This window comes from Petropleomorpha daqingensis (genome assembly GCF_013408985.1).
In the GTDB taxonomy this organism is placed as follows: Bacteria; Actinomycetota; Actinomycetes; order Mycobacteriales; family Geodermatophilaceae; genus Petropleomorpha; species Petropleomorpha daqingensis.
This window is the reverse complement of record NZ_JACBZT010000001.1, coordinates 3150063-3376418: the sequence shown is the minus strand read 5'-3', so window position 1 is coordinate 3376418 and position 226356 is coordinate 3150063. Positions and strand designations below refer to the sequence as shown.

Here is a 226356-nt window from a genome sequence, read left to right as displayed (position 1 = left end):
TCGGCGCTGACCGTCGCGTGCTGGGCGTTCGCGGCGCTGTTCGCGGTGAACACGCTCGGGAACCTCGCGGGCCGGCACCCGCTCGAGCGCTGGGGCATGGGCGCGCTGACCGCGTGCCTCACCGTGCTGTGCGTCCTGCTCGCCCTCGGCTGACGCACGCCGAACGCACCGCCGTCCGGACAGGACGACGGTGCGTTCCTCCAGCCGACCGGGAGCGGGTCAACCGACCGGCTGGGCAGTGCGTGCGACCTCGAGGATCGCGTCGGCCGCCCGGGTCGCTCCGGGGTAGCCGGCGTAGGCCTGCTGGAGCTCGCGAGCCTTCGCTCGGTAGGAGGGCTGCGAGAGCACCGCGGATACGCTCGTCCGCACCTGCTCCGCCGACGGGGTGTCGGTGCGCAGCGCGATCCCGACACCGGCCCAGGTCACGCGGGCCGAGACCTCCATCTTGTCCTCGGTCGTCCCCGCCACGACCAGCGGGACGCCGTTGGCCAGGGCCAGCTGCACGCCGCCGTAGCCGCCGTTGGTGACGAGGACGTCGACCATGGGCAGCAGCTCGCCGAACGGGATGAAGGGCGCCATCCGCACGTTGTCGGGCCGCTGGTCGGGCGGCAGGACGACGTCCGGGTCGTAGCCGACGGTGGTGACGACGACGAGCGGCTCCTCGCCGCCCAGGCCCGAGATCGACGGCAGGATCAGGTTCGCCGGGTCGGTGGCGATCGTGCCCTGCGTGACCAGGACGATCGGCCGGCCGGTGGCGTGCGCCTGCAGGACGTCGTCCCACCACTCGGGCGGCGTCCAGCTCGCGGCCGGGCCGGGCAGGAACGCACCGACGAACTCCACGGTCCCGGGCAGGTCCGACCGCGGGTACTCGAACTGCGGGACGCTCGGGACCAGGTACTTCGCGGCGATCTCCGAGCCCCAGTCCATGAAGTACGACGTCCGCCGGGGCAGGCCCAGCCGCTCGAGCACCTGCTCGGCGGCCCGCTGCGGCGCGGCGAACACGACGTTGCGCAGCGCCCAGTTCAGCGTGCGGTTGCGCAACCGCGAGCCGGGCTGCAGGCCGGTGCCGAACGGCGGGGCGTCGACGCTGGAGATGCCCAGCGGCGAGACGGAGAAGACGACGCTCGGGATGCCGCGGCGGTACCCGGCGACCGGGCCGGCCATGAACCCCTGCTCGGCGACGACGACGTCGGGCCGGAAGTCGTCGAGGACCCGGTCGATCTCCTCGACCCACGCGGGGATCGGGTTGACGAAGACCTCCATGATCGCCCACTTGAGGGTGGCCAGCCCGGGCTTGCGGCCGGCCTTGTTCGCGCGGTCGTCGATCTTCGTGTCGTCGAAGTCGAGCGCCGGGTCCATCCGGTAGATCCGCGCCCCCGTGCGGGCGATCTCGGCCTCGTAGTTGGCGCCGCTGTACCAGGCGACCTCGTGCCCCTCGGCGATCAGCTGCTTGGCGAGCGGCAGCCCCGGACGCAGGTGGCCGGCCATCGGCATGGTGGTGAACAGGATGCGGGACATGTCGTGCTCCTCGGGTCGGTGCGGTTCGGTTGCCGAGGACCGTGTCGGGACTCCCTTGACGGGCGCTCGACGCGCCGCGACCCTGACTCGATCCCCGCTGAACGCGCAGGTCAGGAGGCGCTGGTGCTCTTCGGCGTGCTCGGTGTGGTCGAGGCGCGCCCGTTCCCGTCCAGCCCGCCGATCGACCTGGGCAGCCCGTTGCAGCGGGTGCTGCTCGGGCTGCTGCTCACCGAGGCCGACCGCTCGGTGTCCTTCGACCGGATCGTCGAGGAGCTCTGGGGCGACGCGCCCCCGGCCGATCCGGAGGCGTCGCTGCACACCTACGTCTCCCGGCTGCGCCGCGCGCTCGAGCCCTCGCGCGCGGCCGGGGAGGCGCCGCGCTTGCTGCTGCGCACGCCGGCCGGCTACCGGCTGGCCGTCTCCCCCGCCGAGACCGACGCCGGCCGGTTCGCAGAAGTCGCGACTTCTGCCCGGGACGCCCTGGCCGCCGGCGACCCCGCGGCCGCACTGGCCGCCGCGGACGCGGCACTCGCGCTGTGGCGGGGCACCGTGCTGGAGGACGCCGGCGACCGGGAGTTCGCCGTCCGCGCGCGGGACCGGCTGGAGGAGCAGCGGCTGGCCTGCCGCGAGGACCGGCTGGCCGCGCTGACCGTCCTGGGCCGGCCCGCGGAGGCGGTCGCCGACGCCGAGGCGCTGGTTGCCGAGCACCCGCTGCGCGAGCGACCGTGGGTGCTGCTCATCGACGCGCTGGTCGCCGCCGGGCGGACCGCCGACGCGCTGGCCCGCTACACCGACGTCCACCGGCTGCTCGACGACGAACTCGGAGTCACGCCGGGGCCGGCGCTGCGGGCGGCGCAGGCCCGGGCGCTGGGCGCCGGGGACGTGCCGGCGCCCGTGACGCCCGCTCCCCCGTCCTTGATCGGGCGCGAGCGCGAGTTCGGACAGCTCCGGGCCTTGGTGGCGGGGCTCGGGCGGTCCGGCCCGCGGTTCGTGCTGATCGACGGCGAGGCGGGCATCGGCAAGAGCCGGCTCGCGGCCGAGCTCACGTCGGCGGCTGCGGACGACGGCGCGCGCGTGGCGTGGGGCCGCTGCCACGAGGACGACGACTCCCCCGCGTTGTGGCCGTGGCAGCAGATCGTCTCCGCGCTCGGCGCCCAGCTCCCCCCGGCCGCGCCGGATGAGGGAGCGTTCGCGGCGTTCGAGCGGGTGCTGACCGCGCTGGTCAGCGCGTCGGCGGACGTCCCGGTGGTCGTCGTCCTGGACGACCTGCACTGGGCCGACCCGGCATCGCTGCGGCTGCTCGCCTTCCTCGCCGTCGAGCTGCAGCACGGGCCGATCGCCGTGCTGTGCACCTGCCGCACCGGCGTCCGCGACGCCGGGCTGGCGCAGGTGCGGGCGACGCTGGCCCGCACGGCCGGCTTCGTGTCGCTGCCGCTCGGGCCGCTGGCGGCAGAAGACACCGCACGGCTGGTGCGCCGGGTGGCCGACGGCCTCGACGAGCGCGCTGCGGCGGATCTGCACGAGCGCTCGGGCGGCAACCCGTTCTTCGCCACGGAGCTGGCGCGGGTGGCCGGGGACGCCGTCCCGCCGGGGGTGCGCGACGTCGTCGACCGGCGGCTGGCCCGGCTGCCGGACGACGCCCGGTCGGTGCTGCGGCTGGCCGCGGCGGCCGGGGAGCGCTTCGACGTCGGCCTGCTGCAGCGGGCCTCCGGGACGGACGACGATGCCCTGCTCGACGCGCTGGACGCCGCGACCGAGGCCGACCTCGTGCGCGCGGCCGGACCGGGCCGGCTGGCCTTCGCGCACGCGCTGGTGCGCGACTCGCTGCTGGCCGAGGTGCCAGAGCTGCGCCGGGCGCGGCTGCACGCCCGGCTGGCCGACGCCCTACCGGACTCCGCCGACCCGTTCGAGCGGGCGCACCACCTGGTCGCCGGGCGGCCGTTCACCTCCGCGGAGCAGACGGTGGCCGCGTGCGCCGCGGCGGCGACGCGGGCCGCGCTGGACCACGCGCACGAGACGGCCGCGCGCTGGTGGTCGCGGGCGCTGGACACCGACCCCTCGCCGGAGCTGCGGCAGGACCTGCTGCTGCGCGCCGGGACGTCGATGGCCCGGGCGGGCTCGTGGGCGGCGGCGCAGCGGCTGCTCAGCGACGCGATCGACTCGGCCCTGACCCGCGGGGACACCACGTCGGCCGGTATCGCCGCCGACCAGCTGTCGACCATCGGCGGCGTCTGGTTCCCGGTGGAGTACGAGACGTACCCGGAGCGGCTGGTCGAGCGGCTGGAGGCGGTCGCCGCCTCGGACGACGACACCGCGCGGGTGCAGGCGCTGGCCGCGCTGGCGATGTACTGCCACTACGGGCCGGACCGGCACCGCGGTCTGCGCGAGGCGGCGCGGGGGCTGGCCGTCGCGCGGCGCACGGGCCGGACCGACCTGCTGGTCACCGCGCTGCTCGGGCAGCTGGCCGCCGCCTGGCTGCCGGGTCACGAGCAGGAGCTGATCGACGCCGCGACCGAGCTGCTGGAGCTGATCGACGAGCGCGAGCGGCCGGAGATGGTGGCGGTCGCGCTGGCCCGGCGCGGCGTCACCAAGCTGGCGCTCGGGGACGTCGACGGGAACGACGCCGACCTCGCCCGGGCCTGGGAGGTCACCGAGCAGCACGCCCTGCCGCTGGTGTCCTCGCAGCTGATCAGCCTGCAGGCCGCGCGGGCGATGCTCGACGGCTCCTACGAGGTGGCGATGGAGCTCATCGACCGGGCGTGGGCGGTCACCCAGCGGACGCAGCTCTACACGCAGGCCCGGACCGACCTGGTCATGCGCGCCTTCGTGTGGATCGACCAGGGCTGCCTGCCGGAGAGGCTGGCCGAGCTGGCCACCGACGCGATGACGACCGAGGCGACCAGCGGCACGCTGCTGATCACCGCGCTGGCGCTGCTGCAGGCGGGCCAGCCGGCGGCGGCCGCGGCGGCGGTCGCCGCGGAGGACGGCCTCGAGCCGTACCCGCTGCAGTGGGACTCGCTGTCGATCACCTGCTGGCAGGCGCTGATCGCCGCCGAGCTGAACGCCGAGCAAACGGTGTGCGCGGCGATCGCGGAGCGGCTGCTGCCGTTCGCCGACCAGATCGCCATCCACGGCGGGATCGGCGCCCTCGGGCCGGTCGGCGTCTTCCTGGGGATGGTCGAGGCGGGGGCCGGGCAGCTCGACCCGGCGGAGCGGCACCTGAGGCAGGCGATCGACACCACCGAGCGGCTGGGCCTGCGGCCGGCGCTGGTGCGGGGGCGGCTGGCGCTGGCCGGCGTCCTGGCCGCCCGGGGCGAACGGTCGGCCGCTGCCGGGGAGGCGGCCGCCGCACGGGAGGTCGCCGAGGAGATCGGCATGCGGCTGCTCGCCCGCCGGGCCGCCCGCCTCGCCCACGAGTAGCCGTCGTGCGTGGTTTCGCGCGCTTAACCGCGCGCGGTTAAGCGCGCGAAACCGTGTCCGGGGGGCTCAGCGGAAGGCGGTCACGCCCTGCGTCGTCGCTACGAGCAGCAGGCCGGCGCCGAAGCTCGGGGAGACGAAGACCGGCAGGTCGGTGCCGACGTCGACGCTCTCGATGCGTTTTCCTGTCGCGGCGTCGAACGCGTTCAGCGTGTTCTCCTCGACGTCCACCGCCCAGACGGTGCCGCCGACGACCACCGGCGCGCTGTCCGCCCCGTCCAGCCGCGGGCCGAGCGAGGGACCGTCGAGCTCGACCACCTGCAGCCCGCCGCCGCGGCAGGGCACGAAGACGCGGTTGCTCGCGCGGTCGTAGGCCGGGCCGCCGTCCGGATCGCTGTCGCAGACCCCGGGCACGTCGGCCACCCGGTGCAGGTCGCCGCCGTCCAGGAGGAACGCGGTGTTCGTCTTGCCCACCGCGAACACCCGGCCGCCGGGCAGCAGCACCGGGTTGCCGGTGGAGAGGTCCTCGTCCCCGCCGGCCTCGGGGTCCTTGTAGTCGGCCAGCGGCTGCAGGTCGGGGCCGAGCTTGACGACGCTCTCGGCGTACCGCAGCGGATCCGGCTCCTCCGAGGGGAACGGGTTGGCGTTGCCGGTGGAGACGAAGACGTTCCCCGCGTCGTCGAGCGCAGGCGCCCCGCCGGACTGCCAGATCGCCCCGCCCTCGCCGTCCGGCGCCACCTGGAAGGAGACCTGCTGCGTCGGGTCGCCGGTGTCCGCGCCGACCACCCAGCCGTGGTAGTGCCCGCAGTCGCCGAGATGCCCGCCATAGGGGACGTAGACCCGCCCGTTGCCGAGCGCCAGCGACGCCCGCTGCAGCAGGTGCAGCGGCGTCTGGCCCGGCGGCAGCGGCGGGTCGACGTCCGCCGACACCCGGATGCTGCCGGTGCCCAGGTCCAGGCCGAACAGCCGGTGGTGCACGGCGTCGCCCTCGCTGACCTCGCCCACGACCCAGAGCGTGTTGGAGGCGGTGTCGATCACGCCGGTGCTGGTGACGCCGAGCGGGTCGATGTTGCCGCAGCCCACCGTGTCGGTGACGTCGGTCAGCGGGGTGCCGAGGGACGTCGACCAGACGACGTGCCCGTCGGCGGGGTCGAGCGCCACGACCCGGTCGGTCTCGGTGGCGGCGAAGATCGTGCCGCCGGCGACGAGCGGCTGGCCCCGGACGGCGCCGCCCAGGTCGGCGGCCCACGCGACCTGCACCCCGGTCGGGGACGGTCCGGCGACTGCCCCGGTCCGGGCCGGGTCGGCGTGGTAGCCCAGCCAGTCCCCGGCGCCGGCCGCGGGGGCCGGGGAGGTGACGGACGAGGACAAGGCCGGCGACGGGTCAGCGGCGGGCGGCCCCGACGTGCACGCGGCGAGCACGAGCACGAGCGCGAGCACTGCACCACCGGCCGCACACCCGGACCTCACGCCGACACCCTGCACCCCGGGGGTCCTGCGTGGTTTCGCGCGCTTAACCGCGCGCGGTTAAGCGCGCGAAACCACGCAGGACCGGCGCGCGATCAGGAGAGGACTCCGGCGCTGAGCGCGACCGCCAGCAGTGCGGCGGCGACGACGTCGACGGCCGCGCAGAACGGCGGCCACCACCGGGTCCCGGTGACGAAGCCGGTGCGGTGCTGGACGGCGTCCTTGACGCCGTGCCCCGCCAGCCCGGCCACGATCAGCCACGGCGAGACGGGAATCGCGACCGCGGCCACCACGACGAAGCCCGCCGCGACCGCCGTCTCCACGACCAGCACATGCGGGCGCCCGTCGGCCACGGCGAACCCGATGTAGACCGCCGCGATCAGGACCAGCCCGAGCGCGTAGACGGTCGTGGCGCCCAGCCAGGGGAAGGCCAGCGGGGAGAACGCCTGGACGACGCCGACGCCGGCGCCCCAGAGCAGAGCCGTGCGCATGGCTACGCCACCGTCGCGGGGCGCCGGGTCAGCGCCAGGGACACCGCCAGCACGGTCGTCATCGGCGCCCAGAGGACCAGCCCGTCGGCGGTCAGCTCGCCGAGCGCGGCCAGCGGGGCCAGGACGGCGACCGGCGCGGCCCAGGTCACCAGGTGCACCGGCGCCGGGGACCACCCGCGCATCCGCAGCCAGGTCGCGCTGAGCACGCCCGCGGCGGCGACCGCGGCGATCGCGACCGGCCAGCCGGCGGCGCCGCTGAGCGTCCACCCGACCGGCAGCGCGACCAGCGCGATCACCGGCACGAGCAGGGCGCGTACCCAGCCGGTCAGGACGGCGGTCACCGGAGCGCTCCGACCGGCATCTGCGCCGCGTCGGCGGCCAGGCGGCGGTCGAGGGTCTCGGCGTCCCGGCCGACGAAGCCGAGCAGCGCCGAGCCCCGGCTGGTCTGCCAGGGCAGGCCGAGGAAGTACAGCCCGGGAACGTCGGTGACACCGGCCTGGTGGCGGACGGCGCCGTCCTCGATCACGCCAGGGATGTGCAGCCACGAGTAGTCGCTGCGGTAGCCGGTCGCCCACACGACGGCGTCCACCTCGGTGGACGCGCCGTCGGCGAACCGTGCCGTCCGGCCGGTGAAGCCGGTCAGCCGCGGACGGAAGCCGATGCCGCGGCGGCGCAGCCGGCTGCTGCGGGTGCCGATGACCAGGTCACCGCGCTCGCGCAGCCGGCGGGCGATCCGGCTGTCGGCGCTCACGGTGAAGAACCCGGAGCGGGTCAGCCAGAAGAACAGGTCGCGGCCGAGGACCCGCTGCGGCAGCTCCTTCGGCCGGGAGCCGACGGCCACGGTCACCGTGCACCGGGCGGCCAGCTCGTCGGCGATCTGCAGACCGGAGTTGGCCGCGCCGACGACGAGCACGTGCGAACCGGCGGGGAGCTGGTCCGGGTTGAGGTACTTCGCGCTGTGCAGCTGCGGCACGTCCGGGTCCAATTGTCCGCAGATGGCGGGGATGGACGGCGTCTGGAACGGCCCGGTGGCGACGACGACCTGCCGTGCCCGCAGCAGCTCACCAGGCGTGGTGACGGCGAACGTGCCGTCGTCCTCGCGGTGCACCCGCGTCGCCGGCGAGTCCAGCCGGACCGGCAGCGCGAAGTGCCGGGCGTAGGCGACGAGGTAATCGGCGACGTCGTCCTTGGTGGGGTGGCTGTCCGCGGGCGCCGGGAAGGGCAGGCCGGGCAGCGAGTCGTACTGCGCGGGGCTGAACAGGCGCAGCGAGTCCCAGCGGTTGCGCCAGGCCGAGCCGATCTCGGAGCCGGCGTCGAGGATCACGAAGTCCGCGCCGCGGGCGGCGAGCTGCGCGCCGAGGGCGAGGCCGGCCTGGCCGGCGCCGATCACGATCACGTCGAAGGTCATGCCGGAGACGCTAGGAATCCGGCGCCGGCGTCACGCCGGGAAAACCGCCAGGTTCTTACAGCTCCAGCGACAGCGCGATCAGCTCGGCGCGGGAGGTCACGCCGAGCTTGTTGAACACGTTGCGCAGGTGGAAGTCGACGGTGCGCGGGCTGACGAACAGCTGCGCGGCGGCGTCCCGGTTGGACAGCCCCTGGCGCACGAGCCCGGCGACCTGGCGCTCCTGCGCGGTCAGGTCGGTGGCGGTCGAGACGTCGCGGCGGCGCGCGGTCTCGCCGGAGGCGCGCAGCTCCTGGGCCGCGCGCTCGGCCCACGGGGTGGCGCCGAGCTCCTCGAACAGGGTGAGCGCCGTCCGCAGGTGCTCGCGGGCGTCGACCCGGCGGCGGTTGCGGCGCAGGTGCTCGCCGAACGCCAGCTCGGTGCGGGCCCGGTCCGGCAACCGCGGCGAGCCGGCGTGCGCCTCGAGCGACTGCCGGAAGTGCTTCTCGGCCTCGTCGCCGTCGGCCAGCAAGGCGCGGCCGTGCTCGACGACGGCGACCGCGCTCGGCGTGCCGGTGCCGTCGGCGAAGGCGGCGACCCCGTCGAGCCACGTGCCCAGGACGTCGAGGCGACCGGCCCTCAGGGCGGCGTCGGCCAGGTCCAGAACAGCCATGCGCCGCATCATCGGCATCTGGATCTGCTCGAGGTGGTGCAGCGCCGTCGCCGGCTGGGCGGCGGCCCGCAGCCCGCGCCCCCAGTGGAGCAGGTCGACCACCTGCCCGTCCGTCAGCCCGACCGGGTGGGCGTCGCGGAGTGCCGTCGCCTCGGCCAGCAGCCGATCGGCGGCGTCCTCCCCGCGCAGCGCGCTGACCAGGGCGATCTGCGCGGCCGGCAGCGCCATCAGCACGGTCTGGCCCGCGCCGGCCATGAGCGACAGCGCCTCCGCCGCGGCCGCGGTCGCCGTCGTCCACGAGCCGGTGACCAGCTGCGAGAAGAAGCCGCGGGTCAGCGCGTGCTCGACCATCGTGAGGGCGCCGGCCCGGCGCGCGGCGACCAGCTGGTCGTCGTGCAGCCGCAGACTGCGCTCGTCGTCGTCCACGACCCACGCGGCGATGGCCAGGTTCGGCTGCAGCACGTGGTCGCCCTCGAGCGGATCGGCGTCGGTGAGCGCGAAGGCGCCGCGGAACTCCCGCGCGGCGGCGGCGTAGTCCGGGCGGGCGAGCGCGTGGAACCCGTGCATGAGGTGGAAGGCCACCTGCATCCCGGCCGGCGCGTCCGCCGGGGGCGGCGGCACAAGCGGCACCGGATCGAAGGTCCGCGGCGACCGGCCCCCGAACGCGGACAGCGACGCCGTGAGCATGGCCATCTGCCGCCCCATCCCCTCGTCCGCGCCGAGCGCGGCCTCGGCGCCCTGCACGACGAGGTCGAAGCCGTCGTTCAGCGAGCGGGTGTTCCACGCGACCGTCCCTTGCAGCAGGAGCAGCCGCGCCCGCAAAGACGGGTCGGTCACCAGGGCAGCCGCCGCGTCGGCCAGCGCCGTCGCCCGCGAGGGGTGCGCGCCGAGCCATGCGGACGACGCGGCGAGGTACAGCCGCCGTCCGCGGTCCTCCCCGCTCGTGGTCAGCTCGGCGGCGCGCGCCCAGGCGGCCGACGCCGCCTCGTGACCGCCCCGGCCGGCGGCGCGCTCGGCGACGCCGTCCAGGGCTGCCACGACGGTCTCGTCCGGGCGGTCGGCGGCCGCGGCCAGGTGCCACGCGCGGCGGTCGGCGTCGGCATCGAGGACGTCGGCGAGCGCCCGGTGCGCGGCCCGCCGCTGAGTGCTGGTCGCCGCGCGGTAGACCGCGGAGCGCACCAGCGGGTGGTACATCGACAGCGCGTCGCCGTCGACCTGGAGCAGCCCGGCCCGCTCCACCGCGTCGAGGGCGTCGTCGCCGGCGTCGAGCGCCTCGGCGGCATCGCGGACGACGGTCAGCCGGCCGGTGTCGTCGGCGGCGGCGACCAGCAGGAACCGCTGCGCCGGCTCCGGCAGCCGCCGGCAGCGGTCGAGGAACCCGCGCTCCACTCCCCCGGTCAGCGGCAGCGCCGCGGGCAGCGGTACCTGGCCGGCCAGCTGCTCGGCGCTGAGCGCCGCGGCCAGCTCGACCAGCGCCAGCGGGTTGCCCCCGGTGCTCGCGACCAGCTCGTCGCGGACCGCCGGGTCGACCGGACCTCTCGTGGAGAGCAGCGCGTCGGCGTCCGGGCCGGTCACCCCACCCAGGACGACGGTCGGCAGGTCGTCGGCCTCGAACCGGCGGACGTCGCCGTCCCGGGCGGCGAACAGGAGGGCGACCCGCTCGGCCTGCAGCCGGCGGGCGACGAACAGCAGCGCGGCGGCGGATGCGTCGTCCAGCCAGTGCGCGTCGTCGACGACCGCCACCACCGGGCGCTCGTCGGCGGCGTCGGCGAGCAGGCTCAGCGTGCCGAGGAAGGCGAGGAACCGGTCGCCGTCCCCCTCGGCCTCACCGAGCGCGGCGCGCAGCGCCGCCTGCTGCGGAGCGGGCAGGCCGCCGATCCGGCCGCGCAGCGGCCACAGCAGCCGCTGCAGGGCGGCGAAGGCCAGCGGCGACTCGGACTCCACGCCGGAGGTCCGCAGCACGGTCATGTCGGTGGGCAGGGCGTCGGCCAGCAGCGTGGACTTCCCGGACCCGGCGATCCCGCGGACGACGAGCGCCCCACCGCTGCCTTGCCGGGCGGCGTCGAGGAGGGCGGCGATCGCCGCGCGTTCCGAGTCCCGTCCGGCCAGCACGAGCCGAACCGTACCGAGGAGGAGGAACGAAACCTGGCGATTTCCCCGGCGTGAGCGAACTCCTCGGCCGCGAGCGTGGCAGCCGACCAACCACCCCGTTCTCGAGGAGGAACGATGTCGGCCCACTCCGCCGTCTCCCCGGCGCACCCCGCGCACCCCGACGAGCCACGCAGGCCGTGGACCGTCTTCGTCCTGATGATCGCCGCCCAGGTGATGGTGATCCTCGACGTCTCCGTCGTGAACGTCGCGCTGCCGTCGATCGCCCGCGGCCTGCAGCTGTCGGCCGCGGACTACCAGTGGACGATCAGCGCCTACGTGCTGCTCTCCGGCGGGTTGCTGCTGCTCGGCGGCCGGATCGCCGACCTGCTCGACCGGCGGCGCGCCTTCCTTGCCGGGGTCGGGCTGTTCACTGCCGCGTCGCTGGCCAGCGCGCTCGCCCAGGCCCCGTGGATGCTGATCGCCTCGCGGGCCGCCCAGGGCGCCGGTGCCGCGCTGCTCACCCCGGCGGCGCTGTCGATCATCATGACCGCCTACGCGGGCAAGCAGCGGCAGACCGCGCTGGCCGTGTGGGGCACCGTCGGCAGCCTCGGCATCGCCGCCGGAGTGCTGTTCGGCGGGGCGCTGACCAGTGCTTTCGATTGGCGCGCGGTGTTCTTCATCAACGTGCCGATCGGCATCGCGGTCGTCGTCGGCACGCTGCGCGCGGTCACCCCTGGCGCCTCGCGGACCGGTGCGCTGCGCCGCCTCGACGTCCCGGGGGCGTTGACGCTGGTCAGCGGTCTACTGGCGCTCGTGTTCGGCATCGAGGCCACCCGGTCGGCCGGCTGGACGGCGCCGCGCACCTGGCTCGCCCTGGCCGGGGCCGCGGTGCTGCTGACCGCCTTCGCCCGGCTGGAGCGGCGCACCGCCGACCCGCTGGTGCCGCCGGCGACCTGGCGGATCCGCTCGCTGGTCTCCGCCTCCGCGGTCATGGCCGGGGTAACCGGCGTCGTGGTCGGCGCGATCTTCCTGTCGTCGCTGTACCTGCAGGCGGTCATCGGGTCGTCGGCACTGTTCGCGGGCCTGGAGTTCCTGCCGCTGGCCGGGGCGATCACGCTGTCGGCCGCCGCGGCGTCGCACGGCATCGGCCACGTGGGTGCCAAGCCGCTGATCCTCGGCGGGCTGGTCGTCATGGCCGGTGGCGTCTTGCTGTTGGCGCTCAACGCCGGCGGCACTTCCTACGCCGCCGACGTGCTGCCCGGGTTCCTGCTGGTCGGCGCGGGCGTCGGCCCGATGTTCGTGGCGATCGCGGTCGCCGCGATGGGCGACGTGCCGGCCGAGAGCTCGGGCGTCGCGAGCGGGCTGATGATGACCGGCCACGAGATCGGCGCGGCGCTCGGCGTCGCCGGACTCACCGCGATCGCCGGGAACCTGGCCACCCGGGCCGGCCTCGTGGACGGCTACGGCCGCGCGTTCACCGCCACCGCCGTCGTCCTGGCCGGGCTGTTCCTGCTCACGCTGCTCGCCGTCCCCGGTGGCAAGCCGGCTGTCGGCGCCGTCGCTCACGGCCACGGCCACTGAACCTGTCGATTTCGCACCGACACCACGTCGTCTTCCCGATCAAGGAGTTCCGATGCTGTCCAGCACGCCCCGCACGTTCGTCGGCACGACCACGTTCACCGTCAACGGCATGACCTGCGACCACTGCCGGCGCGCGGTCACCGAGGAGATCTCCGCTGTCGCGGGGGTCGAGTCGGTGACCGTCGACCTGGCCACCGGCCTGGTCACCGTCGCCGCCACCTCGCCTGTCGACCGCGCGGACATCGCCGCCGCCGTCGACGAGGCCGGTTACGCCCTCGTCCCCTGAACCCCCTCTTGACCCCGGAAGGACCCTCGCCATGACCACCATCGACCAGTACCTCGTCCGCAACCACCAGACCGACCTGCTCCGCGCCGCCTGCGCTCGTCGGCCGCATCGGTGCCGTACGCACCTGCGCCGGCCGCGTCGTACCGCCTGAAAGGAACCGCCATGCCCGTTACCGCCCGCCCCGACGTCCTCGAGTTCTTCGACCGCTACCGCCACGGAGCCGACACGTCCGACCCCGAGGTGACCCGTGACTGCTTCGCCGAGACGTTCCTCAGCCTCGACCCTCGCAGTGCGACGCCGGTCCCCCGCGAGGCGCTCATCAAGGCCCTGTCCGGCCGGGCTCAGCTGTTCGGCAGCATCGGCGTCGAGGGGCTCAAGCTCACCGAGCTGAGCGAGACACCCCTCGACGACCTGCACACGCCGGTCGCCACCACGTGGACAGCCCGCTTCTCCCACGACACGCAGGACGCCGAGCCGCTGGTGCTGCCCTCGCAGTTCCTGCTGCGCCGGTCCGCCGACTCGTGGCAGATCGTCGTCTACCTCAACTCGACCGACCTGGCCGCCGTCTTCGCGGAGCGTCGTCGATGACCGTTGCGATTCGGGCGGCCGAGTCCTCCGACGCCCCCGTGGTGGCGGCGATGGTCCGCGAGATCGCCGAGCACGAGGACCAGTCCGCGCACGTGCACGTCGACGAGGGGCTGTGGCGCTCGCTGCTGGGCCGCCCTGACGTCACCGTGCTGCTCGCCGAGCGCGACGGGACGGCGGTCGGCTACGTCTCCGCCGTTCGCCGTCTGCACCTGTGGACCGGCGGCGACGTCCTCGCGCTGGACGACCTGTTCGTCCGGCCCGGCAGCCGTTCCGACGGCGTCGGGCGGCAATTGATGAAGGCGCTGACCGAGGTCGCCGCACCCGACCGGCTGGTCATCACCTGGGGCGTCGAGCCCGACAACGTCGACGCCCAGCGCTTCTACCGCCGGCTCGGCGCGCGGCTCCGCGACAAGGTGCTCGCCTCCTGGTCGCCCGACGCCTACGCCGAGCTCACTGCCCTCCCGTTCGAGCTCTGAGGGGAGCCCGGCGACACCGCGGAAGGGGCAATCCGGCGGCGCGGGACGTTCACGTGTCGGCCAGTTGCTCGCGGAGCCACGCGAGCATGACGTCGTTGATGCGCAAGCCGAGGCGAGCCGTGGCACGGAAGGGGTGATCGTCGCCCGCGCCGCCGTCCCCGACCGCAGATGCCTGCAGAAAGGCGGTCGAGTCCTCGATGTCGGCGATCTCCCGCTCGAGTGCGGTGCGGCGCTGGTCGGCCGGGAGGAGCGGGAGAAGGAACCAGCGCAGCGCGGTCTCGTTGCGCTGACTCCGATTGGGCTGCACCTCGGTCAGCCAGCGGTCCAGCTCGGCCCGCCCCTGCTCGGTGATCGCCCAGGTGCGGCTCCCCCGTGCCCCGCGGCCGGCCTCCTCGACCAGGCCGCGACCCTGCAGCCGGGCCAACTCCGGGTAGATCTGACTGTGGCTGGCATGCCAGGCATGGCTCAGCGACGCCTCGAACCGACGGGTCAGGTCATAGCCCGTTCCCGGCGCCACCGCGAGCAGGCCGAGCACGGCGTGGGGTAGCGACATGGCCGCCAGTCTACATGCTTGATGTGTAAGAAATGACATGTAAGTGTCGTCATGTGGATGTTTTCGTGCGCCGCCCACGGCTGCTGCTTGCCGCGGTCGTCTGTGGCCTGTTGCTGGCGATGCTCGACCAGACCATCGTCGGGACGGCGTTGCCGGCGATCGTGCGCGACCTGGACGGCGCTTCGCTCTACCTGTGGGCGGTGACCGCGTACCTGGTCCCGGCCACGGTCTCGTTGCCCGTGTACGCCCGGCTCTCCGACCGGTACGGACGCCGCGCGATGCTGCTGTTCGGCTTGGGGCTCTTCCTCGTCGGCTCGGCGCTGGCCGCGTCGGCGCAGGGCATGGGCCAGTTCATCGCGGAGCGGGCCGTGCAGGGGCTGGGCGCCGGCGCACTCGAGGGTCTGCCGTTCATCCTGGTCGCCGATCTGTACGCCGGACGCCGCAGCGCCTCCCTGCAGGCGGCACTTGCCGGTCTGATGGGTCTCGCCTTCATCCTCGGGCCGCTTCTCGGCGGGGTCATCACGGACGGGCCGGGCTGGCGCTGGGCGTTCCTGGTCAACGTGCCACTCGGTCTGGCCGCCCTGGTCGTCGTCGCGCGGTTTCTTCCCCGGTCGCTCGGCCGGTTCGAGGGGCGCGAGGTGCCCATCGACGTCGCCGGGATGGCCCTGCTGGGCATCGGCGTAGGGCTCGTCCTCGTCGGGCTCGACCAGCGCGCCGTTGCTCCGATGGTCGCCGGCGCCGCCGTCCTCGCGGCGTTCGTGGCCGTGGAGCGGCGCTCCGCCGCGCCGGTCGTTCCGTTGCGGCTGCTCGCCGACCGCGCGGTCGCCGCGATGCTCGTCGCCGGCGCCACGGCCACCTCGGGGCTGTACGCCGGCGTGCTCCTGCTGCCCCGCTACCTCGAAAGCGCCCGCCACGTGAGCGCCACGCGCTCCGGACTGCTGATCTACCCGCTCCTGCTGGGCCTCGTGCTGGCCACCACCCTCGCCGCGAGCACCATCAACCGCTGGCAGCAGTGGCGGTGGCCGGTGCTCATCGGCACAGGACTCGCCGCGCTCGGGGCGCTCGGGTTCGGGGACGTTCGACGCCGGCACGCCGGTCTGGCAGGGCCTGGTGTTCATGGCGCTGATCGGGTTCGGAGTGGGACCGGCGCTGTCCGGGCTCCAGATCGCGCTGCAGCGCTCCGTGGTCCCGACGGCGGTCGCCGGTGCACTCTCCACCCTCATCCTGGTGCGGCAGGTCGGTGGCGCCCTTGCGCTGGCCGCCGCCGACACCGTGTACACGACCAGCACGGGAGCAGGCAGTTCGGCCGCCACCGCCACCGGCACCGGCGTGCTGGTGGTGACGCTGACCGGAGCCGTGCTGGCAGCCGGTGCGCTGGGACTGCTACGCCGCGGCTCCGGCCGGCTGCCCAGCCCAAGCCCGGCCACGCCGCCGTCTGCGGCCAACGCCGGACAGCCCCGCCGCTGAGCCGCGGCCCACCAACCCTCGAGAGGCCAGGACGATGTCCCCGCGCACCCTTCGCAATCCGCCGCGCCGCGCCGCGAGCGTCCGAGCCGGTTCCCTTCCTGACCGCGAAGGAGCCCTCATGAACACCGCCGCGGCGGCCGTGGGCACCTCCCGCCAGGGCACCCGCCGCGGCCGGACCCGGCTGATCGTCGCCGGGTCGCTGCTCACCGGCGCGATGCTCGCCGTCGTCCTCCCCCTGCTCGTGTTCCTCGGCACGACCGAATCCGCGGTCACCGGGTCGGCGCTGCTCGGGTTCGCGATCGGCTGGGCGATGCTGGCACTGCTTTCGACGCGGCTGACCGACCATCCACAGCGGTGGGCCTGGATTCCGGCCGCCGCACTGGGGGCGACCGGGCTGGGTCTGGTGCTCGCCGCGCCGGACGACCCGGGGCTGACTGCGGCCGGCTGGGTCTGGCCTCCGCTGTTGCTGGCGCTGGCGGTGTGGATCGGGATGCGGGTGCGCCGCTCGATGAGCGCCGGTCGCTGGCTGCTGTTCCCCGTGGTCGTCGTCATGACCGTCGCGGCCATCGGCGGTGCTGCCGAAACCTTCGGGCTGGCTGCCGACCAGCACACCTACGCGATGCCCGGCCGGCTCTACGACGTCGGCGGTCATCGGCTGCACCTGGACTGCACCGGCTCCGGCGGCCCCACCGTGGTGTTGATGAGCGGGCTGGGTGGATCCTCAGCGAGCTGGGCCCGGATCGCGCCCACCGTCGCCGACACCACCCGTGTGCGCGTACGACCGCGCCGGGCAGGGCTGGAGCGACGCCGCCGAACCGCAGGACGGGGTTGCGGCCGCCGCCGATCTGCACACGCTCCTCGCCCGCGCCGGCGAACACGGCCCGTACGTCCTGGTCGGGCACTCCATCGGCGGCGACTACGCGATGACCTACGCCGACCGCTACCCCGAGCAGGTCGCCGGGATGGTCCTCCTCGACACCACGAACCCCTATCGGACCGCCGCCGGCACGATGCAGGCCGGTTCGCCCGGTCCGCTCGCCTTGCTGCCGAGCGTCGCCCGCCTCGGTGTCGGCCGACTCTTCCCGACGTCCACCTGGTCCGCGTTCCCCGATCCCGAGGCGAGCCGGTTCGCGGCATTCGTCACGAGTCCCCGCGGCTTGCAGAACACCCTGGACGAGATCGGCACCATGCCCGCCCTGATGGACGACGCCCGGCGGCTGTCCAGCCTCGGCAGCACGCCCATGGTGGTGCTCACGGCCGAAGGACATGCGTCGGACGCTGTCTGGAACGCTGCACAGGACCGGATGGCCGCGTTGTCGACGAACAGCAGCCACCGCACCGCCGACGCCGGCCACGGCGGCCTCCTCGACGAGGGATTGGGCGCGCAGCAGTCGACCTCCGCCATCGACGACGTCGTCCGGGCCGTCCGCGGCGGCATGACGCTCGCGCCGCGCTGACCGAGCACGGGCGTGCGGGCCCTGCTGGTCGACCTGGTCACCCGCACTGTGCGGATCACCGGTTCACAGCCACCGCTGGCATCACGGCCACCGAGCCACAACCGGCGATTTCCCCGGTGAGAGCACCCCAGCTCCGCACCGACTCTTCATCCCGGCACCGCACCAGCCACTACCCGCACCAGCCACTACAGAGGAGCACCCCGATGCTGTCCGACACCGCCCCCGACTTCACCGCCTCGACCACCTTCACGGTCACCGGCATGTCCTGCGCCCACTGCCAGGTCGCGGTCACCGAGGAGATCTCCGCCATCGAGGGCGTCGAGTCCGTCGACGTCGACCTCGCCACCGGCACGGTCACTGTCACCGCCGACCGGCCGATCGACCGCGCCGACATCGCCGCCGCCGTCGACGAGGCCGGCTACGTCCTCGTTCCCTGAACCACGCTCGACACCCCGGAAGGAACCACGGCCATGAAGCACCTCGACCCCTACTTCGGTCAGGCCCCCCGGCAGGACCCGCTCGCCGCCGCCCACCACCGCCGCCTCGTACGAGCCGGCTTCCACCCTGCGCCGCCGTTCGCGCCGGTGCACCGACTCCTGCCCGAGCGCGCCGGCGGGTGCAGCTCGTGACCACGCACCCGGCGACCACGGTGCCCTTGCTGCGAACGCCGGTCGCGTGGGGCGCCGCCCTCGGCGCCGTGCAGGCCGCCTCCCCGCTGGTCTTCCCCTGGCTGACCGCCACGACCGTCTACGCGCTCGAGCTCACCGCGATCGCCGCCATCTACGTCGGCTTCGCCGTCGCCGACGGACGACGGCGCGTGATCGTCGTCGAGGTGACGGTCGCGCTCCTGTTCGTGGTCGTCGCCGCCGTCGCCGTCCCGGCATCGCTGTGGCTCGTCGTAGCCGGGCTTGTCGGCCACGGGCTCAAGGACCTGTGGCAGCACCGCACGGGCTTTGTCGCCGGCACCCGGTGGTGGCCACCGTTCTGCGCCGCCGTCGACTTCGTCTCCGCCGGCTTCGTCGCCCTCGCCCTCGTCGCCGGGATCGCCGCCTGAACCTGGCGAAATCGCCGGTCCGACCCCGTGATCCCCACGCAACCCTCGCCCGTAGCTGCACCACCGTCCTTCAGGAGTTTCGATGACCACCACGGCGCCACCCCTGGCCACCGCGTCGATCGCCAGCTGCACCCTCGACATCGGCGGCATGACCTGCGCCTCCTGCGTCGGGCGGGTGGAGAAGGCACTCAACCGAGTGGGTGGCGTGGCCGGCGCCGAGGTCAACCTGGCCACCGAGGTCGCCACCGTCCGCTTCGACCCGGCGACCGTCGGCCTCAAGGAGCTGTCGGCGGCCGTCGCCCGCGCCGGGTACACCGCGACCCCGCGGCGCGAGGCGGCACAGGCCGCCCCGGAGCCTCCGCAGGCCACGGACGACGACCCCCACCTCACCGCTCTCAAGCGGAAGTGGCAGATCACGCTCGGCGTCGGCCTCGGGCTGATGGTGCTCATGTACGTGCCGCTCTACCTGGACACGATGGACTGGCTGATGCCGGCGATCCTCGTGGTCGCGACCGTCGTGCAGTTCTGGGCCGGGCGGGACGTCTACCGCGCCGCCTGGACCGCCGCGAAGCACCGCTCGACCAACATGAACACGCTGGTCGCGCTGGGGACGGTCGTCGCCTACGGCTACAGCGCGTTCGTCACGCTCTGGCCGGCCGCCGCCGAGCGGTGGGGGCTGCCGCTGCACGTGTACTTCGAGACGTCGTTGGTGATCCTGGCGCTCGTCTTGGCCGGCCGGTGGATGGAAGGCAAGGCCAAGAAGAGGACGGCGGCTGCGATCACCGCGCTGGTGGGCCTCGCGCCGAAGACCGCGCGGGTGCTGCGGGACGGCGCGGAGGTCGACGTCCCGGTGGAGCAGGTCGCCGTCGGCGATTTGGTGCGGGTGCGGCCCGGCGAGAAGGTACCGGTGGACGGCGTCGTCACCGACGGCGCGACGGCGATCGACGAGAGCATGCTGACCGGCGAGAGCCTGCCGGTCGACAAGTCGATCGGCGACACGGTGATCGGCGCGACGCTGAACCGCACCGGCAGCGTGGTGCTGCGGGCGACCGCGGTCGGCGCCGACACGGCGCTGGCGCAGATCGTCCGGCTGGTGGAAGACGCGCAGGGCGCGAAGGTGCCGCTGCAGCGCCTCGCCGACCGGGTCTCGGCCTGGTTCGTCCCAATCGTCCTGGGCCTGGCCGCGCTGACGTTCGTCGGCTGGGCGCTGTTCGGCCCGATGACAATGGCCGTCTCCACGACGATCGCCGTGCTGATCATCGCCTGCCCGTGCGCGCTCGGGCTGGCGACGCCGGCCGCCGTGATGGTCGGCACCGGCCGCGCCGCGGAGCTGGGCATCCTCATCGGCAACGGCGACGCACTGGAGACCGCGCGTCGGGTCACCGCCGTCGTCCTGGACAAGACCGGCACCATCACCCGGGGCAAGCCGGCTCTGGTGTCGGTCACCCTGGCCCCCGGCTGGGACGAGGACGACGTCCTGGCGCTGGTCGCGGCCGCGGAGACCGGCAGCGAGCACCCGGTGGGCGAGGCGCTGGTTCTCGCCGCGACCGAGCGGCTCCTGGACCTGCCTGCTCTGCGCTCGTTCGACGCGGTGCCGGGGCACGGGATCGACGCCGTCGTCGGCTCGCGGCACGTGCTGGTGGGCAACGCCGCGCTGATGGTTGCTCGTGGGGTGGACGTCGCTGCTCTGACCTCTGCTGCCGCCGCTGAGGCCGCCGCCGGCCGGACGCCGATGTTCGTGGCGGTGGACGGCGTCCTGGCCGCCGTGCTGGCCGTGGCCGACACCGTGAAGCCGGAGTCGGCCGAGGCGGTCGCGCAGCTGCAGGCGCTGGCCGTGCAGGTGTGGATGCTGACCGGCGACAACCGGGCGACTGCTCGTGCGATCGCTGCGCAGATCGGCATCGAGCACGTGCTGGCCGAGGTGCTGCCGGCCGACAAGGCGGCGAAGGTGCGCGAGCTGCAGGCCGACGGGCACGTGGTGGCGATGGCCGGGGACGGCATCAACGACGCCGCCGCTCTGTCGGCCGCGGACGTGGGCATCGCGGTCGGCACGGGTGCGGACGTCGCGATCGCGGCGTCGGACATCACGCTGGTCGGTGGTGACCTGCGGGGCATCGTCTCGGCGATCGCGCTGTCCCGGCGGACGGTGACGACGATGAAGCAGGGCCTGGGCTGGGCGTTCGGCTACAACCTGCTGCTCATCCCGGTCGCGGCCGGCGCGCTGTACTGGTGGGACGGCCTGCTGCTCGACCCAGTGCTGGCGTCGGCCGCGATGGCGATGAGCTCGGTGAGCGTGCTGACGAACGCGCTTCGGCTGCGCCGGTTCCGCCGTCCGGCTTCCGTCGCGGAGGTCCTGCGGCCGCCGCTGCGCACCCGGATCGGCCAGTACGCGTACCTGACCGGCGTGGCCGTGGTCGCGCTGGCGCTGGGGGCGGGACTGACGGCGGTGTCGCGGATGGACTTCGCGTCGCGCGGGATGAACGGTCAGCTGGCGTGGGTCGAGGGCACCGGCATGCCGATGCGGCCGGAGATGAGCGTGATGATGACCGCCGAGGTGCCGCCGGTCGACGCCGCTGACGCTTCGGTCGACGTGGAATTGTCTCTGCCTGCCGACGTGCGGCCCGGGCAGCCGACGCGGCTGGTGGTCACGCTCCGGGACGCCGCGACCGGCCAGCCGATCGAGGACATCACCCGTTCGCACGAGGCGTGGATGCACCTGATCGCCACGCGGGAGGACCTGGGCACGTTCGCGCATGTCCACCCGGAGCCGACCGGACGGCCCGGTGAGCTGGCGGTTTCGCTGACCTTCCCGACAGCGGGGCGGTACATCGTGAACACGGAGTTCCGCCGGCAGGGCGAGATGGCCGACGTCCACTCGCGACAGGTCCTGACCGTGGCAGGGCCGGCTCCTTCCCCGGTCATGCTGACGGCGGGACCGCGGACGGTCGAGGTGGACGGCGTCCGGGTCTCGCTGGACGGGACTGCCGAGGTCGGTGGCTCGAGCGACCTGCACTTCACGCTCACCGACGCCGCTACCGGCCGGCCGATCGACGACCTGCAGCCGTACCTGGCGGCGGCCGGCCACATCGTGGTCATGCGGGCGGACGGGCAAACCTTCGCTCACGAGCACGCCGAGGTGACCGACGCCTCCGGTCGCCCCGTGTTCGCCCTGCCCGGGACGACGTTCGGCCCGGAGCTCGAGGTGCACGCCTCGTTCCCGACGGCGGGGATCTACCAGCTGTGGGCCCAGTTCCGGCTGGCGGACGGCGACGTCATCACCGTGCCGTTCACCGTGCAGGCCGGATGATCCGTGGACCGCGAGGGCGCCGGGCAGCGGCCTGGCGCCCTCGCGGCTGTCACGCGTCGGCCCGGTACGCTTGGCCGGCACCTCCGCGGGTGTAGCTCAATGGCAGAGCCCCAGCCTTCCAAGCTGGCCATGCCGGTTCGATCCCGGTCACCCGCTCCACGCATCACCGCAGGTCAACCCGACCTGTTAGACCCTCTGGAGAAGCTCTGCAGGAGCCTCTGGAAGGCCCGTTTGAACCCTTTCATGACCCCTGTTTTCCGCTCGGTTGGTCATGAATTGGTCACGCCGGGCGGCTCGATCCGGCCAGCTGGAGGCCAGATGTTCCGCCCTGCCTGTGACCACAACTGGTCACGCGGTTGGGCTCGAGGCCGTGCCGAGCGACGACCCTCCGAACGATCCCCTCTATGGCACCTCAAGCCGCTCGACCGACGATGACAACGGCGCAGACGCTCGCGTAGGTGCGATGACGGATCAGACCTCCGACGGCAGATCGGTCCAGTTCTCCTGCTGGCGCACGCCGATCTCGTCGAGGTGGCCGAGCAGATCGGCGGGGTCGGCGTAGACCCGGTAGGCACCGGCCCGCTCGAGTTCGTCACTGCCGTATCCGCCGGAGAGCAGCCCAACCCCGAGCGCGCCGGCCCGTCGGGCGGCCAGCAGGTCCCAGATGCTGTCACCGACGACAACGGCATCACTGACGGCCACGCCGACCCGTGCCGCGGCGGCGAGGAACAGGTCTGGATCGGGCTTGGCGTGCCGTACCTGGTCTCGGGTCACGAGCGGGGTGTCGGCGGGGAGGCCGAGCAGGTCCAGGGCCGGCCGAGCCGCGACCGCGAGTCCACTCGTCGCGATGGCCCAGGTGACGTCCTGGCGAGTCAGGGCGGCGAGCAGCTCGCGGGCCCCCGGCAGCGGGCGGACGCTGTCCCGGCGGCGCCCGTAGGCCTCGGCGTGGGCGAGGTTGAGCTCCCGAATTTGCCCGGTCGACAGCGATCCGCCGGTCTCGCGCAACAGGGCGGCGACGAACAGCCCGCCGCTCATCCCGATCCGGCGATGGATCTTCCACACCGACAACTCGATTCCGAATCGCGTGAGCGCCTCCTGCCAGGCCAGCACGTGCTGGTAGACGCTGTCGATCAGGGTTCCGTCGAGATCGAACAGCAGCGCGGGTGGCTCCGAGGACAGCACGGTGCGCTCGGTCATGACGAGCACCCTGCTCCCCGGCGCGCGACGCCGACAAGAACACCCGCCGGCGAGCTCGCACCGGAACGACCCCAGCTAGCCCCTCCGAGCGCCCGCGACCGGACGAGTCCGGCAGCCATGCGGGCCGCCCCTGTCTCCAGGGGCGACATCTGACCGGTTGGGCGCCGGTGAGTCAGAGCCCTGACCCCACACTGCCAGGCCGTCATCATCGCGTTCGTGGCGGTTCATCGCCGTTCCGTATGCCGTTTGACGTGCCCGTCCGTACGACGACGGACGGGGGCGCACCGACGCGAACGCGCCCAACTGCAACCAGAACTGCAACCAGGCGCGACTCCTCAGCTTGGCTACGAGCGCTACGGGTGTCCCTGAAGGCGGCCTAAGGGACACCCGACGTGCAAGGGAGGCACGCGGTTATAGGACAACAGCAGGATCCGTGGTTCTCCCAGCCCGCGGGCAACGGGGCCCTGACCGACGACCAACCGCGAACCTTGACGGTCCTATGTCGACCGCTCACGAACACGGGGCGGCTCCACCGACACGGTCACGCCGCGCTCGTCCTGCAACGCGCGAAGCTCCGACGGCTCTCGTGAGACTGTCGGAGGTGCCGCAACGCTCCGGAGATGACCGGCACCTTCATCATCGCTCTGCTCGCTCTCGTGATCTCCACCGCTTCGCTGACCTGGCAAGTTGTTCAGTTCATACTGGGCGCCAGCCGGCCTCGGGTGGGACTCATGATCGGTGGGATGAACGCCAACGGCGCTGTGACGGCGCCCGTCAAGGGTTTTCGCCTGGAGCAGCTCGTTCGTCAGGGCTGTTCGACTCCGATCCTGGCCGTGCAAGTGCAGAACCGTGGCCGCCTGGCTGTGTCGGTCACCAACTGGTCTATCTCCTTCGACAACAAGGCCTCGTACACCCTGCCGAGCTGGCAACCGAACGATCGCGTGTCGCTGCCCTGCCGGTTGGAGCCAGGCGCCGAAGTGACCTTCCTCTGTCCCTTGGACGAGGTCGATGCCGCGTCCCGTCTCCTACAGGCCAGCAGCAAGCCGCCGAAGTGGTGTCAGGCTTCGGCCAGCTTCGGTTCAGGCAAGACGGTGCGCAGCAGAACCCACCTGCCAATTCCCATACGAACGAGCGGGTAACGAAGCGCTCGTCGGTAGAACGGACGCCCGGTGGATCGGTCGAGCGTCCTGCTACGTGTGCGTGCGTATCCCTAAGTGGGCCGCTCACGGACGCCCGCGCCCGGGTCGGCCAAAACGGCGGCCTACGGGACACCCACCAAGCTCACTACCAGTCACACGTCCCGCCGGAGCCAACGCTGAGCGAGGAGACAGCAGACACCGTTGGGGAACTCCTCGTTCTAGGGGCTGGCCCGAAGACGTCGTGCAGAGGTCGCTGACATACTTCTTACGATGCCCGTCCCGTCGTCAAGCTCAGATCGCCACACCGCAACTTGGGTCGCGTCGCATCGTGAGTTGGCAACCCTAGCGATTCAGAACTTCCTCGAGACGGGCAGTTGGCCCGGCTTTGATCAGCTACAACGGAACCTTGACCGAGAAGACATCGTTGAAGATGTTGAAACTGCGGCGCGCTCCTTGCCGACCCTTTACCCATGGACGGCCCACGACCGCATCTTCCGGGTGCCGCTGCATGTAGCCCGTCATGTCGCCGACGCGGAGCCGGTAGTCGCAGCTTGCTTGCATATAATTCTGCGCGTTTCAGAGTTGTATCTGTCGGACGACCGAGAGCCTGAGCTTCGTCGATCCGATCCCGGACTCACTCGGTTCGTCGATGAGGAACTCCTCCTTGACCGGGCGCTTAGCCTGCTGTGGGACTCGCCGCCGCAACCCTTGAGTTCTCGGGCATCAGGCGGCGACGCGGGCTGGCATTGCGCGATCAATCCAGGGGTGGCGAGAAGACTGCGCGGGATTCATGACATAGGCGACTACGTGAAGCTGCAGCGGCGGATTGTCGAGGAAGCCGGCGGCCAGCCAGCAGCAGATGCCGACGCCGCTCCTTTGCCACGAAACTTCAGCCCCGCTTTAGATGGAGACGACGTGCCAAGAGGTCAGATCTTCGTAAGCCATGCCAGCGCGGACAAGGAGCTGGCCGACAAGGTTCGCGACATGCTTGTACTCGCGGGCGTTCCGCAGGAACGCTTCTTCTATTCGTCGGACAGGGCGACGGGAATCCCATCCGGCCAAGATGTCGGAACGTACTTGCGGGAGACATTGCGAGAAGCGTCACTGGTCATCGAGCTTGTCTCGCCAACCTTTTTGAAACGCCCCATGTGTCTAATGGAACTCGGAGGGGCTTGGGTAATGGGGCTGTCAACGTATCCCATCGTTATTCCGCCGCTCAGCCGAGCCGAAGCCGTCAAAGCCATCGGCAATGTCCAGATGGGGATCATGGGTACGGCGCGGGAGATGGAGGACGTGTTCGACGAGTTGCACGATCGGCTCGAACAGGATGCCGGCCTAAACTTCCGATTGCCCCAGTGGAAACGGGCCATCGATTCCCATAAAGCCCAGATTCAAGCACTCATAAGCGCAGCATTGTTGCCAGGAGACCAAGCCGCTGAGGTGGACGGGTCGTGGACGAGACCCTCCACCCCCACGCTTGGAGGTGCCTCCCCGATCGGCTTCAGCAATGAGTCCATAACCAATGGTCGAAGAGGACGCGAACTCCACGTCGAGGTGACGAACAACGATGGCGTCGTGCACTCGGGGATACTGGCGGCAACGTTCTACGACGCCGTTGGCGCCATCCTTGGAACCGAGAAGGTGCCTCTGAACCAACTAGGGCCGGGCGAGACCAAGACCGTGAGCTTCCGGAATGTGCCCGACCACACGCGACGCAAGTTGCAAAGCGACACCTTGTTCTAGTTAGGAGCGGTCTCGGCCTCAGAGCTTGCTTAGGCCAACGCCCCGGTCTGGAGGCAATGCGGCGCCGTAGACTCTCGAAGGGTCTACCTGCGCTCCCGAAACCGGCGCACGTTCACGGATGAGTGACCCGCGCAGACGACAGGACACTGCTGAGCAGGCCAAAGTCGTATGAATGCACGCAGTAGAACGCTCAGCTACCTAGAAGACGGTGTGCCACTTCCGCGACTGGGCCGTCGATGCCAGCAGCTCTCTCGACCAACGCCCGAGCGTCGTCCCCAGCGTCGTCCAGACGCTGGCGCCAGATTGGCTCGCATTCGCTCGCGTCCAGTACCGAGAGCATGCGATTGAAATGCTCCTCATTAACCCTGTCGGCGATAGCGATGGCCCTCGCCAGGCCCCGCATGTCGTGTGGCTGCGGCGCCTGCAGGGCCGCGAGCAGGTTCGCCTCAGATTGGGCGAGGACTCGATCCGCCGCTTGGGAGTCGACTCGCCGGAGCACGTGAAGAGCGCGCGCATTCGACTCCCAGCCACCGCCGCGCGGGCTGTCCAGTCGCACGGATCCACCCGCCCGGACGACCGCGACGGCTACGTCGGGAAACTCGTCTATCAGCACGAATGGGAAACTCTTGAGCGTGGCGAGGCGATCGCTCAGGTAGATCCGTGCGCGCTCCTGACCGCGACGCCCTTGCGCCATCGCCGCCAAGATGCCGCTTATTGGGTCGACGGTTGTGACGGGAAATGTGTCAAAGGCGTCAGCTGGCGATGGTGCGCCGTCTTCCGTCGAGTCGTCCGAGGATTCCCAGACCAGCTGGTCGAGCCAGTCGAACGCGATGGCTTCCGCGATTATGTCGATGAAGTCAGACGATAACCATGCGAGCCAGGCCAGGAACAGATCGAGGGATTCAAGCTCATGTCGGGCCCGTCCGTTCAGGGACGTGCCCGCAGCGGTCCAATCGATCCTCCGCATAACCTCCAGCGTTACCGCCGCTAAATCGGTGAATTCTTGTGGCGGCTCCCAGCGGCCCCCGTGCTCGTTCTTGAGTGGGTCTTCCTCGGACAAGTCGTCGTCGAACTGCGCGTCTACGACATCATCGAACTCAACCTCGTGGAGCTGGGACCGCTCGCGACGCAATGTCAGCCGGCCAGCGGCAGGGGCTAGGTGGGCGACGAGGCCCATGCTGCCGAATGCCCAATGGCCTAACCCGCGCGACGCATCTGCCAGGTTGGACTCGATCGAGCTGGTCAGATGCGGACTACAGGCGAGGAGCGCTTGCGACGCAACCGCTGGAGCAAGATTTGCGAGGGTGTCGATGAGATCCGCGATCTCATCGTTATGAGACTCGGAACTGGTACGAGCCAGCCAGCCCTGCATGGCGCCGACGTCGATATTTTCCGCGAACGCCTCGCCCCACGCGGGGCGCTCGTCCGCGTCATGGTCGGGTGCTAACTCTCGGAGTAGGTCGGCCCAACCGGGCCCACTCGGCCGCGATCCCCGCGTGCTGAACAACGCCGCCAGGTCCCCCGGAGCCAGGGACTTCCGGACCGAGCCATAGAGGTCGCGGTGAGCACCGCGCAGGTGACTTATGAGACGTCGGATGCCGAAGACCTCGGCAGCGTCTACGTCTGGCAGCCAAACGACTAGGCGCGCCACGATGGCTTCCCACCGCTGGCGGTCCAGCACCCCTGCAAAGGCGAGCTCGGACAATAACTGCGCCGCCACGGACCGGTCCGCGCCGGTGCCGACGGCCAGACACTGTGCGACAAGGGCGTCGACGGTGGCGTCCTCAAGCCACTCGGCTCGCCACCGGTAGCGAAGCGAGTCGCTCCGTGTGAACGAGTCCAGCACCCAGTACTTACCTCGAACCGGAAGATCCGAGTTCAAGAGGTGCGATTGAACGATCGCGCGCACGCCGACCCCGACAACGTTGTCACGACGCGCGAGGTCCATCAGCGCGCGATCCGCGACTCTAATATGAGGGGTGCGCAGTTGTCCGCTGTTCTCCCGGATTAACCGCTCGGATTGGAGGATGTCGACGGTCGAGTTGAAACGCTCCGCATCCAGAATGCCGTCGGCGGCGCCAAAGGCGTCCGCCGTCACGCGCGCCACATCAAGCGCCGCCTGCTCGCGCGTCACGCCCGCGTCTAGCGAGGTCATCTGACCTACCGCGACAGCACCAAGAAGCAAAGCGGCCGCGGGAGTCTCGGCGATTCGATCCAAGATGCCGGCGATCCGCTGCTCGCCGCCAGACGCGACGAACATGAATGACCAGGGGTCACGCGCGCTCGCGTTCGCGACCTGGAGTCGATGGCGCGCCGACTCGCGAAACATGCCCGGCCCGACCCGATCATCGAGCGACGCGAGCAGGGGCTCAACCTCGTCTAGATGATCAATGCAGTGCTCGTAGATGAGACCCTTGGCGCGTACCTCCGACACTGTTTCGTCGTTGTGGCCCTCGCGTCGTTCAGTCGAGACGAGCAGAACCGCATGGCGGTCATCAACAACAGCCTGAAGATCGGCGACCACGTCAGGGTCCAGTGCCTGCGCGTCGTCAACGACAGCCAGCACTGGCCCTGGCATTGCAGCGAAAGCCTGTACCTCCTGCGCCCCAGCTACTCCCGCCCGCGTCAGCTCGACGACGGCCCATCCCACATGGTTCAGCCGTCGCGCGGCGTGGAACGCAGTTACGGACTTCCCAGTCCCAGACCCGCCCGACAGGGTTGCGAACCGCGACGCAGCGAGACGCTGGGCGAGTGTCTGCGCGTACGGCAACTCCGGGCAGGCGTCCACGTCCACCGGCCGGAGACGCTCGCCCCGCAGCGCCGCCTCGAAGCCACGCGACCGGCCGAAGACCACGAAGCGCCACCCCGGGCTTCGGGCCGGAACAAGAAGCCGATGAGCGACCTCGGCCAACGCGTAGTCCGCGGTAGTAGGTACTCCATCGGCGCCCGACGCTGACGGCCCGATCTTGTAGACCGGCCATTTGTTCTGCAACGGACGCAGCAAGGTCTCGACCACGAAGGGGTCGGAACCGCTGTACCCGAGTACCAGGAGAGTCCGCGGTCGATCGTCGAACTGGATCAGCCGGTCGAGGACCGCCTGGGGTACCAACCCGTCCTCATCGGGGAGAGTCCATGGCTGGTCCGGTACGAGGACGTCCCCATGCGGCTTGATGAGGAGGCCCTTCGGCAGCGGAATGCCGTAGATGTCTTGGTAGGCACGTTCGAGACACGAGTCCCAGTTGTAGGAGATGACGAACTGGACCTTCCCCTCGTGGATGAGGCGAGCGAGTTCGCGATGTGCCGGCGAGGGGTCTCGTCCGGCGTCGAGATTCGCGAACGCCCGCTGGAAGGCCAGCCGTACGGCAGGGATGTCGCGGGCGAGCTGCCAGCCCAACGCGACGGCCTCTGGGTCAGTCCCGAGGATCTCCTTTGGCGTCCCTGATCTTCCAGCTCGTCTTTCTAGCTCCTGTGCGGCACCTTCCACCTCACCGATCGCCTGCCAGAGCAGAGCGGGGAGTTGCATCGTCATCGGGTAGGCGAAGGCAGACATGCCAGCGCCCACAACAGCGACGCTGTCGAACGATCGCATGTCGGCCGTCATGGCCGACAGGCGCTCGTCGCGGCCAGTTCTCCCCCAGGTCACAGTCGATATCTAGCACGTCCTTCCGCGAACGACCGCCGACGATCGACTTGTCCTGGCTCGGAGAGGTAGGCGGGCACCCACGACCACCGCCCGAAGCGACTGATACGTCGGCTTCACCCCGAACGCTTTGCCCCAGGCCGCTCTGCCTCCCGGGCAGTCCTCGGAGGACAACAAACCCGACCGACTTCACATCGCTGATGGGCGACCTGCAGGACTGGACCTTCGGCCGGCTGGACGAGGACACCTGGTTCTACCCCGGCCACGGGAAGGACAGCACCCTCGGAGCGCGTTGCGGGGGACTGCGTGTCCCATAGCGGGCCCATTTAGAGCCACTCACCCCAGATCCAGCATCGCCGACGGGGTGGCACTTCCGGCTAGGTGGTCGGCGTGAGGCCGGGCAATCCGGCCCGTGCGTCAGCCAAGAACGGCAGGCGGCCCAATGAATGCGGTGAAAACTGCGGTGAAGACCGGCGCCATTCCGCTCAGCGCTTCAGCGCTCCCAGTCTTGTTGATCGAGTAGGCGGTCACACCGAGCAGGCTCATGACGCACAGCCCGCCGACGGCCAGCTTCGCGAGGGGTACGACGTTCTGGCTGGTGATCACGGGCTCGGGCATGACCGCAGGGGAAACAAACTGCATGGCAAACTCCACAAGGGTGTGGCCGCGCCCCGGATCGCAGCACCTCATGGACAGCAAGCGTCTGCTTGGCTGAACAACCCCTTGGACTGACTCATATGCAGTCCGTGAGACCCCAATAATGCCTATCGGTCCGTACGTCCGGGGACGCACTCCCGACTCGGCGTGGGGTTGTTCGGTTTGGGACAGTAATGGCGGACTCACCGTCTCCGCAAGCGACGTGTGCTATTTGTTACTCGACGACGCCCGGACCAGTCCGGTCCCGCTCGATTACCGAAGCCCGTCTCAGGGACCTCGCCGCGCTCGATGCGATCGCGTCGGACGACCGAAGGAGTTGCTGGTGCGCTGGATCGAGAGGCTCCGTCGCAACGGCGCTCAACGGAGGACCGGGGCCGGCTCCGCAACCCCGACGGCCGGACAGACGTGGCTTTGGGTCACCGGACCTGAGTTCTACCTGGACGACGGCGGCCGGGATCGAGCCGACCTGGACCCAGCGTCGTTCGACGGGCCCAGAGGCTGGTGGACGTGCCATTCCGACACGCGGTTCGGCGACGTGGCGCTCCTGTACCGGGCACGACAGCGCAAGGACATCGCATACCTCGTCAGAGCGGAGTCGGACGCGTACCCGCTCTCGGCGGGCGACGGGCTCCCGGGAAGGAACACCCACGGGTGCGACTACACCGTCGTCAAGAAGTTCAGCCGTCCGCTGTCGATCGAGGCCATGAGGGCGGACCCGTCCCTGGCGGAGTGGGCCGCACTAAAGATCAACTTCAATGGGTCCGTCCACCGGGTGCCCCCTGCGATATGGAAGCGACTCCTCGACCGGTTAACGAACCGGCGGCCGGAGGAGGTCCGGTCCGCGATCGAGCACAGGGCCCGCGAGTTGGAGGACGAGCTTGCGCTCGAGCAGTACCTCGTCAACAACGGCGACATCTGGCGAAAGCTGGGCTACTCTCTCGAGCTGCGCGACCAGCAGCGCCGTTGGGCCGACCGAACCCGGGCCGACCTCGTCTACTGGGACAAGGCCGGCGGGCAGTACGTGGTCGTCGAACTCAAAGCGCGCACCGTGAATGGAGACACCGTCGGTCAGGTGCTGAGGTACATGGCCAACGCTCGCGACGAGCTCGCCGGCGGGCGACCGACGAAGGGGATCGTCGTCGGAGCGGACCTAGGCAAGTGGGGCAAGTCCCTTCTCGAGGAACACCCGGAAGTCGCGTTCGTGAGTCACGACGACCTCGGGGCGTCGGTCGTGCGGCGTAGAACCAAACGGACGAGGCTCCCGAACGTCAGCTGAACGGCTACGCCGACCAGCCCTCCATCGCAGCCCCATACCCACAGGTGTCCCATAAGCCGCCCTCCGGGCTACCCGGCCGACTGTCTCTGAGCGGCCCACTTAGGGACACCTGTCGAAGCGACTACTTGGTGAAGATCTGTACGACGACCACGATGACGGCCAAGCCGCCGATGATCCCGATGAGCCAGCCTCGCGACACAGGCTTGGCCTGAAGGTTGTGAAGTGGGCGGACGGCTTGGAGAAGGATGAGGACCGCCGCGAGCCCGATGATGACAAGGGTGCCGCCTGTCCTCACCGCGCCTCCCGCCTTCCTCATGACCACTCGCGTCGGACCGTACGGCTCGAAGACCTATCCGGCCCTGGCTCAGGAGGAATGTCCTTCCACCGTGTGAGGCCGTCGCCCTAGGCGGCCCATGTAGGGCGAGTGTCGACAGCTCACGTCCCGTGCCTGGCAACATCCTGGCGGTGACGGACGAACCTTCCTCCGGCTGGTACGCAGTTCGATGCGTCTTCGCGATGGAAGGGGTCTCGGAAGACGCCGAGAGAACCTTCGAAGAGCGCGTCACGCTGTGGCGGGCAGAGAGCCACGACGAAGCGATCGACCGAGCAGAGACCGAGGCGCGTGACTACGCGACTGCCCTCGCTCTGGCGGAGTACGTGGGGCTCGCTCAGTCGTATCAACTGCCCGATGCACCGGACGACGGCGTCGAAGTGTTCTCACTGCTGCGGGACAGCGATCTGGCTCCTTCCGACTACCTCGACGCGTTCTTCGACACCGGCACCAAGCGGCAGCAAAAGTCGCCCTGAACGGCCCATTTAGGGACACGCGGTCAGGCCAAGTACGCGAAGGAGTCCTCTCCCCCGCGCCAGACGCTCATCTCACCGGTCTCCAGGAAGTAGAGCTGGAGAATCTCCGGGCCCGCGACCTCGTCCTCGGTCGGCCGGACGATCAGATCGCAGCCATCGACCTTGATGGTGATGCCGTCATCCGGCGTCTCGTCGACTGACGTGACCCGGCTACCGATCGTCTCAACTAGCCGATCCCGGTATCCCGCCTGGCCGACTGACCAGGTGCCCTCAGGAGCGGACAGTCTCGGCCAGGCCAGACAAGTGAGGCGGGGAGTCGCCGGAAGGTTGTCCCCGTCAAAGGTGATCTCCAGGAAGTCGGCGATGAACGTCACCGCCGCGAGGTCGGTCCCGACGAGGCGCTGCAGGTCCGATCGCCGCCCGACGACGGCTTGCGGCCCGTCGGGAATCGACGGGCGTCGCTCATCTCGGCGTCCCAACACGCATGAAGTATCGGCCCACTCCAATGCGCCCCAAAGCCGTCCGTGGGGCGACACGCGGGACTCGCCCTGAGCGGCCCACTTAGGGACACCCAAGACCTGCGAGGTGGGAGCATCGACATCCGCGATCACGGGCTGTTCCGGCGTGCCGGGAGGGCCGCGGACGGGTCTTGGCCGAGCTGGGACACCGGAGAAATGTGTCGGCCGTCCCAGAAGCGCGGACCGTTCCCGGTGGCGCTGACCACGGGGCTCCTGCGGCACCGACCGGTCCCGGACTTCCCCGTCCCAAGATCGAGAGGCAGCCCCATGACCACCGTCGTGCAGGAGACCGGCAGCGCCATCCGCCCCTTCCAGGTGGAGATTCCGGACGAAGCGCTTGCCGACATGCGCCGACGCGTCGCCGCGACCGTCTGGCCCGACCAGGAAACCGATCCGTCGCAGGGCGTGCCGCTGGCGACGATGCAGGAACTGGCCCGCTACTGGGCGGCCGACTATGACTGGCGCCGATGCGAGGCGAGACTGAACGCGCTGCCGCAGTTCGTCACCGAGATCGACGGGTTGGACATCCATTTCATCCACGTCCGGTCCCGGCACGAGGAGGCCCTGCCGCTGCTCGTCAACCACGGCTGGCCGGGCTCGATCATCGAGCAGCTCAAGATCATCGACCCGCTCGTCGATCCGACGGCGCACGGTGGCACCGCGGCGGACGCCTTCCACGTGGTGATCCCGTCGATGCCGGGATACGGGTTCTCGGGCAAGCCGACCAGCCCCGGCTGGGGTCCTGAACGCATGGCCCGGGCGTGGGCAGAGTTGATGCCCCGCCTCGGCTATCCCCGATACGTCGCCCAGGGCGGCGACTGGGGTGCGTTCGTCGTCGACTTCATGGGGGTGCAGCAACCGCCGGGCCTGCTCGCCATCCACACCAACTACGCCGGCAGTGTTCCGCCCGACGTCTACCGATCCCTGCTGGCCGGCGAACCGCCGCAGCCCGGCTTCTCCGCGGAGGAACGACGGGCCTACGAGCAGCTGGCCACCACCCTCAAGCGAGTCGCCTACGCCCAGTACATGGCTTCGCGGCCGCAGACCCTGTACGGCATCGCGGACTCACCCGTCGGCCTGGCCGCCTGGCTGCTCGACCACGACGACGCCGGCGGCCAGCCCGCCGCGGCGGTAGCCGCGGCCCTGAACCGGCCCACGAGCGACACCGGCGAGCTGACCCGGGACGAAGTCCTCGACAACATCACCCTGTACTGGCTGACGCACACCGGCGTCTCCGCGTCACGCCTGTACTGGGAGTACAAGGGCGGTTTCTGGGACGCCAAGGGCGTCACCATCCCGGTGGCCGTCAGCGTCTTTCCCCACGAGGCCTACCAGGCTCCGAGGAGTTGGGCCGAGCGGGCATACCCCCGGCTCATCCACTACAACCAGCTCGACCGAGGCGGTCACTTCGCGGCCTGGGAACAGCCGCAGCTGTTCGCCGAAGAGCTTCGCGCCGGCTTCCGCACGCTCCGTGCACCCCAGGTCCCCGCGCCCCGGTAGTTGATGAGGGCCCTGCGGCCCCAGCGACGCTGAGGCATCTGTCTCTGAGGCCGCCTTCAGAGACACCAGGGGCCGGCCTGGATCGGCCGCTACCGACGGGCGCCGACTGCGCGTGCCCGACAACCTGAAGACCTCAAGATCATCGACCGTCACACCTCTTGCACCGTCGGGTTCCGGAATTCGTTGTCACAGGTTTTCTGAAGGCCCATCCGCATCGTCGGAGCGATGGCAAGCAAGGCGAACGCCGGCGATCGAAGTCGACGGCTCCAGCGAGAGAGGCAGCGCCGTGGGGCCGGGGCAGGCCGGCCAAGCGGCACTGCAGCCAAGCCCCGATCGGAAGCCGACGGCTCTGTACGGCGTTCCGCCGCCACGACGTGCGGCTGGTGCGGTGGTCCGATCACTCCGGGCACTCGCGGGCCGATCCCGAAGTGGTGTTCGGCCACTTGTCGTCACCGTGCGTGGGAGCAGAAGCGGGCTGCGGCCTCCGGGCGCGCAGCCGTCCAAGTCGTCGAGCGACGGGTGAAGGCTCTGACACCGATCACACCTACCCGGCGGGACTGGCCCCGGTTGCTCGACGAACTCGTCCGTCAACTGAACGACGGGCGGGTGTATGACCGCGATCTGGCGCAGATCCAGGCCGCCTTGATCCAGCTCGTCGAAGCCCACCGTCGACGCACCGGCCCTGCAGTGCGGGATCGCAACTTTCCCTGGACCTGACCGGAGAAGTCCAGGAAGACGGACAACGAGGCTCGGCTTCATGACGTCCCGATCGGCGCAGCTGTCAGACCTCGACGCCACGGCCCGGGGTCCGTTGATGACGGTCGAGCAGGCCGGCGAGTACCTCGGTACGGGGACCCGCTTCGTCCGCCGGCTGATCACCGAGCGTCGGATCAGTTTCGTGAAAATCGGCAAGTATGTGCGCCTCGAGCGGTCGGCGCTAGACGCGCTTGTGGACGCCGGCCGCGTCCACAGCCAGCGGTGATCTCGCCACACGAGCTATGACGCAGCCGTCAAGGTCGCGGCGTGGCCAAGCGGACGTTCGGCTCGGTAGACCGACTCCCCAGCGGCCGTTACCGGGCGCGGTATCTGGGGCCGGACGGCAGGCGCCACACCAAGATCTTCGTCGCCAAGGCTGACGCATGGGCCTGGCTGGCGAGCGAGCAGACCGACCTTCTCCGCAAAAGCTGGCGCGCGCCGAACGCCAAGGGACGGACCGTCGGCGAGTACGCCGAGGACTACCTCGCTCGCAACGACCTCAGGGAGGGAACGCGCGTTCTCTACAAGGGCCTGTGGCGACACCATCTCGCCGAACCATGGGCGGCCGTACCCGTCGACGAGGTCACTCCAGCTTCCGTCCGCTCATGGCATGCCCAGGCCGGCCGGACAACAGGCCCTACCGCGCTGGCGCAGTCCTATCGGCTTCTCCGCGCCATCCTCAACGTCGCCGTGGCCGACGAGGCCATCGCGTCCAACCCGTGCCGGCTCCGGGGTGGCGGCACGCCGAGGGCGTCCCGCCCTTCTCGAGCCCTCACGGCTGTAGAGGCACTGCAGCTGGCTGAGCAACTGGGGCGGGACAGGAGAACCGAGCGCTACCGCGCCCTCGTGCTCGTCCTCGCCTTCGGCGGTCTCCGGTTCGGTGAGGCCACGGCCCTGCGCCGGTCGGACGTTCTCCCCGGCGGCCGAGTGCGGGTCGAGCGCTCAGTTCGGCGCGTCGGGGGCCAGTGGGTGAGCGGTGAGCCCAAGACAGACGCGGGGCACCGGACCGTGACACTGCCCGCGGGCGTGGCGGCAGCACTGGAGGACCACCTGGAGAAGCACGTCCGTCCTTCTCCGGACGCCCTCCTGTTCTCCACCAGCTCGGGCGGCTACCTCGCGCGCAGCAACTGGAACTCGACCTTCCGGCGCGCCGCCGACGCGATCGGGCTGCCGGCGGTCCGGCCCCACGAACTGCGGCACACGGGTGCCACGCTGGCCGCGGCTACCGGTGCGACCACCAAGGAACTCATGCGCCGGCTCGGCCACTCCTCCCCCGCAGCCGCGCTGCTCTACCAGCACGCCGCCGACGACCGCGACGCCGACATCGCTCGCGCCCTCGACGCCATGCTGGCCGCGCTCACCGAGACGCCCGACGACATCGATCGACCGGAGTAGCCGCGCGTCGATTGGTCATGTTGTGGTCACGTCGAGCCTCTTCGAGGCTCCGACGACCCGCTGAACAGCGCATATGCCACCACGTGGCCCGCCTTCCAAGCTGGCCATGCGGGTTCGATTCCCGTCACCCGCTCCACGCCACCCATGGCATTACCTTGCAGACGGGCCGCCAAACCGGTCACGAAAAGCTCAAGGGAGCCGTGCAGTTTCCAGACCCATTGATGAAAATGTAGTAGCTCCCCGACAGTGTTATGGCGAAAGCCTCACCGGGGGTCAGCGCTACGTGTGCGTTTGTGACTTGATCAACCGGCAGGTGCAGGGTCAATGACGCCTCAGCCTGAGTGGAGATCTTCATGATGTCGCTTAGATTTGTTCGGTCAACGCCGATCGGCTGGTCGGTCGAGACGCCAATCTGCAAATCTAGCGACTGACACGTAGAACTAGCCACCTGCCAGAGCACGTTGTCCTCGTCATCATTCACATACTCGTAGCTGTCGAGGTTGGGCTCGATCACGTACGTGAACGGAGCCGAGCCAATAACCTTGACGCGCGGCTGACTCAAAACCCGGCTCTCTCGAAAGACGTCCGCCAGCGGCATGGTGGAGAACGATGGAGCCGGTGGGTTGAAGGTCGACACAGGCGAGGCCGGCGTCGGCTCATCTGAGGACGACGTCGTCACTGGCGAGGTTGGGCCTGATGTATTACTGGTGGTTGCGGGGGCGGACGACGTGACCACTGGTTGAGAACTCGTTGCCGTGCTCTCCGACGAGGTCTCATTAGAAGCAAAGAATTTGAACCACCAAGGCGGCCCGGTGGCGAAGACTATTGCGAGGATGACCGCAGCTACAAGGCCGACCTTCGCTTCCCCCGAGAGCCGCATGACGACAGTGTGCCGCTAGCGACCGCGAGTCGGGTGCGACAGCGACGCCCTCTCCCGCTCTGCCCCGAGGCTGATGCAGATGGGAGCCCTCCCGCTGAAGGTGGGCTGGGAGACTCGAGGCAGTTGGGAACTACCCGCCGCTATCCATCGGCTGTGCGCAGAATCGGCTGATCAGGGGCCTGCGTAGCGCCAGGCTGGTACCGGACGGGCCGGCAGTCGTAGAGCGAACCCTCATCCCACGCTTACGCGCGGTGCGGCCGAGAGGCGCACCGCCCGAGCCGGGAACCGGACCGTGATCCGGAGCCCGCCGTTCGGACGGGCCTCCGCAAGCACCGTGGCGTCGTGGGCGGCCGCGATCGAGCGCACGATCGTCAGGCCCAATCCGACCCCGCCGCTGTGCACCAGTCGCTCGCCGGACAGCCGCCGGAACGGCTCGAACAGTCCATTCACCAGCTCAGCTGGCACCACGGAGCCGGTGTTCTCAACGGTCAGCGCGCCGTCGTCGTCCACCCGGACCCAGACGGAACCACCGGGCTCGTTGTACTTCACCGCGTTGGTGACCAGGTTCGCGACGAGCCGCTCGACCAGCGGCCGCTCCCCCATCACCGTCACCGGCGCGGCCTCCACCGACAGCGTCACGTCGGCGGCGACAGCCGCCGCGCGGAACTGCTCGGCCGCCGCCGGCACGACCTCGTCGAGCGGCACCGGCGCCGTCGTCACCAGCCCGCGGTCGGTCTCAGCCAGGGTGAGCAGGCCGTCGATGAGCTGCTCGTTGCGCTCGTTCGTCGCCAGCAACTGGCGCGACAGCAGCTCGAGCTGCTCAGGCGTCAGCGAACCCGCCAGCGAGACCTCGATCAGCGCCCGCTGCGTCGCCAGCGGGGTCCGCAGCTCGTGCGACGCGGTCGCTGCGAAACGCCGCTGCGCCTCGTAGCCCTCCGCCAACCGGTCCAGCACCGCGTTCAGCGAGGCACCCAGCCGGCCGGTCTCATCAGAAGGACCGCCGTCCACCGGCATCCGCAGCGCCAGGCTGGCCGGACCGAACCGGCCCAGGGTCTCCCCCAGCGCCCGCACGGGCTGCATCACCCACCGCGCCAACAGCACCGCCACGGCCAGCGCCAGACCCACAGCCACCAGCAGCTCGACCACCGCCAGCCCCGGGCTGTACGAGGAGCAGCTGTTGGTGACGCTGACCCAGCCGGCACCGCCGGCGCAGTACGGCCAGGGCGGGGTGTCGCGCAGGTAGTAGACGAGCCCCTTGACGGTGGTCAGGAAGAAGTCGACCCAGAAGTACGCCAGCGGCCAGGTCACCAGGACGGCGATCGCAGCGCGCCGGCGCGGGGTCAGCACCACGCTCACCGACGGTACCGGCGCGAACGCGGAGATCCGACGCATGCTTATCTCGTCCTTATCCGACGTCCAGGAGTCTGATCGACCGTGCGCGTCCTGCTCGCCGACGACGAGGTGCTGCTCGCCGACACCGTGGCCGAGGGGCTGCGCAAGCTCGCGATGGCCGTCGACGTCTGCTACGACGGCGCGGGGGCGATAGAGCGGCTCGGCGTCAACCGCTACGACGTCGCCGTCCTCGACCGGGACATGCCCGGCGCCACCGGCGACGCCGTCTGCCGCTGGGCGATCGACGCCAAGGTCGGCACCCGAATCCTGCTGCTCACCGCCGCGAGCGGGATCCGCGACCGCGTCGACGGGCTGTCCCTCGGTGCCGACGACTACCTGACCAAGCCGTTCGCCTTCGCCGAACTCGCGGCAAGGGTCCAGGCCCTCGCCAGACGGCCCCCCGTCGGCACTCCCCCGGTGCTCGAGAGCGCCGGCGTCGTCCTCGACGAGCCGAAGTTCCGGGCCTTCCGCGATGGTCGGCTGCTCGACCTCACGCCCAAGGAGTTCGCCGTCCTCCGCGTGCTTCTGCAGGCCGACGGCGCGGTGGTCAGCGCCGAGGAGCTGCTGGAGAAGGCCTGGGACGAGCACGCCGACCCCTTCACCAACGCGGTGCGGGTCGCCGTCATGACCCTGCGGCGCAAGCTCGGCGACCCGCCGGTGATCGCCACCGTCCCTCGCGTCGGCTACCGCTTCGGGGAGATAAGCGAGGCATAAGCCCGCGCGTTACCGGGGCGCGACGACGTCCGGCGCAAGGTCCAGAGCATGAAGCGACCAACGAGCCGCAGCCGCTGGGCGGTGGGCACCGCCACGGTCGCCCTTCTGCTCGCCCCGGCGCTGGCGGCGCTCATCGCCTTCCGGATCGTCGTAGCGCTCCTTCCCGATGACGTGCCGCCGCCGGCGCACTGGACCACGGCCGGTTCGCCATGACCCCGCCGACCGGGCCGATCCCGAGCGGCGGCGTCGACTACCTGGCGATGTTCGAGCGGGCGCCCTCCGTGCCGACGACGATCGCCGCCGGCCTCCTGCTCGCCGTCCTCGTCGCCGCGCTCGTCCGCCGGCACCGCGTGCTGACCTTCCTGACCGGCGCCGCGCTGGCCGTCGTCCTCGGGGTGACCGTCGTGCCCTCCGGCGGGTGGTCCGCGCTGCACCTGGTGGACGACGTGCCGGCGAGCATCCTGGCCAACGTCCGGCCTCAGGCCAGCGACTTCACCGCGTGGACGCAGACCGCCGACGGCCCGCTCAACGTCGTGCTGTTCGTGCCGCTCGGCCTCTTCCTCGCGCTGCTGCTGCGCCGACCGATCAGAGCGGTGCTGCTCTGCGTGGCGCTCTCGATGGCCATCGAGTGCTACCAGGCGGCGCTGACCACCCGGGTGGCGACGTTCGCCGACGTCGTCGCGAACGGGGTCGGCGCCGGCATCGGGGCGCTGGCCGCCGTCGTCATCCTCCTGCTCGCCCGCCCGGCGCCCCCGGCGCAGGTGCGCCTGTCGCGATGACCCGGCCCGCGCGCACGACCAGCGCGCGGGGCGGGAGGTCGACGAGCACCTGGGGCACGCACTCGCCGTCGACGAGCAGGAAGTCGGCCGGCGACCCGGGCGTGAAGTCGGCGCGGGGCAGGCCGAGCACGTCGGCACCGCCGTGGGCGGCGGCCACGAGGCAGGCGGTGAGGTCCTCGTCGACCCGGGCGCGGGTGATCAGCCCGAGCAGATGGGCCCGGTGCAGCATGTCGGCGTTGCCGAAGGGGCTCCACGCGTCGCGGACGCCGTCGGAGCCGAGACCCACCCGGACGCCGTGCCGCTGCAGCCGGGCGACGGGCAGCACCCGCACCACGTCGGGGACCACGGTGGTCAGGCTGATCCCGGCCTCGGCGAGCTCGTCGGCGAGCCGGTCGACGTCGTCCGCGGCCGGGACGCAGAACGCGTGGCTCACCGTTACCTGGCCCTGAAGCCCGAGCGCGCGGGTGCGGTCGATGATGCCGCGCAGCGGGAGGAGCCCGGCCTCGCCGGTGTCGTGCAGGTGGATGTCCACCCCCAGCCCGTGGCGGTCGGCCAGGCCGAAGACCAGGTCGAGCTGGGCGTCGGACGCCTCGTCGAAACCCAGCGGGTCGATGCCGCCCACCAGGTCGATAAGACCCTCCCGGGCGGCCTCCTCCAGCAGCTCCGCGGTGCCGGGCGCCCGGTACACCCCCTGCTGCGGGAAGCCCACGATCTGCACGGTCAGCGCGTGCGCCAGCTCGTCCCGCGCGGCGGCGACGCCACGCACCCCGTCCAGCCCGAAAGGCGGGGCGACGTCGACGTGGGCGCGCATCGCCCGCGTGCCCCGGGCGACCGCGTGCGCCATCAGCCGGCCGGCCCGGACGGCGACCGGCGTATCCATTCCCCGGGAGAGCTCGACGTCCTGCTCCGCGTACCCGGCGATCCCGGTGGTCACCGGCCGGCGGGAGAACCACCGCTCTCCCCACGACGTCTTGTCCGGGTGGATGTGCGCATCGACCAGCGAGGGCAGCGCCAGCAACCCGCGGCAGTCCACGACGTCCGCCCCGTCCGCCGCCGGACCGGCGGCGACGACCCCGTCGCGGACGACGAGGTCGACCGCGGGGCCGCCCATCGGGCGCAGATCGCGGAACACCGTGACGGCCGTGCTCATCTGCGACATGCTCCTCCAGGTCCGCGTATCGCGTTGACCTGCGTGATCAGCTGGTCAGCGATGAGAGCGATCGGCGCCGTCCTGACCCTGCTGCTCGGACTGGGCGCGTGCGCCGCACCCTCGGACCCGGCGAAGCCGATCGACCAGATCTTCCCCGACCCCGCACTGGCGGCGTGCGTGGCGATGGCGGCTGGGGCGCCCGTCACGCACACCGCCGACCTCGGCGAGCTCACGCAACTGCACTGCGACGGCCTCGACGCGGCAGACCACATCCACTCCCTCGACGGCGTCGAGCAGCTGACCGCCCTCAACGTCCTCGACGCGCCCCGCAACGAGATCAGCGACCTCACGCCCCTGCACGGGCTGTCGCACCTGAACACGCTGACCCTCACCGACAACCAGGTCACCGACCTGGCGCCCCTCGAGGGCCTGCAGCTGTTCGACCTCGGCCTCTCGAACAACCCCATCAGCGACCTCTCGCCGCTCGAGCACACGAACACGCTGAACGCGCTCGGCGTGGCCGCGGCCCGGGTCACCGACATCGCCCCTCTGGCCGATCACGACGGGCTCCGGACGCTCGACCTCTCGAGCAACGCGATCACCGACGTCTCGCCGCTGGCCGGGTTGCCCGCCTTGGACACGCTGCGGCTCTCGCGGAACCAGATCACCGACCCCGCGCCGCTCGGCACCATCCCGACGCTGCTGATCCTCGACGTCTGGGGCAACCAGATCTCCGACGTCCACGGGCTGGCCCAGGCGCAACTGCTCCAGGAGCTCCAGCTCGGCGCCAACCCGCTCACCGACCTGACGCCGCTGCTGCAGGTGCACACGCTGGTCAACCTCGGCCTGGACGACACCGACACGACGCACGTCACCGGCATCGAGGAGCTGCGGGCCGCCGGCGTGAGCGTCAACGGTCTGGCCTGACCGGCGCGTGCGAGAGTGAGACCCACCCGGTGCCGGACCGGCGGTATGCCGTGCTCGCGCGCGAGAAGGAGACCGAGTGCAGAAGGGGCTGGCCCGGCAGGTGCTGGTGGCCAGCGTGGTCGTCGTGGCGCTGACAGCGGGGGCGGCGACCGCGGTCGCCGTCACGGCGAACCAGCTCAGCGACAGCCAGGCCCGGCTCGACGACCTCGCGGCCGCCGGGCGGGTGGAGTCGCAGCTGCTCACGGGGTACGTCGACGAGGAAACCGGGCTGCGGGGCTACCTGCTGACGGGAGGCACGACCTTCCTCGACCCGTACCAGCAGGCCGAGGCCGCGAGCCCGGCCCTGACGGCCACGCTGCGCTCCCGCTGGGCCGCCGTGGACGGCCCGCCCGACGCGATCACCGCGCTCGAGACCGCGCACCAGAACTGGATCGACTACGCGCAGGGCCAGATCGCGCTGGTCCAGAGCGGGCACGTCGACGAGGCACGCACGGTGGCCGCCACGAGCGAGGGCAAGGAGCTCTTCGACTCCATCCGCCAGCGTGAGCAGACCCTCGACTCCTGGCTGAGCAGCGCCACCTCGCGCGTCGCCGACCGCGTCGGTTCGCTCCAGCAGCGCCTCACCGTGCTGCTGACCGCGACACTGGCCGCGCTGCTGGTGCTCACGGTCGCCGGGTGCGTCGTGCTGTGGCGGTCCGTGGCGCGCCCGCTCGTGCGGCTCGCGGAAGCCACGCGCGCCGTCGCCGGGGGGAACCTCAGCGCCGAGCTGCCCGTCACCGGCGCGCCCGAGATGCGCAGCCTGGCCGGCGACGTGACCGCCATGCGCGACCGGCTGACCGCCGATCTGCACACCACCCGCCGCAGCCTCGAAGCCCTGGAGCAGACCGGCCCCGCGGTGTCGGCTCTGCGCACCGCGCTGCAGCCCGCCGGAGAACACATCGCCGGCGTGCGCATCGCCGGCCGGCTGGACCCGGCCGAGGGCGTGCTCGCCGGTGACTGGTACGACACCGTGGCCCTCTCCCCCACCCGCCTCGGCCTCGTGCTCGGCGACGTCGCCGGGCACGGACCGAGCAGCGCGGTCTTCGCCCTGCGGCTCAAGCACTCCCTGATCACCGCCTTGCGCGCCGGACTCGAGCCCGGGCAGGCGCTCACCGGTGTCTGCGCCGAGCTGGTCGGCGTCCCCCCTGGGCAGTTCGCCACCGCGTTCGTCGCCGTCCTCGACACCGAGCGCGGGACGGTGTCCTACGCCAACGCCGGGCACCCGGCCGGGCTGCTGCTGGGCCCCCTCGCCGAGAGCGTCCAGCGACCGTCACCCGCCGTCCCGATCGTGGCCCCGCACGGGCCGCGGTCATGGCTGGAGCTGCCGACCACCGGACCGCTGCTCTCCTCGATCGTGCTCGGCTGGGCGTGGAACACGGCCACCGCGCCGTTCCGGCCCGGCGACCTGCTCCTCGCCTACACCGACGGGGTCACCGAGACGCGGGACGGGCACGGGACCGAGTTCGGCATCCGCGGCATCCTCGACACCGTCACCGCCGTGGGCGCGGAGGACGGGCCCCGGCTGGTGGAGGCGATCGCCGCGGCCAGCATGCGCTTCGGCGGCAACACCGCCCGGCGGGACGACCACACCGTCGTCTGCCTCCAGCGCACCCGTTCCCGCCCGGCCGTCCCCGTCCTCGCCGGGTGAGCGCCGACTAGGCAGCCCAGCGCCGGGTAGGTCAGGCAGCGCACGGGGGTGCCGGTGGTTCAGGCCGCCGCGGCATGTGCCGATGGTGCAGGTGCAGCCCCGACGCCGAGGAGAGGCAGCTCATGGACCAGCCGCAGTGGCAGCAGTGCCCCCCTCGACAGGGAGCTGGGCAGGTGCTGCTGTGGGACGGCGAGCCGCCGTCGCTGTCCGCGTTGAGCCGGATGCGGTCGGAGCTGCGCCGCGCCACCGAGGCGGACCGACCGGCCGGGCTCGACGACGACGCGATCGAGGACGGCCTCGAACGACTCCTGCTGGTGTTCGAGGAGCTGGTGTCCAACGGGCTCCGACACGGCCGGGCACCGATCCGCGTCGCGGTGCACGCCACCGGGTGCGGCTGGCTGCTCACCGTGGCCGACGGCGCCGGTGACCGCGCCCCCGTCCCGGCGGTCGGACGGGACGCCGCCACCGGGGGGCACGGCCTGTACATGGCGGCACGACTCGCGTCGGCGCACGGCTGGACCCGCGACGGCCGGGGCAAGACGGTGTGGGCGCTGATCGAAACGACCCCGGCCTGCGATCCCGTTCCCTGCCTACCGGGCGGCCGGTACTGAGGTCAGCGCTTCGTCCCCGCGACGACCCTGGCGACACCGCCGAACCAGTCGTGGTCGATGGTCCGGACGTCGTCGGCCTGCTCGGCCAGCGGCTCCCACACGCGACGGCGTGAATCGGCCTGCGCGAGCAGGCGGTAGTAGGTGTTCGCGACGCCGCTCGTCCGCTTGCCGTCGAGGTAGAGGTCCATGACGGCGATGCGCCCACCGGGTCGCACCAGGTCGAACACGCGCTGGAACACCTCGCGCCAGTCGGGCACCACGGTGAGCCCGAGCATGCAGATCGCGGCGTCCACCTGGTCGACGCCGACGAGGTCGCGGGAGAGCGTGCGGGCGTCGGCCTCGACGAGGTCGACGTTGTCCCACCCCGCCTTCGCGACCTTCGACCGCGCCCGGGCGAGCATGCCCGGCGAGTAGTCGACCGCAACGACCCGTCCGGTCGCGCCGACGGCCGAGCGGAGCAGCGGGATGCCGGCGCCGGTGCCGGTCGGCACGTCGAGCACGGTCGCGCCCGGCTTCAGGTCGAGGAGGTCGATCGCCTCCCGCCGGTGCCGGCCGTGGAGCTTCTCGGTGCCCCACTCGTAGAACCACGCGAAGACGTCGTAGTGCTGCATCGGCTGCAGACGATATCCGCTGGTGCGGGGCCGGGCGCCGTTCCAGGATCACGGTCCGTGCCGTTCACCTTCATGCCGTTCGACCCGACCGACAGCTTCGGCCCGGAAGTCGCCGCCACCTACGACGACCAGCCGCGCGGCGACGAGGAGGCCGCGGTCGCCCGCCTGGCCGGACTCGCCGGCGACGGTCCGGTGCTCGAGCTCGCGATCGGCACCGGCCGGCTCGCCCTGCCCCTGGCCGCGACAGGCTTGCGCGTCGACGGGATCGAGCTCTCCGCGGCGATGATCGAGCGGCTGCGCGCCAAGCCCGGAGGCGCCGGGCTGACCGTCGTGCAGGGCGACATGGCGACCGTCGAGCTGCCCGACCGTTACCGGCTGGTCTTCGTCGCCTTCAACTCGCTGATGAACCTGATCACCCAGGACGAGCAGGTGCAGTGCGTGGCCAACGCCGCCCGGCACCTCACCGGCGACGGCGTCCTCGTCGTCGAGAACGTCGTCCCCGACCCGATGTACGGACTGCGGCAGGACCGCGACGGCGTCGACCAGTACGTCGACGCCTCCGGGATCGGCCCGGACGGCGTCCGGCTCGAGGTCGGGCGCTTCGACCGGGCCACCCAGCGCGTGGACAAGGCCCATCTCCGCATCGGCGCCGACGGGATCTCGATGGGACCGCTCGCGCTGCGCTACGTCTGGCCGAGCGAGCTCGACCTCATGGCCCGCCTCGCCGGGCTCCGGCTGAGGGAACGTCACGGCGGCTGGGCGGGCGAGCCGTTCGACGGGCGCAGCCTGCGCCACGTCTCGGTCTACGCGCGCGCCTGAATCAGGGCGCCGGAGTGCGCCGTTCGGCCAGGACGTCGAGACGGCGCCGGTACTCGTCCTCGTCGATCTCCCCGCGGGCGAACCGCTCGCCGAGCAGCTGCTCCGGTGCGCGTCGCTCGGCCGGGCGGTCGACCGGCCGCGACCCGAGCCGCACGAGGAGCAGCAGGATCGTCCCCAGCAGGGCCAGAAGCAGCACGCTGCTGATGGTCATGGCCGCCCAGCCCCAGCCGGTCATGTGGGCGCCGTTGCCGTAGAACCAGCCCATCACGGTTTCGACTGTTCGCCCGGCTTCCGGGGTCGGGCAGCCATCGAAGGTCCCGAGCACCCGGGACGTCGGTCAGAGCCGGCCGCGGCGCTGCAGCCCGATCATCGCGAGGTAGCCGAGCGGCGCGGGCAGCCAGAAGGTCGCCGTCCGGAAGGCCAGGACGGCGGGCAGCGCCGCGGCGACCGGCACGCCGACGGCGGTCAGGCCACCGACCAGCGCCGCCTCCACGGCCCCGAGCCCGCCCGGCGTCGGCGCGGCCGACCCGAGCACCGAGGCGGCGAGGTAGACGACCACGAGCGTCGGCAGGTCGAGGGAGGCGCCGAACGCCCGCAGCGACGCGTCGAACGCCAGCACGTAGCCGGCGTTGAGCACCAGCACGCCGGTGATCGCCAGCACCAGCCGGCGCGGATCGCTGGCCGCCGCGATCAGCTGCGGGAGCGTCTGGCGCAGCAACGGCTGCAGCCGGCGCAGCAGCAGCCGACGGGTTACCGGCACGACGACCAGCACCGCCAGCGCGGCGGCGACCACGCCCAGCACGAACAGCACGTCCCCGCTCGGCAGCAGGGTCAGCCGGGACGCCGACACCCCGCTCAGCCAGCCGCAGAGCAGGAGCAGCGGCACCGTCACGAGCACCGTGACGAACTCCTTGACCGCCACGACCGCCGCCGCGGTGGCCACCGGCACCGAGGCCCGCTGCAGGTAGCGCAGGTTCAGCCCGACCTGCCCGACCGCCGGCGGGGTCACCAGCGTGAGGAAGGACGACGCCAGCTGCACCAGCGCCGTCGTCCCCAGTGGCAGGGAGACGGGCACGAACGCCTGCAGCGCCAGCGCCGACCCGACGTAGGTGATCGCCGAGCCCAGCAGCGCCAGCGCCAGCCACCCCGGCTGCGCCTTCTGCAGCGCGCCCAGCAGGTCGATCTGCCCGAGCTGGCCGATCAGCAGGTACGCCGCCAGCGTGCCCGCCGCGATGCTCACCACCGTGCGGGTCGACAGCCGCTCCAGCCGCGGCGCCGGGCCGCCGGCGGACTCCCCCAGGGTCAGCGCGGTCCGCAGCTCCGGCAGCAGGTGCCGGCGACGGGGCGGCCGGTCCTTGCGCGGGAGCGCGAGCGGCTGCAGCAGCGCCGCCAGCCGGGTCTCCGCCACCGGTTCGGTCCGGTAGCCGGCGCGCAGTGCGGCGACCGCGTCGTCCGGACCGACCGACGTGGCCACGACGACGAGCATCGCCACGACGTCCAGCTCGCGCTGCAGGTCGGTGGCCGCGGGCTGCGCGGCGCCGAGGTGCGCGAACCCGGCCCGGCCGTCGGGCAGCACGAGCACCGACTCCGCGGTGATCGCGCCGTGCGCGAGACCGGCCTCGTGCAGCCGCCGCAGCTCGCGCATCGCAGCGGTCGCGCAGGGCAGGTCGATCTCGGTGGCCGACAGCGGCCGGCCGGCGAGCGGCTCCTCCACCAGCAGCAGTGCGCGCCCGGCCGCGAGCAGCGCCAGCGCCTTGGGCGCCGCGACGTCGGCAGCCGCCGCGAGGGCCGCGCACAGCGCCTGCTGCTCGAGCAGTCCGCGCAGCGACAGCGCCGGGCGGCCGACCGCGGCGGTCCGCAGGCGCAGCAGCCGCCACGCGCGCCGGCCGAACGTCACCCCCCGCCGGTCGGGGTCGACCACGGTCACCCGCACCGGCTGCCCGTCGGCCCGCTCCCCGGCGTACCGGACCCGCCCGGCCGCCTCCTGGATCGGCTCGAGCGCGGTCAGCTGCCAGCCGGCGCCGGCCAGCACCGAGCGGACGACGTCCTCCGGCGGCCGCGCCGGCAGCACACCGAGGGCCACCCGCACGCCGAGGCCGGCCGCCGTCCCGACCAGGACGGCGTACGCCGCGCTGACCAGCGTCAGGCTGCCCAGGCCCATCGCGCAACCGATCCCGATCACGAGCGCGATCCGCGATCGCGCCCACCACGGCCGGCCGTGCAGATCGGCGCCGACGAGCAGCGCGGTCACCGCCGTCACCGGCAGGCCGGCCGACTGGTGCGGCTCACCGAGCAGGAGCGTGTGCGCCGCGGACGACGCCAGGTGCGCAAGCAGCGCCACCCCCACCGCGAGCGGCACGGCGACCACGCACGCCAGCACCGCCGAGGTCAGGGCGAACCGGCGGAACCGGATCGCGTCGACGACCACCACGATCAGCGCGATCAGGACGGTGAGCGAGGCGAACACGTTGACGATCGACAGCAGCGCCCGCGTCAGGTCGGTGTGCGCGACCGGGATCAGCTCGGCCAGCGTCCGGGCCGCGTCCGGCGCGAAGGCGGCCAGCGCCGCAAGCGCCAGGGCCGCCAGGGAGGAGGCGATCAGCCGCGGGACGTCGACCGGCCGGCGGATGCGGCCCGGCGGCCAGAACGAGGCGCCCCGATGACGCACTGCGCGCCGCACACCTCCCCCAGGAGGCCGCACCTCGGACGTCGCCACGAGCGACAGTCTGCGGCTCACCGCCTGGCAGACCGGCTCACGGGTGCACCCGACCCGCCGGTGAGCGGCGACAGATCACCCGAAAGCGTCACTGGGAGTAGTTGGTCAATCCGTATATCGTAGTTGGAGTCAGTCCAACGATTGCGCGCAGTGCACGGGGATCCCACACCTAGACCCGGTGTCCCATGGAGCCGACCGTGACCTCACTGGCAGACCTCCCGGGGATCGGATCCGTGCTGGATCTGGTCCCGAGCTCGCGCAGCGGGACGTTCATGAGCTGGATGGACGATCTCGCCGACGGCGATCTCATCGTGTCCACGCCGTGCGACCAGGCCCGGCGGCCCATCTCGCTGCCGGTGGGCGAGCGCCTGGAGGTGGTCTGGGCCGACGCGGGCGGCTTGCACGCGGTGCCGGCCGAGCTCGCCGGGACCCTGATCGGCGAGATGCCGCGCTGGCGGTTGCGGGTCGTGGGGGTCGCGAAGCGCGGTCAGCGCCGGGACGCGGTGCGGGCACCGTTGATCGTGCCCGTCGAGCTGGGGCTCGCGATCCACCCGGTGCTCGGGAGGACCATCGACCTCAGCGAAGGCGGTCTGCGCTGCGTCCTGGACCGGACCGCGCACTTCGGGCTGCAGCTGCCTGCTGTAGGGGACGTCGTCCGGGTGGTCGTCGACCTGCCCGAGCTGCCCCTGCGGTGCCGGTCGGAGATCACCCGGCTGCACCCCCGGTCGGACGCCCGGGTGGAGTTGTCGCTGCGCTTCATCGGCCTGACGGAGCAGGACCAGGACGACGTCCGACGGCAGGTCTTCGCCCGGCTCCGTGAGCTGCGTCAGCGCGGCTTGCTCTGACCTCCCCGGGGCGACTGCCCGGCCCAGGTGACGACGGCGTCCACCGCGCGCCGCCAGCCCGACGGGCGCCGTTCGAGGGCGACCAGCCGCTGCTCCAGCTCGCGGAACCGCGCGGCGTCGGCGGCCGGGTCGCCGGGCGGCGCGGCGACCGCCAGGTCGGCCAGCCCCTCGCTCAGCCCGTTGATCAGCGTGGCGGCGTCCTCGGGGGCCAGTCGCACGGTGCCGACGCAGACGTCGTCCCGCCAGATGCTCAGGTTGAGCAGCCCGAGCGCCGGGTGCGTGGACACGCGGACCGCGCGTCCGTCGCCTCGGGCGTCCCACGCCCAGCGGCCGTGGGTGGGCAGCGCGATCACCGTCATGCACAGAGGTTTCCGCTCGCGGCGCCGCAGGTCAACACGATGCGGAACCGTGTCGGCCTGGTCAGCCCTCCTGCAGCACCGAGAAGACGTTGCCGGCCGGGTCGGTGAACCAGGCGATCAGCGGCCCGCCCGCGCGCATGATGCCGCGCTCGTCGGTCGGCGGGTGCTCGTAGTGCTGGAACTCGACGCCGCGCGCGGTCAGCTCGTCGACCGCCTGCTCGATGTCGGGCACCGGGAAGTTGAGCACCGTGAACGTGGCCGGCGTGTGGCCGGGCTTCGGGTAGACCAGCACGTTCGTGCCGCCGCCGAGGTGCAGCGTGAGCATGCCGTTCGCCGTCTCGACCTCCAGGCCGAGGACGTCGGTGTAGAAGGCGCGCGCGGCGTCGACGTCGTCGACCGCGAAGCCGCTGAACGCGGCACTGCTACCGAGCACTAGACCCACGCCTCCCCCGGCGCCAGCCGCGCCGGCAGCCCGAGCCGCTCGAAGAGCCCGTTGCCCTCGTCGAGAAAGCTCGTGATGCCGGCGACCTTGCCGTCGACGACGTCGAGCACGTGCACCGCCCACGGCACGTGCCCGCCCTCGTTGACCGGCCGGTACTGCACGACGGCGGGCTGCCCGTTGGCCTCGATCGGGAACACCCGCGAGTTCCGGCAGCCGGCCCCCGGGCCGAGCATCCACGTGGCGATGTCGGCCGAGCCGCGCATCCACATCTCGTACGGCGGCATGTGCTGCGTGGCGTCGTCGTGCAGCAGCTGCACGAACGCGTCGATGTCGTAGCGCTCGAACGCGTCGACGTAGCGCTCGAGCAGCTCGCGGGCGTCGGGGTCGAGCGGTCGCTCCTCCTTGCCGTCGAGCTCGGCCATCGTGGCCCGCGCCCGCTGCAGCGCGCTGTTCACCGAGGCCACGGTCGTGTCGAGCAGCTGCGCGACCTCCTCGGCCTTCCACCGCAGCACCTCGCGCAGCAGCAGGACGGCGCGCTGCCGGGGCGGCAGGTGCTGCAGCGCCGCGACGAAGGCCAGCCGGATCGACTCGCGCTCCACGGCGCGCTCGGCCGGGTCGGCGTCGTCGGCGATCACCTGCCGGTCGAGCACCGGCTCGACCCACGCCGTGCCGGGACGGCGGGCGGCCAGCGACGACTCGACCGGCTGCCACGGATCGCCGGAGAGGTCCATCGGCAGGGCGCGGCGCTGCCGGCCGGAGAGCTGGTCGAGGCAGACGTTGGTGGCGATCCGGTACAGCCACGAGCGCAGCGCCGAGCGGCCCTCGAAGTCGCCCAGCCCCCGCCAGGCGCGGACCATCGTCTCCTGCACCGCGTCCTCGGCGTCGAACGACGACCCGAGCATGCGGTAGCAGTAGCCGGTCAGCTCCCTCCGGTGCTCCAGCAGCCTGGGGTCGAGCTGGTCGACGGGTCCGATCGCCACGCTGGTCACTGCTGACCACTCCTCTCGGGGACGAAGGCGCTCAGCAGATCACAGCGCACCGACAATTCGCAGACCCCCGGACTACTGATAGGTGACGAGATCGGGATCCGGGTCCACCTGGTCGATCGTCTGCTGGGGGCTGAGCATCGGGTGGTCCTCGTCGTAGAAGTTCTTCCAGCCCCAGTGCAGCGGCCCGGGCGGCAGGTTCTCGTGCACCCGCTGCCAGGTGGCCTGCTTGTCCCCCGGCGCCCCCTGGCCGTCGGCGTGGATCGTCACCGCGAGCTCGGGGCGCGAGGTGTCCAGCCGCTCGCGGCCGTCGATCATCCCGGTGCGGAACTGGTGCACGACGAACAGCTTCTGCGGCAGCCGGTGCTCGCGGGTCAGGTCGGCCAGCCAGGTGCTCACGGCGTTGACCTCGTCGACGCCGACCGACCCGATCTCCTGTAGCGGCAGCTGCGAGGGCCCCAGCCGCCACTCGGGGTCCAGCGCCAGGCCGACGTTCGGCTCCTCCAGCAGCGACTCGTAGCGCTGCGCCTGGGTGAGGAAGTCGGCCCGGCCCGGCTGCAGGTCGAGGACGACGTAGATCCCGGCGTCCCGCGCCTTCTCCACCCACGGCCGCAGCGCCTCGGGGTCGCTCTCGGCCGAGTAGTTGCCGTCGTCGCCCGGGTGCCCGGTGGCGATGGTCGCGATGATCTCGAAGGCCGGGACGACGGGGCGGTCGACCAGGTCGTCGTAGGCGGCGGCCGTCGTCCGGGCCCGCTGGATGCCGGCGTCGAGGTCCTGCTCCCCCAGCACCCCGAGGGCCGCGCTGCCCGGGGTGCCGTAGAGCGCGACCAGCATGCGGCCCGGGAAGAGCGTCTGGCCGCCGCCGGGCAGCTGCGTGCCGGTGCGGGCGGTGTCGACCTCCCAGCCCAGGTCCGGTGCGCCGGCGAAGTCCGCCCCCAGCGCCACGACCGATCGCGCGCTGCCCAGGGCCTGCACGGCGTCGGCCGAGGCCCGCGGATCGGTCCCGCCGGTCACCACCACCCGCGCGCCGGCCGCCCGGGCGGTGGCCACCCCGGCCAGCGATTCCGGGCTGCCGCTGGCCAGGACGACGACGTCGTCCAAGGGCTGAGGCCGGTGCACGGGGACCAGCCGCTCGTGGGGTGCCGCCGTCGACGCAGGGGGGATGTGGACCGGGCGCAGTGCCGCGGGCTTCTGCGGGTCCAGCGCGGCGACCGCCCGCACCGCGGCGTCGTCCTCGACCGGATCGGCGTCGGCGAACCGGAGGCCGGTGACCGAGGCGACCGCCTGCGGGACGGCCGGCACGGTCAGGCTGCTGATGCGGAGATGGGTCTTCTTCCCCACGGTGAGCACCCGGCGCACGCCCAGCCGATCGGCCTCCTGGGCCACCGCCGAGTCGTCGCCGACCAGCAGCGGCACCCCGAGCCCGACCGCGGCCGCCGCGCCGAGCAGCGTCGCTGCACGGTCGTCGTCCCGGGCGACGACGGCGACGTCGGACCCGGCGAACAGCGCGCGGCTCACGCCGATCGCTGCGGCTGAGGGACCGGCGTCGGCGACGACGGTGAGCTGGGCGCCGGGACGGTGCGTGCGGACGGACTGCTCGCGCGCCCCCGCGACGAACGAACTGCACCCGGCCACGAGCACCAGCGCGGCGAGGACGGCGGCCCGGGCGAACCGGGCGGACCGCCCCACGGCTGGGCGGTGCGGCACGATTCCGACACTAACGGGGACACGAGCTGCCGGTCACTGGACACCGGCGAGTCGCCGCGGGGAGCATCGACGCCCGACATGACCAGCGCAGCGCAGTCGGGCCAGCCCGACCCCGGTTCGGCCAGGCAGCGGGCTGGGACGACGTCCCCGTCCGCCCGAAGGTTGGTGCCATGACCACCGACACCGCCGTGCTCCCGACTACTCCTTCGACCAAGCCGTCCGGCTTCCGTCAACGAGGGCGACTCGCACAGCTCGGCGCGGACTCCGCCTACAACCTGCTGCGCTTCCCGATCGCCATCGCCGCGTTCGTCGCGGTCGTGACCGGGCTGTCCGTCGGCGCCGGGCTGCTGGTGATCTGGGTCGGCGTCGCCGTCCTGTCCGTCGCGCTCCTCGTCATGCGCGGCTTCGCGATGCTCGAACGGGCGATGATCCCGGCCGTCCTCGGCTACGACGTGCCGCAGGCGGTCTACCGGCAGCCCGAGGGCAGCCGCCTGCGCCGGATGCTCACGCCGCTGCGCGATCCGCAGACCTGGCTGGACTCGCTGCACGGGTTCGTCGCCTTCCCGTTCGCCATCCTGGGCTTCGTCGTCACCGTCACCTGGTGGTCGGTGACGATCGGCGGCCTGACCTACGGCGCCTACGACTGGGCGCTGCCGGACCCGGGCACCGACCCGGACAACACCGACCTGTTCGAGCTGCTCGGTTTCCAGAGCACGCCCACCCTGCGGATCACCGCGTACGCGCTGGTCGGCCTGCTGTTCGCGATCACGCTGCCGTTCGTGGTGCGGGGCACGGCGCTGCTGCAGGCGCAGATCGCCCGCGGGCTGCTGACCTCGCGGGCCACCGCGCAGGCCGAGATCGGCCGGCTGGCCGGCAGCCGCGACGCCGCCGTCGCCGCGGAGGCCGAGCAGCTGCGCCGGCTGGAGCGCGACATCCACGACGGCCCGCAGCAGCGGCTGGTCCGGCTGCAGATGGACCTCGCCCGGGCGCAGCGCCAGATGGAGCGCGACCCGGAGGCCGCCCGCACCACGCTCGGCGACGCCGCCGGCCTGGCCCGCGAGACGCTCGAGGAGCTGCGGGCGCTCTCCCGCGGCATCGCCCCGCCGGTGCTGGCCGACCGCGGCCTGGCCGCCGCGCTGGCCGCGATCTCGGCCCGCTCCCCCGTGCCGGTCGAGCTGGACGTCGAGGGCCTGCCCACCGAGCGGCTGGCACCGGTCACGGAGAACACCGCGTACTTCGTGGTCAGCGAGGCGCTGGCGAACGCCGCCAAGCACAGCGACGCGACCACGGTGCGGGTGTCGGTGGCCCGGTACGGCGGCCTGCTGCGGGTCGAGGTCGAGGACGACGGCAGCGGCGGCGCGGTGCTCGCCCCCGGGCACGGCCTGGCCGGGCTGTCCGACCGGCTGCGCGCGGTCGACGGCGCCCTCACCGTGGACAGCCCGCGCGGCGGCCCGACCCGGCTGATCGCGGAGGTCCCGTGCGCGTAGTTCTCGCCGAGGACTCGGTGCTCCTCCGCGAAGGCCTCGTGCGGTTGCTCGCCGAGGCCTCCGCGGAGGTCGTCGCCGCGGTGGCCGACGGCCCCTCGCTGGTGAAGGCGGTGGTGGAGCACCGGCCCGACGTCGCGGTGGTCGACGTCCGGATGCCGCCGACGCACACCGACGAGGGGCTGCGGGCGGCGGTCGAGGCGCGGCAGACCGTGCCGGGGACCGCCGTCCTCGTGCTGTCCCAGTACGTCGAGGTGGCCTACGCCGACGAGCTGCTCGCCGACGGCGCCGGCAGGGTCGGCTACCTGCTCAAGGACCGGGTCGCCGACGTCGACACGTTCCTCTCCGCGCTCGAGGACGTCGTCGGCGGCGGGACCGTGCTCGACCCGCAGGTGGTCGCGCAGCTGTTCGCCCGGCGGCGGGCCGACGACCCGGTGCGCCGGCTGACCCCGCGCGAGCGGGAGGTGCTGGGGCTGATCGCCGAGGGGCACTCCAACACCGCGATCGCCCGGCTGCTCGTGGTGACGCCGGGCGCGGTGGAGAAGCACACCCAGCACATCTTCGCCAAGCTCGACCTCTCCCCCGACGAGGACCAGCACCGCCGCGTGATGGCCACGCTCGCGTACCTGCGCAGCTGAACACGCCGCGCCGGTCGTTGCGCGCGGCAACCGCAAGGACGAACGTGCAGGTCATGCGCTTCGCCCGCGTCGCCGTCAGTCTGCTCGCTCCCCTGGTCGTGGCCGGGTGCGCGTCGTCGGGCGGCTCGTCGGGGGCGTCGGGGACCTCGTCGTCGTCCGCACCGTCGTCGGTGTCCTCGGCCTCGTCGTCCGCCCCGTCGTCGTCCGCCCCGGCGGGCGGGTGCACCGCGAAGGGCGCGACCAAGCCGGCGGGCGCCGTGACCAAGCCGACCCTGGACGTCGACGGCGACGGCAAGCCGGACACCCTCTGGATCGCCAAGCAGCCGGAGGCCGACGGCGGCGTGCCGTTCGGGATCACCACCGCGGCCGGCGGCACGTTCGGGACGACGATCCGCTCGGCGAGCCCGGTCGCGCGGTCGGTGATGGTCGCCGACGTGACCGGGAAGGGCGAGCTGATCGCGCTGGCGTCGGACAACCGGCAGGTGCTGCTGTACGGGATCAGCTCGTGCTCGTTCGTGCCGGAGCTCAACGCCGGGGGCCAGCAGTACGCCTTCGACCTGGGCTTCACCGGCTACGGCACCGGCGTCGGCTGCGTGGACGCGAACGGCGACGGCACGACCGACCTGGTCGGGCTGAAGTACCAGCCGGAGAGCAACGGCGCCGGGACGATCTCGCGCACGATCATCACGCTGGACGGTCCGCAGGCCCGCAACGGGGCGACCGACACGGTGACCGTGACCCGGGCCAGCGAGGCCGACGAGGCGCAGTCGGTCGGCTGCGGTGACGTGACCCTGGCCGAGGACGGCGTCACCACCGGCCCGTGAGGTCTGGCCGAGCGGTGATCAGGTGACCTGATCGAAAGCTGTCCTCCCGCAGCAACGTTGGTGCAGGAGGACAGCCGTTGATCAGGTCACCTGATCAACGCTGCCCCAGAACTCGTTGGCGTCGCGTCGGTGGCGCGCTGTAGACAGACTCCGTGCCCGAGTACGACAGCCAGCTGCGCCCCGCGACCCGCGAGACCTACCCGGCCTTCATCCGTGCCCTGTACGACGTGTTCGGCGACGACCCGAGCGGCCCGTGGCTCGAGGAGCCCGCTCCCACCATGGAGCTGGACCGCTCGCTCGGGCTCTGGGACGGCGACCGGGTGGCCGCCACCTCCGGCATCTACTCGCTGGAGATGACCGTGCCCGGCGCGACCGTGCCGTGCGCCGGCGTCACCTGGATCACCGTCTCGCCCACCCACCGCCGGCAGGGCGTGCTGACCTCGATCATGCGGCGCCAGCTCACCGAGCTGCACGAGCAGCAGCGCGAGCCGGTCGCCGGGCTCTGGGCGGCCGAGTACCCGATCTACGGCCACTTCGGCTACGCGCCGGCCACCTGGCGCGGCGGTCTGACCGGGCTCACCGAGCGGCTGTCGCTGCGACGCGACCTCGACCTCGGCAAGGGCCGGGTCACCAGCGTGCCGGAGTCCGACTACCGCGCCGCCGCCGTCGGCCTCTTCGACGAGATCCGCCGCGAGGTGCCCGGCAGCATGGCCCGCGACGAGCGCTGGTGGGACCGCGCGCTGCGCGACGAGAAGGACGACCGGCACGGCTACACCGCCCGGCGCTACCTCCTGCACACCGAGCCCGGCGGCGAGGTCACCGGGTACGCGGCCTACCGCGTGAAGGCCTCCTGGAGCGACGACAGCGAGCCCGACAGCACGCTGTCGATCGAGGACGTCCGCGCGGTGACGACGCCGGCGTACGCGTCGCTCTGGCAGTTCCTGCTCTCGATCGACCTGGTCCGGCACGTGCGCTACCCGATGGCCGCGGACGACGACCCGATCCGGCACCTGCTCGCCAACGCCCGCTCGCTGCACAGCTCGCCGGTCGACGCGCTGTGGCTGCGGCTGGTGGACGTCGACCGCGCGCTGGAGGCCCGTCGCTACCCCGCGCCGATCGACCTGGTGCTCGAGGTCCGCGACCGGTTCTGCCCGTGGAACGCCGGGCGCTGGCACCTGCGCGGCCACCCGTCCGGCGCGCGCTGCGTGCGCACCGACCGCGACGCCGACCTGGTGGTCGACGTCGAGGCGCTCGCCGCCGCCTACCTCGGCGGGGTCTCGCTGGCCACGCTGACCGCGGCCGGGCAGGTCGAGGAGATCAGCCCCGGCGCGGTCACCCTGGCGGCGACCGCCTTCGGCTGGCCCGTCTCCCCCTGGTGCGCCGAAGAGTTCTAGTGCCGCGTCAGGCAACCTTCGCCCGCTTGATGGTCGAGGCTCGCTTGATCACCTTGCGCAGCCGGGGGTCGGTGGCGTGTTGGTTTCGCCAGGCGATGTAGCGACGGATCATCCGGCCCTGCTCGGCGTGGGTCTGGTGGTCGGTGCCATCGAGGGTGAAGTAGCGCAGCGCGGTGAACTGCGGCTCGATCCGGTTGAGCCAGGAGCAGTAGAAGGGCACGTAGGCGAACTCGACGTTGTTCTCGAGTGCCCAGCGGCCCACCCGGTCGTCTTTGCGGGTGGACAGGTGCGGGCTGTAGTTGTCCAGCACGATGCCCAGCCGCACCTCGGGCGGATAGAGGGCCCGTAGATACCGGCAGAAGGCCAGGAACTGGGTGCGGCCCTTCCGGGTTTTGACGTGGCCGTAGAGCCGGTCGCGGTGCAGATCCAGGGCTGCGAGCAGGTGCCGCACGCCTTGGGTGCGGAAGTAGACCGCCCGCCGGCGGCGACGCCGCGGCGCCGCCGGATCGCCCCGGCCGGCGGCGATCGGTGCCCAGTCCGGATCGGTGCTGCTCTTCCAGGTCTTCACGGCTTGAAAGCTGACGTCCGCGTCGCGGAGCACGGCGCGCAGGCCCTCGTGCGAGATGTCGTCGACCACCCCCTCGGCCACCAGGAAGTCCGCCAGCTTGGCCAGGCTCCAGGTGGAAAACGGCAGCTCGTGATCGGCCGGGCGGGACAGCGCGATCTTCTTGATCTCATTGCGCTGCTTGAGGTCGAACCGGGGTGGCCGCCCGCCGGCATAGCGGGGATACAGCGAGTCGAAGCCGTCGGTGTTGAAGTTGTGCAGCACGTCGCGGACCCGGTCCGGGCTGGTGAAGGTGACCGCGGCGATCTTGGCCACCGGCATCCGCTGGGCCGACAGCAGCACCATCTGCGCCCGGCGCCAGGTCACCACCGACCCGGTGCCACGGCGCACGATGCGCAGCAGTCGGTTGCCCTCGTCGGTGCTGATCGGCCGAACCTGCACCTGCTGGGTCATCTCGCCTCTCCTGCGGGGAAGTCAGGATCAGACGAGACGACCGTTCCAGCGTTCAAGATCGACCGGCACCCCACCCAGCGCCGCTACCGGGCAAAGGTAGGCAGCCGCGGCACTAGAAGGACCCCGCTGCCCCCCCACGCTTCGCAGGCTCAGCGCGGGCCCCTGCAGCGGGGCCGCTTTCCACGAGTTTCAGGTGTTGCGCTTGACGAAGTCGAGCGCGGTCTGGGCGACCTCGCGCCAGCCGTGGTCGATCGTCAGCGAGTGGCCCCGGTTCGACATCCGCACGATCTCCGTCACGCCGGGGTTGCGCCGCTGCCGGTTGTAGGCGGCGTGCGCGATCGCCCACGGCACCGTGTGGTCCTTCTCGCCGTCGATGATCAGCAGCGGACCACGGGCGGGGTTGGTCGTGTCGACCTTCGCCTCGGTCCCGGGGTTGATGTTCGCGTTGCCCATCTGCACGAGCGCCTGCCCGGAGCCGGCCACGTGGTACTTCTCGTACAGCTCCTTGGCCTCGGCCTCGTCCAGCGCGTTCGCCCAGCCGTACTTGAACTGGTCGAAGGTGAGGGTGAGCGCCTTGCCGCGCGTGCGCGGGTCCAGCAAGAACGGGCCCACGCCCTTGAGGACCGAGAACGGCAGCGGCAGCACGCCGCGGAAGACGCCGGGGTCGATCGCCACCGTCGCCGCCGCCAACCCGCGACCGGCGAGCATCTGCGCCACCAGGCCACCCGTCGAGTGCCCCATCACCACGGGCTTCGTGTTCAGGGCGGCGATGACCTCGGCCGTGTGGTCGGCGACCTGCTTGAGGCTCTTCTTGCCGAGCACCTCCGGCTCCGCCCGGGCCTGCTCGACCGTCACCGGGTCGTCCGGCCAGTCCGGCGTCAGCGGCGCGTACCCGGCCTCCCGGAAGAAGTCCGCCCAGTCGGCCCAGCTGCTCGGCAGCAGCCAGAGCCCGTGGATGAACACCACCGGGGTCTTCCCGGACGCGTTCGCCGCCTCGATCTCCTGGTTCTCCCGCTCGGAGATGGCCATGACGAACTCCCCTGCTGCTCGGGGTGGAAGTGGTCGCGACCGTAGCGAAGGTCCGGGTCGGTCGGGAAGCCCGTCAGCTCGGGACGGCGCCGTCCCACTCCTCGAGCGGGGCGCAGTGCCAGCGCCAGGTGCTCACCGGCTCGCGACCGGGCAGCGTGGTCCGGCCGGTGGCCCAGCGCAGCGCCGCCGCCGGGTCGCCGTCGGCCGGCACCCACGGGAACAGCCGAGCCAGGACGGCGTCGGCCAGCTCGGCGGGCGGTGTCCACGGCAGCTCGAGCGCCACGGCGACGTCACCGGCGTGCACGAGCAGCTCGGCGCAGCCCATGCCGGCGAAGCCCGAGGCGTCGGCGATCCCCCAGTCGTGCCAGCCGCGCTCGTCCGGGCCGGCGCCGTCCACGGTGCGGGCGAGCACGGTGGCCGCGGCGTCGAGCTGGCGCAGCAGCACCGGCAGGCCGGCGTCCGGGAGAGCCCTGACCTCGATCGCCCCGGTCTCCTCGGGACCGGCCGCGAGGTCCTGCGCGTACCAGACGAGCACCGTGACCAGGTGCCCGGCGACCCGCGCGACGTCCGAGCCCATGATCGGCACCGGGGCCGCCGGGTCGGCCCCGGCGAAGACCTCGCGGGCGGCGACCGCCGCCCGGCGCAGGTGCTCGCCGGTCACGCCTCGGTGTGCGTCGGGAGACCGCCGGCCGGGCGGTGCCGGTCACGCTCGTAGTCGCTGACCAGCCCGATCCGGCGCACGTGCCGCGGGTCGCCGCTGAACGGCGTCTCGAGGAACCACAGCACCAGCTGCGCCGCCTCGTCGAGCGAGTGCTGGCGGGCGCCGATCGCGACGACGTTGGCGTCGTTGTGCTGCCGGGCCAGCGTCGCGGTGTCGCGGTTCCAGGCCAGCGCGGCGCGGATGCCGGGCACCTTGTTGGCCGCGATCTGCTCGCCGTTGCCCGATCCCCCGAGGACGACGCCGAGCGAGCCCGGCTCGGCCACCACCCGCTCGCCGACGTCGAAGCAGAACGGCGGGTAGTCGTCCTCGGCGTCGTAGACGTGGGCGCCGCAGTCGATCGCCTCGTGACCGGCCTCGCCGACCACCTTGACCAGGTGCTCCTTGAGCTCGAACGCCGCGTGGTCGCTGCCGAGGAAAACGCGCATGACGGGCAGTCTGTCAGGCTCCGGGCGTGGTGGTGCTGGGAGTCGACGGCTGGCGCGGGCAATGGGTCGGCGCGCGGCTCGAGGGACGGTCCGTGACGCTCACCGTGCTGCCCGACGCCGCCGCCGTCCTGGCCGAGCCCGGCGTCGACGTGGTCGCCGTCGACATGCCGATCGGGCTCTCGGACGACGGCGCGCGCGCCTGCGACGTGGCCGCGCGCAAGCTGATGGGCCGCGCCGGCAGCTCGGTCTTCCCCGCGCCGCTGCGCCCGGTGCTGGCCTGCGCCACCTACGAGGAGGCGTGCGCGGTGTCCCGGGCGGCGTCGGGCAAGGCGCTGTCGGTGCAGGCCTGGAACCTGGTGCCGGCGATCCGCTCTCTGGACCTGGCGCTCGGCGACCCGCCCGACCCGCGCGTGCACGAGGCCTTCCCGGAACTGGCGTTTCGCACCCTCGACCCGCGGATCGCCTCCCCCAAGGCCACCGCGCGGGGGCTGGCCGAGCGGATCCGGGCGCTCGAGCCGGTGATGGACGTGCTCGACGCGCTGGCGGAGGCCCCGCCGCGGGTGCCGGCGGTGGACTGCCTCGACGCCTGCGCCGTCGCGTGGTCGGCCCGCCGGATCGCCGAGGGCGGCGCGTCGTCCGTCGGCGGCGAGGAGCGCGACGCCCGCGGCCGCCCGATGCGGATCGAGTGGTGAGATTTCGCGCGCTTAACCGCGCGCGGTTAAGCGCGCGAAACCACCTCAGGCCCCCGTGACGCGGCGGACGGCGGACAGCGGGAGCACGCGCAGCAGCGCGGAGATCGGGCGCCACGGCCACTGCGGCACGTAGGCCTTCGCCGGCTCGCGCTCGATGGCGGCCAGCAGCGCGTCGACGCCGGGGTCCAGGTCGACGGTGAACGGGCCGCGGCGGCCGGTGTTGATGTCGGTGGCGATGAAGCCCGGCAGGATCGTCGTCACCACGATCCGGCTGCCCAGGACGTCGGAGCGGATCCCCTCGGCCAGCGCGTTGAGCGCCGCCTTGCTCGCCCCGTACGCGTTGCGCGAACCCTTCATGCCGCGGATCGAGGCGACCGAGGAGATGACGACGAGGTGGCCGGCGTCCTGCGCGCGGAACAGCTCCATCGCCGCCTCGCAGGTGGCGTGCGTGCCGAGCACGTTGGTGGCGAGCACGTGCCGGTTCACCGCCGCCATGCCCGCGCCGACCGAGGCGCCCTTGCCGATGCCGGCGTTGGCGATGATCCGGTCGAAGCCACCCATCCGGTCGGCCAGCTCCGGGATCACGGTGGCGACGGCGTCGGGGTCGTCGACGTCCATCGGCGCGACCTCGACGCGGCGGCCGGGGTGCGCGTCGAGCAGCTCCTTGCGCAGCGCCTCCAGCCGGTCGGTGCGGCGGGCGACGAGCGCGAGGTCGCGGCCCATCGCGGCGTACCGGCGGGCCAGGCCCTCGCCGAGGCCGGAGCTGGCGCCGGTGATCAGGATGCGCTGACGGAGGGGGTGCGGCACCGGGTCAGCATGCCGCAGGCGCTCAGAGGTCCTCGAGCCCGATGTCCAGCGTCACCAGGAGCCGGCACGCCGGGCACCGCTGGGCGGCCGGCACGTCGGACCAGAGCACGTCGTCGAGCGGGATCATCTGCGTCGCCCCGACGACCTCGCAGAACGAGGAGTCGTCGCCGTCGATCGCGTGGACGCCGTCCCGGTCCGGCGGCGTCCCCCACGCGGTGCCCGCGCGGATCGGGATGGTGCCGACGGGCGTCCGCGCCGGGTCCGGCAGCCGGCCGGCGCGCAGCCGCACGGCGAACCCGGCGTCGTCCGTGGTCAGGGCGAGCTCGACGCCGGCGCGCTGGTGGGACAGCCACAGCCCGAGGCCCGCACCGGACGTGCCGTCGGGGGCGGGCACCAGGCCGGTCAGGGGTCCGGCCGGCCCGGGACCGATGTCGTGGACCCGCGTCACCACCCGGTCCGACGCCGTCCAGACCTGCACGCTCACCGGCGGCCGGCCGTGCAGCTGGGCGTTGATGACCGCCTCGGACAGGGCGAACAGCAGGTCGTCGGACGCGCCGGCGTCGATCCGCCCGCGGGCGGCGGCCGCCACCCGGCGCCGGGTGTTCTTCAGCGATGCGTCGACCAGCGACACCGCCGGCGCGGTCGCCTCCAGCGGGTCGACCGGGGGCGGGAGCGCGCGGAAGTCCGGGACCTCCTGGTAGCGGGGGCTGGCCGCGGCGGAGCCGTCGGGGGCCACGAGGTTCCGGTGGGTGCGTTCCACCACGTCGCGGACGTCGTCGGAGACGGTCGTGGAGTCGTAGAGGCACCGGCTCCAGACCGGGTAGTCCTCCCAGACGGCGTTGACCGCGGACTCGTAGCGGTCCCAGCCGGCGAACCGTCCCCCGTTGCCCTCGTGCGGGACGTCGCCGGCGATCCGGATCTGCTCGGCGCCGGCCGCCACGTGCTGCTCGAACTGCCGGCGGTAGGCCTCGATCGCGCCGGCCGGCGTGGCGTACAGGCTCGCGTCGCCGAGGAAGGCGGCCGGGTCCAGCCGCGGCAGCGCGGCCCGCAGCAGATCGGACTTGCGGGCGTCGTACCCGAGGACCACCGGCTCGCCGGCAGCTGCCGCGTCCGCCACGAAGGGCACGATCAGCGACAGGAATTCGGCGTCCGAGCCGTAGAACCCGGCCTCGTGGACGTTGCCGGTGCGACCGCGTGCGGGACCGGTCCTCATGGCTGCGCTCCTCCGGGCCGCGAACGGCCGAAGCGGTGTCACTACCCGCGTGGGGACCCGGCAACCCGAGCGGAGGCCCAGGACCGAGAAAACCTCGCTCCTGGGCCTCCGAGAGGGGTCAGCGCTGGGTGATCTCGAGGACGTCGGCCGGGACCGAGGTCATGTCGGGGCCCTCGGTGCGGGTGCGCTTGAGCTCCCAGAACGAGGGCAGGTTGGCCAGCAGGACGGCGCCGTCGAACGCCTTGCCGGCGTCCTCACCGGTCGGCACCTTGCTGATCACCGGACCGAAGAAGGCGACCCCGTCGATGTGCATGACCGGCGTGCCGACGTCCTCGCCGACCGGGTCCATGCCCTCGTGGTGGCTCTTCTCCAGGGCCTCGTCGTAGTCGGTGGAGGTGGCCGCGTCGGCCAGCTCGGCCGGCAGGCCGACCTTCTCCAGCGCCGGGACGACGATCTCGTCGAGCTCCAGCTGCTCGTGGTGGCGCAGCGTGCCCATCGCGGTGTAGAGGTCGCCGAGCACCTCGTCGCCGAACTTCTGCTGCGCGGCGATGAGCACGCGCACCGGGCCGATCGCCTTCTCCATCATCGCCTGGTACTCCTCGGGCAGGTCGCGGCCGCGGTTGAGCACCGACAGCGACATGACGTGCCAGTGGATGTCCAGGTCGCGCACCTTGGCCGCCTCCAGCACCCAGCGGCTGGTCAGCCAGGCCCACGGGCACAGCGGGTCGAACCAGAAGTCCACGCGGGCGGTGGTGGGTGCGCTGTGCACTGCCTCGGTCATCGGTGGTGCTCCTCGAAGTCGGGGGGGCGGCCCGGGCCGCCGGTGGTCCATCCCGGGAAAGTCTCGTCGGCCAACTGTTGTTCCCTCAACGATCGATCGGGGGAAGCACTCACAGGATCGCCGTCCGCCCGTGGGAAGCTGGCACGTGTGGCCGTACCCAACCTGACCCGCGACGACGCCGCCGCCCGCGCAGAGCTGCTGGCCGTGCACTCCTACGACCTGTCCCTCGACGTGACCGACGGCGCCGGGCACCCCGGCGACAAGACGTTCCGGTCGACCACGACGGTCGAGTTCACCTGCCGCCGGCCGGGCGCCGACTCCTTCATCGACCTCATCGCCGAGCAGGTGCGCTCGGCGACGCTCAACGGCGTCGAGCTCGACGTGTCGACCTACACCGAGGAGCACGGCCTGCCGCTCCCCGGCCTGGCCGAGCAGAACACGCTCACGATCGACGCCGACTGCCGCTACTCCAACAGCGGCGAGGGGCTGCACCGCTTCGAGGACCCCGAGGACGGGCAGGTCTACCTCTACAGCCACTTCGAGCCGGCCGAGGCCAAGCGGATGTTCGCCTGCTTCGACCAGCCCGACCTCAAGGGCCCCTACACCGTGCACGTGACCGCGCCGTTCGACTGGCAGGTGGTCTCCAACACCGGCGGGCGGACGATCGAGGCCGGCCCCGGCGGGTCGCAGCTGGTGCACTTCGCGCCGACCAAGCGCATCTCCACCTACCTGGTCGCGCTCATCGCCGGGCCCTACGCCCGGGTCACCGACGAGCACGACGGCATCGCCCTGGGCCTGTACTGCCGCGCCTCGCTGGCCAAGTTCCTCGACCCCGAGGAGCTGTTCCGGGTGACCAAGCAGGGCTTCGACTTCTACCACCGGGTGTTCGACTACCCGTACCCGTTCGACAAGTACGACCAGCTGTTCGTGCCCGAGTTCAACGCCGGCGCCATGGAGAACGCCGGCGCGGTGACCTTCCTCGAGGACTACGTGTTCCGGTCGAAGGTCAGCCGGGCGCGCTACGAGCGGCGGGCCGAGACCGTGCTGCACGAGCTGGCGCACATGTGGTTCGGCGACCTCGTGACCATGCGCTGGTGGGACGACCTGTGGCTCAACGAGTCCTTCGCCACCTACATCAGCACGCTGTGCCAGTCCGAGGCCACCGAGTACGAGACCGCCTGGACGACGTTCGCCAACACCGAGAAGGCCTGGGCGTACGCGCAGGACCAGCTGCCCTCGACCCACCCGATCGCCGCCGACATGGTCGACGTGGCCGCGGTCGAGGTGAACTTCGACGGCATCACCTACGCCAAGGGCGCCTCGGTGCTCAAGCAGTTCGTCGCCTACGTCGGCCGCGAGGAGTTCCTGTCCGGCATCCGGCGGTACTTCCGCACGCACGAGTACGGCAACACGACGCTGGCCGACCTGCTCGGGCCGCTGTCGGAGGCCACCGGCCGCGACCTGTCGGAGTGGGCCGACCAGTGGCTGCGCACCAGCCAGGTCAACACCCTGCGGCCGGTGTTCGAGCTCTCGGACGACGGCCGCTACAAGAGCTTCGCGATCGAGCAGACCGCCGTCCCGGACCACCCGGTGCTGCGCAACCACCGGCTGGCCGTCGGGCTCTACGACTCCGGCCCGCAGGGGCTGACCCGCACCACGCGGGTGGAGCTGGACGTCACCGGCGCGCGCACCGAGGTGCCCGAGCTGGTCGGCACGCCGTCGTCGGACCTGGTCCTGGTCAACGACGACGACCTGACCTACGCCAAGCTGCGGCTGGACGAGCGGTCGCTGCGCACGCTGCGCGAGAAGCTCGGCACCATGCCCGACTCGCTGGCCCGGGCGCTGTGCTGGTCGGCGGCGTGGGACATGACCCGCGACGCCGAGCTGCCCGCCCGCGAGTGGGTCGAGCTCGTGCTCAACGGGGTCGACGCCGAGACCGAGAGCAGCGTCGTCCAGGCGCTGCTGGCCCGGGTGCAGTCCTCGCTGTCGTCCTACGCGGACCCGGCCTGGGCGCCCACCGGGTGGACGGCGCTGGCCGACAAGGCGCTGCGCGCGCTCAAGTCCGCGGCGCCGGGCAGCGACCAGCAGCTGCTGTGGTCGCGGACGTTCGCCTCCGCCGCCCGCACCGAGGAGCACGCCGCCGTCCTGCGCGGGCTGCTGGACGGTTCGGTGGCCTTCGAGGGGCTGGCGGTCGACACCGACGCCCGCTGGGCGTTCCTGCACGGCCTGGTCGCGATCGGCGCCGCCGGTCCGGCCGAGATCGACGCCGAGGCCGAGCGCGACGCCACGGCCACCGGCATCCGGCGCGCCGCCACCGCGCGGGCGCTGCTGCCGACGGCGGAGGCCAAGGAGCGGGCCTGGCAGCGGGCCTTCCACGACGACGAGGTCCCCAACGCCGTCCACGAGGCCCTGCTGCTCGGCTTCTGGCACCCGGCGCAGCGCGAGCTGACCGCCGGCTACGTCGAGCGGTACTTCGCCGAGATCCGGCCGCTGTGGGACCGCCGGCCCGGCGAGATCGCGAAGAACGCCGTCCAGTACCTGTTCCCGCCGGTGGTGGAGCAGCGGACGGTCGACGCCGCCGACGCGTGGCTGTCCGCGCCCGACCAGCCGAGCTCGCTGCGGCGGCTGGTCTCCGAGGGCCGCGACGGCATCGCCCGCGCGCTGCGGGCCCGCGAGCGGGACGCTCGGTGATCTGTCGGCCTACCGGCCGACGACCGCGGCCAGGTGCCGTGCCCGACCTGCGCTGAGCACTACCCGCTCCTCCTCGCGGAGGCCTCCGGCCCCCACTCGGTCGGAGCGCCTCGCGGGGTGGCTCCTGTCAGTGGGTCCGGAGCCGGCCGGCCTGGTCGGACATCTGCCGCAGGCCGTTGACGATCCCGCCGACGAGGTCGCCGCCGGCGAAGGACGTCGTCATCGACAGAACGGCGAGCGCGCAGGCCCGGTCGGGCAGCCGGCGGGCCGCCGCGGACCCGGTGACGACCTCGATCACCCGCTGGCCGGGCGAGAGCGCCAGCAGCACCGCGTGCGTGGGGTCGGCCGCGCTGGCGGCGTGCAGCTCCTCGGCGCGCACCCGGGTGCGCTTGCCCAGGTCACCGATGTAGAGCGTGAACCGCAGACCGGTCTCCCGGGAGGACATCGTCAGCGCCTCGTCGAGGCGGGCGAGCTCCTGCCAGGAGAAGATCGCGTCGAGCTTCTCCTCGGTGATCGGCTCACGGGTGTCGTGCATGCCGTCGACGTAGGAGTCCGCCTCGTAGTGACCGGGTCCCACCCGGGTCTCGATGTCGGTGCCGGGAGTGCTCATCTGGCTCACCACGTCCCTCGTGCGCCGCCGCGCGGGCCGGCCGCGGGCGCGGATCCTGCCGGCAGCGCCCGGTGGGCGTCGCCGTGGCCACCGGTGGCCTCGGGGTGCGGCTCGTACCAGATGGGCTCGTGGTCCCAGGCCTGGCCCGGCTTGTAGCGGGGCCGCGAGTGCCGGCCCGGCACCAGCGTCAGCAGCGCCAGCACCGCGATCACGGCCAGCGGTGCGACGACGTAGACGAGGATGGTCTCGACGACGGTCACGGGGCACAACTTACCGGGGCACCTGCCGGTTCACCGCAGCAGCCACCGCCGCGCGCCACGACCGCGTCATGGCATAGACATCCCCCATGGAGACCAGCCGAGCCGCCGCCGAGGCGCGCGACGCCGCGGACCCGCTCGCCGGGTTCCGGGCCCGCTTCGCCGGCACCGACGACAGCGCTGCCGACGGGGCCCCGAACCGGCTGCTCTACCTCGACGGCAACTCGCTCGGCCGCATGCCGCGCGAGACGCCCGCGGCCCTCACCCGCGTCGTGGAGCAGGAGTGGGCGGGCGGGCTGGTCGGCTCGTGGTCGGCGTGGATCGGGCACGCCACCCGGCTCGGCGACGCGCTGGCTTCGGGCGTGCTCGGCGCCCGCTCCGGCGAGGTGCTGGTCGCGGACTCCACCTCGGTGAACCTCTACAAGCTCCTGGTCGCCGCCGCCGACGCGCGCCCCGGCCGCGACGTGATCGTGGCCTGCGCCGACGACTTCCCCACCGACCGGTACATCGTCGCCGGGGTCGCGGCGGCCCGTGGGATGACGGTGCGTGAGCTGCCCGCCGACCTCGACGAGGGGCTCGACCCCGCCGTCCTGGCCGCGGCGCTGGACGAGCGGGTCGCCGTCGTCGTCCTGTCGTCGGTCGCCTACCGGTCCGGAGCGCTGCACGACGTCGCCGCCGTCACCCGCCTGGTCCACGACGCCGGCGCGCTGGTGCTGTGGGACCTCTCGCACGCGGCCGGCGCGGTCGAGATCGACCTGGCCGGCGCGGAGGCCGACCTCGCCGTCGGCTGCACGTACAAGTACCTCAACGGCGGGCCGGGCGCCCCGGCGTTCCTCTACGTCCGCCGCGACCTGCAGGACCAGCTGCGGCAGCCGATCTGGGGGTGGTTCGGCCAGCGCGACCAGTTCGAGATGGGGCCGGCCTACGACCCGGTGCCGGGGATCGAGCGGTTCGCCGTCGGGACGCCGCCGGTCCTCGCGATGGCGGCCGTCGAAGTGGGCATCGGGCTGATCGCCGAGGCCGGCATGGGCGCGCTGGCCGCCAAGGGGCGGGCGCTGGGCGAGCTGATCGTGGCGCTGGCCGACGAGTGGCTGGCCCCGCACGGGGTGGCGCTCGCCTCGCCCCGCGACGCCGGACGGCGCGGCGCGCACGTCACCGTCGCGCACCCGGCCGCGTGGCAGCTGACCCAGGCGCTGATCGACCGCGGCGTGGTGCCCGACTTCCGCACCCCCGACCGGGTGCGGCTCGGCCCGGCGCCGCTGTACACCCGGTTCGTCGACGTCTGGGACGCGATGGACCGCTTCCGCGGGGTCCTGGAGAGCGGCGAGTTCGCGAACTACCCCGCCGAGCACGCGCGGGTGACCTGATCGGACAGGATCGACGGCCATGGACGACCACCGGTACCCGCCGATCGAGCCGTACGAGTTCGGCATGCTGGACGTGGGCGACCGCCACTCCCTCTACTGGGAGGTCTGCGGCAACCCGGACGGCAAGCCCGCGCTCGTCCTCCACGGCGGCCCGGGGTCCGGGTGCTCGGAGGGCATGCGCCGGCTGTTCGACCCGGCGCGCTACCGGATCGTGCTGCTCGACCAGCGCAACGCCGGGCGGAGCACGCCGTCCGCGGCCGAGCCGGTCGTCGACCTGTCGACCAACACCACGGCGCACCTGATCGACGACATCGAGCGGCTGCGGACGCACCTCGGCGTCGAGCGCTGGCTCGTGTGGGGCGGGTCGTGGGGTGTCACGCTCGCCCTGGCCTACGCCCAGGCGCACCCGCGGCGGGTGAGCGAGCTCGTGCTCGCCGCCGTCACGAGCGGCGACCGGCGCGAGACCGACTGGATCACCCGCGACATGGGCCGGGTGTTCCCGCGCGAGTGGGAACGGTTCCGCGGCGGGGTGCCGGCCGACGAGCGGGACGGCGACCTGTCGGCCGCCTACAGCCGGCTGCTGCACGACCCGGATCCCGCCGTGCGCGCGCAGGCCGCCCAGGACTGGTGCGACTGGGAGGACACCCACGTCTCCCTCGCCCCCGACGCCGAGCCGTACCTCTCGGTCGCCGATCCCGCGTTCCAGCTCGCCTTCGCCCGGGTCGTCACGCACTACTGGTCGAACGGCTGCTTCCTGGCCGACGGGCAGCTGCTGCGCGACGCCGGGGCGCTGGCCGGCATCCCCGGGGTGCTCGTGCACGGCCGGTACGACGTCAGCGGACCGCTGGACACCGCCTGGGCGCTGCACAAGGCGTGGCCGGGCAGCGACCTGGTCGTCATCGGGGACGCCGGCCACGGCGGCACGGGGATGACCCAGGCCGTCGTGGCCGCGACCGACCGGTTCGCCGACGAGGTTTCGCGCGCTTAACCGCGGGCGGTTAAGCGCGCGAAACCACCGTCAGTCGGGGTCGGGGACGCCGATCGGGTTGCCGGGCTTCCAGGCGTCGGCGGCGAGGACGGCGCGGCGGATCGGTGCGAGCAGTTCGGCCAGCCGGTCGCAGCGGGCGTCGCCCAGCTCCTGCCACGGCGCGAGCGCCAGCCGGTCGGTGTCGGCCTCGATCGCCGCGACGGTCGCCGTCCCCTCGGCGGTGAGCTCCTCGTCGGCCAGCCAGCCGCGCTCGGTGAGCCGGGCGACCCCGCCGGCCCACGCGTCGTCGTCCCAGCCGCGGGCCTTGATCAGCCAGCCGCGGTCGGACCGCCCGGCCGCGGCCGCGAGCACGTGCGCGCCGATGCCGTCGATCCCGCGCGCCAGCAGCGCCGCGTTGTGCCCGTCGCCGCGGTGCTCCCGCAGCGTGGTGAGGTCCTGCCACAACTGCAGGTGCGGCGGGTCGAGCTCGGGCAGGCCGGCGTTCGCGGCGGCGAGCGGCCGGCCGACGACGTCGGCCGCCTCGGCGGCGATCCGGACCAGCTCCGCGGTCTCCGCGGCCTCGGCCGACGCCGGCCACTCCTCGCCGAACACTCGGCGCACCGCGGCGTCGACCCCCGCCAGCCGGGCCGCCAGCGCCTGCGCCGGGGTCACCGTCTCCCACACCCCGGGCACCCGGCGCCGCACGAACGCGGGCGCGAAGTTGTAGAAGGTCGCCGTCACCACCGGCGCGCCGACGACGCCGAGCGGCGCGGCGCGGAACGCGAAGTAGCCGTTCCAGAATCCGGTCAGGCCGACGTCCTCGCCTGCCCGAACGCACTCGTCGGTGAAGTAGAGCAGGGCGTGGAAGGGCTCGCCCAGCGCCCACAGGCGCCGAGCCGTGGCAGGAGACGTCACGCGGAGACGCTCTCAGGAACGCCGAGCCACTCCCGCCAGCGCGGGTCGACGGTGCGCGCGCCGAGCAGCCGCCACGCGGCGCCGGACGGCGTGCGCGGCGGGTGCGGCAGCACCCAGCCGAGCTCGGCCAGCGACCGGTCGGCCTTGGTGTGGTTGCAGCGCCGGCAGGCGGCGACGACGTTGTCCCAGGTGTGCGTGCCGCCGCGGCTGCGGGGGACGACGTGGTCGATGCTGGTCGCCGAGCTGCCGCAGTACACGCAGGTCTGCCCGTCGCGGGTGAACACGGCGCGGCGCGAGAGCGGCACCTGCGCCGGGTAGGGCACCCGCACGTAGCGGGTCAGCCGGACGACGACCGGCACCGGCAGCACGATCGTCTCCGAGTGCACGAGCTCGACGGCGGTGTCGACCGGCTCGGCCTTCTCGGCGAGGACGAGCACGATCGCGCGCCGGCTGGAGACGACGCACAACGGCTCGTAGGTGGCGTTGAGCAACAGCGTCGCCGCTGTCGTGACCCGCGCCGGGGCAGGCGTCAGTGGTCGAGGAGAGGGGTCGCGGCGAGAACCTGGATGGCTCTCCGTCGACGACCGGGACGCGACACGCGGCACGGGGCACCTCCGACGCCCCGGACCACCGGTGGCTCCGACACCCGGGGGCGGCTCCATTCTGACCTGCGACGGCGGCATTCCGCTCCTGGTATCGCGTGGACCGTCCGATACGGTGCCTGCGATGCGCTATCCCGAGGCTGACCGGCTCGACCTGGTCGAGGACCTGCACGGACACCGGGTCGCCGACCCCTACCGCTGGCTCGAGGACGACGACGACCCCCGCAGCGCGGCGTGGACCGCCGCGCAGGACGCGCTCGCTGCCGAGCACCTGGCCGCGCTGCCGCTGCGCGCGCGGTTCGCCGACCGGCTCGAGGAGCTCGTGCACGCCGGCGCGGTCGGCGTCCCCGCCTGGCGCGGCGAGCGGGCGTTCTCCACCCGCCGCGACCCCGGCCAGGAGCACGCGGTGCTGCGCGTCCGTGAGGCCGACGGGACCGTGCGCGTGCTGGTCGACCCCATGGCGCTCGACCCCGAGGGCACCACCACGCTCGACGCGTGGGCGCCGTCCTGGGAGGGCGACCGGCTGGCCTACCAGGTCTCGGTCGGCGGGGACGAGGAGTCGCTGCTCTACGTCCTCGACGTCGCGACCGGCGAGATCCTCGACGGCCCGGTCGACCGCTGCCGCTACTCCCCCGTCGCCTGGCTGCCCGGCGGCGAGGAGCTCTACTACGTCCGCCGGCTCGCCCCCGACCAGGTGCCCGCCGGCGAGGAGCAGTTCCACCGCCGCGTCTGGCGGCACCGCGTGGGGGGCGACCCGGCCGACGACGTCCTCGTGCACGGCGAGGGCAGCGACCCGTCCACCTACTTCGGGGTGCGGACCAGCCGCGACGGCCGCTGGCTGGTCGTCTCCGCCTCGATCGGCACCGCGCCCCGGGACGACGTCTGGCTGGCCGACCTCGCCGGCGACGGAACCCTCCGCGACCTGCAGGTCGGCGTCGACGCGCAGACCACCGCCTGGGTGGCCCGCGACGGCCGGCTGTGGCTGATGACCGACCGCGACGCCCCCCGCTGGCGGCTCGCCGTCACCGACCCGACCGATCCCGCGGACTGGCGCGACGTGATCCCGCAGGCCGACGACGCCGTCCTGTCCGACATCGCGCTCCTCGACGGCCCGGACGGCGACCTGCAGGTGCTCGCCGTCCACTCGGTCGACGCCACCGACCGGCTGTCGCTGTGGGCCGCGGACGGCTCGGGCCGGCTGACCGACCTGGCCGCCCCCGGGGTCGGCAGCATCGCCGGCGTCGTCGCGCGGCCCGAGGGCGGCACCGAGGCCTGGGTGGGCTACACCGACTACGCCACGCCGCCGTCGGTCTTCCACTGGGACGGCGACACCCTCGCCGAGGAGGAGCGGGCGCCGGTGGCGGGCGACGTGCCGCCGCTGACCGTCGTCGAGACGCACGCGACGTCGAAGGACGGGACGCCGGTCCACCTGTTCGTGCTCTCGCCCACGGGTCGGGCGGACCAGCCGCGCCCGACCGTCCTCTACGGCTACGGCGGCTTCAACGTCGCGCTCACCCCGGCCTACTCGGCGCAGGCGCTGGCCTGGGTCGCGGCCGGCGGCGTCTGGGCGGTGGCCAACCTGCGCGGCGGCTCGGAGCACGGCGAGGAGTGGCACCGCGCCGGCATGCGCGAGCACAAGCAGAACGTGTTCGACGACTTCGCCGCCGCCGGCGAGCACCTGGTCGCCGAGGGCTGGACGACGCACGGGCAGCTGGCCGTGATGGGCGGCTCCAACGGCGGCCTGCTGGTGGGGGCCACGCTCACCCAGCGGCCCGACCTCGCCGCCGCGGTGGTCTGCAGCGCGCCGCTGCTGGACATGGTCCGCTACGAGCGCTTCGGCCTGGGCCGCACCTGGAACGACGAGTACGGCACCGCCGAGGACCCCACCGAGCTCGGCTGGCTGCTCGGCTACTCGCCGTACCACGCCGTGCGGGAGGGCACGGCCTACCCGGCGGTGCTGTTCACGACGTTCGAGTCCGACACGCGGGTGCACCCGCTGCACGCCCGCAAGCTGGCCGCGGCGCTGCAGCAGGCGACCACCGGCGAGGCGCCGATCGTGCTGCGCCGGGAGACCTCGGTCGGGCACGGTGCCCGGGCGGTCAGCCGCACGGTCGGCCTGGCCGCCGACCAGCTGGCGTTCCTGGCCGCCGCGACCGGCCTGGCGTGACCCCGACGACACGGGACTGAAGTCCCGCTGACATTCGGCCGCGCGCCTGGGAGTATCTACGGTGATGAGCGCCTCACTGTCCGTGTTCACTGCCGCCGCCGACGACCTCACGTCCGCGGCGGCAGGCCTGTTCACGCAGGAGTGGTGGCAGGACAACGCCGAGACCCTCATCGCCAAGCCGCTGCGGATCGCGCTGATCGTCGTCCTGGCCGTGGTGCTGCGGGTGGTCGTCAACCGCGGCATCCGCCGGCTCACCGACCGCACCGCCACCGGCGCGGTGCCGAGCGTGCTGCGTCCCTGGCGCCGGCGCGGCCGGCGGGCCGACGACGTCGGTGCCGAGACGATCGCCGCCCGGCGGTCGCAGCGGGCCGCGGCGATCGGCTCCGTGCTGCGCAGCTTCTCCTCGTTCGTGATCCTCGGCGTCGCCGTCGTGCTGATCCTCGGCGAGCTGGGCGTCAACCTGGCCCCGATCCTGGCCAGCGCCGGCGTCATCGGGGTCGCGCTGGCCTTCGGCGCGCAGAACCTGGTCAAGGACTTCATCGCCGGGATCGGGATCATCCTCGAGGACCAGTACGGCGTCGGGGACGTCGTCGACCTCGGTGAGGCCACCGGCACGGTGGAGGCCGTGGGCCTGCGGATCACGCGGCTGCGCGACTCGCACGGCGTGGTCTGGTACGTGCGCAACGGCGAGGTCCTGCGGGTCGGCAACAAGAGCCAGGGCTTCGCCCAGGTGGTCATCGACATGCCGGTGGCCCACGACACCGATCTCGAGCGCTGCCGCTCGGTGATGCAGGAGGTCGCCGACGCCATGTACGCCGAGCAGGAGTGGTCCGACGTGCTGCTCGCCGAGCCCGAATCGCTCGGCGTCGAGTCGATCACCACCGCCGGGGTGACCCTCCGGCTGACGGTGCGCACCACCAACGCCGACCAGTGGCGGGTGGGCCGCGAGCTGCGCCAGCGGCTCAACGAGCGGTTCGTCGCCGAGGGCTTCAAGGCCCCGGCCCCGGTGCTGGCCGGCGCGTCCCCGGCAGGCACCCCCTGAGCGCGCCCGCGCCGGAGGAGGAGCCGGCGTCCTCCGGCGACCGGCAGGCCACCTTCCGGGAGGTGCTCGCCGTCCGGGAGTTCCGGCCGCTGCTGGGCAACTTCCTGCTCTCGACCATCGGCGACGAGCTCGCCCGCGTCGCGCTGACCGTCCTGGTCTACCAGCGGACGTCGTCGGCGCTGCTCTCGGCGATCACCTTCGCCATCAGCTACCTGCCGTGGCTGATCGGCGGGCCGGTGCTCTCGGCGCTGGCCGACCGGCTGCCGCGGCAGCGGGTGATGGTCGCGACCGACGCCGGGCGGGCGGTGCTGGTCGCCCTGATGGCGGTGCCGGGCATGCCGCTGCCCGCCTTGCTCGCGCTCATGTTCGTGCTGGCGATGTGCTCCCCGCCGTTCGAGTCGGCCCGCTCGGCCCTGGTCGCCGACGTCCTCGAGGGCGACCGGTACGCGGTGGCCAACTCGATGACCAACGTGGGCCTGCAGGTGGCGCAGGTGGTCGGCTTCGTCGCGGCCGGTGCGCTGGTGACCGTGCTCGACCCCGCCGGCGCGCTGCTCATCGACGCGGCGACGTTCGTCGTCTCGGCGATCTGGCTGGCGTTCGGGTTGCAGCGGCGGCCGGCGCCGACCAGCGACGCGGAGCGGCAGTCGCTGCTGCGCGACGCCCTGGAGGGCTTCCGGTTCATCCAGCGCTCGCCGCGGCTGCTCGCGATCATCGCCGTCCTCTGGCTGGGGACGGCGTTCATCTACGCGCCGGAGGGCATCGCCGCCCCGCTGGTCGCCGAGCTCGGCCTGGGCGCGACCGGGGTCGGCATCCTGCTGGCCGCCAACCCGCTCGGGGTGACGGTCGGGGGCCTGGCCGTGGCCCGGCTGGTCGCTCCTCGTCGTCGCGAGCAGCTCATCCCCGGGCTCGTCGTCCTCTCCCTCGTGCCGATGGTGCTGGCCGGGCTGACCGCCGGCCTCGCCGAGCCGGGGGTGCTGACGTTCGGTGTGGTCGTCGCGCTGCTGTTCGTCTCCGGCCTCGGCTCGGCCTGGATGATCCCGCTCAACGCCGCGTTCGTGCAGGCCGTGCCGGCGTCGCACCGGGGGCGGGCGTTCGGCGTGGCGGTCAGCGGCCTCTACGGCATGCAGGGGCTGGGTGCGCTCGCCGCCGGTGCGGCCGCCGAGGTGCTCGCGCCCAGCGGTGTCGTGGTCGTGTGCGGTGCGCTGGGGCTGGCCGCCGTCGTCCTGCCGCTGCTCGCGTTCGTGCGTACGCAGGGTCACGTGGCAGCCGAGCGGGCTGCCGCGGGACGATCGGTGTCATGAGCGAGTCGAGCCGCACCCTGCCCTCGGCCCGGACCTTCTTCGACGAGGTCGGCGGGCACCCGACCTTCGTCGCGCTCGTGCACCGCTTCTACGAGGGCGTCCGCCAGGACCCCGTGCTCGCGCCGCTGTACCCGCAGGACGACTGGGACGGCGCCGAGACCCGGCTGCGGATGTTCCTCGAGCAGTACTGGGGCGGGCCGACCACCTACTCGCAGGAGCGCGGGCACCCGCGGCTGCGGATGCGGCACGCGCCGTTCGCGATCGGCCCGGCCGAGCGCGACGCGTGGCTGTCGCACATGCGCGACGCCGTGGACTCCCTCGGGCTGACCGACGAGCAGGACGCCACGCTGTGGGGCTATCTGGAGATGGCGGCCTTCAGCATGCAGAACCGCCACTGACGAGGCGGCTTTCCGGTGTGACGACGGCCGTTTCCCGGGACTCCGGTATTTTCCGGCCGTGAAGACCCGCGATCTGGCCTACATCGCGCTGTTCGCCGCGCTGACCGCGGTGCTCGGCCTGCTGCCGGCGATCCCCGTGCCGGCGGTGCCGGTGCCGATCACCGCGCAGACGCTCGGCGTGATGCTGGCCGGGGCGGTCCTGGGTGCCCGCCGCGGCTTCCTCGCTCTGCTGCTGTTCCTGGTGGTCGTGGCGATCGGCCTGCCGGTCCTGTCCGGCGGCCGGGGCGGCCTGTCGGTGTTCGTGTCCCCGAGCGCCGGCTTCCTCTACTCGTGGCCCGTCGCGGCGCTGGTCACCGGCCTGCTGACCGAGGCGTTCTGGCGGCGGTTCAACCTGGCGTGGGCGATGGTGGCCACCCTGGTCGGCGGGATCGTGGTCGTCTACGCGATCGGCATCCCGTTCATCAGCGTCTACTCCGACGTCCCGCTGTCGGCGGCATTCACCGGCTCGCTGGTGTTCGTGCCGGGCGACGTCGTCAAGGCGGTCGTCGCCGCGCTGGTGGCCGTGGCCGTGCGGCGCGCCTACCCGGTGATCGAGCGGCCGCGGCGGGCGCCGGCCGCCCCGTGAGGCGCCGCTCGGCCGGCCCGCAGGCCGTGGCCGACCCATCGCGGGGCATCGAGCTCGTCGGCGTCGCGCACGCCTACGGCGAGCGGACGGTGCTCGACGGGATCGACCTGCGGCTGACCGAGCGCCGGATCGGGATCATCGGCGCCAACGGCGGCGGCAAGAGCACCCTCGCCCGGCTGCTCAACGGGCTCGTGCTGCCCTCCGCCGGCCGGGTGCTGGTCGACGGCCTGGACACCCGCTCGGCACTGCGCGAGGTGCGGCGCCGGGTCGGGTTCGTGTTCCAGGACCCCGACGCGCAGATCGTGCACCCGACCGTCGCCGAGGACGCCGGGTACGGGCTGGAGAACCAGGGTGTGCCGACGGCCGAGCGGGCCGCGCGCGTGGCCGAGGTGCTCGAGCGGTACGGGCTGGCCGGTCACGCCGACCACCCCGCGCACCTGCTCTCCGGCGGGCAGAAGCAGTTGCTGGCCATCGCCGGGGTGCTGGTCATGCGTCCGGCGCGGATCGTGTTCGACGAGCCGACGACGCTGCTCGACCTGGTCAACGCCCGCCGGGTGGCCCGCGTGATCGAGGAGCTGCCCCAGGCGGTGGTCGTGGTGACCCACGATCTCGACCTGCTCGACGGCTTCGACCGGGTGCTCGTCGTCGATGCCGGCCGCATCGTGGAGGACGGGCCCGCCGAGCAGTCGGTGCGCGCCTACCGGAAGCTGATGGCCGACCGGTGACCCTCTGATGACCCTCGCCCTCTATGTTCCGCGGACCAGTCCCGTGCACCGGGCGCCGGCCGGGCTCAAGCTGCTCGTACTGGTCGCGCTGGGCGTGCTGCTCTTCGCCTTCCCCTCGCTGCCGGTGGCGGCCGGGGCCCTGGCCGCGGTGCTGCTGGTGGCCCTGGCAGGAGCCCGGCTGCCGGTCGGGCTGCTGGCCCGCCAGGCGCGCGCGGTGGCGGTCTGGGTCGCCGCGATCGTCGTCCTCCAGGTCGCGGTCGGCGACCTGCCGACGGCGGTGGCGACCGGCCTGCGGTTGCTGGCCCTCGTGCTCGCCGCGGCCGTGGTGACCGCGACGACGCGGGTGACCGCGATGGTCGCCGTCGTCGAGCGGCTGTGCGCGCCGTTGCGGCTCGTCGGGGTGCGTCCGTCCCGGGTGGGGCTGGCGCTGGCGATGACCCTGCGCTTCATCCCGCTGGTCGCCGAGCGCGCCGACCGGATCCGCGAGGCGCAGGCGGCCCGCGGCGGCTCGACACGGGGGCCGCGGGCCCTGCTGCGCCTCGTCGTCCCGCTGCTGGTCTCGGTGCTGCAGCTCGCGCACACGGTCAGCGAGGCGCTCGACGCGCGCGGCGCCGACGGGGCGCTGTCGTGAGCGGCGTGCTGCGCGAGATCTGGCGGACGGCGTCGGCGGCCGCGCCGATGCAGCGGCTGCCCGCCGCGACCCTGCTGGCCGGCGTCGGGCTGGACGGCGACCGGTACGCGCTCGGCGGCGGGACGTGGGCGCAGTACCCCCAGCTGGAGAAGCAGCTGACGCTGATCGACGCCGACGAGGTCGCCGCGGTCGCGGACGAGACCGGCTCTGCCCTGCTGCCCGGGGACACCCGCCGGAACCTGGTGACGACGGGCATCGAGCTCCCGGCGCTGGTCGGCGGCTGGTTCGCCGTCGGCGAGACGCTGCTGTTCGGGGCGAAACGGTGCCCGCCGTGCACGCACCTGGAGCGGCTGACCGGGATCCGGCTGGTCAAGGCGATGGTGCACCGCGGCGGGATCAACGCGGCGGTCTTCGTCGGAGGGCCGATCCGGGAGGGCGACGTCGTCCGGGCCGTGGCGGAGGACGAGGCGGGGGCGCGCGGGGCGCCGACGGGCGAGGGGCGGCCCGTGCCCCGCATCGTCTAGGTCAGCGCCTCGACGACGACCGCGACGCCCTGCCCGCCACCAGCGGCGATGGCGGCCAGCCCGTAGCGGCCGGCCCGCTGCCGGACCAGCTGGGTGAACAGCCGGACGACGAGGACCGCCCCCGAGGCGCCCCACGGGTGGCCGAGGGCCAGCGCGCCGCCCTGCGGGCAGACCCGCTCGGGGTCGAGGCCGAGTTCCCGGCAGCAGGCCAGGATCTGCCCGGCGAAGGCCTCGTTGAGCTCGATCACGTCGACGTCGTCCCACGTCAGCCCGGCGGAGTCGAGAGCGCGCCGGGCGGCGGGGACGAGGGACAGCCCCGGGAGGAGGGGGTCTGCTCCGGCGGTCGCCGTCGCGAGCACCCGCAGCCCGGGCAGGCCGAGGCGACGGTGGGTGGCCGCGTCGGCGATCGCCACCACCGCCGCGCCGTCGTTGATCCCGCACGAGTTGCCGGCCGTATGGGTGCCGTCCTGGCCGAAGGCGGGTCGCAGGCGGGCGAGCCGGTCGACCGTGAGCCCGGCGCGGGGGCGGTCGTCCCGGTCGACGCCCGCGACCGGCGTGATCTCGGCGGCGAACCCACCGGCCCGCTGCGTGGCAGCGGCGCGGGCGTGCGAGCGGGCGGCGTAGGCGTCCTGTTCCGCTCGCGAGATCCCGCTCGCCCGGGCGAGCGCGTCGGCCGCCGGGCCCATGTCCGGATCTCCGATCGCCTCCGGGGCGAACGGGGCCCGCTCGTAGCGCACCGGCTCGGCGTGCGGCGTCGGTGGCCAGAACCGCCAGGGCGCGGTCGAGGCCGACTCGACACCGCCGGCCAGGACCACTCCGGGCTCGGCCGCCACGAGATGCGTGCCGAGAGCGACGGCGGCCAGCCCGCTGGCGCACTGCCGGTCGACGGTCAGGGCCGGAACGGAGGCCGGGAGGCCCGCTGCCAGCGCCGCCACCCGGGCGACGTCGCCACCGGGGCCGGTGCAGTTGCCGAGCACGACCTCGCGCGGACGGGGCAGGCCGTCGGCGACCGCGGCCAGCACGGGGGCGGCGAGCTCGGCCGCCGGGACGGCGCCGAGCGAGCGCCCCGCCGTCCCGATGGGGCTGCGCAGCGCGGCGACGACGACAGCGCCGCTCACGCGACCACGGGGACGGGGTCGAGCCGGCCGGCGGCGGCGAGCTCGGCGACCGCGGCCCGGTCGACCTTGCCTGCCTCGGTCACCGGCCAGCGGGGCAGGCAGAACCAGCGCCGGGGTCGTTGCGGCGGCGGCAGCTCTCCCGCCGCCGCCCGCGCGGCGGGCACCGCCGTCCGGTCGGTCAGTACGGCGGCGACCAACTGCCCGAAGCGCGCGTGCGGGAGCCCGACGACCACGACCTCGGTGCCGGTGGCCCGGCGCAGGGCTTGCTCCACGTCGTCGACCAGGACCGTGACGCCGCCGGTCAGCACGGCGTCGGTCCCCCGCCCGAGCACGGTGAGCACGCCGTCGTCGAGGCGGCCGCGGTCGCCGACCGTGGCGAACCCGTCCTCGGCGACCCGCAGCGGCCCGCCGTCCTCGAGGTACCCGAGGGCGAGGTAGGGCGACCGCGCCCAGACGACGCCGTCGCGGATGTCCACCTCGACGCCCGGGAAGGGGCGCAGGTCGTCCTCGTCGCTGCCCCAGGCCACGAACGACAGCTCGGCCGCGCCGTAGTAGTGACTCGTCCGCGCTCCCGCGGCGGCGGCCCGGCCGCTCCGGTCGCGGCCGAGCCGGTCACCGGCGACGACGACGTGCACGCCGGCCAGGTCGACGCCGTCCTCGAGCGCACCGGCGAGCGCCGTCGGTGTCAGGCAGGCGTGCGTCGCCCGGTCCGGGGTCGGGCCGACCTCGGCGCCGGTGAACCGGGCGTGGACCGCGGCGAACAGGTTCATCGAGGCGCTCAGCGGGCCGGGCAGCCAGACCCGCGAGCCAGGGCCGATGCCGGTCAGCTCGGACACCGCGGGAAAGGAGTCCACCCAGGACGCCGTGCTGCGGACCACCCGGCGGGGTCGCGCGCTCGTGCCCGAGGTGCGCACCGCGATCGGCCGTCGGCCGGCGTGCGCCGACAGCACGGCCGCCACAGGATCGGCGGCGCTCAGCACGTCGACCGGCTCCGGTGACACGGGGCGATGGTGCCATCCCGCTGCGGACAGGCTCCGCCAGGCGAGCGCACCACGGACCGAAGCCCTCTGTCGTCACCTGGCGGAGCGAGGTCAGTGTGGCAGACCAGGGCCGTTCGGCCAGTCGACCTTTCGAATGACGATCGATCAGAGGACGCCGTGGGCCTCCGCCGTCCGGACGGCGTCGACCCTGCTGACCACCTCGAGCTTCGCCGTGACGCGGTGGATGCGCGTGCGGACCGTGTTGCCGGAGATCTCCATCGCCGCCGCGATCTGGGAGGTGGACCTCCCGGCGGCCAGGTGGCGGAGGAGTTCGACATCGCGGTCGCTGAGGTGTGGCGCACCGTTGGCTGAGTGCATGGCCCCTCCCCCACTGTGGCTAAACCAGTAGGTTCCGTATTTGGTCGCGTGTCAAGAGACGTTAGGGAGTACTGGCCGGAGTCGCTTTACGGATGGGGTCGCTCCCCTTACCTTTTCGCGCACGGGGGGAGAGGACGGTCCCCGATGCGCCAGTTCGCCCGCACCGCCTCGCTCACCGGGTACGCCGAGCTGTGCCGGTCCTTGGGGCTGGACCCGGCGCAGCTGATGGCGAGCGTCGGCCTCGACGTCGCCGACCTCGACGTCCCCGACCGGTGGGTGCCGGCCGGCCCGATGGCGCGGCTGCTGGAGCTCTCCGCCCGGAAGTCGGGCTGCGACGACTTCGCTCTCCGGCTGTCCGAGCGGCGCGGGCTGGGCAGCCTGGGCCCGCTCAGCGTCGTCCTGCGTGAGGAACCCGACCTGCGCGGGGTGCTGGACCTGCTCAGCCGGTACGCGCACGCCTACACCGGGGTGCTGCACCTGCGGGTCACCGAGGAGGACCGCTGGGCCACGGTGGACATCCGGCTCGAGTTCGGTGAGGCGGTGCCGACCCGTCAGGTGCAGGACCTGGTCATCGGCAACCTGGTCGGCATCATCCGCATCCTGATCCGCCCCACCTGGGTGCCGACGACCGCGCACTTCGCGCACGAGGCACCGGCCCAGCCGGGCACCTTCCGCCGGCTCCTCGGCGCGAACGTGCACTTCGGCGCCGAGTTCACCGGATTCATCCTGGATTCGGTCGACCTCGACGCGCTGGTCGTGACCGCCGACGCCTCCGTCCGTCCGTACACCCGCCAGCTGCTGCTGTCGCTCGTCCTGCCCCCGGAGCAGGCCACGCAGTCGGCCGGGGCGAGCCGCGTCGTGGAGCTGCTGCTACCCCTCGGACGGTGCTCGCTGGAGGAGGTGGCCAGGCACCTGGGCATGCGTCCGCGCATGCTCCAGCAGCAGCTCGCCGCCGAGGGGCAGAACTTCTCGAGCGTCGTGCACGGCACGCGCGGCCGGCTGGCGGAGCACTACCTGTCGATCGACCGGTTCTCGCTGACCGAGATCTCGCTCCTGCTGGGGTTCGCCGCACCGAGCGCGTTCTCGCGCTGGTTCCGTCAGCAGTTCGACCTCAGCCCGACCGCCTGGCGCGATGCGACGCGGTCGTCGCCGCGGGCCGACGTCGCGGTCGGGCCGATCAGGATCCCGCAGGCTCGTCGGTCCAGCGGAGGAGGAATTCCTTCTCGTCGGGGGTCAGCCGCCGCGGACGATTGATCGAGAAGTCGAACGGGACCAGCTTGGTGCTGCCCGTGACGGCCAGCCGCTGGTGGTCGTACACCTCGTAGTGGCAGGTGAACACGGCCGCGCGCAGTTCGGACACCCAGATCTGCACGTCCAGCGGCCGCGGCGAGTAGACGACGGGCAGCTTGTACTGGATGTCGTGGGCGGCGACCACCGTGCCGCGGCGCAGGCCGGTGCGCTCCTCGAGCGAGGCGCGCTCGAAGAAGAGATCGACGCGCGCCATCTCGAAGTACTGCAGGTAGACCACGTTGTTCACGTGGCCGTACGCGTCCATGTCCGACCACCGCATCGGGACCTGCACCGTGTGCCGCACGCGCCCACCTTGCCGCACGGGCCCGGAGGCCCGGCCGTGGGATCCCTCACTCCTCCTCGACGAGCGCCCGTGCGTAGTTCGCGGTGGAGCGCTGGTAGCGGGGCAGGTGCGGGGCGAGGGCGATCAGCGCGTGGGACACCGCCTCGCGCTCGCGGCCGCTGTCGACCAGCGCGAGGGCGAGGAAGGCGCGGACGGCGTCGTCCAGCCCGTCGGAGGTGCGGGCCAGCTCGCCCTCGAGGAGTTCGACGCTGGTGGCCACGTCGCCGGTGTTGCGCAGCGAACTGGCCAGCTGGATCACCGCGCGCCGCCGGCGCTCGCCGGTCAGTCCCCGCTCGAGCGCTTGCCGGTAGAGCGGGACGGCGAGGTCGGAGTGCCCGGTGGAGTCGCGGGCGGCCGCGCGCTCGAAGGCTCCGGCGGCGTCGTCGTCCGGGAGCTCGGCGGTCAGCTCGTCGACGGCGGCGACGAACTCCTCCTCGGGACGATCGTCCAGCGTCGTCCAGAGCGCGGTCAGCCGCTGCTCCCACTGCTGCTCGGGCACCCGATGAGCCTGCCATCCGGCCCCGGAGACGCCGACGGCCGGCCGGAGCGCATGCTCCGGCCGGCCGTCGTGCGCGGGGGTCAGCCGATCAGTCGCGGGTCAGCTTGCGGTAGGTGGCGCGGTGCGGGCGGGCCGCCTCGACGCCGAGCCGCTCGACCTTGTTCTTCTCGTAGTCGGCGAAGTTGCCCTCGAACCAGAACCACTTCGAGTCACCCTCGTAGGCGAGGATGTGCGTCGCCACGCGGTCGAGGAACCACCGGTCGTGGCTGACGACCACGGCGCAGCCGGGGAACTCCTCGAGCGCGGCCTCCAGGCTGGAGAGCGTCTCGACGTCGAGGTCGTTGGTCGGCTCGTCGAGCAGCAGCAGGTTGCCGCCCTGCTTGAGGGTCAGCGCGAGGTTGAGCCGGTTGCGCTCACCGCCGGACAGCACACCCGCCGGCTTCTGCTGGTCCGGGCCCTTGAAGCCGAAGGCGGCGACGTACGCGCGCGAGGGCATCTCCACGTTGCCGACCTTGATGTGGTCCAGCCCGTCGGAGACGACCTCCCACAGCGTCTTCTTGGGGTCGATGCCGCTGCGGTTCTGCTCGACGTAGGAGATCTTGACCGTCTCGCCGACCTTGATCTCGCCGTCGTCGGGCTTCTCCTGGTCGACCAGCATCTTGAACAGCGTGGTCTTGCCGGCGCCGTTCGGGCCGACGACGCCGACGATCCCGTTGCGCGGGAGCGTGAACGACAGGTCGTCGATCAGCAGGCGGTCGCCGAAGCCCTTGGTGAGGTCGTGGCTCTCGATGACCACGTTGCCCAGGCGCGGACCCGGCGGGATCTGGATCTCCTCGAAGTCCAGCTTGCGGTACTTGTCCGCCTCCGCGGCCATCTCCTCGTAGCGGGCCAGCCGGGCCTTGCTCTTGGCCTGGCGCGCCTTGGCGCCGGAGCGGACCCACTCCAGCTCCTCCTTGAGGCGCTTCTGCCGCTTGGCGTCCTTGGCGCCCTCGACCTTCAGCCGCGCGGCCTTGGTCTTGAGGTAGGTGGAGTAGTTGCCCTCGTACGGGTAGGCGCGACCGCGGTCGAGCTCGAGGATCCACTGGGCGACGTTGTCGAGGAAGTACCGGTCGTGGGTGACCGCGACGACGGTGCCGGCGTACTTCTCCAGGTGCTGCTCGAGCCACGCCACGCTCTCGGCGTCGAGGTGGTTGGTGGGCTCGTCGAGCAGCAGGAGGTCGGGCGCCTCGAGCAGCAGCTTGCACAGCGCGACGCGGCGGCGCTCACCACCGGAGAGCACCTTCACGTCGGCGTCGCCCGGCGGGCAGCGCAGCGCGTCCATCGCCTGCTCGATGCGGGCGTCGAGCTCCCAGCCGTCGTGGTTCTCGATGAGCTCCATGAGCTCGCCCTGCTCGCCGAGCAGCGCGTCGAAGTCGGCGTCGGGCTCCCCCATCGCCGCGCTGACCTCCTCGAAGCGGGTCAGCGCGTCGCGGAGCGGCTTGACCGCCTCCTCGACGTTGCCGCGCACGTCGAGGTCCTCGTTCAGCGGCGGCTCCTGCTGGAGCATGCCGACCGAGGCCCCCGGTGCCAGGACCGTCTCGCCGTTCGACGCGTTCTCCAGTCCCGCCATGATCCGCAGGACCGTCGACTTGCCGGCGCCGTTGGGGCCGACCACGCCGATCTTGGCGCCGGGCAGGAACGCCAGGGTGACGTCGTCGAGGATCACCTTGTCGCCGTGCGCCTTGCGCGCACGCACCATCGAGTAGATGTACTGAGCCACTGGGCTTCGTAGGCCTTCCGTTGTCTCGCGAACGGGAGCGGGCCGGACGTTTCCCGGCCCGCCTCCCTGCGGTGTCGCCTCCGATCCTCCCAGTTCCCGCGGCCTCAGTGCAGGGCCGGTTCGGGGACGGTGGCGGAGTCCACCTCGTACAACGCCGACAACCCCGCCGGATAGTCCTCGTCGGCGGGCACGTCTTCGCCCAACTCGCCCGGGTCGGTGACCTCGGGCTGGGCCGGGGCGCCGCTGCGCGCCGTCCGGCGGAACTCGGCGGTGCCCCAGGTGAGGTCGGGTGCGACGGACGCCGCCCTGATCACCGTCTTGCTGCGCCGGCCCTGGTCGGTCTCCCACTCGTCGGTGAACAGCTCGCCGTGGACGACGACCGGGTCCCCCTTGGTGACGGTGTGCGAGACGTTGCCGGCCAGCTCCCCCCAGCACTCGACATCGAGGAACAGCGGCTTCTTGTCGACCCAGCGCTGCGACTCCTTGTCGAAGCGCTGCGCGGTCGACGCCACGCGGAACTTGGTGACGCTGCCGCTGGCCGTCCGGTTCTTCTGCGGCGGCTTGACGACGTTGCCGACGACGGTGATCAGGGTTTCCTTCGCCATGGTGGGTCCTCGTTCGTTCGGCGCCGGAGCGCGGCCGGCGCGGTGCCGGCTAGCGAGAACCCTGCGGAGCCGACAGCCGGTCCGGACAGACCTCGCGAGGATCTGTGGACGAGGCCCTCGCCTGTGGACGACGAGCCGCGCCACCGCGGCGCGGTCGGGTCAACTCGCGGCGTGCGACGACCAGCGACCGCGGACCGCCCAGGCCCGCGCGGTGAGGTGGATCGAGCCGTCGGGCTCGACGGGCAACCGGCTGCGCAGGTGCTCCCGGAGGGCCACGCGGTCCGCCTCCGGCAGGTGCGCCGCGTACGCCGGCGCCGGCCCGGTGCCGCCGAGGAACGGCGTCCAGTAGTCGTCGAAGTCCGCGAACACCGTGGGGACGACGATCTCCTCGACCTCGACGTCCGCGAGGCCGGCGCCGGCGAACAGCTCGCGCAGCGGTTCCGGGCGGCAGAGCGGGAACCGCAGGCCCTCGTCCAGGCCGCGCACGGCGGGGTCGAGGTCGGCCGCGGCGTCCCAGAAGTGCCGCATGAGCTGCATGCCCTCGGCGTAGTCCCAGACGTAGCCGGCGACGACGCCCTCCGGGCGGGCGACCCTGCGCATCTCGGCGAGCGCAGCGACCGGGTCGGGGACGAAGTTGAGCACCAGGCCGGAGACCACCGCGCCGAAGGCGGCGTCGTCCACCGGGAGGGCTTGGGCGCTGCCCTCGCGGAACGAGGCGCGGGGATCGGTCACGTGCGCGGCGGCGTGCGCGACGAAGTCCGGCGAGGGATCGACGCCCAGCACGGCCGACGGCTCGGCCGCCGCCAGGACGGTCGCGCTGAGGGCCCCGGTGCCGCACCCGACGTCCAGCCACCGGGCGCCCGCCGGCACGGCGAGCCAGGCGACGAACCGGCGGGCCACCGGGCGGCTCCACCGGCCGACGTAGGCCTCGTACCGGTCGCCACCGGCCCAGGAGCCCGGCGGGGAGAACGCCTGCGCCACGGCCCACCTCCGACGCTCGCTCGTCGTGCGGGGCATCGTCGCGGCCTTCCCCGACCGGGTCAAGGTCAGGTCACAACCGGGTTCCGAGTGGCTCCGGAGAAGGCCGGGCGTCGGCGGCTGGATGCGATGATCGGGCTTCCAGCGCCCGTAGCTCAGTGGATAGAGCAGGAGCCTTCTAAGCTCTTGGCCGCAGGTTCGAATCCTGCCGGGCGCGCCCCCACCAGCGCGAACACCGCTCCGAGCTGCGTTGCAAGTGCACCACCAGCGCGTATCAAGTGCGCCGAAAGCGCCCTCCTCCACGGTGATGCCACACACCTTGGAGGAGGACCCCATGACCCAGTCGACCTTTCCCCCGCCCCCGCCCGGCGTCCAGCAGCCCTACGGGCAGCAGCCGTACGGGCAGCAGCCCGGCTACGGCCAGCCCGGCTTCGGCGGACCCGGCGCCCCCTACGGCCAGCAGGGCTTCGGTTACCAGCAGCCGCAAAAGAAGAAGACCGGCCTGATCGTCGGCTCGCTCATCGCGGCGGTGATCGTGATCGGCGGCCTCGTGGTCGGCGCGATCTTCCTGTTCGGCAGCAAGACCATCGTCCAGGCCGACGCCCAGCGCGCGGTGGCCGACAGCGGCGAGCAGCTGCTCGGCGTCACACCCGAGGACGTCAGCTGCCCGGCCGACGTCGAGGCGAAGAACGGCGGCACGTTCACCTGCACCGGCACGGTCGACGGCCAGGACGTGAAGTTCACCGTCACGCAGACCGACGACAACGGCAACATCCAGGTCACCACCGACAACAAGGTCGTGAAGGTGTCCGACGTCGAGGAGAACATCAGCCAGCAGGTCGAGGCCGCGGCCTCCGACGAGATGGTCAACGCCGACACCGCCTGCGACGCCGGCGGCCGCACCGTCCTGGTCGACCCGAACGGCGAGACGCTCACCTGCACGGTCAGCAACGCCGACGACCCGTCGCAGAGCATCGGCGTCACGGCCAGCGTGGACAAGGACGGCACCGTCACGATCGAGTCGGTCGACGAGGGCTGATCCCTCCCGCACCGACGCGAGGGCGGTGGCACCGGGCGACCCGGTGCCACCGCCCTCGCACGTGCAGGGCACGCCTGGCCCACCGCCCGTGCGCCCTGCCAGACTCCGCGCCATGCGCCCGACGCTCTTCGAGTACGCCGGTGGCGAGCAGGCGTTCCTCCGGCTGGCCGAGGCGCACCACGCCCGCTGCCTCGCCGACCCGGAGCTGAACCACCCCTTCTCGCACGACTACCTGAACCCCGAGCACGCGAGCCGCCTCGCCGCCTACTGGGCCGAGGTCATGGGTGGCCCGCCGCGCTTCACCGAGGAGTGCTCCGACCAGAGCTCGCTGCTGCGCATGCACGCCGGCAACGGCGACATCAGCGACCTCGGGCGCCGGTTCGTCGAGTGCTTCGCCGCCGCCGCCGATGACGCCGGACTTCCCGCCGACCCGGAGTTCCGTGGCACGCTGCGGGCGTACATGGAGTGGGCGGTCGCCGACGTGCTCGCCTACGGCTCTCGGGACGCCGTCGTCCCGGCCGATCTGCCGATCCCCCGCTGGTCGTGGGACGGGCTGCAGCCGCCGCCCGCCTGACCGCCGGGAACAGGGCCGGGAACAGAGCCGGTGTGGCAGATACTTGCCAACCATCGCCGGTATCGACGAGGGGGACGTTCGTGAGCAGTGAGCAGACGCTGGCACCGGTCCGTCCGGGACCCGCGCTGCGGATCAGCGTCCCGATGCCGTACCGCTCGGCCAGCCTCGGCCGGTTCCTCGCCAACGAGGCGGTCAGCGCGGGCCTGCTGCTGGTGGCCGCGATCACGGCGCTGGTCTGGGCGAACCTGGGCGATGGGTACGAGGCGTTCTGGACCACCGAGGTCGCCCTGCACGTCGGCGACTGGTCGATGTCGCTGGACCTGCGGCACGTCGTCAACGACGCCGCGATGGCGATCTTCTTCCTGGTCGTCGGCCTGGAGATCAGCCGCGAGGTCACCGTCGGCGAGCTGCGCAACCGGCGCACGGTCATCGTGCCGGCGCTCGGCGCGATCGGCGGGCTGCTGCTGCCCGCGCTGATCTACGTCGCCTTCGTGCACGAAGGCCCCGCCGCCGCCGGCTGGGGCATCCCGATGTCCACCGACACCGCGTTCCTCATCGGGATCCTGGCGCTGTTCGGCCCGCGCTGCCCCGATCAGCTGCGGCTGTTCCTGCTGACCCTGGCGATCGTCGACGACATCGGCGCGATCACGGTGATGGCGATCTTCTACACGCCGTCGGTGTCGGTCCCGGCGCTGGTCGTCACCGGCCTCCTGGTCGTCGTGCTGCTGGCGATGCGGTGGTTGGGCGTCTGGCGGCTGGCCCCGTACCTGCTGGTCGGGCTGCTCCTGTGGGGCGCCGTCTTCGCCTCCGGCGTGCACCCGACGCTGGCCGGTGTGCTGCTCGGGCTGCTGGTCCCGGCCGCGCCGGTCGAGGACGCGCAGGCCGAGCGGTTGCGCTACTACGGCCGCGCCCTCATCGACCGGGCCGACCCGGCCCGCGCCCGGTTGGCGACGGCGGCGGCCAGGGCCACGGTGCCGGCCAACGACCGGCTGCAGAACGAGCTGCACCCGGTCAGCGCGTTCGTCGTCGTCCCCCTGTTCGGGCTGGCCAACGCCGGGGTCGTGCTCGACGGGGGCGCCCTGAATGCGGCCCTGCACTCGAACGTCGCCATCGGCATCGTCGTCGCGCTGCTGGTCGGCAACGCCGTGGGCATCTCGGTGGCCGCGGGCATCGCTCTGCGCTCGGGCTGGGGCGCCCTGCCCGGCCGGGTCCGCTACGGGCACCTCATCGGCGGCGCGGTGCTGGCCGGCATCGGGTTCACCATCTCGCTGTTCATCACCGACCTGGCGTTCACCGACGAGCTGCTGCGCCGCGACGCCAAGATCGGCGTCCTCGCCGGGTCGCTGCTGGCCGCCGTCCTCGGCTCGCTGCTGCTGCGCTACCTCGGCGAGCGGCTGCCGCTGTGCACGATCGACGACGACGAGGAGCTGCCCGAGCTGCCCGAGGGTCCGTGGGAGGACCCGTCGCTGGCCTGATCAGCGCAGGCCGAGCGCCAGCCGGAGCTCCCCCAGCTTGACCTTGCCGGTGTAGCGGTCGCCGTTGATGAACAGGGTCGGCGTGCCGCGGACGCCGAGCGCGACGCCGGACTTGTAGTCGGCCTTCACGGCCTCGCGGAAGGACTGCGCCGTCGGCCCGCAGACGGGGCCGGCGCCGATCCGCTCGGCGTAGGCGGACAGGTCGGCGTCGGTGAGCCGGTCCTGGTTGGCGAACAGCTCGTCATGCATCTGCCAGAACAGCGGCCCGGCCGCCTCCGCCGCCAGCGCCGCGGTGAGCGCGAACGGGTGCACGGTGAACAGCGGGAAGTGCCGCCACACGAGGGCCACGACGCCGGCGGAGCTGTCGACCAGCTCCTTGAGCACCGGTGCGGCCGCCCGGCAGTAGGGGCACTCGAAGTCGCCGTACTCGACGATGCGGATCGGCGCCTCGACGGAGCCGTACACGTGCCGGTCGAGGTCGACGGCGGTCTGCGTCACCGCTGCAGTGTCTCGCGCCGGCCGGCTCACGGCGACCACCTCAGCCGCGCTCGTCGGGGTGCACCCAGCCGATCGCCGGGGCGACGTGCTTCGTGATCGTCTCGAGCAGGTGGACGTTGTAGTCGACGCCCAGCATGTTCGGCACGGTCAGCAGCAAGGTGTCGGCATCCCGGACGGCGGCGTCCTTCGCCAGCTCCTCGGCCAGCTCGTCCGGCTCGCCCACGTAGCTCTTGCCGAACCGCGCCCGCACGCCCTCGAGCACCCCCACCTGGTCCTCGTTGCCCGAGCGGTCGCCGAAGTACATCCGGTCGGTGTCGGTGACCAGCGGCATCACGCTGCGGCTCACCGAGACCCGGGGCTCGCGCTCCCAGCCGGCGTCCTTCCAGGCCGCGCGGAACAGCGCGATCTGCTCGGCCTGCAGCTCGTCGAACGGCACCCCGGTGTCCTCGCTGAGCAGGGTCGAGCTCATCAGGTTCATGCCCTGCTCGGCGGTCCAGACGGCGGTGGCGCGGGTGCCCGAGCCCCACCAGATGCGGTCGGCCAGGCCCTCCGAGCGCGGCTGCACGGCCAGCCGGCCGCTCGCGCCGCCGGTCATCCGCGGGTCGGCGTCCACCACCGTGGCACCGGCGATCGCTGCGCGGAACAGCGCCGTCTTCTCCCGGGCCAGCTCGCCGTCGTCGGCCCCGGGCGGCGGGACGTAGCCGAACGCCTCCGAGCCGCGCAGCGCGGTCTCGGGTGATCCCCGGCTGACGCCGAGCTGCAGCCGGCCGCTGCTGAGCAGGTCGGCGGCCGCCGCCTCCTCGGCCATGTACAGCGGGTTCTCGTAGCGCATGTCGATGACGCCGGTGCCGATCTCGATCCGCGAGGTCCGCACGCCGATCGCGGTCAGCAGCGGGAACGGCGAGGCCAGCTGCCGGGCGAAGTGGTGCACCCGGACGAACGCGCCGTCCACGCCGAGCTCCTCGGCGGCGACCGCGAGCTCCACGCTCTGCACCAGCGCGTCGCGCGCGGTGCGCACCTGCGAGCCGGGGATGGGCTGCCAGTGCCCGAACGACAGGAACCCGATCTTCTTGTCCACGTTCCCCAGAGCGTCGACGGGCCGTCGTCGATTCCCGGCGGGAACCGCACCGACCTTTGGTGAGGTGTGCCATGCCGACGGTGGTGCACCGAGGAATCACTACGTTGAGTAGCGACGCGACCACGACTCTCCGTCGGCAGGTTCCGCCACTTCCGGCCGTCGATGGCCGACTCTGTTCAGGTGAACTCACCCGCACCCGGCACGCCCCGGCCCTCGGCCGGTGCCCCGCATCGGCTGCGGGCCATCGACACCCTGCTCGCCGACCGCGGCCAGCTGTTCCAGGCCCTGTTCCTCGGCGCCCCGATCGCCAAGGCCCTCGTCGACCTCGAGGGTCACATCCTGGTGCCCAACCCGGTGATGTGCGGGCTGACCGGCCGCACCGCCGAGGACCTGACCGGCCGGCACGTCGACCTGCTCGCCCACCCCGACGACCCGCCGGTCACCGAGCTCAACGTGCTGCCCGGCCCCGGCGAGGAGGGTCTCGACCCGAACCTCCTGCTCGACGGCGAGCGGCGGATGCGCCGCTCCGACGGCACCGAGCTGTGGGTGGTCCAGGCGCACGACGTCGTCCGGCACACCGGCGGCGAGCCGCAGTTCGTCGTCCTCTCCCTGGTCGACGTGACCGACCGCCGCCGGGCCGAGGAGGACCTCGTCCGCCGCGCGTTCACCGACCCGCTGACCGGCCTGCCCAACCGCCGGGCGCTGACCGACCGGCTGCGGCACGCGGTCGCGCTCTCCCGTCGCCGGGGGCTGCAGGTCGGCCTGGTGCACATCAACATCGACCGGTTCAAAGCGATCAACGAGGCGCTCGGCCACGAGGCCGGTGACGCGCTGCTGTCCCAGGTCGCCGACCGGCTGCGCTGGAGCACCCGCGTCGAGGACACCGCCGTCCGGCTCGGCGCCGACGAGTTCCTCGTGGTGGCCGAGGACGTCGAGGACCTCGACGGGCTGCGTGCCCTGGCCGACCGGCTGCTGTCGGTGCTCGACGAGCCGTTCGTCGTCCTCGACCGCGAGATCACGCTGTCGGCGAGCGTCGGGCTGACCCTCGGATCGGACTCGACCCCCGACGACCTGCTGCGCCAGGCCCAGAGCGCGCTGACCCGGGCCAAGGCCGACGGCAGCGGGCGGATCGAGGTGCACGAGGGCGCGCTGTCCAGCAGCGAGATCGACCAGCTGCAGCTGGAGACCGACCTGCGCCACGCCATCGACAACGGCGAGCTGCGGCTGTTCTACCAGCCGATCGTCCACCTGGCCGACGAGACGCTGCTCGGCTACGAGGCGCTGATCCGCTGGCAGCACCCGACCCGCGGCCTGCTCCCGCCCGGCGTCTTCCTGCCCGCCGCCGAGAACAACCGGCTGACCTCCAAGCTCGGCGCGTGGGTGCTGCGGCAGGCCTGCAACGACGCCGCCACGTGGCCGTCGGACCTGCGCGTGCACGTCAACATCTCCGCCCGGCACCTCGCCGAGGAGGGCTTCAGCGAACTCGTCACCGCGGCGCTGGAGGAGTCCGGCCTGCCGCCCGAGCGGCTGGAGCTGGAGATCACCGAGTCGACGGCGCTGTTCGCCGCGGAGGCGACGCTGCACGCGGTCGCCGTCGTCACCGAGCGGGGCGTCACGCTCGCGCTCGACGACTTCGGCACCGGGTACTCGGCGATCACCGCGCTGCACCGGCTGCCGATCCACACGGTCAAGATCGACCGCTCGTTCGTGGCCGACGTCGTCACCGAGCCCTCGACCGCCGCGCTGGTGCACGGGCTGCTGCAGCTCGGCCGCGGCATGGGCCTGCAGGTGATCGCCGAGGGCATCGAGGACCTCGACCAGGCCGACTGGCTGCTGCGGCACGGCTGCGCGATGGCCCAGGGCTTCGCGTTCGGTCGCCCCGCGCCGCTGCCCACCCCGGCCGAGGTGCTCATCGACGAGGTGACCGACGCCCCGGCCGCGGAGACCGTCGAGGACACCCCGGAGGAGCTCACCGGCGAGTACCCGGAGCTGCGCCCGGCGCCGCCGGCCCGGCACGAGACCGACGACCTCTCCGCTCTGCTCCCCTACGACGAGCACGAGGACGACGAGCCGTACCCGGCGCCGCGGCGGACCGAGCAGCCGGCCGAGGACCTGGTCGAGGAGTCCCCGGAGGACTGACCCAGGTGGTTTCGCGCGCTTAACCGCGCGCGGTTAAGCGCGCGAAACCGCACGGGGGCGGCGGACGAGCTCGCCGGAGCAGTTCGGGCAGACCCCGGACATCGCCTCGGTGCACGCCGGGCAGAACGTGCACTCGTAGACGCAGGTCATCGCCTCCCCGTCGGCCGGTAGATCGGTTCCGCACCGCTCGCAGCTCCCGCGCATCTCCAGCACGCGCCCAGCGTGGCGGGTCGGTCCGGCGGGCACGAGGGGCCGGGACGACGACCACCGCAGCGTTCCTGCCAGGCTGTCGGCCGTGCGCTTCGACCCGGTCGCCGACTCCCGGCCCGACGACGTCCCGTGGCCCGCGATGAGCTGGCCGCCGGCTCCCGACACCGAGCTGCGCGGCGACACCGTCGTCCTGACCCCGGTCGTGCCGCACCGGGACGCCGCCGAACTGCACGAGGCGCTGGACCACGACGCGGTGTGGCGGCACGTCGCCGGCCGGCCGGCCGACGCCGCGGCCATGGCCGCCGTGCTCGACAGGGCGCTGGCCGCCGGCCGCTTCCCGTGGCTGGTCCGGCTGGTCGGCGGCGCCGTCGTCGGCATGTCCTCCTACCTCGAGGTGTCCGCACCCGACGCCCGCCTGGAGATCGGCTTCACCACCTACACGCCGGCGGTGTGGGCGAGCGCGGTCAACCCCGAGACGAAGCTGCTGCTCCTGACGCACGCCTTCGAGGCGCTCGGCGCGGGCCGGGTGCAGCTGAAGACCGACGTCCGCAACGTCCGCTCGCAGCAGGCGATCGCCCGGCTCGGCGCGCGCTACGAGGGCACGCTGCGCCGCTACCAGCGCCGGGACGACGGCACCGTCCGCGACACGGTGCTGTTCGCCATCACCGCCGAGGAGTGGCCGGCGGTCCGGGACGGGCTACGCGATCGGCTGGCGGGGCAGCGCTAGGGGCACCGGCCGCTTGGCCGCCCGCCCGTCGCCGGACGACGTGCCGCGCAGCCGGCGGCCGACCCACGGCGCGACGAATCCGCGGACCCAGGCGGCCTCCTCGCTCACCGCGGTCCGCAGCGGTCGCGGCGGCAGCGGGGGCAGCGGTGTCGACCAGTCGCCGGCGTCGTGCACCGGCACGCCGAGGACGGCGGCCGCGGCCAGACCCATCCGGCGGTGCCCCTCGGCGGTGAGGTGGATGCGGTCGCTGTCCCACATCCGCCAGTCCTGCAGCCAGGTCGCGCCCCACTGGTCGAGCACGAAGGCGTCGTGCCGGGCGGCGATCGAGAAGAGGTTCGCGTTGAAGATCGCGACCCGGCCGCGGATCCGGCGCAGCAGCGGCGTCAGCCGGGTGTCGGTGCCGGTGGCGATGAGCACGTCGGCGCCGGTCGCGCGGAGCTTCGCCACCGCGTCCTCGATCAGAGCCGCGAGCGCGTCGGGGTCGCCGCCGGGGCGCAGCAGGTCGTTGCCGCCGCCGACCAGGCTGACCAGGTCGGGCCGCGCCTCGAGCGCCACCGGCAGCTGCTCGTCGAGGATCTGGCGCACCAGCCGGCCCCGGATGGCCAGGTTGGCGTACTCGACGTCGGACTCCGGCGTCGCGGCCGCGAGGTGCTCGGCGAGCCGGTCGGCCCAGCCGCGGTACTCGCCCGGACGGGCCGGATCGGGGTCGTTCAGGCCCTCGGTGAAGGAGTCGCCGAGCGCCACGTAGCGCCGCCAGGAAACGTTTCGCACGGCAACCACTTCACCACGGTGACCGAGCACACAGGGCGCACGGGCCGACGGGCGGACACCATGCCCGCATGCGCATCGACGTCGCCGCCACGCTCACGGTCGACTCCCCCGGCCCGGCGACGGCACTGCTCCAGGTGGCCGTCGCCGCGCCGACCACCGAGACGCTCACGGTGCTGACCGACGGCCACCCGGTCGGGGCCGAGGAGTTTCCCGTCGACGGTGCCCGGGTGCACCGGCTGCGGCTGCCGGCCGGGCGCACGACCGTCACGTACACCGCCTCGGCCGAAGACGGCGGCCGGCCGCGCGCGGTGACCCCCGCCGACTGGGCGACGGCGCTGCGACCCAGCCGCTACTGCCCCTCCGACCAGCTCGAGGGCTTCGCGGCGACCGAGTTCGACACGGGCCTGCCGCGGGCGGAGCTGGTCCGCGCCGTCGCCGACTGGGTGCACGGCCGGCTGGTCTACACCTCGGGCGCCAGCCGGCCGGTGGACACCGCCGTCGACACCCTGCTGGCCGGGCGGGGCGTCTGCCGCGACTACGCGCACCTGACGATCACCCTGCTGCGCGCGCTGGAGGTACCGGCCCGGTTGGTCGCCGTCTACGCCCCGGGCCTGGACCCCATGGACTTCCACGCCGTCGTCGAGGCCGATGTCGACGGCACCTGGTGCGTCGTGGACGCCACCCGGCTGGCGCCGACGTCGTCGCTGGTGCGCATCTGCGCCGGCCGCGACGCGGCCGACACCGCGTTCCTCACCCTCTTCGGCGACGCGGCGACGCTCGGCGAGCTCACCGTCACGGCCACCGCCGACGGCGACCTCCCGGCTCCGGACGACGCCCCGTTCCCGCTGCCCTGAGACGTCCCGGCACAGTGGTGGCCGTGCCGGTGCTGACGTGGGCGGGAACCGACGAGTGGCGGGCCGAGACGGCCGACGTCGGGCTGGACGAGGACCGGTTGTCCGCCACGGGCGTCCAGCTCGGGCTCACCCCGGAGCCCTACCGCCTGGACTACGTCCTCGAGACCACCGCGAACTGGATCACCCGGGCGCTGCACGTCACCGCCGCCGGCGACGGCTGGCGGCGGACGCTCCACCTGGAGCGGACCCCGGACGGCCGGTGGAGCAGCGACCTCGCGGGGTTGACCGGAGCCGAGGACTGCGACCTCGGGCTCTCGCCGCTGACCAACACGATGCCGATCCGGCGGTACCGGCTGCACCAGGAGCCCGGCGCGGTCGAGCTCACGATGGCCTGGGTGTCGGTGCCCGACCTCCGGGTGCACGTGTCGGTGCAGCGCTACGAGCACCTGCGGACGACGCCGACCGGCGCACTGGTCCGCTTCGCCAGCGGGGACTTCACCGCCGACCTCGTCGTCGACTCCGCCGGCTTCGTGCTCGACTACCCGGACCTCGCCCGGCGCGTGACGAGCCCCTAGCCCTCGTGCCAGGCTGCTCGCGGCGCAGTGCGAGACGAGCGAGGCGGCGAGCCATGACCGACATCCCCCCGCAGCAGGCCTCCCTGCGAGCATCGGACGCCGACCGGCAGGCCGCCGTCGACCGCCTGGAGCAGGCTCTGGCCGACGGCCGGATCACCGCCGAGGAGTTCCAGGAGCGGGCCGCGATCGCCCAGTCCGCGGTGACCACGACCGAGCTGCGGCCGCTGCTCGCCGACCTGCCGCCGCAGCAGGTCGAGGTCGTCGGGCAGCGGCACCCGGAGAGCTTGGTCAACGTCCTCGGCGACGTGCGGCTGGCCGGCGGCGCCGAGCTGCCGCGCAGGGTCGGCACCGTGCTCGGCGACGTCCGGATCGACCTGCGCGGCCTGCGCACCGACGCCGAGCGGATCGAGTTCGACCTCTGGACCGGGCTCGGCGACGTCGACGTGATCCTCGACGAGGGCGTGGACGGCGAGCTCGACGGCTTCGCGGTGCTCGGCAACCGCCGGATCGAGCTGGCGCCGGTACCGCGGACGCCCGGCACCCCACGGGTCGTCGTCCGGGCGCACGCGGTCATCGGCGATCTCCGGCTGCGCAGCCTCGCGCCCGGCGAGCCGGTCAGCCGGTGGCGCCGCCGTCGGCTCTGACAGGGTGGGGGACGTGCGGACGACGGGCAGCCGGGAGGTCTACCGCAACCCGTGGATCCGCGTGCGGGAGGACGCCGTCGAGCACGCCGACGGCTCGCCGGGCGTCTACGGCGTGGTCGAGAAGGAGCACTTCGCGCTCGTGCTGCCCTTCGAGCGGGGCGGCTTCTGGGTGGTCGAGGAGTACCGCCTGCCGGTCGAGCGCCGGGTGCCCGGCTTCCCGCAGGGCACGTGGACCCACGGCGCGACCGGCACCCCCGAGGAGCTGGCCCGCGCCGAGCTCGCCGAGGAGACCGGGTTCCGGGCCGGCAGCCTGCGCCACCTGGGCCACCTCGACCTCGCCCCCGGGCTCACCACCCAGGAGTTCGACGTGTGGCTGGCCACCGACCTCACCCCCGGCGAGACCGCCCGCGAGGCCACCGAGGCCGACATGACGTGCACGTTCGTCCCCGAGGACGAACTCCGGGCGCGGATCCGCGACGGCCGCTTCCCCGACGGCCCGTCGGTCGCCGGCTACGGCCTACTGCTGCTCGGTCGGTAGCGGCGCGGCCCCGTCCGGGGCGGCCATCCGCTCGCGCATCGCCGGTGGCAGCAGCTCGACCAGCTCCTGCGGGAGCACCGGCAGGTCCAGCAAAGACAGCTTGACCCGGCTGCGGGCCGCCGCCTGCGAGCCCTCGATGCGCACCAGCCGCCCGGCGTCGGGGCGCAGCGACACCTCCACCACGGCCCCCGGCTCCAGCCGTCCGGACAGCACGCCGTCCAGCTCCACCGCGGGCGAGCCGGCGGTGAGCTCCAGCGTCAGCCACTCCGACGGCCCGAGCAGGAGGCTGCGGGCGATCCCGTTCAGCGGCGCGGACGGCGTCACCAGCACCCCGGCCGCGCCGGGGCTGACCACCGGACCGCCGGCCGCGTAGTTGTAGGCGGTCGATCCCATCGGCGTGGCCAGGATCAGCGCGTCGCACTTGTAGTGCCCGTAGGGCTGCCCGGCCACCGACATGGTCGCCTCGACCAGCCCGGCCCCCGGCACGCGGGCCAGGACGGCGTCGTTGAACGCCAGGTGCTCGGCGTCGTCGTGCCGCACGACCAGGCAGGCGCGCGTCTCGGTGGTCGCCCGCCCCTCGGCGACCGCCTCCAGCGCCGAGTCCAGGTCGCGGCCCTCCACCTCGGCGAGGAACCCCAGCCGCCCGAGGTTGACGCCGAGCACCGGCACCGGGCCCGACCGGTCGGCGACCAGCCGCATCGCGCCGAGCAGGGTGCCGTCGCCGCCGAGCGCGATCAGCGCGTCGGAGGCCGCGGCCAGCTCGTCCCGGCTCACCGACGTCACCCCGCGCAGGCCCAGCCGCGCGACGTCGTCCTCGGCCGCCAGCAGCGTCACCCCGTGGGTGGCCGTCCACGACGCCACCTGCCCGACCGCGCCGGAGCAGTCGCGGCGCGGGTGCAGGACCAGCCCCATCCGGGGCGCGAGCACCACCACGCGGTCAGCCGCGGTAGGTCTCGAGCAGGCGCAGCCAGATCTCGCTCATCGTCGGGAACGACGGCACGGCGTGCCACAGCCGGGACAGCGGCACCTCGCCGACGATCGCGACGGTCGCGGTGTGGATCATCTCGCCGACCGCCGGGCCGATGAGCGTCACGCCGAGCAGGACCTCGCGGTCGGGATCGACGACGGCGATCGCCGTCCCCTGGTAGCCGTCGGCGAACAGCGATGCCCCGGCGGTCCAGCCGATCTCGTACTCCACGACCCGGTGGCCCAGCCCGGCCTTCTCCGCCTCGGCCGCGGTGCGGCCGACGGTGGCCACCTGCGGATCGGTGAAGACGACGGACGGCGTCGCCACGTGGTCGGCGGTGGCCACGAACGGCGACCAGTCGGCGAGGGAGACCTCCTCGCCGCGGGCGCGGGCGACGATCGCCGCGCCGGCCTGCCGGGCCTGGTACTTGCCCATGTGGGTGAGCAGCTTGCGGCCGTTGACGTCGCCCACCGCGTACATCCACGGCACGCCCTTCACCTGCAGCGACTCGTCGACCTCCAGGTACCGGCCGGGCTCCAGCCCGAACGCCTCGACGCCGATCTCGGTGGTGCGCGCCCGGCGGCCGACCGCGACCAGCACCTCGTCGCCGCGCACCTCGCCGCTGTCGGTGGTGATCACGACCTCGCCGTCCTCGCGCCGGGCGGCGGTGACCGCGACCCCGGTGCGGACGTCGACGCCCTTGTCCTTCAGCGAGGCGGCCACCGCCTCGCCGGCCTTCGGCTCGAACGGCGGCAGCAGCCGGTCGGCCATCTCGATCACGGTGACCGTCGAGCCCAGCGCGGCGTACGCGGTGGCCATCTCGCACCCGACGACGCCGCCGCCCACGATGACCAGCCGGCCGGGGACCTCCTTGACGCTGGTCGCCTCGCGCGGGGTCCACGGCGAGATCTCGCGCAGCCCGTCGATCGGGGGGATCGCCGCCGAGGAGCCGGTGCACACCGCCACCGCGTGCCGGGCGGTCAGCCGCGTCTCGGTGCCGTCGGTCCCGGTCACCACGACGGTCTTCTCGCCGTCGAACCGGCCGGTGCCGCGGACCAGCGCGATGCCGGCGCCCTCGACCCACTTGACCTGGCCGGCGTCGTCGCCGTCCCCGGTGAACCAGCTGCGGCGGGCGAGGGTCTCCTGCACGTCGAGCTGCCCGGTCACGGCCTCCTTGGCGCCGCGGACCGCGCGTGCCTCACCGAGCACCTCCGGTCCGCGCAGCAGGGCCTTGCTCGGGATGCACGCCCAGTACGAACAGTCGCCGCCGACCAGTTCGGCTTCCACGATCACGGCGGAGAGCCCGCCTTTGACGACGATGTCCGCCACGTTCTCCCCGGTGGACCCGCCGCCGAGCACGATGACGTCGTAGGTGTTCTCTCCTGCGCTGCTCACCCGGCCCATCCTGCTGGTGTGGTCGACTGACCGCCATGGCTTCGCCCGTCGACCCCGAGGAGTTCACCGCCGCACTGCGGCAGTACCCGGCCGGGGTCTGCCTGCTCACGGTGCAGGACGACATCGACGACGTCGGGACGACGGTCAGCGCGGTGATGAGCGTCTCGGCGGTGCCGCCGCTCGTCGCGGTCGGGCTCGCGGCCGACGGCTACCCGGCAGAGGTGCTCGGCGCGGTCGGCCGCTGCGCGCTCACCGTGCTCGCCGCCGAGCACGCGATCGTGGCCAGCCGGTTCTCCTCCGCCGGCCGGCCCAGCGCCCGGCACCTGCTCGAGTCGGTGCCGTGGACCCGGGCCGAGCACAGCGGCGCGATCGTGCTCAGTGGCGGGCTGGCCGCGCTCGACTGCCGGCTGGAGCGGCTGGTCGAGGCCGGCGACCACGTGCTCGCGCTGCTCGAGGTGGTCGGCGTCCCGGTGCTCGCCGACGCCGCACGGCCGCCGCTGCTGCGGCTGCGCGGCCGCTACGTCGACGAGTCAGGAGGCCTCGCCGGCCGCGCTTGACGGGCCGCAGCAGTGATCAGGTGACCTGATCAACGGCTGTCCTCCCGCACCAGCGTTGCTGCAGTCGGCCAGCGTTTGATCAGGTCACCTGATCAACGCTGCTGCCCCTCCGCCGGGCGGGGTGTCACATTTCGCCGCCGGGCGGTGCTATGCAGGTGTGGACGTAGTCGGGCACGGTCGGGTCGCCGCGGTCACCGCGGTGCGCACCCCCGCACGGAGGGACGCACGCGTGGTCGACGCCGTCCGGGCCGATCTGGAAGTCGTCTTCCGCCGTGACTACCCGCAGGTGGTCGCCGTCGCGGCCCGGGTGCTCGGCTCCCGGGACGAGGCCGAGGACGTCGCCCAGGAGGTCTTCCTCTCCTTCGGCCGTTCCCGCGTGCCGGCCGACGAGGCGCCGCGCTGGCTGTCGGTGGCCGCCGCGCACACCGCCCTGAACCACCTCCGCTCGGGCCGCCGCCGCGCGGCCCGCGAGGAGGCCGCCCCGACCGACCACGTCGCCCCCGACATCGCCGACGACGTCGTCACCCGCGAGGAGCGCCGCCGCGTGCGCGCGGCGCTCGCCAAGCTGCCCCGACGGCAGGCCGTCGCCCTCGTGCTCCGGCACAGCGGGCTCAGCTACGCCGACGTCGCGGCCGCCCTCGATCTCTCCCCCGGCAGCGTCGGCACCACCGTGCGCCGCGCCGAATCCGCCCTGCGCGAGGAGCTGAGCACCCATGCGTTCGCTGACTGACCGACACCCGGCCGACGGCACGCTGCGCCGTCTGGTCGACGAGCCGGCGGGCGTGTCCGACGCCGACCGCGCGCACGTCGCCGGCTGCGCCGCCTGCCTGGCCGGCCTGGCCGCCGCCCAGCGGGACGCCGCGGCCGTCGCCTCGGCGCTGCGCACCGACGCCGCCCCGGACGTCGACGCCGCCTGGCGCCGGTTCTCCGCCGCGAGCGCGCCGGTGCGCTCCGCGGTCCCGGCCGCCCCGCGGCGCCGCCGGGTCGCGCTGCGCAGCCCGGTCGTCGCCGCGCTCGGCGTCGTCCTGATCCTGGGCGGCGCGGGTGCTGCCGCGGCCGCCGACTGGCTGCAGATCTTCCGCACCGAGCAGGTGGCGGCGGTGCCGGTGACCGAGGCCGAGCTCGTCGCGCTGCCGGACCTCTCCGCCTACGGCGACCTGAAGGTCATCGCCCAGCCGGACGTGCACGACGTCGACGGCCTGGCCGCCGCCCGCGAGGCGACCGGCCTCGACGTGCCCCTCGTCGAGCAGCTGCCGGCCGGCGTGACCGGGAACCCGTCGTTCACGGTGGGCGGCCAGCTCGTCGCCGAGTTCACCTTCTCCGCCGCGAAGGCGGCGCAGGCGGCCGGCAACGCCCCGCCGCCCCCCGCCGGCCTCGACGGCGCCACGTTCCGCCTGCAGGCCGGTCCCGGGATCGCCGAGACCTGGTCGGAGGGCCACGGCGTCCCGGCGCTGGTCGTCGCCCGGGTGGTCGCGCCGACGGCGTACTCCACCGGTGTCCCGTTCGCGACCGCCCGCGACTACCTGCTCTCGCTGCCCGGCCTGCCCGACTCCCTCGCCGACCAGCTGCGCACCTTCACCGCCGACGGCTCGACGCTGCCGCTGCCGGTGCCCGCGCAGCTGGTGACCAGCTCGACCGCCGACGTGAACGGCACGACCGCGACGGTGCTGGCCTCCCGCGACGGCGCGTTCACCGGCGTGGTCTGGGTCGAGGACGGCGTGGTCACCGGCGTGGCCGGGTCGCTCTCCGAGGACGAGGTCCTCGCCGTGGCGCGGGGACTGCGCTGACCGTGGAGGACACCGCGCTGCAGGCCGCCGAGCAGCTGCTCGGCGGCCTGCCGCCGTCCCCGGCGGTGTGGTGCTCCGGGCTGCGCAAGCGGTACGGACGACGGACCGCGGTCGACGGGGTCTCGTTCACCGTCGGCCGCGGCGAGGTCGTCGGTCTGCTCGGCCCCAACGGCGCGGGCAAGACGAGCGTGATCAAGATGCTGCTCGGGCTGGTGCGCCCCGACGCCGGCGAGGTCCTGCTGCTCGGCCGCCCGGGGCGCGATCCGGCGTCCCGGGAGCGGGTGGGCTACCTGCCCGAGCTCTTCCGGTACCAGCCGTGGCTGTCGGCCGCCGAGGTGCTCGCCGTGCACGTCCGGCTGGCCCGCGCGTCGGTCCCGGCCGAGGAGCAGCGGCAGGCGCTCGCACTGGTCGGCCTCGCCGACCGGGCCGGAGACCGCGTGAACGGTTTCTCCAAGGGCATGCAGCAGCGGCTCGGCCTCGCCGTCGCCCTGGTCGCCCGCCCGGAGCTCGTCGTCCTCGACGAGCCGACCAGCGCGCTGGACCCGCTCGGGCGGGCCGACGTCCGCGACCTCGTGCTCTCGCTCAAGGCGCGCGGGGTCGCGGTGCTGCTCAACTCGCACCTCATCGGCGAGGTCGAGCGGGTCTGCGACCGCGTGGTGATCCTCGACAAGGGCCGGGTCGCCGCCTCCGGCTCGCTGGCCGAGCTGCTCGGCCAGCGCGAGCTGCGGCTGCGCCTCGGCGCGGTGAACGCCGCGGCCGAGGCCCGGCTGGCCGCCACCGGGTCGCTGCACCGCAGCGGGGACGAGTTCACCGTCGTCCTCCCGGCCGAGGACGACGGCTCGACGGTGCCGGGCCTGATCACCGACCTGGTGGGCCTCGGCGTCCAGGTGCACGCGGTCGAGCCGGGCCGGATCAGCCTGGAGGAGCGCCTGCTCGGGATCCTGCGGCACGAGGAGGAGCAGCGATGAGCACCGTGCTGACCGTGGCCGGGCTGACGCTGCGCGAGGCCTCCCGCCGCAAGGTGCTGCGCGCGCTCGCCCTGCTCACCCTCGCGCTGCTGGGCCTGTCGGCGTGGGGCTTCTCCCGCTTGAACGACGAGCTCGGCGGCCTGACCAGCGGGGAGTCCAAACTGGTCGCCGCGCAGGTGCTCAACCTGGTCATGTTCGGGCTCAGCCTCATCGCGGCCCTGGGCACGGCGTTCCTGGCCGGGCCGACGCTGTCCGGCGAGGTGGAGTCGGGCCAGGCGCTGGCGGTGCTCGCCCGGCCGGTGCGGCGCTCCGCCGTCCTGGCCGGCAAGTGGCTCGGGCTGCTGGTGTTCGGCAGCGTGTTCGTCGCCGTGGCGGGCCTGGCCGAGTTCGTCGTCGTGCAGGTGACGATCGGCTACTGGCCGCCGGACCCGGTGATCGGGCTGCTGCTGCTCGCCGCTCAGACGGGGGTGCTGCTCACCCTCACCATCCTGCTGGCCACGGTCATCTCGCCGATGGCGTCGGGGATCGTCGCGGTCGGGCTGTTCGGCGCGACGTGGATCGCCGGCGTCGTGGGCAGCGTCGGCGACATCCTCGGCAACGAGGGCGTCGCGCGGGTCGGCACGATCTCCCGGATGCTGCTGCCCACCGACGGTCTCTGGCACGGCGCGATGTACGCCTTCCAGGACTCCTCGCTGCTGCGGCAGGTCACGCCGGGCAACGCCTCGCCGTTCTTCGGCACCGCCCCGCTCAGCGGCGTCTACCTGGTCTGGGTCGTCGTGTGGGTGCTGCTGATCGGCGGCCTCGCCGCGCTCGCCTTCCAGCGCCGGGACGTGTAGTCAGCGGCGAGGACTAGCGTTCGTCCTGATGGACGCGCCGCTGATTCCCACCGAGTCCGCCCTGCGCCGTGCGCTGACCCGCGCCGAGCGCGGTGTGCGGCTGGACGCCACCGAGGCCGAGACGCTGCTGCACGCCCGCGGGCTGGGCGAGGGCGAGCCGCTGGACCGGCTGCTGACCGCCGCCTCGCGGGTGCGCGACGCCGGGCTGGCCTCGGCCGGGCGGCCGGGGATCGTCAGCTACAGCCGCAAGGTGTTCATCCCGCTGACCCACCTGTGCCGCGACCGCTGCCACTACTGCACGTTCGTCACCACGCCCGGGCAGCTGCGCGCGTCGGGCAAGGCGCCCTACCTCTCCCCCGACGAGGTGCTGGAGATCGCCCGCCAGGGCGCGGCGCTGGGCTGCAAGGAGGCGCTGTTCACCCTCGGCGACCGGCCCGAGGAGCGCTGGCCGGTCGCCGCCGAGTGGCTGCACGCGCACGGCTTCGACTCCACGCTGGGCTACCTGCGGGCGATGGCGATCCGGGTGCTGGAGGAGACCGGCCTGCTCCCCCACCTCAACCCGGGCGTGCTGAGCTGGGAGGAGATCCAGCGGCTCAAGCCGGTCGCGGCGTCGATGGGCATGATGCTGGAGACGACGGCGACCCGGCTGTGGTCGCAGCCCGGCGGCCCGCACTTCGGCTCGCCGGACAAGGAACCCGCCGTGCGGTTGCGGGTGCTGGAGGACGCCGGGCGCTCCGCCGTCCCGTTCACCACCGGCGTGCTGCTCGGCATCGGCGAGAACTACGCCGAACGCGTCGAGGCGATCGGCGCGATCCGCGCGGCCCACCAGCGGCACGGGCACGTGCAGGAGGTCATCGTCCAGAACTTCCGGGCCAAGCCCCGGACGGCGATGGCCGCGCACGACGACCTGGAGCTGCAGGAGTACGTGGCGGCCGTCGCGGTGTCCCGGCTGCTGCTCGGGCCGAAGGCGCGGGTGCAGGCGCCGCCGAACCTGAGCGACTCCACCGAGCTCGGCCTGCTGATCCGCGCCGGGGTCGACGACTGGGGCGGGGTCTCGCCGCTCACGCCGGACCACGTCAACCCCGAGCGGCCGTGGCCGAACATCGACAAGCTCGCCGCGCTGACCGCCGAGGCCGGCTACACGCTGCGCGAGCGGCTGGCCGCCCAGCCGCCGTACGTCCTGTCCCCCGAGCCGTGGCTGGACCCGCGGGTGCGACCGCACGTCGCGGCGCTCGCCGGTCCGGACGGGCTGGCGGTCGAGGGCCGGATCCCGGCCGGCCTGCCGTGGCAGGAGCCGGACGAGTCGTGGGCCACCGCCGGAACGGGCCGGGTGGACCTGCACGTGGAGGTCGACACCGTGGGCCGGACCGGCGACCGGCGGTCGGACTTCGACGCCGTCTACGGCGACTGGCAGGACCTCCGCGACCGGACGACGGCCGCCCGTGACGGGCACTCCACCGCGCTGGCCGTCGGCGACCCGGAGGTGCGGGCCGCGCTGCGGCACGCCGAGGCCGACCCCGCGGGGCTGTCCGACGCGGAGTACCTGGCGCTGCTCGGCGCCGACGGTGCCGACCTGGACGCGCTGGCCGCGGTGGCCGACGCGGTCCGGGCTCAGGTCAACGGCGACGACGTCACCTACGTCGTGAACCGGAACATCAACTTCACCAACGTCTGCTACACCGGCTGCCGGTTCTGCGCCTTCGCCCAGCGGCGCACCGACGCCGACGCCTACACGCTGTCGATGCAGCAGGTCGGCGACCGGGTCGACGAGGCGTGGGCGGCCGGGGCGACCGAGATCTGCATGCAGGGCGGCATCCACCCCGACCTGCCCGGCACCGCCTACTTCGACCTGGCCCGCGAGGTGAAGCAGCGCCGGCCCGACATCCACCTGCACGCCTTCTCCCCGATGGAGATCGTCAACGGCGCGGCCCGCACCGGGCTCTCCTTCACCGACTTCCTCACCGGGCTCAAGGAGGCCGGCCTCGACTCGATCCCGGGGACGGCGGCGGAGATCCTCGACGACGACGTCCGCTGGGTGCTGACCAAGGGCAAGCTGCCGACGGCGACCTGGCTGGAGATCATCGGCACCGCGCACCGGATCGGCATCCCGACGACCTCGACGATGATGTACGGCCACGTCGACACCCCGGAGCACTGGGTCGCCCACCTGCGCACCCTGGCCCGGCAGCAGGACGAGACCGGCGGCTTCACCGAGTTCGTGCTGCTGCCCTTCGTGCACCACAACGCCCCGATCTACCTCGCCGGCGTCGCCCGGCCCGGCCCGACGGTGCGGGAGAACCGGGCGCTGCACGCCGTCGCCCGGCTGCTGCTGCACGGCCGGATCCCCAACATCCAGACCAGCTGGGTGAAGCTCGCCGAGGCCGGGACCAAGGCCGTGCTGACCGGCGGCGCGAACGACCTGGGCGGCACGCTGATGGAGGAGACGATCAGCCGGATGGCCGGCAGCGAGAACGGCTCGCTGAAGACCATCGCCGAGCTCGAGGCGATCGCGGCGGCCATCGGCCGCCCGGCCCGGCAGCGCACCACCGAGTACGGCACCCCGTCCGAGGAGCGGTTGCGCACCGCTCGCTCCGACGAGGGCCGCCGCCGGCTCACCCTCTCCATCACGCCCGCCTGAGACCGCCGCCGTCGCCCGAGGCCCGCTACCGTGCCGGGCATGGCGCAGGAGCACCGCCCCCTCCGGCACGTCCGGGCCGCAGAGCTGTCGAGCGACACCGCCCAGACCGGCGCGATGACCCGCCGGGAAGCCGTGGCGGGCAAGACCGTCGGCTCCGAGGCGTTGTGGATGGGCCAGGCGCACCTGCACCCCGGCGCGGACTCCGGCAACCACCACCACGGCGACACCGAGTCGGCGATCTACATCGTCTCCGGGCACCCGGTGTTCGTCTTCGCCCAGGACGGCGAGGAGGTCCGGCTGACGCCCGAGCCCGGCGACTACGTCTTCGTGCCGCCGTGGACCCCGCACCGGGAGGAGAACCCCGGCGACGAGGAGGCGGTCGTCGTCCTGGCCCGGAGCAGCCAGGAGGCCGTCGTCGTCGCCCTGCCGCCGGGTTCCCTCGCCTAGGTCTCAGACCTGCTTGGGCATGTGCCCGACGCCGAGGAAGTGCATGATCTTGTGCCCGGTGTCGGCAGTCGGCCCGACCATGCACGGGCACCCGCCGTCGATCACCGTGACGCCGTGCTCGCGGCCGTAGCGCGTCGCCTCGGCGGAGACGCTGCCCGCGCCCGGCCCGCGGTGCATCCAGACCCGGTCGATGCCGAGGTCCACGCACTCGCGCATCGTCTCCTCGGCGTGGGCGGGGCTGGTCGCGATCACGACGCCGTCGACGCCGTCGGGCACCGACTTGAGGTCGTGGAAGGCGCGATCGCCCTCGACCTCGTCGGCGTTCGGGTTGATCGGGAACACCTCGTAGCCGCGCTCCCTCAGCCGCTTGTAGACGACGTTCGCGCCGTGGTCCTTCGGGGCCCGGGACACCCCGGTCACGGCGATCCGGTGCTGGGCGAGGAAGTCCGCGGTGGCCTGCTTGACGGGGATCATGCGTCCACGCTCGCCGCCCGCGGGCCGGCGCGGCAGTCGGCATTGGTCCTGTGATCGAGGTCCGATCGTCCCCGCGCGGAGAAGGGGTGTGCCGGGGCTGACGGCCCCTTACCTTTCCGCCCCATGTCCTTCCTCCGCACTGCGCTGGTCAGCGCCGGGTTGCTCCTCCTCGGCGGTTGCTCGTCCTTCGTGACCGGGATGGGCGAGTCGGCGAACGCGGCGCTCGAGGAGGCACTGCAGGTCGGCGTCGACGGCTTCGAGAGCGCCGACGTCCCCGCGCCGCCGAGCCGGATCTGCGGGTCGTCGTCCGACCGCGGACCGGAGGTCGATGCGACGCTGCGGCAGCCGGCGTCGGCCGGCTACACCGACGGCGACGCCGAGCTGCACGTCTGGGCGTGGCGGTCGGACTCCGCCCAGGAGGTCGTCGACCGCGCCGTCGACGGCTCGGACGCGTGCGAGCAGGAGATCTACGCCGACTACGACACCGACGGCGACGGGCAGCTCGACGCGGGCAGCCACACGGTCACCACCGCCGGGCGCTACGACCGCAACGGCTGGACCGGGGTGGCCGTCGGGACCGAGGAGGACGGCGACCCGACGGTGGTCACCCGCTACGTGCGCATGGGCGACGTCGTCGTCCTCGTGACCCTCACCGGCGGCGGGGACGACGCGAACGCGACCGTCGACGACTACCTCGAGGCGGTCGGGGCCGCCCTCTGACGGGTCACCCCGCCGGGACGAGGCCGGGGCGGGCCCGGGTGCCCGACGCTGAGCGGGACCGGTCGAAGGGGTGCGCCATGTCGGAGAGCAGGCAGCAGAGCCGGACCACGAGCGGTCCGCGAGAGCCGGACGTGCCGGAGGTCGTGCCGCCGGAACCGCCGCACTCGGCCTGGGGCGGCTGGGTCACCTTCGCCGGCATCATGATCGCCCTGGTCGGCGTGTTCCACGTGCTGGAGGGGGTCATCGCGCTCGCCGAGCCCGACCACTACGCGGTCAGCTCCCGCGGCCTGGTCCTGCACTGGAGCTACACGACCTGGGGCTGGATCCACCTGATCGGCGGCCTCGTCCTGATCGCCGCCGGGGTCGGGGTGCTCAACCGCAACAAGCTCTCCCGCATCATCGGTGTGGTGGCAGCGGGGCTCAGCGCGCTGGTGAACCTGACGTTCATCTCGGCCGCGCCGGTGTACGCCCTCATCGTGATCGCGATCGACGTCGTCTTCATCTACGCGATCTGCGTGCACGGCGGCGAGGTGCCGGTGAACAAGGGCAACGAGCGGACCACCGGGTTCACCGGGCCGGGAGCGACCGACCACAGCCCGTTCGCCGGCGCCTGACCCGGACGGCAGGTCACCCGGCGCGCAGCAGCGCCGCCAGCGCGCCGACGTCGGGCAGGTCGAGGTGCGGCCGCAGGTGCTCGGGCAGGTGCGCGAAGGACTCCGCGTGCCCGATGCCGGTGTGCACGGCGACGGCGAACGCGCCGCCCTTGTGCGCCATCGGCACCTCGAGCTCGGGGTCGTCGCCGACCACGGCCAGCTCCGGCACCGGCACGCCCAGGTGCCGGCTCGCCGTCCGCAGGGCCTGCACCGAGGGCTTGCCGACGACGGTGACCCGGGTGCGCGTCACGTCGCGGACGACGGCGCTGATCGCCCGCGACGAGCCGAGCGTGCGCCCCTCCGAGGTGGCGAAGTAGGGCGACTGCGACGCGCTGTAGTACGCCGCCCCCGCCGAGACCGCCTCGATCGCCGCCTCCAGCGCCTCGATGGTCAGCTCCTGCCGGTACCAGCCGGCGAACACCGCGTCGCACGTCGTCCCGCGCAGCGGCGGCAGCGCCTCGATGCCGGCCTGCTCGAGCACCTCGGTGATCCCCTTGACGCCGAGCACCATCACCCGCCGGTGCCCGCGCCGGCGGAACACCTCGACCGCGGACGACGCCGGGGTCAGCACGCCGTCGGACGGCACCGGTAGGCCGGCCTGCCGCAGCGCGTCGGCGCACTGCGCCGGTGTCTTCACCGTGCCGTTGGTGAACACGCAGAACGGCAGGTTCAGCTCGCGCAGCGTCGTCAGGAACTCGAGGGCGCCCGGCAGAAGGGCCAGGCCCTTGTTGTTGCGGTCGCCCAGCACCAGCGTGCCGTCCATGTCGAGGACGAACCCGCGCACCCCCCGCAGCTCAGGCACGGCGCACCGCCAGCGAGAACCCGGGCTTGGTCACCGCGAGGTCGTGCACCGACGGCCGTGACCCGAGCTCGCCCAGCAGCGACAGCACCGGCGCCAGCGACGGGTTGTAGTGGTCGGGCGCGGGCCCGGCGGCGACCATCGCGTCGACCTGCTCGGCCGGCATGTGCGCGCGCAGCAGCAGCTCCTCGTCGGAGACGCCGGGGAACCGCCTGCGCAGCTCCTCCGGCGACGGCGGGGGCGGCTCGGCGGCGAGCTCGCGGGCCCGCGGCCGGTCGAGGATCCGGTCGAGGACGTCGGGCTGGATCGGCGCGGTCGGCCGGCCGAAGGTGCCCTGCGCGTAGCGGATCACCTGGTCGGGCACGTTCGCGTAGCGCTCCCCCATCACGTTGAACAGCGCCTGCGAGACCACCATCTGCGGGAACGGCGTCACCATGATCGGGTGGCCGAGCTCGGCGCGGACCCGGCCGACCTCCTCGATGAGCGACTCGAACCGGTCCTCCATGCCGATCTCGCGCAGCTGCCGCCGGGTCGTGGTGAGCACGCCGCCGGCGATCTGGTGGTGCAGGAACGCCGCGTCGAAGTCCTGCGGCCGCCCGACCGGCAGCTCCTCGGCCGCGGCGTGCCGGTCGAAGAACCGGCAGGCCAGGTCCAGCGCCCGGTCGTCGATGTCGACGGTGTGCCCCATCTCGCGCAGGTTGGCCACCGTGCGCTGCGCCTCCGGCAGCGATGAGCCGTTGCCCAGCGCGCCGCAGCCGACCTGCACCACCTCCACGCCCAGCGAGGGCGCGATCGCGTAGGTCTGCATCGACAGCCCGATGGTGGCGTGCGAGTGCAGCTCCAGCGGGGTGTCGCCGAGCTGCGCCTTGATCGCGGGGAAGAGGGTGCGCGCACGGTCCGCCGACAGGATCCCGGCCGGGTCCTTGACGTAGACGCGGTCGATGTCGGGGCACTCGCGCATCTGCCGGGCGAGGTCGGCGTAGAACGCGTCGTCGTGCACCGCGCTGATCGTGAACGTCAGCGCGCCGACGACCTCCTCGATGCCTGCCTTCTTCAGCCGGCGGGCGGTCTCCCGGGCGGCGTCCATGTCGTGCATCGGGTCGAGGACGACGACCCGGTCGATGCCGTTGACCGCCAGCCGGTCGTACACCAGCTGCATCGTCTCCGGGTGCGAGTTCTCCCAGGAGATGAACCGGAACCCGGTGCCGATCAGCTGCAGCTTCGTCGTCGGCATGAGCGCGCGGGTGCGCCGGATCCGCTCCCACGGGTCCTCGCGGTGGTTGCGGACGGCGACGCCCATCGCCGTGCTGGAGGTGTAGTCCAGCGCCCGGAAGCCGACCCGCTCGAGGACCGGCGCGACCTGCAGGATGTGCGCCGTCCGGAGCCCGGTCGCCCCCCACAGGCTCTGGTTCCCGTCGCGGATCGAGACGTCGACGAGCCCCACGTTCACGAGGCCACCGCCAGGTCGCGGGAGAGGAACCGCTCGAAGAAGGCGGTGTCCACGCCGCCGGCGGCGAACTCGGCGTCGGCCAGCAGCGCCTGGTGCACCGGCACCGTCGTCGTCACCCCGTCGATGCGCAGCAGGTCCAGCGCCGCCCGCGCGCGGGCGAGCGCGTCGGCGCGGTCGGTGCCGTGCACGATCAGCTTCGCCAGCAGGGAGTCGTAGAACGGCGGGACGACGGAGCCGCCCTGCACGTGGGTGTCGACCCGGATGCCGTCGCCGACCGGCAGCACCACGCGCTCGATCTGCCCGGGCGACGGGCGGAAGTCGTGCGCCGCGTCCTCGGCGTTGATCCGGCACTCCACGGCGTGCCCGGTGAGGACGACGTCCTCCTGGCGCAGCCGCAGCGGCAGACCCTCCGCGACGGCGAGCTGCTCGGCGACCAGGTCGAGGCCGGTGACCGCCTCGGTGACGGGGTGCTCGACCTGGATGCGGGCGTTCATCTCCAGGAAGTAGAAGCTCTCCCGCTGCCGGTCGTAGAGCAGCTCGACGGTGCCCAGCCCCCGGTAGCCGAGGTGCACCGCGAGGGCGAGAGCGGCCGACGCCATGTCGGCACGCACCCGGTCGGGGATCAGCGGGGCCGGCGCCTCCTCGAACAGTTTCTGGTAGCGCCGCTGCACCGAGCAGTCGCGGTCGCCCAGCGCCACCGCCGACGAGCCGTCGCCGAGCACCTGCACCTCGACGTGCCGGCCGGACTCGACGTAGCGCTCCAGGTAGACCCGTGGATCGCCGAACGCCGCGGCGGCCTCGCTGCTGGCCAGGTCGAGGGTGTGCGCCAGCTCGCCGGCCGACCGCACCCGCTTCATCCCGCGGCCGCCCCCGCCGCCGACCGCCTTGACCAGCAGCGGGTAGCCGACCTCGGCCGCCACCGCCTGGGCCGCGGCCAGGTCGGCCGCCTCGCCGCCCGGCACGACCGGCAGCCCGGCGGCCAGCGCGTGCCTTCGGGCGGTGAGCTTGTCGCCCACCGCGTGCAGCGACTCGACCGACGGGCCCACGAAGACCAGCCCGGCCTCCGCGCAGCCCTGCGCCAGCGCCGGGTTCTCGCTGAGGAACCCGTAGCCGGGGTGCACGGCGTCGGCACCGACCGCCAGCGCCGCACGCACCACCGCCGCCGGGTCGAGGTAGGACTGCGCGGCCGGGGCCGGCCCGAGCCGCACGACGCGGTCGGCCAGCCGGGCCGGCAGCGCGTCGAGGTCGGCGTCGGAGGCGGCCAGCACCGATTCGATGCCCAGCCGGGCACAGGTGCGGATCACCCGCGCCGCGATCTCCCCGCGGTTGGCGATCAGCAGCCGGTGGATCCGGTGGCTCATGCCGGCTCCACGACGCAGAGGACGGCGTCCTTCTCGGCGAACTCGCCGTTGCCGGTGCGGAACTCCACCACCGTGCCGCGGACCCCGGCGTGCACCGGCGTCATCATCTTCATGGTCTCGACGATGCCGACGACGGTGTCGTCCTCGACCGGGTCGCCGACGTCGACGAACGGCGGCGCGCCGGGCTGCGGCGCCCGGTAGAACGTGCCGAGCAGCGGCGGCCGGACGGCGACCAGCCCCTCGCCCACCTCTGCCTGCACCGGCGCCGGCTCGTCCTCCTCGCCGACTGCGGACAATTGGCTCTCCACCACCGGGGTGCGCAGGACCTGCTGCTCGGCGGTCCAGCCGGCCGCCGCGCCCTCGCGGCGCAGGGTGAGCGTCAGCTCCGCCGTCTCCAGGTGCAGCTCGGCCAGGCCGCTGGAGTCGAGCACGCGCAGCACGTCACGGACGTCGTCCGGGCTCAGCTGCACCTCAGGCCCCCTGCTTCTTGCCACCGAGGACGTTGAGCACGTGGTCGAACGGGCGCGCGGCCGGCGTCGCCACGGGTGCGGCCGCGGCGTCCTTCTCCGCCCACACCGTCTCCGGGCGGCTCTGCAGGAGGAACAGCTCGCCGGAGTCGTCGATCGCCCACTCGATGTCCTGCGGGCTGCCGTAGTGCGCCTCGACGGCGCGGGCGGTCGCCACCAGCGCGGCCAGCTCCTCGGCCGAGATCGACGGGATGTCCTGCAGCTCGCCGGGCACGTCGCGGTCGATCACCCCCGATCCGCGCGGGTCCGGGCGGTGCCAGGTGCACTTGGTCGCGATGAACCGCTTGGCCACCTCGCCGGTCACCTTGCTGACGACGAACGAGTCCGGCGTGACCTCGCCGCTGACCACCGCCGACCCCAGTCCCCAGCTGGCGTCGACGCAGACCACCGACCGGTCGCCGTTGAGCGGGCTGCGGGTGAACATCACGCCCGAGCTGCGGGAGTCGACCATGCGCTGGACGACGACGGCCATCGCCAGGTCGTCCTCGGCGAGCGCGCGGCGCAGCCGGTAGCTCACCGACTCGACGCTGTAGAGGCTGGCCCAGCAGCGCCGCACCGCCTCGAGGACGGCGTCGGCGCCGCGCACCCACAGGTAGGTGTCCTGCAGGCCGGCGAAGCTCGCCTCCGCCGAGTCCTCGCTGGTCGCCGAGGAGCGCACCGCCACCGGCAGGTCGGGCTCCCCGAGCGCCTCGTACGCGGCGGTGATCGCGGCGGCGACGTCGTCCGGCAGGGGCGCGGTCTCGACGACCGCCCGCAGCTCGGCGCACGGGCCGGCCAGGTCGCCGTCAGGGTCGAGCGCGGACACCCGCTCGGCGAGACCGAGCCCGCCCACCGCCGTCCGGAAGGCCGTCGTCGTCACCACGAAGCCGTCGGGGACCCGGATGCCGGCGCGCAGCAGCTCCCCCAGCGACGCGCCCTTGCCGCCGGCGGCCGGGACGTCGTCCCGGCCGAGCTCGGCGAAGGGCAGGACGGTCATCGCAGCACCGTCACGATGCCGCGGTCACCGTCGACCCGGACCCGGTCGCCGGTCTGGATCTTCGCCGTCGCCTGCCCGGTGCCGACGACGGCGGGCATGCCGTACTCGCGGGCGACGATCGCGGCGTGCGACATCGTGCCGCCGATGTCGGAGACCGCGGCGGCGATCTTGCCGAACACGGGGCCCCAGCTCGGCGCGGTCACCGGGCAGACCAGGATCTCGCCCTCGCGGATCGAGCCGATGTCGTTGACGTTCATCAGCACCCGGGCGACGCCCTCGACCACGCCCGGCGAGGCGGCGTAGCCGCGGACGGTGTTCTCGTCGAGCGACTCGTCGCCGAGCCAGGTCTGCACGGTGTCGTCGGTGATCCCCCACAGCATCTTCACCGCGGGGTCGTTGAGCGCCGGCGGCACCGGGCCGAGCGCCGGCGGCGGCGACCACTGGGCCAGCGCCTCGAGGATCTCCTTGCGGCGGGCCACGATCGGCTGCCAGTGCCGGGCACCGAGCTCGGTGCCACCGCCGGCCCAGGCCAGCATGACGTCGACCAGAGCGTCCTCGACCTCGACCGAGCGCAGGTGGAACACGTCGTCGGCCTCGCGCAGCACGCCGCGGGAGGCGAGCAGCTGGCCGAAGGCGCGGATCTTCTGGAAGAACCGCGTGGTGAACCAGTGCTCGCAGTAGAACTTGTGCGACTCGATGTAGGGGAACACCTGCCGGCACAGACCGAGCATCTGGTCGAAGGCGGCCTTCTCCTCCTCCGAGCCGAGCAGCGCGCGGTGCTCGTCGGCGATGCGGTCGCGCTCCTCGGCCAGCCGCTCGGTGGGCCGGGTGAGGTCCTCACCGGCGCGGATCTGCTCGACGTAGCGGGGCAGCGCGGCGAACGGGACCGTCAGGTCGTCGGCCCAGGACAGGTGGTGGTGGTAGAAGCCGTCGCCGACCGAGACGTGGAACCAGGGGTCCTTGGCCTCCTCGAACGCGGCCAGCCACCGCTGCCCGTTGCCGCCGCGCTCGCCCAGCGAGGAGAGCACCTTGGCCGGGTCCGCGCCCTCGACGAACAGGTCGGCCACGTCGAGCTCGACGGCCAGCGCGGCGAGCTTCTTCAGCTCGTCGTCCGGGCGGTACATGGTGACGTCCATGCCGGCGACCATCCGGGCCACCATCTGGTCGCCCATCTCCGGGAACGCCTGCTTGCAGAACTCGAAGAAGACGACGTAGGCGCCGTAGCCGAGCTGCAGCATCTCGGTGTGGTAGTGCCACATCTTCGAGTACAGGTCGATGCAGCGGTGGAAGTTCTCGCGGAGCAGGTGGTTGGTCGCGTAGCCGCGGCCGCTGGTGACCACGGAGATGTCGTCGAGGTCGCCCAGCACCGGGACCTCGACCGCCTCGATCTCGGCGATCAGCGCGTCCATCCGCTGCTGCCACTCGCCGTAGAGCCGGTCCCAGTTCGCGTAGTAGTAGCCGGCCCGCTCCTGGAAGTGCGGCAGCCGCCGCTCGATCTCCTCGGGGTCCAGCACCGGGTTCGCGGTGATGTACACGCGGCCGTTGACGATGCGGTACTCGATGCCCAGCGTCGTCGGGAAGGAGAACAGGCGGGCCAGGTTCGCCCCGATCGCGGTGTAGGGGATCTCCGAGGTGACGCCGTCGAAGGCCGGGATGACCTCGGGGAAGTGCATCGAGTTGTAGAACCAGAACCGCTGGTCGTCCTCGGGCTGGAAGCGGGTGAAGTACGGGTACATCTGCTCCCACCCCTCCGCGCCGGGCACGTCGGCGATCTGGGAGGGCAGCGGGAACGAGCGAGTAGTCAAGCGAGCCTCCTCGGCCAATGGGTTCAGTAGTCGCGCTGGGTGCGGGCGTACTCGACGTAGTCGGCCAGGGCGTCGGGATCGGCCATGGCGTGCGGATCGGCGACCGACGACGGGTCGGCGCCCAGGAGGATCCGGCGGACCGGGATCTCCATCTTCTTGCCGCTGCGGGTCAGCGGGACGGCGCGCACCGCGACGATCCGGTCGGGGACGTGCCGCGGGCTGTACTCCTGGCGCAGCGAGCGCCGCAGCCGCGCGTCCAGCTCGTCGGTGAGCTCCTGCCCCGGCCGCAGGACGACGAACAGCGGCATGAAGAAGCCGCCGCCGGGCAGGTCGAGGTTGACCACGAGCGAGGTGAGGACGGCGGGGTCGTCCTCGACGACGCGGTAGATCTCCGCGGTGCCGATCCGCACGCCCTGCCGGTTGAGCACGGCGTCGGAGCGGCCGCGGACGAAGCAGCCGCCGCGCTCGTTGACCTCGAAGAAGTCGCCGTGCCGCCACACGCCGGGAAAGGTCTCGAAGTAGCTGGCCCGGTAGCGCTCGCCGTCCTCGTCGCCCCAGAAGAACAGCGGCATCGAGGGCATGGGCTGGGTGATCACCAGCTCGCCGACGCGGCCGACGACCGGCCGGCCCTCGTCGTCCCAGGCCTCGGCGGCCACCCCGAGCGAACGCGCCTGGATCTCGCCGGCGCGCACCGGCAGGGTCGGCACCCCGCCGACGAACCCGCAGCAGCAGTCGGTGCCGCCGCTGCCGGTGGCGATCCAGAGGTCGTCCTTGACGTTCTCGTAGAACCACGCGGTGATCGCCGGGGAGACCGGTGAGCCCGCGGGCATGATCGTCTCCAGCGCGGAGAGGTCGAAGCGCTCCTTGGGGACGACGCCGGCCTTCTGCATGAGCTCGACGAAGCTGGGGCTGGCGCCGAACAGCCGGGCGCGGCTGTCCTGCGCGGTCCGCCAGAGCACGTCGACGTCGGGGTGGGCGGGGTTGCCGTCGTAGAGCACCGGGACGGCGCCGACCAGCATCATGCCGATCAGCGAGTTCCACATCATCCAGCCGGTCGTGGTGAAGAAGAACGTCCGGTCACCGGGCCGCAGGTCCATGTGGAAGCTGGTCAGCATCAGGTGCTCGACGAGGATGCCGCCGTGCCCGTGCACGATCGCCTTGGGCAGGCCGGTGGTGCCGGAGGAGAACAGCACCCAGAGCGGGTGGTCGAACGGGACCTGCTCGAACTCGAGCTCGTCGGGCTCGGGTCCGGTGACGATCTCCGCCCACGAGGTGCCGGTCGACTCCAGCCCGAGCACCGGGACGGTCACGACCTCCCGCAGCGTCGGCAGCCCGGCGACGATCTCGGCCACCTCGGCGCGGCGGTCGAAGTCCCGGCCGCCGTACCGGTAGCCGTCGGCGGCGATCAGCACGGTGGGCTCGAGCTGGCCGAGCCGGTCGAGGACGCCCCGGGAGCCGAAGTCGGGTGAGCAGGTGGCCCACACCGCGCCGACGGCGGCCGTGGCCAGCATCGCCACGACCGCCTCGGGGACGTTGGGCAGGTAGGCCACGACGCGGTCGCCGGGTCGCACGCCGCGCTCGCGCAGGTGGGTGGCGACCACCCGCACCGAGCGGGCGAACTCGGCCCACCCGACCTCGCGCACCGGTTCGGTCTCGCTGACCGTCAGCAGCGCCGGCTCGTCGGGCCGCTCGTTGCGCAGCACGTGCTCGGCGAAGTTCAGCCGCGCGCCGGGGAACCAGCGAGCCCCGGGCATGGTCCGCTCGGCGAGGACGGCGGTCGGCGGGACCGAGGCGCGGACGTCGAAGAAGTCCCAGATCGCTCCCCAGAACTCCTCGACCTCGGTGGTCGACCAGCGCCACAGCGCCTCGTAGTCGGGGAACTCGCGGCCGGTGCGCTGCGCGGCGAACCGGGTGAACGCGGTGAGCCGGGTGCGCTCGGCCTGCTCGGGCGTCGGCGTCCAGAGCAGGTCGCCCTCGCGCACCGCGAGCCCGGTCCCGTGCGGCGCCGTCGTCCCCATGCGTCGAACACTGGTCGGCGGGCGGTGTGACGGGCAACACTGTTCTGCCGACTTTTCACACCGCGAAAACCAGGAGGCCCTGCCGGTGCGCGACTACCGGGTCAAGCCCATCGACTCGCTCTCGCGCGGGCTGGAGGTGCTGCAGGTCCTGCAGGAGTCGCGGGCGGCCAGCCTGCACGACCTGCACCTGGCGACCGGCATCCCGAAGCCGACGCTGACCCGGATCCTCAAGACCGCGCACCTGCACGGGCTGGTATGGCAGCGCATGGTCGACGGCGCCTTCCTGCCCAGCCACACGCTGCAGCGGCGGGTGGAGAGCGACGACGACGCGTGGCTGGTGGAGATCGGCTCACCGGTGCTCGAGGAGCTCTCGCGGCGGGTGCGCTGGCCCTCCGTGCTGTCGGTGCCGCGGCTGGACCACATGGAGACGCTGGAGACCAACAGCTCGCGCACCTACTTCGACGGGCTGCCGCCCCGCCCGCACGGCTTCCGGGTGAACATGCTCGGCTCGGCCTCCGGCCGCGCCTACCTGTCCTGGTGCCCGGAGCCGGAGTTCGAGGCGGTGCTGGCCCGGCTGCGCAACAAGGAGGGCCGGGCGTACGCGCTCGCCCGGGACGACGCCGCGGTGCGCAAGCTCGTCGCGACCACGCGGCGGCGCGGCTACGCCGTCCGGGCGCCCGACTTCGGCGGCGACCACGACCGGCCCCGCTCGGAGGCCGACGACGGTCGTGAGTCGATCGCAATGCCGATCCGGCTGGACGACCGGGTCGTGGGCTGCATCAACCTCACGTGGTGGCGTCGGGTCGTGTCGCTCACGGGCAGCGTGCAGCTGCACCTCGAGGACCTGCGCACCGCCGTCCGCACCGTCGAGGAGCGCGCCCGCGCCGCCGGGCTCGGGGTGTGATCCGGCGTCCGGCCGGTCATGACACCGCTGTGCGCGGGGGTGTCGTCGTCTTCGACCTGGACAAGGTGCTGCTCGGCGGGGACGCCACGACGCTGTTCCTGCACGGGCGGCTGCGCCGGTCGCCGGCCCGGCTGGTGCCGCTGCTGCTGGCCGCCCCGCTGCTGGTGCCGGGGTCCGCCGTTCCGCAGCTGCGCCCGCTGGCCGCGCGGGCGATGACCCGGCTGGCGGTCGGCCGGGACGACGACGACGTCGCGGCGGTCGCCGAGGCCTACGAGGAGGCGCTCACCCGCAAACCCGAGGCGGCGGTCGGCGACGCGATCGCGTGCGTCCAGGAGCACCGGGCGGCCGGCGACGTCGTCGTCGTGGCCACCGGCTGCGAGGAGGTGCTGGCCCGCGGCTACCTGCGGGCGATCGGGCTGGGCGACCTCGACGTCGTCGGCTCGAACGGGTCGCTCCCGCCGCGGCGGGCGATCGGCGGCGCCAAGGTCGAGATGCTGACCGAGCGCGGCTACCCGCCGCCGTGGCGGGCGGTCTACAGCGACAGCGTCTCGGACCTGCCGCTGTTCGCCGGTACGCCGCGACCGGTGCTCGTCAACGCCGGCGAGGACGACGCCCGGAGGGTCGGGCGGGTCCTCGGCCGGCGTCCCGAGGTGGTCACCTGGCGCTAGAGGGTGGCGAGGACCTCGTCGAGCTTCTCGTAGCCCTCGATCGCGCCGGTCTCCATGCCGCTGACGACGAAGGCGTCCCGGTCGGCGAACGAGTCGACCAGCGAGGTGCCCGTCAGGCGGGTGCGGCCGTCGCCGAGGTCCTCGAAGACCAGCTTCTCGAGGGCGACGCCGTCCGGCATGCCCTCGAAGGTGAAGGTCTGCACGATGAGCTCGTTCGGCCGCACCTCGTGGAAGGTGCCGCGGAAGCCGAACTCGTCGTCGCCGCGGGTCTGCACGAACCGGTACGAGCCCCCGGTGCGGCAGTCCCACCCGTCGATGCGGGTCGACAGGCTGCGCGGCCCGGCCCAGCGGGCGAACAGGTCGGGGTCGACGTGCGCCCGGAACACCTTCTCGGGCGGGGCGTCGAACTCGCGGGTCATCCGGACCAGCGGGACCTCCTGGTCGACCTCGATCTGCGTCTCCCGGGTGCGGGCGGTGGTCATTGCTGTTCCCCTTCCTCGTCGGGCATCGATGACAGGACGTCGTCGAGACGGCGGTAGCGCTCCTCGGCCTCGCGGCGGTAGCGCTCGATCCACGTGGTCATCAGGTCGAACACCTCCGCCTCGAGGTGCACCGGTCGGCGCTGGGCCTCCCGGCTGCGGCTGACCAGGCCGGCCTCCTCGAGCACCTTGAGGTGCTTGGAGACCGCCTGGACGGTGACCTCGTACGGCCGGGCGAGCTCGAGGACCGTGGCATCGCCGCTCGCCAGCCGGGCCACCATGTCGCGGCGCAGCGGATCGGACAGCGCCGCGAACACCCGGGACAGCGGATCGGCCGCCATGCCCCCTCCTCGTGCTCAACCGTTCGGTTGAAGAAGACGCTAGCCCTCGTCGCCGTCGTCGTCAACCATCTGGTTGAGCACAGCGGTTCCTGTGAGCCGTCCGTTAGCGTGCCTGGCGTGAGCTCGCCCGACGTCCGTCCGCCGTCCCCCCTCGACTCCCTGGCCGACCGGTTCGTCGACGAGTACGCCGCGGCCGATCCCGTCGTGGCCACGTACCTCGGCGTGCCCGGGCACGACGACGAGTGGTTCGACCTGACCCTCGAGGGGCACGCGCGTCTCGCCGACCTGGTGCGCCGCACGCGTGCGGAGGCGGCCGCGCTGACGCCGGTCGACCGCCGCGACGAGGTGGCCCGTGCGGCCATGCTCGAGCGGCTCGGCGCCGAGCTGGACCGGCACGAGGCCGGGCTGGCGCAGTCGGACCTGAACACCTCGGCCAGCCCGCTGCAGATGTTCCGGATGATCTTCGACCTCATGCCGACCGAGACCGAGGAGAACTGGGCGACCATCGGCCGCCGGCTGACCGCGATGCCCGCGGCGCTCGACGGGTATGCGGACGGGCTGGTGGCCGCGGCGGAGGGCGGCCACGTCTCGGCCGCGCGACAGGTCCGGCTGGCCGCCGGCCTGGCACGGCAGTGGGCCGGCACGCCGGCACAGCCCGGCGCGTTCCAGGAGCTGGCAGGCAACGCTCCCCAGGACGGCGCGGTCGACCGCGACGTGGAGCGCGGGGCCCGCGAGGCGTCGGCCGCCCTGCACTCCTTCGCCGACCGGCTGGAGCGCGAGCTGCTGCCGAAGGCGCCCGAGCGCGACGCCGCGGGCCGCGACCGGTACACCGTCGAGTCGCGGTTCTTCACCGGCGTCGAGCTCGACCTGGAGGAGACCTACGCCTGGGGTTGGGAGGAGCTGGCCCGCATCGTCGCCGCCAAGCAGGCGGTGGCCGAGCAGATCGCTCCCGGCGAGGGCGTGGCCGGTGCGATGGCGGCACTGGACGCCGACCCGGCGCGGCTGGTCCGCGGCCGGCCCGCGCTGCAGGACTGGCTGCAGGAGAGCGCCGACCGGGCGATCGCCGCCCTCGACGGCGTCCACTTCGACATCCCCGACCCGGTGCGCACCCTGGAGGGCCGGGTCATCGGCATCTCCGGTCTCGGCGTCTACTACAGCGGCCCGTCGGAGGACTTCAGCCGGCCGGGGCGGATGTGGTGGTCGCTGCCCGACGGCGTCGACGAGATGACCACCTGGCGGGAGACGACGACGGTCTTCCACGAGGGCGCACCCGGGCACCACCTGCAGATCGGGCAGACCGTCTACAACGCCAAGCTGCTCAACCGCTGGCAGCGGCTGCTGCTCGACTGCGCCGCGCATGCCGAGGGCTGGGCGCTCTACGCCGAGCGGCTGATGGAGGAGCTCGGCTTCCTCGAGGACCCGGGCGACCGGCTGGGCATGCTCGACGCGCAGGAGCTGCGGGCCGCGCGCGTCGTCCTCGACATCGGCGTGCACCTCGACCTGCCGATGCCCGCCGCCGAGGAACTGGGCACCCGCTGGACCTACGACTCGACCGCGGAGTTCCTCCGCCGGCACGTGTCGATGGAGGACCAGATGCGCACCGACGAGCTGCACCGCTACCTCGGCTGGCCGGGGCAGGCACCGGTCTACAAGGTGGGCGAGCGGGTCTTCCTCACCGGCCGCGACGAGGCCAAGGCACGGCACGGCGCCGACTTCGACCTCAAGGCCTGGCACCGGTCGGTGCTCGACCTCGGCCCGCTCGGGCTCGGCCCGCTCACCGCCGAGCTCGCCCGCCTGTAGGCCGTTGTGCCCTCGGTGAACGGCCCTGTTCGTCGGCCGTCCGCCGGTGCCAGCGTGGCGGGATGAGCGGGTACGACCCGTTCGCGCCCGGACCGTTCGAGGTCGCTGCGACCACGGTGGAGCTCCCCGACCGAGCCCGGGGCCGGACGTTGCGCTGCGAGCTGTGGGAACCGGCCGGGCCGGCGGGACCGCTCGTCGTCTACTCGCACCACGCCGGGGGCACCGGGCGGGTGGCCTGCTTCCTGACCCGGCACCTCGCCTCGCACGGCTACCGCGTCGCCGCGGTCGACCACAGCGAGACCTCCGTCCCGGAGCTGCAGCCCCGGGCCGGCGAGACCCCGACCGAGCGGGCCGCCCGGGTCGAGGCGATCGTCGGCAGCCGGGTCCCCGACGTCCGGCTGGTCCTCGACCGTCTCGCGTCCGACGCCGCCGGCCTGGTCGGGCACAGCCTCGGCGGCTGGACCGTGCTGGCGGCGCCGGACGACGACCCGCGGGTGGGCGCCGTGGTCGCGCACGCTCCGGGCGGCAGCCGGCACCCGGTCCCGGGGGTGGTGGCGGCGCCGCTGCGGTTCACCCGCGCGGTGCCGACCCTGGTGCTCGCCGCCGAGGACGACGAGCCGGTGCCGCTGGACGACGTCCTGGACGTGTTCGGCCGCATCCCCGGACCGCGCCGGCTCGCCGTGCTCGAGGCGGCCGGCCACCAGCACTTCGCCGACGAGATCGAGCCCGGTACCGCGACGCCGGAGGAGCCGCAGGCCTTCGTCCGCGGCCTCACGCTCGCGCATCTGGACGCGTACCTGCGCGGCATCGCCGCCGCTCACGCAGTGCTCGAGCGGAGTGCTACGGCGCGGTTTCCGCGTCCCTCGCACTCCGCTCGGCAGGAGACCGGCGGCGGTTGCGCACCAGGCCGACTGCCGTGACCAGGACGCCGAGACCGCACAGCACCCATCCGACGACCCACGCCGCCGCACAGCAGCAGCAGCGCCAGACCGACGGAGACGACCGCGGCCCCGCCGCCGAGCACTGTGCGGGGACCGTCCGGGCGCTGGGTCAGCAGCATGGCCACGGTGACGACCAGCACCGCGAGCACGAGGGTCGTCACGAGGGCAGCTTCCCAGCCGGAGTAGGAAAGGTCGTGTGCGAGCGATCTCCTACACCAAGTCCGGCGGCCCCGACGTCCTCGAGCTGACCGACCGGCCCGTTCCCGAGCCCGGTCCGGGCGAGGTGCGGGTCAAGGTCGCCTTCTCCGGGGTCAACCCGACCGACTGGAAGTCCCGTGCCGGCACCGATCCGGCCTTCCCGGACGGGCAGATCCCCAACCAGGACGGCTCGGGCACCGTCGAGGCGGTCGGCGAGGGCGTCGACCCCGTGCTGGTCGGCGAGCGGGTGTGGATCTGGGAGGCGGCCTACCAGCGGCCGTGGGGCACCGCCGCCGAGCACACCGTCGTCCCCGCCCGGCAGGTGGTGCTGCTCGGGCCGGACCCGTCGTTCGAGCTGGGCGCGGCCCTGGGCATCCCGTTCCTCACCGCGCACCGCTGCCTGACCGTCGCCGAGTCGCTGCCCGACCGCATCGGCCCCGGCTCGCTGACCGGGCACGCGGTGCTCGTGCAGGGCGGCGCGGGCGCGGTCGGCAACGCCGCGATCCAGCTCGCCCGCTGGGCCGACGCCACCGTGATCGCGACGGTGAGCAGCCCGCAGAAGGCGCAGCTCGCCGCGGCCGCCGGCGCCACGCACGTGATCGACTACAAGCAGCAGGACGTCGTGGCGGAGGTCCGCAAGATCGTCCCGCACGGCGTGGACGCGATCGTCGAGGTGGCCGCGGCCCAGAACGCCGCCGTGGACGCTCAGGTGATCGGCCTGCACGGCGCGGTGGCGATCTACGCCGCGACCGGCGACCAGGGCATCACCATCCCGATCCGCTCGCAGATGGCGCCCAACGCCCGCTGGCAGTTCGTGCTGGTCTACGCCGAGCCGGAGCGGGCCAAGGCGATCGGGGTGGAGGACGTGAACGCCGCCGTCCTGGACGGCGCGGTGCGCGTGGGCGGCGAGGCCGGGCTGCCGCTGCACGTCTACCCCCTCGCCGAGACCGCCGTGGCGCACCAGGCCGTCGAGGAAGGCGCCGTCGGCAAGGTCCTCATCGACGTCACCGCCTGATCCGGAGTGGAGCTGTGCGCGTCACGTGCACAGCTCCACTCCGTACCTCAGGCGGCTCCGTCCATCGGCGGCTGCCGGTGGGTGCGCGGCGCCAGTCGCCACGCGGCGTAGGCCGGCAACCCCTCGCGGAAGCGCTCGCCGAGGTCGGTCCGGCGGCCGTCCGCGGTGAGGTCCGGTAGCCCGCGAGCCCGCTGGAGGGCGAAGGCGGCGTGCCCGAGCTTCGCCGCGATGCCGAGCCGGCGGTGCTCGGGAGCGACGTAGATCTGGTTGATCAGCCCACGCCGCGGCCACCAGCGCAGCGCGGCGACCTGGTGCTCGCCGACCACGCCGAGGGCGCGCGCAGCGGCGTCGTCCAGCAGGGTCCCGTCGGCGTGCCGCGCGTCGGAGAACGCGACCAGCGTGGTGGCGGCCGGATCGGCGTGCGGTTCGGGCACCTCGACGTACCAGAGCAGCGGCGCGGCAGGCAGCCGGACGTCGAGCGTCAGCACCCGCCCGGTCCGGCCGTCGGAACGGACGGCGACCAGCCAGTCGGACGGCCGGCGTGCACCGGGCAGGTCGACCACGGCCCGGGGCGGGAACTCACCGGACAGCACCCCGACGAGGGTGCGCACCTCCGGCTGCCCCGGCTCCTCGGGATCGAGGAGCCGGGCCCACCAGGCGTCAGGCCCGCCCACGTGCCCTCCGGCGCAGCACGTTCACCGCGACGACGATCGCGACGACGAGCAGGAGCCCGAAGCCGATCAGCCCGACCTCCGGGATGCTGCTGCTCTCGGTCTGCAGAGCCGGGGTGTCGGCGGCCGGCGGTGCCGCCAGCGCCTCGGCGGCCGGCGACGGGGTCGAGGCGCCGGCGGACGACGGCGCGGCGGGCGGGGCGGCCGGCGCCGGGTCGTCGGTGGGCGCGCTCGCCGTGCCCTGGTCGGCGGCGGCGACCCGGCCGCCCGGTGCGCCACCCGGTGCCACCGATGCGCTGCCCGACGTGCCGGTCGTGCCCGTCGGGCCGGTCGTGCCGTTGGTGTTCCCCGTCGTGCCGGTCGGGTCGCTGGTGGGTGGGGTGTCGGTGGACCCGGTGTCGCCGGGAGTCGTGGTCCCGTCGCCGTCCGCCGGCGGGGTGGTGCCGTCGTCGCCCGCCGGAGGGGTCGTGGTCTCACCCGGGACGACGGCCGCGTGCAGCAACCGCTGGACGGTGACCGGCCCGCCGTCGTCCTGGGCCCCCGGCGGGGTCACCTCGACGGTGAACTCCTCGTCCGCGTCGTATCCGTCGGGGGTGGTCCCCGGCGTCAGGGTCCAGGTGCCGGGGAGGAAGAAGCCGGCGAAGGAGACCAGGCCGTCGTCCCCGCTGGTCTCGACGGCATCGGCCGCCGCGACCGGCTGCCCGTCCGGCCCGGGCAGGTGCGGGTAGTCCTGACCGGTCAGCTGGTACTCCGCGCCCGGGACCGGCTGACCGCTGTCCGCGTCGAGGATCTCCGCGACGACCGCGGTGCGGAACTGCGCGGCGTTCTGCACCGTGACGCCCCCCGGGCAGCCGCCGAGGAACGCCTGCAGGAACGTGCAGACGTCCAGCGTCGCGTCGGCCTCCGCCGGTGCGAGCCCGGCGACCGCCGTGGTCTGGTGCACCGTGTAGCTGCCACCCGGCAGGTAGAGCTGCCCCGCGACCGGGTCCTGGCCGACGGAGGCGTGCACGGTGCACCGCCCCGACTCGTCGGTGACGCACGTCTCCGACACCGTCGGGTCGTCGGTGCTGGTCAGGGTGAACTGGGCACCGGACAGGTCCAGGTCGCCGGGGACGTCGCCGGTCGGCTCGACCGCGATGTCGTTGGTCGGGTCCATGTCCTTCGGGAACGGACCGAACACCGGGCCGATCGGCGGCGGGTCGACCACCGGAGGCGGGGTTCCCCCGTCCGGCGGGGTGGAGGTCGCGTTCCCGTTGCCGCTGCCCACGCCGTTGCCGTTGCCGACCCCGTTGCCCGTGCCGTCCCCGACGCCGGTGCCGTTGGTGGCTCCCTGCCCGGTCCCGTTGGCGCCGCCGGTCCCGTTGCCGACGCCGTTGCCGTTCCCGGCGCCGGGCGGGGTGTTCACCGGGCCCGAGCTGGTCGGCCCGTTCGCGTTCTGGTTGCCGTTGGCGTTGCCGTTCGCGTTGCCGGGTGCCGCGGAGGCTGCGGGAGCCGTGGCGGTGGTCGCCAGCAGGAGGCCCAGACCGAGGACCGACCCCTGGGCGACCCCCCGGCGCGTCAGGAGGCGGCGGCCGGTGCGACGAGCGGGCGCGGGCATGGCGGACTCCAGGGTGGCGCGCCGACCGTCGGCGCGAGCCGGACGGCAGCCTGGCCGACCAGGACGCCCGCGAGTCCCGACACGCCGCCTGACCTCGGTGTCCGCCGGGGGCCGCTCCCGCGGTGCCCAGCCGTCACACCGGCCCCGCCGGACGTCGGCCGGAGTTGCCAAGCGGCCGGGGCGAACTGGGCGCCGCCCGCCATCCAGTACGGAACGGCGCCGGTTCGCCCGCTTGACCTGCGGGTTCAGCCCACCCCGAGCGAGCGGGCGATGAGCATCCGCTGCACCTCGCTGGTGCCCTCGCCGATCTCCAGGATCTTGGCGTCGCGGTAGAACCGGCCGACCGGGAACTCGTTCATGAACCCGTAGCCGCCGTGCACCTGGGTGGCCCAGCGGGCGTTCTCCATCGCCGCCTCGGAGCTGTACAGCTTGGCGACGGCGGCCTCCCGCTTGAACGGCTCGCCGCGCAGCATCTTCTCCGCCGCCCGGTAGTAGGCCAGCCGCGCCGTCTCGGCGCGGACCTCCATGTCGGCGATCATGAACTGGATCGCCTGGTTCTTGCCGATGACCTGGCCGAACGCCTCGCGCTGCCCGGCGTACTTCACCGACTCGTCCACGCAGCCCTGGGCCAGGCCGACCGCGAGCGCGGAGATGGCGATCCGGCCCTCGTCGAGGATCGACAGGAACTGCGCGTAGCCCCGGCCCCGCTCCCCCACCAGGTTCTCCTCGGGCACCCGGCAGTCGGAGAAGGCCAGCTCGCGGGTGTCCGAGGCGTTCCAGCCGACCTTGGAGTACCGCTGGCCGACGGTGAAGCCGGGCGTGCCGGACGGGACGGCGATCGCCGAGATCTCCTTGCCGCCGTCCGGACGGGTGCCGGTGACCGCGGTGACCGTGACCAGCTCGGTGATGTCGGTGCCGGAGTTGGTGATGAACGCCTTCGAGCCGTTGATCACCCACTGGCCGTCCTCGAGCCGGGCCGTGGTGCGGGTGGCACCGGCGTCCGAACCGCCGCCGGGCTCGGTGAGCCCGAACGCACCCAGCGCCTCACCGGCGCACAGCCGCGGCAGCCAGCGCTGCTTCTGCTCCTCGGTGCCGAACCGGTAGATCGGCATCGCGCCGAGCGAGACGCCGGCCTCCAGGGTGATCGCGATCGACGAGTCCACCCGGGCCAGCTCCTCCAGCGCGACGCAGAGGGTGAAGTAGTCGCCGCCCGAGCCGCCGTACTCCTCGGGGAACGGCAGGCCGAACAGGCCCAGCTCGCCCATCTGCCGCACGATCGCGGTCGGGAACTCGTCGCGCTCGTAGAACTCGCCGATCTGCGGGGCCACGACCTCCAGCGCGAACTCGCGCACGGTCTTGCGCAGGGCCTCGGTCTCGGCGTCGAGCCGGTAGTCCAGCATGCGGGTCACTCCCCCTCGGTGGTCGCCGGGGTCACCACGGCCACCTGCTCGTCCAGCCGCACCGGTTGGCCGGCCGTCACGGAGAGCACGGTGACGACCCCGTCGACCGGGGCGGTCAGCACGTGCTCCATCTTCATCGCCTCGACGACCAGCAGCGGGGTCCCCGCCGTCACCTCGTCGCCGACGGCCGCCTGCACCACGGTCACGGTGCCGGGCATCGGGGCGGTGACGACGCCGCCGCCGGCCGCGCCCTCGCCCGTGTCGTGCAGCCGCTCGTGCTCGCGCAGGGCGGTCACCTGGCCCTCGGCGGCCAGCCAGAGGGTGCCGCCGGTGTGGACGACGGCGAAGCGGTGCGTGACGCCGTCCAGGGTGACGGTCAGCCGGTCGCCGTCCCGGTGCGCCGACGCCGCGAGGGCGACGCCGTCCCCCACCCAGACCTGCGCGGCGGCCGCCCGCCCGCGGACCCGGACCGTCACCGGGTCGCCGCCGGCGGCCTGCAGCCGCCGCACCGTCCACGCCGGTTCGCCGAGCCGCCAGCCGTCGGGCACGTCCCACGGGTCGACGACCGGCCCGGCGGGCTCGGCCTCGAGCAGCTCGAAGAGCGCGGCGGCGGCGTGGACCGCGGCCGACGGCGGCGCCAGCACGGTGAGCGCGTCGCCGCGGCGCTCGATCAGCCCGGTGTCCAGCCGGCCGGCCGCGACGTCCCGATCGGCGAGCAGCGCCCTCAGGAACGGGGTGTTGGTGGTGACACCGAGGACGGCGGTGTGCCCGAGGGCGCCGATCAGCCGCGCCCGGGCGGTGTCGCGGTCGGGGCCCCAGGCGATGACCTTGGCCAGCATCGGGTCGTAGTCGGTGCCGACGACGCTGCCGACGGCCAGCGAGCTGTCGACCCGGATGCCGGGACCGTCCGGCTCGGCCAGCCCGAGCACGGTGCCGGCCTGCGGCAGGAAGCCGCGGGACGGGTCCTCCGCGTAGACCCGCGCCTCGATCGCGTGCCCGTCGAGCGAGACGTCGCCCTGCTCGACCGGCAGCTGCTCCCCGGCGGCGATGCGCACCTGCAGCTCCACCAGATCCAGCCCGGTGACCAGCTCGGTGACCGGGTGCTCGACCTGCAGCCGGGTGTTCATCTCGAGGAAGAAGAAGTCGTCCGGCCGGTCGGCGTCGACGATGAACTCCACCGTGCCGGCGCCGGTGTAGCCGACGGCGCGGGCGGCCTCGACCGCCGCGGTGCCCATGCGCGCGCGCCGCATCGGGTCCAGCAGCGGCGAGGGCGCCTCCTCGATCACCTTCTGGTGCCGGCGCTGCAGGCTGCACTCGCGCTCGCCGAGGTGGATCACGGTGCCGTAGGTGTCGCCGAGAACCTGCACCTCGATGTGCCGGGAGTTGCCGACGTACCGCTCGACCAGCAAGGTGTCGTCGCCGAAGGACCCGCGGGCCTCGCGGCGGGCGGCGGCGATGGCGTCGGGCAGCTCGTCGGCGGACCGCACGACGCGCATGCCCTTGCCGCCACCGCCCGCGCTGGGCTTGAGCAGCACCGGGAAGCCGGCCTCGACCGCCGCGGCGGCGACCGCGTCGTCGTCCATGCCCGGCTCGGTGCGGCCCGGGACGACCGGCACCCCGGCCGCGCTCACCGTCTGCTTGGCGCGGATCTTGTCGGCCATCGCCTCGATCGCGGCGACCGGCGGTCCGATGAACACGATCCCGGCCTTCTCGCAGGCGCGGGCGAACTCCACGTTCTCCGACAGGAAGCCGTAGCCGGGGTGGATCGCCTGCGCGCCGCTGCGGGCGGCGGCGTCGAGCACCCGCTCGATCGACAGGTAGCTCTCGGCGGCCGGGGCGGGCCCGATCGGGACGGCGACGTCGGCGACGCGGGTGTGCAGCGCGCCGGCGTCGGCCGCGCTGTAGACGGCGACGGAGCGCACGCCCATGGCGCGCAGCGTCCGGATGACGCGGACGGCGATCTCGCCGCGGTTGGCGACGAGCACGGTGTCGAACATCAGGTCCTCACATCCGGAAGACGCCGTAGCCGAGCTCGCCCAGCGGCGCGTTGGCGCACGCGGAGAGGGCGAGCCCGAGCACGGTGCGGGTCTGCGCGGGATCGATGACGCCGTCGTCCCAGACGCGGGCGGTGGCGTAGTACGGGTGCCCCTGGTGCTCGTACTGCTCGCGGATCGGCGCCTTGAACGCCTCTTCGTCGTCGGCCGACCACTCCTCGCCGCGGGCCTCGATGCCGTCGCGGCGGACCGTCGCCAGCACGCTGGCCGCCTGCTCGCCGCCCATCACCGAGATCCGCGCGTTGGGCCAGGTGAAGAGGAACCGGGGCGAGTACGCCCGGCCGCACATCGAGTAGTTGCCGGCCCCGAACGAGCCACCGATGACCACGGTCAGCTTCGGCACCCGCGCGCAGGCGACCGCGGTGACCATCTTGGCGCCGTGCTTGGCGATGCCCCCGGCCTCGTAGTCGCGCCCGACCATGAACCCGGTGATGTTCTGCAGGAACAGCAGCGGGATCGAGCGGCGGTCGCACAGCTCGATGAAGTGCGCGCCCTTCAGCGCCGACTCGGCGAACAGCACGCCGTTGTTCGCGATGATCCCGACCGGGTGGCCGTGCAGGCGCGCGAAGCCGGTGACCAGCGTCGGCCCGTACAGCGGCTTGAACTCGGCGAACCGGCTGCCGTCGACCAGCCGGGCGATCACCTCGCGGACGTCGTAGGGCGTGCGCGAGTCCGGCGGGACGACGTCGTAGATCGACTCCGGGTCGACGAGCGGCGGCTCGGTCGGCTCCACCTCCCACGGCCGCGGCTCGCGCGGGCCGAGGGTGCCGACGATCTGCCGGACGATCGCCAGCGCGTGCGCGTCGTCCTCGGCCAGGTGGTCGGTGACCCCGCTGACCCGGCTGTGCAGCTCGCCGCCGCCGAGCTCCTCCGCGGTCACGACCTCGCCGGTCGCCGCCTTCACCAGCGGCGGGCCGCCGAGGAAGATCGTGCCCTGGTTGCGGACGATGACCGCCTCGTCGCTCATGGCCGGCACGTAGGCACCACCGGCGGTGCAGGACCCGAGGACGGCGGCGATCTGCGGGATGCCGGCCTTCGACATCGTGGCCTGGTTGTAGAAGATCCGGCCGAAGTGCTCGCGGTCGGGGAAGACGTCGTCCTGCATCGGCAGGAACGCCCCGCCGGAGTCGACCAGGTAGATGCACGGCAGCCGGTTGTGCAGGGCCACCTCCTGCGCGCGCAGGTGCTTCTTCACCGTCATCGGGTAGTAGGTGCCGCCCTTGACGGTGGCGTCGTTGGCGACGACGACGCACTCGCGGCCGCTCACCCGCCCGATGCCGGTGATGATCCCGGCGGAGGGGGCGTCGCCGTCGTAGAGCCCGTGCGCGGCCAGCGGCGAGAGCTCGAGGAACCGGCTGCCCGGATCGAGCAGCGAGTCCACCCGCTCGCGGGGCAGCAGCTTGCCGCGCTCGACGTGCCGCTGCCGGGCCCGCTCCCCGCCGCCCTGGGCCGCGCGGTGCAGCTCGTCGGCCAGGTCGGCGACCAGCGCGCGGTGCGCTGCGGCGTTGCGCGCGGCGGCGTCGACGTCGGTCGTGGTGGGTCGGGGAAGCACCGGTGCGTCCACGGGCGTCAGGTTAACCGTCGTTCACGTTCGGCGTCCAGTGCTGGTGCTCAGGTGTTAACGGCGGTTAGCATGCACACATGGCCGAGAGCGTCATGGACGCCGCGCTGCACGCCGACGCGGGCAATCCTTCTCGCCGCGAGCAGATCCTGCGCGCCGCGGCGCAGCTCTTCGCCGAGCGCGGTTCGCGCAACGTCGGCGTGGACGACGTCGGCGCGGCCGTCGGGGTCACCGGCCCCGCGATCTACCGGCACTTCGCGGGCAAGGACGCGATGCTCGCCGAGATGCTGCTGCGGATCAGCGAGCGGCTCCTGGCCGGCGGCACCGAGGTCGTGGCCGCCGCCGGGGCCGACCCGCAGGCGCAGCTCCGGGCGCTGGTCGACTTCCAGGTGGACTTCGCGCTGGACAACCCCGCGCTGATCACCGTGCAGGACCGCGACCTGGGCTCACTGCCGGACGACGACGCCGCGCAGGTGCGCCGGCTGCAGCGCCGCTACGTCGAGGTGTGGGTGACCGTGCTGGCACGGCTGCACCCCGCGTCCGACGCCGAGACCTGCCGGGCGCGGGCGCACGCCGTCTTCGGGCTGATCAACTCCACGCCGCACAGCGCCGGCCGCCTCGACCGCCCCGCGATGGCCGCCCTGCTCACCGCGATGGCCCTCGCCGCCGCGACCTCATAGGCAGAAGTCGCGACTTCTGCCGTCAGGAGGTCGGCGGGTCCGGGAGCTGGAGGACCAGGCCGCTGCTCGCCGCGGCGTTGAGGCTGTCGGCGGTGCCCCCGGCGCCCTGGTCGACCCAGGACGTCTCGACGATCGTCACCACCGCGCCGCTCACCGCGCTGGCGTACTCGGCGTCGTGCAGCGCGTCCGGGGCACCGACGTACCCGGCGCCCTCGCGCAGCAGGTCGCTGACGTTGCCGGTGTTGTTCGTGTCGGCCAGGGCCTTGAGCCCCCGCGCCGACGCGCTGTCGGGCATCCGGACGTGCGAGACCGCGGCGACCACGGCCCGGCCGTCGATCTGCGCGGAGTAGAGACCGCGCGAGAGCCCCACGCAGTCGGTCTGGTCGAAGGAGTCGCCGACCTTGCCGTAGCCGTGCCCCCGGCAGGTGTCGACGACGTCGACCGCCTTGAGCGTGTAGGTGACCCCGTCGATCTGCTGCTGGAAGCCGAGCTGCGGACCGCTCGCCGAGCTCGACGCCGCCGCGCTGGCGGAGCCGGTGCCCGTGTCGCCGCCGTCGGAGCCACCCCGGCCCAGGATCAGCACGCCGCCGAGCGCGAGCAGGGCGACGACGAGGACGGCGACCGCGATGAGCAACCCGGTCCGCCGTCCGCCGCCCGAGGGCGGCGCGGGCTCGGCAGGACGCAGGTTCGGCTGCGCGGGCAGCACGGCGGTGCGCGGCACGGGCGGCAGCGCGGGCGGCGCCGGGCTCTCCGGCTCGGCGTGCGCGAACAGGCCACCGATGCCGTCGGTCTCGTCCAGGGGCGGCTGCGGCGCGGCGCCCACCGCGACCGTGTCGCGCACCGGCGACGCGGGCACCGCCGCGGGGGTCTGGCGCGCGAACACCGAACCGGGCGGCGGGGCCAGCGCGGGGCCGGTCGGGTGCACCACCGGCTGCGCGGCGGGTGGGGCGACCGGCGGCGCGGCCGCGGCGGCAGCGGCCTGCGCGGCGACGGCGGCCGCGATCGGCGACGGCGGGGCCTCGGCGGGCGGGGAGGGAGCGGGGGCCGCGGGCTCGGCCGGCGGCGGGCTGGTCGAGCCGGCGGTCATGGCCGCGGGCGCGAGCAGTTCGGGGCGGCGCAGCACGTACGGCGAGTACGGGAAGCCCTCGCCGTTGAGCTGGTCCACCGTGGGCCCGCGGCCCTCGAGGCCGAGCGCCTCCAGGGCGGCCCGGACGTCGGCGGTGGTCCACAGCCGCGGGTTGTCCACGCTCGAGTACCGGCTGGCGCGGGCGATGCCGAGCAGCAGCGACCGCGGCTCCAGCAGCGCGACCTGGTCGCCCTCGCCGAGGTCGCCGTCCGCCGGGTCGAGCCCGGAGAGCTCGCCGACCAGCACGGTCAGCCGGGCGATCCGGCCGGGCTCCAGGCCGGCGCGGCGCAGCCGCATGGCGGCCTCCATGCCGGCGCGCATCAGCCCGTCGAGCGGGGTCGACCCGCCGCCGGCCAGCTGCAGCACGTCGCCCGGCCCGGTGCCGGGCCCGATCGTCCAGGCCCCGTCGGGCTTGACGGTCACCACGCCGGTCTGGCGCACGACCTCGACGATCCGGACGACGGCCAGCCCCTCGGGCACGAGCAGGACGGCGTCGGACAGCCGCCGGTTGAGCACGCCGTCGCTGAACGGCAGCGACGCGACCACCGCCGCGCGGACGGCACCGCCGGTGTCCCACCTGGCCAGTTCCGCGAAGATCGCGCGCTCCCCCGCCGTCTGCAACGGCGCCGGGGTGAGTGCGAGCACGTGGTCCTCCGCTGGTCGGATGTGGTCGGGACGGAGCGGCGCACGGGCCTCGCGGCCGCCTCGTCCGGGTCGCCGGGGTGCACCCTCGCCGGACGCGGATCAGTGCCCGACCCTACGTGATGTGACGAGTCGGTCCCGCTCTTACACGCCGATCGGGCGGAGCGCATCTCGGGCGGCGTCGTCCCGGAACGGCTCCACCGGCTGCCTCCAGCGGACCCACCACTGGCTGCGCGCGAGCACGTCCACGAGGGCCCAGAGGACGCCGAAGCCGACCACGACCGGGATCGCCGACCACCAGTTCCACGGCGGCAGCAGGTCCAGCGCCTCCTGCCCGGCGCCGACCGCGTAGACCACGCCCGCCACCAGCGGGCCGGCCGCCCAGCCGGGCAGCCGGTACGTGACGGCCAGGTCGACCCCGACCGCGCCGACGATCAGCACGAACGGGATCGCCGAGGGCGGGAAACCGGCGCCGACGAGCGCCAGCCACGCGAGGCAGCGGTAGGCCAGGTAGACGCCGGCGACGGTCGTCGCCGTCCACCGCAGGCCGACGACCTTCCGGGCGACGACCAGCGTCAGCAGACCGGCGCAGATCAGCCAGGTGGGGTGCACCCAGGAGGGCACCGGCAGCATGAACTGGGTCGGCGTCTGCCCCTGCGAGGCGGCGAAGTCCAGCAGCGAGGGCTCGGCGGTGGTGTGCCCGGCCCGGTAGTCCCGCAACGACAGGACGCCGTACTCCTGGTGCTGGTTCGGGAAGAGCACGTTCTCGAAGAAGAACAGCCAGAGACCCAGCGAGATCAGGGTCCGCGTGCGTCCCGGCGCGGCGTACAGCCACCAGCCGCGGATCGCGCCGGCGAGCATGATCGCCGTCCCCAGGTAGAGCAGCGCGTGCGTCGGGCTCCAGCTGGTGATGTCCAGGCCGAACAGGCGGTGGTTGACGATGTCGGCCGGGATGGCGACGAGGAACAGCCCGATCCCCCACTGCATGAGCCGCAGCGCCCGCCGGTCGACGGCGTAGCCGCTGTAGCTGTGCGCCACCACCAGGGCGATCACCACCGCCGTGCCCACGGAGTTGAGCAGGTGCGGCGGGGCGAGGTCGTCGCGCAGCCACCGGAAGTGCCAGGAGACGTCCCACGACGAGCCGAGCATCTTGAGCAGGAACGCGACCAGCCAGCCGGTGTACATCCAGCGCAGCTCGGTCGGGCTCACCGGCCGCCCCGGCGTGCCCGGGGTCATGTAGGCCGACCAGAGCCAGCGGACCGTCGCCACCGGATGGGCGAGCGCCCTCCCCAGAGTGCCCGGGGCCCGCGGGACCGTCCGCGCGGTGCTGGTCGGAGCGGCCACGGGTGTTCTCCCAGGTGTCAGGACGGCGAGGAGCCCGCACCGTAACGGCGGACGAGCCGGGATCCGGGCTCCCGATCGGTGGGGGTGCGCCGGGTGCGCGTCGGCGGGACGCGCGGGACGGACGGTGCGTAATCTCGCTCCCCGTGGCGGAGAGCGCGGGACACCTGGTCTGGATCGACTGCGAGATGACGGGCCTGGACCTGGTCAAGGACAGGCTCGTCGAGGTCGCCGTCCTCGTCACCGACTCCGAGCTCAACGCGCTGGACCCCGGCCTCGACCTCGTGATCAACGCGCCGGACGACGTCCTCGACGGGATGACCGAGGTCGTCGCCGAGATGCACGCCAAGTCCGGGCTGACCGACGCCGTGCGCGCCTCGACGCTCACCCTGGCCGAGGCCGAGCAGCAGCTGCTGGCCTACATCAAGCGGTTCGTCCCCGAGCGGCGCAGCGCGCCGCTGTGCGGCAACTCGATCGGCACCGACCGCGGTTTCCTCGCCCGGGACATGCCCGAGCTCGACGACCACCTGCACTACCGGATGGTCGACGTCTCCTCGCTCAAGGAGCTGGCCCGGCGCTGGTTCCCGCGGGTGTACTTCGCCCAGCCGCCCAAGGGCCTCGCCCACCGAGCGCTGGCCGACATCATCGAGTCGGTGCGCGAGCTGGCCTACTACCGCAAGACGCTGTTCGTGGCGCCCCCCGGTCCGAGCAGCGACGAGGCGCAGGCGGCCGCCGGTGGAGTGGTCGCCTCCTACGCCGAACTGCTGGCCTCCGGCGACGCCGGGGGCGGCGCCGCCCGGGCCGCGTCGGAAGGCTGACCCCCTCCGGTATCCTTGCTCCGGTTCCCCTTCCGGCCGCCGGCCGCACGGGTCCGTGGTGGGTGTAGCTCAGTTGGTAGAGCACCAGGTTGTGGTCCTGGGTGTCGCGGGTTCAAGTCCCGTCACTCACCCTCACCGGGAAGGCCCTGGTCAGCGTGGCTGACCAGGGCCTTCCCCGTTTCCGGAACGTCGCCGCACGCTCGCCCGTTGACCACCTGCCGCTGCCCTTCGTCGAAAGAGCCATGAGTCCCGACCACAGTCCCCAGGCCACGCATCCCCACTCAGCGAACGGGGCGCGGGGCCGGTGACAGAAGTGCTCTCGCTGCTGCTCGGGGTGGCCGTGGTCCTGGGGATCACCGTCCTCACCGGCTACTTCGTGGCCCAGGAGTTCGCCTTCATGGCGGTCGACCGGGCCGGCCTGGCCGCGCGGGCGGAGACCGGCGACGCCGCCGCCCGCCGCGCGCTTTCCGTCACCCGCCGGACGTCGTTCATGCTCTCCGGCGCCCAGTTGGGCATCACCGTGACCGGGCTGCTCGTGGGCTACGTCGCCGAGCCGCTCATCGGCGAGTCCCTGGGCGCTCTGCTCGGTGGTGTCGGCATCCCGGTCGCGGTCAGCGTCGGCATCGGTGCGGTGCTCGCGCTGCTGTTCTCCACCGTCGTCCAGATGCTCTTCGGCGAGCTGTTCCCGAAGAACCTCGCCATCGCCCGCGCCGAGCCGGTGGCCCGCTGGCTGAGCGCGTCCACCACCGTCTACCTGACCGTGTTCGGCTGGCTGATCCGGGTGTTCGACCAGGCCTCGAACCTGCTGCTGCGCGTGCTGAAGATCGAGCCGGTGCACGACGTCGAGCACGCCGCCACCGCCCGTGACCTGGAGCACATCGTCGAGGAGTCCCGGGAGTCCGGCGACCTGCCGGCGGAGCTGTCGATGCTGGTCGACCGGATCCTCGACTTCCCCGACCGCGACGTCGAGCACGCGATGATCCCGAGGCCACGGGTGGACACCGTCGGCGGCACCGAGACGATCGGCCGGCTGCGGGAGCTCATGGCCTCCGGGCACTCCCGCTACCCGGTGCTCGACACCGCGACCGGCGACGTCACCGGCGTGGTGCACCTGGCCGACCTGCTGACCACCGCCGAGCCGACCACCGCCCCGGTGACCGCGATCGCCCGCGAGTGCCTGGTGGTCTCGACGTTCACCCCGCTGCCCGATGCCCTCCGCCAGCTCACCGACACCGGCAACCAGCTGGCCTGCGTGATCGACGAGTACGGCGGGTTCGCCGGGATCCTCACCCTCGAGGACCTCGCCGAGGAGCTGGTCGGCGAGATCACCGACGAGCACGACACCGACGTCGACCCCGGGTACGTGCCGGTCCAGGACGACGGCGTGTGGGAGATGGCCGGTGACGTGCACGTCGACGAGGTCGAGCGCGCCCTCGCCGTCGACCTGCCGCGCGGGCACTACGAGACGATGGCCGGCCTCGTCATCGCCGTGGCCGGCACGCTGCCCGAGCCGGGTGCGACGCTGACCGTGGAGCTGCCGCCCGACCCGGGCGACCTGGTGCACGCCGACGCGCCGGCGTCGCGGGTGCTGCACGTCGAGGTGCTCGCCGTCGACCGGCACGTGCCCTCGCGCGTCCGCCTGGAGCTGCCCCGATGAGCAACCCCTGGGTCGTCGCGGCCCTCACCGTCGTGATCGTCGCGCTGAGCGCCTTCTTCGTCGCGGTGGAGTTCGCCGCGCTCGCCGCCAAGCGGCACCGGCTCGAGGAGGCCGCGCCCGGGAGCCGCGCGGCCCGCGCCGCCCTGCGCAACTCCTCGGAGCTGACCCTCCTGCTCGCCGGCTCGCAGCTGGGCATCACCGCGGCCACGCTGGCGCTCGGCGCGATCAGCAAGCCCGCCGTGCACCACTGGCTGACCCCGCTGTTCGAGACGTGGGGTCTGCCCCTGGTCGCCGCCGACGTCGCCGGGTTCCTCCTCGCGCTGCTGCTCGTGACCTTCGTGCACCTGGTCGTCGGGGAGATGGCCCCGAAGTCGTGGGCGATCGCCCACCCGGAACGCTCGGCCACGCTGCTCGCGCTGCCGATGCGGGTGTTCATGGCGCTGTTCCGGCCGCTGCTGCGCGCGCTGAACGCGGCCGCGAACGCCCTCGTCCGGCGGGCCGGGGTGGAACCGGTCGACGAGGTGGCCGTCGGGCACAGCCCGGACGCGCTGCGCCACCTGGTCGAGCACTCGGCGAACGTCGGCGCGCTCGACGCCGGCTTCTCGGCGCAGATCTCCGGTGCGCTCGCGCTGGAGCGGATGACCGTCCGCGAGCTCGTCTCCCCGGGGGCCCGGCTGGCCGCGGTTCCGGACGACGCGGCCGTCGGCGCCGTCCGCGAGGTGACCCGCCGCACCGGCCACCTGCGGATCCTGCTCGGGACGCGGGCGCGGCTGACCGGGGTGGTGCACGTGCGCGACACGCTCACCGCGGCCGACGACGTGCCGGCGGCCGGCTTCGCCCGGCCGGTGTTCTCCCTCGACGGCGACACCACCGTGCACGCCGCGCTCAAGGCGATGCGGGAGACCCGCAACCACCTGGCCGTCGTCTCCGACGGCGGCGCGGTGCTCGGCGTCATCACGCTGTCCGACGTGCTGCGCCGGCTGTTCCCCGAACCGGACACCACCGCGGCCTGACGGTTCAGCGGCCCTGCCGGCCCTCCCCGCCGTGCACCACGATCGCCCAGATCAGGAGCACGTCGATGGCGATGATCAGGGCCGCGGCGACCGGAGCGGCCGGCAGGAACGTGAACATCACGAGCCCGCTGAGCACGGCCAGGGCGACGCCGACGATCCGGGCCCACGTCTGCCCGAACGCCAGTCCGCCACCGGCGGCCAGGAACGCGAGGCCGAGGAGCAGGTGCACCCACCCCCAGGTCGTGTAGCTCGCGTCGATCACGAGACCGCTGCTGGGCACGGAGTAGGTGGCGGCGTGGGCCAGCGCGGTGATGCCGAAGATGACCTGGAAGACCCCCACCAGGCCCATCAGCCCCCCGGTGAACCAGGCCCATCCGGAGAAGTCGTCCTCGGCGTACGTGGGGTAGGCGGAACGGGCTGTCTCGCTGCGGGGCGGGGCGGCCGCCTCGTCGCGTCGGACGTCGGCCATGGTGCAGTCCTCCTGACGGTCGCTGATGGGAGACGAGGCTCCTCGCCGAGCGGCCGCCGGTCCTCGTCCCGAGGGGGTGAGGTTCACCGGGTCCGGCCATTTCCGCCGGGCAATTCCCCCGTCGCCGGTCGCATTCATGCGAGGATCACGCCGGGCCCGGAGAAATGCGCGCGCGGAAAGCGGAGGACATGTCCGAACTCGACCGGCTGGTCAATTCCTGCCTGCTGCCCGGATTCGCCGGCCGCGCTCTCCCGGAATGGACCGTCCGCGCTCTGGGAGAAGGCCTGGCCGGGGTCTGCCTGTACGGCGCCAATCTGCCGCCGGAGGGCGGTGCGGCCGACGCCGTCGCCGGGATCAGCGCGTCGGTGCGGGCCGCCGCAGCCGACGCGCTGGTGGCCCTCGACGAGGAGGGCGGCGACGTCACCCGGCTCGAGTACCGGGTCGGCAGCAGCTACCCCGGCAACCTCGCGCTCGGGATCGTGGACGACGAGGAGCTCACCACCGCCGTGGCGACGGCGATCGGCGCCGACCTGCGCCGGGCGGGGGTGACCGTCGACCTCGCGCCGTCGGTGGACGTGAACAGCGACCCCCGCAACCCGGTGATCGGGGTCCGCTCGTTCGGCGCCGATCCCGGCCTGGTCGCCCGGCACGGGGCAGCGACCGTCCGCGGCCTGCAGGCAGCCGGGGCGGCCGCGACCGCCAAGCACTTCCCCGGCCACGGCGCGACCACCGTCGACTCGCACCTGGGCCTGCCGGTGGTCGACGTCGACGAGGCGACGTTCCGCCGCCGCGACCTGCCGCCCTTCGCCGCCGCCGTCGAGGCCGGGGTGGCGCTGGTCATGACCTCGCACGTCGTCTTCCCCGCCGTCGACGACCGGCCGGCGACGCTCAGCCGGCGGCTGCTGGTCGACGTGCTGCGCGGCGAGCTCGGCTTCGACGGCGTCGTCGTCACCGACGCGCTCGACATGGCGGGCGTGCGGGCGGCGCACGGCATCCCCCTGGCCGCGGCGCTGTCCCTGGCCGCCGGCGCCGATCTGCTGCTGCTCGGGGCCGAGGACGGCGAGGAGCACTGCGCGGCGATCCGGCGGGCGGTGGCCGAGCACGTCCGCGACGGGCGGCTCCCCGAGGCGCGGCTGCACGAGGCCGCCGGCCGGGTGGCCGCGCTGCGCGAGCGGCTCACCGCCGTCCCCGCCGCGCCGGAGGGCGACCGGGACGTCGGTCTGGTCGCCGCACGCCGGGCCCTGGTGGTTCGGAGCGTCGCCCCGCTCGAGGCCCCGGCCGTCGTCGTCGAGCTGCGGGCGGACGCGAACATGGCGGTGGGCGCGGCACGGTGGAGCCTGGCCGACCCGCTCGCCCGCCGGGGGCTGCTGGCCGAGCGCGTGACCGCCGACGCCGGCACGGCGGTCGAGGAGGTGCTGGCCCGGGCCGAGGGGCGCCCGCTGGTGGTCGCCGTCCGCGACGCCTACCGCCGGCCCGAGCAGGCCGCGTGGCTGCGGCGACTGACCGCGCTGCGGCCCGACGCGGTGACCGTCGCCGTGGGCATGCCCGACGACCTGGCGCTCGTCCCCGGACCGGCGCTGGCCACGCACGGCGCGGCGCGGGTCTGCACGGAGGCCGCGGCCGAGGCGCTCACCGCATGAGCACCCTGCTGACCGGCGGCCGCGCGCTCGACGCGGACGGGCGCGCCGACGGCCGCTGGGTGCTGCTCGACGGCGCCACGATCGCCGCGACCGGCACCGGCGAGCCGCCGTCCGCCGACGAGACCGTCGACCTCGCCGGCGCGTGGCTGACCCCGGGGTTCGTCGACCTGCACGTGCACGGCGGCGGCGGGCACGCCTTCGACGACGGCCCGTCCGCGATCCGGGCGGGGCTCGCCGTGCACCGCGCGCACGGCACCACCCGCTCGCTGGTCAGCCTGGTCGCGGCGCCGGTCGAGCGGCTGGAGAGCGCGCTCGCCGCGATCGCGGAGCTCGACGACCCGCTGGTCCTGGGCGCGCACCTGGAGGGCCCGTTCCTCGCGGCCGCCCGCTGCGGCGCGCACGACCCGCGCCACCTGCGCGCCCCATCCCCCGGAGACGTCGACCGCCTGCTCGCCGCCGGTGCCCCGCGCATGGTCACCCTGGCCCCCGAGCTGCCCGGTGGCCTCGACGCCGTCCGGCGGCTCGCCGGCGCGGGCGTCACGGTCGCCGTCGGGCACACCGAGGCGGACCTGACCACGACGGCCGCCGCCTTCGACGCCGGCGCGCGCGTGCTCACCCACGCGTTCAACGCGATGCCCGGGCTCGGGCACCGCGAGCCCGGCCCGGTGGGGGCCGCCGTGCGCGACGAGTGGGTGACGATCGAGCTGATCCTCGACGGCGCGCACGTCCACCCGGTGGTCGCCGGGCTGCTGATGGACGGCGCGCCCGGCCGGGTCGCCCTGGTCAGCGACGCGATGGCGGCCGCCGGCGGTCCGGACGGCGGCTACCGGCTGGGCGGGCAGGAGATCACCGTGCACGACGGGGTCGCCGTCCTCGCCGGGACGACGACGCTGGCCGGCTCCACGCTCACCCTCGACCGGGCGCTGCGCAACGCACTGCGTCAGGGGGTCGACCCGGTCGCCGCTGTCACCGCGGTGACCGCAACTCCCGCCCGTGCGCTCGGCCTCGGCGACCGGCTGGGCCGGCTCGCCCCGGGCTACGCCGCGGACGTCGTCGTCCTGGACGACGACTGGACTGTCCGCGCGGTGTGGGCCGCGGGCGTCAGGGTCGCTGCCACTCCGGCTTGAGCGCGTAGGTGTGCCGGTAGTAGTCGGCCAGCCGCAGCCGCACGCCGGCCGCCTCGTCGACCAGCACGCTCGCCCGCGGGTGCAGCTGCAGCGCCGAGGCCGGGCACATGCTCGACAGCGGCCCCTCCACGGCTGCCGCGACGGCGTCGGCCTTCGCCTCGCCCTGGGCGACGAGCACCAGTTCCCGCGCGTCGAGGATGGTGCCCAGACCCTGGGTCAGGCAGTGCGTCGGCACCTCGTCGGGGCCGGCGAAGAAGCGGGCGTTGTCCGCCCGGGTGCGCGGCGCGAGGGTCTTGATCCGGGTCCGCGAGGCGAAGGACGACGTCGGCTCGTTGAACCCGACGTGGCCGTTCGCGCCGATCCCGAGGATCTGGAGGTCGACGCCGCCGGCCGCGGCGATCGCGCGCTCGTACTCCGCCGCGGCCGCCTCCAGATCGGCGGCGCACCCGTCGGGCACGCGCACCTGCGCGGGGTCGAGGCGCAGCGGCTCGACGACGCTGCGGCGCAGCACCGAGGCGTAGCTCTGCGGGTGCTGGGCCGGGAGCCCCACGTACTCGTCGAGGGCGAAGCAGCGGACGCCGGAGAGGTCGAGCTCGCCGGCGGCCACCAGCCGGGCCAGCTCGGCGTAGATCCCTTCCGGCGAGGACCCGGTGGCCAGCCCGAGCACCGCGCTCGGGCGGCGCCGGACGACGGCGGCCACGCGCGCCGCCGCCAGCCGCCCGACCGCCGCGGCGTCCGGGAGCAGCACGACCTCCACGCGCTCAGCCTCCCGTGGGCAGCAGCCCGCGGACCAGCAGCGCGGCACCGATCGGGGCGACCGGCACCTCCCGCGGGACGACCTGCAGGCGGTCGGCCAGGGCCAGGCTGCGCAGGAACGCCGACCCCGAGGCCTGCCGCCGCACCGACCGCGCGACGGCGTCCACCAGCGGCTCCCCCACCTCGGCCACCCCGCCGCCGAGGACGACGTGCTCGACGTCGCAGGTGAGCACCAGCAGCCGCACCGCCGCGGCGACCGCGTCGGCGAACCGGTCGCGCACCGCCACTGCCGTGGGGTCGCCGTTCTCCGCCGCGGCGAACAGGTCCACCGCCGTCGGCCGGCCGTTCCGGTTGGGCCAGGCGGCGTCGATCGCCGCCCCGGAGGCGTAGAGCTCGAGGCAGCCGCGCTGGCCGCACGGGCACACCGGCCCGGCGTGGTCGACCGGGATGTGCCCGATCTCGCCGGCCGCCCCGCGGGCGCCACGGCGCAGTTCGCCGCCGAGCAGCAGGCCGGCCGCGACGCCGGTGCCCAGCGCGAGGAAGGCCAGGTCGCCGGACAACCCGAGCTCGCGCGCCGCACCGACGGCCGCGACGTTCAGGTCGTTCTCGACGACGACGGGCACCCCGCCCAGGCGCTCGGCGAGCATCGGCGCGGGCTCGACCTCCTCGGCGATGCCGAGGTTCACGGCGTGGCTGAGCCGGCCGGTGGCCGGGTCGACCAGCCCGGGCACGCCCGCCCCGACGCCGGCCAGGTCGGCGGGCGCGAGGCCGGCGCCGGCGCACAGCCGCTCGACCACCTCGGCGGCCGCGGCCACGACACCGGCCGCGCCCGGGCGGGTGGCTCCCCGCGCCGTGGCCCGCACCGCCGCGGCGCCGTCCAGGAGGACGCCGAGCACCTTGGTGCCTCCGATGTCCAGCCCGACCGACCACCGTCCCCCACCGGGTCGGTCGGCGGTCATCCCTTCACCGCCCCGGCCACCAGACCCGCGCTCATCCGCTTCTGCACGAACAGGAAGAACACGATCACGGGGATCGAGATGACCGTCGCCCCGGCCATGATCAACCCCCAGTCGGTCGCCCGGTTGCCCTCGACCAGGCCCTGCAGCCACAGCGGCAGGGTGCGCTGGTCGGGATCGGTCATGACCACCAGGGCGAGCGTGTACTCGTTCCAGGCCTGCAGGAACCCGTAGACACCCGCGGCGACCAGGCCCGGGGCGAGCAGCGGGAAGGTGATCCGGAAGAACGCCCGGGTGCGGGAGAGGCCGTCGACCATGGCCGCCTCCTCCAGCTCCACCGGCACCCCGCTGACGAACCCGCGCAGCATCCAGATCGTGAACGGCAGGATCGCCGCGGTGTAGACGATCGACAGCCCGAGCACCCGGTTGACCAGGTGCCAGCCGTCGAGCACCTGGTACTGCGAGATGAACAGGCCCTCGGCCGGGATCATCTGCACGATCAGAACGGTGATGAGGAATGCCTTCCGCCCGCGGAATCGGAAACGGCTGATCGCCAGAGCCGCGACGAATGCGAACAGAATGGCGACGACGACGGTGATCCCGGTGACCTCCAGGGACACGCGGAAAGCGTCGAAGAATGACGAGTCGGTGAGCACCCGCCGGAAATTCGACAGCGTCCCGGAGAAGGGGAAAAAGGTCGGTTCGGGGGTGCGCAGCCGGTTGGTCGGCAGGAAAGCGCTGTTGATCATCCAGTAGATCGGGAAGACCCAGATCAGGGCGACGACGACGGCCACGGCCCCGAGCAGCCGCCGGCGGGTACCGCCCCGCTTGCCGACCGGGGTGCTCACGGCTCCTCCCGCAGCATGCGCCGGATGTAGACGATGGTCAGGGCGAGCGTGATCGCCAGCATGATCGTGGCCATGGCTCCGGCCGTGCCGAACTCCTTGGACAGGGAGTAGATGAAGGTGCCCAGCAGGTGCGTCTCACGGGTCGGCGCCCCGGCCCGCTGCAGCACGTAGATCTGGGTGAACACCCGCAGGTCCCAGATGACCTGCAGCAGGCCGACGATCAGCAGCACGGGGCGCACGAGCGGCAGCGCGATGTACCGCAGCCGCTGCCAGGCACCGGCGCCGTCGAGCTCCGCGGCCTCGAGGGTCTCGTCGGGCACCTGCAGCAGCCCGGCGTAGACCGAGAAGACGACGAACGGCACGCTCATCCAGACGACGATCAGCGTGGCCAGCAGGTAGAACGACAGCGGCTCGATGATCCACGAGTGGTGCCGCATGCCCTCGAAGCCGAGCGGCTCGGCGAGCAGCCAGTTGACCACGCCGTACTGGGAGTCGAACAGCCACTGCCAGACGGTCATCGTGGCCAGCACCGGCGTCCCCCAGGCCAGCAGCAGCCCGATCTGCAGCGTCGTCCTGGCGAACCGGCCCACCCGGGTCATCAGGACGGCGAGCGCCACCCCGACGACCATGGTGAGACCGGCGTTGACCAGGCAGAACGCGATCGAGCGGCCGATGACGCCCCAGACGTACGGGTCGGTCAGCAGCTTCGTGTAGTTGTCCAGCCCCACCCACTCGGCCGGGCGCCCGAACTGCTGGGCCAGCCCGTACTCCTGGAACGAGAGGACGAACTGGCGCGCCAGGGGGTAGCCGAGCCCGACGGCGATCGGCACGAGCGCCGGCAGGAGCAGCAGGTACGGACCGGTGCGCCCGCGCAACCGCCGGCGTCGCGGTCGGGCCGAGGTGGATGAGGCGGGGACCACTGGTGCCCGCGGCGGCGCCGGGGGCACCAGCGTCGCCTCGGGAGTGGGAGGTGCGAGCATCGGGACTCCGGTGGTCGATCCCCGGCGCCGGGAGACGGTGCTCCCGGCGCCGGGCAGGTGCGTCAGTTGAGCGTCTGGGTGATCAGGTCGTCGGCCTTGGCCGAGGCCTCGGCCAGGTCGGCACCGCTCGCCACCTGCTGGAAGAAGTCCTCCAGGATCCGGGCGCCCTCGACGTCGGCCCACTTCTCCGCCGCCGGGGTCAGCTTGGCGTTGAGGGCGGCGGCCAGCGCGGCCTGCGCGTAGGCGTCGTCCCCGAGCGCCGACGCGTACTGGCTGTTGCCCGGGATGAGCCCGTTCTTGGCCAGCATCGTCTGGAAGTCCTCGCTGAAGATGATCTTCAGGAGGTTCCGCGCGAGCTCCTGGTGCTGCGACTTCGCCGGGATGGCGATGTTCGAGCCACCGGCGAACACCGTGGCCGGCTCGCCGGCCGTCGGCCCGGGCAGGGCGAAGACGCCGGTGTGCTGCTCGTTGCACGCCTGCTGCTCGGCCAGCGCGGCCTTCGCGGCGTCGGACGTGTCGTCCGGGTCGACGCCCTTGTTGCACGCGGGCAGGTCGATGCTCCAGCGCGCCCAGGTCGGCGCGGAGAACATCGCCGCCTCGCCGTTGTTGAACGCCACCCACGGGTCGGCGGAGTCGGCGTCCCGCGGGGCGGCGGTTGCGTTGGTGAACAGGTTCTGGACCTGCTTGAGGCCCTCCTGCGACTCGGGGCTGGACAGGTTGCCCACCCACTTGTCGCCGTCCTTCACCGCGAGGTCGCCCCCGGCGCTGTAGATCCAGGCCGTGCCGTTGTACCAGTCCTGGCCGGGGAACCAGAACCCGCTGCCGTTGGGGTTGGCCTGCTGCAGCTTGACCGCGACGTCGGTGAACTCCTGCAGCGTGGTCGGCACCGAGACGCCGGCCGCGGCGAACATGTCCTTGTTGTAGAAGACGGCGCGGGCACCCGAGTAGTAGGGCACCGCGTAGACCTTGCCGTCGGCCGTGCCGGCGTCGAGGAAGCCGGGCAGCAGGTCGTCGCCGCCGAGGTCCGGCACCAGGTCGGTGATGTCGGTGAACGCCCCGGCGTAGGTGAACGTCGGGCTCTGCGTGTTGCCGATCTCGACCAGGTCGGGGGTCTGGTCCTCCGAGGCGAGCGCGGTCTGCAGGCGCGGGACGAGGCCGTTCCAGTCCTGCTGCTCGATCTTCAGCGTGGCGCCGTCGTTCTGCGCCTCGAAGGTCGTGACCAGGTAGTCACGCAACTCCTGCGGCGTGTCGGTGCCGTTGAGCCAGAGCGTGATGGTCTGGTCGCCGCCCTCCGCGGCCTGCGATCCGCCGCCGCACGCGGCGACGGCGAGCAGGAGGCCGACGCCCACGGCGGCGAGCCCTCCCGTGCGTACCCTCTTCATGTCGGGGTTTCCTTCCGATGCGCGTGGGCGGTGCCGGACAGCGCCGCCTCCTGGGAGTGCTTCTCCGACTTGCAACTGGCCGGCTCGGGGTCGTCAGGTGACCCCGAGCTGGCCGGACAGCACGAGGACCGCGGCCCCGGACAGGGCGCCGTCCTCGCCGAGCGAGGTCATCCGCAGTTGCAGCGAGCTGCTGACGACCGGCATGGTGCGTTCCCGGAGGGTGGCCAGCGCGGCCTCGCGCAGTGGCCCGTCCAGGAGCTCCCGAGGTCCGCTCAGCACGACCTCGGACAGGTTCAGCGCGCTGACGACGGGCGCCAGCACGATGCCCAACCGGCGGCCGACGGCGGCGAGCGCGGCGTCGGCCGCCGGGGCGTCCAGGCCCTCGGTGCGGCGGCGCAGGGCCGGCACCGACAGCACGGTCTCGAGGCAGCCGCGGCGACCGCAGGCGCAGGGCGCGGGCCGGCCGAGCGGGGCGCCGTCGAGGTCGTCGCGCTCGTCGACGGCGGTCACGTGGCCGATCTCGCCGGCGGCGTGCTCGTGGCCCTGCACCAGCGCGCCGTCGAGGACGATCCCGGCGCCGACGCCCAGGCCGACGGTGAGCACCAGCAGCCCGCCGCCGGAGGCCCCGCCGTAGGTGAACTCCCCCAGCGCGGCGGTGTTCGCGTCGTTTCCGACGTGCACCGGCAGCCGGAGCGCGGCGCCGAGGTCGGCGGCCAGCGGCAGGTCGTACCAGTCGCGGTTGGGGGCCTGCAGCACGGTGCCGTCCGGGTCGATGACGCCGGGCGAGCCGACGCCGACGCCGATCACCGGCTGCGTGGCCACGGCGACCAGCTCGCGGCAGAGGGCCAGCAGCGCGTCGACCGCGGCGGCGCCGGTGCGCCCCTCGACGGCGGCCGACCGGCGTTCGAGCACGGTGCCGGAGAGGTCGAGGACGGCGCCGTGCATGCGCTCGTCGTCCGCGAGGTCGACCGCGACGATCTGGAAGGCGTCGGTGCGCAGTCCCACCAGCGTCGCCGGCTTGCCGGGGCGCCCCTCGGCCCGCGAGCCGAGCTCGTCGACCAGGCCCTCGTCGAGCAGCGAGCCGACCAGGTCGGAGATCGTGACGCGGGTCAGTCCCGTGGCCCGGGCCAGGTCGGCCCGCGACCGCGGACCGGAGTGGAACAGGTGCTGCAGCACCATCGACCGGTTGTGCACCCGCGCGTGCTCGGGCAGCACCTTGGCGGTCGGCCGCAGCAGGCGCCGCTGCCGCGAGGTCTCCCCGATCGCCGTCATGGTTTGTTAGGACACCGTCCTTACATACCGGTGTCAAGGGTCACACCGCAGCGTGACCTTTTCGTGACCTGCGGAACCGGCGCCGGGCCGAGTGCGCAGTTGCGGTCGCCGACACGCGGCGACACGCCGGGCGCAGCGACCGCAACTGCTCAGTCGACGGCGACGATGCGGCGCAGCTCCGCGGCCATCGCGGCGGCCTCCCGCGAGGCGCCGGTGATCGCCTCCTGCGCCTGCGCGGTCGAGGCGCTCTGCTCCTCCACCGCCGCGGCGATGGTGCCCTGCGCCTCGACGACGCCCTCGATGATCTCGCGGACCCCGGTGAGCGCCTCGCCGGCGGCCCCGACGTCGCCGCGCACGGATTCGACGACCCGGCGGATCCGCTCGGTGGCCCGCGCGGTCTCCGTGGCGAGGTCCTTGACCTCCCCGGCGACGACGGCGAAGCCCTTGCCGGCCTCGCCCGCGCGGGCCGACTCGATGGTGGCGTTGAGCGCGAGCAGGTTGGTCTGGTCGGCGATGCTGGAGATGCTCCCGGCGATCTGGTCGATCTCGGCCATCGTCGCGGCGAGCCGCTCGACGGTGTCGGCGCTGGTGCGCGAGCGCTCGCTCGCCTCGGTCGCCGTGGCGCTCGCGACGCTGGCCGCCGAGGAGATCTCGGTGATCGCCGCGCGCAGGGCGTCCATGACGTCGGTGGCCGTGCCGACGTTCTCGTCGAGCCGCTGCCCGGCCTGCATCAGCTCGGCCAGCTGCTCCTCCAGCTGCGCGGCGCGCGCCTCGCGGTGCTCGAGCTGCCGCGCGGCCTCCTCGGCGGCACGGGCCCGCTCGGCGGCGAGTTCCTCGACCGCGGCGGCCTGCGCCGCCTGCTGCTCCTCGGCCCGCGACTGCTCGGCCCGCCGGGCCCGGTCGGCGTCCTCGGTGAACTTCCACGCGTACGCCAGGAAGAACGCCTCGCCGAGCATGAACGCCGCGTGCAGGAAGGCGAAGAGGAAGGGGTGCTGCAGCGCCTGCGGCGTCGAGAAGATCATCTCCGGCATCCAGGCGCTCATGCCCAGGTGGTGCACCGCGACGAAGGCCACGGCCAGCAGGAACGGCGTCCACATCTGGTACAGGGCCACGAGGGCCAGCAGTGCGTAGAACCAGATGTGCAGGTCGGTGAGCCCGCCGCCGACGTGCAGCAGCCCGGCGGCCCCGCACATCAGCCCGGCGGCGGTCGCGCTGGCCCGGGTTCCCTGCCCGCGCAGGGTGAAGGCCAGCACGGACGTGACGGCGATGGCGATCAGGTAGCACCAGAACTGGAAGTCGAGGACCCGCTGCCAGGAGGCCAGGGCCAGCAGCGCCGGCACGTGCGCGGCCAGGACGCCGGAGATGATCCGGTGCCGGCCGCCGAAGTTCTCCTCGCTCAGCCGGGCGCCCCGGGGGATGGCCGCCCAGAAGCCCGTCCTCGGCCGCTCTGCCGTCGCGTGCGTCGTCGTCACCCCTGCTGGATCGGCCGGATCCACGGCTCGATTGACCCCAACGTCCGGGTGGAACGATTCCGTCCGCCCTGCGATCACGGGCCGGTCACGGACGGACCCATCGCCGGGACGAGTGGGGCGGGTGTGCCGGGAGATCCGGACACGCCGGGACCGGTACTGGCCCGGTCCCGCACGCGCTCGGACCCTGGCCGGTATGACGAGCACGTACGCCTACGGCACCGCGCACGCGGTGGTCATGGTGGGCGCGTTCGGCTCGCTGCAGGCACGGCAGATCGGCCCGGCCCACGCCACGATCGGCCGGGTGAACGGGCAGAGCCGCAAGGCGCTGTGCGGCGCCTACGTCGCGCAGGACGATCAGCTGCCGTGGCCGCCCGAGGGCTACCAGCCCGACCAGCTCTGCCCCGCGTGCGCGGAGCTCGCCACCCTCTGATCAGCCGCCGGCGATCGACGGCAGCACGTGCACCTGGGTGCCGTCGCGCAGCGCCGTGGCCAGCCCCTGCTCGTACCGGACGTCGTCGCCGTCGACGTAGACGTTCACGAACCGGCGCAGCTGCCCGGCCTCGTCGCGGATCCGCCGGCCGAGCAGCGGGTGCTGCCCGGCCAGCGTGTCGAGCAGGTCGGCCAGCGTCGCGCCGCCGGGGTCGACGTCGAGCTCCCGCCGTCCCCCGGCGAGGTCGGCGAGCACGCCCGGGAGGACTACCTGCACCTTCACGGGATCCGCGCCGCCCGGACGGTGAGCACGTCGGGCAGGTGCTCGGCGACCGTCGTGAACGTCTCGCCCTCGTCGGCGCTGGCGTAGACGCAGCCGTCACGGGTGCCGAGGTAGACGCCGGTCGGGTCGGCGTCGTCGGCGCAGAACGCGTCGCGCAGCACCGAGGTCCAGGCGCCGTCGGGCAGGCCGGCCGTCGACGCGGTCCAGGTCTCCCCCGCGTCGCGCGTGCGCTGCACCCGCAGCCGGCCCTCCGGAGGCACCCGCTGCATGTCGGCGACCAGCGGGATGACCCAGGCCGTGCCCGCGGTGCGCGGCGAGCTGACGATCGGGAAGCCGAAGTCCGCCGGCAGCCCACCGGCGATCGACGTCCACTTCCGGCCGCCGTCGTCGGTGCGGAAGACGCCGCCGTGGTTCTGCGCGTACATCCGCTCGGGGTCGCCGGCGTCGACGGCGATCTTGTGCACGCACTGCCCGTACTCGGGCTCCTCCGGCAGGAAACCGGCGGAGATGCCGCGGTTGCGTGGCTCCCAGCGGCCGCCGCCGTCCTCGCTGACGTAGACGCCGCCGGCGCTCATCGCGACGACCACGCGCTCGGTCGCGGGGTCGGGCAGCACCGTGTGGATCGCCGCTCCCCCGCCGCCGGGCTCCCACGTCGGCCGGTGCGGGTGGTCCCACAACCCGCGGACCAGCTCGAACGTGGCCCCGCCGTCCTCGCTGCGCCACAGCGAGTGCGGCTCGCAGCCGGCCCAGACGACGTCCGGCCGCGCGGCGGAGTCCGGGCGCAGCTGCCAGACGCGGGCCAGCGCGGCCCCGGTGTCCTCGGGGAAGCGGATCGCCCCGTGGTCGGTCTCCTGCCAGCTCGCGCCGAGGTCGTCGGACCACATGACGGTCGGGCCCCAGTGGCCGTACTGGATGCCGGCCAGCACGCGCGGCTGCGGCCGGCGGGCGTCGATCGACACCGCGGCGACCTCCTGCGCGAGCAGGTGCGGGCCGTCGAGGGTCCACGTGCGGCGGTCGTCGTCACTGCGTGCGAGCCACAGGCCCTTGCGCGTGCCGATGGCGATCAGATCGGTCATGGGTCCCTCCGGGCAGTCGACGTCGACCTTCTCAGACCATCGACTGCCCGGAGGGCGAAAACTCAGCGGCGGGTGGACCCGCCCTCGGTCTGCTGCGTGTGCTGGGGCAGCCCGGACTCAGGGGTGCGGCCCTGCGGCGCCGTGTCGTAGGCGGTGTCGTAGCCCGCGTCCTGCGGGGCGCCGTGGTGCGGCGCGCCGTCGTGCTGGGCGCTGAGCCCCGGTGCGAGCTTCTCGGCCTTGGCCCGCAGCTGCTCGGCGGCGGAGCGGTCCTCGTGCGCGGAGGCGTGCATCTCGCGCGCCTCCCGCTCGGCGCGGGCGGCGCGCTCCTGGGCCTCGGCCTGCTCGCGGCGGGCGCGGGCGGCCTGCTCCTCGGCCAGCGCCTGCTGTTGGTCGGCCCGGGCCGCACGGACCTGGGCCTCCTGCAGGTGCTCGCGCGCCTGCTCCTGCTTGCGCACCCTCGCGGCGCCGTTCCGCTTGGTCATGGCGAGCGCCAGCACGGCCAGCAGGATCACCACCACGACGACGATGAGCACGATCAGCCAGGTGTCCACGTCCCACTCCTCGGATCAGCCCCCGTGACAGCAGTTCGCGTCAGGGGGTTCCCGACGAGGTCGGACCGGAAACTCAGCGGGCCGGCGTGCGGCCGAACCGCTGCGCCGTCTCGCGGGTGAGCGCCGGCCAGACCAGCGGGTCGTGGCCGGGCACCAGCGGGTAGCCGCGGGCGGCGGCGATCGACTTCAGCCGCCGGACCTGCTCGACGCACTCCTCGGGCGTCGCGTGCACCCGGCCGCCGATCGGCAGCTCCTGGTCGATGTTCTCCACGGCCAGGTCCGCGGCGTCGAAGGCCAGGACCATCCCGCCGCCGCCGACGCTCTCGTCGAAGTCGACGACGAAGCTCTGGTGCCCCGGTGTGTGACCGGCGGTGAGGACCGCCGTGACGCCGGGGGCGATCTCGACGTCGCCGTCGGCCAGGCGCCAGTCGTGCCGCGGGTCGTCGAAGTCGATGCGGTAGATCGCGTGCTGCTCGGCCTCGTCGGTGAGCCCGAACTCCAGCTCCCGGCGCTGGCAGTGCACCGGCCGGCCGACGAAGTGCCGCAGGCCGCCGACGTGGTCGAGGTGCAGGTGCGAGAGGCCGACGGCGTGCACCTCGTCCGGCTCGATGCCGGCGTGCGCCAGCGCCTCCTCCAGCGGCTCGCCGGGGCCGGGCAGGATCGCGCGGGACGACGGATCGCCGTGGAAGCGCCGCCGCAGGGCCGGGTCGTGCAGCAGGGCGGTGTTGAAGCCGGTGTCGAGCAGCAGCCAGCCGCCGTCGCACAGCAGCAGCACGCCGGGCACGGGCTCGCGCAGCCGCTCGTGCGCGGGCGCCCCCTCGACGGAGACGCTGCGCGGCAGGTCCTCCCAACCGAGGGTCAGGAGGACGACGTCCCGGACGCCGCTCACTTCAGCGCGCTGCCGGCCTTCCAGTCCTCCCAGCTGATCGTCCAGTCGAAGATGTCGCCGTCGGCGCGGGACAGCTGCGGGCCGATCGAGTTCTTCACCTCGACGACGTCACCGGGCTGGGAGAAGTTGAAGAACCAGGCCGCCCGGTCGGTGGACAGGTTGATGCAGCCGTGCGAGACGTTGGCGTGGCCCTGCGAGCCGACCGACCACGGCGCGGCGTGCACGAACTCGCCGTTGTTGGAGATCCGGGTGGCGTACTCGACGTCGGCCCGGTAGCCGCCGGGGGCGTCGACCGCGAGCCCGAACGTGCTGGAGTCCATGACCATCGAGCGGTTCATCTCGGTGACCACGTGCACGCCGTTGCGGGTCGGGTTGGCGTTGCTGCCCGCGCTCATCGGGAAGGTCTGCACGACCTGGTCGCCGTCGTAGACGGTCAGGGTGTGCGCGCCGGCGTCGGCGACGGAGACGTGCTTCGGCCCGACGTGGAAGGACACCGTGCGGTTCTTCTCGCCCCAGACCCCGTCGCCGAAGTTCACGCCGTAGAGGTCGGCGTTCAGCGTGACGTCGGTGTCGGCCGGCCAGTAGGTGGAGGGCCGGAAGTGCACCTCGGCGTCGTTCACCCAGCTCCAGACGCCGTCGGTCTGCTGCGACGAGGTGACCAGCAGGTGGCTCTCGACGGCGGCCTTGTCGGCGACCGGGTCGTCGAAGTAGACGCGGATCGGCAACCCGACGCCGACGGTCATCCCGTTCAGCGGACCGATCGACGGCGTGCTCAGCGACTGCGGCGTCACGGTCGTGAACGTGGTCGCCGCCTTCGCCTCCTTGTCGTCGGCGTTCGTGGCCGTCGCGGTGAGCGTGTAGGTGCTGCCGTAGGACAGCTGGGCGTCCGGCGTCCACACCTCGGTGACCGCTTCGGGGGCGGCGGACGGCGAGCTGGACGGCGACGAGGACGCGCTGGAGGTCGCGGCGGCGTCGGCCGGCGCCTCGGCGGCCGTGCCGGTCACCGGGTTGCCGGCGGCGTCGACGACGGTCACGTCGGCGAGCCGTCCGCCGGTGACCGTGATCTCCAGCGGCTCGACCGGGGAGACATCGGTGGCGCCGTCGGCGGGCGAGACCGCCACCTGCGCCGGCGCGGCGGGAGCGGAGGACGACGACGAGCCGGAGGCGTCACTGCCGCTCTTCGCACCGTCGTTGCACCCGGCGAGGAGCAGCAGGGCCCCCGCGATCACTGCGGCTGTGCGTCGCACCGCTTCGACCCCTCTCGATCCCCGTCCGCCGTCTCGGACCCGCAGACGCGCTGGTCCAGCCCTCAGTGTCCACGTTCGAGCGACAGAATGGGCAGCACGTGAGCTGTTCCACCCGCCCGCTCGTCGTCCGGCCGGATCGCGCTGGTATCGTTCTCCCCCGGCGCCCGTTCGGAGCGGGCGACACGCGCCATTAGCTCAATTGGCAGAGCAGCTGACTCTTAATCAGCGGGTTCGGGGTTCGAGTCCCTGATGGCGCACCTCTCGCTCGACCAGCGGCTTCGTCCTCCGGGACGGAGCCGCTTCGTCGTTCTGGCCGTCCGGTTCGCGGGCAAGCCGAACCAGGGAGCTCGCGCTCGGAACCCGGTCCGGAGCCCCGCCGGGGAGTCCCCCTCCACCCGACGCGGGCAATGCCTCGTCGTCCTCATCCTGGGGGTGGCGGTCCCCGTCGGCAAACCGAGAGCTATCCCCGCACCGCGACCGACTCCCGCCGGCGCAACGGCATCGGCACCCGGTGCTCCCCCGGCGGCGGGCCGCCCTCCCCCAGCAGCAGGTCGACGGCGATCGCCGCCAGCTCGCGGTGCGGGAGGGCCACGCTGGTCAGCGCGGGGTGCAGCCAGACCGCGAGGTCGGAGTCGTCGAACGAGACGACGGCGAGGTCGTCGGGGACGCGGCGACCGCGGACGGCGAGCGCTTGGTAGACGCCCATGGCGACGCGGTCGTTGGCGCAGATGACCGCGGCGGGCTCCTGCCCGTCGTCGAGCAGGGCGCCGAAGCGCTCGAAGGCCGACTCCGGCCACCAGGCGCAGGGGACCGTGCCCGCCGCCCGCACGCCGGCCGCCGTCAGGGCCTCCTCGATCCCCCGCAGCCGCTCCACCGAGGCGACGACGTGCGGCGCCGGCTCCCCCACCAGCCAGATGCCGTCGCGATAGCCGGCCGACAGCAGCGCCTCCGCCGCCGTCCGGCCCGCCCCGACCTCGTCCGGGACGACGGAGGGCAGCCCCGGAGCCCGGCAGTTGAGCAGCGCCACGCGCTGGTCGCGCAGGGCCGCCGGGACGACGACGTCCCGGGTGAAGTACGTGGCGTAGAGGAAGGCGTCGACGTGCCGGGCCAGCAGTTCCTCGACCAGCGCCTCCTCGAGCTCGGCGTCCTCCCCCGTCTCGCACACGAACAGCAGGTAGCCGCGGGCCGCGGTCGCCGCGAGCGCCCCGGCCACCAGGTCGCCGGCGTACGCCTCGCTCGCCACGGCGTCGGCGATCAGGGCGATCGTGCGGGTCACCTGCGTCCGGAGGCCGCGCGCCATGAGGTCGGGCCGGTAGCGCAGCTCGTTGGCCGCGCGCAGCACCCGGCGCCGGGTGTCCTCCCCGATCCGCATCTCGCGGTCGCGCCCGGTGAGGACGTAGTGCGCCGTGGTCCGGGACGTGCCGGCGCGCTCGGCGACGTCCTGCAGCGTGACTCGCCGCTCCACGTCGCGGAGTCTGGCACGCCGAACGCCTCACCAGGGTGTTCTCACCGGCCCCACCGCCCGGTTTGACAGGCGTCCGGACCGGTCCTTCACTGAACCAGCTGAATCCATCCAGCATGGACGGTGTCGGGGGGCGGCGTGATCGAACGGGTCACCTGGGAGACCTGCCCGCGCTGCGGGCACGCCACCGCGGTGGCCTGGATCGACGGCCGCCCGGTCGAGGTCGACTGCCCGAGCGGCTGCCGGCTCAGCCCCGCCGACTTCCTCCAGGAAGCCGCGCGGACCAAGCACCGCACGTCGTCGCTCTCCCGCTGGTCGGCGACGGTCAGCCGCTGGCGGTAGCGCACGGGCGGGCGTCGTCCGCACCTGGGACGATCGGCAGCGTGTGCACGGTCGTCGTCCGCTGGGTGTCCGGAGCGCCGGTGCGGATCCTGGCGCTGCGCGACGAGCTGACCTCCCGCGAGTTCGACGACCCGGGCCGCTGGTGGCCCGGACAGCCCGACGTCGTCGGCGGCCGCGACCGGACGGCGGGCGGCACCTGGTGCGCCACCGATGTCGGCACCGGGGTCACCGCCCTGGTGCTCAACCGGCCCCAGAAGCGCGACGCCGACCCGGGCGCACCCAGCCGCGGCGTGCTGCCGCTGCTCGGCGTCGAGCACGGTCCCGACTGGCTGGAGCACGTCGCGCTCGACGGCATGGCGAGCTTCCTGCTCGTGCTCGCGGCGCCGGACCGGCTGACCACCTGGGACTTCGACGGCGCGGGCCTGGCCGTGACCGAGCACGCCGAGGGCACGTGGATGGTCACGTCGGGCGGCCCGGAGGACCGCAAGGCCGACCGGTGGCTGCCGGCGTTCAGCGAGGCGGTGCACCCCGACGGCTGGCGCACCCTGGTGGCCAAGGAGCCGCCGCAGGACGACCCGGGCGCGCTGGTGGTCCGCCACGAGCAGGACGGGATGGTCTACGCGACCGTCTTCGGCGAGCTCATCGAGGCTGCCCCCGGCCGGTTGCACCTCGAGCACTCCCGCCGGCCCTGGACCACCGAACCCTGGCAGGCTCTGGAGGCCTGAGCGGGCCGGGCGGCCGCCGACGTCCTAGGTTGGGCCGGTGCCGTGGAGGCGGGGCGTCCTCGCGCTGTTCACCGTCGCGGCCGGCACCAACGTGCCGGTTCCGCTGCTGCTGATCTACCGGGACCGGTTGGGGCTGTCCCCTGAGGTGCTCACGGCGCTCTTCGGGTGCTACGCCGCGGGTCTGGTGCCCGCGCTGCTCGTCGGCGGCCCGCTCTCCGACCGGCTCGGCCGCCGCCCGGTCGCCCTTCCCGGCATCGCCCTGTCCGTGCTGGCCTCCCTCGCCTTCGCGGCGGCCGGCGACTCGGTGCCCCTGCTCTTCGCCGCGCGCTTCCTGCAGGGCGTGGTCAGCGGCGTCGTCTTCAGCGTCGGCAGCGCGTGGGTGGCCGAGCTGTCCGCGGCGTCGGGCGAGGGCGCGGGAGGCCGCCGCGCGGCCTTCGCCATGACGGCGGGGTTCTCGCTCGGACCGCTGACCAGCGGGCTGCTCGGGCAGTTCGGGCCGGCACCGACCGTGCTGCCCTACCTGGTGCACGCGGCGGTGGCGGGGACCGGCGTCGCCGTCGCCGCCGGGCTGCCCGAGACGAACCATCGCCGGACGCGCGTCGGCGGCCACCTCCCCTCCCCGGATCCGCTGATCCGCAAGGGCGACGTCGGGCTGGCGGCCGGCGTCCTGGCCCCTGTAGCGGTGTGCGTCTACGCCTTCCCGAGCACGATCGTGTCGGCCGTGCCGCTGCTGGGGACGCTGCCGGGCACCGGGGTGGCCGTCGTCGGGGCGCTCGCCGGGGTCACGCTCGGCGCCGGTGCACTGGTCGCCCCCGCGCAACGCCGTCTCGGCAGCTGGGCGGCCGTCGTCGGCACCGCGCTCGGGACCGCCGGGTGCGCGAGCGCGGCGTTGTTCGTGGCGACCGATGCGCTGGCCTGGCTGGTCGCCGCCGCCCCTCTCTTCGGTGCCGGCGGCGGTCTCTGCCTCGCCGCCGGGCTGACGCTCACCGGACGGCTGGCCGCCCCCACCCGGCGCGGGGCGTTGACGGCCGCCTTCCTGGCCGTGGCGTATCTCGGCTTCGCCGCTCCCTACCTGGTGACGGCGACCGCCCACCGGACCGCGGACTGGCTGCCCCTCGTGGTGGCCGGTGGAGCCACCGCGCTGCTGACGCTCCGGCTGGTGCGCCCGGCCCGGCTGGGCCGGCTGTGACCGCGGGCGACGCCTCCCGGAAACCGGGAGGCGCCGCCCGCGGCGCCGGTCAGCTCCCGGCCAGGCTCTCCGCGAACTGCCCCTCGAACGCGTCCTGCACGATCTTCGCGCCGCCGGGCACGTCGGCCGGCTGCTCGATGTAGCTCTGCAAGCTGGGCGACTGGCCGAGCTTGAAGGCGTCGATCGGGACGATGAGGCCGCCGGTGTCGATGTTGGTCAGGCCGTTGAACGCGTCGAGCACGCCCTTGCGGGTCAGGTCGCCGTTGTCGCAGGCCTTGTCGAGCACCTGGTTCATCACCGTGGACATGCCGTAGCCGAGCAGCACACCGCCGGCGCTGGGGGCCGCGACGTCGGGGTAGGCCTTCTTGTAGGCGTCGAGGATGTCCTCGTGGTTCTCGAAGGTGCCGATGGGAGCCGCGACGTACAGGTGGTCCTTCAGCCACTGCGCCGTCGGGCCCTGCAGCAGACCCGGGGCGTAGACCGGGTTGCTGCCGAGGATCGGCACGTCGAGCCCCTGGGCCTGCGCCGCCGCCGCCACCGACGCGGTCTGCGTCGGGGCCACGGTCAGGGCGATGAGCTTCACGCCGGCCGCCGCGAACTGGCTGACCTGCGCGCTCATGTCCTGGTCGGTGGACTTGATCTGGGCCTCGACGACCTTGAGGTTCTTCTCCTCGGCGACCTTCTTGGTGCCGGCGAGGCCGGTCGCGCCGTACTCGCCCTCGAAGTAGATGTGGCCGACGGTGTCGCCCTCCTTCAGCAGCCCCTGCTTGAAGAGGTAGTCGTAACCGTTGGACATCTCGACGTCGTACGTCGGCCCGAGGACGCCGGTGCCGGGGATCTGCGTGAGCGTCTCGCCCCAGGCGGAGGGGAAGTTGACGATCTGGTCGGCCTCGTAGTCCTGGGCCAGCGCGGTGTTGATCGGTGAGCCGATCGTCTGCTGCATCGCGAGGATGCTGTCCTTGATCGAGCTGTAGAGCTGGACGCCGGTCTGCGGGACGTAGCCGGTGTCCTGGACGTTCAGCTTCACGTCGTAGGTGTCGCACACCTTGTGGTCGGACCAGTACAGCGTGTTCGCGTTGGTGATGTCCTTGCCGAGCGCGGCGAAGACGCCGGTCAGGTCGGTGAGGACACCCAGGCTGATGGTCTTGCCCTCGATGCCGACGTCCGTGGCGACGTCACCGGAACTCCCCCCTCCGCTGCTGGAGCCGTTGTCCGCCTTGGTGCTGCAACCGGTGGCGGCCACGACCACGGCAGCTGCGATCACCGCCGCGGCCCGGGGGAACTTCTCGATCCTCATCTGGGGGTGCTCCTTTGCACTGGACGGTCGGACGGGACGGACTGCGGGGAAGACTCGGGCGCTCGGGCCGACGGCGGCTCGGCAGGAGGGCCGGCGCGCCGGCGCCGGAAGCGCTGCGGGATGCCGGCCAGGCCACCGGGCAGGAAGATGATCACGAGCACGATCGCCGCGCCGTACAGGTAGCGGGCCGCCTCGCCGGCCGCCAGCCCCGAGCCGCCGGCGCTGGTGACGAAGGGGATGGCGTCGGCGTAGCGCTGGAAGATCAGCGGCAGCGCGGTGACGAAGGCCGCGCCGAGCACCGCTCCGCCCACGGAGCCCAGCCCGCCGAGCACGATCATCGCGAGGTACTGGATCGAGACGAACAGGCCGAACGACTCCGGGGCGATGCTGCCGATCGAGAGCGCGTAGAGCACGCCCGACAGCCCGGCGTACATCGAGCTGACCATGAAGACGCGCGCCTTGTAGGCCTGCACGTTCACGCCCATCACCGACGCGGCGACCTCGCTGTCGCGCAGCGTCTGCAGCGCCCGACCCGGACGGCTGCGCAGGAGGTTGCGGGCGAACAGGTAGGCGGCCAGCGCGATGACCAGGCCGAGGTACCACAGCCGCTCCGCCTCCCGGAAGGGGATGCCCAGCACGAACAGCTGCGGGTCACGACTGGCGAAGTGGAAGCCGAACAGCGAGAACTCCGGGACGCGGCGGCCGTTGAAGCCGCCGGTGACCGACGTCCAGCTGTTGAGCACGTGCAGGCCGATGAAGACCAGGCCCAGGGAGGCGACGCCGAGGTAGATGCCGCGCAGGCGGGCCGCGACCGGGCTGAACAGCAGGCCGGCCACGCCCGCGACGACGACGCCGAGCACCATGCCCACGAGCGGGGGCCACCCGAGCCCCTTGAGGTCGGCGACGCCGAGCCCGCCGGACTCCCCGGAGACGAAGGTGTACGTCACCGCCCCGACCGCGAGGAAGAACGAGTGGGCCAGCGACAGCTGCCCGCTGGTGCCCACCAGCAGGTTCAGCCCGATCGCACCCACGGCCGCGCCGAAGACGGCGAACCCGGTGCGCAGCCAGAACTCCTCGATGTAGAGCGGCAGCACGAGCAGCACGATCAGCAGCACGGCCAGGACGACCGGCCGCAGCCACGACCGGGCCGGACGGCGGGTCGTCGTGGAGCGGGCCCGGGCGCTCGGGGCCTGCGCAGTCGCCTCAGACACGGGTCAGCTCCTTGGTGCCGAACAGCCCGGATGGCCGGACCAGGAGGACGACGAGCATGACGATGTACGGGATGACCGCGCTGAAGCCGCGGCCCAGGAAGAGCAGCTGCCCCTGGTAGCCGGCGGCCAGCGACTCGGTGATCCCGATGAGCAGCCCGCCGACCAACGCTCCTCCGGTCGAGTCCAGGCCGCCCAGGATGGCCGCCGGGAAGGCACCGAGCGCCACGGTGTAGACGGCGGGGCTGACCCCGGGCGTCGGCGCGCCGACGAGGAAGAGCGCCGCCACCGCCGCCAGCGCGCCGGCGACCACCCAGGCGACCATCGACACGCGGCCCTGCCGGATGCCCATGAGCGCCGCGGCCTCGCCGTCCTCGGCCGAGGCGCGCATGGCCACGCCCCAGGACGAGTACTTGAAGGCGAGGAAGAAGGCGGTGATCAGGACCGCGGCCACGAGGATCGCCAGCGCCCGGTTCAGGCTGATCCCGACCGAGCCGATCCGGAAGACCTGGCCACCCCACGGGTGGGGCACGTTGAGGATGTCCGAGCCGATCCGGCGGGTCAGGTCGGTGAGCAGGATGATGTCGACACCGATCGTGACGATCGCCAGGCTGATCACCGGCGCACCGCGCAACGGGTTGATGACCAGCCGCTCGATCACCAGGGCGACCAGGCCGGTGAGGACGACGCCGGCGAGCGTGCCCGCCCAGAACCCCCACAGGTCGGCGAACCGGACGATCGAGTAGGCGCCCAGCAGCAGCAGCGAGCCGTGCGTGAAGCTCACGACCTCGCTCGCCTTGAAGATGATCACGAAGCCGAGGGCGATGAGGGCGTACATCGTGCCCAGCGAGATCCCGTTGAGCAGCAGCGAGAGGAACTGGGTCACGGGCGGCTCTCCGGAGGGTCGGTGGGTGCGTCGGCAGCGACGAGGGAGGGATCGGTCTCGTTGCCCGACCCCAGGTAGGCCCGGATGACCTCGGGATCGGTCTGCACCTCGGCCGGTGTGCCGTCGGCGATCAGCCGGCCGAAGTCGAGGACGGTCACCCGGTCGGCCAGCGACATGACCATGCCCATGTCGTGCTCGACGAGGATGATCGAGATCCCCAGCGCGGAGCGGATCTCGCGGATGGCGTCGGCCATCCGCTCCGTCTCCTCCGCGTTCATGCCGGCCACCGGCTCGTCCAGGAGCAGCAGCCGCGGTTCGGTGCACAGCGCCCGGGCCACCTCGACCCGCTTCTGGTCCCCGTAGGACAGCACCCCGACGGGGGTGTGCAGCTTGTCGCCCAGGTCGAGGAACTCGGCGATCTCGGCCACCCGCTCGCCGTGCCGGCGCCCTTCCCGGGTCGCGCGGGGCAGCCGCAACCCCGCGGAGAGGAACCCGGCGCGGGTCAGGTGGTGGCGGCCGAGCATCAGGTTCTCCGCCACCGACTGGGCGCCGGACAACGCGATGTTCTGGAACGCCCGTGCCACACCGACGTCCGCGATCTGGTACGGCCGCATCCTGTCCAGCCGCGCGTCGCCGAACCGGACCTGGCCTTCCGCTGCCTTGTAGACGCCGGACAGGACGTTGAACATCGTCGACTTGCCGGCCCCGTTCGGGCCGATGACGGCGTGGATGGCGCCGGGGGCGACGGCGAAGGAGACGTCGGAGAGCGCCTTGATGGCGCCGAACCGGACGCTGACGTGCTCGACCTCGAGCGGGGGGAGGTCGGCGCGGATCTGCCCGTCCACCTCGACCGCCTCGCTCATGCCGTCCACCGCGAGAGGGTGCGCCGCGGCCTGACGGGGCGGGCCGCGGCCGGCTCGTCGGTGTCGTGACCGAGGTAGAGCCGCCGGACCTCGTCGGTGCGGGCCAGCTCCGCGGCGTTGCCGGACAGCGAGACCTCGCCGACGTCGAGCACGTAGGCGTCGTTGGCGACCCCGAGCGCCATGGTGGCGTTCTGCTCGACGAGGAGCACCGACGTCCCCTGGCGGTTGATCTCGGTGATCACCTCGCCGATCTGACCGATGACGCGCGGCGCCAGACCGAGCGAGGGCTCGTCGAGCAGCAGCAGCCGGGGACTGGCCATGAGCGCCCGTCCGATCGCGAGCATCTGCTGCTCGCCGCCCGACAGCAGCACGCCCCGCTGCGCCTTGCGCTCGGCGAGAACGGGGAAGAGGTCGTAGACGCGCTGCTGCGCTGCCGCCTTCGCCGTCTTGTCGCGGTTGCCCATCCCGCCGGCGCGGAGGTTCTCCTCGACGGTGAGGCGGCCGAAGATCCGCCGTCCCTCGGGGACCTGCACGACCCCGGTCCGGACCGTCTGCCCGGGATCGCGGCGGGTCAGCTCGACGTCCCCGAGCCGCACCGAGCCCGCCTCGACCCGCCCCTTGTGCAGACCGAGGGTGCCCGAGATCGTGCGCAGCAGGGTGGTCTTGCCCGCCCCGTTGCTGCCCAGCACGGCGACCACACCCCCGTCGGGGATCTCCAGCGTCACCCCCCGCAGCGCCCGCACGGCCCCGCCGTAGGTCACGTGCAGACCGTCGACGGTCAACATGTTTCACCCTGCAACAGTTGTGACGTGGGCCACATGGATCAGAACCTTAGGGGGCCGATCGTGTTTCGCACACGCGGTGCACAGGTTCGTTCTCAAGTCGTCACACGTTCGGGGTCGCCGGGTCCGCCGACACGCAGGCGACCGGTGTAGTCCGACCACGTCGCGGGCACCGGACGACGCATGACGACGCCGAGCGACTGGCGGACCGCGCTGGACGGGCTGCCGCTGGAGGAGCGGCTCAAGGCGCTGCTCGTCTACGAGCTCGCGGCCGACCGCGCCGCGGGCGCGCCGATCGAGGTGACGACCGCGACCCTGCGCGCGGCCGCGCAGGCCGAGGGGCTCGACGACAGCGGGCCGTGGATCGACGTCGCGGCGGCGCGGATCAGCGCCGGCCGGACCGTCGCCCTCTAGCTACGAGGACGCCCGCACGACCAGCTCGGTCGGCAGGACGGCGGACTGGTGGGTGTCCCCGTCGACGCCGGAGATGAGCCGCAGGAGCATCTCGGCCATCTCCCGGCCCATCTCCTCGACCGGCTGGCGCACCGTCGACAGCGGGGGGTCGGTCACCCGGGACAGCGGCGAGTCGTCGAACCCCACCACCGCGACGTCCTCCGGCACGCGGCGCCCGGCGTCGCGCAGCGCCCGCAGCGCGCCGATGGCCATCAGGTCGTTCGCGGCGAAGACGGCGTCGAGGTCGGGGTGGCAGGCGAGCAGCGACCGCATCGCCTGCAGCCCGCTGACCTCGCTGAAGTCGCCCTCGACCACGAGCGCCGGGTCGTCGGCCAGGCCCGCGGCGGTCAACGCCGCGCGGTAGCCGGCCAGCCGGTCCTGGCCGGCGCCCATGTCGCGCGGACCGCTGATGGTCGCGATCCGCTTCCGGCCGTTGTCGATCAGGTGCGCCACCCCGGCCCGCGCGCCGCCGATGTTGTCGACGTCGACGTAGGCGCCCCCGTACCCGCTGGGCGGCCGACCGCCGAGCACCACCGGCAGGCCGCGGGTGCGCAGCAGCTCGGGCAGCGGGTCGTCGCCGTGCAGCGAGACCAGCAGCACGCCGTCGATGTGCTGCGGGGTCAGGTACCGCTCGAGCGGCCGCTCCTCCCCCGCCGCCAGGGCCAGCACCAGCTGCCGCCCCGCGGCCGAGACGCCCGCGCTGATCCCGCGCACCACCCCGGCGAAGAACGGCTCGCTGAAGACCCGCTCCTCGCTCTCGGAGATGACCAGGGCCACCGCGTCGGTCCGCCGGGTCACCAGCGCCCGCGCGGCGAGGTTCGGCACGTAGCCGAGCTCGGCCACCGCGGCCTCGACCGCCTGCCGGGTGTGCGCGGACACCTGCGGCGAGCCGTTGATGACCCGCGACACCGTGCCGCGGCCGACGCCCGCGCGCTCGGCCACCTGGTCGAGCGTGGGGCGGTCGGTCGGGGCGGTCACCGCGTCAGTATCCCGATCGGTCGCGGTGCGCACGGAGGAAGTCGGCGTACCAGCGGCCGCTGTCCTTCACCCGGCGCTGCTGGGTGGCGTAGTCGACGTGCACGACGCCGAACCGCTTGCTGTAGCCGTGCGCCCACTCGAAGTTGTCCATCAGCGACCAGACGAAGTAGCCCTTGAGCGGCACGCCGTCGGCGATCGCCTGCTGCGCGCTGGCCAGGTGGGCGGCGAGGAAGGCGGTCCGCTCGGCGTCGTGGACGGCCCCGTCCGCCGTCACCACGTCCTCGTAGGCCGAGCCGTTCTCGGTGACGTAGAGGGGCAGGTCGCCGTAGTCGCGCTGCAGCCGGCGCAGCAGGTCGCCGAGCCCCTCGGGGTCGACACCCCAGCCCATCGCGGTCAGCGGCGTCTCCGTCGGCCCGAGCGCGGCCAGGTTGGTGCCCGGCATCGGGGACGTGCTGACCACCTGGGTCTGGTAGTAGTTCACGCCCAGCAGGTCCAGCGGCGCCGCGATCGTCGCGGCGTCGCCGTCCTGCTCGAAGGAGAAGTCGGTGACCCCGGCCAGGTCGGCGCGGACGTCGTCGGGGTAGCTGCCGCGCAGCAGCGGGTCGAGGAAGATCCGGTTCTGCCAGCCGTCGGCGCGCCGGACCGCGTCGGCCACCGCGGGGTGGTCGTCGACCGGCGTCATCGGCGCCAGGTTGAGCGTGATGCCGACCTGCTCGGCGCCGCGGGCCCGCAGCGCCTGGACGCCGAGCCCGTGCCCGAGCAGCAGGTGGTGGACGGCGGCGACCGCGGCGTCGTGCTCGTGCCGGCCGGGGGCGTGGGCGCCGCTGGCGTAGCCGAGGAAGGACGAGCACCACGGCTCGTTCAGCGTCGTCCAGTAGCGGACCCGGTCACCGAGCGCCTCCGCGACGACGTCGGCGTAGTCGGCGAACCGCTCCGCGGTGTCCCGCACCGGCCAGCCGCCGGCGTCCTCGAGCTCCTGCGGCAGGTCCCAGTGGTAGAGCGTGATCCAGGGCTCGATGCCCCGATCGTTGAGCTCGTCGACCAGGCCGCGGTAGAAGTCGAGGCCCTTCTGGTTGACCGGCCCCCTGCCACCCGGCTGGATGCGCGGCCAGGCGACGGAGAACCGGTAGGAGCGCAGGCCGAGCTCGGCCATGAGCGCCACGTCGTCCCGCCAGCGGTGGTAGTGGTCGGCGGCCACGTCGCCGGTGTCGCCGTCCCGCACCCGGCCCGGGGTGTGGCTGTAGGTGTCCCAGATCGAGCGACCGCGCCCGTCCTCGTCGGCCGCGCCTTCGATCTGGTAGGCCGCGGTCGCCGCGCCCCACAGGAAGTCGGCGGGGAAGCCGGCGGGGTCGGGGGTGCCGGGAAGGGTCACGGATCTCTCTCCTCGTTCAGACGGGGACGACGGCTCGGGAGCGCTCCCAGCAGCCTGCGGCAGCCGGGAGCGGCGGTCAACGCCCGATCGGGCGAGCGGGTCAGTCGTCCTTGAGCAGCTGGTCGCGCAGGAAGGTCTTCGGGTGGTACTTGCGCAGGTCGAGCTCGCGCAGGTCGGCGAACTCGTCGCCGAGGTCGTCGCTGACCTGCCCGCGGACGTCGCGCATCGCCGAGCGGATGTGCTTGAGCGCGGTGGCCGCTTCCTTGGCCAGGCCGGGCAGCCGGTCAGGGCCGAAGATGAACAGCGCGGCCAGGGCGAGGACGACGATCTCGCCCCAGCCGATCGAGTCGAACATCGTCGCTCCCCTATCGCTGACCGACGGGCTCGTCGAGGGACGACGGGGTGGCGTCCAGCGGGGAGGCCTCGTCGTCGCCGACGTCGTGGAAGGACTCCACGTCGGCACGGCGGGCCCGGCGCTTGTCCACCACCCGGGCGATCTGGATGGCCGCCTCGAACAGCAGGCACATCGGCAGCGCCATCAGCAGCATCGTGAACGGGTCCTGGGTGGGCGTGATGAACGCGGCGAACACGATGGTCAGGAAGAAGATCCACCGCCGCGACTTCTTCAGCACCGCGTACGTCAGGACGCCCACGAGGTTCAGCGCGACCGCCAGCAGCGGGACCTCGAAGGAGACCCCGAACGCCAGCAGCACGCTGACCACGAACCCGAGGTAGTCCTGCGCGGTCAGCGCCACGGCCACGTTGTTGCCGGCCAGGCCGATGAGCAGGGTCAGCCCCGCCTTGAGCGAGTAGTAGGCCAGCACCGCACCCAGGGCGAACAGCGCCGAGGAGGCCGCGACGAAGGTCAGCCCGTAGCGCTTCTCGTTCTGCTTGAGGCCGGGGGTGATGAACCGCCAGATCTGGAACAGCCAGAACGGGGCCGAGAGCACGATGCCGGCGATGAACGCGATCTTCAGCCGGATCAGCGCACCACCGAACACGTCGGTGATCAGCAGCGCGCAATCCGACCCGGACCCGCCCAGCGCCCGCTGGTCCGAGGGCACCGCGCAGTAGGGCGCGCGGATGAATGCACCGAGACCGTGGTCGTACCACCAGAAGCAGATCGCGGTGGCGATCGCGATGAACAGCAGCGCCAGCGCGATCCGGTTGCGCAGCTCGCGCAGGTGCGCGATCAGGCTCATCGTCGCCGCCGCATCACGCGGCGGCCGACGCTTCCGGCCGGCGGCCATGTCGACCCTCCCCCGGCGTCCCTGTCAGCGGATCGGGTCGGACACCGAGGCGCGGGCGGCATCCGCCCGCGCCCGCGCCTCGGCAGCGTGTGCCTCGGCGGCGCGGGCCTGCTCGTCCAGGCGCACCGCCTCGAGGTCGACCTCACCCGGGACGACGACGGGCCGGGTCGCCGAGGGAGTGCCGTCGTCCTTCATGCCCTTCATCTCGCCCTTGAAGATCCGCAGCGAGCGGCCGAGCGAGCGCGAGGCGTCGGGCAGCTTCTTGTAACCGAACAGCAGCAGGACGGCCAGGATGATCAGGCCGATCTCGAGCGGACCCAGGTTCACGGTTGACTCCTCGTCACTTGCCGAAGCCGGCGGTCAGGCCGCTGAGCAGCTGACGGCGGCCGATGGCGTACAGCACGATGATGGGCAGGGTGGTCAGCACGACCGAGGCCGCGATCGCGGGGACGTTGACCCCGTACTGGCCCTGGAAGTTCCACAGCGCCAAGGGCAGCGGCCGCTGCTCCGGGCTCTGGATGAGGATCAGCGGCAGCAGGAAGTTGTTCCAGATGGTCAGCCCCTGGTAGATGCTCACCGTCACGATCGCCGGGCGGGTCAGCGGCAGCGCCAGCCGCCAGAGCATCGTCCACTCGCTGGCGCCGTCCATGCGCATCGACTCGAACAGCTCCCGCGGGACGTCGCGGATGAAGTTGCTCAGCACCAGGACCGACAGCGGGATCGCGAAGGCGATCGACGGCAGGATGATCGCCAGCAGGGTGTCGTAGAGCCGCAGCTTGATGATGATCAGGAAGATCGGGATGACGACCGCCTGCAGCGGGACCGCCAGGCCCAGCAGGAAGATCGAGTTGGTGAACCCCAGGAACCGGCCGCCGGTGCCGCGGATGATCGCGTAGGCCGCCATGAACGAGAAGATCACCGCCGGCACCGTGGCGCCGAGGGTCACGATCACGCTGTTGACGAAGTACGACGCGAAGTCGGCATCGATGACGAACTTGTAGTTCTCCAGCGTGGGCTTGCCGGGCAGGAACGGGTTGGTGATGAAGTAGCTGGCCCTGGTCTTGAAGCTCGTGACGACGATCCAGTAGATAGGGATGACCACGATCAGCAGCCAGATCCAGCCGACCGCACCGCCGAGCCAGTTCTTGCGCTCGCCGCTCGGCTGACGCCGACGCCGCGGCTGCCCCTGGCCCTGCTCCGCCTGCGCGGACTGCCCCACCTCGGGAGCGATGACCGACGTCACGTCAGGCCCCTTCCAGCTGGCTCTCGTCACCCCGGCCGCCCAGCCGCCGCAGCAGCAGGGCCAGCAGGAGCCCGATGACGACGAGGATGGTGGCGATCGCACAGGCCGGGCCCATGAGGTTCGCCTGGAACCCGGTCTTGTACATGTCGAGGGCGAGCGAGCGGGTGGCGTCGCTCGGGCCGCCCTCGGTCAGCACGAAGATGAGGTCGAAGAAGGTCAGCGAGCCGACGACCATCAGGGTCGAGGACAGGATGATCGTGTACTTGATCTGCGGCAGCGTGATGCTGAAGAACTGCCGCACGCGGCCGGCGCCGTCCAGCTGCGCCGCCTCGTACATCGAGACCGGGATCTGCCGGACGGCGCCCTGGTAGATCAGCGAGTGGAACGGGATGAACTGCCAGGAGACCACGAAGACCACGGTGGCCAGCGCCAGTCCGCTCTCGCCCAGCCAGTTCTGCTGCAGGATGCCCAGCCCCAGGCCGGCGCCGAGCCCGAAGTTGGGGTCGAGCAGCGCCTTGTAGGTGATGGCGATCGCCGCGGCCGAGAGCAGCAGCGGGATGAAGTACAGCACCGCGAGGAACTCGCGGTAGCGCTGGTTACCGGCGAGGAAGACGCCGATGAGGATGCTCACGGGCGTCTGGAACAGCCACGACAGCGCCATGATCTCGAAGGTCACCCAGAGCGCGTGCGGCAGCCCGGGGTCGGTGAGCACCTGGTGCCAGCTGTCGAAGCCGCTCGGCTTGATGACGCCGAGGGTGTCCCAGGTGGTGAAGCTGAGGCCCAGAACGCCGAGGAGGGGGATGATCCCGAACCCGGCGAACATGATCAGGGCCGGCAGCACCATCCACCACACGCGGCCGTGGCCGCCGGCCGCCGGCGCGGACCGCGAGGTCTGCGCCGACGACACGGCGGGTGGTGCCAGGGCGGTCACTTGCCGATGACCTGGTTCATGCTGTCGGCGAACTGCTGGGGCGTGATGGACAGCTGGAACAGCTTCGCGATGTTGTCCAGGAGCGACTCGGCCGCAGTCGGCGAGAGCGCCTGGTCCCACGACTGGGCGAAGACCTTGGCCTTGCTCGCCGTGTCGTAGACGAACGTCAGGAAGTCGGCGTCGTCACTGCTCTTGAGCTGGCTGTCGCTGCCGTTGACGATCGGCACACCACCAGTGTCGATCCACGCCTTCACTTCCGCGTCCTGGAGGACGCCCTCGGAGAAGAACTTCTTGGCGAGGTCCTTCTGCTCGTCCGAGGCCTTGGCGTTGATCGACAGGTACTGACCGGGGTTGCCGACGGTGTCGCTCGGGTCGCCGGTACCGCCCTCGACCGGCGGGAAGTTCATCCAGCCCAGGTTGCCGCCGGTCACGAAGTCGCCGCCGTCGGTCTTCATGCTCGCGTAGGTCCACGAGCCGTGGAGCATCATCGCGGCCTTGTCGGTGTAGAGCAGCGCCTGGTCGGCGTTCTGGTCGGCGACGATCGACTCGAAGCCGTTGATGAAGCCGTTCGCCTTGACCAGGTCCTGGATCATCGTCAGGCCCTGGATGGAGGCGGGGTTGGACCAGGCGTTCGCCTCGCCGTCGAAGACGGCCTGGAACACCTCGGAGCCACCGACGCGGTCGAAGGCGAACTCCAGCCACATCATGTTGGTCCACCGGGACTGGCCGGCGAGGGAGAACGGCGCGATGCCGGCGGCGTTGAACTTGGGGACCAGGGCCATGATGTCGCCCCACGACTGCGGGGGCTGGGCGCCGACCTGGTCGAACAGCTTCTTGTTGTAGAAGAGGACGATCGGCTGCACGGTCTCGGCCGGCATGGCGTAGATCTTGCCGTCGATGGTCGCCGGGCCGAACGAGGACGGGAACAGCCGGTCCTTGACGTCACCGTTGCTGCCGAACCACGAGGTGAGGTCCTCGACCTGACCGGCGTCGACCCAGCTCTTCAGGCCGCCGCCGCCCCAGCCCCAGATGATCGTCGGGCCCTGTCCGGCGCCGAGAGCCGTCTTGATCTTGGTCTTGTAGGCGTCGTTCTGGAAGGTCGTGGTCTTGATCTGGTGGTCGGAGTTCTTCTTGTTGAAGGCGTCGACCGCACCCTGGCGGATGTCCTGCTGCGGCTCACCACTGAGGAACCAGTAGGTGGCGCCACCACTGCTGGCCTGACCCGGGCCCGAGCTGCCGCAGGCGCTGAGCGCCAACGCGCCGGCGGTGGCCGCCGACAAGCCGAGGAAGTTCCGCCGGGAGAGGGAAAACTGTCCGAGATCCACGCTGGTCTCCGTTGTCCAGAGGCCGCGGCGCCGAGCCCCGCGGCGGATTCATCGCCGATGGTGCGGACTCCTCCTGCGAGGTACTGGAAACGCTCCCACGGATGTGCGAGTGTGAGCAGCACCACGTCGGAGGCGACCGCGCGGCGGACGCTACTTTTCGGTGTGAGACCTGTCAACGGGCGGTTGTGCTATCGCTCACAGTGCGCCAGAGTGAACCGGCCTCAAGCGCCCTGCCTGGGCAGATGTTCGCCTTAACATGCCCCGAACCTGCCCGAAATGGCGCAAAACGGCCCGAAAAGTCGATACAATAACGAGTTCGTAACAACTTTCGAGGAGCCTTCGTGACGGCCACGTCCGACCCTGACACCGCCTCCCCCGCGGGCACCTGGCGGGACACGGCGCTGCCGGCCCTCGAGCGCGCAGAACTGCTCCTGCGCGAGCTGACGCTCGAGGAGAAGGTGGCCCAGCTGGGCAGCCGCTGGGTCGGCAACGACATGCAGCACGAGGAAGCGCCCGCGGCGGACCCGGCCGAGGCCGGCTCCGAGGCCGAGGTGCTCAACGTGGCACCCATGCAGGACGTCTTCGCCGCCTCGGGCACGATCCCGCTGGAGGAGGCGAGCCGGCACGGGCTGGGCCACCTGACCCGCGTGTACGGCAGCGTGCCGGTCTCCGCGGCCGACGGCGCGGCCGACCTGGTCCGGCAGCAGCGCATCGTGCTGGCCAACTCGCGGCTGGGCATCCCGGCCCTCGTCCACGAGGAGTGCCTGACCGGGTTCACCGCGTTCCGCGCCACCGTCTACCCGGCCGCGATCGCCTGGGGCGCCACCTTCGACCCCGAGCTCGTGGAGCGGATGGCCGCGGCGATCGGCCGCGACATGGCCGCTCTCGGCGTGCACCAGGGCCTGTCCCCCGTGCTCGACGTCGTCCGCGACTACCGGTGGGGCCGGGTCGAGGAGACCCTCGGCGAGGACCCGCACCTGGTCGCCACGCTCGGCACCGCCTACGTCCGCGGCCTGCAGGGGTCCGGCGTCCTGGCCACGCTCAAGCACTTCGCCGGGTACTCCGCCTCGCGCGCGGCGCGCAACCACGGTCCGGTGTCGATGGGCCGCCGCGAGCTGCTCGACGTCGTCCTGCCGCCGTTCGAGGCCGCGGTGACCCTGGGCGGGGTCGGCTCGGTGATGAACTCCTACGCCGACGTCGACGGCATCCCCGCCGGCTCGGACTCCTGGCTGCTCACCGAGCTGCTGCGCGACGAGTGGGGGTTCACGGGCACCGTCGTCTCCGACTACTGGGCCGTGCCGTTCCTCGCCACCATGCACCGCGTCGCCGCCGACGCCGACGAGGCGGGCGCGCTGGCGCTCACGGCGGGCATCGACATCGAGCTGCCCGACACCCTGGGCTACGGCGCCGGGCTGGTCGAGCGGGTCCGCCGGGGTGAGCTGGCCGAGGAGGTCGTCGACCGCGCGGCCCGCCGCGCGCTCCTGCAGAAGGCCGAGCTGGGGCTGCTCGACCCGGACTGGACGCCGGAGGACTCGGTGGCCGGCGCCGACGGGGTCGACCTGGACTCCCCCGCCAACCGGGCCCTCGCCCGGGAGCTCGCCGAGCGCTCCGTCGTCCTGCTCGACGCCGGGACGGCGCTGCCGCTGCTCGGCGAGGGCCGGCCGGAGCTGCGCCGGGTCGCCGTGGTCGGACCGTGCGCCGACGACGGCCGCACGATGATGGGCTGCTACGCCTTCCCCAACCACGTGCTGCCCCGCTACCCCGACGCCGGGCTCGGCATCGAGGTGCCGACCGTCCTCGACGCGCTGCGCGGGGAGTTGCCGGGCATCGAGCTCGTGCACGAGCGCGGCTGCCCGGTGCAGGACGAGGACCGCTCGGGCTTCCCCGCCGCGGTCGAGGCCGCCCGCGGGGCCGACCTGTGCGTCGCCGTCGTCGGCGACCTGGCCGGTCTGTTCGGCCACGGCACCTCCGGGGAGGGCTGCGACGCCGACGACCTGCGGCTGCCGGGCGTGCAGGCCGAGCTGCTCGAGGAGCTGCTGGCCACCGGCACGCCGGTGGTCGTCGTGGTCGTCTCCGGCCGCCCGTACGCGCTGGGCGCGGTGCACGGCCGCGCCGCCGCGCTGGTGCAGGCCTTCATGCCCGGTGAGGAGGGGGGCGGTGCCGTCGCCGGCGTGCTGTCCGGCCGGGTCAACCCCGGCGGCAAGCTGCCCGTGCAGATCCCGCACCGCCCCGGCGGTCAGCCGCACACCTACCTGCAGCCGCCGCTCGGCGGGGCCGAGAGCGCCGGCATCAGCAGCGTCGACTCGACCCCGCTGTTCCCCTTCGGGTTCGGCACCTCGTACACGACCTTCGAGGTCGACGACCTTCGGCTGTCCGCGGCCGAGGTGCCCACCGACGGCGAGTTCAGCGCGACCGTGCGGGTGCGCAACACCGGCGAGCGGGCCGGCGACGAGGTCGTGCAGCTCTACCTGCACGACGTCCTGGCGTCGGTGGTCCGGCCGGTCAAGCAGCTGACCGGGTTCCGGCGGGTCTCGCTGGAGCCCGGCGAGGCGGTGGACGTCCGGTTCGACGTGCACGCCGACCGGACGGCGTTCCACGATCGCGCGTTGCGCCGGGTGGTCGAGCCCGGGGACGTCGAGGTGCTGGTCGGGACCTCGTCGTCCTCCCTGCCGTGCCGTGGGGTGGTCCGCCTGACCGGATCGCTGCGCGAGGTCGGCACCGACCGCCGGCTGGTCACCCCGGTCCAGGTCGAACCCGCCGGAGGCAGCTCATGAGGCCGGTTCCCACCAAGGACGGGCGCCCGACGCTCGCCACCGTCGCGGCCGCGGCCGGGGTGTCGGTGGCGACGGTCTCGAAGGTGCTCAACGGGCGCAGCGACGTCGCACCGGCCACCCGCGGGCTGGTCCAGGAACTGCTGGAGCAGTTCGACTACGCCGGGCGGCCGGCCGACGCGGTGCGCCGCGCCGTGCCGGCCACCCGCCCGACCGTCGAGCTGGTCTACGCCGGGGAGCTCAACGCCTACTCCACCGAGGTGCTGCAGGGCCTGCTCGACGCCGGGCAGGAGATGGACGTCGCCGTCGTGGTGAGCATGCGGCGGCACGGGCAGCGCCGCTCGGGCAGCGGGCGGCCGAGCGCGTGGGCCAGCGAGCTCGCCGCGGCGGGACGGCGCGCGGTGATCACCGTCGTCGACGAGCTCACCTCCTCCGACCTCACCGCCCTGTCGCGCGCGGGTCTGCCGCTCGTCGTCATCGATCCCGTGAACCTGCCGCACGTCGACGTGACCAGCGTCGGGTCGACCAACTTCACCGGCGGGCTGTCGGCCACCCAGCACCTGCTCGACCTGGGCCACCGCCGGATCGCCTACCTGGGCGGGCCGGCCACCTCGGCCTGCAACCAGGCGCGGATGCACGGCTACCGCGCCGCGATGGACGCCGCCGGGCTGCCGGTCCTCCCGGAGTACGTGCGCTACGGCGGGTTCCTCCACGAGGACGGGCTGGTGCAGGGCGGCGTGCTGCTCGACCTGCCCGAACGGCCGACCGCCGTGTTCGCCGGCAGCGACGAGACCGCGGTCGGGGTGCTCGAGGCGGCGCGGGCACGCGGGCTGCGGATCCCGGATGACCTCAGCGTCGTGGGCTTCGACGACACCGAGCTGGCCCGGCTCTCCTCGCCCGCGCTGACCACGGTGCGCCAGCCGCTGCAGGAGATGGGCAAGGTGGCGATGCGGACGGCGATGCGGCTGGCCGCCGACGAGGAGGTCGAGTCGCACCACGTGGAGCTGGCCACCGAGCTGGTGGTGCGGCAGTCGACCGCCCCGGCGCCGGCGGTGCTCCGCGCGCACCTGGCATCGTCGGGCGGGTGAGCACCCCCGATCCGGCCGCCCAGGGCCGCGACCGCGCCGACGAGTTCCTCCGCCTGCTCGACGCCGACGACCCCGCCGCCCAGGCGCTGCTGGACGGGCTGAGCGAGATCCGCGACCTGGTCTTCCTCGGCGCCGGGCTGACCGGTCTGGCCCGCGCCCTCGGCCGGTCGCTGCCGCCGGCGCAGCGCGCCCAGGCCAGCACCCGGCAGCTGCGGCTCGCCTCCCTCCGCGACGGCTCTCGCGACGACGTCGACGGCCTGCGCACCTGGCTGCGGCGCTCCGGCGAGGAGGTGCTGTTCCTCCGCTCGCTGCGCGCCGCCGCCGACCGCGCGGTCAGCTGAGCCGGGTCGAGATGCGGGCCACCGGCAGCGCGGCGACGAGCACCGCCGCGACGAGCGCGTAGGTCCACGGCAGCCCGACCGCCGCCGCCACCAGGCCCGGCACGAGCGCGCCGATGGCCGTGCCTGCGTCGAAGGAGGCGTTCCACAGCGCGCTCGCCGTCGTCGTCCCGGCGTCCCCGGCCCGGCCGAACGCGGCCAGCAGGGTCAGGTTCTGCGTCGCCCCGAACCCGGCCCCGAAGACGGCGGCGCCGGCGAGCAGCACCGCATCGGCGCTGCTCAGCCCGACCGCGACGAGCACCAGCCCCAGCGCGCCGACGACGACCGCGACCGGCAGCAGGACCCGGTGCCCGATCCGGTCGGCCAGCACGCCGGCCCGCCAGCGGGTGAGCGCCCCGGTGATCCCGAAGACGATCAGCGCGACCGTGGCGAGCACGCCGTCCGGGCGCTCGATCGGCAGGAAGGTGACCAGCGCGCCGCCGGCCAGGGTGACCACCAGCAGCACCGCCGACGGCGCGAGCGCGGCCAGCGCCGCCCGTCGGGAGCCCGTCCCCCCGGACGTGGAGCCCGGCGGCACGGCGCGGACGAGACGCGGCAGCAGCGGCAGCGCCAGCACCGGCGAGGCGGCCAGCCAGGCCAGCCACGCGGGGTGCCCGGCCAGCACGAGCGCCACCCCGGCCGGGACGGCGACGAGGTTGGGCACCGCGATCGCCAGGCCGTAGAGGCCGATCGACTCGCCGCGCCGCTCGGGCGGGGCGACCAGCGCGGCCAGCGTCGAGCCGAGCACCGTCAGGACGGCGAACCCCGCGCCGCGCACCGCCGAGACCGCGCTGAGCCAGCCGAGGCCGTCGTCCAGGACGTAGAGCGGAGCCGGCGCGCCCAGGGCGATCAGCCCCGCGGCGAGCACCGGCCCGATGCCGAACCGCGCGGTGAGCGCCGGCACGGTCATCTGCACCGCGATCGTGACCAGCAGGAACACGGTGGTCACCGCACCGGCGGTGGTGGCGCCCGCGCCCCCGGCGACCGCGTAGGCCGGCAGCGAGGCGAGGGTCAGGCAGTAGCTGGCGAAGCCGAGGGCGGTCGCGCCGACCAGGGCCTGGAGAGCGGGCGTCCGCCACAGCGCCGTCCGTGCCTCTGCCCCCTGCATGCGCACACGGTAAGCAGAGCGGGTGCCCCTTCTGACCGTCGGCCACGGCCCCGACGACCGTGTCGCGCTCGCCGGGCGCCTCGCCGGGGCCTCGGTCGGGACGGTGGTCGACGTCCGGCGCTTCCCCGGCAGCCGGAACAACCCCGATGTCCGGCGCGAGGCGCTGGCCGAGTGGCTGCCCGAGGCCGGGATCGGCTACCGCTGGGAGGAGCGGCTCGGCGGCCGCCGCTCGCTGCCGAAGGGCGAACCGGTGGCCGACGCCTGGTGGACCGTCGCGCAGTTCGCGGCCTATGCCGCGCACACCCGCACGCCGGAGTTTTCCGCGGCGCTCGACGAGGTGCTGGCCGAGGCCCGGGCCGGCGCGGTCGCGGTCATGTGCAGCGAGAGCGTGTGGTGGCGCTGCCACCGGCGGCTGATCGCCGACGTCGCCGTCCTGGCCCGGGATGTGCCGGTGACCCACCTGATGCCCGACGGCCGGCTGCGCGCGCACGAACCCAGCGCCGGCGCCGTTCTGGGCGGCGACGGCCAGGTGCACTGGCCGTAGCGCTCAGACCCAGATCTCCCCCAACGCGCGCAGGACGTTGCCGCCCAGCACCGCGACGATCTCCTCGTCGCTGCACCCCGCCCGCACCAGCCAGGCCGCGATGTTGTGGAAGTTCTCCGTCGGGTTCTCCAGCCCGTCGACGTAGGGCACGCGCTCGGGCACGGGGGCGCCCGGCCGCGGCTCGGTGGCCAGCAGCGACGCGAACGTGGTGTGCAGCCCGACGTGGTCCCCGTAGAGGGTGTCCGGGCCGAACGCGACGTGCTCGATGCCCACGAGGTCCGCGCAGTAGGCGAAGTGGTCCATGACCGACGCCAGGCTGTGCCGGGGGTGCTCGTGCGACACGGTGGTGTGCGGGGCGGCCGACATCCCGATCACCCCGCCGGTGTCGGCGACCGCCCGCAGGACGTCGTCGCCCTTGAGCCGGGGGATGTCCCACACCGCGCGGGCGCCGGCGTGGGTGATGAACACGGGGCGGTCGGACACGGCGCAGGCGTCGATGCCGGTCCGGTCCGAGGAGTGCGAGACGTCGATCGCCAGTCCGAGCTGGTTCATCCGCCGCACCGCACGGCGCCCGAGGGTGGTCAGGCCGCCGTCGACGGCCTCGTTCAGACCCGAGCCCAGCGCGTTGGCGTCGGAGTAGGCGATGCCGATCTGCCGCACCCCCAGTCCGAAGAGGACGTCGAGCTTGTCCAGGTCGTTGCCGATGGGGGTCGCCGCCTCCAGCCCGAGCACCAGCCCGACCCGGCCCGCCGCGTGCGCCGCCTCGATGTCGGCCACCGTGCGAACGACGACGACATCGGACTGGTGGGCGAGGTCGGCCTGGCGCATGCCCAGGTCGGTGATGACGTCGTCCCACTGCCACGGTGCGTTCCCGGTGACGCAGGCGGTGCCGTCCATCATGTTGTCGAACACGACCGTGAGCCCCGCGGCGCGCAGCCCCGCGAAGGCGGTGTGCTGCCGGCCCGTGCGGTTGTACCGCGGGGTGTCGGCCATGTCCGCAGGGAAGCGGACCGGGTGGTCGTGCAGGCTGATCGTGATGTGCTCGGCGAGCAGCCGCTCGGCGCGCGCCACCTGCTCGGGGGTGAACCCGCCGTCGTAGGCCGGCACCCGGCCGAACTCCGGTGCGAGCTCCACGACCGGCAGCCCCAGATCTCCCTGGAGGTAGTCGTAGGAGGAGTAGCCGCTCACCGGGCACCGGCCAGCCGGGTCCAGAGCGCCGACCACGCGCGCATGCCCTCGTCGATCCGCCGCACGCGGAGGAACTCGTTCGGCGCGTGGTGCTGCTCGTCGGCGGTGGCGAAGGAGAAGAACAGCGTCTTCGCCCCGAGCGCCTCCTCGAACAACGTGGTCGCCGGCAGGGTGCCGGCGATGACGGCGAGCAGCACCTCCTGGTCGGGGTACACCTCGCGCAGCGCCTCCGTGGCGGCGGTGATCGCCGGGTGGTCGGGTTCGATCCGGTAGGCCGGCACGCGTCCGGGGTCGCCGCGCACCTCGATCTCCACCCCGGGCACGTCCAGCGCCGCCACGTGCGCCGCGATCGCCGCCACGACGCGGTCCGGGTCCTGCCGGCCGACCAGCCGGCAGGACAGGTGCGCGACCGCCCGGTGCGGGATGACCGTGTACTTGCCGCCGCCGGAGATGCCGTTGACCTCCAGGGTCGGCCGCTCCCACAGCCGCTCGAGCGTGCTGTAGCCGGCCTCGCCGAACAGCGCCGGGGCACCGACGGAGGCCCGGTAGGCCTCGTCGTCGAAGTCGACCGCGCCGATCTCGGCCCGCCGCTCCGAGGTCAGCTCGGGGACCCCGTGGTCGAAGCCCGCGACGGCGACCCGGCCGTCGGGTCCGTGCAGGGAGGCCAGCACCGTGGCCAGGGCGTGCAGCGGGTTGGCCACCGTGCCGCCGTAGCGACCCGAGTGCAGGTCGGCCGCGGCGCCGGTGACCTCGATGTCCAGCGCGACGAGGCCCTTGGACGCGATGGACAGCGACGGCTCGGTGGGCCGCCACATCGCGCCGTCGGCCGAGATGACCAGGTCGGCAGCGAGCTCCTCGGCGTGCGCCCGCACGTAGCCGGGCAGGTGCGGGCTGCCGATCTCCTCTTCGCCCTCGAGCAGGAACTTGACGTTGAGCGGCAGCCCGCCGCGCTGGGCCAGCAGCGCCCGCGCGAGCGCCAGCACCAGCAGGACCGGGCCCTTGTCATCGGTCACCCCCCGGCCGCGGACGACGTCACCGTCGCGCACCATCTCGAACGGCGGGGTGGACCACTCCCCCAGGTCGCCGGTGGGCTGCACGTCGTAGTGGCCGTAGACCAGCACCGTCGGGGCGCCGGGCGCGCCGAGCCACTCGCCGCGCACCACCGGGAAGCCGTCGGTCTCCTCGACCCGGCCGTCGGCGAACGCCAGCCGCGCCGCGAGCCACTCCGCCGTCGCGCGCATGGTCTCCGCCGACGCGCTGCGGCTCACGCTCGGCAGCGCGACGTACTCGGCGAGCTCGGCCAGCACCTCCTCGGCCGGCGGCAGCTGCAGATCCGGGCTCCTCACGGCGTCCCCTCCCAGGTGTCCCCGCGCGCGGCGACCAGGGCGGCCGTGCGCGCCATCTCGTTGCCGACGACCATCAGCCCCTCGTCCACGCCCATCCCCGGCTTGGCCAGCACCTGCGCGGCCTGGCAGGCCATCGCGACGTGCGCCGAGACCTGCGCCGAGCGGTCGGTCTCGTTGCAGGTGCCGCCGCAGTACGCCTCCAGGCCGGCGTCGCGGACGAGCAGCAGCGCCTCGACCGTGTTGGTCACCGAGCCGAGGTCGGGCATCTTCACGTGGACCACGTCCGCGGCCCGCTCGGCGACGAAGGCCCGGACGTCGTCGAGGGTGTTGCACCACTCGTCGACGACCAGCCGGACGCCGCTGCCCAACCGGGCCAGCTCGGCACGCAGCGTCGCGTAGGCGACCAGCTGGGCCGAGGTGCTGCCGGCGTCGACCGGGTGCTCGATCGCGAGCTCGAACGGCGCGCACAGCTCGCCCAGCCGGGCCAGGTAGGCGGCCACCGCGGACAGGTCTCCGCCGAACGCGAGCCCGGGGGTGCCGTAGGTGTCCACGTGCAGCCGGGGTCGGTAGGCGCCGTCGGGGCGCAGCGCGCGGATGCGCCCGACCAGCCAGCCGAGGTACTCCTCGAGCAGTTCGCCGCGCGCTCCGAAGGCGGACTCCACGTTGTTGACCAGCCCGTGCGGCAGCACGTCGACGCCCTTGAGGATCATCTTGTCGGCGTTGACCCAGCGCTCGTCGCCGGTCTGCGCGTAGAGCGGGACCGGGGTCAGCGGGGCGCCGGTGGCGTACTCGGCGCGGACCACCTCGGCCATGGTGCGGCGGGCGACCCGCGCGGCGGCGCCGAGCACCGCCTGGCTCACGCCGTAGCGCACCGCCGTGTGCAGCGGCCCGTCGTCCGTGGCCACCGCGTCGAGCGCCCCGGCCAGGTCCCGGAAGCCGGCGACCGGGGTGCCCACCAGCCTCGGCGCCAGGTGGGTCAGGACGTCGGCGCGCGCCTGCTCGGCGGAGAAGACCGGGTCGCGGCCGCCGGCTCCGCTGTACTGGACGGCCGCGCAGTCGCCGAACTCGACCGAGCCGTCCTCGAGCACGAGGACGACCGACAGCGCCTCCCCCGGCTGGCGGATCGCGCGGAACCCGGGGGTCAGCGGGTCGCCGACGTATTGGAAGCCGTCGTGCCGGGCGCCGCGGCGGATGGCTGCCTGGTCGTCGGCGAAGAAGCCGGCGCGCACGGGAACGGCCAGGACGTCGACGATCCGCACTCAGCCGGCCAGCATCGTCTTGATCGAGCGCCGCTCGGACATCGCCGCGTAGCCGTCGGCCACCTGCTCCAGCGGCAGCTCCAGGTCGAAGACCGGGCCCGGGTCGAGGCTGCCGGCCAGCACCCGGTCGATCAGGTCCGGTAGGTACCGGCGCACCGGGGCGACGCCGAGGCTGATCGTCAGGTGCTGGCGGAACGGCGGGAACAGCCCGAGCTGCGGGGTGGTGTGCGGCACGCCGACCGCGCCGATCGTCCCGCCGACGCGGGCCATGCCCAGCGCCATGTCCCACGCCTCCGGCGTCCCGACCGCCTCGACGACGTGCCGGACGCCGCGGCCGCCGGTGAGCTCGCGGACGGCCTCGATGCCGGCCTCCCCGCGCTCGGCGACGACGTCGGTCGCGCCGAAGGCCCGGCCGAGGGCGGCCCGGTCGTCGTGCCGGCTCATCAGCACGACCCGCTCGGCGCCGAGCACCTGCCGGGCGCCGAGCACCGCGCACAGGCCCACGGCGCCGTCGCCGATCACCGCGACCGTTGCGCCCTCGGCGACCCCGGCCAGGACGGCGCCGTGCAGGCCCGTGCCGGCGACGTCGCTGAGCGCGAGCAGCGCGGGGTAGAGCTTCTCGTCGACACCGTCGGGACCGCCCGGGACGACGACCAGCGTGCCGTCGGCCTGCGGCACCCGCACCGCCTCGCCCTGGCCGCCGTCGGTGCCCGGCGCGCCGAAGGTGCCGCCGTTGTCGCACCGGGTCTGGACGCCGTCGCGGCAGGCCGGGCAGGTGTTGTCCGACCACTGGAACGGCGCCACGACGAGGTCGCCGGCCCGCAGCGTGGTGACCGCAGCACCGATCTCCTCCACGACGCCGATGAACTCGTGGCCGAGCCGGCTGCCGGCGGGGCGGTTGATGACGCCGCGGTAGGACCACAGGTCCGAGCCGCAGATGCACGACCGCAGCACCCGCACCACGGCATCGGTGGGCTCGGCGAGGGCGGCGTCGGGGACATCTCCGACGGTGACGTCCCCGGCGGCCTGGTAGAGGGCGGCGCGCATGGCGAAGAAGGCTCCTAGCGAGGGGTCGGGAGAGAGGCGGCGAAGGCGGCGAGCTCGTCGAGGTTGGCCACCTCGTTGACCCGCCGACCGTCCTCGATGTCGTGGACGATCTCGCCGATCTTCGAGAAGATCGGCCCGTCGAGGTCGCGCAGCATGCTGTCGATCTCGGTCTTGCGCTTGCGGACGACGAGGTCGCGGTAGATGCCGCTGTACTGCTTGGCGCTGCGCCGGTTGAACGCGGCCAGCCGGTCCAGCGACCCCTCGAGGTCGTCGGGCTCGAAACCGTCGAAGCCCTCGACCCGCACCGGCGCCTGGGCCAGCACCTCGCGAGCCAGCGCGATCATCAGCGGCCGGTAGGCGGGAGCCTCCAGGCTCTCCGCGATGGTCAGGTCCGAGACCGCCCCGGCCCAGAGCATCGCGCCGTAGGCCTCCTTGCCCCACAGGTAACCGAGCACGTTGTCGGTGGCCTGCGCGTAGGGCAGCACCTCGGCGAGCTCGCGGACCCGCGGGGTGATCTCGCCGCCGGCGAGCTCCCCGACGTGGAAGGCGGCCACGTTGCCCTGCACGATGCGGCCCGGACCGAGGTAGTCGGCGCCGACGTTGATGAACGCCGACACCACCCGCTCGGCGCCCACGGCCTCGACGAGCACATCGGCGGTCAGCCCGTTCTGCACGGTGAGCGCGAAGCCGTCGGGGGTCAGCCGGTCGCGCAGCGGCGCGACCGCCGCCACGGTGTGGTGGCTCTTGACCGCCACGATCGCGCGCTCGATCCGGTCGGGCAGGTCGGCGGGCAGCACGGCCGGCACCGGCACGGTGAACTGCTCGACCGGGCCCTCGATCGACAGGCCGCGCTCGTTGATCGCCGCGACGTGCTCCGCGTCGGCGTCGCACAGCAGCACGTCGTGCCCGGCCCGGGCCATGTGCGCGCCGAGCGTGCCGCCGATCGCGCCGGAGCCGATCACGACGTACTGCGTCACGCCCGCACCCCGGCGGGGACGACGCGGTCGAGGAAGGACCGGACGGTGGCCCGCCACAGCTCGGCCTCCTCCACCTGCGGGGAGTGCCCGGAGTTCTCGAAGACGACGAGCTCGGCGTTCGGCATCAGCCGGGCGATGGTCTCCGAGGAGCTCACCGGGGTGACCCAGTCGTGCCGCCCGACGGTCACCAGGGTCGGCGCCGTCACCGCGGGCAGCGCGTCCTTGAGGTCGTAGGCCGGCCAGTTGTGCACGAAGCACCAGTTGTGCGCCTCGTGGCGGTAGAACCCGGCCTCGACCGCGGCCGCGGACTTCTCCGGGTCGTACTCCTTGTCGTAGAGCGGGATCATCTCCGCCCAGCGGGCCTTGAGGTCCTCGTCGTCGTGGATCTTCCCCGTCCAGTACCGGGTGAAGTCCTCCCACGGGATCTCGACGCGGTCCTGGTTGCGGGCGTTCTCGAAGGCCAGCTCCAGGTTGCTGCCGTCGGGCGAGGTGTCGCGCAGCACGACCGCCGACACGCGGTCGGGGTAGCGGACGGCGTACTCCAGGGCGATGAACCCGCCGTAGGAGCCGCCGGCGACCACGACCTGCTCCGCGCCGAGCCACTCGCGCAGCCCGTCGACGTCGGCGGCCCACTGCTCGTGCGAGTACGGCGGCACGCCCTCGCTGCGTCCGCAGCCGCGGGCGTCGAACACGACCAGCCGGAACCGGTCGGCGAAGGGGCCGAAGGCGGTGCGCGGCTCCTCCAGCGAGCCGATGCCTCCCCCGCCGTGGTGGGCGATGAGCACCGGTCCGTCCTCCGGGCCGTGCAGCTCGACGTTCAGCCGGCAGCCGTTGATGGTCACGTCCACGCGGACGCCTCCTCGTTCACAGGGATGAGCTGGTCGGTGGTCCAGCGGGTGACGTTCTCGGCCAGCACGGCCAGCGGGACGGCCCCGCTGCCGAGCACGACCTCGTGGAAGGCGCGCGGGTCGAACCGCTCGCCCAGGGCGGCGGACGCCTCGGCGCGCAGCCGGAGGATCTCCCGCTGGCCGATCCGGTAGGCCAGCGCCTGCCCGGGCCAGCAGATGTAGCGGTCGACCTCGCTGGCCACGTGGTCGCGGGTGGTGGCCGTGTGCGCGTACATGAACTCGACGGACTGCTGCCGGGTCCAGCCGCGGGAGTGCACGCCGGTGTCGATCACCAGCCGGCAGGCCCGCAACGCGGAGAACGAGAGCATGCCGAGCAGCGCCAGGTCGTCGGAGTAGAGCCCCATCTCCTCGGCCAGACGCTCGGAGTACAGCCCCCAGCCCTCGTTGAAGCTGCAGGCCTCGACGTCGAGGTGCCGGCGGTAGCGCGGCAGGTCGAGCTGCTGGGCGGTGGCCAGCTGCAGGTGGTGTCCGGGCACCGACTCGTGGAAGGTGAGCGCCTCGTACTCGTAGCGGTGCCGCTCGTGCGGCTCGGTGGCCAGCAGGTGGTAGACGCCGGGGCGGCTGCCGTCGTCGGCCGGCGGCTGGTACCAGCCCATCGCCGAGTGACCGGCGTCGGCCGGAGGGATCGCCTCGATCGCGCAGCCGGGCAGCGCCCGTGGCAGGAACCACTCGTCCTGCACCGCCTGCGCGCGGGCCAGCGCGGCACCGGCCGCGGCGAGGATCTCCCCACCGGAGGTGAACCGCAGGGCCGGATCGCTGCGCAGCCGCTCGGCGATCTCCGGCAGCTCCTCGGTGCCGAACAGCCGCCGGCCCAGCTCCGCCCACCGCGGGCGCAGCTCCTCGAGGGTGTCCAGGCCGATCTCGTGGATCTCGTCCGGGGTGAGGTCGGTCGTGGTGTGCCGGGCGACCGCGGCGAGATAGCCCTCGGCGCCGCCGGGCACCTCTCCGATGCCGACCCGGTCGTCGGGCCGCGCCACCGGGAGCAGCTCGGCGCGCAGCCGCTCGGCGAGCGCGGCCATCGCCGGGTGGATCCGGTTCCGCACCAGCGCGCCGGCCCGGTCCAGCAGCGCGGCGTCGCCCGACGCGACCGCGGGGGCGAGCAGCGCGTCGTCCGCCGGTGCGGAGGCGAGGTGACCGGTCAGGTGCTCGATCGCGTGGTGCACACCGAGCGCGGTGGGCACCCGGCCGACGCCGGCCTCCTCGGCGTAGCGGTCCCCGAGCGCGGTGAGGAACGCGCCGATGCCGGCCAGCCGCGAGAGGTAGCGGTCGGCACCGTCGGCGTCGCCGACGGTCATGGCCGGCACCGCCTGGAAGACCAGGCCCTGGCGGCTGACGTAGCCCTTGGCGGAGGCGTTGGCCGCCCACAGCGAGTGCTCGGCGTCGCCGCCGGCACCGCGGGTGAGCACGGCGAGCACGCGCGCGTCCACGCGCTCGTCGTCGGAGAGCCCGTCGACGGGCAGGCGCTCGAGCTCGGCGCCGATCGCGGCGAACTCCGCCGCGGCGGCGCTGCTCGCCTCCCGGCTCGGGTCCCCCGCCAGGTGGTCGAACTCGGTGAGCCCGAGCAGCGTGGCGTTGTACGGGTCGTAGGTGTGCTGGGTGGCGAAGTACCGCTCGCCGAGCGCGCGCAGCGTCTCGGCGGCCGGTGGTCCGGACGTCAATGGTTCTCCTCAGAACAGCGAGTGGCCGCCGTCGATCGACAGCGTCTGGCCGCTGACCCAGCCGGCCGCCGGCGAGACGAAGAACAGGACCCCGCGCGCGATGTCGTCGGGGCTGCCGAGCGCGCGCACCGGGATCCGCTCGAGCAGGGCGCGCTGGCCCTCCTCGCCGTAGCTCTCCCACTGCCGCTGGGTGGTGGGGTTGGACAGGACGAAGCCCGGGGCGATGCAGTTCACGGTGATGCCGAACGGGCCGAGCTCGTGGGCCAGCTGCCGCGTGAAGCCGATCTGCGCGGCCTTCGCCGAGGCGTAGGCCTGGATGCCGGTGAGGCTCACGCTGCGCCCGGCGCCGGAGGAGATGTTCACGATGCGGCCGAAGCCACGCCGCTTCATGGACCGCGCCGCGGCGCGGGTGCAGTTCATCGTCGTGCGCAGGTTGGCGTCGACGACGGCGTCCCACGCCTCGTCGGTGAGCTCGTCGATCGGCACGTGGGTCTGCCCGACCACTCCCCCGGCCACGTTGACCAGGACGTCCACGTCGCCGATGCCGGCGAAGAACTCCTCGACCGCGCGGGCGACGGACAGGTCGACGTCGTCCCGGTCCACCTCGTGCACGGTGCCGCCGGCGTCCCGGATGCCCCGCGCGACCGCCTGGCCGATGCCCTGGGCCGTGCCGGTCACCACGGCGACCCTGCCGGTCAGCGTTGCGGCGAACTCGCTCATGACTCGTCGTCCCCCGCCTCGGCCCGGTCGTGCACGGCGCCGGTGGCCGCCCGGAAGGCGCGGTGGATCTGGACGGACTCCTCCCACTGCCGCATGCGGCCGAGGGCCGCCTCGCCCCGCCGCTGGAAGACGCCCTCGACGAGGCTCTCGACCAGCACGAGCAGACCCGCGAACGAGTCGAACGGCGTGCCGTCGACGGCGACCGGGAGCACGACGTCGGCCTCGTCGGCGGCCGGCGACAGCCCCTCGTCGGTGATCACCACGACCGACGCGCCCCGCTGCTTGGCCATGGCCGCGACCCCCTTGGCCGGGAGCTCGTAGCGGCGCAGGTCGAAGATGACCACCGCGGAGTCCTTGCCCAGCTCGAGGTAGGACCCGATGTCGCGGCCGAGGGGCTCCGCCGCGTACCGGACGTCCGGCACCAGCTGGTCCAGCTGCAGGGCCAGGATCTGCGCCATGTGCCGGGAGAAGTAGCCGCCGGAGACGACGACGTTGCGGCACGGGGCGGCCAGCAGCGCGACCGCCGCGTCGAACTCGCTGGGCGGCACGCTCTCGGCGAGCCGCTCGACGAGGGCCACCCGGAGCGCGACCGAGCGCTGGAACAGCGTGTCGCCGCCATCGCTGGCCAGCCGGCCGGCCGCCCGGCTCACCGGGCTGGTCATGTGCTCGGTGACCTCGCGGCGCAGGAGCTCCTGGAACTCCGGGTAGCCACCCATGCCCAGGCGGGTGACCAGCCGGAGCACGGTGGGCGTGCTCGTCCCGGCAGCCTTGGCGAGGGCCGCCGCGCTGGCCAGCCCGGCGCTCGGGTAGTCCGCGAGCAGGGACCGGGCGACCTTCTTCTCGGCCGGGCTCAGCTCCTCCATGCGATCGAAGATCGCGTCCCTGATCCGGCTCATCCGCGGGCGTCCTCTGCGTGCATCACGTGCGCGTCACCAGCCGGGTGCCGTCGGAGTAGGCGGCGAACATGGCCGGCGAGTTGTGGGCGACGACGACCCTGCCGTCGGCGCCGACGGCGATCAACCCGCCGATGGCCTCGTGCGCGGTCAGCTCCTCGGCCACGGTCGCCTCGACCGCGGCGGCCAGGGGCGTGCCGAGGTAGCGCATCCGCGCCGCGATGTCGTGCGCGACGACGCCCTTGATGAACGCCTCTCCCTCGCCGGTGCAGGAGATCGCCACGACGCCGTCCCGCGCGTAGGTGCCCGCGCCCACGATCGGGGTGTCGCCGACGCGGCCCTCGCTCTGGTTGACCATGCCGCCGGTGGAGGTGGCGGCCGCGACCCGGCCGCCCAGGTCGAGGGCCACCGCGCCGACCGTGCCGTGCCGTGACGGTTCGAGCAGGCGGTCCTGCACGTTCTGCAACTGCTGCTGACGGGCCGGCGTGACGAAGTAGCCGGGCTCCACGGTCTCCAGGCCCCAGCCGGAGAGACGCTCAAGATCGGGGGCGACCAGCAGCACGGCCGGCGTCTCCTCCATGACCTTGCGCGCGGCGAACACCGGGTTGCGCGCATGCCGGCAGGCGGAGATCGCCCCGGCCCGGCCGTCGCCGGTCATCACGCAGGCATCGAGCTCGGCGGTTCCGGCGGAGGTCAGCGCAGCGCCCCGGCCGGCGTTGAACAACGGGTCGTCCTCCAGTTGCTCGACGGCGGCGCACACCGCGTCGAGCGCGGCCCCACCGGCGGCCAGCACGTCGGCGCCGGCCTTGTACGCACGGGTCAGCCCCTCCACGTAGGAGCCGCGGGCGTCCAGGGTCAGCTCGTCCACCCGGCCGCCGGCACCGCCGTGCAGCACGAGGGCCCAGCCGGCCGCCGCGGGGGCGACTTCGAACAGGTGCATGAGACTCGGTTGTTCCGTTCCGTGAGAGATCCGGCGGCGGTCAGCGGCCGCCGGCCTGCCGGGTGATGTAGGTGACCGCGACGAACGAGGTGAACAGGCGCAGCAGGTCGTCGTCGGCGATGCGGACCGTGCGCTCGCCGATCCGCTCGGTGCCCCGAGCCCACGTCGCGACCTCGGCCATGTCGGCGGTCTGCAGCTCCAGGTCGAGCGTGGCGGGACGGGCGATCCCCGGGGTCGGGACGTCGCCGCCGGCCACCCGCCGCACGGCCTCCTCGGCGCCGGCCCGGATCCGCCGGCAGGACTCCTCGGGGTGCAGGTTGAGGGCGCTGAACCGGGTGATCGACTCCTTGGTGACCACGTGCACCGCCTTGGGCGCGAAGGGCTCGGTCTCCTCCCGGGTCACCTCGTCGCCGGAGACGAACGCGATGGGCACCCCGAAGTGCTCGGCGACCAGCGCGTTGATGCCGCTCTCCCCGACGAGCTCTCCGTTGACGCGGGCGGCGGCGAACACCTCGGGGTTGTAGGTGTGCGACAGCGTCGACGGCCGGCCGGAGATGGAGCCGTGGTAGCCGACGAAGAACGCCGCGTCGAAGGTCTCGTCGAGGCCCTGCATCATGTAGCGCGGCTTGTGCCGCCCCGAGAGGTAGGTGGCCCCGCCGGCGATCTTCCGCGGGTCGAGGTTGGCCATGGTGCCGTGCGAGTCGTTGAGCACGATCTCCGTCGCCCCGCCGGCCAGCGCGCCCTCGATGGCGGCGTTGACCTCGTCGAGCATCAGCTGGCAGCCGACTTCGTACCGCGGGCCGCCGGTGGGCCGGCACTGGTCCCAGTCGACGATCCCGGCGACACCCTCCATGTCGAAGGAGATCCAGATCTTCACGCGAGTTCCTCTACTTCCTCGGGGAGGGGGATGGTGGCCAGCTCGTCGGCCTTGAGGCAGGCCGACAGGTGCGGGGACGTCGTCGCGGGCCGGACGTCGAGCAGCGGCGGGTCCTGCTGGCGGCAGATCTCGCTCGCCAGCGCGCACCGCGGGTGGAACCGGCAGCCCTGCGGGACGTCGTAGGGGCTCGGCGGCTCGCCGTCGACCTCGAAGGGGTCGTTGACGCTGTGCGCGCTCATCCGCGGGATCGAGTCGATCAGCGCCCGCGTGTAGGGGTGCCGCGGTGCGCGGAAGATCTCGGCGGTCTCGGCCACCTCGACGATCCGGCCCAGGTACATGACGGCCACCCGGTCGGCCAGGTGCTGGACGACGGCGAGGTTGTGCGCGATGAACAGGATCGACAGGCCGAGCTCGGCGCGCAGCGAGGCGAACAGATCGAGGATCGTCGCCTGCACCGAGACGTCGAGGGCGGAGACGGGCTCGTCGGCGATCAGCACGTCCGGCCGGACCGCGAGCGCCCGGGCGATGGCCAGCCGCTGCCGCTGCCCGCCCGAGAACTGGCTCGGGTAGGCGGTGAGGACCTCCTCCTCGAGCCCGACCAGGTTGAGCAGCCGGACGGACTCGGCCCGCACCTCGCGCCGCGGGACGATCTCGTGCAGGAGCAGCAGCTCGGAGAGCATCCGGCCCACCGTCAGACGCGGGTTCAGCGACGAGTACGGGTCCTGGAACACCATCTGCACCCGGCGCGCCGCGTGCCGGGCCCGGGGCGAGCCGTCGCCGACGCGCACCTCGCCCTCGGTCGGGGCCACGCTGCCGACCAGGATCTTGGCGAGGGTCGACTTGCCGGACCCCGACTCCCCGACGAGCGCGAGGATCTCCCCGCGCCGCAGGTCCAGGTCGACCCCGTCCAGCGCCTTGAGGGTGCTGGGGCCGGACGAGCCCAGCCGGGACAGCCAGGACGAGCCGCGGGTGTAGGCCTTGGTGACCCCGGCGACGCGGAGCACCTCCGCGTCGCCGTCCCGGAGAAGCAGGCTTCCGGTCATGCCAGCACCTCCACCAGCCGGTCGCTCTCGTAGCAGGCGGCCAGGCGCCCGGGGACGACCTCCTCGAGCGGAGGCGGCGCGTCGGTGCAGTGGTCGCGCACGTAGCCGCACCGCGGCGCGAACGGGCAGCCGGGCGGCCGGTCGGCCACGTTCGGCGGGAAGCCGGGGATCGGGATCAGCGGCCGGTCCGGGCGGTCGAAGTCCGGCGCCGACTCCAGCAGCCCCCGGGTGTAGGGGTGCCGGGGCTGGGCGAAGGTCTCCTTGACCCTCCCCGCCTCGACGATGTGCCCCGCGTACATCACGGCGAGCTCGCTGCACGTCTGGTTCACCACGGCGAGGTCGTGGGTCACGAAGACCAACGCGGTGCCGGTCTCGTCGCAGAGCTTCTCGAGGAGCTTGAGCACCTGCAGCTGCACGGTCACGTCCAGCGCCGTCGTCGGCTCGTCGCACAGCAGCAGCTTCGGGCCGCAGGAGACGGCCATCGCGATCATGATCCGCTGGCGCAGGCCCCCCGAGAGCTCGTGCGGGTAGGCACGCGCCCGCCGGGCGGGGTCGGGGATCCCGGTGCGCGCCATCATCTGCACGGCCAGGTCGCCGGCCTCCTTGGCCGACAGCCCGAGGTGGCGGCGCGGGCCCTCGGCGATCTGGTCCCCGACGCGCATGACGGGGTTCAGCGCCGTCATCGGCTCCTGGAAGATCATCGCGATCTCCGGCCCCATGAGCTGCCGCCGCGCCTTGACCGGCATGGTCAGCAGGTCGCGGCCGCCGTACTCGATCCGCCCGGAGAGCACCTCGACGCCCCGGGGCAGCAGCCCGGCCAACGCCCGCAGGGTCAGCGACTTGCCCGACCCGGATTCCCCGACGATGCCCATCCGCTGGCCCGGCTCGACCTCGAAGGACACGTCCTCGACGATCCGCACCGGCCGACCGCGCACGGGCAGCCCGATCGTCAGGTCCTCGACGGCGAGCAGCGGCCCGCCGGCCACGGCGGTCACCGGCGACGCTCCGGGTTGAGCAGGTCGGACAGCCCGTCGCCCAGGAAGGACAGCCCGAGGCTGGTGACGACGACGGCGAGGCCCGGGATCGTGGCCTGCTGCCACTGGGTGGTGATGAACTCCTGGCCGTCGAGGATCATGCTGCCCCACTCGGGTGTCGGGGGCGCGATGCCCAGGCCGAGGTAGCCGAGGGTGACGATCGCCATGATGTCCATGACGATGTCGCTCATGGCGTAGATGAGCGCCTGCGAGAGGACGTTCGGCGCGATGTGCCGCACGAGGATCCGCCCGTGCGACATGCCGCCGAGGCGGGCGGCGGTCACCCAGTCCTGCTTCTTCGCCACGAGCAGCTCGCCGCGCATGATCTTGGCGTAGGAGACCCACGAGACCGTGGCGATCGCCAGGTAGATGCTGCTCTCCCCCGCGCCCAGCACGAACACGAGGACGATGACGAGGACGTAGAACGGGAAGGCGAAGAAGACGTCCACCAACCGCATGACGACGGTGTCGAACCAGCCGCCGAAGTAGCCGGCCAGCGAGCCCAGGACGCCGCCGACCACGAACGGGATGAGCACGGCGAGGAAGCCGACCCGCAGATCGATCCGGGCGCCGTACATCAGCCGCGTGAGGACGTCCCGGCCGTACTTGTCGGTGCCCAGCCAGTGCGCCGCGCTGGGCGACTGCAGCGCGTGCTCCAGGTCCTGCTTGATCGGGTCGTAGGGCGTCAGCACCGGGGCCAGCACCGCGACGAGGACCAGCAGTCCCACGATCACCAGGCCGGCGACCAGCGTCCCGTTGCGGTACCAGGGCTTGAGCGCGCGCGACCTGACCGGACGACGCATCGCCCGGGACGCGCGGACCACCGCCGCCGTCATGCGAGCTCCTTGGTGCTGAGGTCGACCCGCGGGTCGATGGTGGTGTAGACGACGTCGGTGAGGATCCCGACGACGATGACGAAGAGCGCCACGAACAGGGCGACGGCCTGGATGATCGGGAAGTCGCGGGCGAGGATCGCGTTGATCATCAGCGACCCGATGCCGGGGATGGCGAACACCTTCTCGATCACCAGCGTGCCGCCGATCAGGTAGCCCAGGTTCACGCCGAGGATCGACACGGTCGGGATCGCGGCGTTGCGGAGCACGTGCATGCGGAACAGCTCGGACCCGGCGGCGCCCTTGGAGCGGGCGGTGCCCACGTACTCGGAGCCGAGCACGTTGATCGTCGAGGCCCGCAGGCTGCGGATGACGGTCGGGCACATCGCGATGGCCAGCGTCAGCGCCGGCAGGAACAGGTAGTACCAGTGCTCGGCCCAGGTCTCGCCGTAGCCGCCGACCGGGAACAGGCCGGCGTTCACGGCCAGCAGGAGGATCAGCATGATGCCGACCCAGAACTGCGGCATGCCCTGGCCCAGCAGCGTGAACGCGCGCACGCCGAGGTCCCGGCCCCGGCCCGGCGCGGTGGCGGCGAGCGCCGCCAGCGGGACGCTGATCAGCAGGGAGAGCACGAGCGCGTACAGCAGCAGCTGCAGCGTGATCGGGAAGTCCTGCAGCACCAGCCCGGAGACCGGCTGCTGGTAGGTGATGCTCGTCCCCAGGTTGCCCTGGAACAGGTGCCCCAGGAACAGCAGGTACTGGTCCCAGAGCGGCTTGTCGAGGCCGAGCTGCGCGCTCAGCGCCGCGACCCGCTCCGGGGTCGCGGTCTGGCCCAGGATCGCGACGGCGGGGTTGCCGGGCAGCAGGTGGACCATGAAGAAGACGATCAGCGTGATGCCGAAGAGCACGGGGATCGCCTGGAGCAGTCGACCCGGCACGAACCGGAACCGGTCGAGCACCTCACCACCTCCTCTCTCGTGCGGATCTGTCAGAGGGGAGCCCGGGGGCGGCGCCGGTGGCGCCGCCCCCGGGGGAGGTCACTTCGTCTTGTAGACGTCCTCGAGGTGGTAGTTGCCGAGGGGCGTGACGTCGAAGCCCTTGACGTGGTCGGTCATCGCGAACACGTAGGGCGCGTAGTACAGGTACGCGAACGGTGAGTCGGCGCTGACCTGCGTCTGGATCTGCGAGTACAGGTCCTGCCGCTTGCTCTCGTCGGTCTCCTGCTGGGCCTGCTTGTTCAGGTCGATGACCTGCGGGTTGGTGTAGTAGGAGAACGAGGAGTGCGAGCCGCCGTCGGGGTCGACCGCGAAGGAGGTCCACTCGTCGGGGTCGGGGATGTCCATCGTCCAGGCCTGCGCGACCAGGTCGAAGTCCGACTTCAGCCGCGCCTGCTTCTGGGCGGTCGGGTCCAGCTGCTGGATCTGCAGGTCGATGCCCAGGTCCTTGAGCTCGGACTGCATGATCTGCGCGATGGAGGCCTGGTTCGGGTCACCGGAGCTGATCAGCATCGTCGTCGAGAAGCCGTTGGGCACCGTGGACTGCGCCATCTCCTGCTTGGCCTTGTCCATGTCGAAGGTCGGCGCGCCGTTGTCCTTGTCGTAGAACGGCGTCCCGGGCGACAGCAGCGAGTCGGCCGGCGTGCCGTTGCCGAACAGGACCGTCTTGATGATCGCGTCCCGGTCGAGGGCGTAGGCGATCGCCCGGCGGACGTGCGGGTCCTGGAACGGCTGACGCTGCTCGTTGAAGGTGACGTACTCCATGTACGTCGACTTGAAGGTCTGGGCGTTGATGCCGGGGGCGCTCTTCAGCGACGTGAAGCTCGACCAGTCAGGGGTGTCGTCGATGTCGATCTGCCCGCCCTGCAGCTGCAGCTTGCGGGTGTTGGCATCGGCGACGACGGTCCAGGTGACGCTGTCGAGGTGCGGCTTGTGGCCCCAGTAGTCCTTGTTGGCCTTGACCTTGACGTACTGCCCCTTCTTCCAGCTGTCCCAGATGAACGGGCCGGTGCCGACGGGCGCGGCGTAGAACGCGTCCTTGGTCTGGCCGCCGTAGTTGTTCGGGATGATGCCGTTGCTGAACAGCGAGAGGTCGGCGATCAGCGGCGCCCACGCGTACTTGAGCGTGATCGTCACGGTGTTGTCGTCGGTCGCGGTCACCGTGTCGATCGCGGAGTTGATGTAGCCCCATCCGTCGGAGCCGGTCGCGGTGTCCTCGTCGATGGAGAACTTCACGTCCGCCGCCGTCAGAGGCTGGCCGTTGGAGAAGGTGACGCCCTCGCGCAGGTGGATGGTGTACGTCAGCTTGTCGTCGGAGACGTCGTAGCCGGTCGCCAACCACGGCTCGACCTTCGAGCCGTCCTTCGAGACGGTGAAGAGCGGCTCCATGATCTGTTCCATGACGTAGATCGAGTTGTTGTCGAACGTCGTGGTCTTGTCCATCGAGATGATGTCCTGCGACCGCGCGATGGTGAGGTCACCGCCCTGGACCGGCGAGCCGTTCCCGGAGCCGGACGAGCTCGCGCCGCCGCCGCACGCGGTAAGTGCTACCGCTGCGACCGCCGCAACTCCGGCGAACCTGACTCGGGTTGAACGTGTCATCGACTGCCTCATCGATCGGCCCGCGGGGCGGGCGGTGGCGTGCTCCGGCTGATGCCGGCAACGGGGGGTGAGTGCGACGACCTCTTGTGGGGGCCGCCGCCACCGTAGCGTTCATTACAGTAGAGGGGAACTGTTTCCCTGTTGTTACGTTTAGAACGCCAGCTGGGCGCTCCCGGCCACGGCCCGGCGCACCCCCCAGGGGCGACGGCTCAGGGCGTGGCGAGCCCGAGCAGCAACCCGTCGCCGGCGACCGCCGGGCTCGTGGTGAGGAAGAGCGGGCAACCGTCGGCGGGCGCGATCACCCGCTCGAGCTCCTCGCCGAACGGGTCGAGCACGCAGCCGAGCAGCTCACCGGCGTGGACCCGGTCGCCGACTGCTACCTGGGGGTGCCACCACCCACGCACCGAACTGCGCATCCAGATCCAGCCGTCGTGCTCGACCGGGGCCGGGGCAGGCTCCCCCGGCTCGGCGGGCAGCATGCCGAGGTGCGCGCAGACGTTGCGGATGCCGCGCACGTGGCCGGCCACCGAGGCCTCGTCGCAGATCCCGTTGCCGCCGATCTCGGCGACGATCGCGGGGATGCCCAGATCCGCCGCGGCGCTGCTGGTGCTGCCCCCGACGGTCCGCGTCGCGCTGCTCTGCCGCACCACGTGCCCGTTGCCGTAGGCGAGGGCGAGTTCGCGGGCCTGCGCCCCCACCGGCGACTCGTCGTAGAGGCAGAAGGGCTCCAGCGCCTCGAAGATGTCGCCGGCGTGCAGGTCCACCAGGTGGTCCACCGGGCGGATGAACGCGTCGAGCACAGCGTGGGCGAGCGCCTCGCTGTAGCTGCCGGACGTGTCCCCCGGGAAGCACCGGTTGAGGTTCTTGCCGTCCGCGGGAACCACGAACGCGCTGCGCGCCCAGAAGGCGGGCTGGTTCAGGATCGGCACCGCGGTGATCGACCCCTTGAGGCGGCGGACGTCGACCTCGGCGACGAAGGTCCGCACGGCCGCCATGCTCGTGTACTCCCCGCCGTGCACCCCGGCCAGCAGCGCGAGGTGCGGGCCGTCCCCTGCCTCGCCCTCGATCCGGGCGTACGGGATCTCGACCGGCTCACCAGGGAGACGGTCGAGCAGGAGCGATGTCTTCGTGATCACCAGCAGCCCTCGCGCAGACGGGACGGGATGGTTGCAGCATGCACCACACCCGCGGCCCGGCCGCGCAGGGAACCGCCTACGGCGCCGTCACCGGCCCCGACGGAGGCTGGCAGGCGAGGAAACCTCGCTTCTCAGCCTCCGCATCAGCCCTGGTGGGGGTAGCGGTGGTCGGTCGGGGGGACGAACGTCTCCTTGATCGACCGGGTCGAGGTCCAGCGCAGCAGGTTCTGCGCCGAGCCGGCCTTGTCGTTGGTCCCCGACGCCCGCCCGCCGCCGAACGGCTGCTGGCCGACGACGGCGCCGGTCGGCTTGTCGTTGACGTAGAAGTTGCCCGCGGCGAAGCGCAGGTAGCGCTGCGCCTCGGCGATCGCCGCACGGTCCTGGGCGATGATCGAGCCGGTCAGCGCGTACGGCGCCACCGACTCCATCTGCTCGAGCACGGTGTCGTAGTCGGCGTCGTCGTAGACGTGCACGGCGAGCACCGGGCCGAAGTACTCGGTCGTGAACATCTCGTGCCCGGGGTCGGTGCCCTCGACGATCGTCGGGCGGACGAAGAAGCCCTCGCTGTCGTCGACGGAGCCGCCGGCGACCACGGTCAGCGCCGGGTCGTTCTTCGCCGCGTCGACCACCCGCGCCAGCTTGTCGAACGAGCGCCGGTCGATGACCGCGCCCATGAAGTTCGAGAAGTCGGTGACGTCGCCCATCGTCAGCGCCTCGGTCTCGCCGATCAGGTCGTCGCGCAGCCGGCTCCAGACGCTGCGCGGGACGTACGCCCGCGAGGCGGCCGAGCACTTCTGGCCCTGGAACTCGAAGGCGCCGCGGATCAGCGCGGTGCGCAGCACGTCGACGTCGGCCGACGGGTGGGCGACGACGAAGTCCTTGCCGCCGGTCTCCCCCACCACCCGCGGGTAGGACCGGTAGGAGGCGATGTTCTCCCCCACCGTGCGCCACAGGGACTGGAAGACCTTGGTCGACCCGGTGAAGTGGATGCCGGCGAGGTCGGGGTCGGCCAGGACGACGTCGGAGACGGCCAGCCCGTCGCCGGTGACCAGGTTGATCACGCCCGGCGGCAGCCCGGCCTCGGTGAGCAGCCGCATGGTGAAGTGCGCGGCGAACTGCTGGGTGGGCGCCGGCTTCCAGACGACGGTGTTGCCCATCAGCGCGGGCGCGGTCGGGAGGTTGCCGGCGATCGCGGTGAAGTTGAACGGCGTGATGGCGTAGACGAAGCCCTCGAGCGGGCGGTGGTCGGTCCGGTTCCAGACGCCCGGCGAGCTCACGGGCTGCTCGGCGACGATCTCGCGGGCGAAGTGCACGTTCCAGCGCCAGAAGTCGATCAGCTCGCAGGCGCTGTCGATCTCGGCCTGGTAGGAGGTCTTGCTCTGGCCGAGCACGGTCGCGGCGTTGAGGGTCTGCCGCCACGGGCCGGCGAGCAGGTCGGCGGCCCTGAGGAACACCGCGGCGCGGTCGTCGAAGGAGAGGTCGCGCCACAGCGGGGCGGCGTCCTTGGCCGAGCGGACCGCGTCCTCGGCGTCGGACCGGGTGGCGTGCGCGGACCGGCCGAGGACGGCGGCGTGCCGGTGCGGCTGCACGACCTCGAACTCGGCCCCGGCCCCCATGCGCTCGCGGCCGCCGATGGTCATCGGCAGCTCGAACGGGGTCTCAGCGAGCTCGGCGAGGCGCAGCTCGAGCGCGGCCCGCTCGGGCGAGCCGGGGGCGTAGTCCAGCACCGGTTCGTTGCGCGGCGCGGGGACCCGGGTGACGGCGTCCATGGATCTCAGCCTTTCGTCGCGAGGGAGCGCAGGAAGAAGCGGAGGTTGGCGGGGCGCTCGGCGAGCCGGCGCATGAAGTAGCCGTACCAATCGACGCCGTAGGGGACGTAGGCGCGCACGCGCACGCCCTCGGCGGCCAGCCGGCGCTGCTCGTCGGGGCGGATGCCGTAGAGCATCTGCACCTCCCAGGAGTCGGCTGCCCGGCCGTACTCCGCGGCCAGCCGCTGCGCCAGGTCGACCATCACCGGGTCGTGCGAGCCGACCATCGGGTAGCCCCCGCCACGCATGAGGACGCCCAGGCAGCGCGCGTAGGCGGCGTCGACCTCACGGCGGTCCTGGAAGGCGGCCGACGGCGGCTCCCGGTAGGCGCCCTTCACCAGCCGCACCCGCGAGCCGGCGGTGGCCAGCGCGCGGGCGTCGTCCTCGGTGCGGCGCAGCATGGCCTGCAGGACCGCGCCGGTGCCCGGGTGGTCGCGGCGCAGCTCGGCGAGGACGGCGAGGGTCGAGTCGACGGTGGTCGAGTCCTCCATGTCGAGGGTGACCGTGGTGCCCAGGGCGGTGGCCGCCTCGACGACGGGGCGCACCAGCTCGAGGGCGAGGTCCTCGCCGCCGTCGGGCAGCGACTGCCCGAACGCCGACAGCTTGACCGAGACCTCGGCGGCCGGCCCCAGGCCCAGCCCGGCCAGCCCCTCGAGGGCGGCGAGGTAGGCATCGCTGGTGCGCTTGGCCTCGCCGCGGTCGGTGACGTCCTCGCCCAGGTGGTCGAGGGTCACGGCGATGCCGTCGTCGGCCAGCGCGCGGACGGCGGTCAGCGCGTCGGCGAGCGTCTCGCCGGCGACGAACCGCTCGACGACGTGCCGGGTGGCCGGCGTGCCCACCACGACCCGGCGCAGCCCGGGGCGGCGCGAGGCCGCGAGCAGGGCTCTCTGCATCAGCACGGGGAAACCACCTCCAGGAACCCGGAGAGAACAGCCGACAACACCTCCGACGCTAAGCACCCGGACGCGCCGGGACCAGCGACAGACGTACGACCTCACCCCTCCTGCTTTCATACACCTGTACAAGGAAGGAGGGCTCGTGCGCGACGAGTTGCAGGAACTGGTGGACCAGGTGTCCGGGCTGCTGGGCGCCCCGGCGACGCTGGAGGACGCCGAGTTCACGCTGCTGGCGTTCTGCGCCCACGACGGGGAGGCGGCCGGTGGGATGGACGCCGTCCGGACCCGGTCGATCCTGACCCGTGGTTCGCCGCCGGAGACCCGCCGCTGGTTCGAGGAGTTCGGGATCGCCCGGGCGGAGGGGCCGCTGCGGACGCCCGCCGACCCCGAGGCCGGCATCCGCACCCGGCTGGTCCTCCCGGTCCGGCACGCCGGCCGCACGCACGGCTACTTCTGGCTGCTCGACGAGGGCCGCACCGATCCCGACGACGGCGACGACGCGGCGCTGGCCGCCGCGGTGGAGCTGGCCGCCGACGCCGGCCGGCTGCTGGCCGTGCGCGAACCGGCGGAGGACGCGCTCGATCGCCTGCTGCCGCCCGCGCTGACCGGCAGCGGCGCCGCCCGCGACCGGGCCGCGCGGGCGATGGCCGAGCGGCTGGGGCCGACCGCGGCGCAGGTGCTGGTCGCGCTGGTGCCGCCCGGCCCGCTGCCGGCCGGCTGGCGTCCCCCCGGGATCGGCACGGTCGGCGCGGTCGTCGACGACCCGGTTGCGGCCGTGCTGGTGCCGCTGGGCTCCCCCGGGGACCTGCGACCGGCCTCGGCGCTGACCGCCGCGGCGCTGCGTGCCCTGCCGGCCGGGAGCAGCGCCGGGCTCTCCGCCGTCGGCACCGGGTTCGGCGACCTGCCCGGGCAGTGGGCGCAGGCCCGCGCCGCCGCCCGGGTGGCCGCCGCCGTCCCCGAGTTCTCCCCGGTGGCGCACTGGGCCGAGCTGGGCGCGTGGCGGGCGATCACCGCCCTCCCGGGTCCGGACCCGGCCGTCGCCCCGCTGCTGGCCGAGCCGCTGCTCGCCGCCACCGCCGAGGTCTTCCTCGACAGCGCCGGCAGCGCGCAGCGGGCGGCCGACGCGCTCGGCGTGCACCGGCAGACGCTGTACTACCGGCTGGGCCGGGTGCGGGAGCTCACCGGCCTCGATCTCGCCGACGGCGGCGACCGGTTGCTGCTGCACACCGCCCTGAGGGCGGCGCGTCTGGACTGGAGACCGTAAACTCGCAAGTGATGGCTGCAGGGGCACGCGACCGCGCCGATGTCCTGCAGAGCCTGCGGACGGCGACCGCGCACGAGCACGAGCAGGTCGAGAGCACCCTCGACCTCATGAGTCCTGCACTGGACCGGGACCGCCTGACCGCCGTCCTCACCCTGCTGCACGGCTTCTGGCAGGCCGCCGAGCACGGGCTGGACGTCTGGGCCGAGCGCGAGCCGGCCGACGCCGCCGACGTCGACTGGGCGAGGCGACGGCGCAGCGTGCTGTTCGCCGCCGACCTGCGGATGCTGGGGGCCGAGCCGTCCGCCGACGACCGCCCGGAGCTGCCCGCCGTCGCCGGCACCGACGAGGCGCTCGGCCGGCTGTACGTGCTCGAGGGCTCGACGCTGGGCGGCACGTTCATCTCCCGCCACCTGGCGACGCTGCCCGACCTGGCCGCGACCGGGCGGCTGCAGGCCTTCTCGCCCTACGGCGCCGAGACCGGCGCCATGTGGCACGCGTTCCGACGGTTCACCCGTGAGCGCACGCAGGACCCGCAGCGGGTGGTGGCCGCGGCAGGCGCGACGTTCCGGTCGCTCGCGGAGTGGTGCGCGCCGGTGGCGGCGTGACCGGCCCGACCCCCGAGGTCGACTGGCTCGCGCCCGGGACGCCGGTCGACCTCGACAACTGCGCGCGTGAGCCGATCCACATCCCCGGCAGCATCCAGCCGCGGGGCGTGCTGCTCGCGGTCAGCGAGCCGGAGCTCGTCGTCCAGCAGGTGTCGGAGAACCTGGCGACGCTCACCGGTGTGCGGCCGGAGCAGGCCCTCGGCCGGCCGCTGGAGGAGGTGCTCGGCGTCGTCCCGGCCGACCTGGTCGCCCGCTCGGCGAGCGCCTTCGGCGACCTGCGCGAGCGCAACCCGGTCGAGCTGATGCTCGAGGTCGACGGCACGCCGGTGCCGGTCGACGCGATCCTGCACCGCGCGGTGATCCGGCCCAACGACACGGGTGAAGGGGTCACCAGCCTCGTCGTCGAGCTCGAGCCGGCCCGCGGGCCGCGGCCGTTCTCCTTCCCGAACACCTACCAGGCGGTGCGCGGCACGATCGGCGAGCTGAACCGGGCGAGCTCGCTCGAGGAGCTGTACGACATCACCGCCCGGGCGGTGCGCACCCTGACCGGCTTCGACCGCGTGATGGTCTACCGCTACGACGCCGACTACAACGGCGAGGTCGTCGCCGAGGCCAGGGCGGAGCACCTCAACTCGTTCCTGGGGCTGCACTACCCGGCCAGCGACATCCCGGCGCAGGCGCGGGCGCTGTACGAGAAGAACTGGATCCGGCTGATCTCCGACGTCGACTACGTGCCGTCGCGGCTGACCCCGGTCGACCACCCCGGCAACGGCCTCCCGCTGGACCTCACCTTCTCGACGCTGCGCAGCGTCTCGCCGATCCACCTCGAGTACCTGAAGAACATGGGCGTGCGCGCCTCGATGTCGATCTCGCTGCTGCGCGACGACACGTTGTGGGGCCTCATCGCCTGCCACCACTACGCCGGGCCGCACGCCCCGCCGTACGCGACCCGGGCGGCGGCGGAGTTCCTCGGCTCGACGCTGTCGCTGCGGCTGGTGGACCGGGCCAAGGAGGAGGAGACCGAGCGCGCGCTGCAGGTGCGCTCGACGCTGGCCTGGCTCACCGCGGCCACGCTCGACGAGGACCGCCCGCTCGCCGACACCCTGATGGGCTCGCCGGACCTGCTCGACCTGCTGCCCGCCGACAGCGTCGTCGTCCGGCTGCAGGGGCACACCGCCACCCGCGGCGCGGAGCTGCCCTCGGGGCTGGCCGAGGCGGTCGCCGCGTGGGCCGCCGGGCGCGGCGCGGACGTCGTCGCCACCGACGCGCTGCCGGATCAGGCGCCGCAGCTGGGGGCGCCGCTGGACCTGGCGTGCGGCGCGCTCGTGCTGCCGCTGCCCGAGGGCCAGTTCGTGCTGTGGGTCCGCGGTGAGAGGGTGCGGCAGATCGACTGGGGCGGCGACCCGCACAACAAGGCGATCGCCGAGCGAGAGGGCGAGGAGATCCGCCTCTCCCCCCGCAAGTCGTTCGACAGGTGGCGCGAGACCGTGCGCGGCCGGTCGGAGCCGTGGACCGGGCAGCAGGTCGCCGAGGCGAACGAGCTGCGCACCCACCTGCTCGAGGCGCTCTACGCCCGCTCGCGCAGCATCGTGCGCGCGGCCGAGACCCTGCAGCGCAGCCTGCTCACCGATCCGCCGCAGCCGGGGCACCTCGAGATCGCCGTGCGCTACGTGCCCGCGGCCCGGGAGGCCCAGGTCGGCGGTGACTGGTACGACGTGTTCGCCCAGCCCGACGGCTCGACGATGCTGGTGATCGGCGACGTCGCCGGCCACGACACCGAGGCGGCGGCCTGCATGGCGCAGCTGCGCGGGCTGCTCCGCGGCATCGCCTACGACAGCGCGCAGAGCCCGGCGCAGGTGCTCGCCCGCCTCGACGCCGCGATCGACGGCCTCGGGCTCGGCGCCATGGCGACCGTCCTGGTCGCCCGGCTGGCGCACGCCGACGACGGGTCGCGGGTGCTGCGCTGGTCGAACGCCGGTCACCTGCCGCCGCTGGTCGTCGGCCCGGACGGCGCGCAGCAGGTGCTCTCCGCGCGGGGGCTGATGCTCGGCGTCGAGCCGACGACCGACCGCACCGACACCGAGGCCGTGCTGGAGCCCGGTTCGACGCTGCTGCTCTACACCGACGGGCTGGTCGAGCGCCGCGACCAGGTCTTCGACGACGGCGTCGAGCAGCTGCAGCAGCTGCTCGCCGGGCTGCGGCAGCGACCGGTGGAGGAGGTCAGCGACGAGCTGCTGGCCGGGATGCTGCCCGCCGAGCGCACCGAGGACGACGTCGCGCTGGTCGCCGTCCGGCTCGCCGGCTAGGGGGCCGTCGGCCCGCTGTCGGGGGCGGAGAAGCGCGGGCTCAGGCCGTCGTCCTGGGCCCCGCCCTGCGCCGGCAGCGGCGCCTCGTCCTCGGCCGCCTCGACCAGCAGGTCGGCGTCCTCGTCCGGCGAGCGGTCGATGTCGCTCTCCAGGGCCTGCAGCAGCCGCTGCTCGTCGGGCCCGAGGTCGGCGGGACCCAGGTGCTCGCCCGGCTCGCCGGCGTCGGAGCCGGAGGCCATCGCGGTGTCGGGGAGGTCATCGCGGTCCATCGCAGATCTCCTCAGCGGGGGAAGTTCGGCTCGAGCCGCGGCACGATCTGCATCTCGGGAACATAGGCCGCCGGGTGCAGCAGCACCAACGTGCGGACGGTCTCTGCCACGGCGGAGGGCGGCATCATCAGGTGGGACGGGATGCCCCACTGCTCCATCATCGGCGTGTCCATGGCCGCCGGCACGACGCTCTGCACGCGGCACGGGAACGGCCGCTCGCCGCCGTCGGGCAGCTGGACCGCCTTCTCCCGGAGCTCGCGCTGGATGCACCTGGTCGCGTTGCGGAAGCCGGCCTTCGAGCCGTTGTAGGCGATCGCGCCGCTGCCGGAGGTGATCGCCGACAGCGAGACGATGTGGACGACGTCGGCCGTGCGGCCCTCGGGCAGGTGCTGCACCCGCTTCATGAACTCGCTGGTCAGGAAGACAGGTCCCTCGCAGTTGACCGCCTGCACGAGCCGGTAGTCGGCGAGGTCGATGTCGGTGATGTAGCCGGGCCGGTCGATGCCGGCCACGTTCACGAGGACGTCGAAGGCGTCGCCGTGCCGGTCGAACAGCTCGGCGACGACGCGGCGGCGGTTCTCGTCGTCGGTGACGTCGAGCGGGACGACGTCGGCCGAGCCACCGGCGTCGGTGACCAGCGCCCGGGTCTGCTCGCTGCCCTGGGCGTCGATGTCGGCGATGGCCACGTGCGCGCCGGCCTCGGCGAGCGCGAGGCAGGTCGCGCGGCCCAGGCCGCTCGCTCCGCCGGTGACCAGGGCGACGCGCCCCTCGAGCGACCCGGTGACAGCCATGCAGTGCTCCGTTCCCGTGCGACGGCCTTGCCGGTGATCACTCTCGCGGAGAACCGGAGGCCCCGCAGGTCGGGTCCGTCCGGGCTCAGCGCACCGGGGCGACGGCGCTGCCGGACAGCCCGCCCAGCCGGTCGGCCGGCCGTGCCCAGACGTCGGCGAGGGTGACCGTGTGCAGGCCGCGCTCGGCCATCAGGTCGAGCAGCTGCCCGTAGACGGTGGTGACCGGGGGGTGGTTGGCGTGGCCGATCACGATCGCCTGGGCGGCGAACCACTGCCGTGCGAACCCGAGCAGCTCCTCGCCGGAGAGCAGCCGGTCGTCGCCGAGGGTGCCGTTCCACATGACGACGGTCGGGTGCCCCTGCTCGGCCGCGATCCGGTCGACGCGCTCGTCGTGGGCGCCGTACGGGGGACGGAAGAACGGGGTGCCCCCGGCGCCGAAGGTGTCCTGCAGGAAGTCGCGGTTGCGCGCGATCTCCCCGGCGACGTCCGCGTCGGCCAGGGTGGTCAGGTCGCGGTGCGACCAGGTGTGGTTGCCCAGCGCGACCTGACCGGAGTCGACCAGGGGGCGGAGGACGGCCGCGCGGTCGGTCCACGAGCGGTAGCAGCCGTTCGGGAAGAAGGTCAGCCGGATCCCGGTGTCCAGGGCCAGCTGCGCGTAAGCGCCGACGACCTCGTCGCTCACGCCGTCGTCGATGGTCAGCGCCAGCGCGGTCCCCTCCCCCGGCAGGCTGCTGACCACCCCCACCGGCGGGTCGGCCGGCACCGGGACGACGGGAGCCGGCCCGGCCGGCTGCTGGGCGGCGGCCGGGGCGGGCGGCTGCTGTCGGGCGGGGCGGGACGCCGCGGCCTCGGCCATGGGCAGCTGCTCGGCGCCGTGGGCCACCGCGGCACCGGCGAGCCCGGCGGCCAGGAGGAGCAGGAACCGTCGTCGGTCCATGGCGCCGGACGCTAGCCACGGCGCTCCGGGTGTCCGTGCAGGTCAGGGGCGACGCGCCGCACCCGTTCGCACCGTCAGGGACCGTTGACGGAGGGTCACGGCGACGGCCGCCGAGAGCGCGTGAGCGGCGACGCAGCGTGATCGGTTCGGGCCGTGATCTCCACTCCCGGCGCGGCACACCCCCCGGAGGGGTGAGGCTCCGCCACTCTCCTCGCTTGAGCGCATACAGCTTGCGCCTCCGCGTGCCGACTCCCTTTGCGCAAGGCACTGCAACCAACACACGGAGGTGCACGTGGTGCTCAAGCGAGAGGAAGCGACCGCTTCCTTCTCTCGTGGCGTGACATGGGGCGGGCTGCCCCAGCACGCACGCAGGGTCGCGACCGTCGCGACCGCTGCCTTCCTGGCCGCGGGCGTGGCCGGGCCGGCGATGGCATCGGTGGCCGAGGCCGCCACGCCGTCCTCGGCCGACCTCGTCCCGGTGATCGTCCAGGAGACCGCTGGTACCGGGAACGGGCCGGAGCGCGCTGTCGAGGCTTTCGGCGGTTCGGTCGGCCAGGAGTACTCGGTCTTCCAGGGCTTCAGCGCCAAGGTGCCGGGTGACCGCATCGACGCGCTGCGTGCCGTCCCGGGTGTCGACAAGGTCACCCAGGACGCGTCGCTGACCCTCAACAGCCTCGGCGGCGGTCTGCTCGGGGGCGTCCTGAGCACGACCACCACGGTGGCCACGACCGCCGTGGCGGACACGACCACCACGGTGACGGACACGACCCAGGCCGTGGCCGACACGACGACCGCTGCGGTGAACACCGTCGCCGACGTCGTGTCCGGGGTCGCTGCCCAGGCCGGCTCGCTGTTCAACATCACCAACAACGAGACCGGCGCCGCGTCGCTGTGGAAGGCCGGCGCGACCGGCAAGGGCATCGACGTCGCGGTCATCGACTCGGGCACCGTCCCGGTCCAGGGCATGGACAGCGGCAACGTCGTCTACGGCCCGGACCTGTCGTTCGAGGCCGGCACGCCGGTGGAGAACCTGGACACCAACGGTCACGGGACCGCCATGGCCAGCATCATCGCCGGTCGTGACTCCTCGGCTGCCGGGAACTACGCCGGCAACTCGACGGACTACGTCGGCGTGGCGCCGGACGCCCGGATCGTCAGCATCAAGGTCGCTGACGCCCTGGGTCACACCGACGTCTCGCAGGCGATCGCCGCCATCGACTGGGTGACCGAGCACGCTCACGACAACGGTTTCAACATCCGCGTCGTGAACATGTCCTTCGGCACCGACGGTACCCAGAGCTACCTGCTGGACCCGCTGGCCTACGCGGCCGAGCAGGCCTGGCACAAGGGCATCGTCGTGGTCGTGGCCGTCGGCAACGAGGGCTTCGGCACCCAGAAGGTGAACAACCCCGCCTACGACCCGTACCTGATCGCGGTCGGCAGCGACAACACCAACGGGACGGCCACCGTGGCCGACGACACCGTCTCCACGTTCTCGAACGACGGTGACGGCACCCGCAACCCGGACGTGGTCGCCCCTGGCGAGCACGTGGTCAGCCTGCGGAGCCCGAACTCGTTCCTCGACCAGTCCCACCCCGGGGCTGTCATCGACGAGCGGTACTTCCGCGGCAGTGGTACCTCGCAGGCGACCGCGGTCGTCTCGGGTGCCGCGGCGCTGCTCCTCTCGCAGCGTCCTGACCTGACCCCGGACCAGGTGAAGGCCCTCCTCATGGGGACGGCCCAGCACGTGCCGAACGCCACCCCGGCGCAGCAGGGCAGCGGCCTGATCGACCTGGCCGCCGCCATGAACGCCCCGACCCCGGACGCGGTCCAGAACTACTCGCGTTCGACCGGTAACGGTTCGCTCGAGGCCGCGCGTGGTTCGGTCCACGTCGAGGTCGACGGTCAGACCGTGACCGGTGAGGTCGACGTGACCGGCACCGACATCGACCAGTCCTCGGCCGAGACGATCACCGAGGACGTCGCCACCACCAACCAGGAGGCGGCCGCCACCGACGCGACCGACCCCTCGGCGGAGCCGGCTCCGGCCGACTCGCCCGAGGCCGACCCGGCCCTGTCCGGTGTCAGCTGGTCCGGTGTCAGCTGGTCCGGCGTGAGCTGGAGCGGTGTGTCGTGGTCCGGTGTCAGCTGGTCCGGCGTGAGCTGGAGCGGCGTGTCCTGGTCCGGTGTCAGCTGGAGCGGCGTGAGCTGGTCCGGTGTCAGCTGGAGCGGCGTGTCCTGGTCCGGTGTCAGCTGGAGCGGCGTGAGCTGGTCCGGCGTGAGCTGGAGCGGCGTCAGCTGGTCCGGCGCGGACTGGGCCTGACGGCTCTAACCCCTTAAGGAGGTGACGACGATGACGAACGGTGCTCCTGGCACGGCTCCCCGTGCGTTCCGGCTCAATGTTCCCCAGCGGATCATGCTGATCACGACCGCTCTGGCTGCGGTGGCGGTGGCGCTGTTCGTCATCGTCGTCCACCCGCTTTCCGGGGCATCCACGGCCCTGAACCTGCCGTGGGTGCTCTGGGCGGCGGCCTTCGCCGCCGCCGAGGCCTTCCCGGTGCACGTCCAGGTCAAGAAGGACTCGCACACCTTCTCGATCAGCGACCTGGTGCTCGCCGCCGGCCTGGTGCTGACCATCCCGGGTCACCTCGTGGTGGCCCAGGTGGTCGGCCAGGGGGCGGCGCTGCTCCTGCACCGCCGTCAGCGCGGTCTGAAGCTGGCGTTCAACACGGCGCTGTTCGCGCTGACCGGGTCCGTGGCCACGACCGTGGACGCCGTCCTCAGCGCGCCGATCTCCGAGACCTGGTACTGGCTGGCCGCCCTGGCCGCCGTCCTGTGCGCGAACCTGGTGGGCAACGCGAGCATCTTCGCGGTCATCAGCGTCTCCGAGGGCCGCGTCGACCTGCGCAAGTTCGTCGAGATGTGCACGCCGACCGTGCCGGCCGCGATCGCCGCCGCGGCGATCGGCCTGGTCGTGGCCCGGACCGTCACGAGCGACCCGGCCGCGCTGGCCCTGCTGGCGCTGCCGACCACCCTGATCATCGTCGCCTACCGGGCGTTCACCAAGGCCAACCTGCAGCAGGAGAACCTGCGCCGGCTGCACGAGGTGACCGCGCTGCTGCACCACGGCGACAGCCACGCCGCCCTGGGCGAGTTCCTGACGTCGGTCCGCTCGGCCTTCCGCGCCGAGATGGCCGAGCTGCTCCTGCTGGACACCAGCGAGCGCGAGCTGCCGACCGTCAGCACCAGCCGGGAGGGCCGCGAGCCGGTCGCCCTGGAGCCGCTGCAGGACGACACGCAGTACGAGGGCCTGCTGCGCCTGGCCACGGCCGCCGGCGTCCTGACCACGCGTGCGGGTGTCGGCCGCGGTGGCCAGCTGGACGCCTACGCCAGCGACCGCAAGCTCAAGGACACGATCGCCGCCGTCCTGCGCACCGACGACCGCGTGCACGGCCTGCTGCTCATCGGCGGCCGCCACGGTGAGGTCTCCTCGTTCACCGACGACGACCTCGCGCTGCTGGAGACCTTCTCCCGCCACGTGGGCACGTCGCTGGAGCGCGGTCGCCTGGAGGAGACGCTGCGCGAGGTCACCGACCTCAAGGAGCAGCTGCGCCACCAGGCCCTGCACGACCCGCTGACCGGGCTGCCGAACCGGACGCTGTACCTCGACCGCGCCAAGCACGCGGTGGAGTCGGCGGCCCGGACGCACGACTGGCCGGCGATCCTGTACATCGACCTCGACGGCTTCAAGCCGGTCAACGACACCTACGGCCACGACGCCGGTGACCTGCTGCTGCGCACGGTCGCCGACCGGATCCGCGGCTGCCTGCGGCCGACCGACACCGCCGCCCGTCTCGGTGGCGACGAGTTCGCCATCGTGCTCGGCGGGCCGATCGACCGCGCCGGCGTGACGCGGGTGATCGAGCGGCTGCGCTCGCAGCTCGAAGTCCCCGTCGACCTCGGCGACGGCCGGATGGCCACCGTCGGCATGAGCATCGGCATCGCGCTGGGCGAGGAGGGCATCGGCGACGCCGACGTGCTCATCCGCCAGGCCGACGCCGCGATGTACGCCGCCAAGCGCAGCGGCGGCAGCACGCACCTGTTCTACGAGCCCGGCATCGGCGAGCACACCGACACCCGGCAGGACGCCGAGTCGGAGCTGACCGCGGCCGTCCAGAACGAGGAGTTCGTCGTCGCCTACCAGCCGCTGATCGACATGCGCAGCGGCCGGCCGATCGGCGCGGAGGCGCTGGTCCGGTGGCAGTCCCCCACCAAGGGGCTGCGGATGCCCGACCAGTTCATCCCGCTGGCCGAGGAGACCGGGCTGATCACCGACATCGGTGCGATCGTGCTCCGCGACGCCTGCATGCAGGCCGCCCGCTGGGTGCGTTCCATCGACCCGGAGGACGAGCTGCTGGTCACGGTCAACCTCTCGGCGCGGCAGCTGCAGCACGAGGGGCTGGTCGAGGAGGTCCGCGCGGCGCTGACCGAGTCGGCGCTCGACCCGCACCGGCTGGTCCTCGAGATCACCGAGACGATGCTCATGCACGACCGCGACACCGCGGCGACCACCCTGTGGGCGCTCAAGGACCTCGGCGTGCGGATCGCGATCGACGACTTCGGCACCGGCTACTCGTCGCTGGCCTACCTGCGGCGGTTCCCGATCGACATGCTCAAGGTCGCCCGCGAGTTCGTCGACGGCCTCGGCCGGGACGCCAACGACGACGCGATCACCCGCGCGATCGTCGACCTGGCCGGCACGCTCGGCCTGCTGACGATCGCCGAGGGCATCGAGACCACGCAGCAGCAGGAGCACGTGGCTGCGCTGGGTTGCGACCTGGCGCAGGGCTACCTGTTCTCCCGACCCGTGGACGCCGACATGGTCATGTCGCTCGTCCGCGGCGAGTCCTGGGAGGACATCCCCGGCCAGGAGACCTCGGAACGGGTCTCCAAGGCCGGCTGACGCGGAGGGGATCCGTCGGTTGACGCTCGCGGATCCCCTCCGTCGTCACGGCACCGGGCCGGCGTCCGCGATGAGCCCGGTCTCCTCGATGAGCCTCGCCTGCTCCCGGCACCACGGGGACCAGGCGTCGCCCTCGCTGTCCTGCCGGCGCCGGAACGCCGCCCAGTCGAGCAGCTCCCAGTCGGCCACCTCGGTCGGCTCGGGGGCCGGGGTGCCCTCGAAGCGGCCGACGTAGACCGGGCAGATCTCGTTCTCCACCACGCCCCGGAACTCGGCGCGGTACCGGTAGCCGGGCACCGCCGGCCGCAGGTCGGCCACGGTCAGCCCCAGCTCGAACCCGGCGCGGCGGGCGATCGCGGCGGCGTCGTCCTCCCCCGGGCCGGGGTGCCCGCACACGGTGTTGGTCCACATCCCCGGGAAGGTGGCCTTCTGCTCCGCGCGGCGGGTCACCAGCAGCCGGCCCGCGTCGTCGAAGAGGTAAGCGGAGAAGGCGCGGTGCAGGGGCGTGTCGCCGTGGTGCACCTGGGCCTTGGGCAGGGTGCCGATCGCCGTCCCCTCGTCGTCGACCAGCACGATCAGCTCCATGCCCCCATCGTCCCAGGCCGAGCGCGGCCACGATCAGCTGAGCTGATCGTGAGCCGGGACGGCGCCGTCGACCTCGCGGTGTGGTCGCGGACCGCGTGATGTGCCGCGAGGGTCGCGACCACCCCGCGCGGGTGGCCGGACCGCGCGGCAGAGTGGGCGCGTGGACAGCTTCCGGCGCGGCGACATGGTGTTCGACGTCCAGGACGGCGGACCGCCCGACGGCGAGCCGGTCGTCCTGCTGCACGGCTTCCCCCAGGACTGCACGGCGTTCGACCGGATGGCGCCGGCGCTGCACGCGGCCGGGCTGCGCACCCTCGCCCCCGACCAGCGCGGCTACTCCCCCGGCGCGCGCCCGGTCGGCCGCGCGCACTACCGCATCCGGGAGGCGGCGGACGACGTCGTCGCCCTGCTCGATGCCGCGGCGATCGACCGCGCCCACGTCGTCGGTCACGACTGGGGCGGCGCCGTGGCCTGGGCGCTCGGTGCGTGGCACGCCGACCGGTTGCTCACCATGACGTCGCTGTCGACCCCGCACCCCTCCGCGATGCAGCACGCCTGGCTGACCACCGGCCAGGGCGTGCGCTCCTGGTACATGGGCGCCTTCCAGCTGCCGTTCCTGCCCGAGGCGGCCCTGCTGGCCCGCGGCGGTGCGGCGCTGCGCCGGGCCCTCGTGCGCTCCGGGCTGCCGGAGGCGACGGTCGACCACTACGTCGAGCGCATGCGCGAGCCCGATGCCCTCTCGGCGGCGCTCAACTGGTACCGGGCGATCCCGTGGAGCGCCCGCGACCGGGTCGGCGTCGTCCGGGTGCCCACCCTGCACGTGTGGAGCACCGCGGACCCCTTCCTCGGCCGCACCGCGACCGAGGCGAGCGCCCGCTTCGTCGACGCCCCCTACCGGCTGGAGGTGCTCGAGGGGATCTCGCACTGGATCCCCGAGCTCGCCGCCGGCGAGGCCGCCGCGCTCGTCGCCGCGCACGTCAAGACGGCGTGAGCACGGCGCAGCGGCTCGGTGCTCATGAGCGGGCGGCGCCGTTCCCCCACACCTGCTCCAGGTAGGCCCGGACGGCGGCCGGCCCCTCCTCGCGCAGCCGGTAGATGCGCCGGGTGCCACGCGGCTCCTCGGCGACGAACCCCGCCTCCTTGAGCAGCCGCAGGTGCCGAGAGACCGCGGGCCGGCTGATCGGCAGCGCCTCGGCGATCTCCCGCACCGAGCGCCCGCCGGCGCTGAGCAGGCTCAGGATCTCCCGCCGGTTCGGGTCCCCCAGCGCCTCGAACGCCCTCCCTGCGGCCCGCTCAGGCACCCGACTCGACGCGCTGCTCGAGCCCGGCGGCGAACTGGTCGAACGACGGTTGCAGGTCGGGCATCGACCTCCAGATCAGCGGCAGCAGCGGCCCGCTGTACTCCTCCCGCATGCGGAAGGCGGTGCCGGCGCCGTCCGGGGTCAGCGTGTAGGTCCGCTCCCCGCGGAACAGGCCGAGCGGCATGCCGCCGGAGAACACCAGCCGGGAGAACGGCTCGAACGCCGTGACCGTCACCGGGAACGCCCGCCCCGGCGCCACCGACGAGCGGATGGTGATCTTCTGCCCCTCGGCGAGGGTGCCCTCCACGGCGTCGACGCCGGAGTCCCAGCTCGGCCAGCTACCGGCGTCGACCAGCGCGGCCCACACGTCGTCGGGGCTCGCCGCGATGCTCGCCGTGGACTCGTACGACCTCATGCGCGCCTCCTGTCGGTCACCGTGCGGTTACCGTAAACCGTTCGTTACCGAGCACGGAAGGGCTGGCGGCCGGCGAACAAGCAGGACATCGTGTCCGGCCATGGATCTCGACCCGGCCGTCAGCAACGCGCAGTTCTACAAGGTCGTCTTCGAGAACGACCAGGTGCGCGTCCTGGAATACACCGACCAGCCGGGCGACCGGACGACGCCGCACGCCCACCCGGACAGCGTCATGTACACGCTGTCCTCCTTCCGCCGCCGGCTGCACCAGAACGGGCAGCACCGCGACGTGGAGATCGCGGCCGGGACGACCGGCTGGCTGCCCGCGCAGGAGCACGCCGGGGAGAACATCGGGGACAGCCCGACGCACGTGCTGTTCGTCGAGCTCAAGGGCGGCCCGTCGGGCGGCGCCGGCGCGGCGCTCGGCCCGGCGTAGCGCTCAGAGCTCGAACGCGAGCGGGTGCCGGGCCTCGTACAGGCCCACCCGGCCGCCCCCGGGGAGCCGGAACGCGGTCACCCGGCCCCAGCGCTCCTCGCTGATCGGCGTCTCGAACGGCACGCCCCTGCCGGTCCACTCGGCGACGGTCGCCTCGACGTCGTCGCACACCAGGTAGAGCTCGATGGCGCCCGAGGCCTCCGCAGGGTGGACGGCGACCTCGCTCGGCGGCAGCTGCGCGATCAGCCAGCCGCCCCCCGCGTCGACCGTCGGCCGGCCCAGCAGGTCGATCAGGAACCGCCGGTCGGCGTCGGCGTCGGCGCTGTAGAGGATGACGTGCGCTCCCTTGATCACGCCGCGACCGTAGGTTCTCCCGCCACGGGCTGGGTAGCGCCGGGTGATGGCGAACCTCTCCACCGGCCACCTCGCGGGGAAGACCGTCGCCGTCACCGGCGCCAGCGGCAACGTCGGGACGGCGCTGCTGCGCCGGCTCACCGGCAGCGGCGCGACCGAGATCCGCGCCCTCTCCCGCCGGCTACCGCCCGCCGTCGGCCCCTACGACGAGGTGCGGTGGTTCCTCGCCGACCTCGGCGAGGCGGCGAGCGAGGGGGTGCTCACCGAGTTCCTGGACGGCGTCGATGCCGTGGTCCACCTGGCCTGGGCGCTGCAGCCGGGCCGGCACCCCGAGGCGCTGCGGCGGGTCAACGTCGAGGGCACCCGCCGCGTCGTGCGCGCCGCGATCGCGCAGGGGGTCGAGCACGTCGTCCACATGTCCTCGCTCGGCGCCTACGCGCCCGGGGCGGCGGGCACGAAGGTGACCGAGGACTGGCCGACCACCGGCATCCCGACGTCGCAGTACAGCCGCGACAAGGCGGAGGCCGAGCGGGCCGTGCGCGAACTGCTCGGCCGGCACCCGGAGGTGGTCGGCGCCGTCGTCCGCCCGACGCTGATCCTGCAGCCGGAGGCCGCCAGCGAGATCGGCCGCTACTTCCTCGGCCCGGTCGTGCTCGGCCTCGGCCGGCGGCTCCCGCCGCGGCTGGCCCACCTGCTGCCCCTCCCCCTGCCCGGGCTGGCGGTCGCGTTCGTGCACGCCGACGACGTGGCCGACGCCCTCGAGCGCGTCCTCGACCGCCGTGCGTCCGGCGCGTTCAACCTCGCCGCCGAGCCGCTCATGGACGGCGACGCGCTCGCGAAGGTGCTGGGGAACGTGCGGGTGCCGGTACCCGCGCCCGTGCTGCGGACGGCGCTGTCGGCCGCCTTCCACGCGCGGCTGGTGCCCACCGAACCCGGCTGGCTGGACATGGGCGTGCACGCGCCCGCGCTGGACAGCACCCGGGCCCGCACGCTGCTCGACTGGGCGCCGGTCCACCAGGGCGACGAGGTGCTCGCCGAGTTCGTCGCCGCCCTGGGCCGGGGCGAGGGCGGCCCGGGTCCGCTGCTCGAGCCGGCCGCCGACTGACACGCTGGGCGCATGACGCAGATGCAGGTCGACGACCAGGGCCGACCCGAACCACCTGCGGCCGCCGACGAACCGGCCACGCTGCTGGGCTTCCTCGACTTCCACCGGGCGACGCTGGCCTGGAAGACCGCCGGGCTGGGCGCCGACGCGCTGCGCGCTCCCCACGCCCCGTCGACCATGACGCTCGGCGGGCTGCTCAAGCACCTCGCGCTGGTCGAGGACCACTGGTTCACCGAGCGCCTGCACGACCGGCCCGAACCGCCGCCCTGGGACGCCGTCGACTGGGACGCCGACCCCGACTGGGAGTGGCACTCGGCCGGCCAGGACTCGCCCGACGAGCTGCGCACGCAGTGGCAGGCGTCGGTCGAGCGGTCGCGGGCGGCGGTCGACGAGGCGCTGGCCGACGGCGGCCTCGACCGGCTCGCCGCCCGCCCCTCCCGCGACGGCACGCGGCCCAGCCTGCGCTGGATCCTCGTGCACATGGTCGAGGAGTACGCGCGGCACAACGGCCACGCCGACCTGCTCCGCGAGGCGGTCGACGGCGAGACCGGGGAGTAGCTACCCGGGCGCGCCGCCCAGCAGGGCGCGGGTCATCGCGTTGCGCGCGTCGAGCAGCTCGTCGAGGGCGGCCTCCAGGTCGTCGGCCGAGACGGCGATCGACCCGTCGCCGGGCGTGCGGGTCGCCGCCACGAGGGCGGCCCGGCGCAGGAGCTCCTTGAGGAACGACGCGGTCACCCCGTCGGTCCGGGCGAGGACGTCGTCCAGGCGCGAGGTGTCGACGTCGAGGTCGCCGCGGTAGAGCTCGAACAGCGCCCGCCGCGCGCCGGCGTCGGGCAGCTGCAGCGCGACCGCCTGGTCGACCCGCCCCGGGCGGGCGGCCAGGGCCGGCTCGAGCAGGTCGGGCCGGTTAGTGGTCAGCACGAAGACGACGTCGGCGTCCTCGGCCAACCCGTCCATCTCGTTGAGCAGCTGGAACAGCAACGGGTGCTGGCCGGGGTGCATACCGCGCTCCTCGGCGATCAGGTCGACGTCCTCCACCACGACCATCGCCGGCTGCAGCGCGCGGGCGATCGAGCAGGCCTCCGAGATGAACTGCAGCGCGCCGCCGCTGAGCTGGACCACGGTGGTGCCGACCAGCCGGCTCATCAGGAAGCGGACGGTGTGCGTCTTGCCGACCCCCGGCGGGCCGTAGAGGAGCAGCCCGCGCTTGAGGTGCTGGCCCGCGGCAAGCAGGCGCTCCTTGTGCCGGGCGACCTCGACCACCTGGCGCTGCACCTCGGCGAGGGTGCCGGCGTCGAGGACGAGCTGGTCGGCGGTCATGACCGGACGGCGGTGGAAGGACAGCAGCGCCTCGCCCTGCCCGAACACCTCGAACCCGAACACCTCGCCGCCGAACGACAGCACCTGACCCCGGAAGACGTTGCGCGCCAGCGCCTCCGCGCGGATCTCGGCCGCGGCCTGCCGCGCCCGCTCCGGATCCGTGCCGGTCACGTGCAGCGAGGACACGGGCATGCCGATCTCCGGCTCCGGCCCGCGGAAGAACACGGCGAGCCGGGTCTCCCCCTCGGTGACCAGGTAGAGACCGCAGCGGATGCACGGCCGCACCTCCCCGTCCGGGCCCGCCGCACGGTTGACCCGCGACGGGTTGCCCGGCCGGGGACCGAACGGGTCGTGCGCCGAGCCGTCGATGCCGGTCAGCAGCTCACCGAGGCCGAAGGGACGGTGCTGGTAGCCGACGATGCCGACCAGCTCGAACGTCCGGCCCGGGTCGTCCAGCCACGCGTCGAGCCCGGCCTGCAGGTTGACGTGCTCGTAGCTCGGGGCGCGTTCCTGCACGACCTCGAGCCCGGCGGCGCCGTCCCCCAGGTGCTCGGCGAGGATGCGGGAGAGCGTGACCCGCTCGTCGGCGCGCGCGGCGCCGACCACGGCCCGCACGCCGCGGCGCAGCAGCCGGCCGACGTCGGCGAGCTCCGGCCGCAGTTCTTCCGGAGGGGGCGCACCCCCTGTGTCGATGCCCGGCCCGTAGGCCACCCAGCCCGATGCCACGGCCGCGGACCGTAGCGGAACCGGACCGGCTCGTCACCTGCGTTCCGCCGGGTCAGCCGTCCGACGACCTGGTCGTCCAGGCCCCGACGGCGCGGCCGGTCTTCGCGAACACCTCCGAGGCGCGCTCCGACCGCAGGGCGACCAGCACCGCCTCCCCCTCGGCCAGCGTCGTAGCGGGGTCGTCCTCGGCCACCAGCCGCGCGGTCGCGGTCGCGCGCCGGCCGTCGACCGAGCCCAGCCGTCCGGTGAGCACCAGAGGAACGCCCAGGTGCACCGGGCGGCGGTAGGTCACCGTCAGCGTCGCGGTCAGCCCGCCGTGCCCGGCGGCCCGCGCCGAGCGGGCGAGCACGTGGTCGAGCAGGATCGCGAGGACGCCGCCATGCACCAGCCCGGGCGGCCCCTCGTGCTTCTTGCCCACGGTCACCCGGCCGACGCAGCGGCCCTCGTCGGGGAAGTCCTCGACCAGCATCGGCGGCGCGACCGGGCTGCCCGGCCCGTAGACCGGGCTGTACCAGCGCTCGCCGATCTCGGGGTCGTCGACCGAGGCGATCTCGTGCACCTCGCGGAGGTCGGCGCGCAGCAGCTGGGTGATCTCGCCGGCCAGGAGGGCGGCCTTCTCGAGATCGGGGATCGGCACCTCGGTCCGGACGGCGGCGTCGACCAGGTCCCGCAGCGCGTCGCCGAGGGCACCGACGGCGTCACGGCGGGCCGCCCTGTCCTCAGCCACGGGCCATGCCCGCGTCGCGCAGCAGTGCGCCGCCGATGATCAGCCGCTGCACCTCGCTGGTGCCCTCGTAGAGCCGGAAGAGCCGGGCGTCGCGGTAGAACCGCTCGACCGGCGTGGTGCGCAGGTAGCCGAGCCCGCCGTGCACCTGCACCGCCCGGTCGACGGCCCGGCCGACCATCTCGGTGCAGAACAGCTTGGCCGACGACGGGCCGACCGAGGTGTCCTCGCCGCTGTCGTAGCGGGCGGCCACGTCGACCACGAGGGCGCGCGCGGCGAGCAGCTCGGCGTGCATGTCGGCGAGCATCGCCTGCACCAGCTGGAAGCGGCCGATCGGCGCGCCGCCCTGCTTGGCCGACGCGGCGTAGGCCACCGACTCGTCGAGCACCCGCTGCGCCATGCCGACGCAGAGCGCGGCGATGTGCAGCCGGCCGCGGGAGAGCACGGTGAGCGCCTTGGCGTAGCCGCGCCCCTCCTCGCCGATCAGCGCCTCGGCCGGCACGTGCACGTCGTCGAAGAACACCTCCGCGGTCCAGGCTCCGGACTGGCCCATCTTCTTGTCCTTGGGCCCCACCGTGACCCCCGGCGTCGCGGCCTCGACGACGAACGAGGAGATGCCGCGGCCGCCCTTCTGCTCCGGATCGGTCCGCGCGAACACCATGAACACGTCGGCGAGGGGCGCGTTGGTGATGTAGCGCTTCGAGCCGTTGATCACCCACCCGTCGCCGTCCCGCCGGGCCGCGGTGCGCAGGCCGGCGGGGTCCGAGCCCGCCTCGGCCTCGGTGAGCGCGAACGAGCCGATCAGCTCACCGGCCGCCAGCCGCGGCAGGTACCTCTTCTTCTGCTCCTCGTTCCCGAACTTCGCGATGACCTGCCCGGCGATGCCGTTGTTGGTGCCGAACAGCGAGCGGAAGGCCGGCGTCGTGTAGCCGAACTCGAAGGCGAGCTGGACGTCCTCGGACATGGTGACGCCGAGCCCGCCGTGCTCCTCCGGCAGCGCGTAGCCGAACAGGCCCATCTCGGCGGCCGTGGCGCGCAGCTCGTCGGGGATGCGGTCGTCGTCCTCGATCTGCTCCTCGCGCGGGACGACCTGCTCGCGGACGAGGTCGCGGACGGCGTCGCGGATCTGGCGGAAGTCCTCGGCGTCCATGGCGCCATGGTGACGCCCGGCGTCCAGTGGCCGGGCAGCGGGTGGCGCAATGCGGCGCGGAAGGGACGAGGATGGACCCGTGGCCCATCGAGACGTGGTGGTTGTCGGCGCCTCGGCCGGAGGCGTCGAGGCGCTGCGCGACTTCGTGTCCGGACTGCCCGCCGACCTGCCCGCGGCGGTGCTCGTGGTGCTGCACATGCCGGGCGGTGGCCGCAGCGCCCTCGCCTCGGTCCTGACCAGGCCGAGTTCGCTGCCGGTGCGCGCTGCGATCGAGGGCGCTCCGCTCGTGCCCGGCACGGTGACCGTCGGCGTGCCCGACCGGCACCTGCTGCTCACCGAGGACGAACGGCTCACGCTGAGTCTGGGCCCCCGGGAGAACGGCCACCGGCCGTCGGTCGACGCGCTGTTCCGCTCGGCGGCGCAGGTGGCGGGACCGCGCGTGATCGGCGTCGTCCTGTCCGGGGCGCTCGACGACGGGGCCTCCGGCATGCTCGCCATCGCCTCGCGCGGCGGCGCCGCCGTCGTCCAGGACCCCACCGAGGCGCTCTACGACAGCATGCCGCGCACCGCCCGCGGCGCGGTCGGCGCCGCGCACGTGCTGCCCGCCGCGGAGATCGGGCCCCTGCTGGGGCGCCTGACCCGCGAGGACCTCGGGGACGACGTCCAGGTCGCGCCCGCGCCCCTCGACATGCGTATGGAGAACGCCATGGCGCACCTGGACGGCGAGTCCTGGGGGGCCGAGAGCCACCCCGGTGACCCGGTGCCCCTCACCTGCCCCGACTGCCACGGCCCGCTGTTCCGGATCCCGGACGGCGTGCTGCACCGGTTCCGCTGCCTGGTCGGCCACGCGTGGTCGGCCGAGAGCCTCGCCGCCCAGCACACGAGCGCCGTCGAGGGCGCGCTGTGGATGGCCCTGCGCACCCTCGAGGAGAAGGCCGAGCTGTCCCGGGCGATGGCCGCGCGGGCGTCGGCCGCCGGGCACGAGCTCACGGGGCGCACGTTCGAGGAACGGGCCGACGATGCCCATCAGGCCGCCGTCCTGGTCCGCGACCTGCTGGAACGCGCGACCCGCGACACCCCCGTCGTCCCTGAGGACGGCGTCGCCTGAGGCAGGATGCTGCCCACGTCCCGAGAGGAGGGCCACCGGTGGCCGATCCTGAGCCCGATCCTGACTTCGAGGCACTCCTCGAGTGGCTGAAGGAGAGCCGCGGCTTCGACTTCACCGGCTACAAGCGGCCGAGCCTGGCCCGCCGGGTCACCCGGCGCATGCAGGAGGTGGGGATCGGCTCGTTCAGCGAGTACCGCGACCACCTCGAGCTGCACCAGGACGAGTTCACCAGCCTGTTCAACACGATCCTGATCAACGTCACCTCGTTCTTCCGCGACCCCGAGTCGTGGGAGTTCCTGGCCGGCAACGTGCTGCCCGACCTCGTCGCCAGGAATCGCCCGATCCGCGCCTGGAGCGCCGGCTGCGCATCCGGGCAGGAGGCGTACAGCCTGGCCATGCTGCTGGCCGAGCAGATCGGCATCGAGGAGTTCCGTGACCGGGTCAAGATCTACGCCACCGACGTCGACGAGGAGGCGCTGACCACCGCCCGGCTGGCCAGCTACACCGAGCACGAGGTCGAGGGCGTGAGCCCGGAACGGCTGGCCACCTTCTTCGAGCGCGAGGGCTCCCGGTACGTCTTCCGCAAGGACCTGCGCCGGTCGGTGATCTTCGGCCGCAACGACCTCGTGCAGGACGCGCCGATCTCGCACGTCGATCTGCTGCTGTGCCGCAACACGCTCATGTACCTGAACGCCATGACCCAGCAGCGGGTGCTCGGCCGGCTGCACTTCGCCCTGGAGCCGCACGGGGTGCTGTTCCTCGGCAAGGCCGAGCTGCTGCTCTCCCACGCGACCACGTTCAGCCCGGTGGACCTCTCCAAGAGGCTGTTCAAGCGACGCGACGACCGGCCGGTCCCCGACCGGCGGATGCGCGCAGGCCTGATCGGGGCGACGGCGGCCGACGCCGCCGACGGCGCCTCCGGGCTCCTGCGCGAGCAGGCGTGGCTCTCCTCCCCCGCGGCCCAGGTCATCATCGACACCGAGGGCCGCCTGGCCCTGGCCAACCAGCAGGCCGGACGGCTGTTCTCCCTGGCGCCGCGGGACGTCGGCCGCCCGTTCCAGGACCTCGAGCTCTCCTACCGGCCGGTGGAGCTGCGCAGCCACATCGAGCAGGCCGGGCGCGACCGCCGGACGCAGTGGATCCGCGGCGTCGAGCTGCACCGCGCCGGCTCCGACCCGGTGGTCCTCGACGTGCAGGTCGTGCCGCTCGCCGACGAGGACATCCAGCCGCTGGGGACGACGGTCATCTTCGAGGACGTCACGCGCTACCGGCAGCTGCAGAGCGAGCTGGAGTACGCCAACCGGCAGCTGGAGACCGCGTACGAGGAGCTGCAGTCGACCAACGAGGAGCTGGAGACCACCAACGAGGAGCTGCAGTCCACGGTCGAGGAGCTGGAGACCACCAACGAGGAGCTCCAGTCGACCAACGAGGAGCTGGAGACGATGAACGAGGAGCTCCAGTCGATGAACGACGAGCTCCACTCCGGCAACGACGAGCTGCGCCAGGAGACCGAGTCGGTGTCCAGCCGCGCCGACCTGCTGACCACGGTGCTGGCCAGCCTGCGGCCGGGGGTGGCGGTCCTCGACGAGCAGTACCGCGTGGTCGCCTGGAACACCTCGGCCGAGGACCTCTGGGGCGTGCGCGAGGAGGAGGCGATCGGTCAGACCCTCGCCGACCTGGACATCGGCCTGCCCGTCGACCGGCTCACCCCGCTGCTGCGCGCCGACCCGCGGGCCGACGGCGACCACGGCGAGCTCACCGTGCCGGCGGTCAACCGGCGCGGCCGCTCGATCGAGGTCCGGGTGACCGTCAGCCCGCTGCGCAACCGTCCGATGGGCGGCTCCGGCCTGCTCGTCGTGATGGACCCCCGCCAGGACTGAGGTCACAAACCCTTGAGGGGGGTGGTCCCGCCCTCGCGGACGATCAGCTCGGCGAGGTCGCGGAGCTTGACGTTCTGCCGGCTGGAGAACGCCACCAGGCGGGCGAAGGCCTCGTCGGCGGTTCCGCCGTGGTGGGCGATGACGATCCCCTTCGCCTGCTCGATCACCGCCCGCGAGTGCAGCGCCCGCTCCAGGTGGTGGATCAGCGCCTGCAGCGACGCGCGCTCGCTGACGTCGCGCAGGACGGCGGCCACGGCGGAGGCGACGATCTCGCCGACCCGCACCGTCTGCGTCGCGAAGGCCCCGCGCTCGGTCGAGTAGACGTTGATGACGCCGGTGCGCTCGTCGGCGACCCGGATCGGGAGGGCGAGCGCGCTCCTGACCCGCTGCCCCCGGGCGGCTCTGGCCAGCCCCGGCCACCGCGGATCCGCGGTGGCGTCCGCGGACACCGTCACCGTGCCGTCCCGGTAGGCGTCGACGCAGGGCCCTTCCCCCGTGCGCAGCTGCAGGCCGTCGAAGACCTGCGCCTCGGCGGAGTCGGTGGCGACCCGGTCCGGTGCGACCGGGTCGCCGATCGTGACGCTCACCCCTGTCGCACCGGGGACGGCGGCTCCGACCACCAGCGCGATCCGGCCGAGCAGCCGCTGCTGGTCGGAGCCGTCGGCGGGCAGCGTGCACAGCTGCCCCAGCGCGGTCGCCACCTGCAGCGACTCGTCGGGGTGTTCCCCGGCCACCGACGGCGGCTGAGCCGGCCGATCGCCCTGGGGCAGGACGATCCAGCGCAGCGTTCCGGGCTCCTGGTCGGGATCGGGGACGGCGACGAGGTCGGCGCTGACCGGTTCGCCGCTGCGCGGCGTGAGCTGCACGGTGGCGTGCAGCTCCGCCTTGCCCCGCCCGAGCCGGCCGAGCAGATCGCGGACCAGCCGGCGGTGGTCATTGGCGACGAAGACGAGCAGCGGCTTGCCCGGCAGGTGGACCGGCCGCACACCCAGCAGCGCGGCGGCGCTCGCATTGGTCTCGAGGATCTTGCCCCCGGCATCGGTGACGAGGACACCGACCGGCAGCAGGGCGAACAGGTGGTCCCGCCACCGCTGGCCGGTGTCGTGGAGGGCGACGAGCCGCTCGATCTGCGCGCGCTGGTCGTCGAGCTCCTCCTCGGCGACCCGCAGCTCCTCGTGCGCGATCTCGAGATCCCCGAGCGCGGCGAGGACCTTCTGCGGGAGCGGCGCCGCGGGCTCCGCGAAGTCGTGCTGGAGTTCCGCCATCGCCCACCCCCTGCCCGACGAGGTCAACGGTACCGAGGGGAGAGCGGCAGAAACCTCGGTCCCGGCTCGTACTTGGCGAAAGACTCTAAACACAACGGAGTCAAGTCATAACTTTCTGTTGTCACCACCGAGGGAACGCCCTAGGCTCGGAAGCGTCTTCAGCCCCCGAGCCCCAGACCCCCCGGCGCATCCCCCGCTCGGAGACCCCGTGCCACTGCTCAACGTCGCTCTCGTCCCCGCTCCCGACCAGGTCGTCGTCCGGCTCACCGGCGACGCCGACCTCTCCACCGTCCCCCTGCTCGCCGACGCGCTCGCCCAGGCGGCGTCGCTCGGCACGCGTGGCCTCGTCGTGGACGTGGCCGCAGCGCGCTTCTGGGACAGCTCTGCCCTGCGCACGCTCGCCACGATCAGCGGCGAGCTGGGCCGCGCCGGCCGCGGTTGCCGCATCGTCGGCGCGGGCCCGGCCACCCGGCGGCTCATCCGGGCCGCCGACCTCACCGACGTCCTCGAGCTCGACGGCCCCATCACCGAGCTCCCGAAGCCCGATCCGGCCGGACCGCAGCCCCGGCCGGCCCACCGTCCTCCGTCGTTGCGACCCGATCCGCCGCGCCGTCCCACCCGCGATGCGATGAGCCTGCACCGCTGGAGCTGACCTCTCGACCTGCCGGGACGGGGCCCGAGCGGGTAAGAGGTACACCCATGGGCGAGCTGGTGGTGCTGCGGCACGGGCAGACCGAGTGGAGCAAGAGCGGGCAGCACACCGGGGTCACCGATGTGCCGCTGCTGCCGGAGGGCGAGGAACGCGCCCGTGAACTGCGCGGGGCGCTGGCCGGCCGGCACTTCGCAGCGGTGTGGGTGAGCCCGCGGCAACGGGCGCGCCGGACGGCGGAGCTCGCCGGGCTGCAGGCGACGGCGGTCGTCGACGACCTGGTCGAGATGGACTACGGCGGCTACGAGGGCCGGACGACGGCGGACATCAGCGCCGGCCTCGGCCGGGAGTGGTCGGTGTGGCGCGATCCCGTCGTCCCGGGACAGACGCCGGGCGAGACCCTGGAGCAGGTGGCCGCACGGGCGGATCGCGTGCTGGCCGCCGCGCGCCCGCACCTGGCCGACGGGGACGTCGCGCTCGTCGCGCACGGTCACGTGCTCCGCGTGCTCACCGCCCGGTACCTGCAGCTGGCCGCGGAGTCCGGAGCGCTGTTCGCGCTGCCGGCGGGCTCCTACGGCGTGCTCGGCCAGGAGCACGCCCGCCCGGCGCTCACCGGCTGGGGGCTGCGCTGACCGGCTGCCAGCCGGTCGAGGACTCCTCGACCGCGGCGCGCGGCCGGGAGGGGCGGCCGAACAGCCAGCCCTGACCGAGGTCGGCGCCGAGGGCGGTGACCTCCTGCGCGAGCGGTTCGGTCTCCACCCCCTCGGCCACCACGACGGCGCCGAGGGCGTGCGCCTGGTCGACGACGGCGCGGATCATCGTGCGGGCGCCGTCGTCCGGGAGCTGCCGGACCAGGCCCCTGTCCAGCTTGACCACCTCGGGCCGGACGGCGCCCAGCAGGGTGCGGCTGGACCAGCCCGCTCCCACCTCGGCGAGCGCCACCCGCCAGCCGACCGAGCGGACGTGCTCGAGCACCGCGTCGAGGTGCCCGCGGTCGGCCAGCGCGTCGGTCTCGGTCACCTCGAGCACCAGCCGGCCGGGTGCGATGCCGGCGTCGTGGGCGGCGCGCTCGGTGCTGGCCAGGCAGACCTGGGCACGGAAGATCGAGCGCGGGGCGAAGTTGACGAACAGGTCGGCCGCCCCGAGCCACCCGGCCGCGCCGCCGACCGCCGCCTCGCGGCCGATCCGGTCGAGGTGGTGCAGCCAGCCGGCCGACTCGGCGACGAAGAACAGATCGGCACCGGGCACCTCGCGGCCGTCGACCAGGCCGCGCAGCAGCGCCTCGTGGGCCACCTTCGCGCGGTCGGCGAGCGACACGATCGGCTGGTAGACCGACCAGAACTCGGCCTCGGCCAGGACGCCGATCTCGGCGGTGATGCCGCGGCGGGCCAGCTCGACGGCGAGCGTCGGTGCGTTCAGCAGCGCGGTGGCGAAGGCGACGTCGTCCGCGGGCGGGTCGGTCACCACCCGGAGGACGTGCGTCTCGGCGTCGGTGAGCTCGTGGGCGAGGCGGGCGAAGAGCCGATCGAGCCATCGACCGCCCCGCTCGTCGACGACGTCGAGCAGCCGGGCGGAGGCCTCGACGGACAGGCCCAGCGAGCGCGCGGTGCGCGCGACCGCCGGGAGGACGTGGGTGATCGGAGTGGCGATCAGGGCCCGTTCGGCCCGGCCCGGGAGTTCCCACCGCTGGTGTTGCGTCGTGCCCACTTCCCGAGGATGGACGAGCCGTTCGCCCGTCCGGGTCAGGCGCGCTGCCGTGCGGATCAGTTTCAGGACCCGAAAGTTCCAACTGGCGCGATGAAGTACTGGTTTTCCTGACTTTAGAGTCTAAGGTCTGCGCCATGTCCGCACTCTCGACCCTCGATGCACCCCGAACCAGCCGGGGCGGGCGCCCACGGGACCCCAGCCGGGACGGCGTGATCCGGGCCGCGATCCTGCGGCTGCTCGCCGACGTCGGCTACGGCGCCCTGACCATGGATGCCGTCGCCGCCGAGGCGGGCGTCGGCAAGGCCACCATCTACCGCCGGTGGAGGACGAAGCAGGACCTCGTCGTCGACACCATCGCCGAGCTGAACCGCGAGGAGGCCGAGACCCCCGACACCGGCTCGCTGGAGGAGGACCTCCGGCTGATGCTGCGGCGGCTGGTCGCGGTGATCAACGGCCCGGTCGGCGCGGCGACGCTCTCGCTGCTGTCGACGGTGCCGCACCAGCCGGCACTGGCCGAGGCGTTCCGCACCGGCCCGCTCGAGGTCTGGCGCTCGGCCTTCAACGAGGTCTGGGCTCGCGCCGAGCAGCGCGGCGAGCTGCGTCCGGGGGTCAGCGGCAGCCTGTCGGCCGAGGCCACCAGCGCGCTGCTGGTGCAGCGCTGGCTGCTCACCGGCGACAACGTCGACGACGCCTACGCCGACCAGGTGCTGGCTACGGTGATCCTGCCGCTGCTGCGCGGCAAGGGCGACGCGTAGGCCGAGGTCACCACCAGAGGCTGGTCGGCCCGCCCTTGAACGGGCCGACCACCTCGTCGGTGATCCACCCGCCGTAGAAATCGCCGGGCTGCGGCCGCACGGTCTGCCCGTCGACGCACGCGCGGTCGACCTTGCCCGGGTAGAACGCGACCGCGCCGGCGAGGTGCTCGTAGCCCCGGGTCGGCTGCTCGTACGACCACCCGGCCGCCGGCACCCGGCGCCCGGCGACGACGACGTCCCAGTAGGTGGCCGCGCCCTTCCACTCGCACCACGAGCCGCCCTGGGCCCGCTCGAGCACACCGTCGGCGACGTCGTCCCGGGGGACGTAGTAGACGGGTGGGTGGCTGGTCTCGCACACCCGGATCGCCCGCGTGGTGTCGGCGACGGTGCTCCCCGCCACCTCGACGACGACGTGCCGCCCGGTCACCTCGGCGGACGGCGGCCTGGGATAGCTCCAGACCGACTCCTGACCGGGACCGACGGGATCAGGCTTCGGGTGGGTCACAGTTCAGATGATGGAACGGCCGCGGTGCAGGGACCCGGCCCGAGCGGAGCGAGGGCTGGGGGGCACCGGGGTCCTTCTAGTCGTGGTTGCGGATGCGCCGGACGACGGCGACGGTCACCAGCAGACCGACGGCGCCGATCGTGGCCATGCCGACCGGGCTCTGCAGGAACGAGGAGATGGCGGCCTGCCCCTTGGCCTTCAGCCGCGTGGGGCTGCTCCGGTAGACCAGCTGGTCCAGGGTCGCCGCGAGCGACTCGCGGGCGGCGTCGATCTCCAGCTGGATCTGTCGAGGGTCGCGAGGCACGGCGACAGCCTGCCAGACGCCGTCTCGTCCAGCGCGTTCGCCTCGTGCTCCGGCACCCGTCCGGGCGACTCCTAGACTGCAGGTCTCGCGCGGGAGTGGTGTAACGGCAGCCACGCCAGACTTAGGATCTGGTGCCTTCGGGCGTGGGGGTTCGACTCCCCCCTCCCGCACTCGTCCGGGCCCGGCCCGGAGATCGCCGCATGTGCGGGTGTCGGGCCGCCCGAGCGCAAACGACCCGGTCAGCGAGCCGCCGCTCGAGAGCCGGCCCGCCGCACCTCTCGTAAGCCACCCCGCAGGGGTGAGAACACGCGTTCACCCGATGGGCGTAAGTCCTTTCAGGCCGCACCTCCCGGCGCCGAAGCCATCACGCAGGCCCTCGCACACACCACATGGAGGTGCACGTGATGCTCGTCGACGAGAGAGGCGGGGCGGGAGCCCCCTTCTCACAAGGCGTGACATGGGGTGGGCTACCCCTGTCCGCGCGGAGGATCGCGACCGTCGCGACCTCCTTCCTCCTCGCCGCCGGGGTGGCGGGGCCGGCGATGGCCACGGCCGCCCAGGCCGCCACGCCGTCGCACGCCGACCTCGTGCCGGTCGTCGTCCAGGAGAGCCAGGGCACCGGTTCCGGTCCGCAGCGCGCCGTCGAGGCGTTCGGCGGTTCGGTGACCACGCAGTTCTCGGTCATCTCGGGCTTCAGCGCGCGGGTGCCGAGCGATCGCCTCGAGGCACTGCGCGCGGTTCCCGGCGTCACCTCGGTCACCGAGGACGCGTCGCTCACGCTGAGCAGCGCCGACGTCGAGGCCCAGGCCGGCCAGGCCGGCTCGCTCTACACGATCGCCAACCAGGTGACCGGTGCCTCGACCCTCTGGAACGCCGGGTACACCGGCCAGGGCGTCGACGTCGCCGTCGTGGACTCCGGCGTCGTCCCGGTCGA

At 73.2% G+C, this 226356-nt stretch carries 223 protein-coding genes and 5 tRNA genes (2 of these 228 running past the window's edge); 103 read left to right on the top strand and 125 right to left on the bottom strand.

Translation table 11 applies throughout. The annotated features are described in order from the left end of the window. Positions 1–153: the 3' portion of a hypothetical protein gene (locus GGQ55_RS16805; RefSeq protein WP_179718616.1), read on the top strand. The gene continues 240 nt to the left of window position 1, outside the view; only the last 153 of its 393 coding nucleotides appear in the window; its start codon lies off the left edge, out of view; the stop codon is at positions 151–153. 66 nt (positions 154–219) lie between these two features. Here the strand turns inward: GGQ55_RS16805 and GGQ55_RS16800 are convergent, their stop codons facing one another. Then, positions 220–1518: a glycosyltransferase gene (locus GGQ55_RS16800; protein WP_179718614.1), complete on the bottom strand. Its 1299-nt coding sequence runs from the start codon at positions 1516–1518 to the stop codon at positions 220–222. Positions 1519–1641: 123 nt separating this feature from the next. On the opposite strand from GGQ55_RS16800, the gene GGQ55_RS16795 reads away from it, so the two are divergent. Further along, the gene (locus GGQ55_RS16795; protein WP_179718612.1) at positions 1642–4938 is read left to right on the top strand and encodes an ATP-binding protein; all 3297 of its coding nucleotides are present in this window, start codon (positions 1642–1644) and stop codon (positions 4936–4938) included. 66 nt (positions 4939–5004) lie between these two features. Here GGQ55_RS16795 and GGQ55_RS16790 read toward each other — a convergent pair whose 3' ends face one another. From GGQ55_RS16790 to GGQ55_RS16770, 5 genes are all read right to left on the bottom strand, one after another. After that, entirely contained in the window at positions 5005–6375 is a 1371-nt protein-coding gene (locus GGQ55_RS16790; protein ID WP_179718611.1) for an outer membrane protein assembly factor BamB family protein, read from the bottom strand. A 122-nt stretch (positions 6376–6497) separates the two neighbouring features. Next, positions 6498–6893, bottom strand: coding sequence for a hypothetical protein (locus GGQ55_RS16785; protein ID WP_179718609.1), 396 nt, complete (start codon positions 6891–6893; stop codon positions 6498–6500). A 2-nt stretch (positions 6894–6895) separates the two neighbouring features. Continuing rightward, on the bottom strand, positions 6896–7234 hold the full coding sequence (locus GGQ55_RS16780) for a hypothetical protein (RefSeq protein ID WP_179718606.1): 339 nt from the start codon (positions 7232–7234) through the stop codon (positions 6896–6898). Beyond that, the gene (locus GGQ55_RS16775; protein WP_179718604.1) at positions 7231–8301 is read right to left on the bottom strand and encodes a flavin-containing monooxygenase; all 1071 of its coding nucleotides are present in this window, start codon (positions 8299–8301) and stop codon (positions 7231–7233) included. Before GGQ55_RS16775 ends, GGQ55_RS16780 begins: the two co-directional genes overlap by 4 nt. A 55-nt stretch (positions 8302–8356) precedes the next feature. Further along, positions 8357–11062 carry a helix-turn-helix transcriptional regulator gene (locus GGQ55_RS16770; RefSeq protein WP_179718602.1) on the bottom strand — a complete coding sequence of 902 codons (2706 nt, stop codon included), beginning with the start codon at positions 11060–11062 and terminating at the stop codon, positions 8357–8359. Positions 11063–11176: 114 nt separating this feature from the next. Here GGQ55_RS16770 and GGQ55_RS16765 point away from each other — a divergent pair, with 114 nt between their 5' ends. The 4 genes from GGQ55_RS16765 (at position 11177) to GGQ55_RS16750 (ending at position 13972) form a co-directional block, all read left to right on the top strand. Beyond that, complete coding sequence (locus tag GGQ55_RS16765) at positions 11177–12622, top strand: MFS transporter (RefSeq protein WP_179718600.1); 1446 nt, start codon at positions 11177–11179, stop codon at positions 12620–12622. Between the two features lie 52 nt (positions 12623–12674). Beyond that, positions 12675–12908, top strand: a complete 234-nt coding sequence (locus GGQ55_RS16760; RefSeq protein WP_179718598.1) for a heavy-metal-associated domain-containing protein — start codon at positions 12675–12677, stop codon at positions 12906–12908. A gap of 162 nt (positions 12909–13070) precedes the next feature. Continuing rightward, the gene (locus tag GGQ55_RS16755; protein WP_179718597.1) at positions 13071–13496 is read left to right on the top strand and encodes a hypothetical protein; all 426 of its coding nucleotides are present in this window, start codon (positions 13071–13073) and stop codon (positions 13494–13496) included. Then, positions 13493–13972 (top strand): GNAT family N-acetyltransferase, encoded by a 480-nt coding sequence (locus tag GGQ55_RS16750; protein ID WP_179718595.1) that lies wholly within the window; start codon positions 13493–13495, stop codon positions 13970–13972. The genes GGQ55_RS16755 and GGQ55_RS16750 overlap by 4 nt, the downstream gene beginning before the upstream one ends. Positions 13973–14021: 49 nt before the next feature. Here GGQ55_RS16750 and GGQ55_RS16745 read toward each other — a convergent pair whose 3' ends face one another. Further along, on the bottom strand, positions 14022–14525 hold the full coding sequence (locus GGQ55_RS16745) for a PadR family transcriptional regulator (RefSeq protein ID WP_179718593.1): 504 nt from the start codon (positions 14523–14525) through the stop codon (positions 14022–14024). A gap of 53 nt (positions 14526–14578) precedes the next feature. Here GGQ55_RS16745 and GGQ55_RS16740 point away from each other — a divergent pair, with 53 nt between their 5' ends. From GGQ55_RS16740 to GGQ55_RS16710, 7 genes are all read left to right on the top strand, one after another. Further along, positions 14579–16114: an MFS transporter gene (locus GGQ55_RS16740; protein WP_179718591.1), complete on the top strand. Its 1536-nt coding sequence runs from the start codon at positions 14579–14581 to the stop codon at positions 16112–16114. 591 nt (positions 16115–16705) lie between these two features. Further along, entirely contained in the window at positions 16706–17449 is a 744-nt protein-coding gene (locus tag GGQ55_RS16735; protein WP_218859311.1) for an alpha/beta hydrolase, read from the top strand. A gap of 203 nt (positions 17450–17652) precedes the next feature. Beyond that, the gene (locus GGQ55_RS16730) at positions 17653–17886 is read left to right on the top strand and encodes a heavy-metal-associated domain-containing protein (RefSeq protein WP_179718587.1); all 234 of its coding nucleotides are present in this window, start codon (positions 17653–17655) and stop codon (positions 17884–17886) included. 33 nt (positions 17887–17919) lie between these two features. Further along, positions 17920–18078, top strand: a complete 159-nt coding sequence (locus GGQ55_RS16725) for a hypothetical protein (protein WP_179718585.1) — start codon at positions 17920–17922, stop codon at positions 18076–18078. Further along, entirely contained in the window at positions 18075–18503 is a 429-nt protein-coding gene (locus GGQ55_RS16720) for a hypothetical protein (RefSeq protein WP_179718583.1), read from the top strand. The genes GGQ55_RS16725 and GGQ55_RS16720 overlap by 4 nt, the downstream gene beginning before the upstream one ends. A gap of 82 nt (positions 18504–18585) precedes the next feature. Beyond that, on the top strand, positions 18586–21810 hold the full coding sequence (locus GGQ55_RS16715) for a heavy metal translocating P-type ATPase (protein WP_179718581.1): 3225 nt from the start codon (positions 18586–18588) through the stop codon (positions 21808–21810). 85 nt (positions 21811–21895) lie between these two features. After that, positions 21896–21969, top strand: a tRNA-Gly gene (locus GGQ55_RS16710). Between the two features lie 312 nt (positions 21970–22281). On the opposite strand, the gene GGQ55_RS16705 is transcribed toward GGQ55_RS16710, so the two are convergent. Then, positions 22282–23007, bottom strand: coding sequence for an HAD family hydrolase (locus GGQ55_RS16705; RefSeq protein ID WP_179718579.1), 726 nt, complete (start codon positions 23005–23007; stop codon positions 22282–22284). A gap of 620 nt (positions 23008–23627) precedes the next feature. Here GGQ55_RS16705 and GGQ55_RS16700 point away from each other — a divergent pair. Next, positions 23628–24146 (top strand): hypothetical protein, encoded by a 519-nt coding sequence (locus GGQ55_RS16700; RefSeq protein ID WP_179718577.1) that lies wholly within the window; start codon positions 23628–23630, stop codon positions 24144–24146. Positions 24147–24416: 270 nt separating this feature from the next. Next, positions 24417–25889: a toll/interleukin-1 receptor domain-containing protein gene (locus GGQ55_RS16695; RefSeq protein WP_179718575.1), complete on the top strand. Its 1473-nt coding sequence runs from the start codon at positions 24417–24419 to the stop codon at positions 25887–25889. 190 nt (positions 25890–26079) lie between these two features. Here GGQ55_RS16695 and GGQ55_RS16690 read toward each other — a convergent pair whose 3' ends face one another. Beyond that, positions 26080–29490: an SIR2 family protein gene (locus GGQ55_RS16690; RefSeq protein WP_179718573.1), complete on the bottom strand. Its 3411-nt coding sequence runs from the start codon at positions 29488–29490 to the stop codon at positions 26080–26082. 456 nt (positions 29491–29946) lie between these two features. After that, entirely contained in the window at positions 29947–30147 is a 201-nt protein-coding gene (locus tag GGQ55_RS16685) for a hypothetical protein (RefSeq protein WP_179718571.1), read from the bottom strand. A gap of 361 nt (positions 30148–30508) precedes the next feature. On the opposite strand from GGQ55_RS16685, the gene GGQ55_RS16680 reads away from it, so the two are divergent. Continuing rightward, a complete protein-coding gene (locus tag GGQ55_RS16680; protein WP_179718569.1) occupies positions 30509–31462 on the top strand; it encodes an EVE domain-containing protein in 954 nt (317 codons plus the stop codon). A gap of 121 nt (positions 31463–31583) precedes the next feature. On the opposite strand, the gene GGQ55_RS16675 is transcribed toward GGQ55_RS16680, so the two are convergent. Continuing rightward, a complete protein-coding gene (locus tag GGQ55_RS16675) occupies positions 31584–31778 on the bottom strand; it encodes a hypothetical protein (protein WP_179718567.1) in 195 nt (64 codons plus the stop codon). A 128-nt stretch (positions 31779–31906) separates the two neighbouring features. Here GGQ55_RS16675 and GGQ55_RS16670 point away from each other — a divergent pair, with 128 nt between their 5' ends. Continuing rightward, the gene (locus tag GGQ55_RS16670; RefSeq protein WP_218859310.1) at positions 31907–32269 is read left to right on the top strand and encodes a DUF4288 domain-containing protein; all 363 of its coding nucleotides are present in this window, start codon (positions 31907–31909) and stop codon (positions 32267–32269) included. Positions 32270–32292: 23 nt separating this feature from the next. On the opposite strand, the gene GGQ55_RS16665 is transcribed toward GGQ55_RS16670, so the two are convergent. Then, positions 32293–32751, bottom strand: a complete 459-nt coding sequence (locus GGQ55_RS16665; RefSeq protein WP_179718565.1) for a hypothetical protein — start codon at positions 32749–32751, stop codon at positions 32293–32295. Positions 32752–33054: 303 nt separating this feature from the next. Here GGQ55_RS16665 and GGQ55_RS16660 point away from each other — a divergent pair, with 303 nt between their 5' ends. The 4 genes from GGQ55_RS16660 to GGQ55_RS27125 all read left to right on the top strand — a co-directional run bounded on the left by GGQ55_RS16660 (position 33055) and on the right by GGQ55_RS27125 (position 36438). Further along, positions 33055–34287, top strand: a complete 1233-nt coding sequence (locus GGQ55_RS16660) for an epoxide hydrolase family protein (protein WP_179718563.1) — start codon at positions 33055–33057, stop codon at positions 34285–34287. Between the two features lie 519 nt (positions 34288–34806). Next, positions 34807–35004 carry a hypothetical protein gene (locus tag GGQ55_RS16655; protein ID WP_179718562.1) on the top strand — a complete coding sequence of 66 codons (198 nt, stop codon included), beginning with the start codon at positions 34807–34809 and terminating at the stop codon, positions 35002–35004. 97 nt (positions 35005–35101) lie between these two features. Continuing rightward, positions 35102–35269: an excisionase family DNA-binding protein gene (locus GGQ55_RS16650; RefSeq protein WP_246323829.1), complete on the top strand. Its 168-nt coding sequence runs from the start codon at positions 35102–35104 to the stop codon at positions 35267–35269. 41 nt (positions 35270–35310) lie between these two features. Continuing rightward, a complete protein-coding gene (locus tag GGQ55_RS27125; protein ID WP_179718558.1) occupies positions 35311–36438 on the top strand; it encodes a site-specific integrase in 1128 nt (375 codons plus the stop codon). Positions 36439–36616: 178 nt separating this feature from the next. Here GGQ55_RS27125 and GGQ55_RS16640 read toward each other — a convergent pair whose 3' ends face one another. Continuing rightward, a complete protein-coding gene (locus GGQ55_RS16640) occupies positions 36617–37318 on the bottom strand; it encodes a hypothetical protein (protein WP_179718556.1) in 702 nt (233 codons plus the stop codon). A 231-nt stretch (positions 37319–37549) separates the two neighbouring features. Further along, positions 37550–38710, bottom strand: coding sequence for a sensor histidine kinase (locus tag GGQ55_RS16635; protein ID WP_179718554.1), 1161 nt, complete (start codon positions 38708–38710; stop codon positions 37550–37552). Between the two features lie 42 nt (positions 38711–38752). On the opposite strand from GGQ55_RS16635, the gene GGQ55_RS16630 reads away from it, so the two are divergent. From GGQ55_RS16630 to GGQ55_RS16620, 3 genes are read left to right on the top strand one after another with little or no spacing between them, the layout of a single operon-like run. After that, the gene (locus GGQ55_RS16630) at positions 38753–39424 is read left to right on the top strand and encodes a response regulator transcription factor (RefSeq protein ID WP_179718552.1); all 672 of its coding nucleotides are present in this window, start codon (positions 38753–38755) and stop codon (positions 39422–39424) included. A 48-nt stretch (positions 39425–39472) separates the two neighbouring features. Further along, positions 39473–39637, top strand: coding sequence for a hypothetical protein (locus tag GGQ55_RS16625; protein WP_179718550.1), 165 nt, complete (start codon positions 39473–39475; stop codon positions 39635–39637). Next, positions 39634–40203: a VanZ family protein gene (locus GGQ55_RS16620; RefSeq protein ID WP_179718548.1), complete on the top strand. Its 570-nt coding sequence runs from the start codon at positions 39634–39636 to the stop codon at positions 40201–40203. Before GGQ55_RS16625 ends, GGQ55_RS16620 begins: the two co-directional genes overlap by 4 nt. Here GGQ55_RS16620 and GGQ55_RS16615 read toward each other — a convergent pair. After that, a complete protein-coding gene (locus GGQ55_RS16615; protein ID WP_218859309.1) occupies positions 40148–41353 on the bottom strand; it encodes an amidohydrolase in 1206 nt (401 codons plus the stop codon). The genes GGQ55_RS16620 and GGQ55_RS16615 overlap by 56 nt on opposite strands. A 60-nt stretch (positions 41354–41413) precedes the next feature. On the opposite strand from GGQ55_RS16615, the gene GGQ55_RS16610 reads away from it, so the two are divergent. From GGQ55_RS16610 to GGQ55_RS16600, 3 genes are all read left to right on the top strand, one after another. Further along, positions 41414–42280, top strand: a complete 867-nt coding sequence (locus tag GGQ55_RS16610; protein ID WP_179718545.1) for a leucine-rich repeat domain-containing protein — start codon at positions 41414–41416, stop codon at positions 42278–42280. A gap of 76 nt (positions 42281–42356) precedes the next feature. Further along, a complete protein-coding gene (locus tag GGQ55_RS16605; RefSeq protein WP_179718543.1) occupies positions 42357–43967 on the top strand; it encodes a PP2C family protein-serine/threonine phosphatase in 1611 nt (536 codons plus the stop codon). A 122-nt stretch (positions 43968–44089) separates the two neighbouring features. Next, positions 44090–44578, top strand: a complete 489-nt coding sequence (locus GGQ55_RS16600) for an ATP-binding protein (protein ID WP_179718540.1) — start codon at positions 44090–44092, stop codon at positions 44576–44578. 2 nt (positions 44579–44580) lie between these two features. On the opposite strand, the gene GGQ55_RS16595 is transcribed toward GGQ55_RS16600, so the two are convergent. Continuing rightward, a complete protein-coding gene (locus GGQ55_RS16595) occupies positions 44581–45189 on the bottom strand; it encodes a class I SAM-dependent methyltransferase (protein ID WP_179718538.1) in 609 nt (202 codons plus the stop codon). Positions 45190–45246: 57 nt separating this feature from the next. On the opposite strand from GGQ55_RS16595, the gene GGQ55_RS16590 reads away from it, so the two are divergent. Next, positions 45247–46008 carry a class I SAM-dependent DNA methyltransferase gene (locus GGQ55_RS16590; protein WP_218859308.1) on the top strand — a complete coding sequence of 254 codons (762 nt, stop codon included), beginning with the start codon at positions 45247–45249 and terminating at the stop codon, positions 46006–46008. A gap of 1 nt (position 46009) precedes the next feature. Here GGQ55_RS16590 and GGQ55_RS16585 read toward each other — a convergent pair whose 3' ends face one another. Next, positions 46010–46273 carry an SHOCT domain-containing protein gene (locus GGQ55_RS16585; RefSeq protein ID WP_179722826.1) on the bottom strand — a complete coding sequence of 88 codons (264 nt, stop codon included), beginning with the start codon at positions 46271–46273 and terminating at the stop codon, positions 46010–46012. Positions 46274–46345: 72 nt separating this feature from the next. After that, positions 46346–48676 carry a lysylphosphatidylglycerol synthase domain-containing protein gene (locus GGQ55_RS28490; protein WP_179718536.1) on the bottom strand — a complete coding sequence of 777 codons (2331 nt, stop codon included), beginning with the start codon at positions 48674–48676 and terminating at the stop codon, positions 46346–46348. Positions 48677–48921: 245 nt separating this feature from the next. Here GGQ55_RS28490 and GGQ55_RS16575 point away from each other — a divergent pair, with 245 nt between their 5' ends. Then, positions 48922–49569 carry a flagellar brake protein gene (locus GGQ55_RS16575; RefSeq protein WP_179718534.1) on the top strand — a complete coding sequence of 216 codons (648 nt, stop codon included), beginning with the start codon at positions 48922–48924 and terminating at the stop codon, positions 49567–49569. On the opposite strand, the gene GGQ55_RS16570 is transcribed toward GGQ55_RS16575, so the two are convergent. The 4 genes from GGQ55_RS16570 to GGQ55_RS16555 form a co-directional block, all read right to left on the bottom strand. Continuing rightward, the gene (locus GGQ55_RS16570) at positions 49551–49928 is read right to left on the bottom strand and encodes a hypothetical protein (RefSeq protein ID WP_179718532.1); all 378 of its coding nucleotides are present in this window, start codon (positions 49926–49928) and stop codon (positions 49551–49553) included. The two genes, GGQ55_RS16575 and GGQ55_RS16570, sit on opposite strands and share 19 nt — an antisense overlap. A 61-nt stretch (positions 49929–49989) precedes the next feature. After that, positions 49990–50361 (bottom strand): VOC family protein, encoded by a 372-nt coding sequence (locus GGQ55_RS16565; RefSeq protein WP_179718530.1) that lies wholly within the window; start codon positions 50359–50361, stop codon positions 49990–49992. Beyond that, positions 50361–51350 carry a sigma-70 family RNA polymerase sigma factor gene (locus tag GGQ55_RS16560; RefSeq protein WP_366489521.1) on the bottom strand — a complete coding sequence of 330 codons (990 nt, stop codon included), beginning with the start codon at positions 51348–51350 and terminating at the stop codon, positions 50361–50363. Before GGQ55_RS16560 ends, GGQ55_RS16565 begins: the two co-directional genes overlap by 1 nt. A gap of 81 nt (positions 51351–51431) precedes the next feature. Continuing rightward, entirely contained in the window at positions 51432–53063 is a 1632-nt protein-coding gene (locus GGQ55_RS16555; RefSeq protein WP_179718526.1) for a hypothetical protein, read from the bottom strand. 170 nt (positions 53064–53233) lie between these two features. On the opposite strand from GGQ55_RS16555, the gene GGQ55_RS16550 reads away from it, so the two are divergent. The 4 genes from GGQ55_RS16550 to GGQ55_RS16535 all read left to right on the top strand — a co-directional run bounded on the left by GGQ55_RS16550 (position 53234) and on the right by GGQ55_RS16535 (position 57403). After that, positions 53234–54550: a sensor histidine kinase gene (locus GGQ55_RS16550; RefSeq protein WP_179718524.1), complete on the top strand. Its 1317-nt coding sequence runs from the start codon at positions 53234–53236 to the stop codon at positions 54548–54550. Further along, positions 54541–55185, top strand: a complete 645-nt coding sequence (locus GGQ55_RS16545; RefSeq protein ID WP_179718522.1) for a response regulator — start codon at positions 54541–54543, stop codon at positions 55183–55185. The genes GGQ55_RS16550 and GGQ55_RS16545 overlap by 10 nt, the downstream gene beginning before the upstream one ends. Before the next feature lie 53 nt (positions 55186–55238). Continuing rightward, complete coding sequence (locus tag GGQ55_RS16540) at positions 55239–56009, top strand: hypothetical protein (protein WP_179718520.1); 771 nt, start codon at positions 55239–55241, stop codon at positions 56007–56009. A 152-nt stretch (positions 56010–56161) separates the two neighbouring features. After that, on the top strand, positions 56162–57403 hold the full coding sequence (locus tag GGQ55_RS16535; protein ID WP_179718518.1) for a GNAT family N-acetyltransferase: 1242 nt from the start codon (positions 56162–56164) through the stop codon (positions 57401–57403). 7 nt (positions 57404–57410) lie between these two features. Here GGQ55_RS16535 and GGQ55_RS16530 read toward each other — a convergent pair whose 3' ends face one another. From GGQ55_RS16530 to GGQ55_RS16515, 4 genes are all read right to left on the bottom strand, one after another. After that, positions 57411–58421: a helix-turn-helix domain-containing protein gene (locus GGQ55_RS16530; protein ID WP_179718517.1), complete on the bottom strand. Its 1011-nt coding sequence runs from the start codon at positions 58419–58421 to the stop codon at positions 57411–57413. Between the two features lie 189 nt (positions 58422–58610). Next, a complete protein-coding gene (locus GGQ55_RS16525; RefSeq protein ID WP_179718515.1) occupies positions 58611–59450 on the bottom strand; it encodes an alpha/beta hydrolase in 840 nt (279 codons plus the stop codon). Between the two features lie 73 nt (positions 59451–59523). Then, a complete protein-coding gene (locus GGQ55_RS16520; RefSeq protein WP_179718513.1) occupies positions 59524–60111 on the bottom strand; it encodes a maleylpyruvate isomerase N-terminal domain-containing protein in 588 nt (195 codons plus the stop codon). Next, the gene (locus GGQ55_RS16515; RefSeq protein ID WP_179718511.1) at positions 60108–60596 is read right to left on the bottom strand and encodes a ribose-5-phosphate isomerase; all 489 of its coding nucleotides are present in this window, start codon (positions 60594–60596) and stop codon (positions 60108–60110) included. Before GGQ55_RS16515 ends, GGQ55_RS16520 begins: the two co-directional genes overlap by 4 nt. A gap of 26 nt (positions 60597–60622) precedes the next feature. Between GGQ55_RS16515 and GGQ55_RS16510 the strand changes: the two genes are divergently transcribed. Further along, positions 60623–61288 (top strand): DUF429 domain-containing protein, encoded by a 666-nt coding sequence (locus GGQ55_RS16510; protein WP_179718509.1) that lies wholly within the window; start codon positions 60623–60625, stop codon positions 61286–61288. 45 nt (positions 61289–61333) lie between these two features. Here the strand turns inward: GGQ55_RS16510 and GGQ55_RS16505 are convergent, their stop codons facing one another. The 3 genes from GGQ55_RS16505 to GGQ55_RS16495 all read right to left on the bottom strand — a co-directional run bounded on the left by GGQ55_RS16505 (position 61334) and on the right by GGQ55_RS16495 (position 64089). After that, complete coding sequence (locus tag GGQ55_RS16505; protein ID WP_179718507.1) at positions 61334–62095, bottom strand: SDR family oxidoreductase; 762 nt, start codon at positions 62093–62095, stop codon at positions 61334–61336. A gap of 22 nt (positions 62096–62117) precedes the next feature. Continuing rightward, positions 62118–63308 carry a sensor histidine kinase gene (locus tag GGQ55_RS16500; RefSeq protein WP_179718506.1) on the bottom strand — a complete coding sequence of 397 codons (1191 nt, stop codon included), beginning with the start codon at positions 63306–63308 and terminating at the stop codon, positions 62118–62120. 118 nt (positions 63309–63426) lie between these two features. Beyond that, on the bottom strand, positions 63427–64089 hold the full coding sequence (locus tag GGQ55_RS16495; protein ID WP_179718504.1) for a mycothiol-dependent nitroreductase Rv2466c family protein: 663 nt from the start codon (positions 64087–64089) through the stop codon (positions 63427–63429). Between the two features lie 147 nt (positions 64090–64236). On the opposite strand from GGQ55_RS16495, the gene pepN reads away from it, so the two are divergent. Then, the gene (pepN, locus tag GGQ55_RS16490; protein WP_179718502.1) at positions 64237–66780 is read left to right on the top strand and encodes an aminopeptidase N; all 2544 of its coding nucleotides are present in this window, start codon (positions 64237–64239) and stop codon (positions 66778–66780) included. Between the two features lie 127 nt (positions 66781–66907). Here the strand turns inward: pepN and GGQ55_RS16485 are convergent, their stop codons facing one another. Then, positions 66908–67390, bottom strand: a complete 483-nt coding sequence (locus tag GGQ55_RS16485; RefSeq protein ID WP_179718500.1) for a DUF5130 family protein — start codon at positions 67388–67390, stop codon at positions 66908–66910. A 5-nt stretch (positions 67391–67395) separates the two neighbouring features. Next, positions 67396–67650: an aa3-type cytochrome oxidase subunit CtaJ gene (gene ctaJ, locus GGQ55_RS16480; RefSeq protein ID WP_179718498.1), complete on the bottom strand. Its 255-nt coding sequence runs from the start codon at positions 67648–67650 to the stop codon at positions 67396–67398. 86 nt (positions 67651–67736) lie between these two features. Here ctaJ and kynU point away from each other — a divergent pair, with 86 nt between their 5' ends. Together kynU and pip are read left to right on the top strand one after the other, a co-directional pair. Then, on the top strand, positions 67737–69014 hold the full coding sequence (gene kynU, locus GGQ55_RS16475; protein ID WP_179718496.1) for a kynureninase: 1278 nt from the start codon (positions 67737–67739) through the stop codon (positions 69012–69014). Positions 69015–69033: 19 nt separating this feature from the next. Further along, positions 69034–70002, top strand: coding sequence for a prolyl aminopeptidase (pip, locus tag GGQ55_RS16470; RefSeq protein ID WP_179718494.1), 969 nt, complete (start codon positions 69034–69036; stop codon positions 70000–70002). Between the two features lie 30 nt (positions 70003–70032). On the opposite strand, the gene GGQ55_RS16465 is transcribed toward pip, so the two are convergent. Both GGQ55_RS16465 and GGQ55_RS16460 read right to left on the bottom strand, forming a co-directional pair. After that, positions 70033–70896, bottom strand: coding sequence for an SCO6745 family protein (locus GGQ55_RS16465; protein WP_179718492.1), 864 nt, complete (start codon positions 70894–70896; stop codon positions 70033–70035). Next, entirely contained in the window at positions 70893–71387 is a 495-nt protein-coding gene (locus GGQ55_RS16460; RefSeq protein ID WP_246323828.1) for an HNH endonuclease, read from the bottom strand. Before GGQ55_RS16460 ends, GGQ55_RS16465 begins: the two co-directional genes overlap by 4 nt. A gap of 235 nt (positions 71388–71622) precedes the next feature. Between GGQ55_RS16460 and GGQ55_RS16455 the strand changes: the two genes are divergently transcribed. The 8 genes from GGQ55_RS16455 (at position 71623) to GGQ55_RS16420 (ending at position 78911) form a co-directional block, all read left to right on the top strand. Then, complete coding sequence (locus GGQ55_RS16455; protein WP_179718490.1) at positions 71623–73665, top strand: prolyl oligopeptidase family serine peptidase; 2043 nt, start codon at positions 71623–71625, stop codon at positions 73663–73665. Positions 73666–73729: 64 nt separating this feature from the next. After that, on the top strand, positions 73730–74707 hold the full coding sequence (locus tag GGQ55_RS16450) for a mechanosensitive ion channel family protein (protein ID WP_179718488.1): 978 nt from the start codon (positions 73730–73732) through the stop codon (positions 74705–74707). Positions 74708–74769: 62 nt separating this feature from the next. After that, on the top strand, positions 74770–76008 hold the full coding sequence (locus GGQ55_RS16445; RefSeq protein ID WP_366489513.1) for an MFS transporter: 1239 nt from the start codon (positions 74770–74772) through the stop codon (positions 76006–76008). Beyond that, entirely contained in the window at positions 76005–76406 is a 402-nt protein-coding gene (locus GGQ55_RS16440) for a globin (protein ID WP_179718486.1), read from the top strand. The genes GGQ55_RS16445 and GGQ55_RS16440 overlap by 4 nt, the downstream gene beginning before the upstream one ends. Before the next feature lie 58 nt (positions 76407–76464). Further along, positions 76465–77031: a biotin transporter BioY gene (locus GGQ55_RS16435; RefSeq protein ID WP_179718484.1), complete on the top strand. Its 567-nt coding sequence runs from the start codon at positions 76465–76467 to the stop codon at positions 77029–77031. Beyond that, positions 77028–77756 carry an energy-coupling factor ABC transporter ATP-binding protein gene (locus GGQ55_RS16430; RefSeq protein WP_366489511.1) on the top strand — a complete coding sequence of 243 codons (729 nt, stop codon included), beginning with the start codon at positions 77028–77030 and terminating at the stop codon, positions 77754–77756. Before GGQ55_RS16435 ends, GGQ55_RS16430 begins: the two co-directional genes overlap by 4 nt. A 7-nt stretch (positions 77757–77763) precedes the next feature. Continuing rightward, positions 77764–78387, top strand: coding sequence for an energy-coupling factor transporter transmembrane component T (locus GGQ55_RS16425; RefSeq protein ID WP_179718482.1), 624 nt, complete (start codon positions 77764–77766; stop codon positions 78385–78387). Then, complete coding sequence (locus tag GGQ55_RS16420; RefSeq protein ID WP_366489509.1) at positions 78384–78911, top strand: MOSC domain-containing protein; 528 nt, start codon at positions 78384–78386, stop codon at positions 78909–78911. Before GGQ55_RS16425 ends, GGQ55_RS16420 begins: the two co-directional genes overlap by 4 nt. On the opposite strand, the gene GGQ55_RS16415 is transcribed toward GGQ55_RS16420, so the two are convergent. The 3 genes from GGQ55_RS16415 to GGQ55_RS16405 all read right to left on the bottom strand — a co-directional run bounded on the left by GGQ55_RS16415 (position 78908) and on the right by GGQ55_RS16405 (position 81387). Continuing rightward, on the bottom strand, positions 78908–80029 hold the full coding sequence (locus tag GGQ55_RS16415; RefSeq protein ID WP_179718480.1) for a thiolase family protein: 1122 nt from the start codon (positions 80027–80029) through the stop codon (positions 78908–78910). The genes GGQ55_RS16420 and GGQ55_RS16415 overlap by 4 nt on opposite strands. Next, positions 80026–81030, bottom strand: coding sequence for an acyl-CoA synthetase family protein (locus GGQ55_RS16410; protein WP_179718477.1), 1005 nt, complete (start codon positions 81028–81030; stop codon positions 80026–80028). The genes GGQ55_RS16415 and GGQ55_RS16410 overlap by 4 nt, the downstream gene beginning before the upstream one ends. 144 nt (positions 81031–81174) lie before the next feature. Beyond that, entirely contained in the window at positions 81175–81387 is a 213-nt protein-coding gene (locus tag GGQ55_RS16405) for a response regulator transcription factor (protein ID WP_179718475.1), read from the bottom strand. A gap of 144 nt (positions 81388–81531) precedes the next feature. Between GGQ55_RS16405 and GGQ55_RS16400 the strand changes: the two genes are divergently transcribed. Next, on the top strand, positions 81532–82641 hold the full coding sequence (locus GGQ55_RS16400; protein WP_179718473.1) for an AraC family transcriptional regulator: 1110 nt from the start codon (positions 81532–81534) through the stop codon (positions 82639–82641). On the opposite strand, the gene GGQ55_RS16395 is transcribed toward GGQ55_RS16400, so the two are convergent. The 5 genes from GGQ55_RS16395 to GGQ55_RS16375 form a co-directional block, all read right to left on the bottom strand. After that, on the bottom strand, positions 82565–82981 hold the full coding sequence (locus GGQ55_RS16395; protein ID WP_179718472.1) for an acyl-CoA thioesterase: 417 nt from the start codon (positions 82979–82981) through the stop codon (positions 82565–82567). The genes GGQ55_RS16400 and GGQ55_RS16395 overlap by 77 nt on opposite strands. A gap of 46 nt (positions 82982–83027) precedes the next feature. Beyond that, on the bottom strand, positions 83028–83519 hold the full coding sequence (locus tag GGQ55_RS16390) for a tetratricopeptide repeat protein (RefSeq protein ID WP_179718470.1): 492 nt from the start codon (positions 83517–83519) through the stop codon (positions 83028–83030). An 88-nt stretch (positions 83520–83607) separates the two neighbouring features. Next, positions 83608–85278, bottom strand: a complete 1671-nt coding sequence (gene ettA, locus GGQ55_RS16385; protein ID WP_179718468.1) for an energy-dependent translational throttle protein EttA — start codon at positions 85276–85278, stop codon at positions 83608–83610. Positions 85279–85382: 104 nt separating this feature from the next. Beyond that, a complete protein-coding gene (locus GGQ55_RS16380) occupies positions 85383–85883 on the bottom strand; it encodes a single-stranded DNA-binding protein (RefSeq protein ID WP_179718466.1) in 501 nt (166 codons plus the stop codon). Between the two features lie 159 nt (positions 85884–86042). Next, a complete protein-coding gene (locus GGQ55_RS16375) occupies positions 86043–86864 on the bottom strand; it encodes a class I SAM-dependent methyltransferase (RefSeq protein ID WP_179718464.1) in 822 nt (273 codons plus the stop codon). 141 nt (positions 86865–87005) lie between these two features. Here GGQ55_RS16375 and GGQ55_RS16370 point away from each other — a divergent pair. From GGQ55_RS16370 to nhaA, 4 genes are all read left to right on the top strand, one after another. Further along, positions 87006–87078 (top strand) — tRNA-Arg (locus GGQ55_RS16370). 117 nt (positions 87079–87195) lie between these two features. Further along, on the top strand, positions 87196–87900 hold the full coding sequence (locus GGQ55_RS16365) for a DUF4333 domain-containing protein (protein WP_179718462.1): 705 nt from the start codon (positions 87196–87198) through the stop codon (positions 87898–87900). A 112-nt stretch (positions 87901–88012) separates the two neighbouring features. Beyond that, on the top strand, positions 88013–88474 hold the full coding sequence (locus tag GGQ55_RS16360; RefSeq protein WP_179718460.1) for a group II truncated hemoglobin: 462 nt from the start codon (positions 88013–88015) through the stop codon (positions 88472–88474). An 80-nt stretch (positions 88475–88554) separates the two neighbouring features. Then, the gene (gene nhaA / locus GGQ55_RS16355; protein WP_218859305.1) at positions 88555–89949 is read left to right on the top strand and encodes a Na+/H+ antiporter NhaA; all 1395 of its coding nucleotides are present in this window, start codon (positions 88555–88557) and stop codon (positions 89947–89949) included. Here nhaA and GGQ55_RS16350 read toward each other — a convergent pair whose 3' ends face one another. Both GGQ55_RS16350 and GGQ55_RS16345 read right to left on the bottom strand, forming a co-directional pair. After that, entirely contained in the window at positions 89950–90447 is a 498-nt protein-coding gene (locus tag GGQ55_RS16350; RefSeq protein ID WP_179718458.1) for a DsbA family protein, read from the bottom strand. Between the two features lie 40 nt (positions 90448–90487). Further along, the gene (locus GGQ55_RS16345) at positions 90488–91525 is read right to left on the bottom strand and encodes an LLM class flavin-dependent oxidoreductase (protein WP_179718456.1); all 1038 of its coding nucleotides are present in this window, start codon (positions 91523–91525) and stop codon (positions 90488–90490) included. Positions 91526–91705: 180 nt separating this feature from the next. Between GGQ55_RS16345 and GGQ55_RS16340 the strand changes: the two genes are divergently transcribed. Further along, positions 91706–93664 (top strand): putative bifunctional diguanylate cyclase/phosphodiesterase, encoded by a 1959-nt coding sequence (locus GGQ55_RS16340; RefSeq protein WP_366489504.1) that lies wholly within the window; start codon positions 91706–91708, stop codon positions 93662–93664. Positions 93665–93697: 33 nt separating this feature from the next. Here GGQ55_RS16340 and GGQ55_RS28485 read toward each other — a convergent pair whose 3' ends face one another. After that, complete coding sequence (locus tag GGQ55_RS28485) at positions 93698–93868, bottom strand: DUF1272 domain-containing protein (RefSeq protein WP_179722814.1); 171 nt, start codon at positions 93866–93868, stop codon at positions 93698–93700. 91 nt (positions 93869–93959) lie between these two features. Between GGQ55_RS28485 and GGQ55_RS16330 the strand changes: the two genes are divergently transcribed. Beyond that, complete coding sequence (locus GGQ55_RS16330) at positions 93960–94601, top strand: GNAT family N-acetyltransferase (RefSeq protein ID WP_366489502.1); 642 nt, start codon at positions 93960–93962, stop codon at positions 94599–94601. Here the strand turns inward: GGQ55_RS16330 and GGQ55_RS16325 are convergent. Further along, the gene (locus GGQ55_RS16325) at positions 94572–95372 is read right to left on the bottom strand and encodes an SGNH/GDSL hydrolase family protein (RefSeq protein ID WP_366489500.1); all 801 of its coding nucleotides are present in this window, start codon (positions 95370–95372) and stop codon (positions 94572–94574) included. The two genes, GGQ55_RS16330 and GGQ55_RS16325, sit on opposite strands and share 30 nt — an antisense overlap. Positions 95373–95440: 68 nt before the next feature. Here GGQ55_RS16325 and GGQ55_RS16320 point away from each other — a divergent pair, with 68 nt between their 5' ends. The 4 genes from GGQ55_RS16320 to GGQ55_RS16305 are packed head-to-tail and all read left to right on the top strand — an operon-like array spanning position 95441 to position 97983. Next, positions 95441–96226 carry a transglutaminase-like domain-containing protein gene (locus tag GGQ55_RS16320; protein ID WP_179718450.1) on the top strand — a complete coding sequence of 262 codons (786 nt, stop codon included), beginning with the start codon at positions 95441–95443 and terminating at the stop codon, positions 96224–96226. 23 nt (positions 96227–96249) lie between these two features. Next, the gene (locus tag GGQ55_RS16315; protein WP_179718448.1) at positions 96250–96801 is read left to right on the top strand and encodes a putative glycolipid-binding domain-containing protein; all 552 of its coding nucleotides are present in this window, start codon (positions 96250–96252) and stop codon (positions 96799–96801) included. Positions 96802–96854: 53 nt separating this feature from the next. Further along, positions 96855–97445 (top strand): DUF1707 domain-containing protein, encoded by a 591-nt coding sequence (locus GGQ55_RS16310; RefSeq protein WP_179718446.1) that lies wholly within the window; start codon positions 96855–96857, stop codon positions 97443–97445. Positions 97446–97458: 13 nt separating this feature from the next. Next, on the top strand, positions 97459–97983 hold the full coding sequence (locus GGQ55_RS16305; RefSeq protein WP_179718444.1) for an NUDIX domain-containing protein: 525 nt from the start codon (positions 97459–97461) through the stop codon (positions 97981–97983). On the opposite strand, the gene GGQ55_RS16300 is transcribed toward GGQ55_RS16305, so the two are convergent. Together GGQ55_RS16300 and GGQ55_RS16295 are read right to left on the bottom strand one after the other, a co-directional pair. Further along, the gene (locus GGQ55_RS16300; protein WP_218859303.1) at positions 97963–98916 is read right to left on the bottom strand and encodes an NAD(+)/NADH kinase; all 954 of its coding nucleotides are present in this window, start codon (positions 98914–98916) and stop codon (positions 97963–97965) included. The two genes, GGQ55_RS16305 and GGQ55_RS16300, sit on opposite strands and share 21 nt — an antisense overlap. Positions 98917–98920: 4 nt before the next feature. After that, positions 98921–100345 (bottom strand): dihydrolipoyl dehydrogenase family protein, encoded by a 1425-nt coding sequence (locus GGQ55_RS16295; RefSeq protein ID WP_366489497.1) that lies wholly within the window; start codon positions 100343–100345, stop codon positions 98921–98923. Between the two features lie 35 nt (positions 100346–100380). On the opposite strand from GGQ55_RS16295, the gene GGQ55_RS16290 reads away from it, so the two are divergent. The 7 genes from GGQ55_RS16290 to GGQ55_RS16260 all read left to right on the top strand — a co-directional run bounded on the left by GGQ55_RS16290 (position 100381) and on the right by GGQ55_RS16260 (position 107578). After that, a complete protein-coding gene (locus GGQ55_RS16290; RefSeq protein ID WP_179718440.1) occupies positions 100381–100902 on the top strand; it encodes a flavin reductase family protein in 522 nt (173 codons plus the stop codon). Between the two features lie 229 nt (positions 100903–101131). Then, positions 101132–101632, top strand: a complete 501-nt coding sequence (locus GGQ55_RS16285) for a sigma-70 family RNA polymerase sigma factor (protein ID WP_366489495.1) — start codon at positions 101132–101134, stop codon at positions 101630–101632. Next, positions 101616–102689: a hypothetical protein gene (locus tag GGQ55_RS16280; RefSeq protein ID WP_179718438.1), complete on the top strand. Its 1074-nt coding sequence runs from the start codon at positions 101616–101618 to the stop codon at positions 102687–102689. Before GGQ55_RS16285 ends, GGQ55_RS16280 begins: the two co-directional genes overlap by 17 nt. A 2-nt stretch (positions 102690–102691) precedes the next feature. Further along, positions 102692–103657 carry an ABC transporter ATP-binding protein gene (locus GGQ55_RS16275; RefSeq protein ID WP_366489493.1) on the top strand — a complete coding sequence of 322 codons (966 nt, stop codon included), beginning with the start codon at positions 102692–102694 and terminating at the stop codon, positions 103655–103657. Then, positions 103654–104493 (top strand): ABC transporter permease, encoded by an 840-nt coding sequence (locus GGQ55_RS16270; protein WP_179718436.1) that lies wholly within the window; start codon positions 103654–103656, stop codon positions 104491–104493. The genes GGQ55_RS16275 and GGQ55_RS16270 overlap by 4 nt, the downstream gene beginning before the upstream one ends. 28 nt (positions 104494–104521) lie before the next feature. Continuing rightward, a complete protein-coding gene (locus tag GGQ55_RS16265) occupies positions 104522–107131 on the top strand; it encodes a bifunctional FO biosynthesis protein CofGH (protein WP_179718434.1) in 2610 nt (869 codons plus the stop codon). A 39-nt stretch (positions 107132–107170) separates the two neighbouring features. Beyond that, positions 107171–107578 carry a cupin domain-containing protein gene (locus tag GGQ55_RS16260; RefSeq protein ID WP_179718432.1) on the top strand — a complete coding sequence of 136 codons (408 nt, stop codon included), beginning with the start codon at positions 107171–107173 and terminating at the stop codon, positions 107576–107578. A 3-nt stretch (positions 107579–107581) separates the two neighbouring features. On the opposite strand, the gene GGQ55_RS16255 is transcribed toward GGQ55_RS16260, so the two are convergent. After that, entirely contained in the window at positions 107582–108052 is a 471-nt protein-coding gene (locus tag GGQ55_RS16255; protein WP_179718430.1) for a CoA-binding protein, read from the bottom strand. Between the two features lie 123 nt (positions 108053–108175). On the opposite strand from GGQ55_RS16255, the gene GGQ55_RS16250 reads away from it, so the two are divergent. Further along, a complete protein-coding gene (locus tag GGQ55_RS16250) occupies positions 108176–108772 on the top strand; it encodes a hypothetical protein (RefSeq protein ID WP_179718428.1) in 597 nt (198 codons plus the stop codon). A 77-nt stretch (positions 108773–108849) separates the two neighbouring features. After that, the gene (locus GGQ55_RS16245) at positions 108850–109386 is read left to right on the top strand and encodes a DUF7144 family membrane protein (protein WP_179718426.1); all 537 of its coding nucleotides are present in this window, start codon (positions 108850–108852) and stop codon (positions 109384–109386) included. Between the two features lie 13 nt (positions 109387–109399). On the opposite strand, the gene GGQ55_RS16240 is transcribed toward GGQ55_RS16245, so the two are convergent. From GGQ55_RS16240 to GGQ55_RS16210, 7 genes are read right to left on the bottom strand one after another with little or no spacing between them, the layout of a single operon-like run. Then, entirely contained in the window at positions 109400–110227 is an 828-nt protein-coding gene (locus GGQ55_RS16240; RefSeq protein WP_366489489.1) for an HAD-IIA family hydrolase, read from the bottom strand. Next, on the bottom strand, positions 110220–111674 hold the full coding sequence (locus tag GGQ55_RS28480; protein ID WP_179718423.1) for a biotin carboxyl carrier protein: 1455 nt from the start codon (positions 111672–111674) through the stop codon (positions 110220–110222). Before GGQ55_RS28480 ends, GGQ55_RS16240 begins: the two co-directional genes overlap by 8 nt. Further along, a complete protein-coding gene (locus GGQ55_RS16230; RefSeq protein WP_179718421.1) occupies positions 111671–113035 on the bottom strand; it encodes an acetyl-CoA carboxylase biotin carboxylase subunit in 1365 nt (454 codons plus the stop codon). Before GGQ55_RS16230 ends, GGQ55_RS28480 begins: the two co-directional genes overlap by 4 nt. Further along, positions 113032–113505, bottom strand: coding sequence for an acetyl-CoA carboxylase biotin carboxyl carrier protein (locus GGQ55_RS16225; protein WP_179718419.1), 474 nt, complete (start codon positions 113503–113505; stop codon positions 113032–113034). Before GGQ55_RS16225 ends, GGQ55_RS16230 begins: the two co-directional genes overlap by 4 nt. A 1-nt stretch (position 113506) precedes the next feature. Continuing rightward, entirely contained in the window at positions 113507–114538 is a 1032-nt protein-coding gene (locus GGQ55_RS16220) for a PEP/pyruvate-binding domain-containing protein (protein ID WP_179718417.1), read from the bottom strand. Beyond that, positions 114535–116343, bottom strand: coding sequence for a PEP-utilizing enzyme (locus GGQ55_RS16215; protein ID WP_179718415.1), 1809 nt, complete (start codon positions 116341–116343; stop codon positions 114535–114537). The genes GGQ55_RS16220 and GGQ55_RS16215 overlap by 4 nt, the downstream gene beginning before the upstream one ends. A 23-nt stretch (positions 116344–116366) precedes the next feature. Continuing rightward, positions 116367–118361 (bottom strand): acetoacetate--CoA ligase, encoded by a 1995-nt coding sequence (locus GGQ55_RS16210; RefSeq protein ID WP_179718413.1) that lies wholly within the window; start codon positions 118359–118361, stop codon positions 116367–116369. Positions 118362–118446: 85 nt separating this feature from the next. On the opposite strand from GGQ55_RS16210, the gene GGQ55_RS16205 reads away from it, so the two are divergent. Next, positions 118447–119265, top strand: coding sequence for a helix-turn-helix domain-containing protein (locus tag GGQ55_RS16205; protein ID WP_179718411.1), 819 nt, complete (start codon positions 118447–118449; stop codon positions 119263–119265). 29 nt (positions 119266–119294) lie between these two features. Next, positions 119295–119933 (top strand): HAD family hydrolase, encoded by a 639-nt coding sequence (locus GGQ55_RS16200; protein ID WP_179718409.1) that lies wholly within the window; start codon positions 119295–119297, stop codon positions 119931–119933. Here GGQ55_RS16200 and GGQ55_RS16195 read toward each other — a convergent pair. Both GGQ55_RS16195 and GGQ55_RS16190 read right to left on the bottom strand, forming a co-directional pair. Next, on the bottom strand, positions 119930–120415 hold the full coding sequence (locus GGQ55_RS16195) for an SRPBCC family protein (protein WP_179718407.1): 486 nt from the start codon (positions 120413–120415) through the stop codon (positions 119930–119932). The genes GGQ55_RS16200 and GGQ55_RS16195 overlap by 4 nt on opposite strands. Further along, entirely contained in the window at positions 120412–120753 is a 342-nt protein-coding gene (locus GGQ55_RS16190; protein WP_179718405.1) for an ArsR/SmtB family transcription factor, read from the bottom strand. The genes GGQ55_RS16195 and GGQ55_RS16190 overlap by 4 nt, the downstream gene beginning before the upstream one ends. A 117-nt stretch (positions 120754–120870) precedes the next feature. Between GGQ55_RS16190 and GGQ55_RS16185 the strand changes: the two genes are divergently transcribed. The 3 genes from GGQ55_RS16185 to GGQ55_RS16175 all read left to right on the top strand — a co-directional run bounded on the left by GGQ55_RS16185 (position 120871) and on the right by GGQ55_RS16175 (position 124707). Further along, a complete protein-coding gene (locus GGQ55_RS16185; RefSeq protein ID WP_179718403.1) occupies positions 120871–122553 on the top strand; it encodes a DUF885 domain-containing protein in 1683 nt (560 codons plus the stop codon). A gap of 62 nt (positions 122554–122615) precedes the next feature. Then, positions 122616–123473 carry an alpha/beta hydrolase family protein gene (locus tag GGQ55_RS16180; protein ID WP_179718402.1) on the top strand — a complete coding sequence of 286 codons (858 nt, stop codon included), beginning with the start codon at positions 122616–122618 and terminating at the stop codon, positions 123471–123473. 217 nt (positions 123474–123690) lie between these two features. After that, the gene (locus GGQ55_RS16175) at positions 123691–124707 is read left to right on the top strand and encodes an NADPH:quinone reductase (RefSeq protein WP_179718400.1); all 1017 of its coding nucleotides are present in this window, start codon (positions 123691–123693) and stop codon (positions 124705–124707) included. A gap of 47 nt (positions 124708–124754) precedes the next feature. Here the strand turns inward: GGQ55_RS16175 and GGQ55_RS28475 are convergent, their stop codons facing one another. From GGQ55_RS28475 to GGQ55_RS16150, 5 genes are all read right to left on the bottom strand, one after another. Further along, the gene (locus GGQ55_RS28475; RefSeq protein WP_179718398.1) at positions 124755–125381 is read right to left on the bottom strand and encodes a GNAT family N-acetyltransferase; all 627 of its coding nucleotides are present in this window, start codon (positions 125379–125381) and stop codon (positions 124755–124757) included. Further along, on the bottom strand, positions 125368–126975 hold the full coding sequence (locus GGQ55_RS16165; protein WP_179718396.1) for an MSCRAMM family protein: 1608 nt from the start codon (positions 126973–126975) through the stop codon (positions 125368–125370). Before GGQ55_RS16165 ends, GGQ55_RS28475 begins: the two co-directional genes overlap by 14 nt. Before the next feature lie 245 nt (positions 126976–127220). After that, positions 127221–128375, bottom strand: a complete 1155-nt coding sequence (locus GGQ55_RS16160; RefSeq protein WP_179722802.1) for an acyl-CoA dehydrogenase family protein — start codon at positions 128373–128375, stop codon at positions 127221–127223. Between the two features lie 5 nt (positions 128376–128380). Next, positions 128381–130372: an acetyl/propionyl/methylcrotonyl-CoA carboxylase subunit alpha gene (locus GGQ55_RS16155; protein WP_179718395.1), complete on the bottom strand. Its 1992-nt coding sequence runs from the start codon at positions 130370–130372 to the stop codon at positions 128381–128383. A gap of 7 nt (positions 130373–130379) precedes the next feature. Further along, positions 130380–131993, bottom strand: coding sequence for a carboxyl transferase domain-containing protein (locus tag GGQ55_RS16150; RefSeq protein ID WP_179718393.1), 1614 nt, complete (start codon positions 131991–131993; stop codon positions 130380–130382). Between the two features lie 77 nt (positions 131994–132070). Here GGQ55_RS16150 and GGQ55_RS16145 point away from each other — a divergent pair, with 77 nt between their 5' ends. After that, complete coding sequence (locus tag GGQ55_RS16145) at positions 132071–132670, top strand: SACE_7040 family transcriptional regulator (protein ID WP_179718391.1); 600 nt, start codon at positions 132071–132073, stop codon at positions 132668–132670. 22 nt (positions 132671–132692) lie between these two features. Here the strand turns inward: GGQ55_RS16145 and GGQ55_RS16140 are convergent, their stop codons facing one another. Then, the gene (locus GGQ55_RS16140) at positions 132693–134441 is read right to left on the bottom strand and encodes a ferredoxin reductase domain-containing protein (RefSeq protein WP_179718389.1); all 1749 of its coding nucleotides are present in this window, start codon (positions 134439–134441) and stop codon (positions 132693–132695) included. A 141-nt stretch (positions 134442–134582) separates the two neighbouring features. After that, complete coding sequence (locus tag GGQ55_RS16135) at positions 134583–135782, bottom strand: hypothetical protein (RefSeq protein ID WP_179718387.1); 1200 nt, start codon at positions 135780–135782, stop codon at positions 134583–134585. Positions 135783–135925: 143 nt separating this feature from the next. On the opposite strand from GGQ55_RS16135, the gene orn reads away from it, so the two are divergent. The 4 genes from orn (at position 135926) to GGQ55_RS16115 (ending at position 139267) form a co-directional block, all read left to right on the top strand. Next, entirely contained in the window at positions 135926–136597 is a 672-nt protein-coding gene (orn, locus tag GGQ55_RS16130) for an oligoribonuclease (protein ID WP_179718385.1), read from the top strand. A 58-nt stretch (positions 136598–136655) separates the two neighbouring features. Beyond that, positions 136656–136728 (top strand) — tRNA-His (locus GGQ55_RS16125). 173 nt (positions 136729–136901) lie between these two features. Then, positions 136902–138254: a hemolysin family protein gene (locus GGQ55_RS16120; protein WP_179718383.1), complete on the top strand. Its 1353-nt coding sequence runs from the start codon at positions 136902–136904 to the stop codon at positions 138252–138254. After that, positions 138251–139267 carry a hemolysin family protein gene (locus GGQ55_RS16115; RefSeq protein ID WP_179718382.1) on the top strand — a complete coding sequence of 339 codons (1017 nt, stop codon included), beginning with the start codon at positions 138251–138253 and terminating at the stop codon, positions 139265–139267. The genes GGQ55_RS16120 and GGQ55_RS16115 overlap by 4 nt, the downstream gene beginning before the upstream one ends. Before the next feature lie 4 nt (positions 139268–139271). Here the strand turns inward: GGQ55_RS16115 and GGQ55_RS16110 are convergent, their stop codons facing one another. After that, a complete protein-coding gene (locus GGQ55_RS16110) occupies positions 139272–139736 on the bottom strand; it encodes a DUF7144 family membrane protein (protein ID WP_179718380.1) in 465 nt (154 codons plus the stop codon). 188 nt (positions 139737–139924) lie between these two features. On the opposite strand from GGQ55_RS16110, the gene GGQ55_RS16105 reads away from it, so the two are divergent. Both GGQ55_RS16105 and nagA read left to right on the top strand, forming a co-directional pair. Further along, complete coding sequence (locus tag GGQ55_RS16105; RefSeq protein ID WP_179718378.1) at positions 139925–141376, top strand: glycoside hydrolase family 3 protein; 1452 nt, start codon at positions 139925–139927, stop codon at positions 141374–141376. Further along, the gene (nagA, locus tag GGQ55_RS16100; RefSeq protein ID WP_179718376.1) at positions 141373–142503 is read left to right on the top strand and encodes an N-acetylglucosamine-6-phosphate deacetylase; all 1131 of its coding nucleotides are present in this window, start codon (positions 141373–141375) and stop codon (positions 142501–142503) included. The genes GGQ55_RS16105 and nagA overlap by 4 nt, the downstream gene beginning before the upstream one ends. Here the strand turns inward: nagA and nagB are convergent. The 7 genes from nagB to GGQ55_RS28470 form a co-directional block, all read right to left on the bottom strand. Next, positions 142478–143260, bottom strand: a complete 783-nt coding sequence (gene nagB / locus GGQ55_RS16095; RefSeq protein ID WP_179718374.1) for a glucosamine-6-phosphate deaminase — start codon at positions 143258–143260, stop codon at positions 142478–142480. The two genes, nagA and nagB, sit on opposite strands and share 26 nt — an antisense overlap. Positions 143261–143264: 4 nt before the next feature. Continuing rightward, positions 143265–144218 (bottom strand): ROK family protein, encoded by a 954-nt coding sequence (locus GGQ55_RS16090; RefSeq protein ID WP_179718371.1) that lies wholly within the window; start codon positions 144216–144218, stop codon positions 143265–143267. After that, a complete protein-coding gene (locus GGQ55_RS16085; protein WP_218859301.1) occupies positions 144215–145063 on the bottom strand; it encodes a carbohydrate ABC transporter permease in 849 nt (282 codons plus the stop codon). The genes GGQ55_RS16090 and GGQ55_RS16085 overlap by 4 nt, the downstream gene beginning before the upstream one ends. Then, complete coding sequence (locus tag GGQ55_RS16080) at positions 145060–146043, bottom strand: carbohydrate ABC transporter permease (protein ID WP_179718369.1); 984 nt, start codon at positions 146041–146043, stop codon at positions 145060–145062. The genes GGQ55_RS16085 and GGQ55_RS16080 overlap by 4 nt, the downstream gene beginning before the upstream one ends. Positions 146044–146105: 62 nt before the next feature. Then, on the bottom strand, positions 146106–147425 hold the full coding sequence (locus GGQ55_RS16075) for an extracellular solute-binding protein (RefSeq protein ID WP_179718367.1): 1320 nt from the start codon (positions 147423–147425) through the stop codon (positions 146106–146108). A gap of 93 nt (positions 147426–147518) precedes the next feature. Further along, positions 147519–148697, bottom strand: a complete 1179-nt coding sequence (locus GGQ55_RS16070) for an ROK family transcriptional regulator (RefSeq protein ID WP_179718365.1) — start codon at positions 148695–148697, stop codon at positions 147519–147521. Between the two features lie 149 nt (positions 148698–148846). Continuing rightward, the gene (locus GGQ55_RS28470) at positions 148847–150169 is read right to left on the bottom strand and encodes a methyl-accepting chemotaxis protein (RefSeq protein ID WP_366489478.1); all 1323 of its coding nucleotides are present in this window, start codon (positions 150167–150169) and stop codon (positions 148847–148849) included. A 193-nt stretch (positions 150170–150362) separates the two neighbouring features. On the opposite strand from GGQ55_RS28470, the gene GGQ55_RS16060 reads away from it, so the two are divergent. Beyond that, entirely contained in the window at positions 150363–150599 is a 237-nt protein-coding gene (locus GGQ55_RS16060; protein WP_179718363.1) for a hypothetical protein, read from the top strand. Here GGQ55_RS16060 and GGQ55_RS16055 read toward each other — a convergent pair whose 3' ends face one another. From GGQ55_RS16055 to GGQ55_RS16035, 5 genes are all read right to left on the bottom strand, one after another. Then, on the bottom strand, positions 150600–150875 hold the full coding sequence (locus tag GGQ55_RS16055; protein ID WP_366489476.1) for a ubiquitin-like small modifier protein 1: 276 nt from the start codon (positions 150873–150875) through the stop codon (positions 150600–150602). It lies immediately after the preceding gene. Positions 150876–150877: 2 nt separating this feature from the next. Continuing rightward, entirely contained in the window at positions 150878–151957 is a 1080-nt protein-coding gene (locus GGQ55_RS16050; protein ID WP_179718359.1) for a WD40/YVTN/BNR-like repeat-containing protein, read from the bottom strand. A 62-nt stretch (positions 151958–152019) separates the two neighbouring features. Next, a complete protein-coding gene (locus tag GGQ55_RS16045; protein ID WP_179718357.1) occupies positions 152020–152508 on the bottom strand; it encodes a hypothetical protein in 489 nt (162 codons plus the stop codon). Positions 152509–152581: 73 nt separating this feature from the next. Then, positions 152582–153397 carry an N-acyl homoserine lactonase family protein gene (locus GGQ55_RS16040; RefSeq protein WP_179718355.1) on the bottom strand — a complete coding sequence of 272 codons (816 nt, stop codon included), beginning with the start codon at positions 153395–153397 and terminating at the stop codon, positions 152582–152584. Next, positions 153394–154644 carry a L,D-transpeptidase gene (locus GGQ55_RS16035; RefSeq protein WP_366489473.1) on the bottom strand — a complete coding sequence of 417 codons (1251 nt, stop codon included), beginning with the start codon at positions 154642–154644 and terminating at the stop codon, positions 153394–153396. The genes GGQ55_RS16040 and GGQ55_RS16035 overlap by 4 nt, the downstream gene beginning before the upstream one ends. A gap of 184 nt (positions 154645–154828) precedes the next feature. Between GGQ55_RS16035 and GGQ55_RS16030 the strand changes: the two genes are divergently transcribed. After that, positions 154829–154901, top strand: a tRNA-Lys gene (locus tag GGQ55_RS16030). A 203-nt stretch (positions 154902–155104) separates the two neighbouring features. Here the strand turns inward: GGQ55_RS16030 and GGQ55_RS16025 are convergent. After that, the gene (locus tag GGQ55_RS16025) at positions 155105–156109 is read right to left on the bottom strand and encodes a LacI family DNA-binding transcriptional regulator (protein WP_218859300.1); all 1005 of its coding nucleotides are present in this window, start codon (positions 156107–156109) and stop codon (positions 155105–155107) included. Between the two features lie 135 nt (positions 156110–156244). Between GGQ55_RS16025 and GGQ55_RS27105 the strand changes: the two genes are divergently transcribed. The 3 genes from GGQ55_RS27105 to GGQ55_RS16015 are packed head-to-tail and all read left to right on the top strand — an operon-like array spanning position 156245 to position 158362. Further along, positions 156245–156448 carry a hypothetical protein gene (locus GGQ55_RS27105; protein ID WP_246323826.1) on the top strand — a complete coding sequence of 68 codons (204 nt, stop codon included), beginning with the start codon at positions 156245–156247 and terminating at the stop codon, positions 156446–156448. Between the two features lie 41 nt (positions 156449–156489). Then, positions 156490–157173, top strand: coding sequence for an NRDE family protein (locus GGQ55_RS16020; protein WP_366489471.1), 684 nt, complete (start codon positions 156490–156492; stop codon positions 157171–157173). Between the two features lie 37 nt (positions 157174–157210). Continuing rightward, entirely contained in the window at positions 157211–158362 is a 1152-nt protein-coding gene (locus GGQ55_RS16015) for an MFS transporter (RefSeq protein WP_179718351.1), read from the top strand. Between the two features lie 49 nt (positions 158363–158411). On the opposite strand, the gene GGQ55_RS16010 is transcribed toward GGQ55_RS16015, so the two are convergent. From GGQ55_RS16010 to GGQ55_RS15990, 5 genes are read right to left on the bottom strand one after another with little or no spacing between them, the layout of a single operon-like run. Next, positions 158412–159659: an ABC transporter substrate-binding protein gene (locus tag GGQ55_RS16010; protein ID WP_179718349.1), complete on the bottom strand. Its 1248-nt coding sequence runs from the start codon at positions 159657–159659 to the stop codon at positions 158412–158414. Continuing rightward, positions 159656–160870: a branched-chain amino acid ABC transporter permease gene (locus GGQ55_RS16005; protein WP_179718347.1), complete on the bottom strand. Its 1215-nt coding sequence runs from the start codon at positions 160868–160870 to the stop codon at positions 159656–159658. Before GGQ55_RS16005 ends, GGQ55_RS16010 begins: the two co-directional genes overlap by 4 nt. Then, entirely contained in the window at positions 160863–161753 is an 891-nt protein-coding gene (locus GGQ55_RS16000; protein ID WP_179718345.1) for a branched-chain amino acid ABC transporter permease, read from the bottom strand. Before GGQ55_RS16000 ends, GGQ55_RS16005 begins: the two co-directional genes overlap by 8 nt. Beyond that, complete coding sequence (locus GGQ55_RS15995) at positions 161750–162616, bottom strand: ABC transporter ATP-binding protein (RefSeq protein ID WP_179718343.1); 867 nt, start codon at positions 162614–162616, stop codon at positions 161750–161752. The genes GGQ55_RS16000 and GGQ55_RS15995 overlap by 4 nt, the downstream gene beginning before the upstream one ends. After that, the gene (locus tag GGQ55_RS15990; protein WP_179718341.1) at positions 162613–163401 is read right to left on the bottom strand and encodes an ABC transporter ATP-binding protein; all 789 of its coding nucleotides are present in this window, start codon (positions 163399–163401) and stop codon (positions 162613–162615) included. Before GGQ55_RS15990 ends, GGQ55_RS15995 begins: the two co-directional genes overlap by 4 nt. A 180-nt stretch (positions 163402–163581) precedes the next feature. On the opposite strand from GGQ55_RS15990, the gene GGQ55_RS15985 reads away from it, so the two are divergent. Then, positions 163582–163812, top strand: a complete 231-nt coding sequence (locus tag GGQ55_RS15985) for a hypothetical protein (protein WP_179718339.1) — start codon at positions 163582–163584, stop codon at positions 163810–163812. Here the strand turns inward: GGQ55_RS15985 and GGQ55_RS15980 are convergent, their stop codons facing one another. The 8 genes from GGQ55_RS15980 to GGQ55_RS15945 form a co-directional block, all read right to left on the bottom strand. Continuing rightward, positions 163813–164829 carry a LacI family DNA-binding transcriptional regulator gene (locus tag GGQ55_RS15980; RefSeq protein ID WP_179718337.1) on the bottom strand — a complete coding sequence of 339 codons (1017 nt, stop codon included), beginning with the start codon at positions 164827–164829 and terminating at the stop codon, positions 163813–163815. It lies immediately after the preceding gene. A gap of 4 nt (positions 164830–164833) precedes the next feature. Continuing rightward, positions 164834–166201, bottom strand: coding sequence for a GH1 family beta-glucosidase (locus GGQ55_RS15975; RefSeq protein ID WP_179718335.1), 1368 nt, complete (start codon positions 166199–166201; stop codon positions 164834–164836). A gap of 100 nt (positions 166202–166301) precedes the next feature. Continuing rightward, complete coding sequence (locus GGQ55_RS15970; RefSeq protein WP_179718333.1) at positions 166302–166556, bottom strand: twin-arginine translocase TatA/TatE family subunit; 255 nt, start codon at positions 166554–166556, stop codon at positions 166302–166304. A gap of 10 nt (positions 166557–166566) precedes the next feature. Then, entirely contained in the window at positions 166567–167451 is an 885-nt protein-coding gene (gene tatC / locus GGQ55_RS15965) for a twin-arginine translocase subunit TatC (protein WP_246323825.1), read from the bottom strand. Between the two features lie 24 nt (positions 167452–167475). Further along, a complete protein-coding gene (gene tatA, locus GGQ55_RS15960; protein ID WP_179718331.1) occupies positions 167476–167778 on the bottom strand; it encodes a Sec-independent protein translocase subunit TatA in 303 nt (100 codons plus the stop codon). Between the two features lie 13 nt (positions 167779–167791). After that, positions 167792–168694, bottom strand: coding sequence for a carbohydrate ABC transporter permease (locus GGQ55_RS27095; protein ID WP_218859299.1), 903 nt, complete (start codon positions 168692–168694; stop codon positions 167792–167794). A gap of 1 nt (position 168695) precedes the next feature. After that, entirely contained in the window at positions 168696–169625 is a 930-nt protein-coding gene (locus GGQ55_RS15950; RefSeq protein WP_218859298.1) for a carbohydrate ABC transporter permease, read from the bottom strand. Beyond that, a complete protein-coding gene (locus GGQ55_RS15945; protein ID WP_179718329.1) occupies positions 169622–170950 on the bottom strand; it encodes a substrate-binding domain-containing protein in 1329 nt (442 codons plus the stop codon). The genes GGQ55_RS15950 and GGQ55_RS15945 overlap by 4 nt, the downstream gene beginning before the upstream one ends. Before the next feature lie 341 nt (positions 170951–171291). Here GGQ55_RS15945 and GGQ55_RS15940 point away from each other — a divergent pair, with 341 nt between their 5' ends. From GGQ55_RS15940 to GGQ55_RS15930, 3 genes are read left to right on the top strand one after another with little or no spacing between them, the layout of a single operon-like run. Then, on the top strand, positions 171292–173724 hold the full coding sequence (locus GGQ55_RS15940; protein WP_366489465.1) for a glycoside hydrolase family 3 N-terminal domain-containing protein: 2433 nt from the start codon (positions 171292–171294) through the stop codon (positions 173722–173724). Beyond that, the gene (locus GGQ55_RS15935; RefSeq protein WP_179718327.1) at positions 173721–174809 is read left to right on the top strand and encodes a substrate-binding domain-containing protein; all 1089 of its coding nucleotides are present in this window, start codon (positions 173721–173723) and stop codon (positions 174807–174809) included. The genes GGQ55_RS15940 and GGQ55_RS15935 overlap by 4 nt, the downstream gene beginning before the upstream one ends. Then, positions 174806–175150, top strand: a complete 345-nt coding sequence (locus tag GGQ55_RS15930; RefSeq protein WP_179718325.1) for a hypothetical protein — start codon at positions 174806–174808, stop codon at positions 175148–175150. The genes GGQ55_RS15935 and GGQ55_RS15930 overlap by 4 nt, the downstream gene beginning before the upstream one ends. On the opposite strand, the gene GGQ55_RS15925 is transcribed toward GGQ55_RS15930, so the two are convergent. Beyond that, positions 175143–176294 carry an MFS transporter gene (locus tag GGQ55_RS15925; RefSeq protein ID WP_179718323.1) on the bottom strand — a complete coding sequence of 384 codons (1152 nt, stop codon included), beginning with the start codon at positions 176292–176294 and terminating at the stop codon, positions 175143–175145. The two genes, GGQ55_RS15930 and GGQ55_RS15925, sit on opposite strands and share 8 nt — an antisense overlap. A gap of 22 nt (positions 176295–176316) precedes the next feature. On the opposite strand from GGQ55_RS15925, the gene GGQ55_RS15920 reads away from it, so the two are divergent. After that, positions 176317–176838, top strand: a complete 522-nt coding sequence (locus GGQ55_RS15920; RefSeq protein WP_179718321.1) for a DUF488 domain-containing protein — start codon at positions 176317–176319, stop codon at positions 176836–176838. A gap of 3 nt (positions 176839–176841) precedes the next feature. Here GGQ55_RS15920 and GGQ55_RS15915 read toward each other — a convergent pair whose 3' ends face one another. The 19 genes from GGQ55_RS15915 to GGQ55_RS15825 all read right to left on the bottom strand — a co-directional run bounded on the left by GGQ55_RS15915 (position 176842) and on the right by GGQ55_RS15825 (position 197995). Then, positions 176842–178026: a dipeptidase gene (locus tag GGQ55_RS15915; RefSeq protein WP_366489462.1), complete on the bottom strand. Its 1185-nt coding sequence runs from the start codon at positions 178024–178026 to the stop codon at positions 176842–176844. After that, positions 178023–179372, bottom strand: a complete 1350-nt coding sequence (locus tag GGQ55_RS15910) for a M20/M25/M40 family metallo-hydrolase (RefSeq protein WP_179718319.1) — start codon at positions 179370–179372, stop codon at positions 178023–178025. Before GGQ55_RS15910 ends, GGQ55_RS15915 begins: the two co-directional genes overlap by 4 nt. Next, on the bottom strand, positions 179369–180631 hold the full coding sequence (locus tag GGQ55_RS15905; protein WP_179718317.1) for a methylaspartate ammonia-lyase: 1263 nt from the start codon (positions 180629–180631) through the stop codon (positions 179369–179371). Before GGQ55_RS15905 ends, GGQ55_RS15910 begins: the two co-directional genes overlap by 4 nt. Next, entirely contained in the window at positions 180632–181678 is a 1047-nt protein-coding gene (locus tag GGQ55_RS15900; RefSeq protein WP_179718315.1) for a zinc-binding dehydrogenase, read from the bottom strand. A gap of 14 nt (positions 181679–181692) precedes the next feature. Continuing rightward, on the bottom strand, positions 181693–182655 hold the full coding sequence (locus tag GGQ55_RS15895; protein WP_179718312.1) for a ketopantoate reductase family protein: 963 nt from the start codon (positions 182653–182655) through the stop codon (positions 181693–181695). Further along, positions 182652–183503, bottom strand: coding sequence for an alpha/beta fold hydrolase (locus GGQ55_RS15890; protein WP_179718310.1), 852 nt, complete (start codon positions 183501–183503; stop codon positions 182652–182654). The genes GGQ55_RS15895 and GGQ55_RS15890 overlap by 4 nt, the downstream gene beginning before the upstream one ends. Continuing rightward, positions 183494–185221, bottom strand: coding sequence for a DUF885 domain-containing protein (locus tag GGQ55_RS15885; protein WP_179718308.1), 1728 nt, complete (start codon positions 185219–185221; stop codon positions 183494–183496). The genes GGQ55_RS15890 and GGQ55_RS15885 overlap by 10 nt, the downstream gene beginning before the upstream one ends. Before the next feature lie 9 nt (positions 185222–185230). Beyond that, on the bottom strand, positions 185231–185941 hold the full coding sequence (locus GGQ55_RS15880) for an SDR family NAD(P)-dependent oxidoreductase (protein WP_179718306.1): 711 nt from the start codon (positions 185939–185941) through the stop codon (positions 185231–185233). Next, the gene (locus GGQ55_RS15875) at positions 185938–186837 is read right to left on the bottom strand and encodes a MurR/RpiR family transcriptional regulator (RefSeq protein WP_179718304.1); all 900 of its coding nucleotides are present in this window, start codon (positions 186835–186837) and stop codon (positions 185938–185940) included. Before GGQ55_RS15875 ends, GGQ55_RS15880 begins: the two co-directional genes overlap by 4 nt. 22 nt (positions 186838–186859) lie before the next feature. Beyond that, the gene (locus tag GGQ55_RS15870; protein ID WP_179718302.1) at positions 186860–187774 is read right to left on the bottom strand and encodes an isoaspartyl peptidase/L-asparaginase family protein; all 915 of its coding nucleotides are present in this window, start codon (positions 187772–187774) and stop codon (positions 186860–186862) included. A gap of 40 nt (positions 187775–187814) precedes the next feature. Further along, positions 187815–188651 carry a M55 family metallopeptidase gene (locus tag GGQ55_RS15865; protein ID WP_179718300.1) on the bottom strand — a complete coding sequence of 279 codons (837 nt, stop codon included), beginning with the start codon at positions 188649–188651 and terminating at the stop codon, positions 187815–187817. Further along, positions 188648–189694, bottom strand: coding sequence for an ABC transporter ATP-binding protein (locus GGQ55_RS15860; protein ID WP_179718298.1), 1047 nt, complete (start codon positions 189692–189694; stop codon positions 188648–188650). Before GGQ55_RS15860 ends, GGQ55_RS15865 begins: the two co-directional genes overlap by 4 nt. Further along, positions 189691–190689 carry an ABC transporter ATP-binding protein gene (locus tag GGQ55_RS15855; protein ID WP_366489457.1) on the bottom strand — a complete coding sequence of 333 codons (999 nt, stop codon included), beginning with the start codon at positions 190687–190689 and terminating at the stop codon, positions 189691–189693. The genes GGQ55_RS15860 and GGQ55_RS15855 overlap by 4 nt, the downstream gene beginning before the upstream one ends. Then, a complete protein-coding gene (locus GGQ55_RS15850; RefSeq protein ID WP_218859297.1) occupies positions 190686–191564 on the bottom strand; it encodes an ABC transporter permease in 879 nt (292 codons plus the stop codon). Before GGQ55_RS15850 ends, GGQ55_RS15855 begins: the two co-directional genes overlap by 4 nt. Beyond that, positions 191561–192520: an ABC transporter permease gene (locus GGQ55_RS15845; RefSeq protein WP_179718296.1), complete on the bottom strand. Its 960-nt coding sequence runs from the start codon at positions 192518–192520 to the stop codon at positions 191561–191563. The genes GGQ55_RS15850 and GGQ55_RS15845 overlap by 4 nt, the downstream gene beginning before the upstream one ends. A 78-nt stretch (positions 192521–192598) precedes the next feature. Continuing rightward, positions 192599–193999, bottom strand: coding sequence for an ABC transporter substrate-binding protein (locus GGQ55_RS15840; protein WP_179718294.1), 1401 nt, complete (start codon positions 193997–193999; stop codon positions 192599–192601). Between the two features lie 368 nt (positions 194000–194367). Then, positions 194368–195294: a succinylglutamate desuccinylase/aspartoacylase family protein gene (locus tag GGQ55_RS15835; protein ID WP_179718292.1), complete on the bottom strand. Its 927-nt coding sequence runs from the start codon at positions 195292–195294 to the stop codon at positions 194368–194370. A gap of 143 nt (positions 195295–195437) precedes the next feature. Beyond that, on the bottom strand, positions 195438–197063 hold the full coding sequence (pruA, locus tag GGQ55_RS15830; protein ID WP_179718290.1) for an L-glutamate gamma-semialdehyde dehydrogenase: 1626 nt from the start codon (positions 197061–197063) through the stop codon (positions 195438–195440). Between the two features lie 5 nt (positions 197064–197068). Then, a complete protein-coding gene (locus GGQ55_RS15825; protein ID WP_218860350.1) occupies positions 197069–197995 on the bottom strand; it encodes a proline dehydrogenase family protein in 927 nt (308 codons plus the stop codon). Positions 197996–198140: 145 nt separating this feature from the next. Between GGQ55_RS15825 and GGQ55_RS15820 the strand changes: the two genes are divergently transcribed. From GGQ55_RS15820 to GGQ55_RS15810, 3 genes are read left to right on the top strand one after another with little or no spacing between them, the layout of a single operon-like run. Next, entirely contained in the window at positions 198141–199262 is a 1122-nt protein-coding gene (locus GGQ55_RS15820) for a PucR family transcriptional regulator (RefSeq protein WP_366489454.1), read from the top strand. Positions 199263–199273: 11 nt separating this feature from the next. Then, positions 199274–199867, top strand: a complete 594-nt coding sequence (locus GGQ55_RS15815) for a biliverdin-producing heme oxygenase (protein WP_179718288.1) — start codon at positions 199274–199276, stop codon at positions 199865–199867. After that, positions 199864–202173, top strand: coding sequence for a SpoIIE family protein phosphatase (locus tag GGQ55_RS15810; RefSeq protein WP_179718287.1), 2310 nt, complete (start codon positions 199864–199866; stop codon positions 202171–202173). The genes GGQ55_RS15815 and GGQ55_RS15810 overlap by 4 nt, the downstream gene beginning before the upstream one ends. On the opposite strand, the gene GGQ55_RS15805 is transcribed toward GGQ55_RS15810, so the two are convergent. From GGQ55_RS15805 to GGQ55_RS15795, 3 genes are all read right to left on the bottom strand, one after another. After that, a complete protein-coding gene (locus GGQ55_RS15805) occupies positions 202170–202442 on the bottom strand; it encodes a hypothetical protein (protein ID WP_179718285.1) in 273 nt (90 codons plus the stop codon). The two genes, GGQ55_RS15810 and GGQ55_RS15805, sit on opposite strands and share 4 nt — an antisense overlap. 11 nt (positions 202443–202453) lie before the next feature. Next, entirely contained in the window at positions 202454–203233 is a 780-nt protein-coding gene (locus tag GGQ55_RS15800; protein WP_179718283.1) for an SDR family NAD(P)-dependent oxidoreductase, read from the bottom strand. Between the two features lie 85 nt (positions 203234–203318). Next, a complete protein-coding gene (locus GGQ55_RS15795; protein WP_179718282.1) occupies positions 203319–204170 on the bottom strand; it encodes a polysaccharide deacetylase family protein in 852 nt (283 codons plus the stop codon). 337 nt (positions 204171–204507) lie between these two features. Here GGQ55_RS15795 and GGQ55_RS15790 point away from each other — a divergent pair, with 337 nt between their 5' ends. Both GGQ55_RS15790 and GGQ55_RS15785 read left to right on the top strand, forming a co-directional pair. Next, on the top strand, positions 204508–206493 hold the full coding sequence (locus GGQ55_RS15790) for a S8 family serine peptidase (protein ID WP_179718280.1): 1986 nt from the start codon (positions 204508–204510) through the stop codon (positions 206491–206493). Positions 206494–206586: 93 nt separating this feature from the next. Then, on the top strand, positions 206587–209133 hold the full coding sequence (locus GGQ55_RS15785; protein ID WP_179718278.1) for a putative bifunctional diguanylate cyclase/phosphodiesterase: 2547 nt from the start codon (positions 206587–206589) through the stop codon (positions 209131–209133). 45 nt (positions 209134–209178) lie between these two features. Here GGQ55_RS15785 and idi read toward each other — a convergent pair whose 3' ends face one another. Beyond that, on the bottom strand, positions 209179–209718 hold the full coding sequence (gene idi, locus GGQ55_RS15780; protein ID WP_179718276.1) for an isopentenyl-diphosphate Delta-isomerase: 540 nt from the start codon (positions 209716–209718) through the stop codon (positions 209179–209181). Between the two features lie 160 nt (positions 209719–209878). On the opposite strand from idi, the gene GGQ55_RS15775 reads away from it, so the two are divergent. After that, positions 209879–210709, top strand: a complete 831-nt coding sequence (locus GGQ55_RS15775; RefSeq protein ID WP_366489449.1) for an alpha/beta fold hydrolase — start codon at positions 209879–209881, stop codon at positions 210707–210709. 22 nt (positions 210710–210731) lie between these two features. On the opposite strand, the gene GGQ55_RS15770 is transcribed toward GGQ55_RS15775, so the two are convergent. Beyond that, on the bottom strand, positions 210732–211019 hold the full coding sequence (locus GGQ55_RS15770; RefSeq protein WP_179718274.1) for an ArsR/SmtB family transcription factor: 288 nt from the start codon (positions 211017–211019) through the stop codon (positions 210732–210734). Then, positions 211012–211434 (bottom strand): SRPBCC domain-containing protein, encoded by a 423-nt coding sequence (locus GGQ55_RS15765; RefSeq protein WP_179718272.1) that lies wholly within the window; start codon positions 211432–211434, stop codon positions 211012–211014. The genes GGQ55_RS15770 and GGQ55_RS15765 overlap by 8 nt, the downstream gene beginning before the upstream one ends. A gap of 100 nt (positions 211435–211534) precedes the next feature. Here GGQ55_RS15765 and GGQ55_RS15760 point away from each other — a divergent pair, with 100 nt between their 5' ends. Further along, positions 211535–211870: a cupin domain-containing protein gene (locus GGQ55_RS15760; protein WP_179718270.1), complete on the top strand. Its 336-nt coding sequence runs from the start codon at positions 211535–211537 to the stop codon at positions 211868–211870. Between the two features lie 3 nt (positions 211871–211873). Here the strand turns inward: GGQ55_RS15760 and GGQ55_RS15755 are convergent, their stop codons facing one another. Further along, positions 211874–212224, bottom strand: coding sequence for a VOC family protein (locus GGQ55_RS15755; protein ID WP_179718268.1), 351 nt, complete (start codon positions 212222–212224; stop codon positions 211874–211876). Positions 212225–212270: 46 nt separating this feature from the next. Between GGQ55_RS15755 and GGQ55_RS15750 the strand changes: the two genes are divergently transcribed. Then, positions 212271–213329, top strand: coding sequence for an NAD-dependent epimerase/dehydratase family protein (locus GGQ55_RS15750; protein ID WP_179718267.1), 1059 nt, complete (start codon positions 212271–212273; stop codon positions 213327–213329). A 12-nt stretch (positions 213330–213341) separates the two neighbouring features. Beyond that, entirely contained in the window at positions 213342–213887 is a 546-nt protein-coding gene (locus tag GGQ55_RS15745; protein WP_179718265.1) for a DinB family protein, read from the top strand. Here GGQ55_RS15745 and GGQ55_RS28465 read toward each other — a convergent pair whose 3' ends face one another. The 3 genes from GGQ55_RS28465 to GGQ55_RS15730 are packed head-to-tail and all read right to left on the bottom strand — an operon-like array spanning position 213888 to position 217249. Then, positions 213888–215375 (bottom strand): AAA family ATPase, encoded by a 1488-nt coding sequence (locus tag GGQ55_RS28465; RefSeq protein ID WP_179718262.1) that lies wholly within the window; start codon positions 215373–215375, stop codon positions 213888–213890. A 52-nt stretch (positions 215376–215427) separates the two neighbouring features. Then, positions 215428–216102 (bottom strand): PaaI family thioesterase, encoded by a 675-nt coding sequence (locus tag GGQ55_RS28460; protein ID WP_179718260.1) that lies wholly within the window; start codon positions 216100–216102, stop codon positions 215428–215430. After that, the gene (locus GGQ55_RS15730) at positions 216095–217249 is read right to left on the bottom strand and encodes an acyl-CoA dehydrogenase family protein (protein WP_179718259.1); all 1155 of its coding nucleotides are present in this window, start codon (positions 217247–217249) and stop codon (positions 216095–216097) included. Before GGQ55_RS15730 ends, GGQ55_RS28460 begins: the two co-directional genes overlap by 8 nt. Before the next feature lie 79 nt (positions 217250–217328). On the opposite strand from GGQ55_RS15730, the gene GGQ55_RS15725 reads away from it, so the two are divergent. Both GGQ55_RS15725 and GGQ55_RS15720 read left to right on the top strand, forming a co-directional pair. Further along, positions 217329–218357, top strand: a complete 1029-nt coding sequence (locus GGQ55_RS15725) for a chemotaxis protein CheB (protein ID WP_179718257.1) — start codon at positions 217329–217331, stop codon at positions 218355–218357. A 38-nt stretch (positions 218358–218395) separates the two neighbouring features. Then, positions 218396–220237 carry a CheR family methyltransferase gene (locus GGQ55_RS15720; RefSeq protein ID WP_179718255.1) on the top strand — a complete coding sequence of 614 codons (1842 nt, stop codon included), beginning with the start codon at positions 218396–218398 and terminating at the stop codon, positions 220235–220237. A gap of 2 nt (positions 220238–220239) precedes the next feature. Here GGQ55_RS15720 and GGQ55_RS15715 read toward each other — a convergent pair whose 3' ends face one another. Then, on the bottom strand, positions 220240–221502 hold the full coding sequence (locus GGQ55_RS15715; RefSeq protein WP_179718253.1) for an ANTAR domain-containing protein: 1263 nt from the start codon (positions 221500–221502) through the stop codon (positions 220240–220242). Between the two features lie 208 nt (positions 221503–221710). Between GGQ55_RS15715 and GGQ55_RS15710 the strand changes: the two genes are divergently transcribed. Next, positions 221711–222154 carry an STAS domain-containing protein gene (locus GGQ55_RS15710; protein ID WP_179718251.1) on the top strand — a complete coding sequence of 148 codons (444 nt, stop codon included), beginning with the start codon at positions 221711–221713 and terminating at the stop codon, positions 222152–222154. A gap of 47 nt (positions 222155–222201) precedes the next feature. Beyond that, positions 222202–222783 (top strand): histidine phosphatase family protein, encoded by a 582-nt coding sequence (locus GGQ55_RS15705; protein WP_179718250.1) that lies wholly within the window; start codon positions 222202–222204, stop codon positions 222781–222783. Here GGQ55_RS15705 and GGQ55_RS15700 read toward each other — a convergent pair. Further along, complete coding sequence (locus GGQ55_RS15700) at positions 222761–223858, bottom strand: EAL domain-containing protein (RefSeq protein ID WP_179718248.1); 1098 nt, start codon at positions 223856–223858, stop codon at positions 222761–222763. The genes GGQ55_RS15705 and GGQ55_RS15700 overlap by 23 nt on opposite strands. Positions 223859–223992: 134 nt before the next feature. Between GGQ55_RS15700 and GGQ55_RS15695 the strand changes: the two genes are divergently transcribed. Continuing rightward, positions 223993–224613 (top strand): TetR/AcrR family transcriptional regulator, encoded by a 621-nt coding sequence (locus GGQ55_RS15695; RefSeq protein WP_179718246.1) that lies wholly within the window; start codon positions 223993–223995, stop codon positions 224611–224613. 7 nt (positions 224614–224620) lie between these two features. On the opposite strand, the gene GGQ55_RS15690 is transcribed toward GGQ55_RS15695, so the two are convergent. Further along, positions 224621–225118 (bottom strand): DUF427 domain-containing protein, encoded by a 498-nt coding sequence (locus GGQ55_RS15690; protein WP_179718244.1) that lies wholly within the window; start codon positions 225116–225118, stop codon positions 224621–224623. 76 nt (positions 225119–225194) lie between these two features. Next, positions 225195–225422, bottom strand: a complete 228-nt coding sequence (locus GGQ55_RS15685) for a DUF3618 domain-containing protein (protein ID WP_179718242.1) — start codon at positions 225420–225422, stop codon at positions 225195–225197. Positions 225423–225511: 89 nt separating this feature from the next. Here GGQ55_RS15685 and GGQ55_RS15680 point away from each other — a divergent pair. Then, positions 225512–225592 (top strand) — tRNA-Leu (locus GGQ55_RS15680). A gap of 372 nt (positions 225593–225964) precedes the next feature. Beyond that, on the top strand, positions 225965–226356 hold the 5' end (the start) of the coding sequence (locus tag GGQ55_RS15675; RefSeq protein WP_179718241.1) for a S8 family serine peptidase. 1237 nt of this gene lie beyond the right edge of the window; 392 of the gene's 1629 nt are visible here — the first part of the coding sequence; it begins with the start codon at positions 225965–225967; the stop codon falls past the right edge of the window.

Bases quoted from the DNA above. Each gene is read 5' to 3' on its own strand.
- GGQ55_RS16800 (WP_179718614.1), bottom strand. From the start codon at position 1,518: ATGTCCCGCATCCTGTTCACCACCATGCCGATGGCCGGCCACCTGCGT.
- GGQ55_RS16785 (WP_179718609.1), bottom strand. From the start codon at position 6,893: ATGCGCACGGCTCTGCTCTGGGGCGCCGGCGTCGGCGTCGTCCAGGCG.
- GGQ55_RS16775 (WP_179718604.1), bottom strand. From the start codon at position 8,301: ATGACCTTCGACGTGATCGTGATCGGCGCCGGCCAGGCCGGCCTCGCC.
- GGQ55_RS16765 (WP_179718600.1), top strand. From the start codon at position 11,177: ATGTCGGCCCACTCCGCCGTCTCCCCGGCGCACCCCGCGCACCCCGAC.
- GGQ55_RS16760 (WP_179718598.1), top strand. From the start codon at position 12,675: ATGCTGTCCAGCACGCCCCGCACGTTCGTCGGCACGACCACGTTCACC.
- GGQ55_RS16755 (WP_179718597.1), top strand. From the start codon at position 13,071: ATGCCCGTTACCGCCCGCCCCGACGTCCTCGAGTTCTTCGACCGCTAC.
- GGQ55_RS16750 (WP_179718595.1), top strand. From the start codon at position 13,493: ATGACCGTTGCGATTCGGGCGGCCGAGTCCTCCGACGCCCCCGTGGTG.
- GGQ55_RS16745 (WP_179718593.1), bottom strand. From the start codon at position 14,525: ATGTCGCTACCCCACGCCGTGCTCGGCCTGCTCGCGGTGGCGCCGGGA.
- GGQ55_RS16730 (WP_179718587.1), top strand. From the start codon at position 17,653: ATGCTGTCCGACACCGCCCCCGACTTCACCGCCTCGACCACCTTCACG.
- GGQ55_RS16725 (WP_179718585.1), top strand. From the start codon at position 17,920: ATGAAGCACCTCGACCCCTACTTCGGTCAGGCCCCCCGGCAGGACCCG.
- GGQ55_RS16715 (WP_179718581.1), top strand. From the start codon at position 18,586: ATGACCACCACGGCGCCACCCCTGGCCACCGCGTCGATCGCCAGCTGC.
- GGQ55_RS16705 (WP_179718579.1), bottom strand. From the start codon at position 23,007: ATGACCGAGCGCACCGTGCTGTCCTCGGAGCCACCCGCGCTGCTGTTC.
- GGQ55_RS16700 (WP_179718577.1), top strand. From the start codon at position 23,628: ATGACCGGCACCTTCATCATCGCTCTGCTCGCTCTCGTGATCTCCACC.
- GGQ55_RS16695 (WP_179718575.1), top strand. From the start codon at position 24,417: ATGCCCGTCCCGTCGTCAAGCTCAGATCGCCACACCGCAACTTGGGTC.
- GGQ55_RS16690 (WP_179718573.1), bottom strand. From the start codon at position 29,490: ATGACGGCCGACATGCGATCGTTCGACAGCGTCGCTGTTGTGGGCGCT.
- GGQ55_RS16685 (WP_179718571.1), bottom strand. From the start codon at position 30,147: ATGCCCGAGCCCGTGATCACCAGCCAGAACGTCGTACCCCTCGCGAAG.
- GGQ55_RS16675 (WP_179718567.1), bottom strand. From the start codon at position 31,778: ATGAGGAAGGCGGGAGGCGCGGTGAGGACAGGCGGCACCCTTGTCATC.
- GGQ55_RS16660 (WP_179718563.1), top strand. From the start codon at position 33,055: ATGACCACCGTCGTGCAGGAGACCGGCAGCGCCATCCGCCCCTTCCAG.
- GGQ55_RS16650 (WP_246323829.1), top strand. From the start codon at position 35,102: ATGACGGTCGAGCAGGCCGGCGAGTACCTCGGTACGGGGACCCGCTTC.
- GGQ55_RS16640 (WP_179718556.1), bottom strand. From the start codon at position 37,318: ATGCGGCTCTCGGGGGAAGCGAAGGTCGGCCTTGTAGCTGCGGTCATC.
- GGQ55_RS16635 (WP_179718554.1), bottom strand. From the start codon at position 38,710: ATGCGTCGGATCTCCGCGTTCGCGCCGGTACCGTCGGTGAGCGTGGTG.
- GGQ55_RS16625 (WP_179718550.1), top strand. From the start codon at position 39,473: ATGAAGCGACCAACGAGCCGCAGCCGCTGGGCGGTGGGCACCGCCACG.
- GGQ55_RS16620 (WP_179718548.1), top strand. From the start codon at position 39,634: ATGACCCCGCCGACCGGGCCGATCCCGAGCGGCGGCGTCGACTACCTG.
- GGQ55_RS16615 (WP_218859309.1), bottom strand. From the start codon at position 41,353: ATGAGCACGGCCGTCACGGTGTTCCGCGATCTGCGCCCGATGGGCGGC.
- GGQ55_RS16610 (WP_179718545.1), top strand. From the start codon at position 41,414: ATGAGAGCGATCGGCGCCGTCCTGACCCTGCTGCTCGGACTGGGCGCG.
- GGQ55_RS16600 (WP_179718540.1), top strand. From the start codon at position 44,090: ATGGACCAGCCGCAGTGGCAGCAGTGCCCCCCTCGACAGGGAGCTGGG.
- GGQ55_RS16595 (WP_179718538.1), bottom strand. From the start codon at position 45,189: ATGCAGCACTACGACGTCTTCGCGTGGTTCTACGAGTGGGGCACCGAG.
- GGQ55_RS16585 (WP_179722826.1), bottom strand. From the start codon at position 46,273: ATGGGCTGGTTCTACGGCAACGGCGCCCACATGACCGGCTGGGGCTGG.
- GGQ55_RS16570 (WP_179718532.1), bottom strand. From the start codon at position 49,928: ATGACGGTGATCGCGCTGCCCACCCACGGCCGCTGGGCGTGGGACGCC.
- GGQ55_RS16550 (WP_179718524.1), top strand. From the start codon at position 53,234: ATGACCACCGACACCGCCGTGCTCCCGACTACTCCTTCGACCAAGCCG.
- GGQ55_RS16540 (WP_179718520.1), top strand. From the start codon at position 55,239: ATGCGCTTCGCCCGCGTCGCCGTCAGTCTGCTCGCTCCCCTGGTCGTG.
- GGQ55_RS16530 (WP_179718517.1), bottom strand. From the start codon at position 58,421: ATGACCCAGCAGGTGCAGGTTCGGCCGATCAGCACCGACGAGGGCAAC.
- GGQ55_RS16525 (WP_179718515.1), bottom strand. From the start codon at position 59,450: ATGGCCATCTCCGAGCGGGAGAACCAGGAGATCGAGGCGGCGAACGCG.
- GGQ55_RS16515 (WP_179718511.1), bottom strand. From the start codon at position 60,596: ATGCGCGTTTTCCTCGGCAGCGACCACGCGGCGTTCGAGCTCAAGGAG.
- GGQ55_RS16500 (WP_179718506.1), bottom strand. From the start codon at position 63,308: ATGAGGACCGGTCCCGCACGCGGTCGCACCGGCAACGTCCACGAGGCC.
- GGQ55_RS16495 (WP_179718504.1), bottom strand. From the start codon at position 64,089: ATGACCGAGGCAGTGCACAGCGCACCCACCACCGCCCGCGTGGACTTC.
- GGQ55_RS16485 (WP_179718500.1), bottom strand. From the start codon at position 67,390: ATGAGCACTCCCGGCACCGACATCGAGACCCGGGTGGGACCCGGTCAC.
- kynU (WP_179718496.1), top strand. From the start codon at position 67,737: ATGGAGACCAGCCGAGCCGCCGCCGAGGCGCGCGACGCCGCGGACCCG.
- pip (WP_179718494.1), top strand. From the start codon at position 69,034: ATGGACGACCACCGGTACCCGCCGATCGAGCCGTACGAGTTCGGCATG.
- GGQ55_RS16455 (WP_179718490.1), top strand. From the start codon at position 71,623: ATGCGCTATCCCGAGGCTGACCGGCTCGACCTGGTCGAGGACCTGCAC.
- GGQ55_RS16450 (WP_179718488.1), top strand. From the start codon at position 73,730: ATGAGCGCCTCACTGTCCGTGTTCACTGCCGCCGCCGACGACCTCACG.
- GGQ55_RS16440 (WP_179718486.1), top strand. From the start codon at position 76,005: ATGAGCGAGTCGAGCCGCACCCTGCCCTCGGCCCGGACCTTCTTCGAC.
- GGQ55_RS16425 (WP_179718482.1), top strand. From the start codon at position 77,764: ATGACCCTCGCCCTCTATGTTCCGCGGACCAGTCCCGTGCACCGGGCG.
- GGQ55_RS16405 (WP_179718475.1), bottom strand. From the start codon at position 81,387: ATGCACTCAGCCAACGGTGCGCCACACCTCAGCGACCGCGATGTCGAA.
- GGQ55_RS16400 (WP_179718473.1), top strand. From the start codon at position 81,532: ATGCGCCAGTTCGCCCGCACCGCCTCGCTCACCGGGTACGCCGAGCTG.
- GGQ55_RS16380 (WP_179718466.1), bottom strand. From the start codon at position 85,883: ATGGCGAAGGAAACCCTGATCACCGTCGTCGGCAACGTCGTCAAGCCG.
- GGQ55_RS16365 (WP_179718462.1), top strand. From the start codon at position 87,196: ATGACCCAGTCGACCTTTCCCCCGCCCCCGCCCGGCGTCCAGCAGCCC.
- GGQ55_RS16360 (WP_179718460.1), top strand. From the start codon at position 88,013: ATGCGCCCGACGCTCTTCGAGTACGCCGGTGGCGAGCAGGCGTTCCTC.
- GGQ55_RS28485 (WP_179722814.1), bottom strand. From the start codon at position 93,868: ATGCGCGGGAGCTGCGAGCGGTGCGGAACCGATCTACCGGCCGACGGG.
- GGQ55_RS16320 (WP_179718450.1), top strand. From the start codon at position 95,441: ATGCGCATCGACGTCGCCGCCACGCTCACGGTCGACTCCCCCGGCCCG.
- GGQ55_RS16310 (WP_179718446.1), top strand. From the start codon at position 96,855: ATGACCGACATCCCCCCGCAGCAGGCCTCCCTGCGAGCATCGGACGCC.
- GGQ55_RS16290 (WP_179718440.1), top strand. From the start codon at position 100,381: ATGGCTTCGCCCGTCGACCCCGAGGAGTTCACCGCCGCACTGCGGCAG.
- GGQ55_RS16280 (WP_179718438.1), top strand. From the start codon at position 101,616: ATGCGTTCGCTGACTGACCGACACCCGGCCGACGGCACGCTGCGCCGT.
- GGQ55_RS16270 (WP_179718436.1), top strand. From the start codon at position 103,654: ATGAGCACCGTGCTGACCGTGGCCGGGCTGACGCTGCGCGAGGCCTCC.
- GGQ55_RS16265 (WP_179718434.1), top strand. From the start codon at position 104,522: ATGGACGCGCCGCTGATTCCCACCGAGTCCGCCCTGCGCCGTGCGCTG.
- GGQ55_RS16260 (WP_179718432.1), top strand. From the start codon at position 107,171: ATGGCGCAGGAGCACCGCCCCCTCCGGCACGTCCGGGCCGCAGAGCTG.
- GGQ55_RS16255 (WP_179718430.1), bottom strand. From the start codon at position 108,052: ATGATCCCCGTCAAGCAGGCCACCGCGGACTTCCTCGCCCAGCACCGG.
- GGQ55_RS16250 (WP_179718428.1), top strand. From the start codon at position 108,176: ATGTCCTTCCTCCGCACTGCGCTGGTCAGCGCCGGGTTGCTCCTCCTC.
- GGQ55_RS16245 (WP_179718426.1), top strand. From the start codon at position 108,850: ATGTCGGAGAGCAGGCAGCAGAGCCGGACCACGAGCGGTCCGCGAGAG.
- GGQ55_RS16230 (WP_179718421.1), bottom strand. From the start codon at position 113,035: ATGAGCCACCGGATCCACCGGCTGCTGATCGCCAACCGCGGGGAGATC.
- GGQ55_RS16220 (WP_179718417.1), bottom strand. From the start codon at position 114,538: ATGACCGTCCTGCCCTTCGCCGAGCTCGGCCGGGACGACGTCCCGGCC.
- GGQ55_RS16210 (WP_179718413.1), bottom strand. From the start codon at position 118,361: ATGGGGACGACGGCGCCGCACGGGACCGGGCTCGCGGTGCGCGAGGGC.
- GGQ55_RS16195 (WP_179718407.1), bottom strand. From the start codon at position 120,415: ATGACCACCGCCCGCACCCGGGAGACGCAGATCGAGGTCGACCAGGAG.
- GGQ55_RS16190 (WP_179718405.1), bottom strand. From the start codon at position 120,753: ATGGCGGCCGATCCGCTGTCCCGGGTGTTCGCGGCGCTGTCCGATCCG.
- GGQ55_RS16180 (WP_179718402.1), top strand. From the start codon at position 122,616: ATGAGCGGGTACGACCCGTTCGCGCCCGGACCGTTCGAGGTCGCTGCG.
- GGQ55_RS16165 (WP_179718396.1), bottom strand. From the start codon at position 126,975: ATGCCCGCGCCCGCTCGTCGCACCGGCCGCCGCCTCCTGACGCGCCGG.
- GGQ55_RS16160 (WP_179722802.1), bottom strand. From the start codon at position 128,375: ATGCTGGACTACCGGCTCGACGCCGAGACCGAGGCCCTGCGCAAGACC.
- GGQ55_RS16155 (WP_179718395.1), bottom strand. From the start codon at position 130,372: ATGTTCGACACCGTGCTCGTCGCCAACCGCGGCGAGATCGCCGTCCGC.
- GGQ55_RS16145 (WP_179718391.1), top strand. From the start codon at position 132,071: ATGGCCGAGAGCGTCATGGACGCCGCGCTGCACGCCGACGCGGGCAAT.
- GGQ55_RS16115 (WP_179718382.1), top strand. From the start codon at position 138,251: ATGAGCAACCCCTGGGTCGTCGCGGCCCTCACCGTCGTGATCGTCGCG.
- GGQ55_RS16110 (WP_179718380.1), bottom strand. From the start codon at position 139,736: ATGGCCGACGTCCGACGCGACGAGGCGGCCGCCCCGCCCCGCAGCGAG.
- GGQ55_RS16105 (WP_179718378.1), top strand. From the start codon at position 139,925: ATGTCCGAACTCGACCGGCTGGTCAATTCCTGCCTGCTGCCCGGATTC.
- nagA (WP_179718376.1), top strand. From the start codon at position 141,373: ATGAGCACCCTGCTGACCGGCGGCCGCGCGCTCGACGCGGACGGGCGC.
- GGQ55_RS16090 (WP_179718371.1), bottom strand. From the start codon at position 144,218: ATGACCGCCGACCGACCCGGTGGGGGACGGTGGTCGGTCGGGCTGGAC.
- GGQ55_RS16080 (WP_179718369.1), bottom strand. From the start codon at position 146,043: ATGCTCGCACCTCCCACTCCCGAGGCGACGCTGGTGCCCCCGGCGCCG.
- GGQ55_RS16075 (WP_179718367.1), bottom strand. From the start codon at position 147,425: ATGAAGAGGGTACGCACGGGAGGGCTCGCCGCCGTGGGCGTCGGCCTC.
- GGQ55_RS16070 (WP_179718365.1), bottom strand. From the start codon at position 148,697: ATGACGGCGATCGGGGAGACCTCGCGGCAGCGGCGCCTGCTGCGGCCG.
- GGQ55_RS16060 (WP_179718363.1), top strand. From the start codon at position 150,363: ATGACGAGCACGTACGCCTACGGCACCGCGCACGCGGTGGTCATGGTG.
- GGQ55_RS16050 (WP_179718359.1), bottom strand. From the start codon at position 151,957: ATGACCGATCTGATCGCCATCGGCACGCGCAAGGGCCTGTGGCTCGCA.
- GGQ55_RS16010 (WP_179718349.1), bottom strand. From the start codon at position 159,659: ATGAGGATCGAGAAGTTCCCCCGGGCCGCGGCGGTGATCGCAGCTGCC.
- GGQ55_RS15995 (WP_179718343.1), bottom strand. From the start codon at position 162,616: ATGAGCGAGGCGGTCGAGGTGGACGGGCAGATCCGCGCCGACCTCCCC.
- GGQ55_RS15990 (WP_179718341.1), bottom strand. From the start codon at position 163,401: ATGTTGACCGTCGACGGTCTGCACGTGACCTACGGCGGGGCCGTGCGG.
- GGQ55_RS15985 (WP_179718339.1), top strand. From the start codon at position 163,582: ATGACGACGCCGAGCGACTGGCGGACCGCGCTGGACGGGCTGCCGCTG.
- GGQ55_RS15970 (WP_179718333.1), bottom strand. From the start codon at position 166,556: ATGTTCGACTCGATCGGCTGGGGCGAGATCGTCGTCCTCGCCCTGGCC.
- tatC (WP_246323825.1), bottom strand. From the start codon at position 167,451: ATGGCCGCCGGCCGGAAGCGTCGGCCGCCGCGTGATGCGGCGGCGACG.
- GGQ55_RS15935 (WP_179718327.1), top strand. From the start codon at position 173,721: ATGAGGCCGGTTCCCACCAAGGACGGGCGCCCGACGCTCGCCACCGTC.
- GGQ55_RS15925 (WP_179718323.1), bottom strand. From the start codon at position 176,294: ATGCAGGGGGCAGAGGCACGGACGGCGCTGTGGCGGACGCCCGCTCTC.
- GGQ55_RS15900 (WP_179718315.1), bottom strand. From the start codon at position 181,678: ATGCGCGCCGCCCTCTACCAGGCCGCCGGGGACGTCACCGTCGGAGAT.
- GGQ55_RS15880 (WP_179718306.1), bottom strand. From the start codon at position 185,941: ATGAGCGAGTTCGCCGCAACGCTGACCGGCAGGGTCGCCGTGGTGACC.
- GGQ55_RS15875 (WP_179718304.1), bottom strand. From the start codon at position 186,837: ATGAGCCGGATCAGGGACGCGATCTTCGATCGCATGGAGGAGCTGAGC.
- GGQ55_RS15870 (WP_179718302.1), bottom strand. From the start codon at position 187,774: ATGCACCTGTTCGAAGTCGCCCCCGCGGCGGCCGGCTGGGCCCTCGTG.
- GGQ55_RS15860 (WP_179718298.1), bottom strand. From the start codon at position 189,694: ATGACCGGAAGCCTGCTTCTCCGGGACGGCGACGCGGAGGTGCTCCGC.
- GGQ55_RS15850 (WP_218859297.1), bottom strand. From the start codon at position 191,564: ATGACGGCGGCGGTGGTCCGCGCGTCCCGGGCGATGCGTCGTCCGGTC.
- GGQ55_RS15840 (WP_179718294.1), bottom strand. From the start codon at position 193,999: ATGGACAAGACCACGACGTTCGACAACAACTCGATCTACGTCATGGAA.
- pruA (WP_179718290.1), bottom strand. From the start codon at position 197,063: ATGGACGCCGTCACCCGGGTCCCCGCGCCGCGCAACGAACCGGTGCTG.
- GGQ55_RS15825 (WP_218860350.1), bottom strand. From the start codon at position 197,995: ATGCAGAGAGCCCTGCTCGCGGCCTCGCGCCGCCCCGGGCTGCGCCGG.
- GGQ55_RS15815 (WP_179718288.1), top strand. From the start codon at position 199,274: ATGGCTGCAGGGGCACGCGACCGCGCCGATGTCCTGCAGAGCCTGCGG.
- GGQ55_RS15805 (WP_179718285.1), bottom strand. From the start codon at position 202,442: ATGGACCGCGATGACCTCCCCGACACCGCGATGGCCTCCGGCTCCGAC.
- GGQ55_RS15800 (WP_179718283.1), bottom strand. From the start codon at position 203,233: ATGGCTGTCACCGGGTCGCTCGAGGGGCGCGTCGCCCTGGTCACCGGC.
- GGQ55_RS15795 (WP_179718282.1), bottom strand. From the start codon at position 204,170: ATGGACCGACGACGGTTCCTGCTCCTCCTGGCCGCCGGGCTCGCCGGT.
- GGQ55_RS15785 (WP_179718278.1), top strand. From the start codon at position 206,587: ATGCTGATCACGACCGCTCTGGCTGCGGTGGCGGTGGCGCTGTTCGTC.
- idi (WP_179718276.1), bottom strand. From the start codon at position 209,718: ATGGAGCTGATCGTGCTGGTCGACGACGAGGGGACGGCGATCGGCACC.
- GGQ55_RS15765 (WP_179718272.1), bottom strand. From the start codon at position 211,434: ATGAGGTCGTACGAGTCCACGGCGAGCATCGCGGCGAGCCCCGACGAC.
- GGQ55_RS15760 (WP_179718270.1), top strand. From the start codon at position 211,535: ATGGATCTCGACCCGGCCGTCAGCAACGCGCAGTTCTACAAGGTCGTC.
- GGQ55_RS15750 (WP_179718267.1), top strand. From the start codon at position 212,271: ATGGCGAACCTCTCCACCGGCCACCTCGCGGGGAAGACCGTCGCCGTC.
- GGQ55_RS15745 (WP_179718265.1), top strand. From the start codon at position 213,342: ATGACGCAGATGCAGGTCGACGACCAGGGCCGACCCGAACCACCTGCG.
- GGQ55_RS15730 (WP_179718259.1), bottom strand. From the start codon at position 217,249: ATGGACGCCGAGGACTTCCGCCAGATCCGCGACGCCGTCCGCGACCTC.
- GGQ55_RS15715 (WP_179718253.1), bottom strand. From the start codon at position 221,502: ATGGCGGAACTCCAGCACGACTTCGCGGAGCCCGCGGCGCCGCTCCCG.
- GGQ55_RS15705 (WP_179718250.1), top strand. From the start codon at position 222,202: ATGGGCGAGCTGGTGGTGCTGCGGCACGGGCAGACCGAGTGGAGCAAG.
- GGQ55_RS15695 (WP_179718246.1), top strand. From the start codon at position 223,993: ATGTCCGCACTCTCGACCCTCGATGCACCCCGAACCAGCCGGGGCGGG.